Consider the following 224596-nt stretch of genomic DNA (forward strand, 5'->3'; position numbering starts at 1 on the left):
CCCGCGGATGTTGATGTTGGTGTTGCGCGGGTTGAAGCTGAACACCTGGAGCGAGGGCACCAGTTGTTGCACCTGATCGAGGCGATAGTCGCCGCGCATCCCCAATTGCTCCGCGCCGACGACACTCAATGCGATCGGCACGTCCTGCGCGCGCTCCGTGCGTCGGCGGGCGGTGACGACGATGTCGCCGGCGGGTTCGGCGACAGGCACTGCCGCCGATGTCGGATCGGGGACGGCGGCGATCCGCGCGGCACCGTCGCTGTCGATGGGAATGATCTGTGCGGCGGCGCCGGACGGCGCCAGGGCCGTGGCGGCAAGCCACAGTCGGCGGCGGCGGACACAGGCCGTCCTCGCCGGAAATCCCCTTTTCATGGATTGGCTCTCTTATCGTCTTGATATGCGTACAGGCGCGAACGGTCGTCGGCCGCGATACCGGAGGCGTCGACCGCGTAGACAGCTACCGCGCGAACTCGGCCACTCGGCCTCGTTCGCTTTGCGTGTCAGGCAAGGATGTCGGTCACCGCGAGGGCGGGTGGATCGTGAAAGCGGATCGAGATCATGCAGGTCTCCACGCTGAATGCCCTGGCCGGGCTCGAGTCAAAGCCTATCAACTTGGTATGGATTAGGGGAGAAGCATATGTTGCTCCGCGATTAGCCGAGCTTTGGCCATCGGGGGTGCCTGACATGGGTTCGCCGTGGTGAACGGGCGTCGCAAACGAAGCCCTTCGCTATCGGGTGGGGCCCCGGCGTCGATCTTCCGCCGCGACAGGCAGGAGCGCTTGCAGGGATATCGGCATCGCGACCGGTGTTACCCTTTGATGCTTCGTCCCTTTCTCGCTGCCGCCGCCGGTTCGGTCCTGCTTTCAACCACTGCGGCTGCGCAAACCGTGCCGCTCGGTGCCGATCTGGAGCGGTTCGACTATCCTGCCCCCGTGCACTGGTTCGAGGCAACGTCACAGGGCCATCCGGTTCGCATGGCCTTTCTCGACTGGCCGGCGACCGCCACGCCCAACGGCAAAACGGTCGTCCTGCTCCACGGCAAGAATTTCTGCGCCGCGACCTGGGGCGACACCGCGCGCGGGCTAGCGGCTGCGGGCTACCGCGTCATCGCGCCGGACCAGATCGGCTTCTGCAAATCGTCGAAGCCGAGCGGCTATCAGTACAGCTTCCACACCATGGCCGCGCTGACCGCGACACTGCTCGACCGGGCCGGAGCTGGCAAGGTCGTGCTGGTCGGCCATTCGACCGGCGGCATTCTCGCCACGCGCTTCGCGCTTCTCTATCCCGAACGGGTCGCGAAGCTGGTGCTGGCCAATCCGCTCGGCCTCAACGACACGCTGAGTGAGGGCGTGCCCTATGCCGATCTCGGCAAGCTGCGCGCCGACGAGGCGAAGACGGACGCGGCGTCGATCAAGGCCTATCAGCTTCGCAACTATTATCATGGGGTTTGGCGGTCGGATTACGATCGCTGGGTCGCCATGCTGGCCGGGCAATATGCCAGCCCCGACGGCGACACGGTGCGCGACGCGCAGGCTCGTCTGTCCGATATGATCCAGACTCAGCCGGTCGCCGCCGAATTGTCGCGCCTGGCAGTTCCGACCACGCTCATCATCGGCCAGCGCGACCTGACGGCCTTTCGCGCCACCAGCGCCTCAGAGGATCAGCGCGCCCGCGTCCGCACCGTGCCGCAGGCCGCCGAGGACGCGGTGAAGCGCATCCCCGGCGCCCGCCTTATCCGCCTGGACGGTCTCGGCCATTCGCCGCAGGTCGAAGCGCCCGCCGAGTTCTTGCAATCGCTTCGCTCTGCGATGACGCCGTAACCCGCGGTGGACGACGCTATGCCGCCGCTATGCACTTCTCCGGAATCGATCTCGAAACGCTATGCCGAGGTCCGTACCTCGGCGGGGCGGGCGCAGGACGCTCGATCATAGAAGGTTTCGAAGGCGATATGTCGTCTGAACCCGAGTGCCAGCCCGATCCATGCGGCACCGTCATCTACGTAGGTCAGGACAAGGCCGGCCACTGGCTCGTGCAGGATAGCGGCCGGAAAATGGAAGGTCGCTTCGTGTCGCGCAGCGCCGCGTTGCGCTTCGCCGAGGCGGAGCGCCAGATCTACCATGCCAGCCTGGAGATGTGCGTGACGCCGCTGGTGCCGCTTATCCCCTTCGGCCCCGTCAGTGCCGCCGACCATGCGCTCCCCCGCGCCGCCTGAGGATTTTGACATGCCCATCAGAGCACAGGCCGCCGCCCCGGACAGGCGTCCGCCAACCGGCGCGCAGCCCCGCGTCCCGGCGATGCCGGGAAGCCGGGCCGCCCATCACGACCCACGCTGGCCGACAATCTGCATCGCGCTGGACCGGCTGCGCGAGGCGCGCCGCCATGCGGTGCGCATCGTCGATACCGATTGCGCCTGCGGCGCGCTGCTGATCGCCGCGGTCCGACAGGCACGGGCCTGCGGCTTCACCGCCATCGAGGGCCGTGGCATCGACGGCTCGCCGGCGATGATCGGGCGTGCCTGGGCCGCCGCCCACCGTCTCCACGACCCGGCCATCGGCATCATCTTCGAGGTCGCGGACGTGATCGACGCCCTGGCGGACGAGGCCAACGCCCCGGCCGACATCATTCTATGGCACGGCACCCGTGCTGGCGATGATCGCCCGGGCACCCGCGCGAGCCTGGCGGCGGCCGGCGATACGGTCATCGGCGATCGTGGCGCTTCCGATCGACATGGGGCGGCCATATGACCGGCCGCGACCTGCAATGGCGGGCCGGCGGCTTCGCGCTGCTTGCCTCGTCCTGCGCCATGGCCCTGATGTTCGACGGATCGCCGGCGATCATCATCTTCTTTCCGCTGGCGCTGCTCGGCCTGCCCCTGATGATCCATGGGAAGCGCGTCGGTCAGTTGATCCGTGCGGAACGCCGCGGGCATCGCGAGACAGCCCATGCCGTCCATGCCGCACGCGTCCGACGCCGCCGGCACGGCGACCCCCGTTTTTGAAGACCGAGCGTCCAAGGTAGGTCCCATGAGCTTCTTCGACTATCGCGACGGCGTCCTTCATGCCGAGGGCGTCGCCCTGCCGGCGATCGCCGATGCGGTCGGCACGCCGGTCCACATCTATTCGGCTGGCGCGCTTCGGCACGCCGCCCATGCCTTCACTGCGGCGCTGGCCGATCTGCCGGCGGTGCGCTTCGCCTTCGCGGTCAAGGCCAATCCCAATATCGCGGTCCTGCGGCTGCTCGCCGGCTGTGGCTTCGGCGCGGACATCGTGTCGGGCGGCGAGCTGCGTCGCGCCCTGGATGCGGGCATCGCACCGGCGGACATCGTTTTCTCGGGCGTGGGGAAGACCGATCGCGAGCTGAGCGACGCGCTGGACGCCGGCATCGGCCAGTTCAACCTCGAACTGGAGGAGGAGGGGCGCGTGCTGGCGCAATTGGCGCAGGAGCGCGGCATGCGCGCGCCCGCCGTGTTGCGCGTCAATCCGGACGTCGACGGGGGAACGCATGCCAAGATCACGACCGGCCGCCGGGAAAGCAAGTTCGGCGTCGACATGGCCTGCGCGGCGGACATGTACGACCGGCTGGCGCGATGCGATGGGCTCGACCTGCGCGGGGTCGCCCTGCATATCGGCAGCCAGATCAGCGACCTGGCACCATTGGAGGCCGCCTATCGCCGGATCGGGGCACTGGTCCTCGAACTGCGCGCGCGCGGGCATGCGATCACCCGCGTCGACCTGGGCGGCGGCCTCGGGATCGCCTATCACCCCGACGATGCGATGCCGTCGCTGGCCGACTATGCCGCGATGGTCGCGCGCGTCACCCGCGACTGGCATGTCGGCCTCACCTTCGAACCCGGGCGGATCATCACTGGCCTTGCCGGTGTGCTGCTGACGCGCGTGACCTGGGTGAAGCCGGGGGCGACCCATCCCTTCGTCATCGTCGACGCGGCGATGAACGACCTTGCGCGGCCGGCGCTCTACGACGCCTATCACGGCTTCTCGGCCGTCACCCCCGATGGTGCGACCATGGTCGCCAACATCGCTGGTCCCATCTGCGAGACGGGCGACATATTCGGCGTGGACCGAACGATCGACCATGTCGAGCGCGGCGACCTGGCCATATTCCACGCGACCGGCGCCTATGGTGCGGCCATGGCATCGAACTACAATTGCCGTCCGTTCAGTCCGCAGGTGATGGTCGATGGCGAGGCGTTCGCGCTCATCGGGGATAGGCTGTTGCCGGCGGAGATATCGGCCGTGGGGGTCGCGACCCGTGGACCTAAATCCGGATCGGAATGGCGGATGCTGTCGGTGCCCGCCTGATCGCGGCATCGTGAGCGCTATAGCGGGGAGAAGTCTCGATCCGATTCGGTCCGGTCTCAACGTTGTCGCTGGAGCAGGATGACATCGGGTTCACCGCCGTCATTGCGAGCGGAGCGAAGCAATCCAGGGCGTCACACGCGCGGGCTGTGGATTGCGTCGCTGCGCTCGCCATGACGATCCCGAGTCGAAGGTCCTGTCACCGGGCGCTCAATGGCCCGCGCGACCGATCCTCAATCCTCGCCGAACTTGCCCTCGACCAGCGCGACCAGCGCCTCGACCGCCGCTTCGGCTCCATCGCCGTCCGCACTGATCGTGATCGAGTCGCCCTTGGCCGCACCCAGCATCATCAGGCCCATGATCGATGTGCCGGTGACGCTGGACGAGTCCTTCTCGACCTGCACCTCGCAGGGCTGGGTCGAGGCGAGGGTGACGAACTTGGCGGAGGCGCGGGCATGAAGGCCGCGGCGATTGGTGATGGCCACCGTCCGGCGGACCGTCATGCCGCCGCCTCGCCCAGCACCTCGGAGGCGACGGAGATATATTTGCGGCCGGCCTCGCGCGCGGCGGCGACCGCGTCCACGACCTTCATCGACTTGCGCGCCGACCCCAGGCGAATCAGCATGGGCAGGTTCATGCCCGCGATCACCTCGACCCGGCCACGCTCCATCAGGCTGATCGCCAGGTTGGACGGGGTGCCGCCGAACAGGTCGGTCAGCACGATCACGCCGCGACCGATATCCACCGACTGGATCGCCGCGGCGATATCGGCGCGCCGGCCCTCCATATCGTCTTCCGGGCCGATCGCGATCGTCGCGACGCGCTCCTGCGGGCCGACGACATGAATCATCGCGGTCACGAATTCATCGGCCAGATGCCCGTGCGTTACCAGAACCAAGCCGATCATAAAGCGGACATGTACCTCATGCGGGACTCGTCGGCAGTCCTTCCAATGGATCCTGCGGCCGGGTTCCCAAATCCCGATGTGTCACCGTGGGCGAAAAACCGCGGTCGTGCAAGAACCTCCCGATCCGTTCGGCGACATGCACGGATCGGTGTCTCCCTCCGGTACACCCGATCGCCACGGTGACATAGGATTTTCCCTCGGCCCGGTAGCGCGGCAGCAGCAGCGCGAGCAGGTCCTCGATCCGCGACACCGCCGGTTCGTAGCAGGGGTCGTCCGCGACATAGGCGGCGACATCGGCGTCCAGCCCGGTGCCCGGCTTCAGCGCGGGCACCCAGTGCGGATTGCGCAGGAACCGCATGTCGAACACCAGGTCGGCGTTGCGCGGCAGCCCGCGTGCGAAGCCGAAGGAGGTGACGGTCAGTACCGGCTCGGTCGCGGGCCCGGTGAAACCGGTGCGGATCTGCGCGGCCAATTCGCTGCTGTTAAGCGTGCTGGTGTCGATCAGCCGGCCGGCCGCCGCGCGCAGGGGCGCGAGCAGTTCGCGTTCCCGGGCGATGCCGTCGCCCGCCGGTCGGTCGAGCGCCAGCGGGTGGCGGTGGCGCGTCTCGGCATAGCGACGCTCCAGCTCCGCGCCGGTGCAGTCGAGGAACAGCAGTTCGACCTGGGCGCCGTGCTGCCGTTGCAGCCGCTCGACCCCCTCGACGACTCGCGTGGCATCGAAGTCGCGGGTGCGGGCGCCGATCCCGACCGCCAGCGGCTGGACGCGTCCGCCCGATCCGGTCGGCGGCGCGGGGGCTTCGAGCAGCCGGTCGAGCAGCACCAGGGGGAGATTGTCGACCACCTCCCAGCCCAGGTCTTCCAGCGTCTTGAGTACGGTCGACTTGCCGGCGCCGGACAGGCCGGTGACGAAGAGGATGTTGGCAGTCATGGCAGGATGGGCTGTTCCAGGGCGAGTTCGATCTTGATCGGCGTGGCGACGGGGAAGGGCGCGAGCGCCACCTCGCGAATCGCGACATCGAGGATGGCATGGGTTCGTGCGTCGGGCATCCGGGGCACCTCCTGATCGATACGGACGATCAACGCGACCGGAATATCCGTGATATAGGGCCGGGCGATGACACCGATCCCGCGCACCTCCATCCGGCCGGCGATGGTGGCGGGCGGGGTGGCGTGCACGGCGTCGCCGATCCGGGTCAGGACGGTATAGTCGTCGCTGACCAGGGTCGCGCCGCGATCGATCAGCCGCAGCGCCAGGTCCGACTTGCCGGAGCCCGACGGTCCGGTGATAAGCACCGCACGACCCCCGATCGCGACGCAGGTGGCATGGATGGTGGTCGAGTCGGCAGCCGCCATCACGCGTCCTCGGTCATCGGGGCGGCGGCGGGCAGGCGGACGACGAAGCGTGCGCCGGCTCGTCCATCGGCCCGGTTCTCCACCGTGATCTGGCCGCCATGACCGTCCACGATGGTACGGGCGATGGCGAGGCCCAGGCCGGAATGGCGGCCGAACGCCTCGCCCTCCGGCCGGATCGAGTGGAAACGGTGGAAGATCGTCTCGCGCTTGTCGGCGGGGACGCCCGGGCCTTCATCCTCCACGGCGACGATCCGCTCGCCGTCATCGGCATGGAGCAGGATGGTGACGACGCCGCCATCCGGCGAGAAAGAGAGGGCGTTGTCGATCAGATTCTCGAACACCCGCTCCAGCCGCGCGCCTTCGCCCGGCACCAGCATCGCCGCGCCCTCCTCGATCAGGTCGAGCCGGATGTCGCGCTCGATCCCGCGTTCCTCGCGTTGCGCGACCAGCGCGGCGAGCAGGGCGGCGAGATCGACCGGCTCGAACTGCGCGCGGCTGAGTTGCGCGTCGAGGCGGGAGGCGTCGGAGATGTCGGTGATCAGCCGGTCGAGCCGCATTACATCGTCGCGCACGATCGCGATCAGCTGCGCCTGGAGCGCCGGGTCGGAGACGCGCCCCAGCCCGTCGACGGCCGACCGCAGCGAGGCGAGCGGGTTCTTCAACTCATGGGTGACGTCGGCGGCGAAGCTTTCGGTCGCGTCGATCCGGGCACGCAGCGCCAGGCTCATGTCCGACAGCGCGCGCGCCAGCATCCCCAATTCGTCGCGGCGCGAGGGCAGGCGGGGCACCACCACCTCCCGCGCGCGTCCGCGCCGCACCCGCACCGCCGCCCGCGCGAGCCGCCGCAGCGGCCGCACGATGGTGCGCGCCAGGAAGAGCGACAGCAGCACCGAGAAGACCGTCACGCCGAGCAGCACGACGCCCAGCCGATAGCGCTCGATCCGCACCGTGCGGGTGATGCCGCGGGCATTGTTCGCGGTGATCACCACCCCCCCGCCGGGCAGCGGCGCGGCGGCGGTGATCACCGGCGTCCGGTCGGGCGCGCGCCAGACGGTGGCGGCGACGCGGCCGGCGCGCGCGGCGCGAACCTCTGGCCAGTCGGCCGGATCGGTACGATCGCGATAGAGGGGCGGCCGCTGCGCCGAGACGACCGTGTCGATCACCCCGTCCAGGAAGCGCGCCATCCGCTGGTCCCAGCCTTCGCGATCCGGGTCTTGCAAGGTGAAGTTGCGGATGCCGAGCGACCGGCTGTCGACCGTCACCCCCGCCGGTCCCAGCAGCCGCAGGCGCGCGCCGGTATCGCGCGCCAGTCGCTGGACCAGCGCCGTGCGCCCCTCCGCAGGGCTGGCGCCGATCGCCTCCGCCACCAGGCGCGCCTCGCGCGTCGCCTGTTCGATGGCGGCTGTCGACGATTCGGCTGCGATAGGAATCGAGATAGAAGAACCCGCCCGCCAGCAATGCCAGCGCCAGCAGATTGACCAGCAGGATACGCTGGGTCAGCGAGATCTGCCCGGACCAGCTCAGCGCCAGGTCGCGGGCGTCCTCGCCGTCATTCCTCGGAGAAGCGATAGCCGGCACCATAGAGCGTCTCGATGGCATCGAACTGCGGGTCTACCGCGCGGAACTTGCGACGGACGCGCTTGATATGGCTGTCGATGGTACGGTCGTCGACATAGATGTCGTCCTGATAGGCGGCGTCCATCAGCTGGTTGCGCGTCTTCACGATGCCGGGCCGCTGCGCCAGCGTTTCCAGGATCAGGAACTCGGTGACGGTCAGCGTCACCGGCTCACCGGCCCAGAGCGTGCGGTGGCGCGCCGGGTCCATGGTCAGCCGCCCGCGCTCCAGCACCGGGGCGGGCGCGGCCTCGCCCTCGCGCGGGGCATTGCTCGCCTCGGTCCGGCGAAGGATGGCGCGGATGCGGGCGATCAGCAGGCGCTGCGAGAAGGGCTTGGCGATATAATCGTCCGCGCCCATCGCCAGTCCCATCGCCTCGTCCAGCTCGTCGTCCTTGGAGGTGAGGAAGATCACGGGCGTCTGCCGCTGCGCGCGCAACCGGCGCAGCAGTTCCAGCCCGTCCATCTTCGGCATCTTCACGTCGAGCACGGCGAGGTCGGGCGGATTGTCGATCAGCGCCTTCAGCGCCGCCTCGCCATCGGTATAGACGCGGGTCAGGAACCCCTCGGCCTGGAGGGCGATCGACACCGAGGTCAGGATGTTGCGGTCGTCATCGACCAGCGCGATCGTGGCGGTCATGCGATCCGCGCTAGGCGGGGCCGAGGCCCTTGGCAACGAAAACCGCGCGATACCGGCTGGCAGGTCCATCGAAATGGCGTAGAGCCGGGCACATGACCGAACCGACCGCGACCCGTTTCCTGCCGAGCTTCGACAATCACTGCATCGCCTGGCGCGAACTGGGCACCGGTCGGCCGGTGGTGCTGATCCACGGCTATTTCTCCGACGCGCAGACCAACTGGATTCGCTACGGCCATGCCGAGCGGATCGCGGCGGCGGGGTTCCGCGTGATCATGCCGGACTTGCGCGCGCATGGCGAAAGCGACCGCCCGCACGAGGCGGCGGCCTATCCGCCCGACGCGCTGACCCGCGACGGCCATGCGCTGATCGAGCATCTGGGGCTGACCGACTATGACCTGGGCGGCTATTCGCTGGGCGCGCGGACCGTGTCGCGGATGATCGCGACGGGGGCTCGGCCGCGCCGCGCGATCTTCGCGGGCATGGGGCTGGAGGGGCTGACCGACACGCATCGCCGCGTCGATCATTTCCGCAACATCCTGACCCGCTTGGGTCAGCATGAGCGCGGCTCGCCCGAATGGCTGGCCGAGGCGTTCCTGAAGAGCACCAAGGGCGATGCCAAGGCGCTGCTCGGCATCCTCGACACCTTCACGGATACGCCGCTGGCGGCCTTGCGCGATTTCGACCTGCCGGCGCTGGTGGTGGCGGGCGTCGACGATCATGACAACGGCTCCGTACGCGATCTGGCGGCCATGCTGCCGCGGGGGCGCTATGTCGAGGTGCCGGGCAACCATATGAGTTCGGTGGTGAAGCCGGAACTGGGCGCGGCGATCGCGGAGTTCCTGGCGGAGTAGGACAGGTCGATATGCCTCGTCATGGCAAGCGGGGCGGAGCCATCCAGGGCGTCCTGATCCGGCGCTGGATGGCTTCGTTCCGCTCGCCATGACGGATAATTTGATCGCATGGCGCCAAAGGGTTCGAGATCGTTGAATCAGCCTTGGTCTGGCCCTTCCGTCTCGGGGTCCTTCGCCTCGGCATCGTCGCTGCCCGGCTGATCCTTCTCCGGCTCGGTCGTATCCGTCGGCTTGGCGGTGCTGCCACGCAACGACAGGAGCGCGGCGGCGGCGGCCAGTCCGCCCGCGATCGCCGCGGCGCCCCACGGCCCCCGGACCCGGTCGCCGAGACGATCCAGCGAATCGCGCAGCGCCCCGCCCCTGGTGGCGGGCGCGGGGGCGGCGGCGGCCGTACGGCTGCGCTTGGCACCGGCCTTGGCGGTGGTCCGCTTGCTGCTGCGCGGCTTGGGGGCGGGCTTCGCCTTGGGCTGGGTAGCCTCCGCTGCCGCATCCTCGGTCTTCGGCTTGGTCTTGCGCGGCGGCCGCGACTTGGCGCCGGCCTTGGCGGGCGTGGTGGCGCGGCGGCGGCGCGGGGTCTTGGGCGTGTCGCCGCCCGGCTTGTCCTTGTCGGCCATGGTCGCTGTTCCTGAAAGTGATACGGGGGCGAAACGCGGTCCGGCAGGCGCGGTTGCCCGCGCCCCGTTCCCGCAGACGATCAGCGGAAGGGCGGCTCGTTGAACGCGCGCAGCTTGCGCGAATGCAGCCGGTCGCCCTCCAGCCGCAATTGCTCGCAGGCCTGGATGCCGATCCGCATATGCTCGCTGATCGCCCGCTCGTAGAAGCGGTTGGCCTGGCCCGGCAGCTTCAGTTCGCCGTGCAGGGGCTTGTCCGACACGCAGAGCAATGTCCCATAGGGCACGCGGAAGCGATAGCCCTGCGCCGCGATCGTCGCCGATTCCATGTCGATGCCGACCGCGCGGCTGAGCGAGAAGCGCAGTGCCGATTGCGAATAGCGCAGCTCCCAGTTGCGATCGTCGGTGGTGACGATCGTGCCGGTGCGCAGGCGGCGCTTCAGTTCCTCGCCCGACTGGCCGGAGACGATCTCCGCCGCCTTGGCCATCGCCACCTGTACCTCGGCGATGGCGGGAACCGGGATTTCCGGCGGCAGGACGTCGTCCAGCACATGGTCGTCGCGCAGATAGGCATGGGCCAGCACATAGTCGCCGATCCGCTGCGACGGGCGCAGGCCGCCGCAATGGCCGATCATCAGCCAGGCCTCGGGCCGCATCACCGCCAGATGGTCGCAGATCGTCTTCGCATTGGACGGGCCGACGCCGATATTGACCAGGGTGATGCCGGTCTGGTCGTCCGCCATCAGGTGATAGGCGGGCATCTGGTGCCGCCGCCACGCGCTGTCGGTGACGATCGTGTCGACATCGTCGGGGCTGTGGATCATCACATTGCCGGCGCCGGACAGGGCGGTGAAGCGGCTGCCCTCGCCGAGCTGCGACGCGGCCCAGCGGACGAATTCGTCGACATAGCGGTGATAGTTGGTGAACAGCACGAAGCGCTGCACATGCTCGGCCGGCGTGCCCATATAATGCCGCAGCCGCGCCAGGCTGAAATCGGTGCGCAGGCCATCGAACAGCGCGAGCGGCTGCGTGCCGTCGACGGTCATCCACAGCCCGTCGGCGATCTCGTCGCCGATATGCGCCAGCTCGGTCGCCGGGAACCAGCGCGCCAGTTCCGACGCCGATACCTGGTCCAGGCTCATCGCATGGCCGGGGTCGAGCACATAGGGGAAGGGGATTTCCTGCCGACCCTGGACGGCGCTGACCTCGACGTCGAAATCCTCGATCAGCAGGGTCAGCTGTTCGGTCAGGTAATCGGCGAAGACGGCGGGCTTGGTCACGCTGATCCGATAGTCGCCGGGCGACACCAGCCGGCCGAAGGAGCGCGGCGGCGTCGGCCGCGAATCCTGGCCGCGAAACCGCAGGTGGATTTCGGGATAGGCGAAGCTGCCGTCGCGCCGGCTGTCGGGCGAGGGGATGGTGCCGTCGCGCAGATACGCGGTGAGTGCGCCTTGCAGCCGCTCCACCGACGCCGTGTAGAGCCGGTCGAGTTCGGAAACGATCTGGGAAGCCTTGGTCATGCCCCGGAGCTACGCCGGCCGCATGACGCTGACAAGACGGTGACCGGACGGGCTTCAGGACACCAGGGCGCGGCGGACGACGCGGGGGCCGAGCTGCATCAGCCCGTGCACCCTTGCCGGATCGGCGAGCCGATGCGACGGCCGGCCGATCAGATAACCCTGGATCGACGAACATCCCTCACGCGCGACGATGGCGAGCTGTGCCGGGCGCTCGATCCCTTCGGCGAGCACCGGCATCTCCAGGATCGTGCCCAGCGCGACCACCGATCGCAGGATCGCCACCGCCTGGTCGCTGCGTTCGATCTCCGCGACGAAGGACGAATCGAGCTTGATCCGGTCGAAGGGGAAGGACCGCAGCACGTCGAGCGAGGAATAGCCGACGCCGAAATCGTCCAGCGCGATGGCGATGCCCATCGCCTTCAGCGCAGCGAGCTGTTGCAGCGCATAACGGCGGTCGCGGATGATCGCGCTCTCGGTCAGCTCCAGCACCAGCCGTTCGGCGGGCAGGCCGCTATCGTCCAGGGCCGCGCGCACCGTGTCGATCAATTGCGGGTCCGCCAGGTGGAGCGGCGACAGATTGATCGACACCACATGCGGATCAACCCAGAGCGCGGCCTCGAAACAGGCCTGACGCAGCACCCAGACGCTGAGCGGCACGATGTCGCCATACTCCTCCGCCAGCGGGATGAAGGTGGCGGGCGAGATCGGCCCGTGCGACGGATGCGTCCAGCGGAGCAGCGCCTCATAGCCGATCACCTGGCCGGTATCGACCGCCGCCTGCACCTGGAAATGGAGGTGGAACGCCCCCGCCTGGACGGCGGCGCGCAGGTCGCTGGCCAGTTCCCGCCGGTCGCGCACGGCATCGTCCATCGCCGAATCGTAGAAACAGGGCTTTTCCGAATGGGCCGATTTGGCGCGGTACATGGCGAGGTCGGCGCGGGCGAGCAGCGTGTCCGCGTCCTGGCCGTCATGGATCGCCAGCGCGACGCCGATATTGGTGCCGACCGACGCGGTGAACCGCTCGAACTGGAAGGGCGGGACGAACACCGCCTGCAACCGGGTGAGGAATCCGGCGAGCTGGTCCGGCGTCTCATAGGAGATCAGCGCACCGAACTCGTCGCCGCCCAGCCGCGCGACGATCTCACCGGGCAGCAGCGTGCCGGTCAGGCGGGCGGCGAGGGCGGTCAGCAACTGGTCGCCCGCCTGATGGCCATAGGTATCGTTGACCGCCTTGAACCGCGACAGGTCGAGCATCACCACCGCCATGCAGGGGGCGCCGCCCTTCATCGCCAGGCGCCGCGCCAGTTCCTCGTTGAAGTTCATGCGGTTGGGAAGGTCGGTCAGACCGTCGTGCAGTGCCATGTGGCGCAGCCGGCGGAAGGATTCGTCCTGGCTATGCTCGTCGATCAGCGCGCTGACGGCGGCGCAGCCCAGCACCAGGAGGCCGGCGATGGCGGTGGTCATCCCCAATACGGTCAGCGTGGTCGGCGACAGGCCGCCGCCCAGGTCCAGCACCGCGATCGACATCGCCGCCATGCCGGTGAAATGGAGTACGGCGACCGACAAACCGAGAAATCCGCCCGCAATGGTTCGACGCCAGCGATGATGGCCGACCAGGGTGCCGAACGCCGTCGCGCCGAGCAGCATCGCCAACACCACGGATGCGACGACATAGCGCATGTCCCAGGTGACGATCCCGTCGACCCGATAGGCGGCCATGCCGATATAATGCATCCCCGCCACCGACGCGCCGACCATCGCGCCGCCGAGCATGGCCCAGGATCGCTTGCGGCCGATCAGCTTCAGCCCCGGTGCGGCGGTGACGATCGCCACCAGGAGGGAGAACAGGGTAAGCGGCGGATCGAGCACCACCGGTGCGCGTGTCCTGAACGCCATCATCGCGACGAAATGCGTGCACCAGACCATGGTGCCGGTGCCGGTCGCGGCCAGGAAAACCCAGCCGGCGTGACGCCGGCCGACGGCGGAGCGGACCCGCTCGACCAGTTCGATCACCGCCGCCGAGCCGACCAGGCAGACCAGCACCGCCATCGCCACCAGATAGAGATCGTGCTCCTGGAAGAGGCACAGGGCGACCCGCATCATGCCAGGCGGGCCTCGTTCCCGGACGCGCCGGTGCGGGCGGCGTCCTGCACCTCGTTCCACATATCGCCCCGCGTCTCCAGCGCCAGCATCGCCTGGCGGGTGAGCGCCAGCAGATAGGCTTTCTGATCGGCGGAGGCGGGCCGGCGGGGAACGGTGTCGAGCACACACAGCGCCCCGACATCGACGCCGCTCAGCAGCCGCAGCGGCGCGCCGATATAATAGCGGGCGAACGGCGCACCGATCACCGCCGGCAGGTTCGCGAAGCGCGGGTCGGCGCGGGCGTCGCAGACCTCCAGCACGTCCGGCCGGTCGAGCGCGAAACTGCAGAAGCCGGTGTCGCGCGGGATGCAGTCGATCGTCACGCCCCGCGCCGCCTTGAACCATTGCTGGTTGTCATGGATCAGCGACAACAGGGCGATCGGCGCATCGAACGCATCCACCGCGGCCTGGACGAAGCGGTCGAAGGTCAGCTCGGCCGGTGTGTCGAGCACATGCAGCCCGTGGACCGCCACGGTCCGCCGACGTTCACGCATCAAATTCCTGAACATCGACCGATCACCGCGAGCCTTGAAAGACCGGTCATAGCTGGCGGTGAAAGGTTAAGCTTCGGTCAAATCACGATTAATATATGATATGGGTCAACCGATTTTGATTTGTGCCGGCTCAGTGGCCGGCATGCCACATGGCGTCGAGCCTTGCCTGCCCGCCGCCGGCCTGACGCAGACGGAAATCGACCAGCTCGAAACCGCGCCCGCGCAGGGCGCGGCCATGGCTGCGCCACACCAAGTCGTAGATCGCCTGCTTGGCGAGCGGCCTGTCGTCGACCAGATAGGTATAGCGGATCAGCACCGGCACGCGGCCCGTCGCGTCGTCCGGGCCGCCATCGGTCGCCTTGCGCAACGGCTCCACGAACCAGTCGAGCGGGATGCGCCGGTCGACCACGTCATGCGTCCCCGCACCCAAGGCGGCCGGGAAGGTGACGCGGATGTCGGTCAGCGGATGCGCGTCGTCCATCGCGAGCAGGATCGCATCGCCGCCGGAGGTGGGTGCGCCCTGCACATCGTAGCGACGGCGTTCCTGCGCCCCGGCGATCCGCTCCTCCGCCTTGGTGGCGCTGGCGTCGCGGCGGTCCTGCCAGTTGTTCCACAGGCTGAGCCCCGCGATGACGACGCCCGCCACCGCGACGATCTCCGCGATCGTCAGCCAGCGACGGCGCGCCTGCCGGTCCGACTCCTCGCTCACCGCCCGCCGACCTCCAGCAGCCGGGCCGGTGCGGTGACTTCCCAGGCGCGGGCGATCCGGTCCTCGACCAGCGGGCGGTCGAAGGCGTCGGTCAGGTCGATCGCGTCGCCCTCGACCTCGGCGGGCAGGACCAGCCGGTCGCCATCGACCCGGGCGAACTCGCGGCCATCGACCAGTAAGCGCGTGACCGCGCCGTCCCGTTGCGCTTCGGCTTCGGGCAGCTTGGTCGCGAAGGCATGGATATGATCGGCTGGGGACATGACGAACTCCGCTAGGATGCGCGGATATAACGCATGTTCGGCGATCAGGACCCGCGCGGCGAGCGCATTGGCGTCATCGCCGGGCAGGATCGGCACGCGCGTCTGGCCCAGCAGCCGGCCGCCATCGAGTTCCTCGGTGACGATATGGACCGAGCAGCCACCCTCCGCATCGCCCGCTTCGATTGCGCGGCGATGCGTGTCCAACCCCTTGTAGAGCGGCAGCAGCGAGGGGTGGATGTTGACGATCCGGTCGCGCCAGCGCGTGACGAAATCGTCCGAGACCAGCCGCATATAGCCGGCGAGCGCGATCACCGTGACGCCCGCCGCGCGCAGGGCGGCATCCAGTTGCGCCTCATAGGCGGCCTTGCCGATCCCCTTGGGCGACAAGGCCCAGGTCGCTAGGCCCCGGTCGCGCGCCCAGGCCAAGCCGGGCGCGTCGGGCTTGTCGGAGGCGACCAGCGCGACCTCATAGCCGCGTGCCTGCTCGACCAGCGCCATCATGTTCGATCCCCGGCCGGAGATCAGGATGGCGATCTTGTGCTGGTTCACTGCCTGTCCGCTCACTGGTGGTGCGTCGCGGTCCAGTCGGCGCGCGCGCTCCACGTCTCGGTGGAGCCGCGCACGGTGCAGCCGCGCTGCCCGGCCTCGATCGCCCCGATCGTGAACACCGTCTCGCCCGCCTCGGTCAGCGCGTCGGCGACCGCCGCCGCCGCGTCGGCCGCGACGACCACCGCCATGCCGATGCCGCAGTTGAAGGTGCGGGCGAATTCCGCCGGTTCGATCCCGCCTTGCGCCTGCAGGAACGCCATCAGGCGCGGCTGCGGCCAGGCGTCGGCATCGATCACCGCATGGGTGCCCTCCGGGAGTACGCGCGGGATATTCTCCAGCAGGCCGCCGCCGGTGATATGCGCCAGCCCCTTGATCTTTCCGTCGCGCAGCAGCGGCAACAGGCTGGCGACATAGATGCGCGTCGGCGCCATCAGCACGTCGATCATCAGCCGGTCCTGGTCGAACAGCGAGGGCCGGTCGAGCTTCCACCCCTTGTCGGCGGCGAGTCGGCGGACCAGCGAGAAGCCGTTGCTGTGCACGCCCGAGGAGGCGAGGCCCAGCACCACGTCGCCGGCCGCGATCCCCGCGCCGGTCAGCAGCCGGTCGCGCTCGACCGCGCCGACGCAGAACCCGGCCAGGTCATAGTCGCCGGGCGCGTACATGCCCGGCATCTCCGCCGTCTCGCCACCGATCAGCGCGCAACCGGCCTGTTTGCAGCCCTCCGCGATCGAGGCGACGACGCGCTCGGCGACGCCGTTCTCAAGCTTGCCGCTGGCATAATAGTCCAGGAAGAACAGCGGTTCGGCGCCCTGGACGATCAGGTCGTTGGCGCACATCGCGACCAGGTCGACGCCGACCCCCTCATGCCGGTCCCATTCGATCGCCAGCTTGAGCTTGGTGCCGACGCCGTCATTGGCGGCGACCAGCAGCGGATCGGTGAAGCCCGCCGCCTTCAGGTCGAAGATGCCGCCGAACCCACCCAGGTCGGCGTCGGCGCCGGGGCGACGCGTCGACCGGGCGAGCGGCGCGATCGCGCGGACCAGCGCATTGCCGGCGGCGATCGAGACGCCGGCATCGGCATAGGTATAGCCCCCATGGGAGGGGACGGCGGGGGTGGTGGAGTCGGGCTGGTCGCTCATGTTCGCCCGCCTAGCCATATCCTGCTTGGATTTCCACGCCCCCTCCTGCAAAAGGCCGGCAGTCCTATGCGTCGCCTTCTTCCCGTCCTGGCCCTCAGCGCCCTTCTCGCCGGCAGCGCCACGCTCGCGCAGGTCGATGGCGGCAGCCGGGGCGTCGCGCCGGTCGACAGCGGCAGCTCGTTCGAAGTGGCCGGTGTCACCGTCGATGTCACGGGAAAGACGGCGGAAGCCGCGCGCTATGGCGGCTGGCGGCTGGCGCAGCGCAAGGCCTGGATGCAGCTGTCGCGCCGGTTGGGCGGGCCCGGCACCTTGCTGTCGGACGGCGCGCTCGACCAGCTCGTCTCCGGCATCGTCGTCGAGAACGAGCAGATCGGGCCGACCCGCTATATCGCGCGCCTGGGCGTGTTGTTCGATCGCGGTCGCGCCGCCGGGCTGCTCGGCATCTCGGCTTATGCCGACCGGTCGCCGCCGATGCTGGTGATGCCGGTGATCTGGCAGGGCGGCACCGGACAGGCGTTCGAGCGGCGCACCCCCTGGCAGGAGGCCTGGGCCCGGTTCCGCACGGGCGACAGTCGGATCGACTATGTCCGCCCGGCCGGCACCGGCCCCGATTCGCTGCTGCTCAACATCGGGCAGATGGGGCGGCCGGGGCGTGGCTGGTGGCGGGCGATCCTCGACCAATATGGCGCGTCCGACATTCTGATCCCGACCGTGCGGCTGAGCCGGCAATGGCCCGGCGGTCCTGTGATCGGCATGTTCGAGGCGCGGCACGGGCCGGACAATGAGCTGATCGGTCGCGTGACGCTGCGCGTCGGCAGCGCCGCCGGCCTGCCGCAACTGATGGATGCCGGCGTCGCCCGGCTCGATTCGATCTACCAGGATGCGCTGCGCACCGGCCGGTTGAGCCCGGACGCCAGCCTGTCGCCGCCACCCGCTCCCGCGCCGGAGCCTGCGCCGGTGGCGGAGCCGACGATCGACACGCTGCTCGCCGATATCGCCGCGTCCAATGCGGTGGCGGTGACGGTGCAATATGACACGCCCGGCACCAGCAGCGTCGCCAATAGCGAGGCGCTGATCCGCTCGTTGCCCGGCGTGCGCTCGGCGAGCACCACCAGCCTGGCGCTGGGCGGCGTGTCGTTGATGCGGGTCTTCGTCGACGATCCGGCGGCCTTCGCCACGGCCCTTCGCTCGCGCGGGTTCGAGGTGTCGGGCAGCGGCGCGGCGCTGCGCATCCGGCGGCCGGCCACGCCCGCCGCGACCACGACGCCGAGTGCGACGGGGCCGGGATGAGCCAGATCGCGTTGCCGCTCGCATGGCCGGAGGACCCGCGTGACGACGCCTTCTTCGTCACGCCCACCAATGCGCGTGCGGCGCAGTTGCTGGAACATTGGGACACCTGGCCCGTCCACGCCGCGTTGCTGACCGGCCCGCGCCGGTCGGGGCGCAGCCTGCTGGCCCGGATCTTCGCGGCGAAAAGCGGTGGTTCGATCATCGACGATGCGGAACGGGTGTCGGAAACCAGTCTGTTCCACGCCTGGAACCGGGCGCAGGCGGACCGGCGTCCGCTGGTCATCATCGCTGATGTCGCACCGCCCGTCTGGCGGATCACCCTGCCAGACCTGCGCTCACGGCTGGCGGCGACGCCCCATGCGGAGATCGGTCCGCCCGACGACGGGCTGGTGCGCGCGCTGTTCGAGCGGCAACTGGCGCGGCGCGGCGTGGTCGCGCCGCCCGATGTGCTGGAATGGCTGGTCGCCCGGATCGAGCGCAGCCACCTGGCGATCGAACGCAGTATCGACGCGCTCGACGAAGGCGTCATGGAACGGCAACGCCGACTGACTATCCCGCTGGCTCGAAACACCTTGATCGACGCGGGACTGCTGGTCCCGCAACAGGAGCTGCCATGACCCGCCCCGCGCATATCGCCGCGCTGACCAAGACCGACGAGGACGGGTTCACGGCCGCCGAGCCGAACGACCGTTATTTCAACCGCGAACTGTCCTGGCTGGCGTTCAACCGGCGAGTGCTGGAGGAGGCGTGCAACGAGGCGCATCCGCTGCTGGAACGGCTCCGCTTCCTGTCGATATCCGGTTCGAATCTCGATGAATTCTTCATGGTCCGGGTGGCGGGCCTGAAGGGGCAGCAGGCGCAGGACGTGGAGCGCCGCTCCGCCGACGGGCTGACGCCGGGGCAGCAATTGAACGCGATCGTCGAGGAGGCGGACCGATTGCTGCGCAGCCAGCAGGCGGTGTGGAGCGACCTGCGCACCCTGCTGGCGGCGAACGGGATCGAGGTGTTGCGCCGCGACGCGATCGATTCGGACGACCAGGCCTGGCTGGAGAATCACTATCGCGAGCAGATCTTCCCGATCCTGACGCCCCAGGCGCTCGACCCCGCGCATCCCTTTCCCTTCATCCCCAATAAGGGGCTGACGGTGATCTTCGACCTGGAACGGATCGTCGATGGCGAGCCGATCCGCGAGCTGGTGATGCTGCCGCCGACCGCGCCGCGCTTCGTCCGGCTGCCGGGCGATCCCGCCCGCTATGTCTGCACCGAGACGATCGTGAAGCGGTTCGCGCCGCTGCTCTTCCCCGGTTATGTCGTCCACGGCGCGGCGGCGTTCCGGGTGCTGCGCGACAGCGATATCGAGATTGAGGAAGAGGCGGAGGATCTGGTCCGCTACTTCGCCAATGCGATCAAGCGCCGCCGGCGCGGGCGCGTCATCCGGCTGGAGCTGGAGACGGGGATGCCCGACGCGCTGGCCGCCGTCCTGAAGGACGAGCTGGGCGGCGCCGATGCGATCATCACCGAGAGCGGGCACCTGCTCGGCATCGGCGATCTCGACCTGCTGGTCGAGGAGGATCGGCCGGACCTGAAATTCCCGCCCTTCACGCCGCGTTTCCCCGAGCGGATCCGCGAGTTCGACGGCGACTGCTTCGCCGCGATCCGGGCCAAGGACATCGTCGTCCAGCATCCCTATGAGACGTTCGGCGTCGTGCTGGCCTTTCTGAAACAGGCGGCGGCGGACCCGGACGTGGTCGCGATCAAGCAGACCTTGTACCGCGCGGGCAAGCAGCCGGCGGTCATCAACGCGCTGATCGCGGCGGCGGAGGCGGGCAAGTCGGTGACCGCCGTGGTCGAGCTGAAGGCGCGGTTCGACGAGGAGCAGAATCTGTTCTGGGCCTCGGCGCTGGAGCGGGCGGGCGTGCAGGTCGTCTATGGCTTCATCGACTGGAAGACGCACGCCAAGGTGTCGCTGGTGGTGCGGCGCGAGGCGGGGGCGTTCCGCACCTACTGCCATTTCGGCACCGGCAATTATCATCCGGTGACTGCCAGGATCTATACCGATCTCAGCTACTTCACCGCCGATCCGGCGATCGGGCGCGACGCGGCGCAGATGTTCAACTATGTCACCGGCTATGTCGAGCCGCACGACATGAGCTGCATGAGCCTGTCGCCGCTGACGCTGCGCCAGCGGCTGACCGCGCTGATCGACGACGAGATCGCCCATGCCAATGCCGGGCGGCCGGCGGCGATGTGGGCGAAGATGAATAGCTTGGTCGACCCGGCGATCGTCGACAAGCTCTACGAGGCGAGCGGGGCCGGCGTGCAGATCGACCTGATCATCCGCGGCATCTGCTGCTTGCGCCCGCAGGTGCCCGGCCTGTCGGAGAATATCCGGGTCAAGTCGGTGATCGGCCGCTTCCTGGAGCATAGCCGCATCTGGGCGTTCGGCGCCGGTGCGGCGCTGCCCAACGACGATGCCAAGGTCTTCATCTCCTCGGCCGACTGGATGCCGCGCAATTTCGACCGGCGCGTCGAATATATGCTGCCGATCACCAATGCGACCGTGCACGACCAGATCCTGGACCAGGTGATGGTCGCCAATCTGATCGATGACGAGCAGAGCTGGGTGCTGCAGTCCGACGGATCGTACATCCGCACCGAGGCGGGCGACAAGCCGTTCAACCTGCACCGCTATTTCATGACCAACCCGTCGCTGTCCGGGCGCGGCGCGGCGATCGAGGCGGGGCGCGGCGTGCCGACCCTGGCCTGGCCACGCAAGCGTTGATGGGGCTGTTCCGGCGCCTGGCATCGCCGCCGCGCACGGCGATCGTCGATATCGGCTCCAATTCGGTGCGGCTGGTCGTCTATCAGGGCCAGCCGCGTTGCCCGGCGATCCTGTTCAACGAGAAGGTGATGGCCGGGCTGGGCCGCGGACTGGCGGAAACCGGCCGGATCGAGCCGGCGGGGCTGGCGCAGGCGCATGGCGCGCTGAACCGCTTCGCCGCCGTGCTGCGCGAGATGGAGGTGACGGAGATCCGCACCGTCGCCACCGCCGCCGTGCGCGATGCCGCGAACGGCGCGGGGCTGATCGAGGCGGCGGCCACGCTCGGCCTCAAGCCCGAGGTGCTGTCGGGCGAGCAGGAGGCGATGGCGGCGGGCGAGGGCGTGCTGTCCGGCATTCCCGATGCGGACGGCGTGGTCGGCGACCTGGGCGGCGGCAGCCTGGAACTGGTCCGCGTGCAGAACGGCACGTGCGGCGAACGCGTATCCTTTCCGCTCGGCGTGCTGCGTATCGCGGGCTCACGAGGCAAGCCGCTGGAGTCGCGCGTCGTCAAGCTGATCCGCGAGGCGGGCTGGACCCGGCGCGGGCAGGGCCTGCCCTTCTATCTGGTCGGTGGATCGTGGCGGGCGCTGGCACGGCTCGACATGCACCTGACCGGCTATCCGCTGCCGATCATCCATCAGTACAGCATGAGCCCGGCGCGGATCGCGACGCTCGGCCGCACCATCGCTCATCTCGACAAGCCGCGCCTGCGCGAGGTGCCGGGCCTGTCCTCCGGCCGGGCGGGCACGCTGGCCGACGCCACCGCGCTCTTAGGCCTAGTGGTGCGCGAACTGGGCAGCCGCGAGACGATCGCCTCCACCTATGGCCTGCGCGAGGGGCTGCTCCATGCCGGGCTGGATGCGGACACGCGCGCGCAGGACCCGCTGATCGTCGCGACTCGCGAGGAGGGGCGGCTGCTCGGTCGCTTCCCCGAACATGGCGACCTGCTCCACGACTGGATCGCGCCGCTGTTCGCGCACGAGCCGCATGAGCGAATCCGCCAAGCGGCCTGTCTGCTGGCCGATGTGGGCTGGCACGCCAATCCCGATTTCCGCGCCGAGCGTGGGCTGGAGGTGGCGCTGCACGGCCATTGGGTCGCGATCCGCGCGGCCGAGCGTGCGATGCTGGCGCAGGCGCTGTTCACCAGCCTGGGCGGCGGCGTCGCCACGCCCGCGCCGCTCGGCGCGCTGGCGAGTGCGGAGGAATTGAAGCGGGCGATGGTCTGGGGCCTGGCGATCCGGCTGGGCCAGCGGCTGTCGGCGGGGCTGGCGGGGCCGTTGCGGCGCGCGACCCTGCGCGACGACGGGGCGCGGCTGACGCTCGACCTGCCGGGCGGGGACCGGGCGCTCTACGGCGAAGCGGTGGAGAAGCGCCACGCGGCGCTGGCGACGATGATGGGGCGGATGCCGGTGGTGACGGGGTAGGGGCCCCACGCCCTGCTGTCCCCCTGCGAAGGCAGGGGCCCAGTCGGGAAGGCCGTCATCACCAGGCGCTGCGCGTCGTCACGATCGTCCCCCAACTGGACCCCGGCCTTCGCCGGGGAACCAGCAATGGGAAAGACCTGTGGCTTACCCGCAGGTCAGATCGGTGATCTGCCCGAAATCATCGACCATGATGTTCAGCCGCTCGGGTCGGAAGTCCATCGTCGCGGGATCGCCCGGGCGCAGTACGCGGGCGATGCGGGCCTGGGCGTCGTGGCGGAGGGCGTCGCGGTCGCGCAGTTTGAACTTTACCCCAGCCCAGCGCATCTTCACCGGCTCGGTCACCGCGCAGGGACCGGTCGGCTCGGGCGGCGGCGGCATCGTCGCGCAGGCCGACAGGCCGGCGGCGAGCAAAAGGACGGGCAGGGTGCGGTGCATCATGCGACGGGCTCCTCGGTCCGGGTCATCTTGAGCTTGCCGTTGCGGACGGCGAAGCCCAGCCGCCCCTCGACCAGATCGACGGCATCGCGGCCGAACTGATCGTAGCGCCAACCCTGCAACATCGGCAATCCGTCGCGCACGCCCGAGGCCAGCGCCTCCAGCTCCTCCGAGCGGGCGAGCAGGCGCGAGGCGACGTCGATGTCGCGGGCGCGGATCTTGAGGAGAAGCTTCAACAGGTCGGCGACCAGCGCACCGTCCTTGCCCAGCCCCGGCTTCTTGTCGTCCTTGGGCGGCAGTTCGTCACCGGATAGCGGCGTCGCCTCCGCCAGCGACTGCATCAGCCGCGCGCCGATATCGTTCTGCGCCCAGGTCGCCGACAGCCCCCGCACCTTGGCGAGATCGGCCTGCTTGCGCGGCGGGTTGCCGGCCAGGTCGCCCAGCGTCTCGTCCTTGACGATGCGGCCGCGCGGCAGGTCCTTCGACCGCGCCTCCAGCTCGCGCCAGCGGGCCAGCGCCTTGAGCCGGCCCAGCACCTCGGGCTTGCGGCCGGAGATGCGGACGCGCTTCCAGGCGAGATCAGGGTCGTTGGCATAGTTGGCGGGATCGGCCAGCCGCTCCATCTCCTGGTCCAGCCAGGCGCCGCGGCCGGTGCGACGCAGCCGTTCGAGCATCTTGGGGAAGATGGTCGACAGATAGGTGACGTCGCCGATCGCATATTCGATCTGCCGGGCGTCGAGCGGGCGGCGCGACCAGTCGGTGAAGCGCGCGCCCTTGTCGATCGACACGCCCAGCCAGCTGTCGACCAGGTTGGAATAGCCGATCTGCTCGCCCTGGCCCAGCGCCATGGCCGCGACCTGGGTGTCGAACAGCGGGTGCGGCGTCTTGCCGGTCAGATTGTAAATGATCTCGATATCCTGGCCGCCGGCATGGAAGACCTTCAGCACCTCCTGATTGTCGACCAGCAGGTCGAGCAGCGGCGTCAGGTCGAGGCCGGGGGCGAGCGGATCGATCGCGGCCGCCTCCTGCGTGTCGGCGACCTGGATCAGGCAGAGTTCGGGCCAATAGGTACTCTCGCGCATGAACTCGGTATCGACCGTGATGAAGTCGGCCTGAGCGAGGCGGGTGCAGAGATTGGCGAGTGTCGCGCTATCGGTGATCAGCGGGTGGATATGCATCCCACCGCCCATAGACCGACCGGGGCGGGTTGACAAAGAGGGGGTGGGAAGGGGAGTGGCGGGGGATTAGGGATCATCCCGTCGCATCGGCCCGGTGGCCGGTACGACGTTCAGCCAGAGATTGCGATCATGCACGCCTATCGTACGCACACCTGCGCCGCGCTCGACGCTTCGGCCGTCGGCCAGACCGTCCGCCTGTCGGGCTGGGTCCACCGCCGGCGCGACCATGGCGGCGTGCTGTTCATCGACCTGCGCGACCATTACGGCATCACCCAGATCGTCGCCGACAGCGACAGCGCGGCGCTGCCCGTGCTGGAGAGCGTGCGCGTCGAATCGGTCGTGACGATCGACGGCGTGGTCAAGGCGCGCGCCGAGGGCACCACCAACGCGAACCTGGCGACCGGCGAGATCGAGGTGTTCGCGCAGAGCGTCATCGTCCAGTCGGCGGCGCAGGAACTGCCGATGCCTGTGGCGGGCGATGCGGAGTATCCGGAGGATATCCGCCTGCGCTATCGCTTCCTCGACCTGCGGCGCGAGCGGCTGCACGCCAACATCCTGCTGCGCAGCCATGTCATCTCGTCGTTGCGCCGGCGGATGATCGACCAGGGCTTCACCGAGTTCCAGACGCCGATCCTGACCGCATCGTCGCCCGAGGGCGCGCGCGACTATCTGGTGCCCAGCCGCGTCCATCCCGGCAAGTTCTACGCGCTGCCGCAGGCTCCGCAGATGTTCAAGCAGCTGCTGATGGTGGCCGGCTTCGACCGCTATTTCCAGATCGCGCCCTGCTTCCGCGACGAGGATGCGCGTGCCGATCGCAGCCCCGGCGAATTCTACCAGCTCGATTTCGAGATGAGCTACGTCACGCAGGAGGACGTGTTCCAGGCGATCGAGCCGGTGCTGCACGGCGTGTTCGAGGAATTCGCCAACTGGCAGGGCAAGGGGCGGACCGTCTCGCCGCTGCCGTTCAAGCGCATCCCGTATCGCGAGTCGATGCTGAAGTACGGCAACGACAAGCCGGATCTGCGCAACCCGCTGATCATCGCGGACGTCAGCGACCAGTTCGTCGGCTCCGGCTTCGGCCGCTTCGCGTCGATCGTCGAGGCGGGCGACGTGGTCCGCGCCATCCCCGCGCCCAAGACCGCCGACAAAAGCCGCAAGTTCTTCGACGACATGAACGCCTGGGCCCAGTCCGAGGGCTTTGCCGGCCTGGGTTACGCCACGCGCAAGGGCGGCGAATGGGGCGGGCCGATCGCCAAGAACCATGGTGAGGACAAGATGAGCGCGATGGCCGACGCGCTGGGCCTGGGGCCCGACGACGGCCTGTTCTTCGCCGCCGGCAAGGAGGCGCAGGCCGCCAAGCTCGCCGGTCTGGCGCGCACACGCGTCGCCGACCAGCTCGGCCTGATCGACGACAAGCGGTTCGAATTCTGCTGGATCGTCGACTTCCCGATGTTCGAATATGACGAGGACGCGAAGAAGGTCGATTTCAGCCACAACCCCTTCTCGATGCCGCAGGGCGAGCTGGAGGCGCTGGAGACCAAGGACCCGCTCGACATCCTCGCCTATCAATATGACATCGTCTGCAACGGCGTGGAGCTGTCGTCGGGCGCAATCCGGAACCACCGGCCGGAGATCATGTACAAGGCGTTCGAGATCGCCGGCTATAGCCAGGCCGATGTCGATGCGAACTTCGCCGGCATGATCAACGCCTTCAAGTTCGGCGCGCCGCCGCACGGCGGCTCGGCCCCCGGCGTCGACCGTATCGTCATGCTGCTCGCCGACGAGCCGAACATCCGCGAGGTCATCGTCTTCCCGATGACGCAGAAGGCCGAGGATCTGATGATGGGCGCGCCCAGCTTCGTCTCGGCCAAGCAGCTGCGCGAGCTCAACCTGCGCTCGACCGCCGAGGTGAAGGCGGAGCCGAAGAAGGATGCTGATCAGGCCGTCGCCCCCGCTGCGGGGTGATGGCCGGCCACCGCCGCCACCCTGTTCCGGCACCCGCCGGAACAGGCTTCACCGCCGCCGGTAATCCTGCCGCAGGAAATCCAGCACCGGCAGCGCTTCCCAGCGGCGGTGCAGGTCGAACCAGGCGGCATTCTCCCAGCCCGATCCCTGGCCCCAGCGGGTCGAGCAGCGGGTGGAGATCCAGTCCGGCGCCCAATAGACGACGCCCGATCCACCCGCGCGCACGACGGTGCGGGTGAGGTCGATCATATAGGCGCGCTGCCCGGCCGGCGTGGCCGGATAGCCCGTCACCAGCGAGTCCGCGCCCAGCAGATTGCCCGAGGCATCGGCATTGTCGAGCGTATAGGGATAGGCGGTCTCCACCACGACCACCTCCTTGCCATGGGTGGCGCGCAGCCGCTCGATCGTGCTCGCGAGGCCGGTCATCGGCTCCTTCGACCATTTCGCATAATAGCTGAGGCCGATCAGGTCATAGTCGGTCAGGCCCGCCTGCCTTGCCGCCGCGAACCAGGGCTCGGCATGGTCCGGTTGGGCGATATGGAGCATGGTGCGGATCGGTTTGCCGTGCGCGGCCGCCGCCTCGCGCACCGCGCGCAGGCCGGCTCCAAGCAAGGCGGCGTTGCGCGTCCAGTCGATCGCCTTGGTCGGGCCGGCCATCAGCTCGCCATTCGTCTCGTTGCCGACCTGCACCAGTTCCGGCGTCAGCCCCTTGGCGGCGAGGGTTTCGAGCGTGGCACGGGTGAAGTCGTGCACGGCACGGACCTGGGCGGGCGTGTCCATCGCGGCCCAGGCGGCGGGGACGGGTTGCTTGTCGCCATCGGCCCAGTCATCGGCATAATGGAAGTCGAGTAGCACCTGTAGCCCCGCTTGGTGCGCCCGCCGGATCGTTTTCTCGACATCGGCAAGGTTGCTGTACCGGGTCCAGCGCGCGTCGTTCCACAGCCGCACGCGCACCAGATTGCCGCCGGCACGCCGCATCAGCGTGAACGGATCGACCGGCTTGCCGCCTTGGCGATAGACCGCGCCGCAATCCTCCATCTCGTTCGCGAAGGACAGGTCCGCGCCCAGATAGAGCGGGCGGGGCGGCTCGGCGGCATGGGCCGGCATGGCCAGCAGGGCCGACAGGGCGATCAGGCGGTTCTTCATCGGGCGATCCTCTCGCCAGCCTCCTACCGCAATCGGGGCGGGGTCGGGCAAGTCTCTGATTTACCAGCCCTCATGCGCGCGGAGAGCCGCTTCTAGAAAAATTGAAAATATATCATGAGCATTCTTGACGATTGCCCCTTGTGATATATCTTGAGGCTATCACGATATGGAGTCGACAATGTATAACGAAATGAGAGGCCATGGTGGCCGCCACGGCTGGCACCGTCATGGGGCGGGGGGTATGGGCGGACCGCGGGGGTTCGGTGGCTTCGGCCATGGTCGCGGCGGGTTCGACGGCGCCGGCGATGATGGTCGGCCGCACGGGCGGGGCCGCCGGATGTTCGAGGGCGGCGAGCTGCGCCTCGTGCTGCTGAAGATGATCGCCGATGCCCCGCGCCACGGCTATGAGCTTATCAAGGCGATCGAGGAGCTGACCGGCGGCGCCTATGCGCCGAGCCCCGGCCTCGTCTATCCGTCCCTCACGATGCTGGGCGAGATGGGCCTGATCGAGGAGCAGGCGAGCGAGGGCGCGCGCAAGCGCTTCGCCGCGACGCCGGAGGGGATCGCCCATGTCGCCGAGAAGGCGGCGGAGATCGAGGCGGTGATGGCCCGGCTCGCGGCGCTCGACCATGAGGGCAACCGGGTGGCGTGGAACCGCCTGCCGATCCGCCGGGCGATGGGCAATCTGCGCGAGGCGGTGCGCAACCGGTTCGAGCAGGGCGACCTGTCCGACGAACGGCTGCACGACATGGCGGCGCTGATCGACGGCGTCGCCCAGCAGATCGAGCGGCTGAAATGAGCGTCTCCGTCGCCCGCGTGCCGACCCTGTCGGCCAGCCGTTACCTCCAGCAGCTCGCCAAGCATTGGAGCCACAAGATGGAAGTGTCGTTCACCGCGGAGGAGGGCAGCATCGCCTTCCCCAATGGCGCGCATCTCGCCATGCGCGCCGACAGCGAGACGCTCGACCTGGTGCTGACCGTGCCGGAGGACGGCGATTTGCCGCGAATGCGCGAGGTGGTCGCCAGCCATATCGACCGCTTCGCCTTTCGCGAGGGGCCGCTGACCTATGATTGGCGGGAGGGATAAGGCGCTTCGCCCGCCGATCCGCACCGGCGTCCTGCGGGAGGCCGGTGCGTCGTCGCCGCTCAGATCAGGTCGAGCAGATGCTCGGCGCTGCTGACCTTGAACTCGCCGGGCTCCTCGACGTTCAGCCGCGTCACCACGCCATCCTCGATCAGCATCGAATAACGCTGGCTGCGCAGGCCCATGCCGAAGGCCGAGCCGTCCATCGACAGGCCGATCGCCTTGGCGAAATCGCCATTGCCGTCCGCCAGCATCGTCACGCCCTGCACGTCATTGGCCTTGGCCCAGGCACCCAGCACGAAGGCGTCGTTGACGGAGGTGCAGGCGATCTCGTCGACCAGCTTGTCGCGGAACGCCTGCACCTTGGCGGCGAAGCCGGGCAGGTGCTTGGCGGAGCAGGTCGGGGTGAAGGCGCCGGGCACCGCGAACAGCGCGATCTTGCGGCCGGCGAAATAGTCGGTGGTGGAGACCCGGTCCGGCCCGTCCGCCGTCACCTTGACCAGGGTGGCTTCGGGCAGGCGATCTCCAATGGCGATGGTCATGCGGCGTGTTCCTTGTGGTTCCTCAGACCCTTCGATCACCGTGACCGGGATTTCAAGCCGTCCCGTCGCATTCCCCCGTGGCGGGTACGGTAGCGGGCGGCTAGGACGGTCGCGTGAAGGATGCGGAATATCTCGCCGGGCAGTTCCTGCTGGCCATGCCGGGGATGGGCGATCCCCGTTTCGACAAGGCGGTCATCGCCCTGTGCAGCCATGACGAAAACGGTGCGGTCGGCATCGGTCTGGGTGCGGTGGTGGGCGGCATCGGCTTCCACGCGGTGCTCGAACAGCTCGACATCCCCGTGGGGCAGGCGCCCGATGCGCCGGTGCATTTCGGCGGGCCGGTCGAGATCCGGCGCGGCTTCGTCATCCACAGCGCCGACTGGACCGGGCAGGACACGGTCGACGTCGCCGGTCGCTGGCGGTTGTCGAGCACGATCGACATCCTGCGCGCCATCGCCGAGGGGACGGGGCCGGCCCATTGGGTCTGCGCGCTCGGCTATGCCGGCTGGAGCGCGGGGCAGCTGGATGAGGAACTGACCAGTGCCGGCTGGTTCACCGCGCCGGGCGATCCGGAGCTGATCTGGTCCACCCCCGCCGCCGACCGCTGGACCAGGGGCTATGAGGGGGCGGGGATCGATCCTCGCCTTCTGGTGGCGGGGGCGGGCCATGCCTGACGCGGCTTTCCGCCTCGGCGGTCGAGATATAAAGATATCTTTATATTTGATCCGGTGACGGCAAGCCTCTAAGGCCGTGGGCATCATCCGAGTTTCAGGAGCAACACCCGTGGCCACTGCAATCGCCCCGACGGGCACCGGCACGCAGAACGACTATGTCATCAAGGATATCGGCCTGGCCGATTTCGGCCGCGCCGAAATCCGCATCGCCGAGACCGAGATGCCGGGCCTGATGGCGCTGCGCGAGGAATTCGGCGCATCGCAGCCGCTGAAGGGCGCGCGCATCACCGGCTCGCTGCACATGACGATCCAGACCGCCGTCCTGATCGAGACGCTGACCGCGCTGGGTGCGGATGTGCGCTGGGCGACCTGCAACATCTTCTCGACCCAGGACCACGCCGCCGCCGCGATCGCCGCGTCGGGCGTGCCGGTCTTCGCCGTGAAGGGCGAATCGCTGGCCGAATATTGGGACTATGTCGGCGACATCTTCACCTGGGACCGCGACGTCGAGGGCCAGACCGCCAACATCATCCTGGACGATGGCGGCGACGCGACCATGTTCGCGCTGTGGGGCGCGAAGCTGGAAGCCGGCGCGACCTTCGCCGAGCCGGAGAATGAGGAAGAGGTCGAGTTCCAGCGCTCGGTCAAGGCGTTCATCGCCAAGAAGCCCGGCTATCTGACCGAGACGGTCAAGAACCTGAAGGGCGTGTCGGAAGAGACGACCACCGGCGTCCACCGCCTGTACGAGATCGCGAAGAAGGGCGAGCTGCCCTTCCCGGCGATCAACGTCAACGACTCGGTGACCAAGTCGAAGTTCGACAATCTCTACGGCTGCAAGGAATCGCTGGTCGACGCGATCCGTCGCGCCACCGACGTGATGCTGGCGGGCAAGGTCGCCGCCGTCGCCGGCTTCGGCGACGTGGGCAAGGGCTCGGCCCAGTCGCTCCGCAACGGCGGCGCGCGCGTGCTGGTCACCGAAATCGATCCGATCTGCGCGCTGCAGGCGGCGATGGAGGGCTTCGAGGTCGTGACGATGGACGAGGCGGTGAAGCGCGCCGACATCTTCGTCACCGCGACCGGCAACGCCGACGTGATCACCGCCGATCACATGAAGGCGATGAAGCCCATGTCGATCGTCTGCAACATCGGCCATTTCGACTCCGAGATCCAGATCGCGGCGATGTCCAATTACAAGTGGACCGAAGTGAAGCCGGGCACCGACCTGGTCGAGTTTCCGGACGGCAAGCAGATCATCGTGCTGGCCAAGGGCCGCCTGGTGAACCTGGGCTGCGCGACCGGCCATCCGAGCTTCGTGATGTCGGCCTCCTTCACCAACCAGACGCTCGCCCAGATCGAGCTGTGGACCAAGGGCGAGGCCTATAAGAACGAGGTCTATGTCCTGCCGAAGCATCTCGACGAGAAGGTGGCGGCGCTCCACCTGGAGAAGCTGGGTGTGCAGCTGTCCAAGCTGAGCGAGAAGCAGGCGGCCTATATCGGCGTGCCGGTCGAGGGTCCGTTCAAGCCGGATCACTATCGCTACTGATCCACGCGATCGGTGATCGAGAGGGGGCGCTTGCCGGCTGGCGAGCGCCCCTTTTTCATGCGGTCAACTGGCGGTGAAGCGATCGCAGGTCATGCGCTGCACGGCCGGCGCGGGATTGTAGATCTGCGCGAAGTCCCGGCGGTCGCGGACGATATAGGCGGCGGTATAGGTCAGGCGGGTCGATCCGTTCGGCAGCCACCGGGCGCTGACGACCGGCTTATACTCATAGTTGATCTCGACGAACATCACGCCGGAATTTGGCGGGGCGGAGACCTTCGCGCCGGTCGGACCCATGCCGCCGGGCGCGGGGGTGCCGGCATTGGCACTGTTGGTGTCGGTGCCGGCGGTCGTGCTGGTCGTGCCGTAATGCGAGCCATAGTCGGCGCCCGAACGGGTGCCGAGACAGCGTTGCCAGTGGATCTTCTGGTTGCCGGCGCCGTCCGCCTCCAGGCTGGTGACGATGATCCGGCCGCGCGTCGTCAGGTCCCAGGCCGCACCCTGCAAGCGCGCGGCGATCAGCACGTCGTTGATGTCGACCTCGCGCAGCTGCTGGTTGGACAGGTTGTTGTTGAGCCCGACGCGCGAGGCATTGTCCGACAGGTTGGTCGCGACCTGGCTCAGTCGAAGGTTCATCAGCGCCAGATTGGCGGTCTCGACGCCGTACAGGCCGACGCCGAGCACGAGCGGCAGCGCCAGCGCGAACTCCATCAGCGCCAGCCCATGGGTATCGCCGGCCAGGGATCGCAAGGGACGGGTCAGGTGCATATCGTCTTGGGCTCGGTGGTCGCCTGCGAGGCGTAGGGCTGGTTCTTCAGGATGGTGGTGGAGGTCATGCGCAGCATCGATGGCCAGCCGATCATCGCCGCGATCGGGAACAGCCGGGGATAGGTGACCGAGAAGGTATAGAGCGTCACATCGTTCGCGCCGCCCTGGCCCGCGCTGCCCGGATCGGCGTCCCAGGCGAAATTGCCGTTCACATCCTGGAAGCATTCGCCCGGATCGCGGAGGCCGTTGCCGTTGGTGTCGGAAAAGGGCTCCGGCTTGATCGCGGCGAAATTGTCGTAGTTCTTGCGGGTCACGCACCAGGTGGCGGGGACGCGCATGCTCGGCAGCGTCACGGCGCAGGAGGGCTGCGGCGATCCGATCAGCGGTGTCAGCATCGACAGCACGCGGGCGTCGATCGTGCCCGTGCTCTGCGCGCCGCCCTGGAGGGCCGAGTCGCGCGCCGCCTTCTGCACTGCGCCGTCCAGCACCGACTGGGCATAGATCTGGAACCCCAGGTCGAGCAGGCCCATGATCAGCGCGATCATCACCGGCGCGACGATCGCGAACTCGATCACCGTATTGCCGCGCCGGTCGCCGGCCAGCCGCCGAAGGGGAGCGCGGGTCATTTCGAGACGCGCAGCATCGCGACCTGGTTGGCGATCGTCTTGAACGCCGTCTGGAGCGAGGCATTGTCACTGGCATAATAGGCCTTGCCGGGTGACGCGCACTGGGTGAGCTGCTGCGTCAGTGACTGGCCGAAGCCGACCACGAACACGGTGATGTTGCGGGCCTTGGCGGCGGCGCATTCGGCCAGGAACCGGGCATTGTGGTTGTCCAGATCGTTGCCGGGCGAATTGCCGCTCACCCTCTTGTCATAATTCTCGTTGCCATAGGTGCCATAGATCGCGCTATTGGGAGACATGTCGCCATCGGTCATGAAGACGATGTAGCGGTTGGGCTCGTTGTGGCCGGGCCAGGCGACCGTGTCGCCCTTGAAGATGCCGCCGGGCGAGATCATCCGCGTGCCCCAGATCATCCCGACATCATGGTAGGTGCCGCCCTGGGCGCGGAAGTCATTGGCGTTGACATAGCCGGAAATGTCGTCGCGCGTCATCGTCGTCAGCCGCTGCGCCGCCTTGCCGCAGGAGACATAGCCGGACGAGATGTTGCCGGTCATCAGCATGTTGGTCAGGATGCCGGTGACGGTGTTGCTGTTGTAATCGCCATAGGGATTAACGGAGTTGCCGCCATAATCGAAGGACGCGTTGTTGCCGCGATAGTAGAAGACGTCGGGCCAGAGCGGCCGCCACCGGGTGCTATCGTTGGTCGGCGCGAGGTCGGGGTCCAGGTCCGGTGGCAGGTCGTTGATGTCGAAGCTGGTCGCGACTTGGGTGTCGCGCTCTTCGACGCAACCCTGCCAGGTCGAACGCGCGCCGGTGATCTTGCTGGGGTCCAGGACAGAGGCACCCGCCACGAATTGCGACACGTCGAGGGGCCAGTTCTCGTACCGCCACCGCGGCCCCACCTTGTTTTCAGTGACGACGCAGCCATTATCGTAGCTGGTCTGGTAGATGATCGCGCTGCCCTGGGTCGTATAACCGTTGGATGGAGACCGCGTATTGTTGAGCGCGGCGCAGTTACGGGAATTGATGTCGTTGCGCGTATACGTCGAATTGCTGATCGGGCTGTCGCCGACGACATGGCGGGTATTGTAGTTCCACTGCGACACGAATGCATTCGGCGCAACCGCGCGGACCGCCGCGCCCACATTCACCGTCGAGGAATAGGTGACGAAGCCGTAGCGTATCTTGGTGGTGGGATCGATATTGTCGGCGAGCGTGTCGTAGAAGCTGAGCACCGCCGAGCGCAGACCCGACAGCTTCGATCCATTCTTCTCGCGCACGCTGTAGGCGGTGTTGCCGTTGGTCGTGTAGCTGTCGACCGGCTGGCTGCATCCGCCGGTGCCGTCCGACGTGGTGCAGGCCATCGAGCCGGTGGTGTCGAGCACGAACATGATGTCGGCGTCCGCCACGTCATAGCGCGCCTCGCACGTCACGGTCAGCGTCACGTCGTTGGCCGCCACCATCTTCGAGATCGTCATCGGCACGGTGACGCTGGCGGTGCCGGCGACTTGGTTGTCGGCGGTCTTGGTGGGCAGGAACTTGGGTGTGCCCGACTGCATATAGCCGGTGGTGAAATTATTGGCGAAGAACTGTTGCGCCTGTTTCGTCGCGGTCGCGTCCAGCGCGCTGCCGCCGGAATCGAGCATGAACTTGCGCCCCGCCAGCGCCCCCGCGTCGCAGGCCTGCTGGAGCCGTGCCTTGACGACATAGAGGCGGGCGGTGTCGACGCCCGCGCCCGCCATGGCGGTCAGCGGGACCAGCGCGATCGCCATGATCGCCAGCGTATTGCCGGCCACGTCGCGCGCCAGGCGACGCATAATGCCGGAGCCGCGACCGGCCCAACCATCCCGGATCCTTCGCACCAATCGCATTGTGCCTCGACTTCGGCTAGATACCCGGACACACTGCCCGGTGAGAAAGAAGCCTTTTGCAGTCAGATGGTTAAGAACTTATCCCATGCCGAGGAGGCGGCGGTCGCGGAGCGCAACCTCGCGTTCAGCTATGCCCCGCGCGACCGGCGTGCCGGGCTGGAGGCGCTGTTCGCGCTCGATGCCCGGCTCGCGTCGATCCTGCGCGGCACGCGCGAGCCGATGGTCGGGCAGATGCGGCTGACCTGGTGGTACGAGGCGCTGGCGGCGCTCGATACCCGCCCGCCACCGGCCGAGCCGGTGCTCGCGGCGCTGGCTGAGACGGTGCTGCCGCATGGCGTGACCGGCGCGATGCTGGCCGGGCTGGTCGATGGCTGGGACGTGCTGCTCGACGGGGCGGCGTTGGACAATGACGCGCTGGAGCGGGTGGCGGTCGAACGCGGCGAGCGGCTGTTCGCGGCGGCGGCGCACCTGTTGGGTGACGACACGATCCCGGTGGCGGCGGGGCAGGGCTGGGCCCTGGCCGATCTGGCGACGCATCTGTCCGATGCCGCGACGGCCGCGCGGGCGACGGCGCTGGCGAATGTCCGGCTGGACGGGGCGATGCAGCGACGCTGGCCGGCCCCGTCGCGGCCGCTGGGGGCGCTCGTCCTGCTCGCGCGCTTCGATCTCGCCGCGCCACCGATCGCCGCCGGATCACCCCGGCGGACGTGGCGACTGCTCCGTCATCGGCTGACGGGCCGGTAGGAAAACTGATCCAGGTTGTAAGTTGCCAACTGCTCTCCTAGCCTCGTTGCAGGCTTGGGGGAGACGGGCGATGCTGTGGCGATATGCGGCGGGCGGGGGAGCGGGGCTGGCGGCGCTGCTGGGCGGTGCCTTGCTGTGGCGATCGCCCTCGACGCCCGCCAGTGCCGGCCTGCCGCCGCGCCCGGCCGTGGCGGGGCAGGCCGCCGCCACCGACCTCCCCGACCGCCTGCCGGAAGCGAGCGCCAGGACGCGCGAGGAGAAACGCTTCGACCGTTATGACAAGGATCGCGACGGGCAGGTCACGCGCGACGAATATCTGGCGCAGCGGCGCAAGGCCTTCGCCAAGCTGGACCGGGACGGCGATGGTCGCCTGTCGTTCGACGAATGGGCGGTGAAGGCGACGACGAAATTCGCCGCCGCCGACCGCGATCATTCCCATGCGATGGACCGGGCGGAGTTCGCCACCACCGCGGTCAAGCGCAAGCCGGCGCGGACGGCACATTGCCCGCCCGCGTCGGATGCCGGCGTCAAGCCGTCGGCAGCGCCGGAGGAGGAGAGTTGAGCCATTCCGCCAGCGCCGTGCGGCCCCGGTCGGTATACATGCGCTTGCGGTCCGCCTTCTTGGTCCGGCCGGGAATGGGCGGGAACAGGCCGAAATTCACGTTCATCGGCTGATAGGTCTCGGCGGTCGCCGCGCCGGTGATATGACCCAGCAGCGCGCCCAGTGCCGTCTCGGGCGGCGGCGGGGCCAGCGTCTCGCCGCGCAGTTCGGCGGCGGCGAAGCGGCCCGCCAGCAGCCCGACCGCGGCGCTTTCGATATAGCCCTCGCACCCCGTGATCTGCCCGGCGAAGCGCAGGTTCGGCCGGTTCTTCAGCCGCAGCGTCGGGTCGAGCAGTTCGGGCGACTTGATGAAGGTGTTGCGGTGCAGGCCGCCCAGCCGGGCGAATTCGGCATTCTGTAGACCGGGGATGGTGCGGAACAGGCGTACCTGCTCGCTATGCTTCAGCTTGGTCTGGAAGCCGACGATGTTCCACAGCGACCCCTGGGCATTGTCCTGGCGCAGCTGCACCACCGCATAGGGCCAGCGGCCGGTCCGCGGATCGTCCAGCCCGACCGGCTTCATCGGGCCGTAGCGCAACGTGTCGACGCCGCGCTCCGCCATCACCTCGATCGGCATGCAGCCCTCGAAATAGGGCGTGTCCTTTTCCCATTCCTTGAACGGCGTCTTCTCGCCCTCGATCAGACCGGCATGGAAGGCGAGATATTCCTCCTTGGTCAGCGGGCAGTTGATGTAATCCTTAGTCTCGCCCTTGTCCCAGCGCGAGGCGAACCAGGCCACGTCCATGTCGATCGAGTCGCGATAGACGATGGGGGCCAGCGCATCGAAAAAGGCCAGCGCCTCCGCCCCGGTCGCGCCGCCGATCGCCTCGGCCAGCGCGGGCGCGGTGAGCGGGCCGGTCGCCAGGATCGTCGGCCCCTCCGGCAGCGTATCCACCCGCTCGCGCACCAGGGTGACGTTGGGATGGTTGGCGAGCGCATCGGTCACGCCCTGCGAATAGCCGTCGCGGTCGACCGCCAGCGCCGATCCGGCGGGAACGCGATGCCGGTCCGCCTGGGTCAGGATCAGCGAGCCGAGCGTGCGCATCTCCTGGTGGAGCAGGCCGACCGCGTTCGCCTCGGCATCGTCCGAGCGGAAGGAGTTGGAGCAGACGAGTTCGGCCAGGCCCTCGGTCTGGTGCGCCGGGGTCTTCTCGCCCGATCCGCGCATTTCGGACAGGCGTACCTTGAAACCGGCCTCGGCAAGCTGCCACGCGGCTTCCGAACCGGCCAGGCCGCCGCCGACGATATGGATGTCATGGGTCATGGGGACGTCCCTAGCCGCCCCGACTTGGCAAGTCAGGTCCGGATCGCCAGCTTGTGGCCATGATCCTCTATACGATCGGCTATGAAGCCACGACCATGGCGGAGTTCATCGCCGCGCTGACCCGTGCCGGGGTGACGCAGGTGATCGACATCCGCGCGTTGCCGCTGTCGCGGCGGCCCGGCTTCTCCAAGTCGCCGCTTGCCGCCTCGCTGGCGGAGGCGGAGATCGGGTACGTCCATCTGAAAGCGCTCGGCACGCCCAAGCGCGGGCGCGATGCGGCGAAGAAGGGCGATGTCGCGACGCTGACCCAGGTCTATGACGACCAGCTCGAACTGCCCGAGGCACAGGCCGCGGCGGCGCAGATGCTGGCGCTGGCGGCGGAGCGTCCCTCGGCCTTGCTCTGCTACGAACGCGATCCCCGCCATTGCCACCGCCGGCTGCTGGTCGAGGCGGTGGGCGAGGGGGTCGAGGTGGTCGACCTGTTTCCTTGACGGGCATCAACCCGACCGGAACCCCGCTGGTGGCCGGGCCGTTGCGGCGGCTCTCATTCCAGACAGCGGAAGGACGGCATAATGGCGATCTTCAACAAGGACATGGTCGCGTTGGCGACCAAGAACACGCACTTCCAGAAGGAAGTGTATCGCGACGAGAATTGCCAGATCGTCCTGATGTCGATCGAGCCGGGCGACGATATCGGCGAGGAAACGCATGACGCCGACCAGACCACCTTCTTCGTCGCGGGCGAGGGCCAGGCCAAGGTCGACGGCTCGACCACCAAGGTGACGCCGAACCATCTGATCGTCATCCCCAAGGGCGCGCTGCACAACATCATCAACAAGGGTGACGAGCCGCTCAAGCTGTTCAGCGTCTACTCCCCGCCGGCCGAGGAGCCGGGCGTCGACCACAAGACCAAGGCGGATGCCGAGGCGGCGGAGGAAGGCGAGGACTGAGGACAAGTGTTTCCTGTTCCCCGGCAAAGGCCGGGGAACAGCGTCGCGGTTGGATAGGGCAGTCTTCTCATCGCCCGTCCCGCCCCGTAGAGCGGCGGCATGACCGAGAGAGACTCCACCCTTCGCTTCGACCCGGCCTTCGACGCCAATGGCCTGGTGACGGCCGTCGTCACCGACCGGGCGGGCGCGTTGCTGATGGTGGCGCACATGAATGCGGAGGCGATCGCCGCCACCCAGGCGAGCGGGGAGGCGACCTTCTGGTCGCGCAGCCGCCAGCGCCTATGGAAGAAGGGTGAGACCTCCGGCAATGTCCTGCACGTCGTCGAGATGCGGGTCGATTGCGACCAGGATGCGCTGTGGGTGATCGCCGATGCGGCCGGCCCGGCCTGCCATACCGGTGCCCCCTCCTGCTTCTATCGCCGGATCGAGGGCGAGGTGCTGGTGCCGCTGGCATGAACTGGCGTCCGGTCGCCCTGTTGCTGCTCCTGGCCGGATGCGACCGTGCCGCCTCCGTGATCGACCGCACCGATGGCGCCAAATTGGAGGCGGCGGCGACCGAGGCGGGGCTGGTGCCCGATCCGAAGCGCCGCGCGATCGAGGGGGCCTGGGCGCTCGACACCGACCGACTATGCATCGTCGGACAGCGGATCGGCGTGGCGATCGATTATGGCGAGGGACAGAGCTGTTCCGCCAGCGGCACGGTGCAACGCGATGGCGAGACGCTGAAGGTCACGCTCGGCAACGCCTGTCGCTTCGACGCGCAGTTCGATGGCGAGCGTATCCGTTTCCCCACGACCCTGCCGGCCGAATGCGAGCAGCTCTGCCTCGGCCGGGCCTCGCTTGCGGCGCTGACCGTCGAGCAGCAGAGCGGCTCGCAGGCGGAGGCCGCGACGTTGCGCGGTCGGGGTGGGAAATTCCTCTGCAAGGCGTCTTGACGTTTACGTAAAGGGAAGTAATTTTCCCGATATGGCCGATGCAGCAACCTATGCCGTGATCGTCCCGCGCAACGATCGGGACAGCTTCACGATCTCCGACCTGTCGGAGGAGTTCGGGGTCACCGCCCGGGCCCTCCGCTTCTACGAGGACGAGGGGCTGATCGCGCCCGAGCGGCGTGGCACCACCCGCATCTACACGCAGCGGGATCGCGCGCGGCTCGCCTGGATCTTGCGCGGCAAGCGGGTCGGCTTCTCGCTGGGCGAGATCCGCGAGATGATCGACCTGTATGATATCGGCGACGGCCGGCGCATCCAGCGCCAGGTGACGATCGATCGGTGCGAGGCGCGGATCGCCGCGCTGGAGGCGCAGAAGCGCGACATCGATGCCGCGATCGCCGAACTGACCAGCTTCGTCGCCGATGTGCGGGCGACGCACCGACATGATAACGATAAGGATTAGAGAGAGATGCCGAGCTATACGCCCCCGATCCGCGATGTCCGCTTCGTGCTGGAGCAGGTGGTCGGCCTGTCCGCCCATGCGGAGGTCGAAGGGTTCGCCAATGCCACGCCCGACACGGTCGATGCCGTGCTGGAAGAGGGCGGCCGCTTCGTCGCCGAGGTGCTGTTCCCCCTCAACCAGATCGGCGACCAGCATGGCTGCACCCGCGCCGAGGACGGATCGGTGACGACGCCGCCCGGCTTCAAGGAGGCCTATCGCCAGTTCGTCGAATCGGGCTGGGGTACGCTCGCCGCGCCGGAGGCCTTTGGCGGGCAGGGGATGCCGCATGTCGTCTCGACCGCGTTCCAGGAGTTCATGATCTCCGCCAACATGGCCTTCGCCATGTATCCGGGCCTGGCGCATGGCGCGATCGCGGCGCTGGTCGCCAAGGGCAGCCCGGAGCAGCAGGCCCGGTATCTTCCCAAGATGGTGTCGGGCGAATGGGGCGGCACCATGAACCTGACTGAGCCGCAATGCGGCACCGACCTGGGCCTGATCCGCACCAAGGCGGAGCCGCAGGCCGATGGCAGCTATCGGATCACCGGCACCAAGATCTTCATCTCGGCCGGCGAGCATGACCTGACCGACAACATCATCCATCTGGTGCTGGCCAAGACGCCGGGTGCGCCGGACAGCAGCAAGGGCATCTCGCTGTTCGTGGTGCCCAAGGTGCTGGTCAACGAAGACGGGTCGCTGGGCGCGCGCAACGCCGTCACCTGTGGCTCGATCGAGCACAAGATGGGCATCCATGGCAACTCCACCTGCGTCCTCAACTATGATGGCGCGACCGGCTGGCTGGTCGGCGAGGAGATGAAGGGGCTGGCGGCGATGTTCATCATGATGAACGCGGCGCGGCTGGGCGTCGGCCTGCAAGGGCTGGCGGTGGCGGAGACCGCCTATCAGAACGCGGTCCATTATGCCCGCGACCGTCGCCAGGGCCGCGCGCTGACCGGCCCGGCCGAGCCGGGCGAGAAGGCCGACACGCTGATGGTCCACCCCGATGTTCGCCGGATGCTGATGGAGGCCAAGGCCTGGACCGAGGGGCTGCGCGCCCTGTGCCTGTGGGGCGCGCTCCAGGTCGATCTGGAGCACAAGGCCGGCACCGAGGTGGAGCGGCAGATGGCTGGCGACCTGATCGGCCTGCTGACCCCGGTGATCAAGGGCGTCGGCACCGACAAGGGCTATGAGGTCGCGACCAGTGCCCAGCAGGTCTTTGGCGGGCACGGCTACATCCAGGAATGGGGGATGGAGCAATATGTCCGGGATGCCCGGATCGCGATGATCTACGAGGGCACCAACGGTGTCCAGGCGATGGATCTGGTCGGCCGCAAGCTGGCGCAGAATGGCGGCCGGGCGGTGCAGGCCTTCTTCCAGATCGTGACCGAGGAGGTCGCGCTGGCCAAGACGGTGGAGGCGACTGCCGATTTCGCCACCCGGCTGGAGCGGGCCCTGAACGATCTTCAGGCCGCGACCCTGTGGTTCATGGCCAATGGCATGAAGAACCCGGAAAATGTCGGCGCCGGTGCGGTCAGCTACATGCACCTGATGGGCCTGGTGGCGACCGGGCTGATGTGGCTACGCATGGCCGCCGCCGCCGCGCGGATGCGGGATGCGGGGGAGGGCGATGCCGCCTTCCTCGACGCCAAGCTGGTCACGGCGCGCTTCTTCGCCGAACGTATCCTGCCCGACGCCGGGGCGCTGCGTCGCAAGATCGAGGGCGGGGCCGAGGCGGTGATGGCGCTGCCCGAGGCGATGTTCCTGGCGGCGTAAAGGCTGGACCGGCCCCGTCCTCTCGGGCGGGGCCGGGGCGGATCAGAACTCCGTCCAGTCGCCATCGTCCCCGGTGCTGGCCACCAGCGCCGGGACGGCGGCGGCGGGCAGCGGGCGGACGGGCCGGTTGAAGTCGTCCGGCTGAAGGGCGGGACGAGACGCGGCGCGCATGGTCCGCGGTGCCGCTGCCGAACCGGTGTTGAACTGCGCGGCCTTGTCGGCCAGGCCGCCGACTTCGCTGGCCAGGTTGCGGGCGGCGGCGGAGGTTTCCTCCACCATCGCGGCATTCTGCTGGGTCGCGCGGTCCATGCTGCCGATCGCGGTCGTCACTTGGCTGATCGCACTGGCCTGGGCCTGATTGTCCGCCGCCATGGTCGCGAGCAGCTCGTGCACCTGCGCCACGTCGCCCGAGATGTTGGACAGCGCGCCATCCACCTTTTGCACCGCGCCGACGGCGGTGATGATGTCGCTCTGCGTCGCGGTCAGCTGTTCGCGTGCACGCTTCGCTTCTTCCTCGGAGCGCATCGCCAGTGCCGACACCAGGTCGGCGACGACTGCGAAACCACGCCCGGCGTCGCCCGCGCGCCCCGCCTCGACGGCGGCGTTCATCGCCAGGACTCGCGTCTGGAAGGCGATCTTGTCGAGCCCCTCGATCACCGAATCGATGCCCTTGGCGCTTTCGGAGACGCGACCCATCGCCTGCACCGCCTCGTCCGCGACGGCCCGGCCGCCGTTGACGGTGGAGATCGCCTGATCAGCGCGGGCGACGGTCCGCGACGAGGCATCGGCGGTCGCGCGCAGTCGCTCGTCCATGCGCGTGATCGAATTGGAGGTTTCCTCCAGCGAGGCGGCATTGCTCTCGGTACGGCGGGCGAGATCCTCCGATGCCTGGGCGATCTCGTCCGAGCCGGTGCGGATCGCCATCGCGCTCTCCGACACCGAGCCGATCAGGCCGCGCAGACGCTCGACCGCGTCGTTGTAATGCTCCTTCAGGCCGGCATAGGCCGGTGGAAACTGGGCCGTGATCGTGCTGGTCAGGTCGCCCTGCGCCAGATGCGACAGGTTGGCGGACAAGGTGTCGACCACCTGCTTCTGCGCGGCGTCGCTTTCCGCCTTGGCGTGCTCGCCCTGCTGCTTGGCGAGACCGGCATCGCGGAACACGGCCAGCGCCTGTTGCAGCTCACCGATCTCGTCGGACCGTTCCGAAGCCTGGCAGTCCACGTCGAAATCGCCCCGCGCCAGCCGCTTCACACTGCCGGTGAGCGTCTGGATCGGCCGGGCGATGCCAAGCGTCAGCAGCCAGGCCAGGACCAGGGCGGCGATGACGGCGGTGATCGCGCCGCCCCACAAGACGGTCTTCATCCGGACGGTGGCGACGTCAATCAGGGCGCTGAGTTCGTCGAGCCGATCCTTCTGGCCCTTGACCAGCACGACGATCTGCTGACGCACCGGTCCGACGCGGTCGATGCCGCCTTGGCGCTGGGCCTCGGCCCTCGACTGCGGCTGCGCCGCCATGGCCATCAGGGGCTCTGCCACCGTGCTGCGCCAGTTGTGGATCGCCTGACGGGTCGCCTGCAGCCGCTGCTTCGTGATCGGGCGGACGGTGGTCTTGATCGCCTCTTCGATCTGGCCATCCAGGTCGCGGCCGACGCTTTCATAGCGCGCCCGGAATTCCGGATCATTGTCGAGCAGCACGCCGCGCGTGGCGTTCACCTGCGCCAGGAATGCGTTCTCGATCTTCAGCACGGCGGTCATCACCGCGAAACCGCGGGATCGCTTGTTCAGCGTTTCCTGGACCGATCCGAAATTCTGCAGGACGAACAAGCCCTGAAGCGCGAGGATTACGATCAGGACGGTGAAGGAAGCCGTCAGCTTCCGGGCGATAGGCCAGTGTTGGAAGGTCATGCGAACGGAATCCTCGCGCAGATGGCCAGGCTCTTCGCCTGGAACTCATCCCCATTTTATGCGTTCGCGCGCGCCCTTGGACGGTGGGTGGGACCTTTATTGCACGATAAGAATGATGTTAGCGTTATCTTGATTATGGTTCGTTCGCGACGGGGGGCGACTGAACCGTCGGCGTTACTGTGGAGCCGGCGACGCGCCGTCGCACGCCTCCCAAATTATCCGGCCCGCGCCCCGCTAGAGGAAGCGGCGTGGCGGCGGCGGGCGGGGTGACGCCGACCGGTGCCCCCGGATCGCGGCGCATGCATCCGCCCGGCCGCGTGTGCGGGAACAGCGTGCAGTTCCACAGCGTCCGCTCCAATCCCGCCGGCTGGTCGCGCAGATAGCTGAACGCCATGGCCGCGACCTGGGTCGGATTGGGATCGCCGGATCGGGGCACCGACTTCGTATCGGTCCAGCCCAGATATTTGCAGCGCGGGCGGGCGCCGCAGGCCTTCGCCGCCAGCGCCGGATAGCTTTCCGCCGACAGGCCGGCGGGTAGCGCGACCATGATCGCCTGCGTGTCGCCGACATCGGGATCGGTGACCAAAGCCGGCACGGAGCCGTCGACCGACGCCAGGGCGGTGGCGGCTTCGCTGGTCGCGGCGGATACCGCCGCCAATGCGCCGCCCATCCGGTGCGCGTCGGACAGGGCGGCGATCTTGTCGATCACCGGTTCCTCGGCGGAAACCTGACGGTTGAAGGCGGGCGGGGTGCCCCACCAGCCGGCCCAGCGGAAGAAGAGATGGCTGTGCACGGCGGCGATCTTGTCCAGGCTGGACTGCCAATAGGGCACGACCCAGTCGGTATGATAATGGGTGGCATAGCCGACCGGGCGATAGACCGTACCGGTCAGCGCCGCCGTCGCGATCCGGCGTGCCGCGGTCCACAAGGCGGGGGACGGCGACCAGCGGGTCAGCGCGCCGTCGCAACTGAATGTGAACTGGCAGCCGGTGGTGCGGTCCTGCCCCTCGAACACCACGCCGCACACCGTCTTGGGAAAGGCGGGATGGCGGACGCGGTTCAGCACCACCTGCGCGACCGCGCGTTGCCCGGCGGGATCGTCGCCCGCCTCATAGACCAGCGCGGCGGCTAGGCAGTCGGTGGCGCGGGCGAGATTGTCGGGCGTGTCGCGCAGGTGGAACGGGCGCGCGGCCGGGTTCGGCCCCTTGGCGAAGGGCACGCCCGCGTTGAAGGCACGCGCGTCCTGCGGTGTCAGGTCGACCAGCTCGACCGGCTCCACATCGGGCAGCACGGTCGGCGGCACCACCTTGCGCGGCGGCAGGCCCGCACGCCGGGCGATGCGCGCCGGACTGGCGGCGACGGTCGGCACCCACCGCACGAGCAGCACGGGAATGACGACCGCCACCAGGGCGAGAAGGAGGAGCAGGCCCCGGAATACGGGTCCGGGGCGCGAAGACACCATCACGCTTCGGGCAGGAAGTCCGGCACCGACAGATAGCGCTCGCCCGTATCGTAGTTGAAGCCGAGCACACGCACGCCATCGGGCAGGTCGGGTAGCTTCTGGAGGATCGCGGCGAGCGTCGCGCCGGACGAGATGCCGACCAGCATCCCTTCCTCGCTGGCGGAGCGGCGCGCCATGTCCTTGGCGACGGCGGCATCGACCGCGATCACCCCGTCCAGCAGCTGGGTGTGGAGGTTGGCGGGGATGAAGCCCGCGCCGATGCCCTGGATCGGGTGCGGGCCCGGCTGGCCGCCGGCGATGACGGGCGAGGCCTGGGGCTCGACCGCATAGACCTTGAGGTCCGGCCATTCCTTCTTAAGCGCCTCGGCGACGCCGGTGATATGGCCGCCGGTGCCGACGCCGGTGATGATGACGTCGATCGGCGTGTCGCGGAAATCGTTCAGGATCTCCTGCGCGGTGGTGCGGACGTGCACCTCGACATTGGCCGGGTTCTCGAACTGCTGCGGCATCCAGGCGCCGGGTGTCTGCTCGACCAGCTCCAGCGCGCGCTCGATCGCGCCCTTCATGCCCTTTTCGCGCGGCGTCAGGTCGAAGGTCGCGCCATAGGCCAGCATCAGGCGGCGGCGTTCCAGCGACATGCTTTCCGGCATCACCAGCGTCAGCTTATAGCCCTTCACCGCCGCGACCAGCGCCAGGCCGATGCCGGTATTGCCGCTGGTCGGCTCGATGATCGTGCCGCCGGGCTGGAGCGCGCCCGACGCCTCCGCCGCCTCGACCATGGCGAGGGCGATGCGGTCCTTGATCGAGCCGCCGGGATTCGACCGCTCGGACTTGATCCACACCTCGCTATTGGGGAACAGCCGCTGGATGCGGACATGCGGCGTGCCGCCGATCGTCTCCAGGATCGTATTGGCCTTCATGGCTTGGCTTCTCCGTGCTCAGGTTCGGTTTCGAGGATCTCTGGCGGGTCAAAGGTTCGCGCGCGGCGGAGTTCCGGGAATAGGCGCGACCAGAGCAGGGTCACGCCGATCGCGCCGACCCCGCCGAACACCACCGCGCCGACCGGCCCCAGCAGCGAGGCCATCACGCCGCTCTCGAACTCGCCCAGTTCGTTGGATGCCGAGATGGTGAGCTGCGACACCGCGCTCACCCGCCCGCGCATCGCATCGGGGGTGTGGAGCTGGATGAGCGACTGGCGGACATAGACCGACACCATGTCCGCGCCGCCCGCGACGATCAAGGCGGCGAGGCTGAGCAGGAAGGCGGGATGGACGATGACCGCCATCGTGCCGAGCTGCACCGTGCCGGTCCGCAGGCCGAGCGCGTCGGTGACATGGGCGGCGACGCCGAAGGTCAGGATGGCGAGACCGAAGACGATGACGGCGGCCAGCATCTTCACGCCGACATTGCGGCTCATCGGCCGGACCGAGAACCAGATGGCGGTGGTCGCCGCGCCGATCCCCATGCCCGCCGCCAGCACGCCCAGCCCCTGCGACCCGACATGCAGGATGTCGCGGGCATAGACCGGCAGCAGCGAGGTCGCGCCGGCCAGCAGCACCGCGAACAGGTCGAGCGTGATCGCCGCCTGCACCAGCCGGTTGCGCCGGACATAGCGGAACCCCTCGGCGATGCGGGCGAGCGGCCGGTGATCGGTCTGCACGGCCGGCTGCGGCACCGGGCCAATCAGGAACATGAAGGTGAGCGCGACCACGAACAACAGGGTCGCGACGCCATAGGCGACCTCCGGGTGGATGGCATAGAGCAGGCCGCCGACGCTGGGGCCGGCGATGGTGCCGACCTGCCAGGCGATCGAACTGACCGCGATCGCGGTGGGCAGACTCTCGCGCGGGACCAGATTGGGCGCGAGCGCCGAATAGGCCGGCCCGGAAAAGGCGCGCGCCACGCCGAACGCCACCGCCGCCGTGAACAGCGCGCCCAGCGTCAGGTGGCCCGACCAGGTGAGCAGCCACAGCGCACCCGCGGTCAGCACCAGCAGCGCGGTGGTGCTGCGCACGATCCAGCGCCGGTCGACGCTGTCGGCGACCAGGCCGGTGATCGGGGTGAGCAGGAACAGGGGCACGAACTGCGCGAAGCCGATCATGCCGAGCATGAACGCCGCCTGCCGCACATCCATCGTCTCGCGCGCGAGATTATAGACCTGCCAGCCGATGACGATCGACATCGCCGAGACGGCGATGGTGCCGCTGAACCGCGACAGCCAGTAGCTGCGGAAATTGGCGATGCGAAAAGGGTGGATATGGTCGGCCATTCACCCGGAGCTTTACGCATGGCGCGGGCGTCAGGGCAATGGTGCTGGCCTTTGTGCCCTGAAAGCCCGGCTTGATCCGCTCGGATCGGATAATGCTGCGAAAGCTGCTGCATCGCATGATTGCCTCTTTCGTCGGACCCGGCCTATAGGCACCGCCAACTACCCTACGGAAACGAGGTCTTTTGACAGTGGCCAAAGCCCCCCGCGCCTTCGCCGATCCGCCGATCCCCAATCGCGAGCGTCCCGCCGAGCCGAAGCCGTTCGAGGCGAGCAAGGAACAGCTGCTCGACTTCTACAAGCAGATGCTGCTGATCCGCCGGTTCGAGGAAAAGGCCGGCCAGCTCTATGGCCTCGGCCTGATCGGTGGCTTCTGCCACCTGTATATCGGCCAGGAAGCGGTCGCGGTCGGCCTGCAGTCGGCGCTGGACGGCGACAAGGATTCGGTGATCACCGGTTACCGCGACCATGGCCACATGCTGGCCTATGGCATCGATCCCAAGGTCATCATGGCCGAGCTGACGGGGCGTGCCGCCGGCATCTCCAAGGGCAAGGGCGGGTCGATGCACATGTTCTCGACCGAGCATAAATTCTATGGCGGCCACGGCATCGTCGGCGCGCAGGTGTCGTTGGGCACCGGCCTCGCCTTCGGGCACAAGTACAGCAATGACGGCGGCGTCTGCCTCGCCTATTTCGGCGACGGCGCGGCCAATCAGGGCCAGGTGTACGAGAGCTTCAACATGGCCGAGCTGTGGAAGCTCCCGATCATCTTCGTGATCGAGAACAACCAGTACGCCATGGGCACCAGCGTCAACCGCGCCTCGTCCGAGGACCAGCTCTATCGCCGCGGCGAGAGCTTCCGCATCCCCGGCATCCAGGTCGACGGCATGGACGTGCTGGCCTGCCGCGGCGCGGCCGAGGAAGCGCTGGCCTGGGTCCGCGCGGGCAAGGGTCCGGTCATTCTGGAGATGAAGACCTATCGCTATCGCGGTCACTCCATGTCCGACCCGGCCAAGTATCGCAGCCGCGAGGAAGTGCAGGGCGTGCGCGACAAGTCCGACCCGATCGACCACGTCAAGAAGCTGCTGGAGGCGCAGGGCGTGACCGAGGCCGACCTGAAGGTGCTGGAGCAGGACATCCGCAAGACGGTGAACGCGGCCGCCGATTTCGCCGAGCAGACCCCCGAGCCGGATCCGGCCGAACTGTACACTGAAGTGCTGGTGGAGCGTTACTGAGATGGCGATCGAGATCAAGATGCCGGCCCTGTCCCCGACCATGGAGGAGGGCACGCTCGCCAAATGGCTCGTGAAGGAAGGCGACAGCGTCAAGTCCGGCGACATCATGGCCGAGATCGAGACCGACAAGGCGACGATGGAGTTCGAGGCGGTCGACGAGGGCGTCATCGCCAAGATCTTGGTCGCCGAGGGCACGGATAACGTGAAGGTCGGCACCGCCATCGCCGTGCTGGCCGAGGAGGGCGAGGACGCCTCCACCGTGACCGAGACGCGCAGCGGCGAAGACGCCAATGCCGCGCCGAAGAACGAGGCCACCGACGGCGCGTCGCCGCCGATGCCGGAGGGCGCCGCCGCCGCCGAGCAGGAGAGCGGCACCCAGCAGCTGGTCGCCGCCGCCGAAGCGCACGCCCCCGCCACGCCGGAGATTCCGGAGGGCACCGAGATGGTGAAGCTCACCGTCCGCGAGGCGCTGCGCGATGCGATGGCCGAGGAAATGCGCGCCGACGACCGCGTCTTCGTGATGGGCGAGGAAGTCGCGCAATATCAGGGCGCGTACAAGGTGACGCAGGGGTTGCTCGACGAGTTCGGCGACCGCCGCGTCATCGACACGCCGATCACCGAATATGGCTTTGCCGGCGTCGGCACCGGTGCGGCGATGGGCGGCCTGCGCCCGATCATCGAGTTCATGACGTTCAACTTCGCCATGCAGGCGATCGACCACATCATCAACTCGGCCGCCAAGACCAACTACATGTCCGGCGGCCAGATGCGCTGCCCGATCGTGTTCCGTGGCCCCAACGGTGCCGCCAGCCGCGTCGGCGCGCAGCACTCGCAGAACTACGGCCCCTGGTATGCCAGCGTCCCCGGCCTGATCGTGATCGCGCCCTATGACGCGGCCGATGCCAAGGGGCTGCTCAAGGCGGCGATCCGGTCCGAGGACCCGGTCGTGTTCCTCGAGAACGAGCTGATGTACGGCCGCTCGTTCGACGTGCCCAAGATGGACGATTTCGTCCTGCCGATCGGCAAGGCGCGGATCATGCGCGAGGGCAAGGACGTGACGCTGGTCAGCTATTCGATCGGCGTCGGCGTCGCGCTGGAAGCGGCCGAGAAGCTGGCCGAAGAGGGCATCGACGCGGAGGTCATCGACCTGCGCACACTGCGCCCGCTCGACACGGCAACGGTGCTCAAGTCGCTGGCCAAGACCAACCGCATGGTCGTGGTCGAGGAAGGCTGGCCGACCTGCTCGATCGCGTCGGAACTGACCGCGGTGGTGATGGAGCAGGGCTTCGACGACCTCGACGCGCCGGTGCTGCGCGTCGCCAACGAGGACGTGCCGCTGCCCTATGCCGCCAATCTCGAAAAGCTGGCGCTGATCGACTCGGCGAAGGTCGTGAAGACCGTCAAGAAGGTCTGCTACAAGGGCTGATCCTTCGATGCGTGCGGCACGGCCATCGGGTCGTGCCGCACGTTTTTTATTGGGTCACGCGACGCCGCGAAGCGGTCCGTCATGGTGTGAACGCCGCCTTTCCCCAGGCATGTTCCCCGGCGAAGGTCGGGGCCCAGATAGGGGACGCCAGCGACAGGCAGTCCAGCGCTGCCTTTCCGCCAAAGCGACGATGGGCGCACGCCGAGCCGCTCCGGCGACTCCCCCGAACCGGTGTTATGAACTAAGGCGCGCTCCGGGTCCCGCCGCGTGAACCTGATCCGTCACGCCGGATCGGGCGGCCGCTTCAACGCCTGGGCCAGCGACGCCGTGGCGCTGCCGCGCTTCGCCGGCTGGGGTTGCGAGGCGTCGGGCGACCAGCCGGTCAGGAAGATCAGGTCGATCCGCTCGCGCGTGCGGCCATCCGCACCGCCCGCTTCGCCAAAAGCCGCGGCGGCGGCGGCCAACGCTCCGCGCGACAGCGGATGGCGTTCGCTCAGCACGTTGGTGCCGGCCATGCCGCGCAGATCCTCCAGCAATCGCCACATGCCGGGATAGCCGATATCGAGCGCCTCGATATCGGCGACGGGCAGGGCGAAGCCGGCGCGGACCAGCAGGTCGCCCGCCGAGCGCACATCGATCTGGGGATGCAGACGGGCGACCGGCCGCTGCCGCTCGGCAGTGGCGAAGGCCTTGCGCAGGTTGGGGAAGGAGGTGGCTCCGACGAACGCCGCCAGGAACAGCCCGTCCGGCCGCAACGCCCGCCGTGCCAGCGTCAGCGCGCCCGGCAGGTCGCCGATCTGGTCTAGCACGCCCGCGCTCACCACCAGGTCGAAACTGCCATCGGCGAAGGGCAGACGGTCCTCGTCGGCCTGCACCCCGCCGGCCCGTTCGGCGAACAGGAAGCCGGCATCCATCCGCGCGACTCGGGCGCCCGGCGGCGGCTCGAACGCGCCGTCGAAACAGCCGAGATCGAGCACGTCGTGAAAGGCGCGCTTCACCGTCGCCAGGCGCTCGGCGATCCCGTCGAGCATGGCGGCGCGAAGGAAATCATGCGCGGCGAAGCGGTTGGCGGCGCGGTCGCGGCGATGGCGGCGCGCGGTGCGATCGAAGATGTCGGGGGTGTCCACGCCCGTGCTTGTGCCCCGTCGCGTGCCGGCCGACAAGCGCGCCATGCCGCTTCGTTCGATCGCCGGTGCCGTCCGCACGATCATCGCCCTCTTGCTCCCGCCGCGCTGCCCCGGTTGCGGCGAACCGGTCGGCGCGGACCATCGCTTCTGCGCGACCTGCTGGACGGGGCTCCGCTTCCTGGCCCCGCCCTGGTGCGCGGGCTGCCACCTGCCGTTCGACTATGATCGCGGACCGGAGGCGCGGTGCGCGACCTGCCTCGCTCGGCCGCCGCGCCATGCCGGCATCCGGGCGGCGGTGGCCTATGGCCCGGTGGCGGGCGCGCTGGCGGTGCGGCTGAAACATGGCGGGCAGATCGCGCTGGCGGAGACGATGGCGCGGGCGATGGCGCGGCTGATGCCGGAGGAGGCGGAGCTGCTGGTGCCGGTGCCGCTTCACCGCTGGCGCCTGTGGCGGCGGGGGTTCAACCAGTCGGCGCTGATCGCCGCCGCCCTCGCCCGGCGGACGGGGCTGCGGCACGATCCGTTCGTGCTGCGGCGACGGCGGGCGACCCGGTTGTTGCGCGGTCTGGGCCGGCGCGAACGGGCGCGCACCGTGCGCGGCGTCTTCGCGGTGCGGTCGGCCGATCGCGAGCGGGTGCGGGGGCGGGCGGTGGTGCTGGTCGACGACGTCTATACGACGGGCGCGACGGCGGAGGGCTGCGTCCGCGCCCTGCTGGCGGCGGGCGCGCGGTCGGTGACGATCCTGTGCTGGGCCCGCGTGCTGGCAAGCGACGATTGACAAGTGCCGATGCCGCCCACACCTGAGAGGCTATGGCAAAGGTCGAAATCTACACCAAGGCATTCTGCCCCTATTGCACCCGGGCGCTCAAGCTGCTCGCCGCCAAGGGCGTCGATCCGCAGGAGTTCGATATTACCATGGGCGGTCCGAAGCATGCCGAGATGCTGGAGCGCGCCAATGGCCGCACCACCGTGCCGCAGATCTTCATCGACGGGGCGCATATCGGCGGATCGGACGATCTGGCCGCGCTCGACAGGGCCGGCAAGCTGGACCCGCTGCTCGCGGCGTGACCATCGCACTGCTCCAGATGACGAGCGGGATCGATCCCGCCGTCAATGCCAGGACGCTGACCGACGCGGTGGCGAATGCGGCCACCGAGGGCGCGACGATGCTGTTCACGCCGGAAATGTCCGGCCTGATCGATCGCGACCGGGCGCGGGCGGCGCAGGCGATCGTCGCCGAGGCGGATGATCCGGTGCTGGACGCGGTGCGCGGCGCGGCGGCGAAGACCGGGCTGTGGGTCCATCTCGGCTCGCTGGCGGTGCGGCGGCCGGACGGCCGGCTGGCCAATCGCGGCTTCGTGATCGACGGCAGCGGCGCGATCTGGGCGCGCTACGACAAATTGCATCTGTTCGATGTCGACTTGCCCACGGGCGAGCGCTGGCGCGAATCGGCGAGCTATGCGCCGGGCGAGACGGCGGTGGTGGTCGATACGCCGGTCGGCCGGCTGGGGCTGGCGATCTGTTACGACCTGCGCTTTCCGGACCTGTTCCGCGCGCTGACCGATGCGGGCGCGACCGTGCTGGCGGTGCCCGCCGCCTTCACCCGTCCGACCGGGGCGGCGCATTGGTCGCTGATGCTGCGCGCGCGAGCAGTCGAGGCGGGGGCCTGGGTGGTCGCCGCGGCGCAGACCGGCACGCATGAGGACGGCCGCACCACCTATGGCCATGCCATGGTCGTCGATCCCTGGGGCGAGGTGGTGCTGGACATGAGCGAGGCGGCGGGGATGTCGCTTGCGACAATCGACCCGGCGCGCACGGCGGAAGTGCGGGCGCGCCTGCCGGTGCTGGAGCATCGCCGGCCCGTTCCACCGGTGACGATCGTCGGCGCATGATCGTCTTCGACCTGCGCTGCCCCGATGGTCATGTGTTCGAGGCCTGGTTCGGGTCCAGCCGCGCCTATGACGATCAGCGCGATGCCGGACATCTTGTCTGCCCGATGTGCGGCGCGACGCGGATCGAGAAGGCGGTGATGGCCCCGGCGGTCGCGGCCAAGGGCAACCGTGCCGATCCATTGCCGCCCGCCGCGATGAAACAGGCGATGGCCGCACTGGCGGCGGCGCAGGCCAAGGCGCTGGAATCCTCCGAATGGGTCGGCAGCGCTTTCGCCACGCGCGCCCGCGCCATGCATTCGGGCGATGCGCCGACCACCGCCATCCATGGTCAGGCGAGCGTCGCCGAAGCCAAGGCCCTGGTGGCGGAAGGCGTGCCGATCGCGCCGCTGCCGCTGCCCGTGGTGCCGCCAAAACAGCTCAACTGATCCAGATTGGAAACCCTCCGGATCGGATACGGTTGATGACGAACCGCTCCGCATCGGAGGCTTAGGCGCACCCGCATCGCACTATGAGGGAATAGGGAGGGAGGCCTGTTCCTCACGAGCCCCCGCGATGTTCCACCGGTTCGCCGGCCTACGGCTTCTTCCAGCATCGTCCGCTCCGCGACCGATCTCCGGTCCCGGCCCGGAGGCGCGACAGGTGCTGGTCGATCTGCTCGCGATCGTCGATCCCGACCGGGCGGGGCGATGGGCGGATGCGATATTGGAGCGCCATGGGAGCCTGAACGCAGCGCTGGCCGCCGGAGAGGCGTCGTTGCTGCCGGTGGTGGAGTATCAGACCCAGGCAGTGGCGCTGCTGGTGGCGCATCGCCGGGCGGCCTTGTTCGCGCTGCGCGAGCAAGTGGCGGCGGGCCCGATCGTAGCGACCCGGCACGAACTGATCGATTATTGCCGCCAGCTTATGGCGCATGATCGCGACGAACAGTTGCGCGTCTTCTTCCTCAATGGACGACGCGAACTGCTGGCGGAGGAAGTGATCGCGCGGGGCGGGCCGGAGGGGGTGATGGTCCGCCCCCGCCAGATCCTCGCCCGCGCGCTGGAGGTGGGTGCATCCGGCCTGACCCTGGTCCACAACCATCCGAGCGGCGATCCCGCCCCCAGCGACCTCGACCGCCGCTTCACCCGCAAGCTGGCCGTGGCGGCGGAGGCGCTGGGCATCCGGCTGCACGACCATCTGATCGTCGCGCGCGACGGCCAGCACTGTATCGCGATCGACTGATCGAGGTCAGCGTTTCCGCCGGCAGGCGTCCGAGCAATACTGCACCTGCTCCCAGTCGCGCGCCCATTTCTTCCGCCAGGTGAAGGGGCGGCCGCAGGCGGCACAGATCTTGGTCGGCAGGTCGCGCTTGTCGACGCCGTTGGGCATCAGCGCGGCTCACGATCGAGGAAGGCCGCCACATCGGCCAGATCTACCGACCGGTCGAGATAGGTTCGGCCTATGCCGCGGGCGAGCAGGAAGGGCAGGGTGCCCGCCGCCATCTTCTTGTCGTGGCGCATATGATCGACCAGCCGCGCGCCGCTGGCGGCGATGCCGGCCGCCGCCAGCCCGTCGGGCAAGCCCACGGCCCGGAAATGCGCCGCGACCCGCTCGGCATCCTCGGCCGGGCACAGGCCGCGCGCGACCGAGAAGCGGAAGGCGAGCGCGATGCCCGCCGCCACCGCCTCGCCATGGATCAGGCTGCCGTCGAAACCGGCCTCCGCCTCCAGCGCATGGCCGAAAGTATGGCCCAGGTTGAGGAGCGCGCGGGTGCCGTTGGTCTCATGCTCGTCGGCGGCGACGATCCGCGCCTTGGCGGCGACCGAATGGGCGATGGCCCGTTCGCGCGCCGCCGCATCGCCGGCGAGCAATGCCGCGCCATGCGCCTCGCACCAGGCGAAGAAATCGGCATCGTCGATCAGGCCGTATTTGACCACCTCGGCATAGCCAGCGGCCAGTTCGCGCGGCGGCAGCGTCTCCAGCACCGCCGGGTCAATCAGCACCATGGCGGGCTGGTGGAACGCGCCGATCAGGTTCTTGCCCGCCGCCGTGTTGATCGCGGTCTTGCCGCCGACCGAGCTGTCGACCTGCGCGAGCAAGGTCGTCGGGATCTGCACGAAGGGGCAACCGCGCTTCAGGATCGCGCAGGCGAAGCCGATCAGATCGCCCATCACGCCGCCGCCCAGCGCCAGCACATGGTCGCTGCGCTCGATCCCGCGCGCCATCAGCCAGTCGCACACCTGCGCCAGCACCGCCCAGCTCTTGCTCGCCTCGCCCGGCGGCAGGACCAGCGCCTCGCTGGCGATGCCGGCCGCCTCCAGCGAAGCCTGCAACCGCGCGAGATGCGGACGCAGATTCGAATCGGTGACGATCGCCATCGGCCGCCCGCGCGCGAGCGGGGCGAGCGCGTCGGCGGCGCGGTCGATCAGCCCGGCCTCGATCAGGATCGGATAGCGGCGGTCGCCCAGTTCGACGGCGATCGTCCTCATCGGCCGATCGCCTTCAGGATGGCGTTGACGGTCACTTCGTGCGGACCTTTCTGGCTGGAGACATGGATATGCGCCTGGGCATAGATCGGGTCGCGCACGGCGGCGAGATCGGTCAGCACCTGGCGCGCGTCCTTGCCGCGCAGCAGCGGACGCGTGTCGCGGCGCTTGACGCGTTCGACCAGCACGTCCGGATGCGCGCTCAGCCAGATGGCCGTCGCCTGGTCCAGGATCAGCCGGCGCGTCGCCGGATCGATGAAGGCGCCGCCGCCGGTCGCGATGACCTTGGGCAGGCCATCCATCAGCCGACCGATCACGCGGCGTTCGCCGGCGCGGAAATAGGGTTCGCCGAATCGGGCGAAAATCTCAGTGATGGTCATGCCGGCCGCGTCCTCGATGGCGTTATCGGCATCGACGAACGGCAGATTCAACCGCGTCGCCAGACGGCGACCAACGGTGGATTTGCCGACACCCATCAACCCGACGAGCACGATCGGCCGGCCGGTCCAGGGGGAGTGGCTTTGCAACATCGCGAGCGGGGCTATACAGCCGCAATCGCGCGGCGCAAAAGCGCTGTGACCCCGCGTATCCGTTTTCCAAGGTTTGCCTATGTCCCGCCTTCTCGTCTCGCTCCTGGTGATCCTGGTCGTGGTCGGGGGTGGCATGATGCTGCTCGCCGGCCGTGCCAAGGATCGGCCGACCACGCAGATCGAGCAGCAGGTCTCGCTTGCGAATCTCCAGTAAGGTCGCAGCCGCCGGATTCGGCGCGGTCGCGCTCGCCGCCATGGCGGTGGCGCAGGATCGCCCCGAATCGATCCTGCCGCCCGGTTTCGGCGATCCGGCGGCGCGCCCCGCCGCCCGGCCCAGCGCGACGCCGACCGCCACCGCTCCGCGTGCGCCCGCCGCGCGACCGGGGCCTGCACCGACATCGCCGGTCCCGGGCGGCGCGGTGCTGCCGGGCGATCCGGCCGGCGCGGTGGTGCAGCCGCTGCCGACCCCGACGCCGGCCCCGATCCCCAGCGGGACCCCGTCGCCGGTCGATCCGCGCCTGCTCGCCCGCTACGAGATGCCGGCCTATGCCCGGCGCTCGCTGGCGACTGTCGGCCTGTCGCAGGACATGCCCGCCGACGCGTTCGGCGCGGCCGATGGCGGCTTCATCGAGACGTTGATGCGGCACACGCCCGCGCCGTTGCCGTCGCGCTGGCTGTCGATGCTGTTGCGGCGGACGTTGGCGGCGGAACTCGATACGCCCGCCGGACTGAACGGCGCGGACTATGCCGCCGAGCGTGCGTGGCTGCTGCTCCGGATGGGCGAATCGGTGGTGGCGCGCGGGGTGGTCGAGCGGGTCGACAATCGCGACTATACGCCCAAGCTCTACCAGGTCGCGATGAACGCGATGCTGGCGACCGGCGATCCCGGCGGCCTGTGTCCGCTGGCCGACGGGGGGCTCCGCGCGACCGGCGAAGTGGGCTGGGTCTTCGCCCAGCCGATCTGCACGAGCCTGACCGGGCAGGGCGAGGCGGCGCGGGCCCAGTTCCAGGCCGCGCGACGTCGCCGACTGGCCGGCGGGGTCGACGTGCTGCTCGCCGAGAAGGTGATGGGCGCGGGCGGGCAGGGGCGGCGCGCGGTGACGATCGAATGGGACGGCGTCGACCGGCTGACCCCGTGGCGATTCGGTCTGGCGAACGCGACGGGCGTGGCGATCCCGGAGACGATGTTCGCGACGACCGGTGCACAGGTCCGCTATTGGCAGGCGCTGTCGCCGATGCTCGCCCCGGCCGCCCGGCTGACTCTGGCGGAGGCGGCGGGCGCGCAGGGCGTGCTGTCGAGCGCGGCGCTGGTCGATCTCTATGGCATGGTCGCCGGCGACGACGATGCGCCCTCGGCGGCGACGGCGGCGGCGCAGGATCTGGGCACCGCCTATGCCGGGCGTACCGCCGATGCGCGGCTGGCGGCGCTGCGGGACCTGTGGGGGGTCCGATCCTTCCTATGGCCGATTGGTGCTGACCGCCCATGCCGCCGCGCGCCAGCCGGTGCGGGCCGATCTGGCGGAAGCGGACCGGATCGTCGCCTCCCTGCTGTCCGCCGGCCATGACCGGACGGCGGCGCGCTGGGCACAGGCGGTGAAGACCGGCGGCGATGGCTGGGCGATGATCGCGCTGTCCGACCCCGATGCCACCACGCGCTTCGGCGAGGGCGATGTGCAGGGCTATACCGGCAGCGGCGACGCCACGCGCAAGCGGCAATTGTTCCTGGCGGGCCTGGCCGGCCTCGGCCGGATCGCGCCCGACCAGGCGCAACGTGCCGCCGAGTCGCTGGGCGTACCCCTGGGGGCGGAGACCAACTGGACCCGTGCGCTGGACCGGGCGGTGCGCGCGGACGAACCCGGCACGGTCGTGCTGCTGGCGGCGGTCGGGATGAACGCCGCCAATTGGCGCGGCGTGTCGCCGGTCACGCTCTATCGCATCGTCGCGGCGCTGCGCGGCATCGGCTTGGACGGCGAGGCGCGGATGATCGCGGCCGAGGCGCTGGCGCGCGGCTGACCCGGATGCCCGAGCTTTCCGATCGCGGACTGATCGACCGGTTCCTGGAGATGCTCGCCGCCGAATCGGGCGCGGCCGCCAATACGCTGGCCGCCTATCGCAGCGACCTGACGCTCGCCTCGACCGTGCTCGGCGGGCGGCTGGCCATGGCCGATGCGGAGGCGCTGGCGCGGCTGGCGCATGACTGGCGGGCGCTGTCGCGCTCCACCGTCGCGCGCAAGTCGGCGGCGCTTCGGCGCTTCTATGCCTTCCTGCATGAGGAAGGGCACCGGGCGGACGATGCCGGCGCGGCGCTGCCCCGGCCGGGCACCGCGCGCGGCCTGCCCCGGACGCTGAGCCATGACGATATCGACCGGCTGTTCGCCGCGATCGCGGATCGCCTCGCCGACCCGCGCCCGGCCGACCTTCGGCTGGCGGCTTTGTTCGAGCTGCTTTATGGATCGGGCTTGCGCGCGACCGAATTGGTGTCGCTGCCGCTCACGGCGGTGCGGCCCGACCGCCCCTATCTGTTCGTGAAGGGCAAGGGCGGCAAGGAGCGGCTGGTGCCGCTGTCCGACCGCGCGCGTGCGGCGGTGGCGGCGTGGCGCGCGCATGTGCGGCAGGACCAGCCCTTCCTCTTCCCGTCGGGGCGCGGCCATCTGTCGCGCATCCGCCTCTATCAGCTGGTGCGCGAACTGGCGGCGGAGGCGGGGATCGCGCCCGACCGGATCAGCCCGCACGTCCTGCGCCATGCCTTCGCCACGCATCTGCTCGCGGGTGGTGCCGACCTGCGCGCACTCCAGACGATGCTGGGCCATGCGGATATCGCCACCACCGAAATCTACACGCATGTCGAGACCGCAAGGCTGGTCGAACTGGTTCAAACGAACCATCCGCTCGTTGACCTCGACACGACCCGGTCCTAACCGCCAGCCATGTTCACTTTTCTCGACTTCGAAAAGCCGATTGCCGAATTGCAGGGGCGGATCGACGAACTGCGCGACAGCGGGGCGAATGGCGGTGTCGATATCGCCGCCGATGTGGCGCGGTTGCAGGCGAAATCCGACAAGCTGCTGCGCGACACCTTCGCGCGGCTGACCCCCTGGCAGAAGACGCAGGTCGCGCGGCATCCCGAACGCCCTCACTTCAAACATTATGTCGCCGGTCTGTTCGAGGAATGGATCCCGCTGGCCGGCGACCGCGCCTTTGGCGACGATCAGGCGATCATCGGCGGCTTCGCCACCTTCCGGGGGCGCAAGATCCTGGTGATCGGCCATGAGAAGGGCGACGATACCGCCAGCCGGCTCAAGCATAATTTCGGGATGGGCAAGCCCGAGGGCTATCGCAAGGCGATTCGCCTGGTCGAACTCGCCAGCCGATTCGGCCTGCCGGTGGTGACCCTGGTCGACACCTCGGGCGCATTCCCGGGCATCCAGGCGGAGGAGCGCGGCCAAGCCGAGGCGATCGCCCGCTCGACCGAGGCGTGTCTGAACGCCGGCGTGCCGGTGATCTCCGCCATCGTCGGCGAGGGGGGGTCCGGCGGCGCGATCGCGCTGGCGGCTGGCAACCGGGTGCTGATGTTCGAACATGCCGTCTATTCGGTGATCAGCCCCGAGGGCTGCGCCTCGATCCTGTGGCGTACCGCCGACAGGGCGCCCGACGCGGCCGAGGCGATGCGCGTGACCGCGCAGGATCTGAAGCAGCTCGGCGTCATCGACACGATCGTGCCCGAACCGCTGGGCGGCGCGCACCGCGATCACGGCCAGGCGATCGAGAAACTGGGTGATGCGATCGAATCAGCCCTAGGCCAGCTCGCACCGCTCTCGCCCGAGCAGCTCACCCGCGAGCGTCGCGCCAAGTTCCTGGCGATGGGTCGGCTGTAAACGCAAAAGGGCGGCGGACCCGTCGGTCCGCCGCCCTTTCGATCGCCTCGGACAGGAGCCGAGGCGCAGCTGTAAAGATCAGGTCGCCTTGGTCATGTTGCCCGAGACCGAGTTGAAGGTCGCGCCCAGGTTCTTGCCGAGGGTCGACATCGCCGAGATGGCGGCGACCGCGATCAGCGCGGCGATCAGACCATATTCGATGGCCGTGGCGCCCTTGGAATTCTTAAAAATCTTGCGCATGTTCTGCATTGCGATCTCCATGGTCACGAAGCTTCAGTTACCCGGCCGAGCCGGGGTAAGACCGGATCGACAATCCCATTCCTATCGGCGGCAGGTTGAGAAACACTTAAACTTGCGGATTGTAAGATATTGATAACCATCAATGTTTCGTGAGGTGGCAAAGGCTTGGGGGTCAGCGGGCCTTGACGACCTTGGTGCTGACATTGTTCCACATGGTGGTGGTCGTATCCGCCACGCTGCTCAGCGCGCCGACCATCGCCAGCACGATCAGGGCGACGATCAGGCCATATTCCACGGCGGTGGCGCCACGACGATCGACGAACAGGCGCCGGCCAGCGCGCGGCAGGGAGCGGAGCGGGATCATGGACAGGTGGGATAGGGCAGGAGAGCTTAAGGAATGACCAACGATATCATGATCGTGGTCGCGGCGGCCCTGATCGACGCCACCGGCCGCACCTTGGTGCAGCAACGTCCGCTGGCCAAGGCGCATGGCGGCTTGTGGGAATTCCCCGGCGGCAAGGTCGAACCGGCAGAGCGGCCGGAAGCGGCACTTGCCCGTGAACTGTCGGAGGAGCTGGGCATCCAGGTCGAGCCGGGCACGCTGGAGCCGGTCAGCTTCGTTGCCGGTGGCGAGCCCGACCGGCCGTTGCTGTTGCTGCTCTACGCCTGCGACCGATGGGTCGGTGAACCAGCGGCACTGGACGCCGTGGCGCTGCACTGGGACGTCCCCGCCGCCTTGGTAGCCCTGCCGATGCCGCCGGCCGATTACCCATTGGCCGCGGCACTGGCGCGGTGGGTTGTCGTGGAATCGTCACGGAAACCTCGTTGACGACCGTACCGGACCTGTGGCAATCGCCTCCCACATCGAAGCGCCCGGCATGCCGGACGCCGACGATGTCCCACCCTGCGGTCGGAAACGGCGTCAGAGCAGGTGTAGGCGGGTGTAGCTCAATGGTAGAGCAGCAGCTTCCCAAGCTGAATACGAGGGTTCGATTCCCTTCACCCGCTCCAGTTTTGAAATCAGGCATTTAGGCTTCCTTTTTCCGGGTTGGTCGTGGCTGCGGTTGCGGTGTTGATGCGGTGAAGGCGTCGGGAACGCGCGCGCAGATGTCGGTGATGATCGACTCCGTCGCCGCCAGCGCGCGGCCGAGATTGGCGGGGTCGCGCAGGGCGTAGATGTCGCTGGTCGAGGTGCGGACGTGGCCCAGCATCATCTCGCCCTGGCGCCAATGCTCCTCGCCGATGCGGCGGCGGGCCAGCGTCGCCATCGAGCGGCGGATCAGTTTCCAGCCCGCCTCGCCGCGTTCGCCGGGCAGGCCGATCTCCGCGCGCATCCGGTCCCAGGCGCCGCGGATATTGGCGGTGGGCAAGTAATTGCCCTGCATCGCGTCGAGGAAGGGCGCGAACTGCCGGGGGATGGGGATGACGCCGCGATATTTGCGCGTCTGTCGCCGGCCGCGCGGGTTGAGGTCGAGGATGCCGGCGGCGGCAATCCACTGGTCCGCGCGCAGATCGGCGATCTCCTCCGGCCGGGCCCAGGTGGCGACGGCCGCGCGCAGATAGCGGAGCAGGTTGGCGCGATAGGCGATATAGACCTGGCGCTGCTTTTCGCTGCGGATGTGCGGGCCGGTGGGGTTCAGGCAGTAATCGAACATGCGGGCGAGCATCGCCACATCGGCGCGGTAGCGGGGCGAGGCGGACACGTCCTTGGTCTGCTCCGCCTTGAACTGCGCCTTCTGCCCCGGCGTCGCGCTGATCGCGGCGGCGAGCTGGCGGACGCAGCCCTCGATATGGCCGATCGTGCGCTGGCGGACCGCGCCGCTCTTGGGCGCGACGATCGGCCGGTCGGCGAGCCATCGGCGAAAGCCGTCGACCCAGCGTTCGGTGATCGCCGTGACCGTCACAGTCACGTCGGTGGCGGAGACATATTCGACCACCAGCGCCAGCCGGCCGCGCGTCGCCCGGTAGCCCTTCTTGTCCTGGCTGAGCAGCAGGTAATCGGTGATGGCGCGCGTCAGCAGCGGCACGGCATGGCCGTCGAACGGCCGGCCGCACCCCTGGCAGATCGCCACGCCGGTGGAGGCGAGATAGCGGCGATCGACCTCTAACCGGGCAAGCCCGTGATCGCTCGTGCCAGCCGATGCGCTTCGTTCACGTCGCCGGGCAGGATCATACCAGACGATCTCGAGATTGCGGCGGCCGGGCCGGGCGTAGAGCCGGAACTCGCCGCGCTGGTAGATGAGCTCCTGCGTGCGCGTCGTTCGGCGCATAACATCCTCTGCTGTTCGGCCACATAGGCGCGGAAGGTATCAGCGGACTTGGTGGGACGCGAAGGGCGAGCGGACCCGCATGATCCTGAAGTCGCGCCAGATCGGTGCGACCTGGTATTTCGCACGGGAGGCGCTGCTCGACGCGCTGCGCGGGGGCGGCAACCAGATCTTCCTGTCCGCCTCCAAGGCGCAGGCGCATATCTTTCGCGGCTACATCATCCAGTTCGCGGCGCGGATCGGTGGCGGCGCGGCCGAAGGGGATCGAGGCGTTCAGCTTCGGCGATCCGGAGGCGGTGCTCGACCGCCGCCAGATCATGGACATGCTGGAGGTGTGGCATAACGGCCGCTGGTACGAGCCGCCGGTGTCGATGGACGGGCTGGCGCGGGCGTATCGCGTGTCGCCGCATCATAGCTCGGCGATGATCCTGAAGCGGCGGCTGCTGGTGGCGAGCTTCGAGCCGACGCCGTGGCTGTCGCGGGCGGCGTTCGAGAAGACGGTGCAGGACTATCTGGTGTTCGGGAACGCCTATCTCGAATGCCGCTACAATCTGCTCGGCCGGCCGTTGCGGCTGGACCATGCGCTGGCGAAATATGTGCGGCGCGGGCTGGAGGCGGGGCGGTTCCTCTTCGTGCCGGGCGCGACGCCGGAGACGGCGTTCAAGCCGGGAAGCGTGGTGCATATCCTGCAACCGGACGTGAACCAGGAGATCTACGGAGTGCCGGAATATCTGTCGGCGCTGCAATCCGCCTTGCTGAACGAAGCGGCGACGCTGTTCCGGCGGCGCTATTATCTGAACGGCAGCCATGCCGGCTACATCCTCTACGCCACCGGCGATTTCGCCGAGGGTGATACCGACGCGATGCGGGAGGCGCTGAAGAAGTCGAAGGGGCCGGGTAACTTCCGCAATCTGTTCGTCCATGCGCCGGCCGGCAAGCAGGACGGGATCAAGATTCATCCGATCGCGGAGGTGGGGGCGAAGGACGAGTTCGTCGGGATCAAGAACGCGACGCAGGCCGATGTGCTGGCGGCGCACCGGGTGCCGCCGCAGCTGCTCGGCATCGTGCCGGCGCAGGGATCGGCGTTCGGCAATCCGATCGATGCGACGGCGATGTTCTTCGAGCTGGAGATCTCGCCGCTCCAGGGCGTGTTCCTAGATGTGAACGACCGGCTGGGGTTCGAGGCGGTGCGGTTTTGCGAGCGGACGGTCGCCCAGCCGGCCGGGTGATGGCTGCCGCCCGGCGGGGAAGGGGGCAGGGGGGAGTAGGGCGACCGGATTTGCGGCGAAATCCGTTTGGCTGATTGACGAAGGAACGAATCAAGAACATACGAGGTTAGAAAGCCTTGAAAGGGAAGGCCAATGACCACGGTACAGACCATCACCAGCGCGCTCGACGACGCACCGCGCTTCGCCCTGCTGGGCCTGTCGATGCGGGACGAACGTCTGCGCGAACGTGCCAAGGAGGCGTTGGCGGCGTTCCTGGCGGAACGGCTGGCGCATCCGCTGCCGGTCGTCGATGCCGACCAGATGCGCCTTCCCTTGTGACGTGGGCACCAAGCATTTTCGGACGCTGTATGATGAAGCTCAACCCAATCGGGCTAGTCCCCTACACCGGCACGGTTCCTGAACCAGAAAACGATTACTGCCTGAGCCTCTGACGGATCAGTTCAGGTGGAAATTGCTCTAGCGCACAAGCCTTCTTGCCACGGGCACCCTCGCGAGCGCGAGGCTAAATACAGTAGCAGAAAGCGTAGCGGCTATTGCAAGAATAACTGCGCTAACCATGGTATTGTGTCCCATTCGATGCGTAAGCACCCGAAGAAACAGCAGGTGTGACGCGTAAATGCCCAGGCTGAGGGTGCCCAACCGAGCCGGAAAAACAAGCAGCTGTTTTCGATTGAAGCTTTTGGCTAGCAAAAATATTGCAACGCCTAGTGGATATGTCGAAAATATAACATCGTGCGACTGCGGAGTCGTATTCGAGAAACTACTAATAAATAATTCTTCGGCGTACATTAGAAAAAGCAATGTTATAGTTGCAAGAATGGCAGATGGCGCATTGATTTTAATGCTCATGTGTTTGATGATGTAACCCATCAAGACCAAAATAGGTGCCATGGTGAGCCGAATACCACCAATAGCAGGTAAACTTAAAGCATTATGATATGCTCCAAACGCTAAACCAATCAATGATAAGGTGAAAAAAACGAACGCCGTAGTACGAATGCCCAAAATAATTATAGCCGTTGGGGATAAGGCTAGAGCAAGACTGAGAATAGGTAGAAACCACAGATGGTACGCTGAGCCGCCCGTAAAAATAGTCTTGATCGTTATGTTGTAAACGCCTCCGTAAATCGCTGCGTCCGTAGCGGCGTAAATCAGGAGCCAAGCGAGATACACCGGAAGCAAGCGAGTTAGTGGTCGCCATATTAGAGATGCCGTCCATGTTTGCGGAACGCGCATAAAATAGCCGCTGGCAATAAAAAAGAATGGAACGGCTACGCGACATGCGTTCATGACTATGGCTGTCAAAGTTTGTTGGTCAAGACCAGTATGTCTCGTATTCACGTGCAGCAGAGCGACAGGGAAGCACATCATGTAGCGGAAGCTATCTATACCCATATCACGGCGGGTGGAGCTGATTTGATTATCTGGGTTATTGGCATTTGCCATAGTTATGCAAGCCTCAGATAAATGAAGAGATATTCAGTATCATGTATTGTGCAATGCCGCCAAAGCACGTTGGGATTGCGTTTGGCGTAACATTGTAGCTTTAGTAAGCTGCCGTTTTCATGATAGCTTCTTGACTAATTATCCGTCTGACTAAGTAGTTGGCCCCGGTTTTGTTAAGATGATTTTGATCAAAATAGAGCAAATTTCCATTTTTATCGGCTACAGTGCATTTCTTTTGTAAGTTGCACATATATTTCAAAGCGGAAATATACGAGAACCCTGTAGCGGTGCTTAGTTTTTTTAGCTCTGAATCGGTCTGCCAAATTCTTTGAGAAATATTTTCATCGATCAGGTTCGGATCATTTCGCCGAATACTTTCGGCCATAAGGCGAGGCACAGGAATTGTATATTCGGGCGTGGGCCCAATAATCAGCAACCTGACACCCTTTTTTGATAATCTTGAATTTAAATTAGAAATGCCTGTTTTGTCAACTATCAGCCATCTAGAAGTTAGAACTAATACGGCCGGAGGTCGTTCATTAACGTGCTCAACCATGGCTTTATGCATTAAATTGTTGCAAAGTTGGCCATCCGCTTTGAGGGTAAGGTTGATCTCGCATCCGAATACCACTGCCGATTGTATATTAATTTTGGGAAGATTGTCAGCAAGGCCGTTCCACAGCATCGCTGCATGACTGTCTCCTACCAACAACCAGTTTGATTTTCCTGATACGCTACCAAGGCAGCGATGGTCATATTGGGCGAGTGAATCGCTCACTGGCAGGAAGCAATGATAAGGTGGCGCCGCAAATTGGCCGGTTCTTCCTGTGATGCTTGCAAGTCTCAAGGTTTCCGCAGAAAATCGATCTGGAAATCCATGATTTATGATTATCACTGATAGTAGTGATCCAGACAGGGCAAATAGGCCTCCCGTCCGGATTAGCAACTGAGTCGGTGACATCTTGGAACGGAACGGCCGCTCGATGAAATACCAGGACCCAAAGCCAAGAAGTGTCGTAAGTAGGAGAATGGGTAGCGCAGCGCTGGGGCCAATGCGCTCAGTTAAATAGAATTGCTTATAGAGAACGATAATTGGCCAGTGCCACAGATATAGCGAATAGGAGGCTAGCCCGGCATATCGGGCAGGCGTCACAGCCATAAGACGGTGAACCATAGTCAGGCGAACGCTGCCACTAACAAGGAACAAGGCCGTCCCGATGCAGGCCGGAAGAAGAACAGGACCGGGAAACCCGTGCTCCGGTTGAACCAGGATGAGGGATCCTACCATGAGTGCGACGCCGGCCATGGAAACGGCAAGGCAGATCGACGGCTGAGAAAGCCACCGCTTGGGTGTCTGCGTCGCTACTGCACCTATCGCCAACTCCCACCAACGACTAGGTAGAAGATAAAACGCTCCTATAGGATTCGATTGTAATTCAAACGCGCTAAATAAAATCGAGATAAATATAGTAAGCAATAAAAATCGAAAAATCCATTTTTTCATTTTGCCGGCTAAAGCTAATATTATGATTGGTAGGAACAAATAGAATTGTTCTTCTATGCCCAATGACCAAGTGTGCAGCAACGGAAATGTGCTGCTTTGCGCTGCAAAATAATCCGCACTATAGTAGAAAAATATATTTGAAATACCAAAAATCGCACTCAAGCCGCTTTTTGCGAAGCTCGTCAACTCCCAAGGATAAAGTGGTACTGCCGCAAGAACGGACGTGCACATTACCATTACGAGGAATGCCGGCAAAATTCGGCGAATGCGGCGCAGGTAAAAATCTCTAAATGAAAAGCGATTTGCCGCTACACTTGCAATAACAATGCCACCAACCAAGTAACCGGATATGACAAAGAATATGTCTACGCCAATGCCACCCGCTGGTAACCGCGACGGGAACATATGATATAGAATAACGGCGCCGACAGCTATGGCGCGCAATCCATCTATGTCGCCTCTGTATTTGACTGGATGAACGGCTGATGGAGATGGCAGGCCGGTTCCAACCACCTGCTCCGGTGCCTCTGGCAGCGGCGTACTCACAAAAAACCGGAAATATTATATTTTATCATATTTCCCCCAAAATTCCGTTGGTTAGTTCGTACCTAGGGGGAAGTTGAATAGCAATTTACCAATTGAAACAATCAAGTGCTTTGAAGCGGCTTATGACACCGAACGGCAAATATCCGAAATGGACATAAATATGTGGCTGACGAGCTCATAACATTGTTTGGTCATACCGAGGTGGCTTTAGTTATATTCTTAGAGCACCGGCATTCTGCGGGTGCGCCTAACATGTTGGCTATTCCACCGCAGATAAACGCTCAATCCAGTATGTAATAATGTACAGGACTAACCGAGGATGGGGTTACGGGAAAATAGATTGTGGTTTTCTTAGAATAATATAATCTAAAATCGGTCGTTACATGTTCGTGTGGCAGTCGTTTTTAGATTAATAACTTGTACGGGCGACGAAGAATGGTGCGAATGCGCAAAATTTGTCGAGTGATCTGCACGGCAGCGTCGTCACGGTTATCGAAGGCGGGCTATCGTGCCGGCAGGCAGTGCTTCGGTTTGGCGTCAGCACGACGAGCATAATTCTCTCGCAGCAACTAATGCTCGCGCATATAATATCTGCTGGCAACACTATAACCTCATAAGGTGACAGCGACCACCTAGAAGTTTTGCAGAAAATTGAGGCGGTGATCACCGGGGCCATATTTCATTTCGGTCGATTACTTTCTTGGCGTTGCCGCAGGGTGTGACCCTACTATCAAAACGGCAAGCCTACCGTTATTCTTTATTAAACAAGGCGATCAAATTTTAGTCTACATCAAGCATTGCCTCGCTTTCTTCAAACGTGCCCTCGGTTACAGGCTACGTCTCACCGGTCGGTCGGGCGGGGTAGGGGGTCACGGCGCCGCGTCGCGCAGCGCCTGGTTGATACGGGTCTGCCAGCCGGCTCCCGTAGCGCGGAACCGTTCCAGGACGTCATTGTCGATGCGCAGCGACACCAGCGTCTTGTCCGATCCGGCGGGGCGACCCCGTCGCTTGCCAAAGGCTGCCAGCACTTCGGGCGGGAGCAGGTCGGCGGCCGGCCTGGCGCGGGCGAAGTCCACATCCGTCCATTCGGGATTGTCGTCGTCGAAAACGACCGGGGGCTTGTCAGAGGCCATGGCGGCGCATCTCCTTCTCATGGGCGCGGCGGTAGCTGATCGCGCGGATCTCGTCCTACCGGACGGCGACGACCAGGGCATTGGCGAGATCGAACCCGGCCGCGTCCGCCAGCGACAGGCCATGCTTGGCGATGTTCGCGGCGTCCTTGGCAGGGTCGAAGGTTACTTCCATGGGTATATATGTAGCTACGATAATGGGCAGTGGCAATCAATAATGTAGCTACATAAATCGATCTGCCTGAGCAGCCTTGCGCGGGGCGGGATGGATGGTCCTCGGTCCCCCTCCGTGATGCCGCCGGCTGCGAGGGCGATCGGCCCATTCCGACCTGTAACCCCGAATCCCGCGCTTTTCCCCCCGCCTCGCCCGCCGGCTTTATGGGGCGCTTTCGGTGCAGGGCACGCATCGCGGGAAGCCGGCCTAGATCCTGGGCGGGGTTCGCGGGCGTTTGCTCCGATCACGGGTGCGGATCGGTGCAGCTTCAGAGCCCTGGGGGCAAGGATCGTGGGAAAAGCGGCACAGCCTTTACCTGCTCCTCTAGGGAACTCCGATCCCGTGCAAGCGGGGGCGGTCCACAGTGGTTCCGAACCGTTGCGGCGTGTACAGGCCGGGACGTGGGGGCTTGGTGAAGCATAAGGCGACGCACGCCGAAGGCGTTCCTTCGTACTTTTATCCTTGAAGGGCCGGGTTCTCACCGCCCGGTAGAATCGCGTTCATCGTTCACTTGCAGAACATGATCGTCGATCCGCGCTATGCGGCCACCGACTGGCGGACGTTCCAGAACTTCGTTGGCGAAACGACGGTCGATTTCCACGAGGAGGTGCACTTCATCTGCCCACGACCGGAAGACGTACCGTCGCTGATGAGCGGATGGATGGCGCTGACCACATTGATGCTGAACGACGCAGTCGAGCCGGTCGTCGCGGCGGCGGTTGCGGCCTTCGCCTTCGTCTTCGTCTTCGTCTTTATCCACCCGTTCGAGGACGGCAACGGCCGCATCCATCGCTTCATCGTCCATCATGTGCTGAGCCGGACCGGCTTCAGCCCGGATGATCTGATCTTCCCCGTGTCCGCCGCGATCGTGCGTGACCAGCGCAGCTATGACGCGGTGCTGGAGCGCTTCTCGCAACCGCTGTTCGCCGCGATCGACTGTCCAACTCCTCCGGGCACGGGCAGATGCGCAGGCGCGCGCAGCGCTCGCCGATCACCCGCTCGCGGCCAGCCGGGGTGATCCTTACACGGCTCTGCTCGACGACGATGTCGTCGCTGCGATGAGGGATGCGCATCGCGACGAGAGGCATGATGACCCGATCCCGGCCATTCCCGCGCCCCAACTTTCGACGCCCGGTCATCGCCTCAATGTGACAGACGTCCCGCCCCGGGTTCTATTCGTGATTGTCGCAATTTGCTGGACAGCAGACTGAGGGCTTTCGGAAAACGGCAGAACGGCAAGGCATCTTCCAATGGTCCAGTGGCCAAGTGGCTTATATCCGCTATGCTGGATGTATGGATAACGATTCGGCCATAGCGGTCCTGGGCGCGCTCGCGCAGGGCACCCGGCTAGACGTGTTTCGCCTCCTCGTCCGACACGAGCCGACCGGCATGGCGGCGGGCGAGATCGCCCGTCAGCTTGAGGTGCCGCAGAACACCATGTCGGCGCATCTCGGCATCCTCGCGCGCGCCGGCATCGTCCGATCCGAGCGGCACAGCCGGTCCATCATCTACCGCGCCGACCTCGACGGCCTGCGGGCGCTGACGCTGTTCCTGGTCAAGGACTGCTGCGCCGGCTCGCCCGAGCTGTGCGCGCCGCTCCTCGCCGAGCTCTCCCCTTGCTGCTGAAAGGACGCACTATGGCCGTCGACGTCGTGATCTATCACAACCCCGCCTGCGGCACCTCGCGCAATACGCTGGCGATGATCCGAAACGCCGGCATCGAGCCACACGTCGTGGAGTATCTGAAGACCCCGCCGTCCCGCGCCCTGCTGGTCGAACTGATCGACCGCGCCGGCATCACGCCCCGGGATTTGCTGCGCGAGAAGGGCACGCCCTATGCCGAGCTCGGCCTCGGTGACGTCTCGCTGACCGACGACGCGCTGCTCGACGCCATGATGGCGCACCCGGTCCTGATCAACCGGCCGCTGGTCGTCTCGCCGCTCGGTGTGAGGCTTTGCCGCCCGTCCGAGGCCGTCCTCGACCTGCTGCCCGAGCCGCAGCGGGGCGCGTTCACCAAGGAGGATGGCGAACCGGTGGTAGACGCCTCCGGGCACCGCGTCGCCTGATGCTTCTTGCCTTATCCATCTTCGTCGTCACGATCGCACTGGTCATCTGGCAGCCGCGAGGCCTCGGCATCGGATGGAGCGCCTTGGGCGGTGCCGCCGTGGCGCTGCTCGTCGGGGTGGTCTCGCTCTCCGACGTGCCGGTGGTATGGGCCATCGTCTGGAACGCGACCGCGACGTTCGTCGCGATCATCATCGTCAGCCTGCTGCTGGACGAGGCCGGCTTCTTCGAATGGGCGGCGCTGCACGTCGCCCGATGGGGCAGCGGCCACGGCCGACGCCTGTTCGTCCTCATCATCCTCCTCGGCGCAGCCGTGTCGGCGCTGTTCGCGAACGACGGCGCCGCGCTGATCCTGACCCCAATCGTCATCGCGATGCTGCGGGCGCTGGGCTACCGCGACAAGGCGATGCTGGCGTTCGTGATGGCGGCGGGCTTCGTGGCCGACACGGCCAGCCTGCCGCTGATCGTCTCCAACCTGGTCAACATCGTGTCGGCCGACTTCTTCCGTATCGGCTTCGCCGACTATGCCTCGGTGATGGTGCCGGTGGACCTCGCGTCGATCGCCGCGACGCTGGTCGTGCTGCTGCTGTTCTTCCGCCGCGAGGTGCCAACCGGCTACGATGTCGCGCAGCTCCGCACCCCGGCCGACGCGATCCGGGATCCCGCCACGTTCAAGGCGGGCTGGGTCGTCCTCGCCGCCCTCCTGGCCGGCTTCTTCCTGCTCGAACCCATCGGCGTTCCGGTCAGCGCCGTCGCCACTGCCGGTGCGGTCCTGCTGCTCGCCATCGCCGGGCGCGGCCGCGTCATCGAGACCCGGAAGGTCCTGCGCGGCGCGCCGTGGCAGGTCGTGATCTTCTCGCTTGGCATGTACCTGGTCGTCTACGGCCTGCGGAACGCCGCCCTGACCGACCATCTCGCCGGTCTCCTCGAGCGCGCCGCCCAGGGCGGCGTCTGGGGCGCGGCGTTCGGCACCGGTATCATCGCCGCGCTGTTGTCGTCGGTGATGAACAACATGCCGACGGTCCTGGTCGGTGCCCTGTCGATCGACGCGACCCACGCCACGGGCGCCGTCCGCGAAGCGATGGTCTACGCCAACGTGATCGGCTGCGACCTCGGCCCGAAGATCACGCCGATCGGGTCGCTTGCGACGCTGCTGTGGCTGCACGTCCTCGGACAGAAGGGCATCCGGATCGGCTGGGGCTACTATTTCAGGGTCGGAGCTACCCTGACCGCCCCGGTGCTACTGGTCACGCTTGCCGCACTGGCGATCCGGATCAACGCCGGATGAGGTGCAGAAATCCCCTGAACACCACCGGAAACCCCATTTGATGCCCCTCCGCATACTTAGCGACCCAGACCATCTGCCCGCGCTCGATCGCCGTTACGTACTGGATCGTCCCGTACCGGGGCTGGGGGCAGGCGACCCGCCCCCGCGCATCCTGCTGCTCTATGGATCTCTGCGCGAGCGGTCCTACTCCCGGCTCTGCGTCGAGGAGGCGGCGCGCCTGCTGCGGTTCTTCGGTGCCGAGACGCGCATCTTCGACCCGTCGTCGCTGCCGTTGCCGGATCAGGTGGTCGGCGACGACCATCCCGCCGTCCACGAGCTGCGCGAACTGTCGATGTGGTCGGAAGGGCAGGTGTGGTGCAGCCCAGAGCGGCACGGTCAGATTACCGGCATCATGAAGCTGCAGATCGACCACCTGCCGCTGTCGATGGGCGGGATGCGGCCGACTCAGGGCCGCACCCTGGCCGTCATGCAGGTGTCGGCCGGATCGCAGTCGTTCAACAGCGTGAACACCCTACGCGTCCTTGGCCGATGGATGCGCATGGTCACGATCCCGAACCAGTCCAGCGTCGCCAAGGCCTTCGAGGAGTTCGACGACGCGGGGCGCATGAGGCCGTCCAGCTACTATGATCGCATCGTCGACGTGATGGAGGAACTGGTCCGCTTCACGATCCTGCTGCGACCGCACGCCGCCCAACTGGTCGACCGGTATTCGGAGCGGAAGGAGGCGGGTGTGCCGATCGACGCGGCCACCGATCTGTCAAGCATCGCGACGGCTCCGCAGAAACCTGGCTGATCGAATGGCACCTCCTGGCCGCCAAGATCCAGAAAGTGACGCTGGGCAGCGCCCTTGCGGCCCTCAGTATCGGACGATCCTTGATGTATCTGGAAGACAAGGCATCCACCACGTTTCCAAACCGTGGATCTACTGCGGTGGATTACATTGATCGCACCGGCCCGGCGTGATGGCGCTAAGCGATGGGTCACTCGGCCATGGGCCCCGCCTTTCACGAACTTCGGCCTTGGAACGAGGGCCGGTATGTTGGTGCCAAGCGGGCGCTTAAGCAGCAGATTCGGGTCATTCGGTTTTGGCTCGATCCCGACGCATCCCAATACTCCCCCAATAGGCGTGAGCGACATTGTCGAAAACAATGGTCGCGTGGACAAATTCTTGGCTTCCCCAAACCCATTGAAGCCGATCGATCCTGCAAGCTTATCTTGGCGTTGGGTGATCAGAGCCGCGGGCAATCGCCGTTCAGCGGTGCGCTCGAACGCTATCTAAGCGAACAGGGCTATACGCTGGCTGGCCCCCTAGTGGTCGATCAGCCGGGCGATAACGACACGTTGCTGACCCTTCCTCTGCAATTGCCGATGGGAGCCCTTCGGCCGAAAAACAGATGAGGCTGTTGAAGAATGCGATGCTGGTGGCTGGTACGGTTGGGGGGGGGGGGCGGAATGACACTCCAAGGTTTTGCGATTCTATCCCTTATGGGATCCAGGCCGTGTGAAAAGTTGCGGCCATGAGGCCGGTCGGGCCCCTTTTGGTTAGAGGGGCAGAGCCCCCTGATATGTTCGGGTTTGTCGCTGCACCGGCGTCAGAACGGCTTCGTGGGGAGGATATCAGGCGCTGCGCTGGCCCATATAGCAGCGTGGCTCAGGCTTGTACCGCCCGGATCAGCCCTTGTACGCCGACGAGGTTGATCGCCCGCCTGAGATTATAGGCGAGCGCCGTCAGGCTGAACTCGGCGCGGACCTTGTCGAGCCCACGCATCAGGAATGCGCCCTGGTTCATCCACTGTTTGATCGAGCCGAAGGGATGTTCGACCGTTTCGCGCCGGATGTTCAGGATCTCGGGCCGCGCGGCGAGGCGTATCGCCATGCGGTCGAGCACCGCCTCGCCCTCCCACCGCGTGATGCGGCGGAAGTTTCCGCGGGCACACTGCTGCTTGAGTTCGCAACCGTCACAGGCCCGCGGGTTTGAATATTGCACGATGGTGTGGCCACCCTGAAACCAGCGGTAGCGTGTGTCGAGACGCTGGTTGCCGGGGCAGTGGTAGCAGTCCGCGGCTTCATCGTAGCGGAACCGCTCCTTGGGAAAGCGGCCATCGCCGACCGCCGTGCCGCGCTGGGGGCGGGCGACATAGGCCGTGATGCCGGCCCGCTCGCACGCAGCGATGTCCTCGCCCATGTAGTACCCCATGTCGGCGACCACATCGATCTGCTCGACAGCGAGGACGTCCTTCGCCGCGACGGCTGTTTCAGCCAGAAAACCCAGATCGCTGCCGGCGTTGGTGACGTGCTGTTCGGCGATCAGCTTGTGCTTGGCATCCACCGCGACCTGCGCATTGTAGCCGACGCCGACCTTGGGATGTGCCGCCATCGCACGCGCATCGGGATCGGTGAGCGATATCTGGTTCTCGCCGCTGGCCTTCAACTGCTCCAGCATCGCCTCGCTGACCTGGCGCTGTTCGCGTACCCTGGCGATCTTCGCCGCTAGTGCCTCGCTCCGTCTGGTCGTGCAGGCTTCCTCGCCACGGTCGGCATCATCGAGCTGCGCGAGATACTTCTCCAACCGCTCGTCGGCGGATTTGATGTACTTGTCGAGTTTGGCTCTCGTGAAGTTGCGGGTCCGGCTGTTCACCGCCTTCAGCCGCGTGCCGTCCACCGCCAGCAGCTCGCGTCCGAACAGGTCGAGCTTGCGGCACAGCACCACGAGCGCGCGGAACACCGCCTTGAACGCAGAGCGGTTGTCGCGGCGGAAGTCGGCGATGGTCTTGAAGTCCGGCCGCAGCCCGCGCAGCAACCAGATCAGCTCGAGGTTGCGCGTCGCTTCCGCCTCGAGGCGCCGGCTCGACCGTACCCTGTTCAGGTAGCCGTAAAGGTACAGCTTGAGCATGTCGGCCGGATCATAGCCGGGACGTCCCGTCGTCTTGGGCCGCGACCGCTGGAACCCGGCACCGCCCAGATCGAGGTCGTCCACAAAGACGTCGATGAACCGCACCGGATTGTCCGCCGAAACATAATCCTCAACCGATGCCGGTAGCAGCAGCGCCTGGTCGCGCGCGTGACCCTCAATGTACGCCATGCCCGCAGCATACGCAGATCTGCGACCGGGCGGAATCGCAGGACGCGAGTTTTCGCACGGTCTGGATCGTATTTTGGGAAACGCGGCGTCAGCCTGCGGTGTATCGCTCCAACATCGGCGGTCGATGCAAACACTCTGAGAAGCTGAAAGGTCGGGTGGATAGTGGCGCCACGTTCGCCGCTTCAGCGTGCAAGGGGTTCATCACGATTATGTCGGCTTCGGGTAGGACGGCGGACTGGACGGCAATGGCGAGCGACCGCCGCTGCGCTGCCCAGGCGTCGACGAAAGCAACCTTTGCCTCGCTGCTCAATGTGTTGGGAACCCGCTCGACATCACAATCGATGGTCGTCCAACCCAAAACGAAATCGTCGTCGGGGAATGTCGGGGTGGCTTGGACATAGCGCAATGCCACCAAGACCGCCAATCCCGGCTCACTTGCGAAGTTGACCAATGGGACGCCGGGCGATGAATACCGCCCACCTGATTTGGCCGCACCCGCACCATCAAGGGCGACGTATTGTGGTCGCGTGAGCCGCCATAGTTTCATTAGATCGGGTTTATCAGGCACGGCGCGGTTGCCTCAAGCGCCCGTCGGGATCGGTGAGCAAGACCTGTCCTTCGCCGCCTTCCTCCAACTGGCCGAGCAACGCTGCGCTGGCCTGAGGTCACTGTACAGATACAGCTTGAGCAGGTCCGCCGGATCGTAAGCGGGCCGCCCCGTCGCCTTTGGCGGCGTCCTCCGGAAAGCCGCGCTACCCGGATCGAGGTCGTCGACGAAGGCGTCGATGAACCGACCGGATTGTCCGCTGCCACATAGTCCTCGATCAAAGCCGGCAGTAGCAGCGCTTGGTCACGAGCATGTCCCTCGACAGACGCCATGTGAGAAGATTACGCCGCCAGGACGCGCTCCGAAATCCTGATCCGCATTTTCGGACGGTCTCGATCGCGCATCAGGAACGAGCTACCCTTCTCAAACTCATTCATGCACCTTGCCCCGGAAACGCCGTGCCGATCCGGCGTGACGAGACACAAAAAACGCAATCGACCGACGCGAGGTCGAGGGAAATCCCATTTCGCTCCGTCCTCCAGATGAGGGCCCGCGATCACATTGCGAGCCGGACAGTGTCACACGGGTGGGGGCGGCTTCGTCATGCATCGACTGGCCTATGCTGGGATAATGTTACTGGTCTGCGCGGCGGTGCCGTCGCTGATCCTGATGAGCGCGTCGGCCTCTTCGCAGACGATCGCCGGACATGGCGCATCGGAGGTGTGCCTCCGTCTTGGCGGGGTCGGCATCGTCGTTAACGGCGCCGCCTATTGCCGCCTTCGCGATGGGCGTGCCGTCGACGAGCGGCTGCTTATTTTCGGACAACGGCGACGGGCCGTCATGCCCAACCCCGCCAGTGCCTATTGCGAGCAATTGGGCGGCAGGCTGGACGTGGTGGCCGAGCCGGGCGGACAGACGGGCTATTGCCATCTGCCGAACGGCGCCGTCGTCGAGGAATGGGCGCTGTATCGTGGCCGCTGAAGCCTATGGCGCGAAGCCCTGGCCGACATCGATTCCCCGCGCGATGGTCCCGGTGGATCGCATGACATCGTCGGGGAGCGCGCCCTATCGGCACGTGGCGGGCTTACGTTCATTTCTTCACGATCAGCCAGTAAGAGGCACCGAACGATCCCCTCACGTCAATTCGGTGCCCATGTCGTCAAACGGACTAGAAGCAGTTTATCTGGCCAATCGGGACAAGATGGTCCGTTTCCTGGTCGCGCGCGGGGCTGGCGATGCGGCCGAGGATCTGGCGAATGACCTTTGGCTGAAGATCTCGACGCTTTCGACCGGCCCGATCGCCAATCCGCTGTCCTATCTGTTTCGGGCCGCCAACTCACTGATGATCGATCGGTATCGGGCGCGCCGACAATCGGAGCGCAGGGAGCAGGACTGGTTCGATCTGACAGGCGATGGCGAAGCCTCGGACGAGCCGGCGGGCGAACGGGTGATCGGTGCGCAGCAGGAGATCGCGAAGGTGGCGGAAGTGCTGACGTCCCTGGGGGCCCGCCGGGAAACGGTCTTTCGGCGCGCCCGGATCGACGGCGTGTCGCAGCGACAGATCGCCGAGGAATTGGGCATCAGCCTGAGTACGGTGGAAGCGGACCTGCGGATCGCCACCCGCGCATTGATCGAATTGAAGGAAGACCTGCGATGAGCATCACGAACGCCGTCGCGACCGAGGACAAGGCATGATGACCGGCAGGAAGGTCGACGACACCGCACTGGAATGGGCCATCCGCACGGCCGACCCGTCGTTCGAGGAGTGGGATGGCCTGACCGAATGGCTCGAGGCCGATCCGCTGAACCATGATCGCTATGACGAAGCGACGGCGGCCATCGCGCAGGCGAGCGACCGTGTCGCGGCCACGCCGGTTCAGGCCGCGCCGATGGTCGCGAACGACATCGGGCCGATGCGACGCGGGTATTGGCGCTGGGGCGGCGGGGCCGTCGCCGCCATGCTGGCGGTGGTCGTCGGCGTGTCGGCCTGGAACGACCGATCGCAACCCTATGCGGTGGAAACGTCGCCCGGCGAGCAGCGGTCGGTGGCCCTGGCCGATGGCAGCCAGATCATCCTGAGCGGCGGTTCGCGCGTGACGCTGGATCGCACGGACGCGCGCGTGGCGGTCGTGGATCGCGGCGAAATGCTGTTCCGGATCCGGCATGACGCGGCCTATCCGTTTCAGGTGACCGCCGGCGACACGAAGATGGTCGATCTGGGGACCGTCTTCGACGTGACGCACGATCCCCGGCGGACGCGTGTCGCCGTGGCGGAAGGTGCGGTGATGGTCGATCCGCAAGGCGCGCGCCTGCGCCTCGATCCGGGCCAGGCGGTCGTCGCGACCAATGGCGAGTTGCGCCGGGAGCGCGCGGAGGATGTCGGCGGCTGGCGCGAAGGTCGCGTGACCTTCGATCACGCCCCGCTGTCCGACGTCGCGCGCGACCTGAGCCGTCAGCTCGGCCACGATATCCGGGTCGACGCGGCGATCGCGGATCGGCCGTTCAGCGGGACGGTCGATATCCGCTCGTTGAATGACGACCCGGCATTGCTGGGTCGACTGCTGGCGGTCGGTGTCCGGCGGGACGGGGAGATGTGGGTGCTGGGCGACGATCGGTGAAGCCGGGTGCCCGGTCGGCCGCCATCGGGCTGATGCTTGCCGCCATCGCGCCGTCCCCCGCCATCGCAGGGACGCTGGCGATCGATCTGCCTGCGGGGACCGTCAGCGCGCAGGTGCTGGCGCTCGGCCGGCTTGCCCAGATCAGCGTCGTCGTCACCGATCCGGGCTTGTGGTCGAAGCCCGTGCCGGCCTTGCGGGGCCGGATGAGCGCGCTCGCCGCGATCCGTCTGATCGCCGCACGATGCGGGGGCGAGGTCGAGCCGATCGATGCGGCGCTGTTCCGCCTCGTGCCGAAGCGGACGCCACTGCCTCGCGCCCACCCGGCCAGGCCCCGGCCACCCGTGCCCGCCGTCCCGCCGCCCGAGCCTCCGGCACCCGATATCGTCGTGGTGGGCAGCAAACGCGATCTGCCGCTCGGTCGCGTCGCGGGTCAGGTCATGCGGGTTTCCGGACAGGATCTGGAATTCGGCGGTGCCGGGGGGACCGAACGACTGACGTCGCGATTGTCCACCGTCGCGTCCACCTATCTCGGCGCCGGGCGCAACAAGCTGTTCATACGTGGTATCGCGGACTCCAGCTTCACCGGCCCGACCCAGGCGACGGTCGGCCAGTATTTCGGCGACCTGCGCCTCAGCTATAACGCGCCCGACCCCGATCTGCGCTTGGCCGATCTGGCGGCGGTGGAGGTGCTGGCGGGACCGCAGGGCACGTTATACGGTGCCGGCTCGCTTGGCGGCCTGATCCGGCTGGTCCCCAATCCGGTCGAGCTCGGCCGCACCAGCGGATCGGTCGCCATCGGCGCGTCCGCCACCCAACATGGTGCGCCGGGATATGATGCGCAGGGGGTCCTGAACGTGCCCATCGTGACGGATCGGCTCGGCGTCAGGCTGGTCGCCACGTCGGTCGAGGAGGGTGGTTACATCGACAAGCCGCTGCTTGGACGCCACGACGTCAATACCACGCGTATCGATGGCGGCCGCGGCACCGTGCATCTGAAGATCGCCGACGACTGGAGTGCCGAGCTGATCGGGATCGGCCAGCGCATTCGCGGTGACGACAGCCAATATGCGGATCGGGGCGCCCGCCCCCTCACACGCAATGCCCGGGTCGTCGAGGGCTTCGGCGCCGATTTCGGGCAGGGGCAGTTCGTACTGAGCGGCAAGGTCGGCGATGTCCGGCTCCGTTCGTCGACCGGTGTCACCGCGCATGACCTCACCGAACGCTATGACGCGACGTTGGTCGGTGACGATCCGACGCTCTTCACGCAGGCGAACCGCACGCGGATGGTCGCCAACGAAACGCGCGGCTGGGTCACCAACGCCGATGGATCGGGATGGCTGCTGGGGATGAGCTTCACCGACAATCGCACGCGGTTGTCGCGGGCCTTCATGTCGCCCGGCGAACGCCAGCAACTCCCCGGCGTATCGAACGCGGTGCGGGAGATCACGGCTTATGGCGAAGCGAGCATCCGGGCGGCCCGAAACCTTCTGCTGACCGGGGGCCTGCGTGTCAGCCATTCGGTGCTGACGGGGGCGGCGGAGGACGGCGTGTTGCAAAATACGCCGGAGGCGCTCGCGACGCTGGCCTCGCGCCGGGAAGTTTCCGTACTGCCGTCCGCATCCGCCCTTGTCGATGCCGGGCCGAATGCCGCGATGTACCTGCGCTACCAGCAAGGCTTCCGCCCCGGCGGCCTGACGATCTACGACGGTGACGTTCAGCGGTTCAACAACGACCATGTTGGAACGATCGAAGCGGGTTATCGCTTTGGCCGTGCGGCGCGGGACCCGTTCGCCTTTTCCTTTACCGTCGCCCATACCGGCTGGCGCAATATCCAAGCCGATTTCCTGGATGGCGGCGGCTTTCCATCGACCGCCAATGTCGGCAATGGCGACATCTGGACGGTCGAGACGACCGCCTCGGCCCGATTGGCCAGGGGATTGCGGATCGACGCCGCGATCTCCCTCAACGACAGCAGCATCAACGAGCGCGCACCGAAGGATCTGCCGGTCGCCGGATCGTCGGGCGGCCCCGTCGGCGCGGCGGCTCGACTGGGGCCGATCCCCAACATCGCGAATGTCACGGCGCGCGTGGGAATGACCTATGACGCCGCGCTGTCCGATCATGCGCGGCTGAAGGTGGATGGCTGGGCACGCTATGTGGGCGTGTCGCGGCTCGGCCTTGGCCCCGAACTGGGGGAAGAACAGGGCAACCTCGTCGACAGCGGCATCACCGCCCGCGTGGGGTGGGATCGCTTCGGCGTCACTATCGGCGTCACGAACCTGACCGATGCGCGGGGCAACCGCTTCGCGCTGGGAACGCCCTTTCTCACGGGCAGGGCACAGGTCACCCCGCTGCGCCCGCGCACCGTCCGCATCGGGTTCGACACCGCTTTCTGACCGGCATCGTCACGGTATCCATCGCTCCGCTCCGTCCTCCCCATGGCTGGCATCGAGTGACGATCGTCGAAGTCCGGCGATCGGGACATTCAGTTACCGGCAATATAGAGTGAGGAATATTGCGTTCACGGGCCCCAAAACCCGAAGCGGTAAACATTCCAGCTCTGCTCGGAGTAATAGATCATGAAATTTCAAGCATTTGTGATGGCTAGCCTGCTATCGGCAGGCGCTGGGATATTCGCACTCCCCGCCCATGCCCAGTCGAAGGGGAGCGAGATCGCCAATCCCGCGTCGGAATATTGCGTCTCGATCGGCGGCACCTCCTTCTCGCGCCGGACGCCATCGGGTGATGTCGGCTATTGCCGGCTGCCAAACGGCAAGGTCGTGGAGGAGTGGAAACTGTTCCGCGAGAGCCAGAAGCGTCCGCCGGTGCCGAAGCGCCGCGACGACATGTCCATGGCCAACCCGGCTGCGGTCCATTGCAGCAAGGTCGGCGGCACCAATCTGAACCGCCGGACCCCGCAGGGTGACGTCGCGCTCTGCCGGTTGCGCAACGGCAAGACGGTCGATGCCTGGGCGCTCTACCGCCGCGACGATGGCAAGCGGCCTGGCCCGGCAAAGCCCGGTATGATCGGCCTCGCCAATCCGGCGTCCGGTTACTGCCTGAAGCAGAAGGGACGTCTCGAAATGCGCGAGGGGCCCGGCGGGACGACGGGGTTCTGCCATCTGCCGGGTGGACGCGTCGTCGAGGAATGGCGCCTCTATCGTGAGCAGTCGACCGGCCGCCCCCGCTGATCGCGGATGAATGTGGGCCGCGCGCACTGGTGCGCGGCCCATTGGCAAGCAAGTCATTCACGCGCCAACGCCGGGATGGCGGCAATAAAATCCCTAAATCAAAGTACCTTATCAGAATTTCAAAAAAAGTTCCCTCGACCCCAAGGCATATCGAAAATGGTGCCGTCTTGCTGATGTAGGGGGACGCAGACTGGTGCGGCTCGCTCGAACCAAGATCTATTTTCGAAGGACTAGACTCCATGACCCTGGTTAGCTCGTTCGCGCCCGCGCATCGCGGTGCGTGCCGGTACTCGGCTGCGATGATCGCTGGCATGATCGCCGCCATTGCCGGGACGACGCCCGCGTCCGCGCAGAAGGCCGAACCCGGCGCCTATGTCGTTGCCCGTGCCGGCGCGCAGGTCGATTCCGACGTGAAGCCCCACCAGGTGCTGAAGAAGGGTCAGACGGTGTCGAAGACGGCCCCCACGCTGCCCAAGAACATCGACAACAAGTCCGGCTTCACCGGTGAGTTGGGCATGGGCTATGACTTCGGTGGTTTCCGCGTGGAAGGCACCGCCGGCTACGACACCGCCAACATCAATGGCAAGGCATTGAGCGACAAGAACTATATCGGCTCGGGCCGGCTCAAGTCGTTCGATCTGGGCGTGTCGGCTTATGTCGACCTGATCCAGGACGGTCCGTTCAAGCCCTTCGTCGGTGGTGGCATCGGTGCCTCGCACGTCAATTACTCGGCGGATCGCTACGCGCGGACCGCAAACCCGGGTACGCTGAAGCCCGCTGCGTCGCTGGATGGCAAGGACTGGGGCTTCCGCTGGCACCTGGATGCGGGCGCGAGCTACGACGTGGCGCCCAAGACCTCGATCGAGCTGCTCGGCCGGTATTCGCAGACCTCGGGCATGCAGATGAAGGGCGTGACGATCGATCAGGATCGCAACCGCACGACCCCGACCTACAAGCTGAAGAGCTCCTCGACCTCGATCATGGTCGGCCTTCGTCAGAAGTTCTGATCTCGACTTGATCCGATAGAAAAGCGCCGTCCCGGCATCGGCCGGGGCGGCGCTTTTGCATGCCTATATTCCCATGGGATAATCACGGGGCGCTGGATCATGATCGTCAGGTGGGATCAGGACGTGGCATTGCGGCTATTCCAGTGACGTGGCATGACCCATCTCCGACGCCGGCATTTGAAGTCCGTTACGCGATCTATGCGTGTGCGGGTGAGAGGATGGTCAGAATCGTAAGCTGATTCTCGCGACTGTTCCGGCTGGGAGGATTGATCGAGACAGAAGAAACCTTCTCGCAAGCTGTATTTGTTGGGAATGGCGGTCTGCCTTGACCACACCTGCGCGAAATCGGACGCTCAAACCATGCGAGGCGATACGCGATGGTGGGACGGCCCCCTGGCCTTGGCTGGTCTATCTCATAACCTACGGCATTCCCTGGCTTTGACCGCCTCCCGGTCCTCGGCAACTGCTGGCGTCGGCGTTCGCACTTAACATCTTGGTGATCGTCTATTTCCGGTCCAGGCCGCATTGTCCAGGTAACCGTAGACGGCCCTGCCGACGCGGGATGCAAGAGCGTCCCGATCCTGTTCACCGCGTTCTCCGGCAGCATCCACCATACCCTTGATGATCGCCAACACGTCCTGCGCGGCCGCATCGGGATCAGGCTGCTTGGGGAGATCAGCGCGTGCCAGGACGGACAAAAGGATCGATCGCAGCCGGTGTGTGACGCGCCGGGTATCCTCATCGAAGGGCAGTCGTGCCTCTTCCAAATCCAACAGCCTGGCCAGCGCGGGTCGGCGAAGTTGGTGGATCACCGCCGACGCGATCACACCTTTCAATGCCTCTCGACCGTTCACACCGGATACGGCCACCTCGCACTCGGCGATCAGCAGCGATGTCTCGTGCACGATCAAGGCGCCGATCAGCGCCTCCTTGCCCGGGAAATATTGATAGAGCGAGCCGATGCTGACGCCGGCCCGCTCGGCGACCGCGTTGGTGGTGAACCCGCCGAGTCCATCCTGTTCCAGAATGCGAGCCGCCGCCTCGACGATCGCCCGCACCGTTTCGACGGAGCGACCTTGGCGTGGCATCTTCCGAGGGCGCGGGCGCTGCGAGGTCGTCTTCTCTTCCATGGATCGAATGCGAGTAGCCAAATATGAGGTTATGCTCGCATTCTACGTCCTGCACATGATGATGCAAGGATACATAATGACCACTACACACCTGCCCTTCGAACCGACCGTCACCGTCTTCATGCTGGTCAAGACCTCGCCTAAATGGCTCGGTTTCCCCGTCGATCGCCGCTTCGCGCTTCTGGCAGAGCATTTCACTCCGATCCTCAAGAAGCACGCGGCAAGCGTCTCGTTGCGCTTTTTCGACGTGGAGTTCTATTCCACCCGCGTCACCGACATTTGGATGTGGGACGCAGCGGACCACCATTCCTACCAGTTACTGGTGGAAGACCTGCGCGAAACGGCCTTCTGGGATCGCTATTTCGATATCGTGGAGATTCTGACCGGCGTGGAAAATGCCTATGCCAAAAACTACGATCGCCCGGTTATCACCGCCTGACCAAGGGGGAGGGGGCGCCATCTCCGCCTCCTCTTCATCTTTCCCATAAAGGAACTTCCGACGGGGCAAAGGAGCCTGCGACGAACGGTTTCCAACCGGGTGCTGCTGGTCGCTTGGTCGAGAACCTGCGACTGACCGCGTTCGGCTGAAGCAGCCATTCAGATCGTGCTCCCCGACCGAGTTGGATTGGTCGATACTTGCCGTCCCGATTGGCAACGTGCCGTGGATGTTCGACGGAAAGGACAGCATTCGACAGTTCCGGCTCGAAAGCCGCCTGTCCGCAGTCCGCCCGGCAGCGGATATCAGCGATAGCGCAGAAGGGGGCGTCCACTACCGCCCAATGTGAGATATTGATCGACGAATGGAAAACAGTAGCGTCAGGCTATGGCAGCATCGTTAAATCCTTGGGCGTTGTTCGGAGCGACCTTCCTGGCGGGCTTGCTAGCGCAGATGGTTTTTCCTCGGCAGCGATGGAGCGTGACGCTGGTTGCCGCTCTTGGTCCCCTCGCTTTACTCACTGCTACTATCTGGTGGCGAATATGGGAGCATGATGCTCTCTACATAATCGCGTATTTCGTGGCGTTGATGATTTGCGGCGGAGGATCAATTTCTGGTCTGCTGATGGCCGATATCGGAAGGCGAAAGTTCCGAAACTAGCGTCCAAGGGTATGTCCGCCCTCCACCCAAACTCGGACGCCCGCCCCAAACTGGGCTATGCCTTGCCCAGCCAGCGGCATCTGCCGCGGTGCCGCCGCGGCGAGGTAGAGCGCTTCTCCGCCGAAGCTTATAGCCTAGAGGCTGCTATGAACATGCGACGAGTGTGGCAGCCTGCTTCATCTTGAGGCAAGCGAAAGCGACGACGTGAAGTCCAGCGAGTGTTTCTGGATAACGTTCATAGTCTTTGACGAGGCGCCGGAAGCGGGTGGCCCAAGCGAATGAACGCTCCACCACCCAGCGCCGCGGCAGCAGGACGAAGCCGCGCTTGGCTTCCGGCAGTTTGACGACCTCAAGCGAGATGCCGTGTTCGGCCGCGGCGTTGGCGGCCCGTTCGCCGGTATAACCCTGATCGACATAGGCGACTTCGACACGGTTTCGGTTTCCGTCACCCGCCCCAACTCCGCATCGAACCCACTGATTACCGCCATTTCGGCGTCCGGCCGCGCTTCGCGGGGCACCTGGCTGTAGCATCAAGCTGCGAACATGCCGCCGTTGTCCGCCCGCAATCGAAGCCCGTGCTGGCGACCGGACGAGACGTGGGACGTGGCCTTGATCACATATCCGTGCCGGCATGGTGCGTGCCATCACTATCGCCGCCGGTTGTAGCTGCGTAGGTTCGTCACCCCTTATGATGACGTTTTTGGCCACCGCAGGTCCGGTCGAGGTAGGCATCCTCGTTCCTCGGTTTTCGTCCGATGGGAGGTGATGAATAGGCTTCGGCGCGCTCCTTCGGGCGGTGAACGCCGGCCTCACCGTCACCGGCATCGACCGGCACGCCAGCGATGACGGGGGGCGGGCTCATTCTCAATCGTTGATCCAATCCGCCGTGATCTCGCCCCTATGCCCCTCCGGCGCCAGTGCGGCGCGGAGAGCGTCCAGTAGCGGCGGCAGCGCCTGGGTGAAGGCATAGGGCGGATTGACGATGAAAAGCCCCGCACCGTTATAGAGGCCGGGCCGATCGGCATCATAGAGCCAGTGCTCCACCGACAGGAATTTCGGGATGCCGAGCCGTCGCAGGTCGTCCTTCCACCGCTGATGCGTCCCCCGGTCTTTCAGCGGGTACCAGATGACCGTCACGCCATGCGCCCATTTGCGATGCGCCGCGGCGAGGGTGGCGGTGATGCGGTCGCGTTCATCAGTCTGCTCATAGGGCGGATCGACCACCACCACGCCGCGACCGGTGCGGGTCGGCAGCATCGCCAGCCAAAGCTCATAGGCATCGCGCTCATGCACGGCCGCCGGCGTGCCGCGCATCGCGCCGCGCAGGGCGTACACGTCCTCGGGATGCTTCTCATTGAGGATCAGCACGTCCTGCGCGCGCAGGAGCTGCGACAGGAACCGCGGCGAGCCGGGGTAGAGGCGTGGCTCGGCCCCGACATTCACCGCCCAGACCGCGGCACGATAGTCGTCCAGCAAAGGGTTCGGGTCGGCAAAGGCGCGCACCACGCCCTGTGAGGCTTCGCCGGTGCGTTGGGCCTGCTCGCCGCCCAGGTCGTAGAGCCCGCAACCGGCATGGGTGTCGATCAGGGTCAACGCACCCTGTTTCTGCTGCAAGGCCCGGACAAGGGCGATCAGCAGGCTGTGCTTCACGACATCGGCGCTGTTGCCGGCATGGAACGAATGGCGATAATTCATGGAAATCCGAAACCCTGCCTAATGGCCTTTGTGCACGCGAGGGGGCGGGAAAGCCGATTGCGAGACGCGGCAAGCGTCCCGTCCGAAGCGACGCCTCAAATCAGCTTTCGCGGTCGGCGGCAACCGGCGGCGGGGACGGTTATGATGCGCATTCCCGCCAGTCCTTTTCCGTTCATCCGGCGGATAGCGTCGCGAACCGGCCCGGCGCGATCCCGGCGACGGACCAGTCGCCGATCGACCAGCGGACCAGCCTCAGCGTGGGCAGGCCGACCGCCGCGGTCATGCGGCGCACTTGCCGGTTGCGCCCTTCGCGGATCGTGATCTTCAGCCAGCAGTCGGGGATGAGCTTGCGCTGGCGGATCGGCGGATCGCGCGTCCACAGGTCCGGCGCCTCGATACGGGCGATATCGGCCGGCAGGGTCATGCCGTCCTTGAGCCGGACACCCTGGCGCAAGCGTTCCAGGTCCAGTTCCTGTGGATCACCTTCGACCTGCACGAGATAGGTCTTGGGCATCTTGAAGCGGGGATCGGCGATCCGCGTCTGCAACCGCCCGTCATCGCATAACAGCAACAGGCCCTCGCTGTCCCGATCGAGCCTCCCGGCCGGGTAGACTCCCTTCACGTCGATGAAGTCGGACAAGGTCGACCGAACCGTCGGCGATCCGCGATCGGTGAATTGCGACAAGACCCCGAAGGGTTTGTTGAACAGTAGCAGCCGGGCCATGCCGCGCTCATATCGTCCGGTTGCGGCTGTGTCTTCTGGTGCTTGCCGCCGCCAGACGTCCCTAAAGATCACAGCGTTGCGGTACGTCCACCCGATGCGGTGCCCGATCAACCCCGGGTCATCATCCTCGACGAGGATAGTGGGACGACTGGAGCTGGTACGGCGACCGCTGACCTCGCTGTTCCGGCCTTACGGAAGGCGATCCTTAACGGCGCGTGCAGGCGAGGACGATCCATCGTCCCGTCTGCCGAACGATCCTGATCCGCCACGACCGGCCCGTTTGCGCCAGGAAGATGCGGTGCAGGTCGGCGGCATGTTGGACGAAATCGTGGAAATCAACGCGATGATGCGCCAGCACGAGCGTGCCGCCGCATCGCAGCGCGCGGCCGGTGTCGCGCGCCGTCCGGCGCATCGCATCCGGCGACAGATAGTAGAGTAGCTCCGCGATGACGATCGCGTCATACCGGGATCGGGGGAAGCGGCCCGGCACCGTCAGCCGGATCGCGCGCGCGCGAGGGGAGGGGGGCAGGGCCGCCTCCACCAGCCGGATACCGGCGGCGGTGGCCTCGGTCGCGTCGAGGCGGAGGGACCGGGTCGCGAGCATCCGGCTGTTCGATCCATTGCCCGCCGCGATCTCCAGCATGCGGCCGTGCCGCGCGGGGCCAATCGCATGGCGGATGGCACGCCGCTTGCGCGCTTCATCGTCGCTCGTGAACGTCCGCCACGGATCGGGATCGGCGGCGAACACCCGCTCGAAGCCGTCCAGGGCGATCGGCTTCATCGGCCAACCTTGGGAGCGAACACTTCCCGTGGGCGCGAGAAGGCGGCGATCTGCCGGGGGGACATGGCGAAACCGCTCGGATCGTCGGTGATCCGCCCGCATTGCGTCCGATAGCTGCGGATCGCCTGACGTTTGGCGAGGCGTTCCTGCGCGGAAAGCGGCAATGACCGCGCGCCGTGCAGGCGCTGGCCCGCCGGCCAGACCGGATAAGTCCACCATGCGACGCCCGCCTGCCGCCGCGCCGCCGCCGCGACGACGCGATGGTCGGGATGCGCATCGCTGGGGGAGGGGGTGAGCGCCAGTACCGGCGCGGGCAGGGCGCGCGCCGCCCGGCCGATGTGACGCCGGACCGCGTCCGCATGGTCGATCAACCGACTGTCCGGCAGGTCGAGAAAGCGGATCGCCGCCGCATGGACGCCGATCCGTCCCATCGCGCGACGCGTCTCGCGCCGTCGTTCCCGGACGAGCCGATCGCGCGGCCATATAGGGCTGTTGGGATGCGATGCGGCACCGTCGCTGACCACGATCACCCGTGTCAGGACGCCGCGTCGGCGCAGCCTGGACAGGAGTGTGTAGGCCGCGATCGTCTCGTCATCGGCATGCGGCGCCACGACGAGCAGCGATCGCGGCGACCGTGTACGCGGGATCACAGCGCCACCCGCAGGACCCCCGCCGCCACCGCCGCGCCGACCTGCATACGCTGCGCATCGGGTCCGGGTTGCCGCAGGTACATCGACAGATCGGTGATGGTCGCGGCGAGCGGGTGGTCGAGGAACAGCGACTGGACCCCGATGGCCTCCTGTACGAGGATCAGCGCCTCGCCGCCGGCGGCATAGACGGCGGCCCGCGCGGCGGCGACGCGCGGCAACCGGGCGTCGGCGTCGGCGTCGGCGAACCAGTTTTCGGCCGCCGCCCGCACCGCCGCCGTCGCTGCCTCCGCCAGCGCGTGGAGCCGGGCCAGGCGTCCAGCCTGATGCGGATCGTCGGCCCGTCCCATCGCGACCAGATGATCCCGCGTGCCGTCGACCAGCCGCGCGATGCCACCCGCCTGCACGCTGGCGAAGCGCAGCGCGCCGCCGCTGAACCAGGGCTCGCGCACATAATCGCCGGGTTGGCCCACCAGGGCGTCGTCTGCGACCGGAACGTCGCTCCAGCGGACCAGATGGGTCTCGGATCGCTGCATGCCCACGACCCGCCAGATGCTGCGATCGATCACCGGCGGCGCGGCGGCGAGATCGAGCAGCAGCAGCTGTCGACCTCCCGGCCGGTCGATGGTGACGAGCGCATGGCTGATCACCCCGGCACCGGAGGCGAAGCTCTTGCCGCCGCTCAGACGTCCATCCACCAGCCGAATCGGCTCACCCGGCAGGTCGGCATTCCACATGCCGAGCACCGCGCCATGGGCCACCGCATCGATCAGCCAGGCCCGCTGCGCCGCCGTGCCATAGCGACTGACGATCTGGGCGGCATCGACATGCCCCTCGAACAAGCGGCCGAGCGGCAGATCCTCGCGCCCGACCTGGTAGAGCGTGCGCAGCAGGTCCAGCAGCGACGCGGCATCGCGTGGATCGGCGAGGTCGGATCGTTGCTGCGCCAGCGCCGCGATCCGTGCGCGCATCTCGGTCATGCGGCCCGCGCCGGTGCGGCGGTCGCGCACAAGGCGGCAAGCGCTGTTTCCGCGACGGCCAAAGGCACCTCTCGCATCCCGCCCGGTGGTATAGGGACGGCGCGCATCGCAAAGGCCTCGGCATTCGGACAATCCCGCGCAACGCCGAGCAGATGGTCCGGCGTCAATCCGACCGCGTTCGATACTTCCATCATGCTCCCGGTGTCGAAGGCGAGGCGGGCAAGCGCATGCGCCCGATATTGCCAGGCCTGGTCGACCGGGTGCGCGACGCGGATGCCGTCGAGCCCGTCGCGATCGCGTAGGCGCAGATTGGCGGCGAGGCCGTCCTGCGCGCGCCCATGGCGCCGCCCCGAGGTATGGACCACGCTCGCGGCATCGTGGCGGACGCGAAAACCCGCCCGGGCGGCGTCGTCGACCAGCCGCGCATCCTCGCCACTGGCCAAGGGGGGAAAGCCGCCGAGCGCCGCATAAACGTGGGTCCGCATCGCCATGTTCGCGCCGCTGGCGTGATGATGCATGTGCGTGGCTTCCCAGGGAACCGGGTCGGTACGTCGGCGGAAGGCGAACAATCGCGCATAATAGAGCTCGACCCGGTCCTGCCCGTTATCGATAGCGTGACCGCCACGGACCACGTCGCCGACGATCAGGTCGGCATGGTGGAGCGCGGCCATCGTCGCCCCCAGCCAGTCGCTCTGTGGCCAACTATCGGCATCGGTGGTCAGCAATACGCCGCCGCCATCGCCCAGCACCGAGGCGCCGAGCTGCATCGCGCGATGCCGGGCGATACCCGCATTTGCGTCGCACCGCTCGGCGGTGGCGACATGGACGTCATGCCGGCTCCGACGGGCATAGTCGTTGGTGACCGCCGCACTTCCATCGGTGCATCCATCGAGCAACAGGCACAAAGACAGTGCCGTGCCGGGGGGAAGCAGAAGCCCCTCGATCGCATCGAACAGCCTTGGCAACCGATCGCTCTCGTCACGGGCCGGGACGCAAATCGCGATCCCGGTAAGGCCGTCGCCCGAGCCCGCCGATGCGATCAAGCGCGGATCTCGCCTTCGTCGCCGCCGTCCCAATAGCGTATCCGCTCGGCCTCGACCTTGATCATCACCACGCCCGGCGTGTCGATCCCCTCGGGGAAGTAGCGATCGAGATCCTTGGTCCAATGCGCCTCGAACTGCGCCTTGTCGTCGATCAGCACGGCGCGTCCGTCGACCGAAACGAAGAGCGGCGGACCGCCCAGCATGCCCGCCGCACCGGTGTAGCTCAGCACGACCCTGGGCCGTGCCGCGATGTCGTCCGCCTTGCGCGAGTCCCGATAGGTGAAGAAATAGCTGTCGCCGTGATATTCGACATCGCCATTGTTGCTCATCGGGCGCGCCGTCATCGTACCATCGGCGGCTTGCGTCGCCAACATGGCGAAATCCAGCTTGGCCATTTTCCTGGACAATGCGGGCAGGTCCATTTCGGCCATGGGGTGATCCTTGATGAGGAGAAGCGCCGGAACGACCGCCTGGGGGCAAATGTATGCCGTCTTCCAGCCTAACGGTCGGGAACTATACGGTTCAACGTCGCCGATCGTGGCGAGCCCTTGCTAAAAGAGGCCGCCGGTTTCCCGGCAGCCTCCTGTCTTCGACCAGCGAACGCGTTCAGGCGTAGCGGACGTTGGTCGAGCGCTTGCGATAGCGGGCTGCCGCACCGACCATGACAAAGCCGACCATCATCATCGCCCAGGTGGCGGGCTCCGGGATCGTTGGCACGAAGCTGGCCTGGCCGCCATAGGCGCCGTTGCCACGCGAGAAGCCGATGACGGTGATCGTGTTGAGCTGCCCGGCCGTGATCGGGATCAGGTTCTGATAGGCGGACTCAAACACGCCGCCGCCGGCAGTGAACAGTTCCGCTTCCACGCCGTTGATGAGAACGGAGGTGAAGTCGAGATCGTTGGCGCTGCCCAGGAAGTTGGCGCTCGTCGTCACCGTGCCGCTGCCGAAGCCGTCCGTCGGCAGGGTGAAGGTGAAGGTGTCGGTGAACGTACCCGCCGCGATGCCGGTGTTGAAGAAGGCGCCGGCGAAGGTGCCGTTCGGGCCGGGCGATGCGGTGAAATTGGGGCTACCGACCGGGAAGGTCGCCGCCTGGGCAGACGGTGCAAGAGCGAAACCCAGGGCCGCGACCCCAGCGGCGAACAAAGCGTTCTTCATACAGACCTCCCTGTTGGCGGTTGTTGCCGCCATGATGGTGAATGCGGAACGCGATGCCCGGCCAACGGGTCCATGAGATTAACCCTATGTTAACAAGTTTTTTTCCGGAGTGCATTTTCTTGGCCGAGCGGGCGCTCGCTGGTCTTGCGCAGCGATGACGGACGCGACGGAATCCGACGTCCGAGGGGCGGCGAGGGGGCGTGACCCACGACGGTGAACCGCTCGTCCCCAAGCCGCAGCTCGGTGCGATCGAGCCGGGAATAGATGTCGTCCTCTTCCTGCGGGCGGAAGAAGAAGGGGTAGAGCGATCGGACCGAATGCGACGATCCGCCATGCGCCAGATCGTCGATCGATCGCCGGATCGCGCTGATCGGCAGGTGCATCAATTGCGCCGGCGCATCGACGCCCTCGTGATGTCGGATCTCGCCGACCGCTTCGAAGCCGAGCATCGCTTGATAGAAACGTCGGTGTCTGGGATTCACCTCGATGAACAGGTCCGTGCAGCGATAGCGCCGATAGCCGTAGATGAAGACGCTGTGGAACAGGGCGGCGAGCAGCGCCTGGGACGAGTCCGGTACGTCGAAGGCCAGCTTGGTCAATTCGCAGATGCGGGCGTTCGTGCGGGACCGGTAATGGTCGAGCTGGTCGCGGAACAGTGTGTCGGCCGCCAGTCGATTATGCGTGTCGACCGCCAGAGTGATCGTGCCGGCGGCCTGGCAGCAGAACAGCGCGTTGAACGTCACATGGTCGGGCGAGGATGGAATGACATGGTCGCTGCCATAGCCGCGCCAGGCATACATCCGGTTGATGAGGTCGGTCGCGGCCTTGCGCTGGTCGTCGGTCGCGGCGATCCGGATCGAGGCGCCGGCCGGAGCGCCGGAACAAAAGCCGTCGCCGTCCTTTGTGCGGCATGTGAAGGAGTGGCTTGCCCTCCCTGGATCGTAATGCGTGTGGGATTCCGGTAAAAAGCTATTCGGATGCGGTTGATACATAGCTGTCTAGTCCAGAATTCGATGCATGGGACACCGGTTGCCGGGCGATGGGGGTTTATGCCACCGTCCGCCTTATCAGCGGGTTAAGTCATTGAATTGACAAAGCGTGACCAGCTTTGTGCCTCGGCGGACCGCCGAGGTCGGATTCCCTTTCTCGCCCTGACGCGTCTTTTGTTTTGCCGGCCGCTTTTGCGGTTCCTGCCTCCTGATCAAGCTTTTGGAGGCTGTTCCTCAGCGAGTCCATAATCGGGACGGTGCAACGCGGCGAACCGGTGCCGGTGCAAGGCCATGTGTCAGCTCGCCCGTCACGGACCTGCTGGCAAAATCAAGCGCTTACGCGCTCTGCGTACGGCGACTTTGTCATGCTGCATGATCGGCATCACGCTTTATGTCCTGAAATGAGACAGATCAGAAAACATGGTTAAATTGCCTTATTTGTTTCGTTTTAAGCGGTTATGGACACTTCCTCAGGGCGGGGGCCATGACGAGGAATCAATGATGAAGCGTATTATCTTTTCGGCCGTGACGGCCATGGCGGCGATTGCTGCGGCGCCGAACGCGCAGGCCGCGACCTTCCCGGTCGGTGGCTCGAACTTCACCGCCACGGCCGGTCCGAACGGCACCTTCTCGGGTGCGTTCTTCAACACCGGGATCGCAGCCGGCACGTTCACGGACGTCTTTACCTTCACGCTTCCCGCCAATGGCGTGGGCAGCGGCACGGTGACGACCAGCACCAATTTCGTCGGTTCGCCGAACGATCTGGATTTCACCTCGGTGCTGATCAACAGCACGGCCGCTTCGATCACCCGTCTGGGTAACGGCGCGTTCGAGTTCGCCTTCACCAACATGGTTCCGATCGTCGCCGGTCAGCTGAACACGATCACCGTCACCGGCCTGTCGCGCGGCAACGGTGCCTATGGCGGCCAGGCGTCGTTCATCCCGTCGGCGGTGCCGGAGCCGGCGACATGGGCGCTGATGATGGTCGGCTTCGCGATGGTCGGCGCGACCGCGCGCTTCCGTCGTCGCTCGACCAAGGTCGTCTACGCCTAATCGACCGCTCGCCGCCCTTCTCCTCGTGGCGCGAGAAGCGCTCGTGGGCAGGGGCGGCACGGTTCGTCATGATGGGCCGCCGGCGTCTCGCCGGCGGCTTTTTCATGGGCGGTAGTCACGCATCGGTGTCGTGCCGCCGGCGCTCGACGGCGCGGTCATATCGGGCTTGCGCCGCTTCCAGCGCGGCTTGAAGGTTCTTGGCCGCCCGGTCACGGTGGCGTTGCAGATCTCGCCGCCGGCGCTCCGCCTCGGCGACGCGCGCCTTGGCCTCATCCAGTGCGTTTCGCGGCGGACAAGGCTGCGGCTCGGGCGGCTTTGCGCGGGTCACCGCCGGACCACTCACCTCGCGCGCCATCCCCCGGGCGAACAGGTCGCGATCACTGCCCCAGCCCGCAAGGCCGCCGCCCGGCAGGGCGCCGCCACATAGACGTGGTGATGCCCTATTCAGCCCGAGCCCGGTCCGGCGGACCGACCGCGGCACCGGTGTCCTGGTCGGAACTGCGCGATATCGACACCGCCGCCCCGTTCGGCATCGGAGACGCTACCCTTCTGGCGAAGCGCGCCGGCGGCCGGGCGCTGGCTTGCTAGGGGGGTCGGACCAGAGTCTGCCCGACCTGTGACGGGTCACCGACGCGCCAATTGGTCCGGCAGCAAGCTTGTCATACCTCCGGTAATGACTTAGCCCTGCGCGATAGGACCAATTAAGGACCGGGGAGGTCGAGCGATGCGACAGGGCGGCAGATTGAGGGCCTTGGGCCTTTCCATGGCGAGCATCGTGTCGCTGTCCGCCCCGGCCGGCGCGGACATGGTCGCGCGACCGGCCCTGTTCCCGGAACCCGTCGCGCTCGACCTGGGGCACGGCGCGGTCGCGCTGGGTCGGTCCGTGACCCTGATCGTCGCACCGGGCACCGAGCCCGGCACCGTGACGCTGGTTCGTCAGATCCTGACCGCGTCGGGCGTGACCGCCATCGCCGAGGCGAAGCGCCTGCCTGCGATCCCCGACCGCGCCGCGATCGTGCTCGGCCGCGACGACAGTGCCGTGGTGCGCGAGGCTCTGGCCCGCGCCAAGGCTACGCCGGACGATCATGCCGAGGGCTATGCGATCGCCAGCCAGGCGATCGGCGGGTCAGGGGTGATCACGCTGGCCGGGCATGATGCGGACGGGGTGTTCCATGCCGCCCAGACCTTTCGCCAACTGGCCCGGACGGGCACGATCCCGGCGCTGACCATCCGCGACCATCCAGCGATGCCGATCCGGGGGACGATCGAGGGCTTCTATGGCAAGCCCTGGACGCATGACGACCGGATCAGGCATCTCGACTTCCTCGCCACGGTGAAGGCGAACACCTATGTCTACAGCCCGAAGGACGATCCTTTCGCGCGGGCGCGGTGGCGGGAGCCGTACCCCGCGGCCACGCTAGCCGAACTCGGCACGCTCGCTGCGCGCGCGCGGGCCGACCATGTCGACTTCGTCTATGCGATCTCGCCGGGGCCGACCGTCTGCTTCTCCAGCCCGGCCGATGCGCAGGCATTGCAGCGCAAGTTCGACGCGTTGCGCGGGATCGGCGTCCACAGCTTCTATGTCGCGCTCGACGACATCGAATATACCAAGTGGAATTGCGATGCGGACAAGGCGGCCTTTGGCCCCTCGGGCGCCCAGGCGGCGGGCGTGGCGCAGTCGCGCTTCCTCAATGCGGTGCAGGCCAGCCTGGTGGCGCGCGATCCGTCGGCGCGGCCGCTCATCATGGTCCCGACCGAATATTACGACGCCAAGGAAACGCCCTACAAGGCGGCGCTGCGGGCCAATCTCGACCCGCGCATCGTCGTGCAATGGACCGGCACCGATGTCGTGCCGCCCGCCATCTCCATCCCCGATGCCAAGGCGGCGACCAAGGCATTCGGTCGCAAGGCGCTGTTGTGGGACAATTATCCCGTCAACGACTATGCCCAGACCACCGGCCGGCTGCTGCTCGCCCCCTATGCCCGGCGCGAGGCGGGACTGTCGGGCGAGTTGAGCGGCATCCTGTCCAATCCGATGAACCAGGAAGCGCCCAGCCGGGTCGCGGTGACGGGCGTCGCCGCCTTCGCCTGGAATGATCGCGGCTATGACCCGGATCGCGCCTGGCTGGCGGCCGCTCGCGCACTGGCGGGTGATGACGAACGGGCCACGCAGGCCCTGCTCCGCTTCTTCGACACGCAGCATATGGCCCCGACCTTCGGCAGCCAGCCCTGGCAGCCACAGGCTCCCCGGCTGAAGGCGGAACTGGATGCGGTGCGCGACGCCCTGGTGCGCGGCGATGCGGCGGAGCGCCGGGCCGCGCTCGCCACGCTGGCGACCACGGCGGACGAACTGGCGGACGCGCCCGACATCATCCGGTCCGGGGTCACCGATCCCGCCTTCGCGGCGCAATCCGCGCCCTGGCTCGATGCGATGCGGCTCTGGGGGCGGGCGTTGCGGCTGAGTGCGGCCGGACTGTCGGCGGCCGATCAGGGCCGTGATTCCGCACCCCGCTATTTCGCCGAGGCCAAGCGGCTGGCGGCGGAAGCGGCGGCCATCCAGTCGATCCCCGGTGCGACTCGATTCGACGGCCCGATCAAGATCGCCGATGGCGTGCTCGACCGCTTCGTCGCGGACGCGCCGGGGCTGATCGCCGGGACGCACTGACCGTCGGGCGCCATTCCCTCATGCTAGTTGGTATGGAAGAGGTATTTCACGGAACTGCAACGAAAAATATTGCACGGCTAAAGCTTAGGTATTAACCCGGTCAGCTATTAGGACATATTGGTCCTATTGGTTGACCGGCGGAATGACATGCCGGGTTTAGAGGGGAACATGATGCTCGTTCACTCGGTATCGCGAATCGCACTGCTCGGCGCGCTCGGCGTCCTTGCCGTTCCGGCAACCGCGCAGGAGGTTCCCGCGACGCAGGACTCCGCCACCGCCGCCCCGGTCCAGGCCGATCCATCCGTCACCGCCGATCCCGCCGCCCAGGCCGATGTCGCGTCCGAACAGCGCTCCGCCGCGATCGCCGGCCAGCCGACCGCCAGCTCCGGCGGCGACATCGTGGTCACCGGCACGCGCATCAACCGCCCCAATGTCACCTCCGCCGCGCCGATCACTTCGGTGACGCGTCAGGACATCCAGGCGCAGGCGGCGGTCAATGTCGAGGACGTGCTGAACCGCCTGCCGCAGATCGCCCCCGACAACCAGCAGACCTATAATGACTCCGACGGTCGCCAGCGCATCAAGCTGCGCAGCCTGGGGTTCGAACGGACGCTAGTGCTGATCGACGGCAAGCGGCTGGGCACGCAGAACGGCCAGGACGTGGGCATCATCCCAACCTCGTTGCTGGAGCGCGTCGACGTGCTGACCGGCGGCGCGTCGTCGGTCTATGGCTCGGACGCGATCGCGGGGGTCGTCAATTTCGTCCTGCGCAAGGATTTCGAAGGGCTTCAGCTCGACGCCAACTACAATTTCTACAATCACAACAACAAGGACACGATCGTGTCGCCGCTGGCGCGCGCCGCCGGCTTCGGCAGCCAGACCGGCCTGACCAATGACGGCGGCCGCGCCGACATCACGCTGACCGCCGGCAAGAAGCTGTTCGACGGCGCGCTCAGCGTCAACGGCTTCGTCAACTATCGCAAGACCGAGGAGGTCGGCCTGACCGACCGCTCCAATTCGGGCTGCTACCTGACCCAGTTGCAGCGCAACGGGCCGCTGTCCTGCGGCCTGACGCCGAGCAGCTCGACCAGCGGCCTGATCACGCCGCAGAGCGGGGCGAATCAGGGCGCGCAATATGTCAACAATCCGGACGGGTCGCGCAACTTCGTGCCGTTCGGCGCGGGGGCGGGCAATGCGTCCAACTATTTCAGCGGCTATGCCTATCAGCGGCCGTCGGAGCGGGTGAATGCCGGCGGCTTCGTCACGCTGAAGCTGGCGCCGGAAGCCGAGATCTATGGCTCGGGCATCTGGTTCCGCGACAAGTCGTACAATAATTATCCGACGATCGCGGGCGGGTCGGTGCAGGTCAACTGCAACAACCCCTTTCTGTCGGCGAGCCAGGCGACCGCGATCTGCGGCGCGGCGGCGGGCACGGCGGCGCTGGCGCCAATCGACCTGCGCTATCGCCTGGGCGAGAATTCGGACCGGCCGGATCGCTATCTCAACACCGGCGTCCGCCTGACCGGCGGCGTGCGGGGCAAGGTGGGTGACGCCTGGACCTATGATGTCGGCGGCGTCTATGCGCGTAACCGCCAGGATTACACGCCGAGCTTCGGCATCCCCGGCCGGTTGCAGAACGCGATCAATGTCGGCGGTACCCGCGCCGCGCCGACCTGCGCGACCACGAGCGATCCGGCCTGCGTGCCCTTCGACGCGTTCAGCGCCGGCAACACCAACCCGGCCCTCATCAACTATCTGTTCGGCTCCGGCACCTCGGCGACGCGCGGCACGCTCTACGACGTGCTGGCGAACGTCAGCGGCGACCTGGGCAAGTACGGCATCACCTCGCCCTTCGCCGAGCAGGGCGTGGCGATCGCGCTGGGCACCGAATATCGCAAGGACACGCTCCAGTCCTTCGCCGACAGCGCCTATCGCGCGGCGCTGGGCGGCAGCGACATCGATCTGAGCCAGGACGTCTGGGAAGCCAATGTCGAGGTGCAGGTGCCGCTGGTCGAGCACAAGCCGTTCGTCGACCTGCTCCAGGCCAATGGCGGCTATCGCGTATCGAAGTACAGCAGCAATCCGAAGTCGTTCAACACCTGGAAGGCGGAGGGCATCTATGCGCCGATCCCCGACCTGACCTTCCGCGCCTCGTTCAACAAGGCGCAGCGTGCGCCGACCGTGATCGAGATCCGCCAGGCTACCAATATCGAATTCGCGCGCGGCGGCAGCGGCACGTTCAACGATTTCTGCGCCCCCACCGTCACCACCAATCCCAATGGCGGCGTGACCTATGGTGCGCCGATCGCGTCGCGTGACGTGTGCCGCGCCACGGGGCTGGCGGACTCGCTCTATGGCAGCCCGTCGCTGATCTGTCCGGGCGACGGCACCACCGGGGCGACCGGCTGCACGGTCCGTTCGGGCGGCTTCATCGCCGATCCGGAGACGGCCTATACCCAGACCTATGGCCTGGTGGTGAAGCCCCGCTTCGTGCGCGGCCTGATCTTCTCGGTCGACCGCTACCGGATCAAGATCGACAACTCGCTCGGCTATAACGACTTCAGCTATTATACCGATGGCTGCCTGCGTTCGAACGGCGACCAGTTCTTCTGCCAGGGCTTGGTCCGCAATCCGGGCACGGGCACGCTCTATTCCAATGCGAGCGCCAACCCGACCACCGGCTTCATCCGCCAGGGCACGACCAACTACTACACGTCGATCGCGCGCGGCTGGGACTTCCAGGCGCAATATGCACTCGACCTGGCGGCGGCGGGCCGTATCGACCTGGGCTTCAACGGTTCGATCACCGACTTCATCGGCGGCCAGGACTCGCCTGTGCAGCCGCAGCGCAACTGCGCGGGCTATTATGGCAATGGCTGCGGCCAGCTGATCCCGAAGTGGAGCCATGGCCTGCGCACGACGTACACGACCGCCGACAAGGGGTTCAGCGCGTCGTTCAACTGGCGCTATATCGGCTCCCTGACCAATGCCGACAATTCGGGCGACGCGGCGATCGGCGGCACGCCGGAGCGGGTGCGGACCAGCTTCTATCGCATCGCGCCGACCAGCTATTTCGACCTGGCGCTCAACTTCGCCATCGCCAAGCAGTTCTCGCTGCGCCTGATCGCGAACAACCTGTTCGACAAGACCCCGCCGATCGTGCCGGATTCGTACAATATCAGCCTGGCACGCAGCAACACCATCCCCCAGCGCTACGACTCGCTGGGCCGCAACATCGCGATCGGCACGACGATCAACTTCTGATCGTCGGCAAACCGGGCTAGGATCGGGCGGTGCATAACCTCCTGATCCTGGTTGCTGCCGTTTCCGGCGCGGCGCAAGCGCCGCCGCCGGCCGATGGCGTCATCACGCTCCGCAACGCGAACGGCATGACCGTCCGCCTGTTGCGGCAGGGGGCGATCGTCATGGCGATCGAGGCACCCGACCGGCGGGGCCGGATGGCCAATGTCGTCCTCGGCTATCCCCAGGCGGCCGAATACCGGACCAAGGTGAAGAAGAACGGGTTCGGGGCGACCATCGGCCGCTATGCCGGGCGGATCGCGAACGCGCGCTTCGCCATCGACGGGACGACGGTCGACCTGGTCGCCAATGACGGCCGCAACGCCTTGCATGGCGGCGGGGCTCAGGGCTTCGACACGGTCGACTGGCAGGCGTCGCGACGCGGCGACGGACGCGCGGCGACCTTCACCCTGGTCAGCCCCGATGGCTTCCAGAACTTTCCCGGCCGGCTGACCGTCTCGGTCACCTATCGGCTAGCAGCCGACAATGCGCTGCATATCGATTATCGCGCGCGGACCAGCAGGGCGACCGCGATCAATCTCACCAACCACAGCTATTTCAACATGGCGGGGGAGGCGAGCGGCTCCGTCTACGGCCAGTGGCTGCAACTCGCCGCCGCGCGCGCCATCGTCACCGATCCGGGCGGCATCCCCACCGGTGCGCTGGCCCCGGTGGCGGGGACGCCGCTCGACTTCCGCTGTCCGCGTTGGATCGGCGAGGGGCTGGCCGATCCCAGGCCGCCGGTGACGGCGCGCGGCTATAACCACGCATGGCTGTTCGACAAGCCGGCGGGGCGGCTGGCGAAGGTCGCGCGGCTGGTCGATCCCGTATCCGGGCGCACCCTGACGGTCGAGACGACCGAACCGTCGATGCAGGTCTATACCGGCGGCTATATCGATGGGCAGGATGCCGGGCCGGGCGGCCATGTCTATCAGCCGGGAGACGGGATCGCGCTGGAGTCGCAGCATGTCTCCGACTCGCCGAACCAGCCGCGCTTTCCGACCACCATCCTGCGGCCGGGCCAGGTCTATCGCCAGACGACGATCTGGCGGTTCGGGACGGATGGGGCAGCCATGCCGCGATGTTCCCGATTGCGATAGGAGATCCATGCGGCGGACCATGCGTTCCCGACGCCATGGTCCGCTCTCGCATGATTGTCGGTTTTCAAACCAAGCTGCTCGGCCATCTATATGGCAATTAGACTTATTTTCGAAACCAGCAGACGGGCTCTTTTCAACCAAACTGCTCAAATCGCCGTTAATTTCATAACCACCTGGGCAGGGTCGTGTACGCCCGGTCCGGGCGTGCCTGATCCCATGCCGCCGCTTAGCCCGTTCGGTTCCCTAATTCGTCCGGGCACATTCGCAGCGCGGGACGGATGGGCCGCGGCTGGCAAATGATCGCCCGGCCGACCTCCCCAACTACCCGCCTCGCTACGTTTGGGGCAACACGATGCGTGTGGAGATAATTATCCGTCGCCCCGTGGTCCCTGCACTTCAGCACGGACTGCATCAGGTTAGATCGACGTGTTTGTGTCTCTAGCCGCGTCTTTCCTCGAACGCGCGGATGATCTGAGGCAGTAAGTCGCGTGGCCATACTCCAGTAATCTTCACCTCGTTTCCGATGCCGCATCGGACGATTGCCTCATAGACGGATGTGGAATCTTGGCCGAGGATGGCGGCGATCTCCGGTAGGACGACGATCTCGCCGGCCCGCCGCACGACGTCCCCGATGCGATACGTCCTGGGGTTGATGCCGGAGGTAGCGAGCCCGGCGAGGAGTTCTGCGCCGTCTTGGGGCGCGTTGAGCACCTCGAGGGCGTCACGCTGGATCATCGTGGCACCGGAAGCGGCACGGTCGTCCCCACACGGACCCGATGCGAGCGCGTCGATCGCGTCGCGGGAGGTGGCGGAGACTGCGATCCTGTCGATGAGCCGGCCATTGCCGACGAGAACATACGGGATGTCGCCTGACAGAAGCGCCCCGATCACTCTTCCCCACGCCTCGAGCCTGCCGCCGATGCGGCGCATCGACTGCCGGAGGGCGACCGGATCGGCCACCGGACGCTGGCCGTTGGTCAGCGCCTCGAGGAAAGTATCGACACGCCCGGGCGTAAAGAACGGGCCGGTGCTTGGCAAGGAGACCGCGTCCGCGACCAGCGTCCCTAACGCGGCGAGCTGCTCGAGACCGTAAAGCGGCAGTCCGAGTTCGTACGCTAGGGCCGCGGGTTCGCGCCTAGCCCGCCATGCGTCGCCGAGAGCCGTCAGTTCCGCAGGGTCGTAGGCCGGCAGCAGCCGGGCGCCGTGCACTCGCCGATGCCGGGTCACGAGCCCATGCTCCCAGACCGCAGTCAACACCTCAGGCGACAACCGAGCGATCTCCGTGGCCGGGCGGATGCCGACCGGCTTCGTCACGGACGCCCCGTTCGGCGGCACGGCCGCAGCGGCATCGGTGCGTGGTCCCCCTCCAGCGCGGGCGAGCGGCGCGAGGCCGTGCCAGGTGACGCGCAGTCTTTCGGCCGTTACCCTGCTGACATCGGGATCGAGGTCGACGTCGGTCAGGCCGTCGGGCCAGCGGACCAGCGCGTCGCAGGCGGAGTGCAGCGCCTCCAGACGGGCTTCCGCTTCTTCGAACGGGCGTTCGGACGACCCCGGATCGATCGCCCGGGTCAGCGACACGACCATGTCGAGGATCGGGCCGCGGTCGATCGTCCGCAAAGGTTCGGGAAGCACCGCGCCGACGTCGAGCCCGGCCATGAGCCGTTCGGGGAGCAGCGTCGCCAATATACCCAGCGACGGCCGCATCCGCTCGGGCACGGGTACCGGTTCGATCCATGCGAGTGGATCGCCACACCTGTCACACTCCTCAACCCGCGTGGCGGTCCGCGTCCAGCGCTGGACGACGCCCCCGATCTCGCAGCCGCATCGGTCCTGCAGCATGTCCCACGCTTGCAGGCAGAACGGGATGTCGGACAGCTCCCACAGGGCCCGGTGATACTGCGGCATGTCTCCGACGTCGGCCTGAAACGCGGTTGGCGAGAACCGGCGCGTCCGCGTCTCGATGCGACGGGGGTTGATGGACAGACCAAAGAACGAGACGCGGCCGGGCCTGACGGGTTCGTACCGCCGGATCCGGACCTCGTCCTCATTCACGCGGATGGCGCAGGCGAGTTCCGCCGGATCGATCTCGACGTCCTCGGCGACGAGGACGCGATTGCGGTGGTTCAGGCCAAGATGCTGAAGGATCCCATAGCTGTTGGGCACATCGTTTTCCCAGCAGGCACGCGCCACGAGCCCGCGCAGCGACTCCCCGTGCCTGGGGATAATAGGCTGGAGCAAGCGACGCCAGGTTGATCGGTCCACGACTGGCGCGGGTCGGGCCGGACCGGACGCGGCGTCGGCGAGATCGTCGCCGACGCCGCGTAGGAAGGCGCCGAACGGTGTGCGGATGCGGTCAGCGCCGTCCATCGCCTCAGAGGTCCCGGAACGGGTTCGAGTTGGCGAAACCGTGTTCGAGCGACCACTCGTCGACCGCCACAGCTATGTCGCCCATGGTCACCACGTCGCGGCGGTCGCGGACGGTGTTGCGCAGCGCCATCGTCATGACCCGCATCGCCTGACCGATGACTCCGTCGCAGACCTCGCCCAGCGCGAACGCGACCTCCTCCTCGGCGAGCCCCGCAGACGCGGCGACGATGCCGTCCGAGACCATGCGTGCGTCGAGACCTTCGACGAAGCCCGTCCAGAGCTCGAAATCGTCGTCGTCGTCCATGTCGAGCGGATCGAGGCGGCAAGGCGAGAACATCCGTCCGGACAGCTCGCGATCGGCGGAGACGAGCGGGACCGCTGCCTCCGTCCCCAGCAGCACGATCGGCACCCGACCGGTGTCGAGCATGATCTTCAGTTCGGCGGTCACCTCGCGGCTAAAGCCCGACTTCTGCCCGGAATGCTGCGTTTCGTCGAGGATGAGCAGCTCGACTCCCGCATTGGCCATCTCGCGCATGGCGCGACGCCGCAGGGTCGTCTCGTTACCCGCGGAGGCGAAGCCGTCGCCGAGTTCGGACATGATCGAGACGTAGAGGTCCTTCGCGGAGCCGCTGGTCCCCAGACGGGAGTGGAGGACCGACTTGACGCCAGGCCCGTCCTCCTCAGCTCGCATCAGCTTGTACTGGCTGGCGACGGTCGACTTGCCCGTGCCCGTGCGGCTGAAGATGTTCAAAGCGAGCTGCTGCTCGCCCCGCATCTCCAGACCGAGCAGGCGCAGTTCCTCGATCTCGGCCATGGCCTCGATGTGGCGCGGGTACGGCAGCCGGATGCGCATCAGCTGGGACAGCGCTAGGGCGACGCGGGACGAGCGCTGCGCGAGCTGGCTCTGGCGGAAACGCTTGAATGCGTCCTTCATAACCGGGGACAACTGCTCCCTCGGCCTGTCGTCACCCGGGATGACGAGGTCGCCGCCGTTGAAGGTGTCGACAGGACGGTCGTCGCTCGCAGCCACCGTTGCGTTCCCGGGCCGCACCGTGCCGAGGTCACCTTCGTCAGCGGTGGCGATCGGCTTCCTGGCGGCGGCTGGCGGCGGATTCGGTGTCGGCACGGGGGCGATCTCGGCATCCGTGCCGACGCCGTTCACCGGACGGCCGGCATCGCGCCGGTCGCGTGCCGTCACGGTCGACGCGCGGCGGCGCTCGGTGATGCGGTTCTCGGTTCCGCGCGCATCGGCGGGCATTTCGGTGATGGCATCGGCGGCCATTGCGGTCTTGCTGGTCGGTTTCATCAGTACTCGTCTCCATACTGGAACAATGCGAGCAGGAGCAGTGCGCCGAATGCCCAGTTGAACAGGATCACGAAGGGGCGGGGGAACTCAGGGGCGAACACCGAACCCGACGAGACCCGGCTCCACAGGTGGAATTGTGATGCAGCGAGCATCGAAGCCCAGTCGCTATTTTCACCCACAGCGGTAGCGGCAACGGCCACAGCCAGCGGCTCAGGACGATCAGCGTGGGCACGGCAAAGACGAGATTGAAGATCGTACTCACTCCAGCTGTCGAGGGCGACGCGATCTACAAACGAAGGGTGTGCTGCGAATGTCCGATGGAGGCGGAGCCTCGTATTCTGTTCGTCCGATATGCCCCAACGAGGTCAGATCGCGGAGATGAATGAACGTCTGAAGTTGGGGGACGGAAGAGGAGGTGCGAATGACCGGAAGGTGGGTCGTTGCACCAAATTTCAGGGGTATGTCTCCGCAGGCTCTTACCCGTTGTGTCGTCAGAAAGCTTCGGCTCACTATGCGTGCACCGGTGCGTACATGCGTCAGCGCGTGCTCATAAGCTCGTGCTTTCAGGCGGAAAATGTTCTCTTAAACTGGGCGAGGATAACAGGAGAGGGCGGGATGCATACAACGACGCGTCGCGGGCTGGTTGCCGGCATGGCTACGATCGGGATCGGTGCGATGGCGAAAGCGACGCCGGCCGTAGGAGGCCGCGATCCTGACCTGGGGCCCAACGTCCTGATCGTCGATCCCGGCGAGCCGGGCACGCAGGCGGTAATCGCCCGCTGGTTCGCACAGCAGGAGCGCGCGCATTTCACCGACAGGCGCCGAGCGATTCTGCTCAAGCCAGGCAACCACCGACTCGACATCAATGTCGGCTTCTTCACCCAGGTCGCAGGTCTCGGCACCGGGCCGGACGACGTGACCGTGACCGGCCATGTCCATGCCGAGGCGGATTGGGCCAAGGGTATGGCCCTGGTCAATTTCTGGCGGAGCGTGGAAAATCTGGCGATACGGCCGCCCGACGGTATGGATCGCTGGGCTGTGTCACAGGCCGCCCCCTATCGCCGCGTCCATCTGGCCGGCGACCTGGCGTTGGACGATGGCGGCTGGTCAAGCGGCGGTTTCATGGCCGATTGCCGGGTCGACGGCACGATCCGCTCCGGTACGCAGCAGCAATGGTTCACCCGCAACAGCCATATGGCCGGCTGGGAGGGATCGAACTGGAACATGATGTTCGTGGGCGTCGCGGGGGCACCCTCGACGCGTTTCCCGACGCCACCCTATACGACGCTGGGGACCGTGCCCGTGGTCCGCGAGAAACCGTTTCTTTGCGTGGGGCCGGGGGGTGACTGGACCATCTTCGTCCCGGCGCTGCGGCGTGACGTGGCCGGCGTGTCCTGGGATCAGGCACCCGCCGGACGCCACCTGCCGCTGGACGAGGTGCTGATCGCCGATCCGACGACGCCGGTCGCGACGATCAACCGCGCGCTTGCGGCGGGGCGCCATCTTCTGCTTACGCCAGGCGTATATCGGCTGCGCGAGCCGCTGCGGGTGGTGCGGGCCGATACGGTCGTCCTCGGCCTTGGTCTGGCGACCTTGCTGGCCGAGGGTGGGTCAGCGGCGCTCACCGTCGCCGACGTGGCCGGGGTGACGATCGCCGGGCTGCTGGTCGACGCAGGACCGCAGGACACGCCGGTGCTGGTGCAGGTCGGGCCACGCGGCGCGGGCGGCAATCATCGCGACAACCCGACGTTGCTCGCCGATCTTTTCTTCCGCGTCGGCGGGGCCACGGTAGGGAATGCCGGGACCTGCCTGGAGGTCAACAGCCACCACGTCATCGGCGACCATCTCTGGATATGGCGCGCCGATCACGGCGACCGCAATGGCGGTCGGGTCCATGTCGGCTGGGACGAGAGCCGGGCGACCCACGGCCTGGTCGTCAACGGGGATCATGTCACCTGCTACGGACTGTTCGTCGAGCATTTCCAGGGCTGGCAGACGCTGTGGAACGGCGAGGATGGCCGGACCTTCTTCTACCAGAACGAACTGCCATATGATCCGCCGAGCCAGCGCGCCTGGCGGGCGGACTCGCCGCGCGGATGGGCGGCATATAAGGTCGCGAATCACGTCCGCCGGCACCAGGCGGTGGGCATGGGGATCTACGCCAACTTCACCGCCGATCCCTCGATCGTGCTCGCGAGCGCGGTGGAGGTGCCCGACACGCCGGGCGTGCGCGTATCGGATGTCACTACGATCTCGCTGGGCGGCGGCAAGGGAACCATCGCGCATCTGGTCAACGATGCGGGAGAGGCCGCGCGGCCGGGCAGCATCCGCCAGACGCTGACCCGATATGCCGGCAAGGGAGGGTAGACCCCGACAGCGCCATGGGCCGAATGGCAGAAGCTGGATGGGGTGAGGCGGGCAGATGAACGTCCACTTACGGGTCTGGCGCATCGTCACCAATAATAGCTAATATGCAGGACCCGCAGGTGTCGCGCCATGGGCCTCAGGACAGATTGATGCGTTGTCCGTCGATGATGAAGATCGTGTTCGACCAGCGCCAGCTTTTGCATGCTCCGGTTCGTGAAATGCACAATGGCGACTGGACCGCCTTTCAGGAAACGCCCGCGCGCGCCCAGACGATCCTGGCAGCGATCGGATCGGCCGAACCCGCACGTGACTTTGGCATGGACCCGCTGCTGGCCGTGCACGATGCCGCCTATCTCGATTTCCTGAAGAGGGCGCATGCCGATTGGCGGGCCGCCGGGCGCGACGGCGATGCGATCGGCTATGCCTGGCCGATCGTCGGGCGCCGCCTGGTCGACCTGTCCCGGATCGACGCGCGGCTTGGCCGCTACAGCTATGACGTGGTGACGCCGATCACTGCAGGCACTTGGGACTCGGCCTATTGGTCGGCACAGTCCGCACTGACCGCGCTTGATGCGGTTGCCGATGGCGCGTCCGGTGCCTTCGCCTTGTGTCGTCCACCCGGCCATCATGCCGGCCGCGATTATTGCGGCGGCTATTGCTTCCTCAACAGCGCTGCCATCGTCGCAGCCGAGGCGCATCGTCGGGGGCTGGGGCCGGTCGCGATCCTCGACGTCGACTATCATCACGGCAATGGTACGCAGGATATCTTCCTGCGCGATCCTTCCATACTGTTCGTCTCGATCCACGCCGACCCGACTGCCGATTACCCCTTCTACTGGGGCCATGCCGACGAGGATGGGGAGGGGGCGGGGCGGGGCGCGACGCTCAATCTGCCGCTGCCGCGCGGAACGGGCTGGGGGACCTATCGTCCTGCACTCGATCGCGCGCTGGCGGCGATCGCAGACTTCGGCACGCGGCTGCTAGTTCTGTCCTTCGGGGCGGATACCTATAGCGGCGATCCGATTTCGCATTTCGCGCTGGAGCAAGATGATTTCGCGGCGCTAGGCGCTTGTATCGCATCAGCGGGGCTACCGACGGTGACCGTCATGGAAGGCGGTTATGCCGCGGCCGAACTTGGGGACAATGTCGCCGCCTTTCTCGCCGGCCTGTCGTCGCACGGCTGACCCGGTTTCGGGAGGCGGCGACAGTTGCGGGCAGGGCGAAGTGATCTTGCCTCGAAGCGGAATGGATGTTCGAGCAGCCCTGTTGCGTTCAAAGGCATGAGGACATGTCTCCGACGATCAGGTCGCTCTACGCGTCCTCATGAAATCTCCAGAAATGCGGTAATGGTAAGGCGGCCGTGTTCGGGTTCGGGCGATAGACCACCATCCATGCGGATTGCGCCGCTGTGCAGCAGGTGGCTACGGTAGAGGAGGGCGCGATTATATTGCGCCTCAACCATGTCCGTGCACTCGAACAATGAGGAATCTCCAGAAATATAACCGTCCGGGACATCTGCCTGCAATTCGGCGTCAAGTGCGCTGAAGAACGTTGGTGCCCGCTCCTGGTCGATCGTCTCGAATCCGGTCGCGCGATGTCGGAAGAAAGCCGTCCCATCATGATTGTCGGGGGAGAGATAATGGATAAGGGCGATGCGTTCCCGGCCATATGCATCGACATGGGGAATGCGTTGTCGAACATGCAGTGTCTCGGGCGATTGGGTCACCATCGAAAAGCTTGCATCCAGCACCCGGATTTGTCGGAACGGCCCGAAATCGTGCCCCAACGCACGTGCAATGGTGGGAAACTGACGCCGAAGGTACCCGTCCGGCAAGGGGCTCCGGATGCCGGGGTAATGATTACCCGCTGGCTCGAAGGCGCCATTGATCGCAGCGGTCCGGAGCGCGTCGGGATCTGCGGAAAATCCATCTATGATCACGAGCGGCTCACCTTGATGGCCAATATGACGGACCATTATGTCAGTTTCCATGATCAGACCTTAGCGTAGGTAGTCGACGGGACTAAACTCCTATTGCGCAGATTGGCCTACCCAAAGCGCGTGTCAGCGTGGGTGAACGAATGTCCGATTACGGGAGCGTGGCAGCCTCGCTGTAATCTCCGGAAATGGGTCTGCAGACTGGGAGGGTAGCGTTCGCCAAGCAGCGCCTTGCGGGGGTGCTCGCCGGAACCCGCCTTGAATAGCGATACAAGGCATGCTGACGGGCAAGAGCTACCAGTGTGGCCAGCTGGTCACACTGGTACACGTTTTGCCGATGTTGCAGCCCCGCAATGCGAGCGATACACCGGCGGGGCATACCGGTCTGATGCAGACCGCGCTTTCTGGACCGATCGAGACCGTGGACCTCGAAACCCGTCTTCTTATCGTCGACGACGATCCCGGCATCCGCGATTTGACGGCGGCATTTCTCGTCGACCACGGCTATGTCGTCGATGTCGCCGAGGATGCCACGGCAATGCGCACGGCATTGAAGCAGCAGGCCTATGCGCTGATCGTACTCGACGTGATGATGCCAGTGGAGGACGGGCTTTCGGTCCTTCGCAGCCTCGACCGCGCAACCGCGCCGCCGGTGATCATCATGTCCGTGATCGGTGAAGAAGTCGACCGTATCGTCGGGCTGGAGCTGGGTGCCGATGATTACATCGCCAAGCCCGCCAATCCGCGCGAGCTGCTTGCCCGCATCCGCTCGGTCCTGCGTCGTAACCAGCCGCGGCCGGAGACGATCGCTTCGGCCCCTTTGGCATCGTCGGCGCGCCTGTATTTGCGCTTCGCCGGCTGGCGACTGGATCCGCTGGGGCGGCAGCTGTTCGATCCGGACGATGTCGTCATCAACCTGTCCGATGGCGAGTTTCGTCTGTTGATCGTGCTGGTCGAGCATCCCCGCCGCGTCCTGACCCGGGACTTCCTGCTGGACCAGTCGCGCGGGGCCAATGCCGAGCATTTCGACCGCGCGATCGACGTCCAGATCAGCCGGCTGCGTCGGAAGCTGCAACGATCCGACGGGCGTGGCGGAGACGATCTCGTCCGCACCGTGCGCAACGAAGGCTATATGTTCACGGCCGATGTCGAGCGTCGCTGACCGGAAAGGCGACCGACGGGGCGCGTCGATCGCACGGCCGATTTTTCTGCTGGTCATCGTCTCCGTCCTGCTGGCCACGGCAATTTCGTTCGTAGTGACCTTCTCAGGGCCGCCGCCCTTCGACTTTCCCCGCAGCCTGCGGTCGATCGCCATGACGCTGGAAGGGAAGGGGGCGCCGCCTTTCGATCATGGCGTCCCGCCGCATGGCGCGGGGCAGGCGGTCGATGACCATGGTCCCGGACCGGAGCCGTTGCGGCGTCGACTGGAAGCGGCCGCGCCCATGGCCCGCAGCGGAGAGGGCGCGGATTCCACGGCGCGACGTCGCCTTGCGGCGGAGTTGGGCGTCTCGCCTGCCGATATTCTGGCCTTTACCGAAACCGCGGGCAAAACCGAGCGTGATGCCTTTGTCGGCAGCTACACCTTCGCCTGGCACGAGGGAGCCGGCTGGTGGGTCGTGCGCAGCGACGTGCCGCCCTATCTCACCCGCTGGCACGTTCGCACGCTGCTGGCGATGCTCGCCGCGATCTTGCTGCTGTCCCTGCCGGCGTGGAGCATTGCCCGGGCCTTGACCCGTCCCTTGCGGCTTCTCGCCGCCGCCGCCGATCAAGCGGGCACCGGTGCCGCATTGCCCGCGTTGCCGGATGGCAGTCGCGAGGTGCGCGATCTGGCTCGTGCGGTGACCACGATGCATGCCCGTCTCGCGCATCATGCCGAGGCGCGGACGGCGATGTTGGCGGGGATCGCGCATGACCTGGGTACGCCGCTTTCGCGTCTCGCCTTTCGCGTCGAGCAATTGCCCGAAGGCGCGCGCGCGCGTGCCGCCGCCGATATCGACGAGATGCGCGCGATGATCGCCGCCACGCTCGTCTTTACCCGTGACGATGCGGTCCAGACAGAGGCGAGCCGCCTCGATCTTGCCAGCCTGCTCGACAGTCTGGTTCAGGACATGGCCGATGCCGGTCAGCCTGTGACGCTGATGCCCGGCCTGCGTGCGATCGTGCGCGGGGATTCGGCGGCGTTGCGACGGCTCTTTTCCAACCTGATCGAGAATGCGGTCCGCTACGGCGAGTGCGCGAGGGTCGGCTGGGAAATGGAGGACGGAAACGTCAACGTGTGGGTGGTGGACGACGGCCCGGGCATCGATCCGGCGCAGGCGGAACGGCTATTCCAGCCCTTCGTGCGCGGCGATCCTTCGCGCAACCGCGCGACCGGTGGCACCGGGCTGGGTCTTGCCATCGCCCGATCGATCGCGACCCGGCATGGCGGCGCGGCAACGTTGGAAAATGGCACCGGTGGGGCGGTGGCCCGCGTCGTGCTCCCGCTGGCGAGCTGACGCACGCTGCAACATTATTGCGGCGACCTGACATAACCGGGCAATCCGGCACGCCGACATCCTCTCTCTGTCCAATGGAGTATGAGAGCATGTCCGCCCGCCATCATGACCACGCCCACAGTCTCGCTGACGATCTGAAGGTCATGGAGACGATGATGGCGCGTCGTCGCGCCCTGAAATGGTTTGCCGGCGCGGGCACCGCCGCGATGGTTGCGGGGTGTGGTGGCAGCGACGCGGCCTCAGGCAGTGTCGCGGTCGTCAGCAGCGCCACCACCAGCGCCACGCCGACGCCCACACCAACCGCGACCGCGACACCCACGCCGACCGCCAGCAGCACGACCACGGCATGCATCGCCGACCCGGTCGAAACCGCCGGTCCCTATCCTGGCGATGGCACCAACACCGCTTCGGGGGCGACGTCCAATGTCCTCAATGTGAGCGGCGTCGTGCGAAGCGACATCCGGCCGAGCTTCATTTCGGCCACCACGGTCGCGACCGGCGTGCTGCTCAAGATCACGCTGACCCTGGTCGACGTCAACGCCACCTGCGCACCGCTCGCCGGGTATGCGGTCTATCTGTGGCATTGCGATCGGCAGGGTCTCTACTCGCTCTACACGGCGGCGGCGGAGAGCTATCTGCGCGGTGTCCAGGTGACCGACGCCAACGGCCAGGTCACCTTCACCACCATCTTCCCCGGGTGCTACGATGGCCGCTGGCCGCATATGCATTTCGAGGTCTTCTCCAGCCTCTCTAATGCGCTGAGTGGTCGTTATGCGGTCCTGACGTCGCAGCTGGCGATGCCGAGCGCCGTCTGCTCGACGGTCTATGCCGACGCCACCACCTATCCGTCGAGCGCCGGTAAGTTCGCCCGCATCTCCTTGTCGAGCGATGGCATCTTCGGCGACAACACCGCTGCGCAGGTCGCCCAGCAGACGCCGGCGTTCAGCGGGAACGTTGCGGCAGGTTATACCGCGACCGCACTGATCGGTATCGCTCGTTAGGTTTGATGTCCCGGCATATGGTGGATCGGGCAGACCATGGATTTGTAGGCCGTGAGGCCGCTGAACGTCTTGCACCAGCCGGCGAAGTTATAGGCTGCCATGAAGTTGGCGGAATGCGTGGAGACTTCCTGCGGATCTGGCGATGAACCTAAATGATCGGACGCGGTTCGGGTCATCCCAGATCACTGATGCTGTCTCGTGGTAGGCCTGGCGTTGCGATTATTTCTAAACCAATGGCCGTTTCTAGGACTCGTTCAAGTTGCCGAGAAAGTCATCTTTTACCGCCGGTACGGTTACGGTGCGATGTCCACTTCCACACGACGGAGCATTTTCTGAATTTTTTGCGGTCAATACGAAGCCGTCAGCCGGGTAGCCATTGGCAAAGCATGGCGTCGGCATGAACTCGGTTTTGCCCCGTCCGCCGGAACTAAGCCATTTTGTATCAATGTCATAAATTGCGGCGCTTGTCATTGTCGACCTGCGCTGCCGCCTCAGCTCGAACAACAGCGTAACAAACGCTGGGACATTAGTACGCATTGCGTATTAAATGGGTCATGGAGCCAGATGAAGCCAAGATCGCCAGGGCGGTGTTCCGCCTAGCGCGTCGCTTGCGGGGGATCGCCTCGGACGGTGATGTCGCCAGCAGCGGCATGGCGCTTCTCATCATATTGGCGCGCGAAGGCCCGAAGAGCGCGGTCGCGCTGGCTCGCAGCGAAGGATTGCAGCCGCAGTCGCTCAGTCGCCTGCTGAACCAACTGGAAGGTGCTCAATCTGGCGGATGGGCGTATTGCCCTGATGGACGAGACCGGACTCGATGTGCAGGTACTGTCCGTGACGACGCCGGCAATGCACGATCTCGGGGTCGTGAGTATCGATGTGGCGCGTCGGCCCAACGACGTCGCAGCGGCTGCGATCGAGCGGCACCCCAATCGTTTCCAGGCATTGGCGACCTTGCCGGTGGCATTTCCCAACGAAAGTGCTCGCGAACTCGAGCGCTGTGTGAAGACGCTCGGCTTCAAGGGGCTGATGCTGTGCGGGCGCGTGGGCGATCGAAACCTGGACGATGCGAGCTTTGCGCCGATCTTCGAAACGGCCGCCGCGCTCGGCGTACCCGTCCTGCTTCACCCGCGTACGCCGGATCCGACGATGCGCAAGGTTTCCTATTCTGTGTTCAGCCCGGAGGTCGACAACACCCTGGCCCAGTATGGCCTGGGCTGGCACTATGATGCGGGCATGCAGTTCGTCCGTCTGGTGTTGTCGGGCATCTTCGATCGGCTTCCCAACCTCCAGGTAATTCTCGGGCATTGGGGGGGAAGTGGTGCTCTTCTACGTCGACCGGATGAAGAGCCTGGACCGGGTGTCGGGGCTGAACTATCCCATCGCGCACTATCTGCGGCGCAACCTGTATGTCACGGGCAGCGGCATGAACAATCCGACCTATATGGCGCGCGCGACCGAGATTGTCGGTGCGGATCGCCTGCTCTTTTCGACCGATTGTCCGTATCAGTATAGGCCCGGCGGCGAAGCGCGCCGCTTCCTGAACGAATGCGGCCTGGAAGGGGCTGAAAAGTCCGGCTTCGCCAGTGAGAATTGGCTGCGTCTGACCGGTGGTTGAACCGGGGTACGGGTAGAGGCGGCCATGTTGCCATCTATCCAGTCTCAGGCGGCGTTCGCGTCGCAGCCAATGGAAGAAACGTTATGACGGCCCAGTCTTGCCCCCCGCCTACCTCCGCCTCTGCGCCAGACGGCCTGCCCGCGCCGCGCCGTTACTGGGCGGCCACGGCGATCTGGCTGGCGCTGGCGATGGCGGTGCTCGATAGTTCGATCGCCAACATCGCCTTGCCGACGATCGCGCGGGAACTTGGCGCGAGTGCGGGGGCATCGATCTGGGTCGTCAACGCGTATCAGATCGCGATCACCATGATGCTGTTGCCGGTGGCGGCCCTGGCGGAGATCGTCGGCTATCGCCGGGTCTATATGTTCGGGCTGGCGCTGTTCGCCTGTGCCTCCCTCGCCTGCGGATTGTCGGACAGCCTTATGGGGTTGGCAACCGCTCGGTTCGTGCAGGGGCTGGGGGCAGCTTGCGTCATGGCAATCAACGGCGCGCTGGTCCGGTTCACCTATCCCAAGGCGCAGCTCGGCCGGGGCGTCGGCTACAATGCGTTGGTGGTCGCGGTATCCTCCGCAGCGGGGCCTAGCGTCGCGGCTGGGCTTTTGTCCATAGCCTCATGGCGATGGCTGTTCACGGTCAACGTGCCGCTGGCCATCCTGTCCCTGGCGATCGGCGCCCGGGCACTTCCGGTGACGCCGTTGTCGGGCAAACGTTTCGACTTTGGCTCGGCATTCCTGAATGCCGTCGCGTTTGCCGGCATGTTCCTCGCCTGCTCGGATCTGGCACATGGGACGGAATCGATCCGTACGGTGGCGGAATTTGTCGTAGCGGTCGTCGCAGCCGTATTGGTCGTCCGTCGCGCACGCGGAGAGGATGCACCACTGATCCCGGTCGATCTCATCCGCCTGCCCATGCTGCGGCTGTCCTATCTCACCTCGGCTGCCTCATTCGCGGCGCAAATGGTCACGTTGGTTGCCCTGCCTTTCTATCTTCTGGGCCGGTTCGGACTGAGCCATGTGGCCATCGGACTGCTCATCACGCCCATGCCGATCGGCACGGCGCTGGCCGCCCCTGTCGCCGGTCGCCTCGTCGAGCGCGTGTCCGCCGGACTATTGGGCGGCATCGGCCTTATGTTGTTCGCCATTGGGATGCTGCTGATGGCCTTGATCCCACATGGGGTGCCGGTCCTACTGCTAGGCTTGCCGTTGTTCCTGGCAGGCATCGGTTTCGGCCTATTCCAGACGCCCAACAACCGCACGATGCTTGGGCTAGCGCCGCCCCGGCGGAGCGGTGCCGCCGCCGGTATGCTTGCTACGGCGCGGCTATTTGGTCAGACTGTCGGGGGAGTGCTGATCGCCCTGATCTTTCGCATCGTGGGATCGGATACGGTCATCCCCCTGTTCCTGTCCGCTGGATTGGCCGTTCTGGCTGCACTGCTCAGCACTCGCAGGGTGAGCATTGCCACATCCTGAGGATGGATGCCGCGTACATGAATAAACGACTGAAGCTGGAAAACCAGCAAGGCGGCCTGAAGGTTCACTTGTGGGCCTCCTGGGCTAAAGGATAGAGCGGCTGCTCTCGCCCTAGGCTGTGTAAAAACGTCGGAATCTGCTATGGTTTTCCGACGTTTCGGGAGGCTTGGGCATGGGCCGTTTCGTTCAGGGGGAAGGCCGTCGGCAGGACTATCTGCTGCCTGCATCGCTTGATGATTACGTATCGGCAGATAACCCGGTTCGCGCGGTCGAGGCGTTCATCGATGCGCTGGATCTGAAGGCGCTGGAGTTCGCGGGCATGACGCCGGCCGAGACGGGGCGGCCCGCCTATCATCCGGCGACGATGCTCAAGATCTACCTCTACGGCTATCTGAACCGGATCCAGTCGAGCCGGCGGCTCGAGCGTGAAGCACAGCGCAACGTGGAATTGATGTGGCTGACGGAGCGGTTGGCGCCCGACTTCAAGACGATCGCCAACTTCCGCCAGGCCAATGGCGCTGCGATCCGGGCGGTGTGCAGCCAGTTCATCGTTCTGTGCCGGCAATTGGGGCTGTTCACGCGCGCGGTGGTCGCCATCGACGGCAGCAAGATGAAGGCGGTCAACAACCGCGACAAGAACTACACGGCCGCGAAGGTCGCCTCGCGGATGAAGCAGGTGCAGGACAATATTGACCGGTATCTCGACGCGCTTGATCGTGCCGACCGCGAAGAAAGTGACATTGCCGAGCCGAAGGCGAAGCGATTGACGGAGAAGATCGCCCGGTTGCGCGCGCAGTTGCGTGATCTTGCGGTACGCGAGGAGGAAGTCCGGAATGCGCCGGACCAGCAGGTGTCGCTGACCGATCCGGACGCCCGCGCCATGGCGAGTGCGGGGCGCGGCACGAGCATCGTCGGCTACAATCTCCAGGCGGCCGTCGATGCCGAACATCACCTCATCGTCGCGCACGAGCTTTTGAACATTGGATATGACCGCGGGCAACTTGCCCTCATGGCGGCGAAAGCCAAGGACGCCATGGGGGTGGAGGCTTTGGATGCCATTGCCGACAAGGGCTATTTCAAGGGCGAGGACATCCGGACCTGCGAGGGGATGGGCGTTACCGCCTTCGTGCCCAGGCCGCTAACCTCGGGGGCGAAGGCGCAAGGTCGCTTCGGCAAGCAGGACTTCGTCTATCTGGAGCAGGAAAACGTCTATCGCTGTCCCGCCGGTGAAGACCTGATCTATCGGTACACCTCGGTCGAGGCTGGTATGACGCTCCATAGCTACTGGAGCTCGAACTGCCAGACATGCGCGCTCCATGACCAATGCACGACCGGCAAGGAACGCCGGGTCAAACGATGGGAACATGAGGCAGTCGTCGAGGCGATGGAGCGGCGCTTTGATCGTGCGCCAGAGGCCATGCGGATCCGCCGGCAGACTGTCGAACATCCGTTCGGCACGCTGAAAGCATGGATGGGCTCGACGCACTTCCAAACGAAAACGCTGAAGCACGTCAGAACCGAGGCCTGCCTCCATATCCTGGCCTATAACTTCAAACGGCTGATTGCCATCCTCGGCGTCCGGGCAATGATCGCAGCAATTCAGAGCTGAGCGCCAACGCTCAACCTTCAACGCGCCGCGCCGAAAATACTGACCAGCTGCTGTGACGCCGTTTTTACACGGCCTGTCCCAATTGCAGCCGCTGGGAGTATGAAATTGAGATGCCGTCTTCGACGTTGTGCCGATCCTAGCGGATCACTATCGTCGACACCTCGTCGTTCCGAGGTTGTCTGATGCTTACGATTGTTGCCGCAGCGGGAAACGTCATGTTTTATGGATGGCTCGCTTGGTTTTTTGCGGGACGGATCGGAACACCGGCTCAAGCGCGGTTTGCAGGCTGCTTCCTCGCGATCGGCTTTGCAATCGGTAGCTTTGGAGGACATGCCGGCTCAGAAGCAGAAGCTGCTCTCGCACTGCGAGGGGGTGGCTATCTACTTGGCATTTTCGTCCTCACAATGCTGCTCCTCCGCCAGCATGTTCGGAGTTTGCGGCGTCAGCCCTGACGGCAGATATCCTCCCAATAGGGGACTCTGTGACCCTCGGCATCGCTATGAGTAACCCGCTTTTGCGGGATGAACGAACGGCCGGAAGCGGGAAGCGATCTTGCAGCCGCGAATGTCTGAATATGGGTCTCGGCGGCAGGGTAATGTGACTGCTTTCGCCCACCACCAGGCGTTCGCTGTCAGATAGGCCTTGCGTTACGGCGGTCCGCCCGTTGATCGTGCGATCGGACAAACTGGCGGACCGCAATGCGCTTCTTTCTCGTAGCACTCGCCTTTCTACTTCCGGCCGCGCTGGCTGCTCAACAAAGTGCACCAGAGCCGACGGCCGCAATCGCAGACAATCCTGCTATGACGAAGATCTTCGACAGCGATCAGTCTGCGAGGGAGCATCCTGCAACCATCGATTGGCATGCGCTTTGGCCGGCGGACAAGGCTCGGCGGCAACAAACCCAGGCTTTGCTCGATGCTGGGAAACTGAGCAGCGCCGACGACTTTTATCACGCCGCCTATATCTTCCAGCATGGTGAAGACGCGCAAGACTGCCTAAAGGCCCATGCTCTGGCGATCGTTGCGATCGCACGAGGAAAGAAAGAAGCCACTTGGATCGCCGCCGCAACGCTTGATCGTTACCTACAGCGCATCGGTCAGCCACAGGTCTACCGTACCCAGTTTCAGCATCCACCGGGGCAAAAATGGACACAGGAGCCATATCAGCGGGGTTTGCTGTCGGATGCCGTACGTGAAGCGTCCGGTGTTCCTCCGCTTGCTGCTCAGGAAGCGCAAAGACAAGACTGGGAGCGGCAGCTTCCGTGAATCCAGCGACCGCGTTCCACGATAGTGGACGCTCAACTCCGCATTCGTGGTGCCGCGCTCTGCCCCGCTCTTTGCATTGACCGCGTCAACACGTGAACGCGACACGGCTGACGATCGTGGCAGTTTTCGAGGCTGTTTCAGCCTTAATCCGATAGGGTACCAGTGGGGTACTACACAGCGGAAGTTGGTGCCGGTGGTTTCCACGCTAAGGTGCCAGCCATGACGACGGACGTAATCGATGAGATCAGGCTCGCCGCGATCAAGCGCCTCACACCCGCCGAGCGGGAATGCCTGAGACGCTGTTTAGAACATCAGACGGCGAAACAGATGGCGATCGATCTCGGCATCTCCGCACATGCGGTGGAGAAGCGCCTTAAAATGGCACGCGCAAAGCTCGGTCTATCGTCTTCCCTTGAAGCTGCGAAGTTGGTGGTTTCGGTGGAACGGTCCCATCGCTTGGGACCTGGTCCGTCGGACCTTTCGCCAGACAGCACGCAACCTGATCAAGGCGGCACCGATGCCGTCCCACGTCATGAGACGTCGTGGATCGAGCGGATCGGCCTAACTCGCGTTGTCTCAGGAGCGATCCTTATGAGTTTGATATTCGCAGCAGCTTTGATGCTGGCTTACTCGCCTTCTACTTTTCAGGGTCAGACAAGCCCAGCGCAGACGGCATCACAGTCCACGCCAACACCTGGGACTGAGGCTGCCCTACGGCGGCTCGTTGCCGGCCTGGCGAACGGTGCTCCGGATTACGATAAACTTGCCCCCCAGTTTGCTGAGGTCGTCCGCCGCGACCTTCCGATGACGCACCCCATGTTCAAGTCGATGGGCGAACTGAAATCGATCACCTTCCGCAACAAGGGCCCGATGGGGGATGACGCCTACGATCTGACATTTGCTAATGGAAAGGTGCTTATGTCAGCAGCCCTTGACGCTCAAGGCAGGATGGCTGGCGGCATCCTGGCACCGCAGGGGGGCGAGGCGCCCGGCCACTGACCAGACGTACGCCGATGATGATTTGCTTCTTCCATATACGAAGCAGATCATCTCTTCGTCCACCTGCGCCTTCACAAGATAAAACTTGTCCTTGATGTCGTACCCCCACACGTCAAACGACTTTGCTAAATTGCGCTTATACCTTTGCCTGCGCACCCCAGAGAGCAGACGTCTAGAGTCCAAACCCAATCAGCCTCTTGAGGGGTGATGGTTTTCCTGATTCACTGGTTCGTAGATCAGGAGGAGTGACGCATGGCGCTGTTCTGGTTGTCGGATGAAGCATGGGTAGCAATCGAGCCGCATCTACCCAGGAACCAGCCCGGCGCGCGGCGGGTAGACGACCGGCGGGTGATTTCGGGCATCGTGCATGTGCTGAAGGTCGGCTGCCGCTGGTGCGATTGCCCGGCCGATTACGGGCCGTCGACGACGATCTACAACCGGTTCAACCGCTGGTCGCGCCGTGGCTTCTGGCTCAAGCTGCTCGACGCGCTGGTGGATGCCGGCGTGGTCACGAAGAGTACAGCGATCGACAGCACCTACATCAAGGCGCAACGCGCGGCATTCGGCGGAAAAGGGGGCGCCAGATTCAGGCGATCGGTCGCTCGCGCGGCGGATGGACGACCAAGATCCATGCGCTCACCGACGTTATCGGCCGCCCCTATGCGTTGATGCTGACGGCCGGCAACGTCAGCGACGTGAAAGCGGCACCTGTGCTCCTCGAACGAGCCGATCGCATACGCTACCTCCTTGCTGACAAGGGCTATGACGCCGACCGGCTGCGCCGCTCGCTCCGCGACGCTGGAGCCGCTCCCGTCATTCCGGGGCGACGCAACCGGAAGCGAGCCATCCGATACGACAAGGACCGATACCGTGGCAGGCACCTCATCGAGAACGCCTTCTGCCGTCTCAAAGACTTCCGCCGTGTCGCCACCCGCTACGACAAACTCGCCGTCAACTTCCTCTCAGGCGTCGCCATCGCAACCGCAATCGCATTCTGGCTCTGATTGAGTCTCAGCCCTAGACTAAGTCATCTGTGGCACCCCCATGGCTGAGCCAAGCCTTTACAACGAAGATCGACATGAATGAATGTCGGGAATTGGGAAGCGGTCAGGGGACTTTGAATGACCGATTATGGGTCATTCTGCTTGTGCGGCGACAAACGCCAGCGGAGCGCCTCATTCGGCGCAACCATCGCGATGAATCATTGCTAGCGTCGATCAAAATCAGAGGGCGATCTCCGCCGAAGGGGCGGTCTGCAGCCGTTCGATGTCCTGGCGCGGCGGTGCGCCGAACAGGCGGCGATATTCGCGGCTGAACTGCGAGGGGCTTTCATAGCCGACCGCGAAGCCCGCCGTGCCCGCCGTAGCGCCGCCGACCAGCATCAGCCGGCGCGCTTCCTGCAGGCGCAACTGCTTTTGATATTCGAGCGGGGTCATGCGCGTGATCGCCTTGAAATGCGCATGGAGCGAGGAGGGGCTCATGCCGGCCTCGGCGGCGACCTCGTCGATGCGGATCGGCGCGTCGAACCGGCGACGGATCACGGCGATGGCGCGGCTGATCTGGTTGAGGTGACTACCTGCTGTCACGAGGTGGCGAAGCATCGGTCCGTGCGGCCCCGTGAGCAGCCGGTAGAGGATTTCCCGTTCGATCAGGGGCGCCAGGGCGCGGATCGTGTCCGGCCGGTCAAGCAGTCCGACCAGCCGGCATGCGGCGTCGATCAGGTCGGGGTCGCTGGTATAGACGCCTAGAACCGGCAGGTCGGTGTGCGGCACAGCGCCGCCCTCCGCCACTATCAGGTCGGACAGCATTGCGGGATCGAGGTCGATCTTGCAGCAGAGATACGGGCGGTCGGGGCTGGCATCGATCACGTGGCCGACCAGCGGGAGGTCGACGGAGACTAGGAGATAATGCGCGGCGTCGTAGACGAGGCTATGGTCGCCGATCGAGACGCGCTTCGATCCCTGGGCAATCAGGCAAAGCGATGCCTCGTAGACAGCCGGCGTCGGGGTGCTCGGTTGATCGGCCCGGATCAGTGACACATGCGGCATCGCGGTCATGCAAATGCCTGATCCGGCGACATGACGATCGATGACGGCAGCAAGTTCGGTGATCCGGTCCATGCCGATCGTCATCTGTCAGCCCGTCGACATGCGCAAGCGGGCAGAGCGGGTTCTGGAGGATCGTACAAAGCGTTAGGACGATCGCTCTACCGTTGCCGGACGCTGCGGCATCATCTTGCTGGCTGTCACTTCAAGGCAAGGATAGCATCATGACAGCCAGCATCGACAAGGTCGTCCTCATCACCGGGGCTTCGAGTGGGATCGGCGAGGCGACGGCGCGCGAACTGGCAGCGACCGGCGCGCGCCTCTTCATCGGCGCGCGTCGCGCAGAACGGTTGCAGGCAATGGCCGAGGAACTGGGCGAGACCGTCGCGTGGCGCACGCTCGACGTGACGGACGGGGCCGACTTCGACGCCTTCGTGGAGGCCGCCGAAGCGCGGTTTGGGCGGGTCGACGTGCTGGTCAACAATGCCGGCGTGATGCCGCTGTCGCCACTCGCCGCGCTGAAGCGGGATGAGTGGAAGCGGATGGTCGACGTCAACATCCACGGCGTCCTCAACGGCATCGCCGCCGTATTGCCCCGGTTCGTGGCGCAGAAGGGCGGCCATATCGTCAACGTCGCCTCGGTCGCCGCGCACATGGTGATGCCCACCGCGGCGGTCTATTGCGGCACCAAGCATGCGGTGCGCGCCATCACCGAGGGGTTGCGGCAGGAGCATGACGAAATCCGGTCGACGCTGATCTCTCCGGGTGTCGTCGCAACTGAACTGGGCCACGACATCACCGATCCGGCAGTGGCCACGGCGCTGACGGGATGGCGGAAGAAGTCGCTGACCCCGGATGCGATCGCGCGGGCGGTTCGCTACGCGTTGGAACAGCCCGAGGGTGTCGACATCAACGAGGTCATAGTCCGCCCGACCGCGGCGGACATGTAAAGCCATCGGCGTGCTGGCTCTTGCGGCCGGCACGCCAGTGCTATCCCTTAGGCCGTCGCGCCGCCATCGATGTTGAGCGTGGTGCCGGTAATATAGCTCGCATCCGGTCCGGCGAGGAACGCCACTGCCCCCGCGATCTCTTCGACCATGCCGTAGCGGCCGAGCGGGATCGCTTGCAGCACCTGTCCCGCAAATTCGCTGTCGGCGGGATTCATGTCGGTGTCGATCGGCCCCGGCTGTACGGTGTTGACCAGGATATTGCGCGGCGCGAGGTCCTTGGCCCAGCCGCGGGCCAGCGCCGCGACGGCTGCCTTGGTCGCGCTGTAGACCGTGGTCGCGGGGAAGGCCATTTCGCCGGAAATGCTGCCGATCAGGATGATCCGCCCGCCGTCGCGAAGATGCGGCAGGGCCGCGCGGGTGCCGACGTGCAGGCCTTTCACGTTGACGCCGAACTGGCGGTCGTAGGTTTCGTCGGTATCCTCGGCGATGGTCGAGAATTCCGCGACACCGGCATTGTGGACGAGGATGTCGATCCCGCCCAGGGCGGCGGCGGCCTGTTCTACGCCAGCGCGCTGCGACGCCGGGTCGGCGGCATCGGCCTGGAAGGCGAAGGCAGTGCCGCCTGCGCTCTCGATCGCCGCCACGGTCGCGTCGGCTGCCGCCTTGTTGCCGGCATAGGTGATCGCCACCGCCGCGCCATCGGCCGCCAGTCGCTTGGCGATGGCCGATCCGATGCCGCGCGATCCGCCGGTGACGAGCGCTGCTTTGTTTTGAAGGGACATGTGCATTCTCCAAAAAAGGTAGCCCGCGATCACGCCGTCGTGCGCTGTCGGCAGGCAGAAAATGGGGTAGTGCTTCAAAAGTTCAATAATCCCGAACTATTGAATTTATGGCGGTGCCCTATATCGGTCGCATGGCCCGCTTCACCCATCCCCGGCTGGAAGACGTTCCGCTCGATCTGGCGCTGCATGCGCTGGCCGATCCCAATCGGCTGGCCATGGTGGCGCGGCTCGCCGCGACCGAGCGGCTGAGCTGCACCGATGCCGCGCCGTGCGAGTCCATCCCGAAAAGTACGCTGTCCAACCACCTCAAGCTGCTGCGCGCGGCGGGGCTGATCGAGACGACGCAAGCCGGGCGCGAGATGATCAACACGCTGCGCCGCGCCGAATTCGACCGGCGCTTTCCCGGCCTGCTCGACGCGGTGCTGGCCAACCGACCGGCCTGATTATCCGCCGATCGCGTTGAGTTCGGCCACCGCATCCTCGGGCAGCGTCAGCGCTGCCGCGGCGAGGTTCTCGTGGAGGTGCGTCACCGACGACGTACCCGGGATCAGCAGAATGTTGGGCGAGCGCTGGAGCAGCCAAGCCAGCGCCACCTGCATCGGCGTCGCGTCCAGCCTTGTCGCCACGCCGGACAGCGCTGCGGACTGTAGCGGGCTGAACCCGCCGAGCGGGAAGAAGGGGACATAGGCGATACCCTCCGCCGCCAGCGCGTCGATGAACGCATCGTCGTCGCGGTGGGCGAGGTTATACTGGTTCTGGACGCAGACGATCTCGGCGATGTCGCGGGCTTCCTCGAACTGCATGGGCGTCACGTTGCTGAGGCCGATATGGCGCACCAGCCCCTGGCGCTGGAGATTCGCCACCGCCTTCAGCGGCGCGGCGAGCGATCCTTCTGCCGGGCCGTGGACATCGAACATCAGGCGCAGGTTGACGACGTCGAGCGTCTCCAGCCCGAGGTTCGTCAGATTATCCTCGACCGCGCGGGTCAGTTCGTCGGGCTCGAACGCGGGCAGCCAGGATGCATCGTCGCCGCGCCTCGCACCAATCTTGGTCACGATCAGCAGGTCGTCGGGGTAGGGGGACAGCGCTTCGCGGATCAGTCGGTTGGTGACGTGCGGGCCATAGAAGTCGCTGGTGTCGATGTGGTTGACCCCAGCCTCGACAGCGGCGCGAAGCACGGCGAGCGCCGCATCATGGTCGCGCGGCGGGCCGAACACGCCGGGTCCGGCGAGCTGCATCGCGCCATAGCCCAGCCGCTTCACGGCGTGCCCGGCGAAGGAATAGGTGCCTGCCTGGTCGATCGTCATTGTTGTTCTCCTGTGCTGGCCCCCAGATATGGCTTGCGGATCATCGCGATAAGCCGGAGTGATCCGTACGGGCTGTACGGAAAACCGAACGATGAAGGCGGACCTTGCCGATCTCAACGCCTTCCTGGCGGTCGCGCAGGCGCGGGGCTTCCGCGACGCGGCGCGGACCGTCGGGTCGAGCGCCTCGACGCTGAGCGAAGCGGTGCGGCGGCTGGAAGCGCGGCTGGGCGTCCGCCTGCTCCATCGCTCCACGCGGAGCGTCGTGCCGACCGAGGCGGGGACACGGCTGATCGAGCGGCTGGCACCCGCGCTGGGCGAGGTGGAGGCGGCGCTCGACGTCGTCAACCTGTTCCGCGACCGGCCCGCAGGCACGCTCAGGCTCAACGTGCCGGTCAGCGCGGCGCGGCTGGTGCTGCCGGCGATCCTGCCCGGCTTCCTAGCCGCCTATCCCGACATCCAGGTCGAGATCATGGCCGAGGACGGCTTCGTCGATATGGTGTCGTCGGGCTGCGATGCGGGCATCCGCTACGACGAGCGGTTGGAGCAGGACATGATCGCGGTGCCGATCGGCCCGCGCATCCAGCGCTTCGCAACGGCGGCGTCGCCGACCTATCTCGATGTGCGTGGGCGGCTCGACCATCCGCGCGACCTGCTCGATCACGCCTGTCTACGCGGCCGGTTCACCAGCGGAGCGCTGACCAGCCCTTGGGAGTTCGAGCGCGACGGCGACATCGTGCGGATCGAGCCACAGGGGCCGCTGATCGCCAGCGTGTCCGGCGCGGCGGACCTGCTGGTCGATATCGCCGTCGCGGGCGGTGGGATCATCCACCTGTTCGAGGACTGGCTCCGGCCGGTGCTCACAAGCGGCGCGCTGGAACCGGTGCTGCCCGACTGGTGGCAGTCCTTCTCCGGCCCGTTCCTCTATTATTCCGGCCGCCGTCTGGTGCCGCCGCCGCTGCGCGCGTTCGTCGATTACATTCGCGCCTAAAGCATCGCGAGCGGTTCGGGGCCGCGTGGCGGCGGAAACAGGTCGTCGAGGCGTCGTAGCTCGGCTTCGGACAGCGTGAGGTCCAACGCCGCCCGGTTGTCTCGAACATGGGCAATAGACCCGGCCTTGGGGATGGGGAGGATGCCGTCTCGCGCCAGCAACCAAGCGAGAGCGAGTTGCGCGGGCGTGGCGTCGCGTTCGGCAGCCATCTGGGTAAGGCCGCGGTGGGCGACCAGGCGGCCTTGCTCGACGGGGCTGTAGGCCATGACCGGCACCCGGTGACGCGCAAGCCACGGTAACAGGTCGTATTCAGGGCCACGCCGGGTGCGGTTGTAGAGGATCTGGTCGGTCTGACAGCCTTCGCCGCCGCTCGCGACGAGTTCCTCCATGTCGTTGGTGTCGAGATTGCTGACGCCCCAGCGCAGGATCTTGCCCGCCGCGACCAGCCGCTCCATCGCCTCGACCGTCTCGGCGAGCGGAACATTGCCGCGCCAATGCAGCAGGTACAGGTCGAGTCGGTCGGTGCCGAGCCGTTCGAGGCTCGCCTCGCACGCCCGCGAGAGTCGGTCGCGCGAGGCGTTCTGGGGATAGGCCTTGCTGACGAGGAACACCTCATCGCGGACACCCGCGATCGCCTCGCCGACGAGCCGCTCGGACTCGCCATCGGCATACATCTCGGCGGTATCGATTAGGGTCAGCCCGAGCGACAGCCCTTCGCGCAGCGCGGCGATCTCGTCCGGTCGGCGGACAAGGTCTTCCGCCATCATCCAGGTGCCCTGGCCAAGCGCGGGGACGGTCGTACCGTCCGGAAAGCGGATCGTCTTCATGCGGCGGTCAACGTTCGACCCAGTGCATCGGGCCAACTTCCGGTTCGTGACGCCGCGCGCAGCCGTTGCGGCGCAGCCAAGTCAGGCGACCGTGACTCCCTTCCAAAAGGCGATGCGTCCGCGAATGTTTCCCGCTTCGGGCTTGGGATCGGGGTAATACCAGGCGGCGTCGGGATTGTCGGCGCCCGCGACGTACAGGCTGTAATAATGCGCCGTTCCCTTCCAGGGGCAGATTGAAGTTGTGCCGCTCGGCCGCAAGAGCGCGGTGTCTACGCTCTGCTCGGGGAAATAGTGGTTGCCCTCGACGATGACCGTATCATCGCTATCGGCGATCCGTACGCCGTTCCATTTTGCTTCCACCATCATGCGTCTCCTGACGCCGATAGACGTCGGTATTCGATCCATGTCCGTCAAGAACATGCCTGGGGACATTCACAGGGGCGGTGTCAAAGCCGGCTGATCCTGTTACCGGACCGTTATGCTGAAAACCCGCATGAAGCGCATCGCCACCAAGACGGAACTCGACCTTCAGCGCCTCGCGGCCATCGAGGCGGCGGTGGTCGCGTTGCGCGATGAGGATCTGCTCGACTTCGCCGACATCTTCGCCGTGGGCGATCAGACGCCGCTGCGTGTCATGGCGGAGGATCAAATGCGTCGGCGCGGCCTTCGCCTGTGAGGAAAATGCCGTCCCGCTTCCGGCGTCTCGATGGGGCACTGGCGGACCTTCCGGTCGAAGAGCCGATGCTGCTCACCGAGCTTGACGGTTTCCTGACCGGCCTTATCGTCTGTCCCGAGCCGATCCCGATCGACGAGTGGATGACGGTCATATGGGGCGTCGAGGTCGATGGCGTTCCGCCCTTCGACGATCCCCTCGACGTGCAATGGTTCGTCAAAGCGGTTGAGGCGCGCCGCGACGAGATCGCGCGCGACCTGTCCCGCGGCAAGTTGCAGCCGATCCTCGATGTCGACGAGCGGGATGGCGAGGTTCTGTGGGAATATTGGATCGACGGCTTTTCTGACGCGGTCGCATTGCGGCCGGATGCGTGGGACGCGGCGGCGGCCGATGCCGGATGGGCCAATCCATGGCACCACCTGCTGGCGCTGATCGCGATCGCGCGTGATGAAAGCGAGCTCGACAGCGTCGAGGTCAACGCCTTCCAGGACCGTGCGGTGGCCGAGCTGACGGATACGGTCCAGCGCCTCTACGCGGCGCGTGCGCGGGTCGGCGAGGCGAAGCCGATCGCCGTGGATGCGGTCGCGGCGGCAAAGACCGGCCGCAACGATCCATGTCCTTGCAGATCGGGTAAGAAGCATAAGCATTGCTGCGCCTGACCTGACCCATCGACCCGGCAGGCGTTCTCTTCTGATCCTCGCCGCACCAGATCGACCAAGCGCTGCCCGTCCATGATAGGGACGGGCAACACGGGAGCGCCACGATACGAGCCGTTCGATTATTTCGGAAAATGAATCCCGCACAGCTTGTTGCCGTCGGGGTCGCGAAAATAGGCGAATTCGATCGTACCCATGGACGCGGTATGACGCGGGCCGGGCGGGGCTTCGATCGACGTGCCGCCATTGGCCACAGCCGTATCGTGAAGTTGCTTCACCTGCTCGGGCGAGTCGCATGAGAAGGCCACGGTGCTGCCGTTCGCGACGGTCGCCGGTTCGTCGTTGATCGGCTGGCTGACGATGAAGTTGGTCCCCTTGCCATCATTGTAGATGAGCCGGGTGTGGCCGCTGTCGGCTATATTCCGCGCCGGTTCGCCGACGCCGAGCGTGCCCAGCACCTCGTCGTAAAAGCGCTTCGATCGTTCAATGTCGTTCGATCCGACCATCGTGTGAAACAGCGCGTCATTCTCTCCTGTTCAGGGCATTTCTCAAACGGACACAAACCCCGTCCGGGGCACGCGGTTGCTAGCATTACAGTTGCGCTCTTGATGATGTTCTGAATCAATGGGTCACCATGACAAGGAGGTCGTGGTGACGGGAGCATCGATCGAGGCGACGCTGGAGCTTTGGGCATCGTCGCTGCGCGAGGTGAAGGCGCGGATGCGGCCATTGTTCAGCCAGGCGCGTGTTGCGGCATCGGCGAACAGTTTTCTGGATGGCTTGCTGGGCGACGAGCGCCGCAAGACCGGGTGGATGCGCGCCGAGGCGGCGGGCGATGCCGGGCCATGGCGGCAGCAGGCAATCCTGGGGCGCGGGCGGTGGGATGCGGATGCGCTGCGCGACATCGTGCGCGATTATGCCGTCGAACATCTTGGCACCGATGATGCGGTGCTGGTCATCGACGAAACCGGATTCCTGAAGCAGGGCAAGGCGTCGTGCGGCGTGGGGCGCCAGTACACTGGGTCGGCCGGCAAGGTGACCAACTGCCAGATCGGCGTGTTCGCCGCTTATGTCTCGGCCAAGGGCCATGCTTTCGTCGACCGTGCGCTCTATCTGCCGAAGAGCTGGACCGCTGACCCGGTGCGCCTGGCGGCCGCGCATGTGCCGGAGGGCACGGCTTTCGCGACCAAGCCGGCGCTGGCGGTGAAGATGATCGAACGGGCGATTGCGGCCAGCATGCCGTTCGCCTGGGTCGCGGCGGATGCGGTCTACGGCGTCGGCGACATCGAGCAGGTGCTGCGCCGTGCCGGCAAGGGCTATGTGCTGGGCGTGAAGGGCGACCATCGCTTCGGCTCGTGGGGCCACAAGCCGGTCGTCGCGGGCACCGCCGCGCAGATCGCAGATGACCTCGATCCGACTGCATGGCAACGTCTGTCGGCGGGCCAAGGCACCAAGGGCGAGCGCGTCCATGACTGGACCTACTTCGAACTCGCCGACCTCGCAGCCGACGAGTACGTCGATGGTGCAATCGGGACATGGACCAGGGGCCTGTTGATACGGCGCCACATTGCCAGTGATGACCTTGCCTTCTTCACCACTTGGTGCCCGGCCGGCACGACCATCGAAACCCTCGTCGGCGTGGAAGGGCATCGCTGGGCCATCGAGGACAGTTTCGAGACCGCCAAGAACGAACTGGGCCTCGACCATAACGAGACCCGCTCCTGGCATGGCTGGCACCGGCACGTCTCGCTCGTCATGCTCGCCTTCGCGATGCTGGCGGCCATCCGTACCCGCGCCAATGCCGCGCCCCCAAAAAGACCTTGGACGAAACCACGGAACTGATCCGCTGGTCCGTCCAGGAAATCCGCCGTATCGTCATCCGGCTGGCCCAGCGGCGCATCGAGCCTCGTCGCGTTATCGCTTGGTCATGCTGGCGACGCGCCCACCAAGCCGCCGCTCAACGGTCACATGTCCGATCAAGAACGCAACTGTAATGCTAGGCGCGGGTATCCAGTTCTGGCACGCCACTGCTGCGATCGGCATAGGCGGCGAGGAACGTTGGGCGGCGCTGCCACCGCTGCCAGAACGCATCGATATGTTCATAGCGCTCGTCGAGCGGCATCGCGTTCACCTCGAACTTGGAAAAGGCGATAGCAGTCGCCAGCGTGATGTCCCCAAAGGTCGGCTCCGCACCGCCGAGCAGCCAGTCGCGGCCATCGGCCAGATGCCGGTCGACTAGCGCGGTATGCGCCAGCGCTTCCTTGCGGCAATGCTCGCCCCATGCCGGGTTCGAGGTCAGTTCGAGCTTGGGTCCGAGTCCCTGGTGCAGGACGTGGAACGCGGTGGTGATGCGGTAGAGGATGTGCACCCAGATGCGATTGTCCCACATGGCGTCGAGCCCTTGCTCCTCGGCCGTCTCGCCCATGATCCGGCGCCCCGGAAATGCCTGGTCGAGATAACGCACGACGGCGGCAGTTTCCGAGATGAAGCTGCCATCGGCCAATTCAAGCGTCGGGGTTTCACCCCATGGGTTCATCTTCAGGTGCTTCCACTGCCGCTGCTCGCCCATCGGCGACATATTATAGACCTGCTCGTCGAAACGGTCGGCAATGCCTTTCTCGTGCAGGAAGATGCGCAGGCGCTGGGGATTGGGGAACGCCGAGGGAGAGGTGAACAGGCGGAGCTTCGTGGTCGGCGGCGGCGGGGATTGCGACATCATAGTTTTACCTACCAAGTGATCGGTAGGCCGGCAAATGCGCGCTTGCGTGATGGGCGTCAAGGTCTATCTACCACTTGGTCGGGTTGGCGAGACGGGTGGAGCAGTGGCGGTTTCAACATCCAGGGAAGCGGTGCTGGCCGCCGCACGGCGGACTGCGATGGCGCGTGGCTATAACGGCCTCAACTTCCGGGACATCGCGGCTGAAGTCGGGATCAAGGCGCCCAGCATCCATCATCATTTCGCAACCAAGGCCGATCTCGGCGCGGCGGTGGCGCGGCGCTATTGGGAAGACACGGTCGAGCAGCTCGACGCCATTGCGGACGAAGCGCCCGACCCGCTGGCCGCGCTACGCCGCTATCCCGAGATTTTCCGGGCCTCGCTGTCGAACGACAACCGCATCTGCTTGTCCAGCTTCATGGCCGCCGAATATGACGATCTTCCCCATCCGGTGAAGGCCGAGGTGCAATGCTTCGCCGACGTCAACGTCGCGTGGCTCGGCAAGCTGCTCGTTGATGCCAAGGTCGTCGAAGCGGGTGAAAGCGAAGCGAGGGCAAAGGCGATCTATGCGGCGGTTGCCGGCGCACAACTCTTCGCAAGGGGCCGATCGGACATCGCGCTCTTCGATAAGATGATCGCCAGCTACCGCGCGGTGGGGCTGTTGCCGGCATAGGCGCCGGGACGAACCGCTAAACTTAAAACCGCGCTTCGGTCCGCGTGCCTCGCTGTTTCGGCCAGGAAGGACCAGCCATCGACGGACAAGCGTTCCTGCATGCACCACTGCGCCGACACGTCTCTTGCTAGCGTCCAATACCGTCCAAATCGCAATTGAAAACTGTGCCAATGCATAGTAGCAATGGTGTGTGCAGGCGGTACCTGCGCGCTAGTGGAATCAAGTACTTAGCGAGCAGCTTTGCTGGGATGGGAATCCTGCCGCCCCAGCCATTGATTTCATTGGCTTTTTACCCCTTTTGCCGGGGTAGTGGAATTGGCTTTCCGCACTTTTTTCCGCAATTTTGCGTCGTGTGCTTCGAGTTTGGCGACCGCGGAGTCACTCAGTGCGGCCGTCATCGCCTGGTAGACATCGAGCATTCGGGCGACCGTCGAGACGGTCCAGCCGAGCATCGCGGCAATCTCGCTGGGCGTCGCTCCGGCCTGGGCCAGGACGGTGCAGGCTGTCCCCCGCAGATCATGGAAATGCAGGCCATTGCGTCCGGCCGCGACGACGGCCTCGCGCCAGCGGTGATCGAAATTGACGCTCCCCCATGGCTTGCCATTACGCGACAGGATCGTCGCCGCCGGACGCGGTTCGGCATCGAGGAGCGCCTTCAGGGCGCGGGTGATCGGCATGTCGATCTGCCGCTTGCGCTTGCCCTGCCGACGCCGGATGCGCGCGCCGTCATAGTCCGCCCAGGTCAGCGCCAGCAGGTCGCTCTTGCGCTGCCCGGTCGCCAGCGCCAGCTCAAAGGCCAGCCGGATCTCCGGCGAGGCCACCGCGCGCATCGCTTCGATATCGGGCGGCAGCCAGAGCTTGTCCGCGCGATCGGCCTTGTAGACCTTCTTCGGCCGCGTGATGTGATTGTGCGTGAGCAGTCCGCGATCGCGCGCCCACTCCAGCAGCACGCGCAACACGGCGATCACCGCGTCCGCCTGGCGCGGTGAGGCTATCGCCATATCGTCGCGCCATTCCAGGAAGCGGACGCGAATCTTCGGATCGTCGATGACCTCCAGCGGGTAGGACCCGAATTTACCGGCGATCTTGATCAGCGCCTTGTCATAGTCGCTCTTCGTTCGGACAGACAAAGCGACATAGGCTTGGCTCTTCTGGTAGCGATCGATGACGGACAGCAACGTCCCCAGCACGCGAGCCTGGCGCGGTGCGTCGATCACCGCATGATAGGCGCGCATAAATGCCGGCTGACCGGGCGAGAATGGCGCATCTTCATCGCCGGGCAGGGGGTTGATCGCGCCGACGCCGCGAAGAAACCAGTAGGTGCGCTTGCTCCCGTCCCGTGCCTTCTTTTCACTCTTGTAAACGCCCTTAAGCCGCACGCGCATTATCGGCTTCCCACCTTTCCAGCGGCGACAAGCCGCGCCCGGTCGATTTCTCCAAGCCGGCATGGCGGTCGAGCAGCAGATCGTGCGCGCGCACGTCGTAGCGGTTGGTGCCGCGCATCCGCCGCATCTTCGTGACCGAGGGAGCCTTGCTCGGGCTCGTTGGCACGCTGGTCGGTGCGGGGCTCGCGCTACTCCTCGCCAAGGGCGTGATCAACGTCGGCGGCTTTAGCTGGACCCCGCCAGGCCGTTCCACCCCCATCCCCATCAGGGTCGACCTGTTCTCGGCCCCCTGGGTGATCGCTGCGGTAGTGTTCGGCCTAGCGCTGATCGCCGCGCTGTCCGCGGTACTACCTGCCGCGCGCGCGGCCAAACTCGAGATCACGGAGGCCCTTCGTCATGGCTGATTTGCTCACGTCCCGCCCACTGGTCCGCATCGCTGTGACACTCGCGATGGCCGCGGTCGCAGTCGCCGCCGCTCCGCCCGCCGATACCGGTGCGCAGGCGCTGCTCGCCTAGCCGTCACCATGGACTCGATGTCGGCGATCGTACCAAAGGTGCTCGCTTCCGTCGGATCGAACGTTCCGGAAGCGATGCAGCGGCTTCGGCCGGGACATCGGTGGCCATCGATCACCACTCGGAAGGCGGGACGCGACGATCCCGGCTCCGTGACCGACCGCAGGATCAAGGCAGGCGCCGTTTGTCCCTGGCGCCCTGAACCGCTGATCGCCGACGCGATTGTCTGCGACGACATCGAAGGACCGTTCGTGGAGGTGAAGGTGTACGGTGCCTCGCTCGAGGTGAAGCTTCGGGGCGAGGGCTTCGTCTTCTTCACGCACGGCGGGACGGGCTTCGTCATGCTCGAGCGCCCGCTGCCGGAGACCGTCATCAACTCCTGCGTGGGCCGCCTCCTGCTCGACGTCATTGAGCATCCACTCTTCGGCGATCGAGACTTTATTATTTCGCAGTCCGCGCAGGTTAGGGGAGGATCGTCACTTGCATTCGATGTGGGACGCACAAACCTAGAGATGCCTTGGAGATCATAAAGTAAATTTAAGACAATTACACATGTTTTCGTAGGTCTACCTGATTGAGGTAGTACCAATCCACCCAATTTCGATGTCGTCAACTAACTTATTAGTGCAATCGTCGCGTAATATGGCGCGGGGTAGCCGGACGACATCTTCGGATATGCACTTAGGCATGGCCATCCTAACAGCAATCGCGTCATTTACGGGAATGGGTGGGCGCGTACCCTACGCCCAGTGTGTTCGTTGACCGTGATCCAAAGCGCCAAAAAATTACATAATTCTCTTCGACCGTGATCGACCGATGGAGATTAGCAATTTCCTTGATTTGCCGGTTCACATGGGTGTTGGCGGACCTGTTTTGTCGATGCCACGAACTGCTCATTTCGAAAAAATGAGCAGTCCGGCGTGAAAATCGACAATGATCTGGAGGCGCGACCGGGAATCGAACCCGGGTGCAAGGATTTGCAGTCCTCTGCGTCACCACTCCGCCATCGCGCCTCGATGCGGTGGAGGCGGGGCAATGGGCATGTTTTTCGCCCGCGTCAACCGGCGATGCGCGATTTTCATGCATCAACCGCGTCGAGCGCGCCGGGCTCCCCCGAAAAGCCGCGCCCCTCTCAACGCTTGGCGACGAAAGCGGCGCGCGGTAGAAAGCGAGCGCAACAAGTGTATTGCATGGGTACGACACCTGTGCGAAGGGATGATCATGGGTAGCGAAATTGGGGTGGGCACGGGGATGACCGATACGGCGACGATGCGTCATGCGATGGTGGCAAGCCAGCTCCGCACGACGGGCGTGGACGATATCCGGGTGGTGGCGGCGATGGCCAGCGTGGCGCGCGAGGACTTCGTGCCGGCCGAGGCCCGCACGCTCGCCTATCGCGACACGCCGATCCCGCTGGGACGCGGCCGGTATCTCAACAATCCGATGGCAACCGGCCGGCTGCTGACCGAGGCGGCGATCCTGCCCCAGGACCGCGTGCTGCTGATCGGCGCGGCCACCGGCTATACGGCGGCCGTGCTGGTGGAGCTGGGCGCGACGGTGACGGCGGTCGAGAGCGACGCGGAGCTGCTCGCCACCGCGCGCGCCGCCATGCCCGACGCGGCCGGCATCACCTGGATCGAAGGGCCGATGGCCGAGGGTCATGCGGCCGGTGCGCCCTATGACGTGCTGCTGGTCGATGGTTCGGTCGAGGAACTGCCCGCCGCGCTCGTCGCGCAGCTGCGTGTCGAGGGCCGCATCGCCGCCGGCATCGTCGACAAGAACGTCACCCGCCTGACCAGCGGTCGCCGGACCGAGGGCGGCGTGGGCGTCATGCCGTTCGTCGATGCCGAATGCGTGGTGCTGCCCGGCTTCGCCAAGCCCACCGCCTTCCGGTTCTGATCCCATGCGCCCGTCCCGCGTCGCCGGCGCTGCGTTCGCCGGCCTGGCCCTGGCTGCGCCCGTGTCGGCGGAAACGCTGCGCGATGCGCTGCTCAAGGCCTATGAGACCAACCCGACGATCACGGGACAGCGCGCCAACCTGCGCGCGGTGGACGAGAATGTGCCGCTGGCGCGGGCGAACGGCCTGCCCAGCGTCTCGGCGACGGGCGGCTATACCGAGAATGTGCTGGTCCCCAATCCGTCGACCAGCAACACGCTGAGCAATCCGGCGCGGCTGGCGCAGGGCACGACGCAGCTTTCCGTGCCGATCTTCCAGGGCGGCGCGGTGCGCAACGCGGTGCGCGGGGCGGAGACGCGGGTCGAGGCGGGGCAGGCGCAGCTGCGCGGCACCGAGGCGCAATTGTTCACCAGCGTCGTCGGCGCCTATATGGACGTGATCCGCGACGAGGCGATCGTCGGGCTGAACGGCCAGAATGTCCGCGTGCTGGAGGTAAATCTGAACGCCAGCCGCGACCGCTTCCAGGTCGGCGACCTGACCCGAACCGACGTGGCGCAATCCGAGGCGCGGCTGGCGCAGGCGCGCGCGCAGCTCCAGTCGGCGGAGGCGCAGCTCATCTCCAGCCGCGAGAATTATATCCGCTTCGTGGGCGACGCGCCGACCGACCTCCAGCCGCCGCCGCCGCTGCCGAACCTGCCCAAGTCGCCCGCCGATGCGGTGGCCGAGGCGCTTCGGGAAAATCCGACCTTGCTGGCCGCCGGCAAGCAGCGCGACGCGACGCGGTTCGATATCGACGTCGCCCGGGCCAGCAGGCTGCCGCGGCTGAACGTCGTGGTCGGCGGCAACTACTTCAACTATCTGGGCGCGCTGGGTGCCGGCACCAATATCAAGCCGGGCCAGTCGGGCCAGTCCGCCAATGTCGGCCTGGCGCTGACCGTGCCGCTGTTCCAGGGCGGGCGTCCCGCCGCGCAGGTCCGCCAGGCGGAGGCGCTGCGCAGCCAGGCGATCGAGAACGTCACCGCCGCCGAGCGGCAGGTGATCGCGCAGACCCGGTCCGCCTTCGCCATCTATCGCTCCTCGCAGCAGGTGATCGCCTCGGCCGAGACCGCGGTCAGCGCCAACAAGCTGAGCCTGGAGGGCGTCCGCGCCGAAAACAGCGTCGGCACGCGCACGATCCTCGACATCCTCAACGCCGAGCAGGAACTGCTCAACAGCCAGGTGACGCTGGTGACGGCGCGGCGCGACGCCTATGTCGCCGGTTTCGCGCTGCTCGCCGCGATGGGCGATGCGGAGGCGCGCGACCTCAATCTGGAGGGGGCGTCGCTCTATGATCCGACGCTGAACTTCAAGCGGGTCCGCAATCGCTTCAACGATTTCGGCGGCGATGGCGAGCCCGGTCCGGTGGCGACCAGCACGGCGCAGACGCCGGCGCAGGACGCGACGGTCCGGCGGCCGCTGGACCCGGTGCTGGAGTCTGGCGTTGACAGAAGCCCTGCTCTGACCACAGGTGCGTCGGCACCGAGCCGCCAATGACGGTGGCCGAACAGGGAATTGCGGTGATGGGGGACATGAGCGCCGAGCCGTCGATGGAAGAGATCCTCTCCTCGATCAAGCGGATCATCGCCGAAGAGGAAAGCGGACCGACGCGGGGCCGTCGCATGGGCCGCGTCGTCCAGGCACCGGTCGAAGAAGAGGATGAGGATGAAGTGCTCGAACTCTCCGAACCGGTCGAGGCCGTCGCGCCCCAGCCGGAGCCTCAGCCCGAGCCGCAGGCGGCCGTCCAGCCGGAGCGTCGCCCCGAGCCGGTCGCCGTCGCGCCCGAGCCGGTCCGTGCGGAGTCCAAGCCGGTGAGCCAGCCCGTCACGCCGCCGCCGGCCCCCGCCGCCGTGCCCGAAGCGATCGTGTCCAGCCAGACCGTGGCCGCCAGCCGCGGCGCGCTCGACCAGCTCGCCCGCCTGATGGTGAAGCCGGAACCCGGCAGCGACGGCACGCTCGAAGGGCTGGTCCGCGAGATGCTAAAGCCGGTCCTGCGCGAATGGCTGGATGCGAACCTGCCCGGCATGGTCGAGGCGATGGTCCAGAGCGAGATCAAGCGGATCACCGGCGGCCTGCGATAAGGTCCGAAACCGGCCCTTGTGGTCGGTCGGGCAATGGACGGTGACGGGACCGCATTGCGTCCCCATCGTCCGGCATCGTCACCGCGAGCGTAGCGAACCATCCAGAGCCGGCGCGCCGGAGTCTGGGTAGTTCTCCGCGCTCGCGATAACGCATCGATTCGAGCGTCCATCATCGGGCTCGGAGATGCAGCACCATCGGTGAGTCGGGCGGTTGAAGCGCCGCCGCGCATCTGCTCTACCCTGATCTGCATGAAGACTTTCCTGTTCGCGGGCGTCGCGCTCGCTTCCGTCGCCGCGCCGGCCGCCGCGCGGCAGTTCACCATCCAGGACCTGACCACGCTGAGCCGCGTCGGTGCGCCCGCCGCGTCGAAGGACGGGCATTGGCTGGTCTGGGCGCAGCGCGAAACCGATGTCGCGGCCGACAAGGGCCGCTACGATCTGTGGCGGCTCGACCTGACGAAGCGCGGCGCGCAGCCGGAGAAGCTGGCGGCCGAGCCCGACGTCAACGAGAACGACCCGCAGATCGTCGGCGACACCGTCTATTTCACCTCCGACAAGGGTGGCGGCGACGGCGCGGTCTGGGCGATGCCGATCACCGGCGGCCCCGCCCGGCAGGTGACGCGGTTCGCGGGCGGCTTCAACGGCTTCAAGGTATCACCCGATGCCAGCAAGCTGCTGGTCTGGGCGGATCGCAAGCCCGGCGCGGCGAGCCTGGCGCCCGCCATGGAGAAGAAGGCGGAGGATGCCGGCTCCGGCCGCACCTATGACCAGCTCTTCGTGCGCCACTGGGACACATGGGCGGACGGCAATCGCTCGCAGCTCTTCGTCCTGCCGCTGACCCCGGACGGCGCGACCGGCGACGGCGTGCCGATCACTGGCAAGCTGGTCGGCGATACGCCGTCCAAGCCGTTCGGCGGCGGCGAGGAAGTGGCGTGGAGCCCCGACAGCCGCACCGTCTATTTCGCCCTGCGCGAGGCCGGGCGGATCGAGGCGACCTCGACCAATCTCGACATCTTCGCCGCGCCCGCCGACGGATCGTCTGCGCCGGTCGACCTGACCCGGGACAATCAGGCGACGGACAATCTGCCGACCGTCTCCCCCGATGGCCGCACGCTTGCCTATTTCGCGATGACGCGTCCCGGCTTCGAAGCCGACCGGCAGGTGCTGATGGTCCGCGACCTGGCGAGTGGTCGGGTGCGTGCCCTGACCCAGGACTGGGACCGTTCGGTCGGCTCGATCGCCTGGGCGCCGGACGGCAAGTCACTCTACGTCACCGCCGACGACACGCAGGAGACGCCGCTGTTCCGGGTCGATGCGACCAGCGGCAAGGTGACGCGCCTGACCGGGCAGGGCCATGTCTCGGCGGTCGCGGTGGTGCCCAAGGGGGCGGTCGTGGCGATGAACAGCCTGGTCGCGCCCGACGATTATTTCATGGTGTCGGGCAGGGGCGGCACGCCGACGCGCCTGACCAGCGTCAACGCGCAGAAGCTGGCCAGCATCGACATGCCGACCGTGTCGCGCTTCAACTTCACCGGCGCGAACGGCGATACGGTCTGGGGCTATGCCGTGAAGCCGGCCGGGATGACGACGCCCGCGCCGATCGCCTTCATGGTGCATGGCGGGCCGCAGGGGTCGAGCAACAACAGTTGGTCCTATCGCTGGAACCCGGCGGTGTTCGCCGGCGGCGGCTATGCGACGGTGGCGGTCGATTTCCATGGTTCGACCGGATACGGCCAGCGCTTCACCGACTCGATCAGCAACAATTGGGGCGGCTGGCCGCTGGAGGACCTGCAAAAGGGGCTGGCGGCGGCGACCGCCAAGTTCGACTGGCTCGACAGCAACCGCGCCTGCGCGCTGGGCGCCTCCTATGGCGGCTATATGATGAACTGGATCGAGGGGAAGTGGCCCGACCGGTTCAAGTGCATCGTCCAGCATGACGGCGTGTTCGACGCCCGCGCCATGGCCTATGAGACCGAGGAACTGTGGTTCGACGAATGGGAACATGGCGGCAAGACCTATTATGAGGACCCCGCCGCGTTCGAGAAGTGGAACCCGGTCAACTTCGTACAGAACTGGAAGACGCCGATGCTGGTCATCACCGGCGAGAAGGACTTCCGCATCCCCTATACCCAGGGGCTGGCGGCGTTCACCGCGTTGCAGCGGCGCGACATCCCGTCGCGGCTGGTCGTCTTCCCGAACGAGAACCACTGGGTGCTGAAGCCGCGCAACTCGCGCCAATGGTATGGCGAGGTATTGGGCTGGATGGATCGCTGGACCAAGTAAGGCTTTCGGTCAGCGACATATTCAGGGGCTGTCAGCGCGCGATCTTTTCATTAGGCGATCCTGATGGATGCACTCGAACGGATCGCCGCTGCCCTTGAACGCCTGTCGCCGCCACCGCCGCCCGCAGCGGATGCGCGGGCGCATCCCGCCTATGTCTGGCGGGACGGCGTGCTGGCGGCGACCCGGGCCTTCGTGCCGCAGCCGCTGGACCGTCTGCTCGGCATCGACCGGCAGAAGGCGGCGCTGGTCGACAATCTCCACCGGCTCGCCGGCGGCCGCGCCGCGCAGGACGTGCTGCTCTGGGGCGCGCGCGGCACTGGCAAGTCGGCGCTGGTGAAGAGCGCGGTGGGCGCGGTCCAGGCGGCGGGCGGCGACTTGGCGCTGGTCGAGGTGGCGACGCTCCACCAATTGCCCGCCTTGTTCGCGGTGCTCGCCCCGGTGCCGCGCGCCTTCGCCCTGTTCGTCGATGACCTGGGCGTCGACGATCCGGCCGAGGCGCGACTGCTCCGCTCGATGCTGGAGGGCGGGGCGGAGGCGCGGCCAGCGAATGTCCGGCTGCTGGTCACCGCCAATCGCCGCCATATCGCCGCACGGGATATCGCCGAGCAGGAAAGCGCGATCAATCCGCGCGACTCGATCGACGATCACCTGGCGCTTGCCGACCGGTTCGGCCTCAGCCTGGGCTTCCACGCCATCGACCAGGACCAGTATCTCGCGATCGTCGCCGGCTATGCCGCGGCGTACGGCCTGTCCTACGATCCCGACCTGGCGGTGCGCTGGGCGACGCAGCGCGGCAGCCGGTCAGGCCGGGTGGCCTGGCACTATATCGTCGACCTGGCGGGGCGCGAGGGCGTGGCGCTGTGACCGCCGCCGCCCTGTTCGGGCGTGCGCGCCGCTTCCTGACCGAGGAGGACTGGACCTTCGCGCCGCATGAGCGGCCGGCCATGCCGGGTTCGCCGGGTTCGCCCGACCATCCGACCGGGCGGCGGATCGCCTATGGCGCGATCTCGATCCTGGTCGGGCTCACCGCCGGGCTGGGCAATGCGCTGGTCTCCGCCAACACCTATACGCTGCAGGGCGCGTTGGGGCTGGACCCGGCGGAGATCGCCTGGTTGCCGACCGTCTATGTGATGAGCAATGTCAGCATCAACCTGCTGCTCATCAAGTTCCGCCAGCAATTCGGGCTGCGGCCGTTCGCGCTGCTGTTCGTCGGCCTTTATGTCGCGCTGACGCTGGCGCATCTGTTCGTCCACGACTTCTGGTCGGCGATCGTGGTACGCGCATCGAGCGGCATGGCGGCGGCGGCGCTGTCAAGCCTGGGCCTCTATTACATGATGCAGGCATTGCCGGCGAAATGGCGGCTGAAGGCGGTGGTGATCGGCATCGGCGTGCCCCAATGCGCGACGCCGCTCGCCCGGCTCTTCTCGCCCGAACTGCTCGCCATGTCGCAATGGCGGACGCTGTATCTGTTCGAGCTGGGCCTCGCCCTCCTGTCGCTGGCGGCGGTCGCGGCGCTGCGCCTGCCGCCGACCACGCGGCAGCGCGCGTTCGAGCCGCTCGATTTCGTCACCTTCACGCTTTATGCGGGGGCGATGGCGCTGTTCTCGGCGGTGCTGGGCCTGGGCCGGATCGTCTGGTGGACCAATGCCGCGTGGATCGGCTGGTCGCTGATCGGCGCGATCCCGCTGCTGGCGGCGGCGCTGTGGATCGAGCATCACCGCGTCAATCCGCTGCTCAACACGCGCTGGCTGGCGAGCGCCGACATCGTCCGGTTCGCCATCGTCACGCTGATGGCGCGGATCGTACTGGCGGAGCAGAGCTTCGCGGCGGTCGGGCTGCTGACCACGCTGGGGCAGAACAACGATCAGCTGGGGCCGTTCTTCACGATCATCTTCCTCGCCTCGGTCGCCGGGGTGGTGCTGAGCGCGGTGACGCTCGACGTCGAGCGGCTGGCGCATCCGATCATGCTGGCGGTGGGCCTCGTCGCGGTGGCGGCGTGGATGGACGCGCAGTCGACCAGCCTGACCCGCGCGCCCGAACTCTATGTGACGCAGGCGCTGATCGCCTTTTCGGCCACCTTTTTCCTGGGGCCGGCGTTGTTGTTCGGCATGACGCGCGCATTGAAGGAAGGGGCCGGCCACATCATCAGCTTCATCGCCTTGTTCGGCATCATCAACTCGGTCGGCAGCCTGGCCGGCACCGCCTTGCTCGGCACCTATCAGGTGGTGCGCGAGAAGGCGAACAGCGCCGCGATCGTCGATGCGGTCGACCCGACCAACCCGCTGGTGATGCAGCGCCTCCAGGCCGGCGGCGCGGCGGTCGGCCGGGTGGTCGGCGACCCTGGATTGCGCAGTGCGGAGGGCGGCGCGCTGTTGTCGCAAGCGGCGACGCGCGAGGCGAACGTGCTCGCCTATGACGATGTGTTCCGGCTCGTCGCGGTGATGGCGGCGGCGACGTTCCTGTATCTGCTGTTCCTGCTGCTGCGCCGGACGCGGCGGGCCAGGCAGGCGGCGCGTCTGGCGATGGAGCAGGGTGCATGACGGACGTTCGGACCCCCGTCGCCGCCGAGCCGGTGACCGAGGAACGCGCGGCGGAGGCCGCCGCCCCGACGGCCGTCCCCACGGCCGGTTCGGGCTGGAAACCGCAGCGGCCCAGCGGCACGGCGACGATCGTGCTGCTGCTGCTGGCGATCGCGGGCGTACTGGCGGTGCTGGCGGCGTGGCGGCTGCCGCCCTTCGCCACATCCTATGAGTCGACCGACAATGCCTATGTGCGCGGCCGGACCACGGTGATCGCGCCGCAGGTATCGGGCTATGTCACACAGGTGCTGGTCCGCGATTTCGAGGCGGTGCGCGCCGGGCAACCGCTGGTGATGATCGACGACCGTATCTATCGCCAGCGGGTCGAGCAGGCCGATGCGCAGGTCGCGGCGCAATCGGCGACGCTCGCCAACAGCGCCCAGGCGCAGCGCAGCCGTGCCGCCAGCCTCGTCGCGCAGGATGCCGCCGTCGCCAATGCCGAGGCGCAGCTGATGCGTGCGCAGGCGGACATGAACCGGGTCGACGACCTGGTCCGTGACGGCTCGGTATCGTTGCGCGAGCAGGACCAGACGCTGGCGGCACTGCGTCAGGCCCAGGCCGGGGTGAAGCAGGCGCGTGCCGCCCGCGAGATCGCGCGGCAGGACGTGCGGACGGTCGAGGTCGGACGCGGCGGCCAGCAGGCGGGCGTATCCGGCGCGGAGGCGGCACGGCGGCTGGCGCAGATCGACCTCAGCAACACATTGGTCCGCGCGCCGGAGGCGGGGCGGCTGTCCGAGGTCGGGGTGCGTGTCGGCCAATATGTCACGGCGGGCTCGCAGCTCATGTTCCTGGTGCCGCCCGAAACCTGGGTGATTGCCAATTTCAAGGAAGCGCAGACCGCGCGGATGACGGTCGGCCAGCCGGCCAGCTTCACCGTCGACGCGCTGGCCAATGCCCGACTGACCGGGCGGGTCGAGCGCATCTCGCCGGCCGCGGGCAGCGAGTTCGCGGTGCTGAAGGCGGACAATGCCACCGGCAACTTCACCAAGGTGCCGCAGCGGATCGCGGTGCGCATCCGCATCGATCCGGGCCAGGCGCTGGCGCAGCGGCTGCGGCCCGGCATGTCGGTGCAGGCGCGCGTCGACACCAGCACGGGGCCGCGCCTGCGGTGATGCGCCGGACGATCATCGGGGTGGCCGCGACCGTGTCGCTGGCGGGATGCATCGGGTCGCGCCCGGAGGCGCCACCCGCCGCCACGGTCGCGCCGCCGCCCGGCTGGCGCACCGCGCTGGGGCCGGGGGAGCCGGTGCGGGCCGATTGGTGGCAGGGTTTCGGCGACCCGGTGCTGACCGGACTGGTCGAGCGGGCGTTGGCCAATAATGTCGACCTCGCCATCGCGGTGGCGCGGGTGGAGGAGGCACGCGGTCAGTTCCGGCTGGCGCGGGCGCAGCGCACGCCGCAGGTCGGCGGTGCCTCCCCCGGCACGGCGGGGCAGAGCGTCAGCCCGTTCGGCACCGCGAGCGATGCGTTGGGCGCGCAGCCGGCGGTGCAGATCAGCTATGATCTCGACCTGTTCGGACGCCTGCGCCAGGCGAGCCGGGCCGCGCAGGCGCAACTGCTCGCCAGCGACGGCGCGCGCGACGCGGTGCGGCTGTCGGTCGCGAGCAGCGTCGCCACCGGCTATATCACGCTCCGCGCGCTCGACCGGCGGCTGGCGGTGGCGCGAGAGACCCTGGCGTCGCGCGCGGAGGCGCTGCGCATCGCGCGGCGGCGGGCGGAAACGGGCTATACGTCGAACCTGGAGCTCCATCAGGCGGAGGGCGAATATCACGCCACCGAGCAATTGGTGCCCGCCGCCGAACTGGCGGTCGCGCGGCAGGAGAATGCGCTCAGCCTGTTGCTCGGCACATCCCCCGGCACGATCCCGCGCGGCGTGACGCTGGAACGGTTGCGCGCGCCGGCCATTCCCGATGGCCTGCCCGCCGACCTGCTCCGCCGCCGGCCGGACCTGTACCAGGCCGAACAGACGTTGGTCGCCACCGACCGCACGCTCGACAGCGCGCGGGCGGCGATACTGCCCAATTTGGCGCTGACCGGATCGGCGGGCGTGGCGCTGTCGACCGCATTGGCCAATCCGATCGGGGTGTTCTCGATCGGAGCGAGCATCCTGTCCCCGATCTTCGATGGCGGGCGTCTCCGCGCGCAGGCGGACGTCGCCACCGCCCGGCGGGACCAGGCGGCCTATGCCTATCGCCGCGCGGCGTTGGTGGCGTTCCGCGAGGTGGACGACAGCTTGGTCGGCGTCCGCCGCTCGGGCGAGCAGGCGCAGGCCCTGGCGGCGCAGCGGGATGCCCTGGCGGCGGCGCTCCGCAATGCGTCGAACCGCTACCGCGCGGGCTATTCGGGCTATCTCGACCAACTGGATTCGCAGCGCGGGCTGCTCAATGCCGAACTGACGCTGATCCAAGCGCGGGCCGATCGCCTCAACGCCTATGTCACGCTCTATCAGGCGATGGGCGGCGGCTGGTCGCCGCCCGATGTGGCGGCGGTCACGCGCCGCTGACCGCTACGGGCGCAGCGCAGACATCCGCCGCGCCGTCGCCAGATCTCCGTTTACAACCTGGGCTTGGCGGGACGGTCATAGGGCACGAACTTGCCGAACCGGCAGTAGGGCCCGGGGATGCTGGTTCCGGAGGTGAGGACGCGGAACCGGTCGTTCTCGCAGACGGTGTTGCCCGAATAGAGATCGAGGATCAGCGCGTTGAACGGTTGCAACTGCCCGCACTGGCCGATCGGCGTGGCGCGATAGATGCGGCGGCCGGACTCGCGGAACAGGATCAGGTCGCGTTCGGCGATGGTCAGCCCCTCGGTCTGGCGGAGCGTGATGCAGCGTTGCGGCGTCCCGGCGACCCGGCCGGCCAGAGGGCTTTTGTCGGCCGCCGCCGCGGTCAGCGGCAGCGCCAGCAAGGCGGCGATCAGTGCGCGGGTTTTCACTTCGCCTTGCCCTGCCGGGTATAGGGCGTGAAGTCGCCATAGGCGCAACTGCCGGTCGGGAAACGGGAGACCGGGTTGACCAGCTGGATGATGTCGCCCCGGCAGAAGCGGCCATAGCTGGTGCGCGAGATCATGATGTCGCCGCGCGCCAGACCCTCGCATCCCGGCCCGACATTGGTGACGTATTTCTTGTCACTGCTGTAGCGGTAAACCACCGTTTGGCCGAAGCTGTCGCTCGACGGCGTGCGAGTGAAGGGGAGGCAGTCGACCGGCTTGCCGGGGGTCAGTCCGGCCAGCGCCTGGTTCAGCGTCGTCTTGCTGTTGTAGGATCGCTGGTTGCCGTCCGGTTGCTCCGCCGCGAACACGGCGGCACTCGCTCCGGCAATGCCGAGAAACAGGGCCAGAGGGATCGAACGACGCATCGCTTCACTCCTATTCCTGGAAGGACCGGTATCAACGGCCTATCCGCGAAAATTATCCTTCGCCTCGCGCAGACGGGCAAGCGCTTCGGCCGATCCGGCGCGCATGAAAGGGTTGGTGGCGCGTTCCTGGCCGATGCTGGTCGGCACCGTCGCCTCGCCGGCCGCGCGCAACCGATCGACCTCGGCACGGCGCGTGGCGATCGCGTCATTGTCCGGCTCGACGGTCACGGCGAAGGCGGCGTTGCCGGCGGTATATTCATGGCCGCAATAGACGCGCGTGTCGTCGGGCATCGCGGCATAGCGCTCCATGTTCGCCCACATCTCTGCCGCCGTCCCTTCGAACAGGCGGCCGCAGCCCATGGCGAACAAGGTATCGCCGGTGAACAGCGCCTTGTCCTCGGCGAAGTGGAAGGCGAGGTGCCCGGCGGTGTGGCCGGGCACCGCGAGGACATGGCCGGTATGGCTGCCGATCCGCACCACATCGCCCTCCGCCACCAGCGTGTCGAGCGTCGGGATGCGGTCGCGCTCGGCACGTGGCCCGGTGATGGTCGCGCCCGCCGCCTTCATCGACGCATTGCCGCCGGTGTGATCCGGATGCCAGTGCGTCGTCCACACCTGCGAGACGGTCCAGCCCCGCGCGGCGGCCGCCGCCAGCACCGGCTCCGCCTCGCCGGGATCGACCGCCGCCACCTCCTGGGTGAGGGGGTCGAACACCAGCCAGGCGTAATTGTCCGACAGGACCGGGACGCGGACGATCTCCAGCGCGGGTGCGGCCATCACCAGGTCCCGGTGTTCGGCATCGACGACCAGGGCTCGGCCGGGGCCAGCCGGGCACCGCGCTGGAGCAGCTCGATCGAGATATCGTCCGGCGTCTTGATGAAGGCCATGTTGCCGTCGCGCGGCGGGCGGTTGATCGTGACGCCGCCGTCCATCAGCCGCTGGCACGTCTCGTAGATATCGTCGACCTCATAAGCGAGATGGCCGAAATTGCGGCCACCGGAATAGCTTTCCGGGTCCCAGTTATAGGTCAGCTCGACCTCGGCCTGGGCACGCTCGCCGGGGCCGCGCATCTCCTCGGGCGTGGCGAGGAAGATCAGCGTGAAGCGACCGGCCTCATTCTCCATGCGACGGACCTCCTTCAGTCCGAGCAGTTCGAAAAAGGCGATCGTCGCATCGGGGTCGGTGACGCGGATCATGGTGTGCAGGTAACGCATGGAAACTCCTTGGTCTGGTCGTGACAACCCGTCAGGCGGCCACAGGCTCCCCGGCATCGGCGATCGCGCCCAGCATCTGCGCCAGCGTCCCGATCAGCAGCGCGATGTCGCCGTCGCGCGACAGGCGATGGTCGCCGTCCTTGACCAGCGTCAGATGCACGTCGGGCGAGGTGATCAGCTCCGCCAGCCGGACCGATCGCACGAAGGGCACGTCCGGATCGGCCTGGCCATGCAGCAGCCGCACCGGGCCGGAAAAGGCGATGGGGCCGAACATCAGCCGGTTCGCCTCGCCCGACGACCAGAAGGCGCGGGTATAGAGCGTCGGCTGCGGGCCATAGGGGTTGGCGCGCTCCAGCCGGCCGGTCTGGAGGATCGTCATCTTCTCCTCGGTGGTGAAGCCCCAGTCGGTGAAGTCGGGTGCGGCGGCGATGCCCAGCATCCCGACCACCCGATCGGGCCGCGCCCGCGCCGCCAGCAGCATCAGCCAGCCGCCCATCGACGAGCCGACCAGCACCACCGGGCCTTCGACCGCATGGTCGATCATCGCCAGCACGTCGTCGCGCCAGCCGGCCAGCGTCTGGTCCGCGAACGCGCCCTCGCTCTGCCCGCAGCCGGCATAGTCGAAGCGCAGGAAGGCGAGGCCCCGGGCCCGCGCCCAGGCTTCGAGCGCCAGCGCCTTGCTGCCCTGCATGTCGCTGGCATAGCCGGGCAGGAAGAGGATGGTCGGGCCCTGGCCGGGCGAATGGTGGAAGGCGAGGCGGGGTCGGTCGGTCATGGGTGGCGCGCCTCCAGTCGCGCGAGGATATCGGCAGCGAGCAGGCTGAGCGTGTCGTCTCGCGCGCCCATCACGACGATGCGGTCGCCCGGCTTCGCCCTGGACAGCAGGCGCCGGACGCCGGCCGCACGGTCGGCATCGTGATGCGCCCGTCCGTCGGCCTGCAGGATCCAGCCGACCAGATCGGCGCTGCCGACCTCGCGGGCCACCGTGCCGCCCTGATAGACGGGATCGGGAATGGTCAGCACATCGTCCGGCCGCAAGCGTTCGGCGAACACCTGTGCCAGTTCGCGCCCCATCATCCGCAACGGGCCATAGCCATGCGGCTGGAACAGCAGCAGCAGCCGACCGGGATGGGCGTGGAGCGTGTCGAGCGTCGCGGCGATCTTGTCGGGATTATGCCCGAAATCATCGATCACAGTGACGCCGCCGGCCTCGCCCACCCGGTCGAAGCGGCGGCGCAGGCCGGTGAAACCCTCGATCGCGCGCACCGCCTCGGCCAGCGGTACGCCCGCCGCCACCGCCGCGCCGATCGCGGCGAGCGCGTTGGAGACATTGTGGCGTCCGGGTACGTTCAATCGCACGCGATGCCGCTCGCCCAGCGCGATCAGGTCGAAACCGATCGCCCAGGGTTCCGGGACCAGCGCCTCCGCCCGGAAATCGGCCGGTGCCTCGATCGCGAAGGTGCGCGCCTGGGGCAGGGTGGCGATCAGCGCCGCCGTCTCCGCATCGCCGGCATTGGCGATGACATGCTCGGCGGAGCGGGCGAAGTCGCCGAACAGCCGGCGCAGTTCGTCCAGCCCCTTATGGTCGAGCGTGACGTTGTTGAGCACCGCGATGCGCGGGCGATAAAGCGCGATCGAACCGTCGCTTTCATCCACCTCGCTGACAAAGGCGTCGCCCGTGCCGACCAGCGCGCTGGCGAAGGGCGTATGGGCGGTCGCGAAGTTCTTCATCACCGCGCCGTTCATCACCGTGGGCCCATGGCCGCAGGCGTGGAGGATCCAGCCGATCATGCCGGTGACGGTCGACTTGCCGCTGGTTCCCGCGACGCCGATCGGCAGGACGGCGGCATTGAACAATTGGGCGAGCAGTTCGGCACGGGTCGACCGCTCGCAGCCCAGCCGGTCGGCGGCGACGATGTCGGGCACGCTCGGCTCGATCGCGGCGGAGGCGACGATGCGCTGGTCGGGCGAGACGACGCCGCTGCCGTCCTGCGGGTGGAGCGCGATGCCGAGGTGGCGCAGCGCGTCGAACCGGGCCGGTGCGCGGCCCTGGTCCAGCCCGCGATCCGATCCGGCGACGGTGCCGCCGCGCGCCTGCACGATCATCGCCAGCGGCATCATGCCGGACCCGCCGATGCCGACGAAGAATAGGGGTTTGCCGATCTCCATCCCCGCGCGCTATCGGCCTTTGCCCGTCCGGGCAAGCGAGCCTGCGGGCGAACAGGGGGATCAGGTCCATGCGTATCGGTGTCGTCGCTCCCGCCCGGCCGATCGATCCGGTCGTCGCCGCGCGCGCCGGGGCCTTTGCCGCCATCGCCTATCCGGAGGTCGATCTGGTCTTCCACCCGCAATGTTTCGAGAAGGACGGGCATTTCGCCGGATCGGACGCGATGCGTGCCGCCGCCTTCCTCCAGATCGCGAACGATCCGGCATTCGACGCGATCTGGTTCGCGCGCGGCGGCTATGGCTCCAACCGCATCCTGGACGCGGTGATGCCGCAGTTGAACGCGGCCGCCGCGCGCAAATCCTATGCCGGCTATTCGGACATGGGGTTCGTGCTGGCGGCACTCTATGCCCGGCGGATCGGTCGGCCGATCCATGCGCCGATGGCGACCGACATCAATCGGGTGAAGGGGGACGAGACGGTGGCGCGCACGCTGGGCTGGCTGGTGCGCGGCGACCGGCAGGGGCTGGAGCCGGGGCTGGACGGCCGGCCGGCGGCGGCGTTCAACCTGTCGATCCTGACCGCGCTGATCGGCACGCCCTGGCTGCCCGACCTGACCGATCATGTGCTGGTGATCGAGGAGGTGTCGGAGCCGATGTACCGGATCGACCGGATGCTGTGGACGGTCGGCCACGCCACCCAATTGCGCGGGCTGGCGGGGCTGCGGCTGGGCGTGGTCAACGACATCCAGGCAAACGAGCCGGCCTGGACCGAGCCGCTGGAGGTCATGATCGCGCGCACCGCCGCGTCGCTCGGCATTCCCTATCTCGGCCGGGCGGAGGTGGGGCACAGCCAGTCGAACCATGTGGTGCCGTTCGGCATCGCCTGACGAGCGGTTGGGAACAGGGGCATCAAACGAGCCGTTATCCCGCCCCAGCAGTATCAGGAGGTTCGTTCCATGGCAGCCAAGACTCCGCCCAAGAAGGGCCAGGCCGGGCCGCACGGCGATGCGAAGCCGGGCAAGCCGCATCCGCCCAAGGGCAAGGGCAAGGCGGCACACAAGCCCGACCACGACCGGACCCGCGTGATCGCGCTGGCGGCGGCGGGCGTGGCGGCGGTCGGATCGCTGGTCGCGGCGACGTTGCTCGCGCGCCGGCCCAAGCGTAACCCGGCCGAACATGCCGCGCCCGATCTGGCGCCCGACGCGCCCGAGCCCGGCACCAACTGCGCACCCGAGGCGTTCCGCCCCGATCCGACCGCCATCCCGACCCCCGAGGAGCGCGAGTCGCTGCGCCCGGCCACCGGCCCCGCGCCGAGCTTCGCGGCCGATCGCGGTTCGTCGATCGGCTGATCCCTTTTCCGTTCCCCCCCCAAAGTAAGGAAACATCCATGACCGTGCGCAAGGCGTCCGCGAAATATGAAGGCCTGGGCAAGTCGGGCAAAGGCCATGTCAGCCTGGGTTCGGGCGTGCTCAACGACCAGCCTTATGGCTTCAACACGCGGTTCGAGAATGAACCGGGCACCAATCCGGAGGAGCTGATCGCAGCGGCCCATGCCAGCTGCTTCACCATGGCCCTGAGCTTCGCCCTGGCGGGTGCCGGGCATAATGACGGCACGCTCGACACCGATGCCGCCGTCACGCTGGAGAAGGATGGCGACGGCTTCAAGGTGACCAAGTCGGCGCTGACGTTGCGCGCCACGGTGCCCGGTATCGACCAGGCCGAGTTCGACCGGATCGCGCAGGAGGCCAAGGCGAACTGCCCGATCTCCAAGCTGCTCAACGCCGAAATTTCGCTGGACGCGACCTTGATCTAAAGCAACCCGGCGGGGGTCTTGTGCATTGAGCGGCTGTCACGAACAAGGAGAGCCTCAATGCGCATGATCCTCGCCGTTGCCGCCGCTGCCAGCCTGCTGGGTGGTTGTACGGAATATGGCGGTATCGGCATGGACCCGCAGTATCGAAGCTATGCCTCGTATGATTACGACCGTCCCGACCCCGCCTATAACGGCTATTATGCCGATCGCTATTATGTCGACGCGCCCCGCTATCGGGAGCGTCGACTGGCCGCCAACGACCGCGTCTATCGCGGCCAGGACGGCCGTTATTATTGCCGCCGCCCGGACGGCACGACCGGCCTGATCGTCGGTGCTGCGGCGGGGGGCATCCTAGGCAATCTGATCGCATCGGGCGGTTCGCAGACCATCGGCACGCTGCTCGGCGCGGCCGGCGGTGCGCTGGCCGGACGCGCGATCGAGCGCAACCAGTTCCGCTGCCGCTAGGCATGGTGGGGCGGGCCTGAAACGGTCCGCCCCCGACCATCCCTCGTCGATCGGGACAGGGACCTTATCGTCCGGCCTGGATCAGGATCGCGTCGGACGGCAGCAGATGCGCGAGAAAGGGCAGGATCGCGGCCCCCATGGCGGGCGCGTCCTGCGCCATCATGGCCGGCAGTATCGGCGTATGAACCGGTAGCCGTGCCTTGGTTAGTCGCTCCGTCAGCCCTACCGCCAGCCGCGTGATCACCGGCATCGGCAGGCGTCCGCCGATCAGCACCGCATCGGGATCGAACAGGCAGGTGATCGCGATCATCGGCTGAACTAGCGCGTCGATCGAGTCCGCCAGCCACTGGTCGATCACGACCCCAGCCTCCGGCCGTCCGATCGTCGCCAATGTCGGCGACAGACCCGCCGCCTCCAGCCGGGCGAGCAGCGCGGACAGCGACACGATGTCCTGCACCACCGCGCCCGGCCGATCGGCGGAGAGGTCAGGCATCAGGCCGATCTCGCCCGATCGCTTATGGGCCCCGCGATGATAGGTGCGGTCGATCACCAGCCCGCCGCCCAGGCCGGCGCTGATCAGAAGGTAGAAGAAGCTGGGCGCATCGAACGCGCCGCCATGCTGCGCCTCACCCAGCGCGGCGGCGGCGGCGTCATTGTCGACATGGATCGGCCAGGGGAACACAGGGGCAAGGTGCGCGGCGATGTCCAGCCCGGTCCAGCGATCATAGTCGACGGGGCGATGCGGCAGGGCGATGCTGCCCAGATCGTCTGGCATGGCGATGCCGACACCCAGCACCCGGTCGCGGTCGACTCCGCCCTCGGCGATCAGCGGGGCGAGCGTCTCGGCCACGAAAGCGCTGACATCGGACGGCGAGGCGAAGGCGATGTCCCGCGTGGCGCGACTGCGCACGGTGCCGATCAGGTCCAGCGTGACCATGGTCAGATGATCGCGATCGAGATTGAGGCCGATCGCAAAGGCCCCGTCGGCATTCACCTCCAGTTGCAGCGCGGGCTGGCCCCGACCGCCCTGGCGGCGGCCGATGGTGTGGACCAAATCCATCTCCGACAGTCGCCCGGTGATATTGGCGATGGTCGGGGCGGTCAGGCCGGTCTGCGCGGCGATCGCGACGCGGGTCGTGCCGGGGTTGAGGCGGATCGCCTGCAGGACGGTGCGCAGATTATAGTCGCCGGCCCGCGCCAGGTTGGTGCCCGACAGGCTGCGGGACAAGCGTGTCTCATGCGGGGCGATGCTGTCCCCGGTGCGACGGCGCGATCCCAGCTTGCCGAACATCACCACGCTCTCCCGCGCTGCCGACCGCTCGATAAGGGGCGGCGATCCGGCCCGACTATCCCCGTGCTTCACGATCTGGGTCAAGCATTCTCCCTTAATTAATCCAATTTGACTTAATGTCGGATGGCGGGGCAGGGGCCGCGTTCCGATGCGGGCAGAGATGGGAGAGCGAGCGTGATCCAGATCGGGATCGATTTCGGCGGCACCAAGATCGAGGCGGCCGCGCTGGACGCGGACGGTGCGTTCCTGGCCCGGATGCGCGCGCCCAATCCCGGCGGCTATGAGGATGCGATCGCCACCATCGCCTCGCTGATCGGGCGGGTCGAGGCGGAATTGGGGATGCGCGGCACGATCGGCATCGGCGCGCCCGGATCGGTCAGCCCGCGCGACGGATTGATGCGCAACGCCAATGCCGTCTGGCTCAATGGTCGCCGTTTCCGCGAGGATATGACCGAAGCGCTCGGCCGGCCGGTGCGGCTGGCGAACGATGCCAATTGCCTGGCGTTGTCCGAGGTCGTCGACGGTGCGGCGGCGGGTGCGGCGTCCGCCTTCGCGGTGATCGTCGGCACCGGCGTCGGCGGCGGGCTGGTGGTGGATGGCCGTATCGTCGAGGGCGCGAACGGCATGGGCGGCGAGTGGGGCCATGTGCCCTTGCCCTGGATGACCAAGGCGGAAGCGCCGGGCCCGCTTTGCTGGTGCGGGCGGAACGGCTGTCTCGACATGCTGGTGTCCGGCACCGGCTTGCGATGCGACCATCAGCGGCGGACCGGCGAGCGCCTGGATGGCGCGGCGATCGTCGCCGCCGCCCGGGCCGGCGAGACGCAGGCGGTGGCGACGCTCGACGCCTATGTCGACCGGCTGGGCCGCGCCATGGCGATGGTCGCCAACATGATCGACCCCGACATATTTGTGCTGGGCGGCGGCATGTCCAATGTCGACGAACTTTACGAGCGCCTGCCGGCCGTGGTTGCCACCTATGCCTTTGGCGGCGACTGGCGGGCGACGATCGTGCCGGCGCGCTGGGGCGATTCCTCGGGCGTGCGCGGCGCGGCGCGCCTCTGGTCGCGCGAGGAGGCGGCTAGAACGTTTTCCGATCAGGCTGGATCATCGGCACGGCGGTGATTTCGGTTCGGGGCAAGGCGCGCGGAGGGAGCGATGCCGAAGCATCGTGACCAACAAGCAACGCCGCCCCGGATCGAAAGCGCCCCGCTGCGAAGCGGTTGCCCGCAGGGCGATGACGGTGGTTCAACCTGATCGGAAACCGCTCTAGCGTGCGGTGACGCGGGGGGCGGGGGCGGCGAGCGCCTGCGCCAGCGCCGCCTCCGCCACCGGGGCCATCGCCGCATAGCCGGCGGCATTGGGATGCACGCCGTCGATCGTGAAGGCGGCGCGCATCGCCTGGCCATCATGCAGTGCCGTCCAGTAATCGGCATAGGTCGCACCGACCGAGCGCGCATAGTCGCGCAGCCAGGCGTTCATCGCGGCGATCCGCGGCGCGGGCGCGATGCCGGGCCGCCATGGGAAATGATCGGTCGGCGGGATCGAAGCCAGGATCACGCGGATGCCATGCGCCTGGGCCAGTTCGGTCATCGACCGGATATGGGCCTGGCTCTGCGCCGCCGTCATCGGGCCGGTATTGCCGGCGATGTCGTTGGTGCCCCCCATGATCTGCACGACGGCAGGATGCAGGTCGATCACGTCCTGGCGGAAGCGGAGCAGCATTTGCGGCGTCGTCTGCCCGCTGATCCCGCGTCCGATCCGGCCGGGGGTGAAGAAACCGCCCGCCTTCTCCACCCACCCTTGCGTGATGGAATCGCCCAGGAAGACGATGCGCGGCACATCGGTCCGGGCGGCGGGCAGGGCGGCGTTTTCCGCCTGGTAGCGGCCCAGCCAGGCCCAATCCTCATGCAGCCGCCGTTCGCGCTCCTGATCCGTCTGGGCGGAGGCGGCGAAGGGCTGGGCGATCATGGTAGCGGCGATCATCAACAAAGGGGCAGGGCGCATGGCCGTTACGCTGCCCGTCCGCGCCGGAAAAGGCAAAAGCCGAATATGCATTTGCGGATCAGCCACCTATGAAGGCGGCGAAGGCCGGGATGAACGGTCCAAGACGGGAGAGTGTGATGCGTGCAATGGGGCTTGGAACGACGGCGATACTGGCGCTGATAGCGGTATCGGGAGCCGGTTCGGCGCAACAGACGACCGCGCCCGCCGCAACCAGCACCGCCCATCCGGCGAGCTGGCCAGTGCTCGCCCGCCCGCGCCAGCGCGACCCCAAGCTGGAGGCGCGGATCGACGCCCTGCTCCAGCGCATGTCGATCGAGGACAAGGTCGGCCAGCTCCTCCAGGTCGACATCGCCAGCATCACGCCTGCCGATCTGGAGACGTACAAGCTCGGCTCGGTCCTCAACGGCGGCAATTCTGCGCCGGGCGGCGACGAATATGCGCCGGCCGCCAAGTGGCTGGCACTGTTCGATCAGTTCTACGACGCGTCGATGAAGCGGTCCGACGGCCGGCCCGCCATCCCGGTGATCTGGGGCACCGATGCGGTGCATGGCGACAATAATATCGTCGGCGCGACGCTGTTCCCGCACAATATCGGCCTGGGTGCGATGCGCGATCCCGACCTGGTCGAGAAGATCGGGCGCGCGACCGCGCTGGAGACGGCGGCGACCGGCATCGACTGGAGCTTCGCGCCGACCGTGGCGGTGGTGCAGGACGATCGCTGGGGCCGGACCTATGAAAGCTATTCGGAGGACCCGGCCATCGTCGCCTCCTATGCCGGCCGCATGGTGCAGGGCATCCAGGGGCGGATCGGCCAGGATTTCATGGGCAAGGGCCATGTCATTTCCTCGGTGAAGCATTTCTTGGGCGATGGCGGCACCGGCGGCCGCGATCAGGGCGACACGCGCGTGTCCGAAGAGGGACTGCGCGACATCCATGCCGCCGGCTACACCACCGCGCTGCCGGCCGGGGCGCTGACCGTGATGCCCAGCTTCTCCAGCTGGAACGGGCAGAAGATGACCGGCAACAAGAGCCTGCTGACCGGCGTGCTCAAGGAGCGCTGGGGGTTCGACGGCTTCACGATCGGCGACTGGAACGCGCATGGCCAGGTGCCCGGCTGCTCCAATGAGGATTGCCCGGCGGCGATCAATGCCGGGCTCGACATGTTCATGTATTCCGGCCCGAACTGGAAGCAGCTCTACGCCAACACCTTGGCCGAGGCGAAGGACGGTCGCATCCCGGCCGCGCGGCTGGACGATGCGGTCCGGCGCATCCTGCGGGTGAAGATGCTGGCCGGGACGTTCGAGGCGGGCCGCCCCTCGTCGCGACCGATGGCCGGCAGGTTCGCACTGCTCGGCGCGCCCGAGCACCGCGCCATCGCCCGCCAGGCGGTGCGCGAGTCGATGGTGCTGTTGAAGAATGACGGCAACGTCCTGCCGCTCGAGGCCAGCGCCAATATTCTGGTCGCGGGACGCGGTGCGGACAATATCGCGCAGCAGGCGGGCGGCTGGTCGATCACCTGGCAGGGGGCGGACGTGCCCAATTCCGCCTTCCCCAACGGCCAGTCGATCTGGAGCGGCATCGACCAGGCGACGCGCGCGGCGGGCGGCAAGGCGACGCTGTCGGTCGATGGCCGCTACACCGCCAAGCCGGATGCGGCGATCGTCGTGTTCGGTGAGACGCCCTATGCCGAGTTTACCGGCGACCGGCCGACGCTGGAATACAGCCCTGAGGACAAGAGCGACCTCGTCCTGCTCCAGCGGCTGAAGGCGGCGGGCATCCCGGTCGTCGCGGTGTTCCTGTCGGGCCGGCCGATGTGGGTCAATCCAGAGCTGAACGCGGCCGACGCCTTCGTCGCGGCCTTCCTGCCCGGCACCGAGGGCGGCGGCGTCGCCGACATGCTGCTGGCGGGCAAGGATGGCCGGCCGCAACAGGATTTCCGGGGCCGGCTCAGCTTCTCCTGGCCCAAGCGGCTCGACCAATATGTGCTCAACCGGCGCGATGCGCCTTACGACCCGCTCTTCCCGATCGGCTATGGCCTGACCTATGCGCAAAAGGGTGCGCCGCTCGGCCGGCTGGACGAGAGCCGCCCGGCGGCGGCGGCGGGCGACCGCAACGCGCTGTTCGTGCGCGGTCGGGTGGCGGCGGGCGACCGACTGGCGAACGAGGGCCGCGTCGTCCAGACGCGCACCGATCGGGCGGCGCAGGAGGACAGCTTGAGGCTGGCCTTTGCCGGCGCGGGCATGACCCGCATCGAGGCGACCGCGCCGATGGACCTGACGCGGGAGGCCAATGGCCAGCTCAGTCTGGTGGTCGCGTATCGCGTGGTGACCAAGCCCGCAGGCGCGGTGACGCTGGCCATGACCGGCGGCAAGACGGCGAGCGTGCCGGTCAACGGACTGCTCGATGCGGATGCGGGTGAATGGGGCATCTTCTCCGTGCCGCTCAGCTGCTTCGCGCAGGGCGGGGTCGACATGACCCGGGTGACGGTGCCCTTCGCGCTGTCGAGCAGCGCGGCGCTCGGCATCGACCTGTCCTCGATCCGCATCGCCAGCGCCCCGCCGGGCCCGGTCCGCTGCGGGGCCAAGTAAGCGGGCCGGTTTCCTCCCCGCCTTGGGGGAGGAAACCGGCGCCCCGCCATGCATACGATTTCACGAACCTCACGGCCGGCACGGCTATGCGGCTATAGCCCGATCCAAGATGATTCGCGGGACAAGCGACGGGAGAGGGTATGAAAAAGGGATATTGGCTGCTGTCGGCGGTCGCCGTCGCGGCCCCGGCGGCGGCGCAAATGTCGCCGGTTGCGGGCGGGGTCGAGGTGCGGAATGCCGTCGCCACGATGCAGGTGGTGGCGCTGACCCCGGAGACGCTCCGCATCCGCGTCGCCCGGGACGGCCGCTTCGCCGAGGATGCCAGCTGGGCCGTGGACAGCGAGACGCGCAGGCTGCGCGCCGCTGTCAAGCCGGGGGCGGACGGCTTCTCGACCAGCGCCTTGCGGGTGAAGGTCGATCCGCAGACGCTGGCGCTGACCGTCACCGACCGCGCCGGCAAGGTGATCCTCGCCGATGACTCGTTGCCGGTCGCGTTCGACGGCCGGGGCTTCACCCTGAAGAAGGCGATGCCGCAGGCGGAGCATTATTACGGGCTGGGCGACAAGACCGGGCCGCTCGACCGGCGCGGTGGCAGCTTCGTTGACTGGAACACCGATGCCTATGGCTTCGGCGTCGGCACCGACCCGATCTACAAGTCGGTCCCCTTCTTCGTCGCCACCGGCGGGGCGGGGGGCAGCTATGGCCTGTTCCTCGATAATAGCTGGCGGAGCTGGTTCGACTTTGGCCATCGCGAGGACAATGTGCTGGCGATGGGCGCGCCGGACGGGCCGGTCGATTATTACGTCATCGCCGGACCGAGCACCGCCGAAGTGGTGCGCCGCTATGGCGACCTGACCGGCCGGTCGCCGCTGATGCCGCAATGGGCGCTCGGCTATCAGCAGTCGCGCTACAGCTATATGACCGCCCAGGAGACGCGCGCCGTCGCCGACCGGCTGCGCCAGGACCGCGTGCCGACCGACGTGATCTGGCTGGACATCGACTGGCAGGATCGCAACCGCCCCTTCACCGTCGATACCAAGGCGTTTCCGGACATGGCCGGGCTGGTCCGCGACTTGGGGACGCAGGGCATCAAGCTGGTGACAATCACCGACCTGCATGTCGCCCGTGCGCCGGACCAGGGCTATGCCCCCTATGACAGCGGCGTGGCGGGCGACCAGTTCGTCCATGCCGCCGACGGCAAGACCTATGTCGCGCCGGTCTGGCCAGGCCCGTCGGTCTTTCCCGACTTCACCCGCAAGTCGACGCGCGACTGGTATGGCACGCTGTTCCGCCAGCAGGTCGACTGGGGCATCGCCGGCGTGTGGAACGACATGAACGAGCCGGCGATCTTCGAGACGCCGACCAAGACCATGCCGCTGGACACGGTCCATCGCATCGACAGCGACGGCTTCGCCGCCCGCACCGCGACCCATGCCGAGGTCCACAATATCTACGGGATGCAGAACACCCGCGCGACCTATGACGGGTTGCGCACGCTCCGCCCGAACGAGCGCGCCTTCGTGATGACGCGGGCCAGCTATGCCGGGGGGCAGAAATATGCGGTGACCTGGACCGGCGACAATGTGTCGAGCTGGGATCATCTGAAGCTGTCGGTGCAGCAACTGCTCAACCTGGGCCTGTCGGGCTTCGCCTATAGCGCGGCGGATGTCGGCGGCTTCACCGGGGGCCCCAGCGCCGACCTCCTGACCAAGTGGTTCGAGGTCGCCGCCTTCACCCCCGTGTTCCGCGATCATAGCGCCAAGAACACGCCGCGCGCCGAACCCTGGGTCGACGGGCCGGAGCATCTGGCGATCCGCCGTCGCTATGTGGAGGAACGCTATCGGCTGATGCCCTATCTCTATGGGCTGGCGGAACTGAACGCGCGCAGCGGCGACCCGATCATGCGGCCGGTCTTCTACGATTATCCGGCCGCCGCCTCGGCCAGTTGCGACCAGAGCATGGCCTGGACGCTGGGTGGCAAGCTGCTGGTCGCGGGCAATCCCCGGCCGGAAAGCCCGCAAGCCTATAGCATCTGCCTGCCGGCCGGCGGCTGGTATGACTATTGGTCGGGCCGGCCGGTACAGGGCCAGATGCAGGGCGGCGACGGACCCGTCCAGTCGGCAAGCCAGGCGACCGGGGCGGCGCGCACCGCCAGCCTGACGCTGATGGAAACGCCGACGCTCGACCGGATGCCGGTGTTCGTGCGCGCCGGCACCATCCTGCCGCGCCAGCCCCTGGTCCAGAGCACGTCGGAGCGCCCGCAGGGACCGCTGGAACTGCATGTCTATCCGGGGCCGGATTGCGCGGGCGACCTGTATTTCGACGACGGCCATTCGATGGGCTTCGCCAGCGGCGACTATCTGCGCCAGCATGTCAGCTGCCGCCTATCGGGCGATGGCCGGGTCACGATCGACTTCGCCCCGCGCGAGGGTCGCTATGCCCCGTGGTGGACCGCGATGACCGTCATCGTCCATGACCGGGTCCGCGAGGGCAAGGCGACGCTGAGCGGTCGCAGCCAGCCGGCGCGGTTCGATCCCGCGAACGGCACGGTGGCGGTGACGCTGCCCGACCAGCCGGGCGGCAGCCGGTTGATCGTGACGCGGTGATCGTCACGGACCAGGGGGCGCGGTCGTCCAAGCCGCGCCTCGCGCTGTTCGCTTTCGGTGACTTCGCGTTCAATCTCTACTGGCAGAGCGCGCTGCTCTACCTGCTCTTCTATTACACCGAGGCGCTGGGCCTGGGGGTGGAGCGCGCCGCCGCGCTCTATCTGGCGGCGTCGATCTGGGACGGGATCGCCAATTTCGCGGTCGGCGCGCTGGTCGACCGCTATGGCGACGGCCGGCGCTGCCGCATCGCGATCATGGTCGGGGCAGTGCCGCTGGGGCTGAGCTTCGTCCTGGCCTATGCGCCGCCGCCGGTGACGGGCGGTTGGGCCAGCCTGTTCATCCTTACGGGCCATTTGCTGTTCCGCACCGCCTATGCGGCGGTCAACGTGCCCTATCTGGCGCTGTCGGCGCGGGTCAGCCCGGACAGTCGCGACCGCGCCTTCGTCGCCGGCCTGCGGATGCTGGCGGGGACGGCGGCGGCGGTGACGGTGGCGCTGGGGACCGGCTGGCTCGGCACATGGCTGCTGGGCGCGGGGCCGCGCGCCTATTTCGGCGCGGCCTTGCTCTTCGCCGGCCTCGCCACCGCGATCCTGCTGGCGGTGGGCGCCACGACGCGGCTGGCGGTGCCGGAACCCGCTCCGGGGGATCGCCCGTCGATCGCACGATGCCTGGTCAGCCTGGCGCGCAACCGCGCCTTCGTCACCCTGTCGGCGGCGATGATGGCGATGATCGCGGCGACCACCATCCTCAACAAGTCGGTGCTCTATTATTTCAAATACGTCTTCGGCAGCGAAGGCGCGGGGCAGGTCGCGCTGGCGGCGATGCTGGCGGTCAGCGCGGCGGCGGTGCCGGTGTGGATGGCACTGGCCCATGCCACCGGCACCCGGCGCGCCTGGTTCATCGCGATCGGCCTGTGCGTCGCGGCGCTAGGCGGTTTCGCGATCATCGGCATCGACCGGATCGCGCCGATGCAGGGTTTCCTGATCTTCATGCAGGCGGCGACGGTGGGGCTGCACTTCGCCTATTGGGCGCTGCTGCCCGACACGATCGACTATGGCGAGCGGACCACCGGCGTCCGGGTCGAGGGGATCGTGTTCGGGCTGGCGGCGCTGCTGCAACGCGTCGCGATCGGTCTGGCGACGGCGATCTTGGGCCTCAGCTTCGGCAAGGCGGGCTATGTCGCCAATGTCGCGCAATCGGCGGAGACGCTGGCCGACATACGCTGGACCGTGGCGCTGGTGCCGCTCGGCTTCTTCCTGCTGTCGGGCGTGGTGATGGCGTTCAACCCGCTGCGGGCCGGGGAATAGCCGGCTGGAACATGCCTCGATCCCGATCACTTTGGCAGGATCGCTGGTAAGGGTCGGCCTATGGTTCTGCTGCATATCCTTTGGCCGGGCTTCGCGCTGGCGGCGCTGATGCTGGGGCTCTGGTCCGCGCTGCTGGTGCGGCGGACGCGGGGGGCGGGCGGGACCGATGCCGTGGGCGTATTCGTGCTGCCGATGCTGGTGCTGGGACTGATCCCGCTGCTGATGCTCGCGCGGCAGGCGGGGGTGGCGCAGGTGCTGCTGGCCTGGATTTTCGTCGGCTTTCGCGTCGGCCATGCGGCCGCATGGCTGCGCGAGGGCGAGGGGCGGCGCGTGTGGCGGCTGGACCTGGCGTCGCTCGCCATCGTCTCGGCGATGTGGATCGGCTTCTTGGTCGACTTCGTCCGGGCGGCGGTCGTCTATCAGCGGGCGATCGCGGCGCTGCTCACCGCCTGATCGCAACCGTCCCGGAACCAAGGCGTTGGCGGTGACGGACAGAGGAGCAGCATATGGCCGAGATCGATCACGATCAGGTGTGGAAGGACTTCGGCGAGGCGGTCAACATGACCCCGTCCGAACTGGAAAAATGGTTGAAGACCAAGGAGAGCAAGGAGTCCGGCACCGGTGTCGGCCATGACTCGGGCGAGCGGATCGTTGCGATCAAACACAAGAAGAAGGCCGACCTGACCGACGACGACTATGCGCATATGCAGAAGGTCGTCGGCTATGTGCACCGCCATCTGGCGCAGGGTGGTCCGGACAAGAAGAAGGACAAGGACGATTCCACCTGGCGCTATTCGCTGATGAATTGGGGGCATGATCCCCTGAAATAGGCGGGCGGTTCCTCAGCGGATGTCGGACCGTCGACCTTCGCTGTCACCACGCGCCATCCCGGCTTTGGCCGGGATGGCCGATCCGTGACGGGGCGCTGGCGATCACCCCGACCCGCCGCCCTCAGGCGGCGATGTCGTAGGGCTTGATCTCGCCGGCCAGATAGAGATTGCGCGCCTTGGCCCGGCTCAGCTTGCCCGAGGAGGTGCGCGGCAGCGTGCGCGGCGGGATCAGCTCGATCACGCAGTTCATGCCGGTCACCGAGCGCACCCGCTCGCGGATCGCGTCGCGCAACCGGCCCCGCTCGGCCTCGTCGCTGCTGCGGCACTGGACCAGCACCGCCGGCGTCTCCTCGCCACCCGGCGTGGTGATCGCGAAGGCGGCGATGTCGCCGGCCTTGAAGCCCGGCAGCTGCTCCACCGCCCATTCGATGTCCTGCGGCCAATGGTTCTTGCCGTTGACGATGATCATGTCCTTGGCGCGGCCGACGATGTAGATATAGCCGTCCGACATATAGCCCATGTCGCCGGTATCCAGCCAGCCATCGGCCATGCACGCCTCGGTCGCGGCGGGGTCGCGGAAATAACCGACCATCACCGATGGCCCCTTGCACCAGACCTTGCCGATCGCCCGCTCGGGCAACGGCGTGCCGTCCTCCTCGCGGATCTCGACGGTCATGTCGCGCACCGGCTTGCCGCAATTGACGATCGCGCGGAACCGCTGCGGCCGGTTGCCGTCGCGATCGGCACCCGACAATTCGGTCTCCTCGACCAGCTCGACGCGGATCCCCTCGCCCGGCGGCATCAGCGACACGGCCAGCGTCGCCTCGGCAAGACCATAGGAGGGCAGGAAGGCGCTGGCCTGGAAGCCGGCATCGGCAAAGGCGTCGACGAACTTCTGCATCACGTCGGGGCGGATCATGTCCGCGCCATTGCCCGCGACGCGCCAGCGCGACAGGTCGAACCGGTCCGACGCCTTGGTCTGCGACGACATGCGGCGCGCGCAGATGTCATAGCCGAAGGTCGGCGAATAGGAGAGGGTGGTGCCCTGGTTGCGGCTGATCAGGTCGAGCCAGGCGAGCGGGCGACGCGCGAAATCCTCGGTCTTCAGATAGTCGGTCGACACCTGGTTGGCGACCGGCGACAGGAAGCAGCCGACCAGGCCCATGTCGTGATACCAGGGCAGCCAGGAGACGCAGCGATCGGTCGGGCCGATCGCCATGCCATGGCTGTGCGCCGCCAGATTGTTGAGCAATGCCTCGTGCGTGATCGCGACGCCGTGGGGGAAGCGGGTCGAGCCGCTGGAATATTGGAGATAGGCGATCTGGTCCGAGGTCGCCTCGGGCAGCGCGACATCCGGTGCGGGCTGCTCGGCGAAGCTGGCCCAGTCGGTGCCCTCGACGCCGCAGGCCTCCGCCGCCGCCTTGGCCATGTCGGCGAGTTCGGGCGGATAGATCAGCATCTTGGGGTCGCAGCTGCCGAGCTGGACGCGCAGCTGATCGATGTACGAATCCCGGCCGCCGAACGAGGTCGGCAGCGGCAGCGGCACCGGCCAGGCACCGGCATAGACCACGCCGAAGAACAGGGCGGCGAATTCGGCCGAGGTCTCGGCAACCAGCGCGATGCGGTCCTCGGGGGCCACGCCCGCCGCGATCAGCCGTCGCGCCGTGGTCAGCGCGTCGTCGCGCAGCTCGGCAAAGCCATAGGGGCGGACCAGCGTGCCGCGCGCATCGTGGAAATTCAGCCCGCGCACGCCCGTGGCGGCATAGTCCAGCGCCTCGCCCAGCGTCGCGAAATTCGCATAGCGACGCGGCAGCGCGTCCTCGGTCGGCGTCGCAATCGGCGCGGACTGGGGGGTGGGAGCGGTCGTCATCTAGGCCAAGGTCCTTCGGGGGCAATTCGTCACGCTATCTCTTCCTTAGGCTATGTGGCACAAACAAGGCGAATGCCACCCAGAGGCCCCCGAACGCGCACACCGCCCCCCGCGCTCGACGCGGCCGCGCTCGATCGCCTAGCGCTCCGCTATGTTGAGCGATTCGCCACCACGCGCGGAAAACTGGCCGATTACCTGCGGCGCAAGATCCGCGAGCGGGGCTGGGAGGGCGATCCGGTCGACCCGGCGGCGGTCGCCGAGCGGATGGCGGGCCTGGGCTATATCGATGATCGTTTCTATGCCGAGAACAAGGCCATGTCGTTGACCAGGCGGGGTTTCGGCGCGAGTCGCGTCGCCGATGCGCTACGCCAGGCGCGGGTCGACGACGCGGATGCCGTGCCGGCGCGGACCATCGCCGCCGAGGGGGAGGGGGCCAGTGCGCTGGCCTTTGCCAAACGCAAGCGGATCGGGCCGTTCGCCACCGAGCCGGCCGATCCCGCCCGCCGGCAGAAGCAGATCGCGGCGATGGTGCGGGCGGGGCATGGCTTCGCGGTGGCGCGCCGGATCGTCGAGGCCGGGCCGGGCGATGTCCCGGAATTTAACGATGCGGTAACGCTTGAGCATTGCGACGAGGGCGATCCATGGTAGCAAGGCCCCGTCAGGGGTGACTTATGCAATTGGACACGCAAGGTGGGAGCGTGCCCGACAGGGGCAGCGTAACCAACGGGGGATCGGGCGGCGGTTCGGTCGAGGATGGTGAGATCGCGATCAGCGGCGTCATCAAATGGTTCGATGTGACGCGCGGATTCGGTTTCGCCGTGTCCGACGATCCGTCCATCGGCGACGTTCTGGTGCATTTCAGCGTCCTGCAATCGCATGGCCGCCGCAGCCTGCCCGAGGGGGCGCGGGTCGAGGCGCGGGCGGTCCAGCGCGGGCGCGGCTATCAGGCGCGCGAGGTGCTGACCATCGACCTGTCGGAGGCGGTGGAGGAACCCACCGCGCCCCGGTCGCGCGTGGGGGTGGATCGGGTCGATCCGGCCGGCCTGATCGATCGCGCCGGACCCTTCGAGCCGACCGTGGTGAAATGGTTCAACCGGCTGAAGGGCTATGGCTTTCTGATCCGCGACAGCGATGGGGCGGACGTGTTCGTGCATATGGAGACGTTGCGGCGCGGCGGGGTGCTGGTGGTGGAGCCGGACCAGCCGCTGCGCGCCCGCGTCGTGGACGGGCGCAAGGGACCGCTCGCCGTGCTGGTCGAGCCGGTCGGCGCGTGATTCGCCACCGCCTGCTTCGACTGGCGCTCGCCGCGGCGCTGGTCGGCCCCGCCGCCTGTCGGGGAACGTCGGGTGCGCAGGACGAGGCGGCGGTCGCGACCATCCCCGTCACGATCACCGGCGCCGGCGGACGCCATGTCTTCCAGGCCGAACTCGCGCGGACGGCGGCGCAGCAGGAAAAGGGGCTGATGTACCGCACCGGTCTGGGCCCGGATTTCGCGATGCTGTTCGCGCCCTATCCGCCGGATGGCGGCCCGCCGGTCGCGACCAGCTTCTGGATGAGGAACACCCCGTCTTCGCTGGATATCGTGTTCATCCGGCCGGACGGCACCATCGCCCGGATCGCGGAAAACACGGTGCCGCTCGACGAGACGCCGCTCTCTTCGGGCGAGCCGGTGGCGGCGGTGCTGGAGGTGCGCGGTGGCCGCATGGCGGAGCTTGGCCTGGGCGAGGGCGACCGGGTACAGTGGACGTTGCCCGGCGGCCCCCATGCTGGTGGTTGAAGCGCGGCGCGGGTCGCGGTAAGCGCTGGTCCATGGGCATCAACCTCAATCCCTTCACCTGGTGGAACGGCGCCTCCTGGGGCACCATGCTGTACGGCCTGCGCGGCAAGGCGCGCGTCGGCGAGGACGAGCTGGGCAACGTCTATTATGAAGGCGGCACCGACACCGCCGGCAACCCGCGCCGCTGGGTGATCTATCAGGGCTCCAACGATGCCAGCCGGGTGCCGCCCGACTGGTTCAGCTGGCTGCACCACCAGATCGACGACGTGCCGTCCAAGGCGCTGCCCCCGGTCCGGCCGTGGCAGAAGCCGGCGCTGCCGAACCTGACCGGCACGCCGCTGGCCTATCGACCGTCCGGCGCGCTGGAGAAGGGGGGCGTCCGCGCCGCCGCCACCGGCGATTACGAAGCCTGGACGCCGGAGGGATGATTCGCTGGATCGCCGCGGCCCTGGTGGCCGTGGCGCTGGCGATTGGCGGCTGGTTCGGCTGGCGCGCCTATCAGGACCGCCGCACGCCGCTGGCCGGCGGTCACCGGATCGAGCAGATCCTGCCCGAATCGACGCGCAGCGACATCGAGACGGTCGATGCGAACGGCACTGTCGCCGCCGCGTCGGGCGTGACGCCGATGGCGCAACGCGTCGCGGTGATCGGCCTGCTCAACAAGCGCAATGGCGAAAGCCGCGACGTGACGATGCGACCGGGCGATGCCAAGCGCACCGGTGACGTGGTGCTGCGCCTGCGCGCCTGCGAACGCACCGCCCCCTGGGAGCAGGACCAACTGACCGGCGCGTTCATGCAGGTGGACGTGCGTGGTGCCGACAGGATCTGGCGTCGGCATTTCTCCGGCTGGCTGTTCAAGGAGCGGCCGGGGCTCAACGTCGTCCAGCACCCCGTCTATGACGTGTGGGTCAAGAGCTGCACGATGTCCTTCCCCGATACTGGTCCCGCCACCGAGACGCTGGCCGCGCCGGCCAAGCGGTCGAGCGCGGCGAAATCGCCGCCGCCCGCCGCCGAGCCGGACGAGTCGGCCGGCGAGGATGCGGCGCCGTCGCCCAGCGCCGCGCCCAGCAACGCCATATAGTCGGAGCGATCGATCTCCACCGCGCCCATCGTGGCGAGGTGGGCGGTCTGGAACTGGCAGTCGAGCAGGGTGAAGCCGCCCACCCGCAGCCGCGCGACGAGCCAGGCGAGCGCGACCTTGGACGCGTCGGTGGCGCGGCTGACCATGCTCTCGCCGAAAAAGGCGCGGCCCAGCGCCAGGCCGTAGAGGCCGCCGACCAATTGATCGTCCAGCCAGCATTCGACCGAATGCGCCAGCCCGCGCTGGTGCAGGTCGAGGAACACCTGCTCGATGGGATGGCTGATCCAGGTCTCGGGGCGATCCTCGGCGCTTTCGGCGCAGAGCCGGATCGTGCGCTCGAAGGCGGTGTCGGCGGTGACGCGGAACCGGTCCTGCGCGATCACCTTGCGGAGCGAGCGGGAGAGGTGGAAGCCGTCGAGCGGCAGGATGGCGCGCCGCTTGGGCTCGACCCAATAGCATTGGTCCGCCTCGCGATCGTCCGCCATCGGGAAGACGCCCACCGCATAGGCGCTGAGCACGAGAAGCGGGTCGAGGCGGTCCATGGTCGTCCCCATGGTGGGGCTAACCACCGGGTCTTTCAAGCATCCGAACGGCATGGCTCCGGTCGCGGAGGGAAAGACCGGACAGCAAAAGGCCGGCGGTTCGCACCGCCGGCCCTGAAAGGATCAGTGTCAGGTCGACCTCAGACGTGGCAGGACAGGCCCTTCTTGCCCGGTGCGGTCAGCGTGATGGTCTTCTCGTCGCCGCTCAGCGTCCAGCCGCCCTCGGCGGTGTAGGGCTTGCCGGCCTCGGGCGCGGTCAGGCGGACGGCCGTCGCGGTCGACGGCGCGCGCACCAGCACCTGCTTGTCGCCCTGGAAGAAGGTGACGCCGACCAGCGAGCTGTCCGAGCAGCGGAAGGTCTTGTCGGCGCGTATCGCCGGCGGCAGCTCGACGGGCGCGGCGTTGGCGATCTGGTTGGCCATGGGATCGGGATTGGCATCGATCACTTCCGGCTTGGACGGCTGCGAGTTGCAGGCGGCGAGAGCCATCAGCGGGGCGGCGAGCAGGGGAAGGAAGCTTTTCATAGCAACCTGCGCTTCGCGAATGCAGCACGACGCGTCAAGTATTGTTGCGTCGGCAATCGTTATTCCTGGGGCGATCCGAGCCCCGCCCGGTCGGCGTCGAGGCGGCGGCCGGCAGCATTAGCCGGGCTTGTCCGGGGCAAAGCGACCCTCGCTTGGCCCGGCGGCGTGCGGGGCGTATGGCGCGGCATGGCCATCATCCCCGACACGCTGTCCCTTATCGGCAATACCCCGCTCGTCCGGCTCAAGGGGCCGAGCGAGGCGGCCGGCGGCGATATCTTCGGCAAGTGCGAATATGCCAATCCGGGCGCGTCGGTGAAGGATCGCGCCGCGCTGGCGATCATCGAGGATGCCGAGGAACGCGGCGCGCTGCTGCCCGGCGGCACGATCGTCGAGGGCACGGCCGGCAATACCGGCATCGGCCTGGCGCTGGTCGCCAATGCCAAGGGCTATCGCACCGTCATCGTCATGCCGGAGACGCAGAGCCGCGAGAAGATGGATACGTTGCGCGCCCTGGGCGCGGAACTGGTGCTGGTGCCGGCCGCGCCCTATTCCTCGCCCTGCCATTTCGTCCACACCTCGCGCCGGCTGGCGGAGGAGACGCCGGGCGCGATCTGGGCCAACCAGTTCGACAATATCGCCAATCGTCGCGCCCATATCACCGGCACCGCCGAGGAGATCTGGACGCAGATGGAGGGCCGCGTCGACGGCTTCACCTGCGCGGCGGGCACCGGCGGCACGCTGGCCGGCGTCGGCATGGGGCTGAAGGCGCATGACGAGGGCATCCGGATCGCGCTGACCGACCCGCATGGCGCCGCGCTCTACGAATATTATGCGTGCGGGGAGTTGAAGGCCGAGGGCTCGTCGGTGGCGGAGGGGATCGGGCAGGGCCGGATCACCGCCAATCTGGAAGGCGCGCCGATCGATACGCAGTTCCGCGTCTCGGATGCCGATGGCTATCATTGGGTACGGCGACTGCTGGACGAGGAGGGGCTGTGCCTGGGCCTGTCGTCGGGCATCAACGTCGCCGGTGCGATCCTGCTCGCCAGACAGATCGGGCCGGGCGCGCGAGTCGCGACGATCCTGTGCGACACGGGCTTCCGCTACCTGTCGACGCTCCACAACCCGGAATGGCGCGCGGCCAAGGGTCTGGTCTAGGACGGAAACGGGGCATCCGGTCGCGGCGGGTTGAGAATTGTCGCGTGAGACACTAGGTTGCACCCACACGATGAATGGTGCTCCCGAACCCTCGCAGACGGTGCAGCGCGTCAAGGTCGGCATGATCGGCCTCGCTGCCGTCGTCCTGCTCATTGCGCTGGCCAGTGCGATCATCGGCTCGGTGACGCGCGAGCGGCCGGTGCCCGGTGTGGCGCAAGCCAATCTGGTCGCCGAAATGGCCGCCGGCAACAGCGTACCGCCCGCGTCCTCGACCGGTGAGCCGCTTGCCGAAATGGGCGTCGCGCCGCCGACCGCCAACAGTCAGGCGACCGCACAATAGCTTAGACCGGACGATCCTGACCGGGTCGTTTGGGGATTTTACGGGAACGCCCGCTCCGGCCATGCTGGAGCGGGCGTTTTGACATGGATTTCGCTGCGCTGCGGCGACCTACGCATTTTCCCGTAGTTCGTCTTATTTCAACGATATGCGGGTAGCTTCCCCGGATTTCCCCAAAAATCCCGTTGCGGCCCCGCCACCGGCTTGGTACGTCAAGGCTCATTCAGGGGCATGCTCACCGCCGATGCGGAAGCACTGGAAGAGGAAGTCGATCTTCCCCTTTCGGCGCGGCGGGGTCGTGCGCGCCAGAAGTGCGGAGTTGGCGTGTTGGACAGGGGGCGTTATCAGGGCGATGGCATCGGCCTTGTCGATGACAAGGGACGGGTAGCCATACCTGCCGCGCTCCGCGCCACGCTCGCCGCCAACGCGCCCAAGGCGGACGGCAAGACCGGCGGCACCGTCATTATCGGCGCCCATCAGAAGAACCGCTGCCTCGTCGCCTATGATCCGGGCTATGTCGACATCCTCGCCGCACGCCTTGATGCGCGCGAGGCGGCGAATACCGGCCCCGACGGCGAATATGACTATAACATCAAGCGTCGCGCCGCCGCCGGCGAGGCCGTGCCGTTCGACGGTTCGGGCCGCTTCATCATGCCGGCCTTTCCGCGCTTCTATGCCGACATCGGCGAACATGCCTTCTTCTATGGCGTGCTCGACTATATCGAGATCTGGGACCCCAAGACGCTGATCGACACCGAGGACATGCCCCCCGTCGTCAAGGAAATGGCGCGCTTCTACATGATGCAGAAGGGGGTGACGCTGTGACCGACGCCCCGCACATCCCCGTCCTGCTCGACGAGGTGCTCGCGGCGCTCGCCCCCGCGCCGGGCGAGACGATGGTCGACGCGACCTTCGGGGCGGGCGGCTATACGCGCGCGCTGCTAGCGCAGGGGGCAAGCGTCATCGCCTTCGACCGCGATCCCGATGCGATCGCCGCCGGTCGTGCCCCCGCCATTGACGGGCTGACGCTGGTCCATGCCGACTTCTCGACCATGGAACAGGCGATCGAGACGCCGGTCGACGGCGTGACGATGGATATCGGCGTGTCGTCGATGCAGCTCGACCAGGCGGGGCGCGGCTTCTCCTTCCAGTCGGACGGTCCGCTCGACATGCGGATGAGCCAGGACGGGATGAGCGCGGCCGACTTCCTCAACACCGCCGAGGAGGACGAGATCGCCGACGTCATCTATCGCTATGGCGACGAGCCCAAGTCGCGCCGGGTCGCGCGGGCGATCGTCGCGGCGCGGCCCTTGTCGCGCACGGCGGAGCTGGCGACGGTGGTGCGCCGCGCGCTGGGCCACAAGCCGCACGACAAGAAGGACCCCGCCACGCGGACCTTCCAGGCGATCCGCATCCATGTGAACCGCGAGCTGCACGAGCTGGTCGAGGGACTGGCGGCGGCGGAGCGGATCCTGAAGCCCGGCGGCCGGCTGGCGGTCGTGACCTTCCACAGCCTGGAGGACCGGCTGGTCAAGCGCTTCCTGCGCGACCGGTCGGGCGGCGCGCCCGCGGGCTCGCGGCACCTGCCGCAGGCGGCGGCGGGGGCGGCGCCGAGCTTCGAGGCGGTCGGCCGCGCGATCCGTGCGGGCGAAGATGAATTGGCGCGCAACCCGCGCGCCCGATCGGCAACATTGCGGATAGCCAGGCGGACGGCGGCGCCCGCCTGGAAAGAGGAGATGAGCGTATGACGGCGGCCTATCGGTTGAAGGGCTTCGCCTGGTTCGGGGTCTCGGTCGCCGTGGTCCTGGGCTTCTACCTCGTGTCGCTGCAGGTGGCGAACGAGCGCAAGAAGCTGGAACAGGTGAACCGCCGCATCGCCTCGGCCGAGCGGGACATCCGCGCGCTGGAGACCGAGTTCGACACGCGCGCCAATCTGGCGCAGCTCGAACGCTGGAACGGCGACACGCTGGCCCTGTCCGCCCCGACCGCGCAGCAGTTCGTCGGCGACGAGGCCGCGCTCGCCTCGATCGACGTCCATGCCGCCCCGACGCCGGGTCCGGACGGCGCGCCGGTCCGCACCGCCGCGTTGCTCGTCCCCTCGGGCATGCCGCCGCAGCCGGCGATGACCCTGGTCGCCGCCAATGCGCCGGCCCCGGTCGCGCCCGCCGCCGCGCCGGTCCGCGCCACCGTCCGTACCGCGAGCGCCGGCAAGGGGCTGGACGTCGGCCTGGTCCGCACCGCCGCCGTGACCGCAGCGACCAGCGCGGCCGCCAAGGTGAAGCCGGACGCGGTGGCGCTGCTCGACCGCAAGCTGCTGTCCGAGCGGACGCTGGGTGACATCCTGTCGCGCGCACGCACCGAGGCGAGCGGCAAACGGTGACGGCACTGGTCGCCCGGACGTCGGCGCAACGCCGCAGCGCCAAGCAGCGCCACCAGTTGGTGGCGACCGCGCATACGCGGCTGATGATGTTGCTGTTCCTGTTCGGGGCGGCGGTGCTGCTGGTGATCGGCCGGCTGGGGATGCTGGCCGCCTTTTCGGGCAGCGAGGCGCGCGCCGCCGTCGCCTCGCTGGCGGCGCGCGGGGATATCGTCGACCGCAACGGCGCGCCGCTCGCCCGGACGATCGACGCCTGGACGATCGGCGTCCATCCGAAGAAGATCATGGGCGACCGGATGGAGATCGCCGCGCGGCTCGCCGCGTTGATGCCGGATCGCGGCGACCAGGCTTGGTTCTACGCGCAGCTGACCAAGAACGCCTCCTTCGCCTATCTCCAGCGCCGCGCCTCGCCGGCGCTGGTCGAGCAGGTCAATGCGATCGGCGAGCCGGCCCTGGTCTTCGCGCGCGAGACGCAGCGGCTCTATCCGCAATCGACCATGGCGGCCCATGCGCTCGGTTTCCTGTCGACCGACGGCCATGGCATGAGCGGCATGGAGCGCGTGCTCGACGCGCGGCTGACCGACCCGACGCTGGCCAAGACGCCCGTAGCGCTGTCGATCGACGCGCGCGTTCAGGCGGCGATGGAGAGCGAGCTGGGTCGCGCGATGACCACCTTCTCCGCGCGCGGCGGCGGCGGCATCGTGCTGGACGTCGCCACGGGCGAGGTGATCGCGATGGTGTCGCTGCCCACCTTCAACCCCAATCGCGTCGGCATGGCGGGCAGCGAGGAGCTGCGCAACATCACCACGCAGAGCGTGTTCGAGCTGGGATCGACCTTCAAGCCGATCACCATGGCGACCGCGATCGACACGGGTGTCGTCACCTCGATGAACCGCCGGTTCGACGCGACGCACCCGCTGAAGGTCGGCGGCTATACGATCCATGACGAGCGCGGTGATCCCAAGCGCTGGCTGAACATGGCGGAGACGCTGATCTATTCGTCGAACATCGCGACCGCCCGCGTCGCCGACGAGGTCGGGCCGCAGCGGATGCAGGCGATGTTCAAGAAGCTCGGCTTCGACACCAAGCCCGATATCGAGCTACGCGAAAAGGGCCGGCCGCTGCTGCCGACCTATTGGGCGCGGACCACGACGATGACCACCGCCTATGGCCATGGCATCGCGGTGACGCCGCTGCATCTCGCCAGCGCCTATGCCGCGCTGGTCAATGGCGGCATCTGGCGGCCGGCGACCCTGCTCAAGGTCGAGCCCGGCCATGCGGCCGTCGGCCGCCGCGTCATCAGCGAGGCGACCAGCGCGCGGATGCGCCAGATGCTGCGGCTGATCGTGCTGCGCGGCACGGGCCGCAAGGGCGATGCGCCGGGCTATCGCGTCGGCGGCAAGACGGGTACGGCGGAGGCGGCGGTCGCGGGCGGCTATGACCATAGCCGCAACGTCGCCACCTTCGCCGCGGCCTTCCCGATGGATGCGCCGCGCTATGTCGTCCTGGCGATGCTCGATTCGCCGCTCGGTACCAAGGAGACCTACGGTTGGAAGACCGCTGCCTGGAACACTGCCCCGGTCGTCGGCCGCACGATCGCGCGCGTCGGGTCGATGCTGGGCGTGGTGCCCGACGAGCATCGGGATATCGACGTGTCCGACATCTTGCCGACTCTGTGGCAGGACCCGTCCGTGAAGACCGCGAGCGGCGGGCATTGAGGATCGGCCGATGAAGCTGGGCCAGTTGACCGGCGGGACGGAAGAGACGAGCGTCACCGGCTTCGCGATCGATCATCGCAAGGTGGCGCCGGGCACTATATTCGGCGCGTTCCAGGGCGCACGGGTGAATGGCGAGGATTATATCGCCGACGCGATCCGCTCGGGCGCGGTCGCGGTCGTCACCCGGCCGGGCGTCACGGTCGAGGGGGCGGTGCATATCGTCCATGAGGAGCCGCGCGCCTGTTTCGCGCGGCTGGCGGCGCGCTTCTTCGGGCCGTTCCCGGACGTCGCGGTCGCGGTCACCGGCACCAACGGCAAGACCTCGGTGGTGGAGATGACACGGCAATTGTGGCGGATGGCGGGCGAACATGCCGCGTCGATCGGCACGCTGGGCGTCACCACCGCCGACGACCGCACCTATACCGGCCTGACCACGCCCGATGTCGTCACCTTCCTATCGAACGTCGCCGGCCTGGCGCGCGAGGGGGTGACGCATGTCGCGTTCGAGGCGTCGAGCCACGGTCTCACCCAATATCGGACCGAGGGTCTGCGCGTAGCGGCGGCGGCCTTCACCAATTTGTCGCGCGACCATCTCGATTATCATGGCGACATGGCGGCCTATCTGACCGCCAAGCTGCGGCTTTTCTCTGAAGTGCTGTCGCCTGACGGCACGGCGGTGGTCTGGGCCGACGATCCCGAAAGCGCGCGGGTGATCGATCTGGCGCGCGAGCGTGGCAATGCGCTGATCACGGTCGGCGAGCGCGGCGCGACGCTGCGGCTGGTCGGGCGCGATCCGACGCTGCTGGGCCAGGGGCTGACGATCGAGGCGGAGGGGCAGGTCCATCAGGTCCAGCTGCCGCTGATCGGCGGCTATCAGGCCGCGAACGCGCTGGTCGCGGCCGGGCTGGTGATCGCCACCGGTGCGCCGGTCGGGCCGACGCTCCAGGCGCTGGCACGGCTGCAACCGGTGCGCGGGCGGCTGGAGCGGGCGGTGATCGCGCGCAGCGGCGCCCCCGTCTATGTCGATTATGCGCACACGCCCGACGCGCTGGAGGCGGCGATCGCCGCGCTCAAGCCCCATGCCGGCGGCCGCCTGATCGTGGTGTTCGGCGCCGGCGGCGACCGGGATGCCGGCAAGCGCGAGCCGATGGGGCAGGTGGCGCAGCTCTATGCCGATCGCGTCATTGTGACCGACGACAATCCGCGGACCGAGGACCCGGCGGCGATCCGTCGCGCGGTGCTGGCCGGCGCGCCGGGGGCGACCGAGATCGGTGACCGCCGCGCCGCCATCGCCGCCGCCATCGCCGAGGCTGGACCGGAGGACATCGTGCTGATCGCCGGCAAGGGCCATGAACAGGGCCAGATCGTCGGCGAGATGGAACTGCCGTTCGACGACGTGACGGTGGCGCGGGAGTGCGCGGCATGAAGCGCCGCATCGTGATCCCGCCGGAGAAGCGCTCCGTCGCACCGGTCCCCGCCGAAACGGCACCGCGCGAGCGACGGAAGCTCGGCCTGAACTATGGTGGAGCGGAGCCGGCGACACCGCTCGAGGAGCACGCCTCGTGAGCCTGTGGACCGCAAGCGAGATCGCCGCCGCGACCGGCGGGACGGCCAGCGCCGATTTCGCCGTGACGGGTGTCGCCTTCGACAGCCGCGAGGTCGGGTCCGGCGACCTGTTCGTCGCGCTGTCGGGCGAGGCGACGGATGGTCACCGCTTCCTCGACCAGGCCTATGCGCAGGGCGCGGCCGGGGCGCTGGTGTCTCGCGCCGAGGAACGATCCAGCGTCCGTGTCGCCGACACCTTCGCGGCGCTGGAGGATCTCGGCCGTGCGGCGCGGGCACGGACCGACGCACGGATCGTCGGCGTCACCGGCTCGGTCGGCAAGACCAGCGCCAAGGAGGCGCTCTACGCCTGTCTGGAGCGCGGCTGGCGCGATGCGGTGCATCGGTCGGTCAAGAGCTACAACAACCATACCGGCGTGCCGCTCAGCCTGGCGCGGATGCCCCGGGCGGTGCGGGCCGGCGTGTTCGAGATGGGGATGAACCATGCGGGCGAGCTGGCGCATCTGACGACGCTGGTCCGCCCGCATGTCGCGCTGATCACCGCCATCGCGCCTGCGCATACCGAGTTCTTCCCCGATGAATCGGCGATCGCCGACGCCAAGGGCGAGATCTTCCAGGGCCTGGAGCCGGGCGGGGTGGCGATCGTCCCCTATGACAGCCCGCATCGCGACCGGCTGATCGCCGCGGCCAAGCCCTATGCCGATCGGATCGTCACCTTCGGGCTCGACAAGGGCGCGGACGTCCAGGCGCTGGAGATGATGCGCGTCGCCGCCGGCACCTATGTCACCGCGCGGCTCGGCACGCGCGAGTTGAGCTTCACCCTGTCGCAACCGGGCCTCCACTGGGTCTCGAACGCGCTGGGCGTGCTGGCGGCGGTGGAGGCGGTCGGCGGCGATCTGGGGCTGGCGGGGCTGGCGCTCGCCGATCTGGGCGGCCTTGCGGGGCGCGGCGCGCGGTTCGACGTCGCGGCGGGCGAGGGCCAGGCCCGCGTCATCGACGAAAGCTACAATGCCAACCCCGCCTCGATGCGGGCGACGCTGGCGGTGCTGGCGCAGGAGCCGGGCCGGCATCTGGCGGTGCTGGGCGAGATGCGCGAGCTGGGCGAGGGATCGGCCGACTATCATGCCGGGCTGGCCGAACCGGTGCTGGCGGCGAAGGTCGAAACGGCCATATTGGTCGGCGAAGCGATGCGGCCGCTGGCCCAGGCCCTTGCCGCACAGGTTAACATCGTTCATGTGCCGGACGCTTCGACGGCCCTCGACACGCTGCGCGCGACGATCGCGCCGGGCGATGTGGTGCTGGTCAAGGGTTCCAACGGCGTAGGGCTGTCGCGACTGGTCGCGGCGCTCAGGGGCGGCTGAATGCTATACTGGCTTGCGGAGCAGCTTGGATTTCCCGGGCTGCTCAATCTTATCCGTTACCAGTCGTTCCGGTCGGCGACGGGCGCGACGGTGGCGACGGCGCTGTTCATCGGCCTGCTGATCGGCCCGCGCTTCATCGGCTGGCTCCGTGTCCGCCAAGGCAAGGGGCAGCCGATCCGCGCCGACGGGCCGCAGACGCACCTCGCCAAGCGCGGCACCCCGACCATGGGCGGGCTGATGATCCTGACCAGCATGGTGCTGGCGGTCGTCATCTGGATGAACGTGTTCAACCCCTATGTCTGGGCCTGCCTGTTCGTGACCCTGGGCTTCGGCGCGATCGGTTTCCTCGACGATTACGACAAGGTGCGGAAGGCATCGACGGCGGGCGTCTCCGGGCGCACCCGGCTGTTGCTGGAATTCGCCATCGCCGGCATCGCCGCCTGGATCATCATGGGGCAGAACGGGCCGCATCTCTACCTGCCCTTCACGTCGCGCATGTATCTCGACCTGGGCTATTTCTATCCGGTCTTCGCCGCCTTCACGATCGTCGCCTTCGGCAATGCGGTGAACCTGACCGATGGACTGGACGGTCTGGCGACGATGCCGGTCATCATCGCCAGCGTCGCGTTCATGGTGATCGTCTACCTGGTCGGCAATTTCAAATTCGCCGAATATCTGGGCATTGCACACGTGCCGGGCGCCGGCGAGCTGGCGATCTTCTGCGGCGCGGTGGTCGGCGCGGGCCTCGCCTTCCTGTGGTTCAACGCGCCGCCGGCGGCGGTGTTCATGGGCGATACGGGCAGCCTGGCGCTGGGCGGCGCGCTCGGCACCATCGCGGTCGTCGCGCATCACGAGATCGTGCTGGGCATCATCGGCGGCCTGTTCGTGGTCGAGGCGATGTCGGTCATCATCCAGGTGTTCTTCTACAAGCGCACCGGCAAGCGGGTATTTCGCATGGCCCCGATCCATCACCATTTCGAACAGCTCGGCTGGTCGGAGCCGACCGTCGTGATCCGCTTCTGGATCATCGCCTTCGTGCTGGCGCTGGCCGGCCTGTCGACGTTGAAGCTGCGATGATCGTCGCGCGCGCCTGGGGCGGGAAGCGCTATGCGGTGCTGGGGCTGGCCCGGTCCGGCCTGGCGACCGTGCGCGCGCTGGCGGCGGCCGGCGCCCATGTCGTCGCTTGGGACTCGGACGAAGCGGCGCGCGACGCGGCGGCGGCGATCGACGGCGTCATCGTCCACGACCCGATGCTGCTCGACCTGACCGGCGCGGCCGGGCTGGTCGTGTCGCCGGGCGTGCCGCTCAACACCCATCCCCTGGTCGCACGCGCGCGCGACGCGGACGTGCCGGTGATCGGCGATATCGAGCTGTTCGCAGAGGCGCGCGCCGAGCTGCCGCCGCACCGGGTCGTCGGCATCACCGGCACCAATGGCAAGTCGACCACCACCGCGCTGGTCCGCCATCTGTGCGAGACGGCGGGGCGGCCCAATCTGATGGGCGGCAATATCGGCCTGCCGATCCTGGGTCAGGCCCCGCTGCCGGACGGCGGCGTCTATGTGCTGGAACTGTCCAGCTACCAGATCGACCTGACGCAGAGCCTCGACTGCGACGTGGCGGTGCTGCTCAACATCACCCCCGACCATCTCGACCGGTATGACGGGTTCGAGGGCTATGCCGCGTCCAAGGCGCGGCTGTTCGCGATGCAGTCGGCCGGGCACGACGCGGTGATCGGTATCGGCGACGCGCCCTCGGCGGCGATCGCGCGGAGCCTGTCGGCGAAGGGCGAGCATCTGACCAAGATCGCGCCCGGCGTCTGCATGGACCAGTCGCGCTGGCCATCGCTGCAAGGCCCGCACAACGCACAGAATGCGCTCGCCGCGATCGCGGTCGCGCGGTCGCTGGGGATCGGCGAGGCGGAGATCGATCGCGGGCTCGAAAGCTTCACCGGCCTGCCGCATCGCATGGAGCGGGTGGCGGAGCGCCACGGCGTCGCCTTTATCGACGACAGCAAGGCGACCAATCCCGAAAGCGCCGCGCCGGCCCTGGGCGCATTCCCGCGCATCCACTGGATCGTCGGCGGCCGGGCCAAGGGCGACGACCTCGACGCCTGCGCGCCGTGGTTCGGCCATGTCGTCCGCGCCTATACGATCGGCGAGGCGGGACCACGTTTCGCGCAGGTGCTGGACGGCAAGGTGCCGGTCGAGGAGGCCGGGACGCTGGACGTGGCGGTCGCCCGGGCGGCGGCCCATGCCCAGGCCGGCGACGTCGTGCTGCTGTCGCCCGCCTGCGCCAGCTTCGACCAGTTTCGCGACTATGAGGATCGCGGCCGGGCCTTCCGCCGCGCGGTGGAGGCGCTGGCATGACCGATGCCCGGGCGACCGAGGCGGGGGACGCCAAACGCTCCGCCAAGCTGATCGCGCAGATGAAGAAGCGGGGCGGGCGCGGCGACCGGTCGCCGCTCGGCACCTGGTTCTGGGACATCGACCGGATGCTGCTGTTGCTGACGCTGTGCCTGATCGCGATCGGACTGATCGCGGTCGCGGCCGCCAGCCCGGCGACGGCGGTCCGCTATTCGGGCGAGCATCACAAGCTCACCCCGCTCTATTATTTCTGGCGGCAGGTGATGTGGGTCGGCGTGTCGCTGCCCGTGCTGTTCGGCGTGTCGATGCTGCCGGTGCCGGTGGCGCGACGGATGGCGCTGACCGGCGCGGCGGTGCTGGTCGTGCTGCTGGCGCTGACGCCGCTGATCGGCGTCAACGTCAACGGCGCGAAACGCTGGATCGGCTATGGCTTCGCGCAGTTCCAGCCGTCCGAGTTCCTCAAGCCCATGTTCATCGTGACGGTCGCCTGGCTGCTGTCGCTGAAGAGCAAGGACGAAAGCCTGCCGACCGTCTTGATCACCGGCGCGCTGACCGGCGGCATCTCGGTGCTGCTGATGCTGCAACCCGATTTCGGGCAGACGGTGATCTTCTGCACCGTCTGGATGGCGCTGCTGATGATCGCGGGCACGCCGATGCGCGTGCTGCTCGGGATCGTCGGCATGGTGCCGGTGGGGCTGGTTGCGGCCTATTTGTTCTACGGCACGGCGCGGGCGCGGATCGACGCCTTCCTGTTCCCCGATGTCGAGGGCGAGGGCGCGGCCGACCATTTCCAGGTCGACGCCGCGCACCGCACGCTGACCGCCGGCGGCTGGACCGGCACCGGTCCCGGCGGCGGCTCGGCCAAGTTCGGCCTGCCGGAGGCGCATACCGACTATATCTTCTCGGTGATCGGCGAGGAGTTCGGGCTGATTGCCTGCATGATCATCGCGCTCGTCTTCCTGGCGATCGTGGTGCGGGTGTTCGTCAAGCTGCTGGACGAGCAGGACGAGTTCAAGCTGCTCGCCGCCTCCGGCCTGGCGGTGCAGTTTGGCGCGCAGGCGCTGGTGTCGATGGCGGTCAATACCGGCCTCGCCCCGTCCAAGGGGATGACGCTGCCGTTCATCAGCTATGGCGGATCGTCGATGATCGCATTGTCGATCGGCATGGGCTTGCTCCTGGCGTTCACGCGGCGCAATCCGTTCCTGACGCGGAGCCCCTACGTCGTCCGCTGGAGCGGTGAGTGATGAAACATTACGTCCTGGCGGCCGGCGGCACCGGCGGCCATATGGTGCCCGCCGCCGCGCTGGCGGCCGAGCTGATGCGTCGCGGCCATCGGGTCGCGCTGGTCTCGGATGCGCGCGGCGTGCGGTTCCCCGGCCTGTTCGACGGGGTGCAGACGCATGTCCTGCCCGCCGGCCGTTTCCAGGCGAAGAAGCCGCAGGGCTGGGTGCCGGCGATGCGCGAGATGTGGCGCGGCCGGGCGATGGCGCGGCAGCTCTATCGCACGTTCAAGCCCGCGGCGGTGATCGGCTTCGGCGGCTATCCCGCCTTTCCGGCGCTGCTCGCCGCCTTTGCCGACCAGATTCCGACCGCCGTGCACGAGCAGAATGCGGTGCTGGGCCGGGTCAATCGCGTCGTGGCGCGGCGGGTCGATGCGATCGCCACCTCCTATGACGAGACGGCGCGCCTGTCGCCGCGCCATGCCGGGAAGACGCATCTGGTCGGCAATCCGGTGCGCGAGGCGGTGCTGGCGCTGCGCGCGCGGCCCTATCCGCTGCTGGAGGAGGACGGCATCTTCCGCGTGCTGGTCACCGGCGGCAGCCAGGGCGCGAACATCCTGAGCCGCGTGGTGCCCGATGGCCTGGCGATGCTGCCCCCCAATTTCCGCCGCCGCCTGCAGGTGACGCATCAGGCGCGGGTCGAGGATATCGATGCGGCGCGCGCGCAATATGCCGCGCACGACATTCCGGCCGAACTCGCCACCTATCTGCCGGACATGCCCGAGCAACTCGCCTGGGCGCATCTGGTGATCGGCCGGGCCGGGGCCTCGACCATCGCCGAGCTGACCGCCGCCGGCCGTCCGGCGATCCTGGTCCCGCTGCCCAGCGCGACCGACGATCACCAGACGGCGAACGCGCGCGAGATGACCCGGGCGGGCGGCGCGCGGACGATCGCGCAGGCGGATTTCACCGCGGTCGAGCTCGCCAAGCAGATGCAGAAGCTGGGCCTGGACCCGGCGGCGATGGAGAATGCGGCGGGCCGCGCGCGCAGCGTCGGCCGGCCCAACGCGGTCAGCGACCTCGCCGATCTGGTCGAGAGCCTGGATGCGCCGCGCGTCCGCCTGCCCAAGGTGCAGAAGGCGCACAAACCGGCATTCGCATGACGATGAAGAGGGATTACCGCGCATGAAGGGTGTGGCCACCGATATCGGCACGATCCATTTCGTCGGCATCGGCGGGATCGGCATGTCGGGCATCGCCGAGGTGATGAAGAATCTGGGCTACCGGGTACAGGGCTCCGACGTGGCGGAGGGCTATGTCGTGCAGGGCCTGCGCGACAAGGGCATCCCGGTCGCGATCGGCCATGCGGCGGCCAATATCGGCGACGCGGCGGTGGTCGTCGTCTCGACTGCGATCACCCGCACCAATCCGGAGGTCGAGGCGGCGTTGGAACGGCGCGTGCCGGTGGTGCGCCGGGCCGAGATGCTCGCGGAGCTGATGCGGCTGAAATCGACCGTCGCGGTGGCGGGCACGCATGGCAAGACGACGACGACCTCGATGGTCGCGGCGCTGCTGGATGCCGGCGGGGTCGACCCCACCGTCATCAATGGCGGCATCATCAACAGCTATGGCTCCAATGCGCGGCTGGGGGCCAGCGACTGGATGGTCGTGGAGGCCGATGAGAGCGACGGCAGCTTCCTGCGGCTGGACGGGACGATCGCGGTCGTCACCAATATCGATCCCGAACATCTCGACCATTACGGATCGTTCGAGGCGGTGAAGGACGCGTTCGTCGAGTTCGTCGAAAACGTGCCCTTCTACGGCGCGGCGTTGCTCTGTCTCGACCATCCGGAGGTGCAGAACGTCCTGCCGCGCGTGCGCGACCGGCGCGTCGTCACCTATGGCTTCTCGGCGCAGGCCGATGTGCGCGGCGTCAACGTCACGCCGATCCCCGGCGGCAACCGCTTCGAATGCATCGTCCGCCAGCGCGACGGCGCGACCCGGTCTATCGAGGGGATCGAGCTGCCCATGCCCGGCCGCCACAATGTCCAGAACGCGCTGGCCGCGATCGGCGTGGCGCTGGAACTGGGTATTCCGGACGTCACGATCCAGAAGGGGTTCGAGGCGTTCGGCGGCGTCAAGCGTCGCTTCACCAAGGTGGGCGAGGTGCCGGTCGAGGGTGGCGCGGCGACGATCATCGACGATTACGGCCATCATCCGGTCGAGATCCGCGCGGTGCTGGCAGCGGCGCGCGAGGGCGCGCGGGGGCGGGTGATCGCCGTCGTCCAGCCGCATCGCTATTCGCGGCTGGGCAATCTGATGGAGGATTTCCAGACCGCCTTCAACGATGCCGACCGGGTGCTGGTCACGCCGGTCTACGCGGCGGGCGAAGCGCCGGTCGAGGGCGTCGATGCGGATGCGCTGGTCGCCGGGCTCAAGCGGCGGGGCCATCGCCACGCGGCAACGGTCGCCGATGCCGGTGCGTTGGCGCAGGAGCTGGCCGGCGATCTGCGGCCGGACGACATGGTGGTATGTCTTGGCGCGGGCGACATCACCAAATGGGCCGCCGGCCTGGCCAGCGCCATCGGAGAGGCACGATGACCGATTGGTTCAAGAGCTCGATCGATCTCCAGAAGCAGATGCTGGACGCGCAGCGCCAGGCGCTCGGCGTCGGCCAGAAGATGGTCGACTCGGGCGAGGCCTTCGCCAAGGCGCAGGACGCCTCGCTCAAGGCGGCGCAGGCCAATGCGGAGGCGTGGCAGGCCTGGATGCGGATCTGGGGCGTCGGTCCATGGTGACGGCGCCGGTCCTGACCGGGATGCCGGCGGTGCGCGGGCGGCTGACCCCGGCCGCGCCGCTGGCGCCCCTGGTCTGGTTCAAGAGCGGCGGCGCGGCGGAATGGCTGTTCGAACCAGCCGATCGCGACGACCTGTCCGCCTTTCTGGCGGCGCTCGATCCCGCAATGCCGGTCTATCCGCTGGGGCTGGGCTCCAATCTGATCGTGCGCGACGGCGGGATGCCGGGCGTGGTGATCCGGCTGGGCAAGCCCTTCGCCAAGGTCGAGCGGGTGGACGACGTCACCCTGCGCTGCGGCGGCGGGGCGAGCGGCATCCTGGTCTCCTCCACGGCGCGTGACGCGGGGATTGCCAGGACCGAGTTCCTGCGCTCCATTCCCGGCACGGTCGGCGGCTTCGTGCGGATGAACGGCGGGGCCTATGGCCGCGAAGTGCGCGACATCCTGGTCGAGGCGACGGTGGTGCGCCGTGACGGCAGCGTCGAGACCTGGCCGGCGGAGCGGCTGAACTATCGCTATCGCCATTCGGACCTGCCCGAGGGCGTGGTGGTGATCGAGGCGCTGTTCCGTGGCCATCCCGGCGACTCCGCCGCGATCGGCGCGGAGATGGACCGGATCGCCGCCGAGCGCGAGGCATCGCAGCCGCTGCGCAGCCGCACCGGCGGGTCGACCTTCAAGAACCCGGAGGGGCACAAGGCCTGGGCGCTGGTCGATGCGGCGGGCTGTCGCGGCCTGACCCGGGGCGACGCGCAGGTGTCGGAGAAGCATTGCAATTTCCTGCTCAACCTGGGGCAGGCGACCAGCGCCGAGATCGAGGCGCTGGGGGAAGAGGTGAGGACGAGAGTGAAGGCGCAATCGGGCGTGACCCTGGAATGGGAAATCCAGCGCGTGGGAGTGGCCAAGTGACCGACGCGGTAACGCCGCTGCATATCGCGGTGCTGATGGGCGGGTGGTCGGCGGAGCGGCCGGTGTCGCTGATGTCGGGCGCGGGCGTCGCGGACGCGCTCGAGTCGCTCGGCCACCGGGTGACGCGGATCGACATGGACCGCGACGTCGCCGCGCGGCTGGCGGCGGCGCGGCCGGACCTGGTGTTCAACGCGCTCCACGGCTCGCCCGGCGAGGATGGCACGGTGCAGGGCCTGATGGATCTGATGGGCCTGCGCTACACGCATAGCGGCCTCGCTACCTCGGTCATCGCGATCGACAAGGTGCTGACCAAGCAGGCGCTGGTGCCGCACGGCGTGCCGATGCCGGGGGGGCGCATCGTCCGCTCCGCCGACATCCACCAGGCCGATCCGCTGGCCCGCCCCTATGTGTTGAAGCCGGTCAATGAGGGCTCGTCGGTCGGCGTCGCCATCGTCACCGAGGACGGCAATTACGGCAACCCGATCGCGCCGGACGCCGCCGGGCCGTGGCAGCAATTCGCCGAACTGCTCGCCGAACCCTATATTCGCGGGCGCGAGCTGACCACGGCGGTGCTGGGCGACCGGGCGCTGGGCGTCACCGAACTGATCCCGAAGAATGGCTGGTATGATTTCGACGCCAAATATACCGACGGCCTGACCGAGCATGTCTGCCCGGCGCGCATCCCGGACGAGATCGCCGATGCGTGCAAGGCGCTGGCGCTGGAGGCGCATCGCCTGCTCGGGTGCCAGGGCACCAGCCGCTCCGACTTCCGCTGGGACGACGAGCGTGGCGTCGATGGGCTGTTCCTGCTGGAGGTCAACACCCAGCCGGGCATGACCCCGCTCAGCCTGGTGCCCGAACAGGCGCGCCATATCGGCATGAGCTATGCCGAACTGGTCCAGGCGATCGTCGACGAGGCGATGCGGCGTCCGCATGGCGAGCGGCCGGGATGAGCCGCACGATCAAGCGCGGTCCGCCGCCCAAGCGACCGGCCCCGCGCCGCCGCCAGCCGGTCAAGTCGGTATCGTTCGGCGAACGCCTGGTCGCGCGGCTGCCGGTCAGCGAGGCGACGGTCAAGAAGGCGGTGACCTGGTCGATCACCGGGCTGGCGGGCATGGCGATCATCGGCATCGCCACCTGGATCGGCGTGCCCGGCATGATCGGCGCGGCGGTGGCCAGCACGGCGGGCCAGGCCGGCCTGCGCGTCGAGCAGGTCGAGATCACCGGCCTGAAGCGGATGGACCGGATGACGGTCTATGCGATCGCCCTGGAGGACAAGCAGAACCGCACCTCGATGCTGGCGGTCGACCTGCCCGCGATCCGCGACCGGCTGCTCCGCTATGGCTGGATCGCCGATGCGCATGTCTCGCGCCGGCTGCCCGATACGCTGCTGATCGACATCGTCGAGCGTACGCCGGCGGCGGTGTGGCAGGATCGCGGCGAGCTGACGCTGATCGACAAGGACGGCGTGCTGCTGGAGCCGGTCCAGCCCAATGCCATCCCGAACCTGCCGTTGGTTATCGGGCCGGGCGCCGACCGGCAGGAGGCGGGCTATCAGGCGCTGCTCGCCGCCGCGCCCCAGCTTCGCCCGAAGATCAAGGCGGCGACCTGGATCGGCAATCGCCGCTGGGACCTGACCTTCGCCAGTGGCGAGGTACTGGCTCTGCCCGAAGATGGCGCGGGCCGGGCGCTGGCGCGCTTCGCCGAATTGGACGCCAATCGGCCGCTTCTGGGGCGGGGCTGGATGCGCTTCGACATGCGCGACCCCGCGAAGCTGGTTGCGCGCAAGCCCGGCATGAACCAGAACCATGCACTGGCCGATCCCGCGCAGGTCGGGACGGCGACCGCGCCGGACACGGACGGCGCGGCGAATGCGGCGGCGGTCGACGGCGGCACGGGGTCCGAGAGCGGAGCCGATAACGCGCCGGCCGGGGGCGAGGGGTGAGATAATGGCGAAAGTGGCACCGGAAGGTCTGATCACCGCGCTCGACATCGGGTCGTCCAAGGTGTCGGCGATGATCGCGCAAAAGGGTGATGGCGGCGAGCTGATCGTGCTCGGCACCGGTCAGCGCGAGAGCCGAGGCGTGAAGCGCGGCTATATCGCCGATATGGGGGCGACCGAGGCGGCGGTGCGCGAGGCGGTGGAACAGGCCGAGCGGATCGCCGGGCTGAACATCGAGAATGTCTGGGTCGGCTTCTCGGCCGGCGGGCTGGTGTCCGATGTGGCGGAGGTCGAGTTCGAACTGGGCGGCCATCAGGTCGAGCAGCAGGATATCGACGCGCTGCTGGCGGCGGGCCGTCAGTCGATCGACCCGCAGGGGCGGATGGTGCTGCACGCGCAGCCGGCGCTCTACACGCTGGACGGTCTTACTGGGGTTAAGAAGCCGCTCGGCCTCCATGCCGACAAATTGGGCGTGCACATCCATGTCGTCGCGGCCGATGGCTCGCCGGTGCGCAACCTGGACCTGTGCGTCCGATCCGCGCATCTGGAAGTGAAGTCGATCATCGCCGCGCCGGTCGCCACGGGCCTGGCCTGCCTGTCGGAGGAGGAGCGCGAGCTGGGCGTCGCGCTGGTCGAGATCGGGGCGGGCATCACCAATGTCTCGCTATTCGCGGGCGGGATGCTGGTCGGCCTCTGCTCGATTCCCGTGGGGGCGCAAGACATCACCGACGACATCGCCTCCGCCTTCGGGACGCGACGCGCGCTGGCGGAGCGGATGAAATGCTTCCACGGTTCGGCCAATGCATCGCCGCGTGACAATCACGATATGATCCCGGTCACGCCGGTCGGCGCGGAAGACGATGTCCATGGCGGCACCCAGATCACCAAGGCGCAATTGATCGCGGTGATTCGCCAAAGACTGGAACATCAAATGAACGAAGTGCGTAAGGCCTTGACGCATTTGAAGTTTGAAGGTCCGGTCGGGCGACAGGTCGTGCTGACAGGCGGCGGGGCCGAGTTGAAGGGGATTGCGGACTATGCGCAGCAGGCTCTAGGGCGGTCGGTGAGGCTTGGAAGACCACGCGGGCTGACGGGCTTGCCCGAGGCCCATTCCGGTCCGGCGTTCGCAACGCTGGCAGGACTGGCTTTCTATGCCGCGACCGATCCCATCGACCTGCGCGCCGTCGCCCCCAGCGGGCAAACGGTCCACCGGCCGAGCGGTCTGGGGCTGTTTCGCAAGCTTCTCCAGGCGGCGCGGGCAAACTATTGACGTTTTTAAGTGGCGGTCGGCGGATCGTCGCGTACATAACAATAATCGATACCTGAGCGGGCGGACACATGGCTCGGGTGCGGCGGAGTAAGAGTGGCGATGAGCATCGAATTTCTGGCACCCGAGGTGGATGAGCTGACCCCGCGAATCGCGGTGATCGGCGTGGGCGGCGCCGGCGGCAACGCCATCGCCAACATGATGCGGGCCGACGTGCAGGGCGTCGACTTCCTGGTCGCCAATACCGACGCGCAGGCGTTGAAGCAGTCGACCGCGCCCAACCGCATCCAGCTCGGTGCGAAGATCACGCAAGGGCTGGGCGCGGGCGCCCGGCCGGAGATCGGCCGCGCCGCCGCCGAAGAGACGATCGAGAGCCTCGCTAAGCAGCTCGAGGGCTGCCACATGGTGTTCATCGCCGCCGGCATGGGCGGCGGCACCGGCACCGGCGCCGCGCCCGTCATCGCCAAGGCCGCGCGCGACATGGGTATCCTGACCGTCGGCGTCGTCACCAAGCCCTTCGCCTTCGAGGGCAATCGCCGTTCCAAGGCGGCCGATGGCGGTATCGAGGAACTGCAGAAGTTCGTCGACACGCTGATCGTGATCCCGAACCAGAACCTGTTCCTGATCGCCAATGCCAACACCACCTTCAAGGAAGCGTTCGCGATGGCGGACGAGGTGTTGCAGCAGGGCGTGCGCGGCATCACCGACCTGATGGTCATGCCCGGCCTCATCAACCTCGATTTCGCCGACGTCCGTTCGGTGATGCAGGAGATGGGCAAGGCGATGATGGGCACCGGCGAGGCGTCGGGCGACAATCGCGCGCTGGAAGCGGCGCAGAAGGCGATCGCCAACCCGCTGCTCGACGGCGTGTCGATGCAGGGCGCCAAGGGCGTCATCATCTCGATCACCGGCGGCGACGACATGCGACTGCTGGAGGTGGACGAGGCCGCGAACCATATTCGCGACCTGGTCGATCCCGACGCCAACATCATCTGGGGTTCGGCGTTCAATCCGGAGCTGGAAGGCCGCATCCGCGTATCGGTGGTCGCGACCGGCATAGAGGCGGTCGAGCGCGTGGTGCCCAGCCCGTCGCAGGGCGGCGATTCGGCGCGTTCCTTCTCTTTCGGCCTGGGCCGCAAGACCGACGACACCACGTCGTTCCGCCCGAGCGAGGCGCCCGCCGCGCCGGCCGCGGCGCCGCAACAGGCGGTCCCCGCCGCGCCGCCCGTCGCTGCGCCGCAATATGTCGCACCGCAGCCGGCCCCTCAGCCGGTCGCCTCCGCGCCCGTCGCGCCGCAGGCGGCCGTTCCGCCGGCTCCCGCGCCCCATCCCGCCGATGACGAGTTGGTGCTCGGTGCGGACACGATGGTGAGCCCCCCGGCCGCACCGCGCGCGCCGGCACCGGCCCAACCGGCCGCCTATGCCGCGCCGACGCCCGCCCCCGCACCGGCGGCGGACGAAGGCGGTGCGCGTCGTCGCTGGCTGGCGCCGGGCAGCGACACCGGCGCGATCGAGCCGCCGGCTCCGGCCCCGCGCGTCAAGCTGGGCGGCACGCTGTTCGAGCGCATGTCGAACGCCGCGCGTGGCACGCCGCGCGAGGAGGAGGCCAAGCCGGCCGATCCGCTCGACATCCCGCGCTTCCTGCACCGCCAGAACAACCAGTAAGCACGGTCCACGGGGAGGGGGCGATCCTCTCCCCGTGCGACCCTCTGTCCGTCGGGACGGTCCGTTCGCCCGGCCTGACCCATGGTCGGCGCGTAGTGCGTCGTCGGCCCATTGCCGCCCGCCCGTTGCCACCCGTCTTGTCGTCATCTCGGCCCGTTTGGTCGCACCGGCGGGCCTTGTGACATTGCCGGTTCATCCCGGCTGGGCTGTAGCCGGATCGATCCCATGAAGCCGCTTTTTCTCTCGACCGCCGCGCTCGCGCTTGTTGCCGCCTTGGCGCCCCTTCCTCTGGCCGCGCAGGCGGTGGTGCAGCCGCTCCACCGAACGCTCGCGGACGATCTCGGCGATGTGATGCGCCGGCTCGCCAGCGATCCGCGCGACCTGAACGCGCTGGTCGAGGCGGGCGACCTGTCGATTCGCATGGGCGACCTGTCCGCCGCCGCCTCGCTGTTTGCCCGCGCCGACAAGATCGCCCCGCGCGACGGTCGGGTGAAGGCCGGCATGGGATCGGTGCTGGTCCGCTCCGAACGGCCGGGCGAGGCGCTGCGCTTCTTCCAGCAGGCGGAAAGCTTCGGCGTCGCGCCATCGCGATTCGCGGCGGATCGCGGCCTCGCCTATGACCTGATCGGCGAGCAGGCGAGGGCGCAGGCGGATTACCGGCTGGCGCTGGCGCAGGACCGCGACGACGAGACGCTGCGCCGCTATGCGCTGTCGCTCGGCATTTCGGGCCAGCAGGCGCAGGCGCTCGAGCAACTCGATCCGCTGGTCCGCCGTCAGGACCGCGCCGCCTGGCGTGCCCGCGCCTTCGTCATGGCGATGAGCGGCGACACGGCCGGCGCGAACAAGATCGCGACCACGATGATGCCGACGACGATGGCGCAGGGGCTGGGTGCTTTCTTCCAGCGCCTGCCGACGCTGTCCGCCGCCGATCGCGCCTTCGCGGTGCATTTCGGCGAGATCTTCGCCACGCCGGAGCGGGTCGCCGATGCGCGCCTGATCCCGCCGCTGCCGCCGCTGGCGCGCCAGGCCAATGCGCCGGTGCAGGTCGCCGCCACCAGCACGGTCCAGCCGGTCGAGAGCAGCCGCAGGTCGACCCGCCGTCGCGAACCCGTCGCTACCCGGCCAGTGACCAGCCGCCCCGTGCAGGTCGCCGCCGCGCCGGTCGTGACCATGGCCCCGTCGCGCGAGGTGGTGCAGCCCGTACCCGCGCAGCCGGTCGCTACGCCTGCGCCCACGGCGGTGGCATCGGTTCAGCCGGTCCAGGCCCCCGTGCCGAGGTTCGCGCCGCCGTTGCCGGTGGTGCAGCCGGTGCCGGTCCAGCCCTACCGCGTCGAGACGGCCGAGACGCCGCCAGCCCGTGTCGCACCGGTCGAATCGAGCGCATCGACGCGGCGGACCGATGCGGTGCTGGCGCGGATCGTCGCCAGCCTGTCGATCCCGGCGTCCGAACTGGGCGTCGAGGAACCGGTCCGCGCCGTCACCCAGTCGCCACGTCCGGAGGAGCCCGCCGGCCTCGCCACCGCGCCGGCCTCGGATATCGGGCACCGCGTGATGACCGAGGCTACGGCCAAGGAAGCCCGCGATACCGCCGTCCGCCGCGTCGTCGCGGCGCGGCTGACCGGCGATGCCGCCGCGGATGACGCCGCCCCGGCCAAGCCGCGCACGGCGGCCGAACGCCGCGCGGCCGAGCGTCTAGCCAAGGCGGAAGCCGCGCCCAAGACCGCTGCCGAGCGTCGGGCGGCGGCGCGCCTCGCCAAGGCGGAGGCCGCAGCGCAGGCCGCGCCCAAGACGCCGGCCGAACGCCGTGCGGCCGCCCGCAAGGCCGAGGCGGAGAAGAAGGCCGCCGCCGAGAAGAAGGCCCTGGCCGACAAGGAAGCGGCGGAGAAGAAGGCGGCCCGCGCCCATCCGTCGCGGATCTGGGTGCAGGTGGCGGGCGGCGCGAATGCCGACGACCTGCCCAAGGCGTGGAAGGGGGCGCAGGGCAAGGCGTCGGCGCTCAAGAGCCGGTCGGCCTATGCGACCAAGAATCGTGCCTCCAACCGCGTGCTGACCGGCCCGTTCAAGACCGATGCGGAGGCACGCGCCTTCGTCAATCAGCTCGCGAAGGAGGGCGTCTCGGCTTTCTCCTTCACCAGCGATGCCGGTCAGCCGGTGACCAAGCTGCCGGCGAAATAAGCGCCGATATCCAACGGGGGAATGGCAAAGTGACGATCGCACCCTGGGCGTCGGACCCGGCGCGAAGCCGGGGGCGGCGGCATGACGAGCAGCGCGACGGTCAGGTCCGGGGGCCGCGCGACGCGTTCCAGCGCGACCGCGACCGGATCATCCACTCGATCAGCTTCCGTCGCTTGCGCCACAAGACACAGGTCTTCATGGCGCCGGACGGCGACCATTTCCGTGTCCGCCTGACCCATAGCATCGAAGTGGCGCAGATCGGCCGGACGATCGCGCGCGCGCTGGGCCTGAACGAGGACCTGACCGAGGCTTTGTGCCTGGCGCATGACATCGGCCATCCCCCCTTCGGCCATGCCGGCGAGGATGCGCTGAAGGCGGCGATGTCCGAAGCCGGCGGCTTCGACCATAATGGCCATACGCTCAGGGTGTTGACCGAGCTGGAAAGCCCCTATCCGCTGTGGAACGGGCTCAACCTCAGCTGGGAGACGCTGGAGGGGCTGGCCAAGCATAACGGCCCGGTCCGTCATCCCGGCTGGGCGCTGGCACAGGCGGATGCGGAGTTTCCGCTCGAACTGGGGCACCATGCCTCGCTGGAGGCGCAGGTCGCGGCGATCGCCGACGATATCGCCTATGACAATCACGATATCGACGACGGCTTGCGCGCGGGCTTGCTGACGCTCGACCAGTTGCTGGCGGTGCCGGTGGTGGCGCAGACCTGGGACGGGGTGCGGCGGCGCTTCCCGGACGGCCATCCGGTGCGACTGGCGCGCGAGCTGGTGCGGACGCAGATCGGGGCGATGGTCACCGACCTGCTTGCGGAGACACAGGCGCGGATCGCGGATAGCGGCGTTCGGGATGTCGCCGATGTCCGGGCCGCCGGCCGGACCCTGGTCGGCTTCTCCGAGGAGATGCGGACGGCGGAGCGCGACCTCAAGCGTTTCATGTACGCCAATCTCTATCATCACCCGGTCCAGCTTGCGGCGGCGGACGCGGCGCGGGACGTGGTGAGCGGGCTGTTCGCGACCTATTCGGCCGATCCCGCCGCCATGCCGGTCGAATGGCGGGAGCGCCTGCCGCAGGCGGAACCGGCGCGCAGCCGGCACATCGCCGACTTCATCGCGGGGATGACGGATCGCTATGCGATCACCCGGTACCGCGAACTGGTCGGGCCGATCGACTTGCCCGAAGGTTTCTGAACGTTTCTTCGTTCATGTGAAGCAGCGAAGAGAAACGGATTCTGGGCGCAGGGGACGCCGAGGCCGTCCGTCCGCCGGCTCGCCGGTTTCCCCCATCACCAGCTTGGAGCAGGATGGCATCGGGTTGACCCATGCCGTCATTGCGAGCGCAGCGAAGCAATCCATGGCCACGCGTGACGCTTCGGATGGCTTCGCTGCGATCGCAATGACGATCCCGAGTCAAGGTCATGTCATCGCGTTCTAAATGATGACTCCGCGCTATTGCCCGCCGGCTGTCTCTGCGCCTCTCCACGAGCCTAATCCTCATCGCGACCCCTCGCGAACGCAATCATCCAGGCAAAAAAAGAGGCCGCCGGTCACCCGGCAGCCCCCTTTTGCCCATGCCACCTGATACGCTGGCGGCATGCGATACGAGATCGCGAAGATCAGAGCGCCGTATTGGCGTCCTTCGCGGCGCCCGCCGCATCGGCGACGCGGAAGGCGACCGGGGCTTCGCCCGAACGGCCGGTCACGCGACCGTTACGGACGACCAGGCGGAACGACTTGCCGTCCTCGACGCGGTGGCCGGAGATGACCTTGGCGCCATGATCCTCGTCGGCGGTGTAGATATAGGTCTGACCCTCATGCGTGAAGCGGTGCTCCTGCGGCGCGGCGAAGGCGACCGACGCGGTGAAGGTAGCCGCAACCGCGGCGAAGATGCTGATCTTGCGCATGATGTCTGTCCCGTTGGAGAAGGGCGGAAGAGCGTCTTGTCCGCCGCGTGACCGTTGACGACTAAATTATTGCAACGCAGCATATCCGCAACTGCAAAGGCTCCGCGCTTGGTTGCAGGAAATGCAACAGCGTTTGAGCCCGCCGGGCTTTGGCGTTAAGGGCTGGGACTCCACCCAGTATCGGACGACCATGACGCTCTACACCCGCTTCGCCGCCCATATCGATGCCGCGCTCGACACCCTGACCGCTGCTGGCGTGCTGCCCGGCGGGATCGACCGCCGCAACGTGACGGTGGAGCCGCCGCGCGACGCCTCGCACGGCGATCTCGCGACCAATGCGGCGATGGTGCTGGCCAAGGCGGCGGGCGCGAAGCCGCGCGACCTGGCGGAAGCGCTGGCGACCGAGCTGCGCAAGCTGCCCGAGGTGGCGCGCGTCGACATCGCCGGGCCGGGCTTCATCAACATGGTGCTGACCGACGACAGCTGGCGCGACGAACTCGCCGCCGTCCATGCGGGGGGCGCGGACTATGGCCGCTCGACCACGGGCCATGGCGTCACCGTCAATATCGAATATGTCTCCGCCAACCCGACCGGGCCGATGCACATGGGCCATTGCCGCGGCGCGGTGGTGGGCGATGCGCTCGCCAGCCTGCTGGAGTTCGCCGGGCATAAGGTGATCCGCGAATATTATGTCAACGATGCCGGCGGCCAGGTCGATGTGCTCGCCCGCTCGGTGCATTGCCGCTATCTGGAAGCGCTGGGCCAGTCGGTGACCATCCCCGAGGGGCTTTATCCGGGCGATTATCTGGTCCCGGTCGGCGAGGCGCTGGCCGCCGAATTCGGCGATCGCTATGCCGCCGCGCCCGAGGGGGAGTGGCTGGCGCTGTTCCGCACCCGCGCCGTCGCGGCGATGATGGAACTGATCAAGGCCGATCTGGCCTTGCTCGGCATCCATCACGACCTGTTCTCCTCCGAGGCCGAGTTGCAGGCCGCCGGCAAGCCCGAGGCGGCGGAGGCCGAGCTGCGCGCGCGCGATCTCGTCTATGACGGCGTGCTGGAAGCGCCCAAGGGCGAGACGCCCGAGGATTGGGAGCCGGTGGAACTGCCGCTGTTCCGCTCGACCGCGTTCGGCGACGACCAGGACCGGCCGATCAAGAAGTCGAACGGCAGCTGGACCTATTTCGGCGCGGACTTGGCCTATCATTACCAGAAGGCGCAATCCGCCGACCAGTTGATCGACATCTGGGGCGCGGACCATGCCGGCACCGTCAAGCGCATCCAGGCGGCGGTCGCGGCGCTGACCGGCGGCAAGACCCGCTTCGACGTCAAGCTGATCCAGATGGTGCGGCTGCTGCGCGGCGGCGAGCCGGTCAAGATGTCCAAGCGCGCCGGCAATTTCGTCACGCTCGCCGATGTGGTGCGCGAGGTCGGCAAGGACGTGGTGCGCTTCACCATGCTGACCCGGCGCGCCGATGCGCAGATGGATTTCGACTTCGCCAAGGTCGTCGAGGCGTCGAAGGACAATCCGGTCTTCTACGTGCAATATGCCCATGCGCGCATCGCCTCGCTGCATCGTCGTGCCGCCGAGGCGGGGATCACCGGTGGCGAGGCCGATCTTTCGCGGCTCGACGCGGAGGAGCTGGCGCTGGTCAAGCTGGCCGCGCAATTCCCGCGCATCGTCGAGACGGCGGCGGCGACTCGCGAGCCGCATCGCATCGCCTTCTACCTCTACGACCTCGCCGCCGCCTTCCACGCGGCATGGAATGTCGGCAATGATCGGCCGGATCGCCGCTTCCTGGTGGTGGAGGATGCCGAGGCGACGCGCGCGCGGCTTTTCCTGGCGGCCGGAATCGGGCAGATCATCCACAATGGCCTGGCGATCATGGGCGTCGAAGCCGTGTCGGAGATGAACTGATTTATGGTCGACCACCTATCGCTGCGCGACGAGGACCGGCTGCCCTGGTTGGAGACCGTCGATCCCGACGAGGAGGAGGGATCGTCGATCCTACGCTTCGTCGCCTATGTGGTGCTGGTGCTGGTGGTGGTCGCGGGCATCGCCTTTGCCGTGGTCAATATCTGGCACCGCACGGCGGGCGGCAATGGCGAGCTGATCGCGGCCGAGCCCAATCCCTATAAGGTCAAGCCGGTCGAACCCGGCGGCCTGAAGGTGGAGGGCGAGGGCGATGCCGCAGTCGCGACCAGCGACGGCAAGGCGGCCGGCACCGGCGCGATCGACCTGAGCGCGATCCCCGAGGCGCCGGTGACGGCGACGCCCGCCGCGTCGGCAAGCCCGACCCCGGGCGTGGCAGCGGGCCGCAGCGCCAGCGCCGCCATTCCCGCGCCCGCCGGCAAGCTGGTCGCCGCCACGCCGATGAGCGAGCGTCCGGCCCCCGCCGGCCCCGCGCCGGGCGGATCGCTGGTGCAGCTCGGCGCCTATCCCTCGGAAAGCCTGACCAATGCGGCCTGGGACCGCTTCACCAAGCGGTTCAGCTATCTCGCGCCGCTGGGCAAGGTGGTGCAGCCGGTCGCGAAGGACGGCAAGACGCTCTATCGCCTGCGCGTCAATGCGGGCAGCGCCAACCAGGCGGCGCAGCTCTGCGGCCGGTTGAAGGTCGCGGGCGAAAGCTGTTTCGTCGCGAGCTGATCGGGGGCGGAGCGATGACGCCGATCATCGTCGGTCTGACCGGTCCGCAGGTGACGCCGGCGGAGCGCGCGGCGGTCCGCCGGGTCGCGCCGGCCGGGTTCATCCTGTTCGCGCGCAACATCGTCGATCCCGTGCAGCTTCGCGCGCTGACCGACGATCTGCGTGACCTGAGCGGGCGCGACGACCTCGCGATCCTGATCGACCAGGAGGGCGGGCCGGTCGCGCGCCTGCGGCCGCCACACTGGCCGGAGACGCTGGCTGCCGCCCGCTTCGCCGATGCCTATGTCCGGGCGCCAATGACCGCGATCCGGGCGCTGCGTGCGCAGGGCCAGGCGGTCGGGCGGATGCTGGCGGAGGGCGGGATCACGATGAACGCCGCGCCGGTGCTCGATCTCGCCCGGTCCGGCGCAACGGCGGCACTGGCCGAGCGATGCCTAGGCGCGGAGCCGATGCAGGTCGCCGCGCTCGGCCGCGCGATGCTCGACGGACTGGCGGCGGGCGGCGTCACCGGGATCGTCAAGCACTGGCCCGGCCATGGCCGCGCGACCTGCGATCCGCATCATGCACTGCCGGTGGTGGAGGCCGATGACGATTCGCTGGCCGCCGATCTCTCGCCCTTCCGCACGCTGGCAAGGATCGCCAAGGCCGGAATGACGGCCCATGCACTCTACCCGGTCTGGGACGACGCACGACCGGCGACGCTGTCGCCGACGATCGTCCGGACCGTCATTCGCGAGCGGCTGGGCTTTCAGGGCCTGTTGCTGTCGGACGATCTGCACATGGGCGCGCTGAACGGCGACCTGCGCGCGCGGGCCGGGGCCGCGATCGGGGCAGGGTGCGATCTGGCGCTGTGCTGCGCGGCGACACCGGAGCAATGGGCGGAACTGGCGGCCGACCTGCCTCCCGCCGGTCCGGCGACGATGCGGCGCCTGGCCGAGGCGATGCCGGCTCCGGGGCAGGGCGACATGGCCGCGCTGATCGCCGAGCGCGACGTGTTGCTCGCGGCGGCGTGACCGGGCGGTGGCCGAACCGGAGCAACTGACCCTCGACCTCGATGGCTGGGAGGGGCCGCTCGACCTGCTGCTCAATCTCGCGCGAAGCCAGAAGGTCGATCTGCGCCGCATCTCGATCCTCGCGCTGGTCGAGCAATATCTCGCCTTCGTCGCGCGGGCGGCGGCGTTGCGGCTGGAGCTGGCCGCCGATTATCTGGTGATGGCGGCGTGGCTGGCCTATCTCAAGTCCGCGCTGCTGCTGCCCCGCGAGGCCGATCCGGACCCCGATCCGGAACTGCTGGCGCTGCAACTCCAGATGCGGCTCGAACGGCTGGACGCGATGCGCGAGGCGGGGGCGCGGCTGGTCGCGCGCGACCGGCTGGGTCGGGACGTCTTCGCCCGGGGGATGCCGGAGGGGCTGCGCACCGATCGCCGCGCCGACTGGCAGGTCGACCTCTATCAACTGATCGCCGCCTATGGCCGGGTGTCGGCGCGCACCCGGCCGGTCTTCCATGTCGTTGCCGACCGGCAGGTGATGACGCTGGAGGCGGCGCTGGAGCGGGTGTCGGCGCTGCTCGGCGTGACGCTCGACTGGCGCGCGCTGGAAAGCTTCCTGCCGCCTTCGGCCGGGGCGTTGCGGCGATCAGCGATCGCATCGAGCTTCCTCGCGGCGCTGGAACTGGCGCGGCAGGGGCGGGTCGAGTTGCGCCAGGCCGCGCCGTTCGCGCCGCTCTACCTCCGGGCGCCGGCATGACCCCGCCCGACGCTTTGGTCCGCGCCGTGGAGGCGGTGCTGTTCGCCGCCGAGACGCCGCTGACCGTCGAGGCGATCCGCGCCCATGTGGCGGCGGACCCCCGCCCGGCGCTGGCGCAATTGCAGGCCGATTATGCGGGACGCGGCATCCAGCTGGTCCGGCGCGGCGACCGCTGGCTGTTCCAGACGGCGGCCGATCTCGCCCATCTGCTCCGCCGCACCAGCGAGGAGCGGCGGTCGCTGTCGCGGGCGGGGGTCGAGACGCTGGCGATCATCGCCTATCACGAGCCGACCACCCGCGCGGAGATCGAGGCGATCCGCGGCGTGCAGATTTCCAAGGGCACGCTGGACGTGCTTCTGGAGGCGGGCTGGATTCGCCCCGCCGGCCGCCGCGAGGTGCCGGGCCGACCGCTGACCTATGCCACCACGCCGACCTTCCTGACCCATTTTGGCCTGGCCAGCCGGCGCGATCTGCCGGGGATCGACGATCTGCGCGCGGCCGGTCTGCTTGATCCGGTCGATCTTTCCACGGAGCGGCTGGAAAAGCCCGGCGATAGCGCTTAGATGCAGGGTGTCTTCAGGAGTTAAGCCAATGGGCAGCTTCAGCCCGATCCATCTGCTCGTTCTTGCCGTCGTCGCCATCCTGCTCTTGGGCGGCGGGCGATTTTCGAACCTGATGGGCGATGTCGCCAAGGGTGTGAAGAATTTCAAGAAGGGCATGGCCGAGGAGGACGATACCTCCAAGCCCGCCAAGCGCATCGAGGCGCAAAGCAAGGCGGAGCCCGCCTTCGACCCGGACGGCAATCGCACCCGCGATACGCTGCGCGACGACCGCTGATATTGTCCTCTCCGCTGGGGCGCGGCTGAATGTTCGATATCGCGCCGACCGAGCTGATGCTCGTGGCCATCGTGGCGCTGGTGGTGATTGGTCCCAAGGACCTGCCCAAGGCGATGCGGGTGGTCGGCTATTGGGTGGGCCGCGCGCGCGGCGTCGCCCGCCAGTTTCGCTCGGGCTTCGACCAGATGGTCCGCGAGGCCGAGCTGGAGGAGATGGAGAAGCGCTGGGCGGCGGAGAATGAGCGCATCATGCGCGAACATCCCGCACCGCCCCCGGCCGATCCGATGCCCGATGCGCCGGGGGAGGTGAGCCACGCCTCGCCGCCGCAGGACGACCCGTACGGCCATGCCGCGCCGGTGATGGTTGAGAAGCCTCAGGTCGCGCCGGCCGAGACGCCGACGCCCGGCAAGTCCGAAGGGGCCGCGTCGTGAGCGATACCGAACATCTCGACGAGGTCGATGCCAGCCGCGCGCCGCTGCTCGACCATCTGATCGAACTGCGCCGTCGCCTGCTCTATTGCATCGCGGCACTGGCGGTGGCCTTTGCCATCTCCTTCTATTTTGCCGACCGCATCTTCGCCTTCCTGGTCCAGCCGCTGCTGCGCGCGGGGCAGGGGACAGTGATCTATACCGAGATTTTCGAGGCCTTCTTCGTCCAGGTGAAGGTCGCCTTCTTCGCGGCGATGATGATCGCCTTTCCGATCATCGCCAATCAGCTCTGGCAGTTCGTCGCCCCGGGCCTGTACCGCAAGGAACGGCGCGCGCTGTTGCCCTTCCTGTTCGCGACGCCGCTGCTGTTCGCGCTGGGGGCCGCGTTGGCCTATTATGTCGCCATTCCGATGGCGCTGCACTTCCTGCTCGGCTTCGACGGCGTGGTCGGCGGCGTGAAGCGCGAGGCGCTGCCGGCGATCGGCAACTACCTGTCCTTCATCATGCAATTCCTGTTCGGCTTCGGTCTGTCCTTCCTGCTGCCGGTGCTGTTGATGCTGCTGGAGCGGGCCGGGATCGTCTCGCGCCAGGGGCTGATCAAGGCGCGGCGCTATGCGATCGTCGGCGCGACGGCGATCGCGGCGGTGCTGACACCGCCCGACCTGATGAGCCAGGTGCTGCTCGCCGTGCCGCTGATCCTGCTCTACGAGCTGGCGATCATCGGCATCTGGTTCACCGAGCGCCGCCGCGCGCGCGAGGGGGCCGCCCTAAGCGCGGAGGATTGAGGGGCGGGGCGGCGATCATCCGCCCGCCTCGCTATTCACCCGCACCGGCTCGGCGCGGCGGTCCTCGGTCAGGATCTGCCAGCCAGTCATGAACAGCGCGCCGGCCAGCGGCCCGACCACGATGCCGCTCAGGCCGATCAGGTCGATGCCACCCAGCGTCGTCACCAGCACCATCCAGTCCGGCAGGCCCGTGTCGCGGCCGACCAGGATCGGGCGCAGGATATTGTCGGCCAGCCCGATCACGAACACGCCCGACAGGATCACCACCACCGCCTGCCAGATCGCGCCGGTGGCGAGCAGGTAGATGGCGACCGGCGTCCAGATGATCGCCGGACCGACCGCCGGCAGCAGTGCCGTGATCGCCATCAGCACGCCCCAGAGCAGGGCTGCCGGCACGCCGACGATCCAGAAGGTCGCGGCACCCAATGCGCCCTGCACCAGCGCGACGACGCCCGATCCCTTGATCGTGGCGCGCACCACGGCCACGAACTTGTCGCTCAGCCGCTCGGCGACGTCGCGGCGGAGCGGCAGGGCGCGGACCACCGCCGGGCCGATCGAATCGCCGTCCCGCAGCAGGAAGAAGGTGACGTAGAGGCCGACGCCGAACGCCAGCAGGAAGGAGGCGGCATTGGCCCCGATCGACAGCGCCTGACGGGCGATGGTGCTGACGCTGCTGCTCACCGCCTGCGACAGCTTGGCCTGGACCCGTTCGAAACTGTCGAAGCCGGACCGGTCGACCAGATTCTGGATACGGTCGGGCAGGGCGTCATGGACCTGGTGGAAGTAGAGCGCGAAATCGATATTGCCCGAGCGCATCTGCGCATAGACGCCGACCGACTGGTCGATGACGAGGCTGGCAACGATCAGCGCGGGGATGACGACCGCCACGGTGATGATGAGCAGCGATACCGCTGCCGCCATCGTCCGCCGTTCCGGCCAGCGGCGCAGAAGGCGCTGGAATAGCGGCTGGAACAGCAGCGCCGCCAACGCGGCCCAGAGCAGTGCGCCAATGAAGCTGGAGACGATCAGCAACAGCCCGATGGTGGCAAGCACCAGGAACAGGATCAGTCCGCCCTGTTCGATCCGGCGTCCGTCGGTGGTCATTCGGCCTAGCCTTTCAGAAATAATGTCGCGGGGGTGATGGAGCCGAGCCGGAAACGCAAGGAGCCTCCGAACCCTGGCGGGCTCGGAGGCTCCTGTCATGTCGCCTTAGCGTTTACTTGGCGTCGTCGGCCGTCTTGGCGACGGTCTTGCCCGCCGAGCTCACATCCTTGCCGGCGCCCTCGATCGTGTTGCAGGCCGAGACGAGCAACGCGCTAGCGACGATGGCGAGACCAACCAGTTTACGCATAAGAACCTCCAGTATGTAGATGCCGATAACGCAATGATCCGCCGGCTTTTTCGTTCCGCAAACGATATGGCCGATACGCTGACTGGAAGAAGATTGGGGATGCCTGAAAACGTTAAAGGCCTGAAAGCGTCACCGGGGGGGGGGGGGTGACGCCTTCAGGCCTATGTCGTGGACCGCGAGAGCGGGGGGGCATAAGGTCGCGATCCGTGCTGTAAAACCCGCCTCCGTCCGGCCGGTTCCATGGTCGCGCGAAGTTTTTTCAGTCGCGTCCGGTGACGGAAAAGGCGATTTCATAGGCCCCGGTCAGCGGGTCGTGGTGGAGCTTCGAGCGGAGCTGGCGCGAGAGCCCCTCCATCACCCGGCCATAGCGGGTACTCGCCAACTCGCGCAGCAGGTCGCCATCGACCAGCGCCCGCGACACGACGCGGAGCACGGCGCGCTCCGCCTGCTCGTCGGGCTTGATCGAAACACGGATCTGTGCGGCGGGGTCGCAGCTCGTCGCCAGCTCGATCATCTCGGTGATGAGGAACGCCAGGGCGACCGCCACGTCCTGATTGACCAGAAAGGCGTCGACATCCAGCGTGATGCCGATCGCATGGGCCCGTTCCGACGCGGTGGCGCGGATGTTGGAGGCGAGTTCGCCGACCATGGTGCGCAGGTTCAGGCCGCGATTGACCTCCATCTCCGCGAAATGATGGCGATGGACGACCGCCAGCGCATCGACCCGGCGCTGGATCGAGGCATAGGCGCCAGTCGCGTCCGGACTCCGCGCGCCGCGTGCATGGAAGGCGATCAGGCTGGAGATCACCTGAAGATTGTTCTTCACCCGGTGATGGACCTCGCGCGTCAGCTTGGTCTGGCGGCGCAATCCCTCCTCCAAACCCGCTTCGTGATCGGCCACCGTCTGGCTGATCGAGCGGAAGGTCTCGCCGAGCTCGCGGATCTCCGGCGCGGGAAGGCTGGTCGCGCGCGAATCAATCACCTCGCCCGGCACATAGGCAGCGACGCTGGCGCGCAACTGTCGCAAGGGACGCAGCAGCAGCCGGTCGACGACCAGCCAGGCGATCCCCGCCGCCGCCGCCCACATCAGCAGCGGCAACAGCAGCGCGACGATCAGCGAGGAGGTGACCGGCGCACTGGGCATCCGGGTACGCAGTTCCAGGTCGGCGATGCCGAGCGGTGTGCGCAATTCCTCCCGCCGCTGAAACGCCCCATCACCCGGCGCCGGCTCCAGCGCCAGCGTCTGGTCGTCGAGCAGCATCTCACTGGAGAAGATGGTCGCGCGGCTGGTCGGCCGGCCGAGCTTGCGCAGGAAGCTTTGCGGGAAGAAGGCGCGGGCCGTGACGTCCGACCGGCCGCCGGTCAGCGACAGGATCAGCCCCTTGCCGGGCAGGACGGCGGCGTTGACCGGTTCGTCCGCTTCCATGTCGACCGGCTGGGGCATGTGCTCGCCGCAGAGCAGGCGACCCTGGCGATCGGCGATCTCGAATCGCGCGCCGGCTGAGGCCTGTTGGGCGAAGACGCCTTGCGCCCTTGCGCAGCTCGGCGCGTCGGCGGGATCGGCGCCGAGCGCGTTCACCGCGACCCGCAACGCGTTCATGTCGCCAACCAGTTCGACGGCGATGGCGCGCGCGCTTTCATTGGCGGCGATGCGCAGGCGCGAGCGCGCCTCAGCATCGGTCAGTCGCGTGATCTGGAGCGTTGCGACGACCGCGATCAGCGCCAGCGGCAGCAACGCACCGCTGAGGATCAGGAAGAGCTTCGCCCCGGTCGGCAAGCGGCCGAACCGATGCCCCTCACCGGGCAGAGCCGGTTCGGCGTTCGGGGCTTCGGCGGTGTCGGTTTGCGTCGGCGGAAGTGTCGAGACCGCAAGTGTGGGATCGGGCATTGCCCGGCGTTAGGACAGCTTGCCGAGCAGGTCGAGCAGGTCGTCCGGAATCTGTTCCTCGACGGTCCGCTGATAGACCGAGCGCAACGCCGTACCCATCTCGCGATCTTTGGTCTCGTCCGGCTGTGCGGCACGACCGGTCGTCCGGCCGGTCGCGCGGGCATCGGCGGGGGTGCGACGCACGCCCTCTTGCTGAATGGTGTCCCGCATCGCAGCCGGCTTCTCGCTATCCTGACCCAACCCGAAAACTTCCCCCTAAGCCCGCTCAAACCGAGGGGCGTGCAGCGACGTGCCGAAATGTCGGCAATGGTTCAACATCGCCGTGAAACCAAACATGCTCTCGATGGTTCCAACAGCGTTCCGAAAAAGTCGGACGTTCGCCACACCATTGCCACAGCATACCCTTCGTGCACAGAAGGGCCGATCAGTCTCCAGGGAGTTTTTAACGCTCATGTCGCTTGGACAGCAACTCGCACCGCACCTTCCTTTCCTGCGGCGCTACGGCCGGGCGCTGACCGGCAGCCAGACCCATGGCGACCAATATGTCCGCGCCACGCTGGAGGCGATCGTCGCGGCGCCCGACCAGTTTCCGCGGGATGTCGATCCGCGTCTCGGCCTCTACCGGATGTTCCAGGGCATCTGGTCCTCGGCCAATTACGATGACCTCGGCGACGAGCCGGAGGCGATCGGCGCCGAGGCGGTGACCCGCGCGCGCCTCTCCCGAATGACGCCGCTGTCGCGCCAGGCGCTGCTGCTCACCGCGATGGAGGGCTTCACACCCGAGGACGCGGCCTATCTGATCGATGTCGAGACCGACGAGGTCGAGCGTCTCGTGTCCGAGGCGCTGGCCGAGATCGAGCAGCAGACCCGCGCCCGCGTGCTCATCATCGAGGACGAGCCGATCATCGCGATGGATATCGAGACGATCGTCCGCGACCTGGGTCATGACGTGACCGGCGTCGCCGTCACCCGCGACGAGGCGGTCGGTCTGGCGATGGAGGATCGGCCGGGCCTGGTGCTCGCCGACATCCAGCTGGCCGACGACAGCTCGGGTATCGATGCGGTCAAGGACATCCTGGCCGAGTTCGAGGTGCCGGTGATCTTCATCACTGCCTTCCCGGAGCGTCTGCTCACCGGCGAGCGGCCGGAGCCGACCTTCCTCATCACCAAGCCGTTCCAGCGCTCGACCGTCAAGGCGGCGATCAGCCAGGCGTTGTTCTTCGACCAGTCGACCGTGCCGGCCTGACCGTAATCCCATCGGGGCGGGCGGCAGCGTCCGCCCCGATGACGCGGAAAAGGTGGAAGGGTTACGGAGCCAAAACGATCCGAAGGGGTTTTATCATCATGGCCGATCCCGAAGACCGCATCCATGTCAGCACCGAAGAGGCGCGCGCCGGATCCACCCCGCATATGACGCGGTACATCCTGCCGATTTCGCTGGCGCTGGTGATCGTGATCTTCGCAGTGATCGTTTTCCGCTAAATATGGCCCCCGGCTGGTAAAGTCGGATCGTGATGACTATTTTCTGCCGGGGCGGGGAACCGTGCCGAGCTCTAAGATCGGATACGAATGACTCAAGCGATGCTGCGCGACGACGATGCTCCCGAGCCCATGGAGGCTCCGGTCGAGCATGTTTCGCTGTCCGACCCGGAATTCAAGACGCAGCTGGCGCAGGTCATTCCGCACCTGCGCGCCTTTGGACGGTCGCTGTCCGGCAGCCGCGATCTCGCCGACGATCTGGTGCAGGAGACGCTGCTCAAGGCGTGGGCGGCACGCAAGCGCTTCCAGGCCGGCACCAACATGCGCGCCTGGACCTTCATCATCCTGCGCAATCTGTACCTGTCGCAGATGCGGCGTGCGCGCTTCAAGGGCGAGTGGGACGATCTGGTCGCCGATCGCATCCTCGCCGCGCCTGCCAGCCAGGATCGCCATGTCGAACTAGGCGACATGCAGCGCGCCCTGATGCATCTGCCGCAGCCGCAGCGCGAGGCGCTGATCCTGGTCGGTGCGGGCGGCTTTGCCTATGAGGAAGCAGCCGAGATCTGTCAGGTCGCGGTCGGCACGATCAAGAGCCGCGTCGCGCGTGGCCGCGTCGCGCTGGAGGCCTTGCTGAGCGAGGGCGCGCTCCCGTCGCGGCGGGATCATGAGACCGACCCGAACAAGACGGCGCTCGACTCCATCATGGGCGATGTGGACCACCTCAGCCGCGGACGTTGAGGGTATACGGCCGGTTTGGTTTCGCCGGCTGATACTATCTAATATAGCGGTCGCTTCCATTGCTCCTGCGAGAACAGGAGCTTGGTGGCGATGCGCGTTCACGCATTTTCAACGTCAAAAGTGGCGACGGGTAGGGGCAATTACCGTCCGTTCAAGCTGCTAACCTACACTGCGCTAGGCAAGTCACGTCAGCTATTCAGCCGCGTGCTGCCATTCAGCCGTCGCAACAGGCGCAGCATGTCCTCCGGCGTTGCGACCGTCCCGCCATAGGCGTCGCGCAACGCGGCACCGATCGCGTCGGCCGGGCGGGGCCGCCGAACGATCTGTTCGCCGCCGCTGGTTTCCGCGAGCAAGGAACTGGTGGACATCATGCCATCACAACGTGCGGAGTGGGTCTTCGTTGCGATCTGTGTCAGGTCGGGGGCGATGTTCGAATCGCTGCCGCTGATCGCCAACGATCCCCGCCTGCCGCTCGCCCTGGAGCGGGCGCGCCGTCACTCTCCCTTCCTCGCCCTGTTGGCGGATCGCGAGCCGGCGATCGCGGAGGCGGCGGCGTCCGGTCGGCTCGACCCGGCTCTGCTCGCCTACGACCCGGACCGGCCCGTCGCGCAGGCATTGCGGCGGCAACGGCGGGCGCTGGCCTTGCAGGTGGCGCTCGGCGATCTGGCCGGCGCGCTCGACCTGACTTCGGTCACGGCCGCGCTGACCGATTTCGCGGATGCCGCGCTCGACCGGGCGATTCGTGCGGCCATCGCCGAACGCTATCCGGATGCCGAGCCGATCGGCTTCGCCGCCATCGCCCTGGGCAAGCAGGGCAGCCGCGAGCTCAATTATTCCTCCGACATCGACCCGATCCTGATCTTCGACCCGGCGACGCTGCCCCGCCGCACCCGCGAGGAGCCGGAAGAGGCGGCGGTGCGGATCGCGCGGCGCGCGGTGGAGCTGCTCCAGGCCCGCGACGGTGACGGCTATGTGCTGCGCGTCGACCTCCGGCTGCGGCCCTCGCCGGAAGTGACGCCGATCGCCATCCCGGTCGGCGGCGCGATCGCCTATTATGAGAGCCAGGCGCTGACCTGGGAGCGGGCCGCCTTCATCCGCGCCCGGGCGGCGGCGGGGGATGTGGCGCTGGGCCGGCGTTTCCTCGATTCGATCCGGCCGTTCGTCTGGCGGCGGACGCTCGACTTCGGCGCGGTCGGGGAGATTCGGGCGCTGTCGCACCGTATCCGCGATCATCATGCGCAGGGACAGGCCTTCGGTCCCAGCTATGATCTGAAACGCGGGCGCGGCGGCATTCGCGAGATCGAGTTCTTCGCGCAGATCCACCAGCTGATCCATGGCGGCCGCGACCCCGTGCTCCGCGCGCCGGCGACGCGCGACGCGCTGACCGAACTGGCGATCGCCGGCTGGATCGAGGTGAGTGACGCCCAGGCGCTGGCCGAGGCCTATACGCTGCTCCGCACGATCGAGCACCGCGTCCAGATGATCGACGATCGGCAGACGCATCGCCTGCCCTCGGGCGAGGGCCTGGACGCGGTCGCGCAGTTGCACGGGCTGGCGGATGGAGCCGCGCTGCTCGACCAGCTTCGCCCCTCGGTGCAGCGGGTCGGCCGGGTCTATGACGCGCTCGACGATGCCAAGCGTGCCGGCCTGTCGCGCGATCCGCAGGGATTGAGCGCGGCGTTGGCCGCATATGGGTTCAGCGACGGCGCGGCCGCGGCGCAGCGCATCACGGCATGGCGGTCCGGCCTCTACCCGTCGCTGCGCAGCGCCGCGGCGCGCGACGCGCTGGAGGCGGTGCTGCCGACCCTGGTCGAGGCGATCGGCCATGCCCCCGATCCCAATGCGGCGCTCCGCAAGCTGGACGGCATGTTCGAACATATGTCGAGCGCCATCAACATCTTCCGACTGCTGGAGGCGCGGCCGGGGCTGGCCGACCTGCTCGCCCGCATCCTGGCCCATGCCGTGCCGCTGGCCGACGAACTGGCGCGCCGGCCCGCGCTGATCGACGGACTGATCGACGCCTCCGCGCTCGACGAGGTCGGCGATGTCGCGGCCCTGGCCCAGGCGATGCGCGGCGGCGATGTCGGCGATTACCAGCAGCGGCTCGACCATGTCCGCCGCGTGGTCGGGGAGACCCGCTTCGCGCTCGGCGCACAGATCGTCGCGGGCGCGGCCGATCCGCTGGCGGTGGGCGCAGGCTATGCGCGCGTCGCCGAGGCGGCGGTCCAGGTCCTGGCGGAAGCGACCATCGCGGAGTTCGCCCGTGCGCATGGGGCGGTTCCGGACAGCGAGTTCGTGGTGCTGGCGCTCGGTCGTCTCGGCGGCGGCGTGCTGACCCATGCCTCGGACCTCGACCTGGTCTATCTGTTCACCGGCGATTTCTGGGCCGAGTCCGATGGGCCCAAGCCGCTCGGCGCGACCCTCTATTACAATCGCCTGGCCAGCCGGATGACGGCGGCGCTCTCTGTGCCGACGGCGGCGGGGCCGCTCTATCCGGTCGATACACGTCTGCGGCCCTCGGGCGGGCAGGGGCCGCTGGCGGTGTCGCTCGACAGCTTCGCCCGGTATCAGCGCGAGGAGGCCTGGACCTGGGAGCATATGGCGCTGACCCGCGCCCGGCCGGCGTTCGGTTCCCCCGCCGCCCGCGCCGCGACCCAGGCGATCATCGACGCGGTGCTCGCCGGGGATCGACCGACCCGCGACGTGGTCGACGAGGCCCGGTCGATGCGCGCGGAGATGGCACGGCACAAGCCGGCGGCGGGGCCGCTCGACGTCAAGCTGCTGCCGGGCGGGCTGGTCGACTTGGAGTTCGCGCTCCATGCCCGCCAGTTGCTGCGTCATGACGGGTTCGACCCCAATCTGGGCCGCGCGGTGGAGCGGATGGTCGCGGCCGGCCTCGCGCCGGAGGACCTGCCCGCCGCCTATCGCCTGCTCGCCCGGCTGTTGATCACGATGCGACTGGTGGCGCCCGACGCGGCCGAGCCGGCGGAGGCGACCCGCGCGCTGATCGCCCGTGCAGTCGGCTGCGACGACTGGGCGCACATGGTTGCGGAGATGGCGGTCGCACGGCAGGAGGTCGCGACCTGGTGGGAGACGATCGCATGACCAAGATTCCGGCGGTGACGGTGGAGGGGCAGGACGGGCCGATCGCGCTCGACCGAGTCGGCGTGCCGCTCGTCGTCTATTTCTATCCCAAGGACGATACGTCCGGCTGCACGCGCGAGGCGCAGGATTTCACCGCGCTGGCGGCGGACTTCGCCCAGGCGGGTGTCCGTGTGATCGGCGTGTCGAAGGACAGTCTGGCCGCCCATGCCAAATTCACCGCCAAACATGGCCTGGCGGTGGAACTGGCCAGCGATCCCGACGGCGTCGCCTGCGAGGCATTCCGTGTATGGGGCGAGAAGAAGCTCTACGGCAAGACGTACATGGGCATCGAGCGCGCGACCTTCCTGTACGACGCGGACGGCATGCTGGTGCGCGAATGGCGCAAGGTGAAGGTGCCCGGCCATGCCGAGGCGGTACTGGCGGCGGCGCGCGACCTGGCCGCCTCCGCATGACGACGATCGCCGCCGCCTGTCGCCAGGTGCTGGATGCGGCCGAACCGCGCGACAAGGTGCGGCTGGCGCGCGCGGCGGCGCGGGCGTGGAAGCGCGGGGATCTGGCGGCGCGGTTCGACGTGGCGATGCCCGACCAGCCGGCGCGGCCCGCCCGGCCCGAACTGCTGCCGCCGAACCGGATGCCCAAGCGCGGGCGCGGTGGATCGGAGCGGGGGCGGATCGCGCTGCTCCACGCATTGGCCCATATCGAATTCTCCGCCATCGACCTGGCCTTCGACGCGGCGGGGCGGTTCGGCGCGCAGTTCCCGCGCACCTATGTCGACGACTGGCTGTCGGTCGGCGCGGACGAGGCGATGCATTTCGCCGTTCTCGATCGCCGGCTGAAGGCGCTCGGCAGCCAGTACGGCGCGCTGCCGGCTCATGCCGGCTTGTGGGAATCGGCGGCGGAGACGGCGCATGACCCGGCGGCGCGGCTGGCGGTGGTGCCGATGGTGCTGGAGGCGCGCGGCCTGGACGTGACGCCGGAAACGGTCGCGCGATTCGAGGCGGCGGGAGACATGGCCTCGGCGCGAATCCTCCATCGCATCTACACCGACGAGATTCGCCATGTCGGATTCGGGGCGAAATGGTTCGGCTATCTCTGTGCGAATGCCGGCATTCCGCCCGCGCCGGAGTGGCAAAGGCTGGTAGGCAGATTTTTCCGCGGTGTGATTAAGCCTCCGTTCAACGACTCGGCGCGCCAGTCTGCCGGTCTGACGCGGGACTTCTACGGGCCTATTGCCGCGCGCTGATACATCGGGTCACAAGGCGGGTGTTCGGCGAGCGGTGGGGCTGCAAGTCGTTCAGGTGTTCCGAGCCGGTTCGCGGGATAACGCGGACGCGGCGCTTCGCATTGGGGTTCGATGACCAATTCGCTTCTGTCGGCCGCCGTCCTTCGCGCCGGTGCCCGCCGTTCGATGATGATCGCCGCGCTGCTCGGCATCGCCGCCACCGGCACCGGCCATGCCGCCGAAGCGCCCGCCGCGCCGTCGGCTCCGCCCTCGGGGGGCACCTTCATCCCCGCCGCCAGTGCCGAGGCGCTGGCCGACCTCAAGGCGGATGCGCAGTTCAAGTCGCTGTTCCAGACCTGGAAGAAGCTGGACCAGGGCGGCAACGGCGTCATCGCCATCCCCTCGGTCCAGCCGGTCACCAGCCTGAAGTTCACCAGCAATTTCGGCATCCGCAGCGACCCGTTCCGGGGCACCGCCGCGATGCATGCCGGCGTCGACATTCCGGGGCCGACCGGCACGCCGATCTACGCCACCGCCGATGGCATCGTCGATCATGCCGACCGCTTGGGCGGCTATGGCAACATGGTCGAGATCAACCATGGCAAGGGCATCGCGACCCGCTACGGCCATCTGTCCAAGATCATCGTCCAGAATGGCGCCCGCGTTCATCGTGGCCAGCTGATCGCGCTGATGGGCTCGACCGGCCGTTCGACCGGCCCGCACCTCCATTATGAGGTCCGGATCGACGGTCATGCGGTCAACCCGATCCCGTTCCTGACCACCGCCGACTATCTGCTCGCCTCGCAATCCGCGACCGTGCACCAGATTCCGGTGTCGACCGAGGGTCCGGCCGCGCAGGACTGAGCGACGCTCGATCGTCCTGCCCCGCCCGGGGTAATGTCGCGAAACTCGACTGATCGATCCCGCTAACGTCGGTGTGGAACGTAGGGATCGGGAGCGTCTCTCCGCCGAGCGGGGCGAGGACGTGACTCGGTCACTTAACCGGTGGTGATCCCGCCCGGATTCGAACCGGGGGCCTTCCGCTTAGGAGGCGGACGCTCTATCCTGCTGAGCTACGGGATCCGTGCCGGACATGGCTGGGATTAGGCGCGCGCGGGGGTGAAATCAACCGGCTTGGAACGGCCGGCGTCTCGGTCGTTACCCTTGCGGAACAGAAGCGATGCCCGCGCCGTTTTCCAAGACGGATCGGGGGAGGCGAGAGGATATTGGTGGACGGGCAGGTCACAGCGAAATTCCTTCTCGGTCGACGCCGCGACCAGATGGACCCCGACGATATCGCGGTGCTCGAACGCTCGGTCAGCGCCATTCGCGACCTGCCGACCCGGCGTACGCTCGTCCGGGCCGGGGAACCGGTGGCGGAAAGCACATTGCTGCTGGAGGGCATATTGTGCCGCTACATGGACGACCGCGCCGGGCACCGGCAGCTGGTCGCCATCCACATTCCCGGCGACTTTGTCGACCTGCACGGCTTCCCAATGGGGCGGCTGGATCATGACATCGCAACGATCGGCCCTGCCAAGGTCGCGGCCTGGAAACACGGCGTGCTGGAGGACATCCTCGCCCCCCGGCCAAAGCTGCAACGGATGCTGTGGTTCTCGACGCTGCTCGACGCGGCGATGCACCGCGAATGGATATTCCGCCTGGGCCGATTGGGCGCGGACGGCCGCATCGCCCATCTGATCTGCGAGCTGGAGGAGCGGCTGGCCATGGTCGGGCTGAGCAGCGGCGGCACCTATAGCCTGCCGCTCATCCAGGCCGACCTGGCGGAGGCGAGCGGGCTGACCAACGTCCATGTCAATCGCGTGCTGCGATCCTTGCGCGAACAGGAACTGATGCTGTTCCGTGACGGCATGGTGACCATCCTCGATCGTCCCCGGCTGCGCGCGCTGGGTGAGTTCGAGCCCGGCTATCTCTATGGCAATCATCCGGAAAAGGTGGCCGAGGCGCTGGCGAGAACGGCATAAGAGGCTTTCGCCCCGCCGTTCCTCGCCTATGCTGGTGCTTCCGTGATCCGGGAGTATCAGACCGATAATGCGTAGCTTTCTGACGGTGGCCGGTGCCGCCACCCTGCTGGCCTCTTCCGCCCTGGCCCAGGGGCCGGCGGCGCCGACCGCCAATGCCGCCGCCAATCCGCTGCTGGCCGACTGGACCGGTCCCTATGGCGGGGTGCCGCCCTGGGACAAGGTGAAGCCCGAGCTGTTCCCCGCCGCCTTCACTGCCGCGCTGGCCGAGCGCCGCGCCGATTATCGCCGCATCGCCGACGATCCGGCGGCACCGACCTTCGCCAACACTTTCGTGCCGATGCAGCTCGCCGGGCAGCGATTGGGCCGGGTGATGACGCTGTTCGGCGTGATGACCGGCAATATGAACACGCCCGCCTATCAGGCGCTGGACCGCGAATGGTCGCCCAAGCTGGCCGCGGCGTCCGACGAGATCACCTTCGATCCCAAGCTGTTCGCCCGGATCGAGACGATCTGGAAGGCGCGCGCGACCAGCGGCCTGACCGCCCAGCAGCAGCGGCTGGTGACCCGCACCTATGACAGCTTCGTCCGCCAGGGCGCGAAGCTGAACGCGGCGCAGAAGGCGGAATTGTCCGCCTTCAACCAGAACCTCGCGATCAACTTCTCCGAATTCTCGCAGCGTCTGCTCGCCGACGAGGGGACGGCGACGATCGTCACCGACGAGGCACGGCTCGCCGGCCTGCCCGACAGCGTCAAGGCGGTGGCCCGGGCGGCGGCGCAGGAGCGTGGGCAGGCGGGATGGGCGATCGTCAACACCCGCTCGGCGGTCGATCCGGTGCTGACCTTCGCACAGGACCGCGCCTTGCGCGAGCAGGTGTGGCGCGCCTTCGTCAAGCGCGGCGACAATGGCGACGTCAACGACACAAAGGCGACGATCGCGCGCATCGTCCGGCTGCGCGCCAACCGCGCGCATCTGCTCGGCTTCAAGACCCATGCCGACTGGCGGATGCAGGACACGATGGCCAAGACGCCGGCCGCCGCCATGGCGCTGATGATGCGCGTCTGGCCCTATGCCAAGGCGCGCGTCGCCGAGGAGGTCCGCGACATGCAGGCGATCGCGGACAAGGAAGGCGCGAAGATCCGCATCGAGCCTTGGGACTATCGCTTCTACCAGGAGAAGGTGCGCAAGGCGCGCTACGACCTCGATCAGGCGCAGTTGAAGCCCTATTTCGAGCTCAACAACATCATCCAGGGCTCACTCTACGCCGCCAACCGGCTGTATGGGCTGGAGTTCAAGGAGATCACCGGCACGGTGCCGGTGTTCGAGCCGAACATGCGCGTCTGGCACGTCACCCGGAACGGGCAGGAGGTCGGCCTGTTCTACCGCGACGATTTCGCCCGCACCGGCAAGCGGTCGGGCGCCTGGGCCAATACCTATCGCGGGCAGCGCGGCCTGCCGCCGGCGCAGATGGTCCTGTCGTCCAACAACAACAATTTCGCCAAGGGCGCGCCCGGCGAGCCGATCCTGATCAGCCTGGACGATGCGCAGACGCTGTTCCACGAGTTCGGCCATGCCATCCATGCGATGCTGCAGAATGTCTATTATCCCGGCTTGGCCGGCACGCCCCGCGACTTCGTGGAATATCCCAGCCAGGTGAACGAGCATTGGCTGCTGACCCGCGACGTGCTCGACAAATATGCCCGCCATTACCAGACCAAGCAGCCGATGCCGCAGGCGCTGCTCGACAAGATCGAGGCGTCGAAGACCTTCAACCAGGGCTTCGCCACGACCGAATATCTGTCCTCGGCGATCGTCGACATGAAGCTGCACACGGTACCGGACGGGATCGTCGATCCCGCCGCCTTCGAGGCGACGACGCTGAAGGAGATCGGGATGCCGGCGCAATTGGTGATGCGGCACCGCCTGCCGCAGTTCAATCACCTCTTCTCGTCCGACGCCTATTCGGCGGGCTATTACAGCTATCTCTGGTCGGAGACGATGGACGCGGACACCTTCGCCGCGTTCGAGGAGGCGGGCAGTCCGTGGGACAAGGCGACGGCGGACCGCTTCGCGCGCGTTCTGCTGTCGACCGGCAACGAGACCGACCGGGCGGAGGCCTATCGCGCGTTCCGGGGCCGCGATCCGGACATCCAGGCGCTGCTGAAGAAGCGCGGCTTCTCCGCCAAGTGATGCGTCGGCTCCTCTTCCATGCGGGAGAGGAGCCGCTCGGTCCTCAGCGGGAAGGGGAGGCCGAACACACCGCATAGCCGAAGGCGGGCAGTGTCATGGTCAGGCTGCCCGGCGCGGCGGCCGTCGCTGGACAGGGGCCGGCAAGCGTCGTGAAACGCTCTGATTTCACCTCCACCTGCACCGCCTGGGTGATGGGCGTGGCGGCGGTGTTGAAGGCGATCACCACCTCATGCCCGTCCGTGGAATCGAAGCGCGAGACGGCGAACAGGCCGGGACCATCGCCGCGCTGGCGCGTCACCTGGCGGCCGCGGGTCAATGCCGGCGTGGCGGTGCGCAGCCGCGCGAGGCTGGCGATCGTCCGGTAGAGGGGATGATCCGGCTGGAAATTGTCCTGGGCCGTGGTGCGGGTCGTGCCGACCAGGCGGTTGTCGTTATAGCTGGCGACGCGGCTGGCGAAGAGATCCTCGCGCGCGTCCTGGTCGTTGCCGTCGCCGGCGAAGCCCTGCTCGTCGCCCGAATAGAGCGTCGGCACGCCGCGCAGCGTCAGCAGCATGGCATGGGCCAGTTCGACGCGCTTCAGTACCTCCGCGTCCGGGGCATTGGGATTGCCCAGCCGCACCCAGCGGGCGAAGCGGCCCTGGTCGTGATTGCCGAGGAAGGTCGGCAGGATATCGGCGGTCGCCTCGCCCTTGGCATAGAGCACGTCGCCTTCAAACAGGTCGGCCATGACGCTGGTCGGCTTGTTCTCCGCCACCACCTGCATCACCGCATTCTGAAAGGCGAAGTCGAGCACCGCCGGATAGCCGGCGATCTTCGTCCAGCGCGCCAGATAGCCCGGCTCCATCCCCGCCGTCACTTCGCCGAAGATGTGGAAATTCGGAATGCCGCGCGCGGCGGCGCGGGCCTGCATCGCCGGCACGAAGCTGCGCCAGAATTCCGGGTTCACATGCTTGGCGGTGTCGATGCGGAAGCCGTCGATGCCGAACCGGTCGATCCAGCCGCCATAGATGTCGATCATCCCGGCGATGACGCGCGGGTTCTCGGTCATCAGATCGTCCAGCCCGGAAAAGTCGCCGGTCTGCGAGCTTTCGTTGCGGAACAGCGTATCGCCGCGATTGTGATAGTAGATCGGGTCGTTGAGCCAGGCCGGCACCTTCATTTGTCGCTCGGCGGCGGGGACATAGGGGGTATAGGCATAGGTCGGGTCGGTCAGCCGCGCAAAGTTCTCCGCCGTCTGCACATCGTCGCCCAGGAAACCGGGGTTGATCGCCTTGCCTGCCATGCCGCCCTTGCGTCGATAGGGGTAGGTGGCGCGGTCGCGATACGGGCAGGGCTTGCCCTCGCCGCATTCCCGGTACTGGATCACATCGGCGGTGTGGTTGGCGATGATGTCCATATAGACCTTCATCCCGCGCGCATGGGCCGCATCGACCAGCGCGCGGAAATCCGCATCGGTGCCGAAATGCGGATCGACCCGGGTGAAGTCGGTGATCCAATAGCCGTGATAGCCGGCGGACTCCTGGCCCTTGCCGCCCTGAACCGGCTTGTTCTTGAAGATCGGCCCGACCCAGAGCGCGGTCGCGCCCAGGCCCTGGATGTAATCGAGCCGGCGGATCAGCCCCTTCAGGTCGCCGCCATGATAGAAGCCCTTGGCGCTCGGATCGAAGCCGGTGGCCAGCCGATCGCCGGTCAGGCCGCCGCGATCATTGGCGGTGTCGCCATTGTCGAACCGGTCGGGCAGGACGAAATAGATGACCTCATCCTGCGGCAGGCGCTGGCGATAGTCCTGCGCGGCGGCGGGGACGGCCCAGCTTGCAAGGGTGGCGACGGCGGCGAGCAGGGCGGTCTTCATGCGGTTCGGCTTTCGGTGGGGGGCGGGGCGGCGCAATGGCGCGCGACGAATTCGGCATGGTCGGGCAGGCGGGCGGCGACCGCTTCGGCATGGCGGGCGGCGATCGCTACCAGCGCCTCGCGTTCGGCCGGGGGCAGGGCGGCGACCAGCGGTGCGTGCTCCTGCGGCACGATGCCCTGGCCGATGAAGATCTGGAGCCAGCCGACCTCGGTGAACAGTTCGTCGCCCTGACGGAGGATGTGGCCGGACTCGCGGAACAGCTCGATCCGTTCGACCAGGCTGTCGGGGATCGGTGCCGCGCGCCGCGCGCGCCAGAAAGGCTCGTCGCGTCCATTGGCATAGTAATGGAGGATCAGCGTATCGCGGATCGCCACCCACTCCGCCTCGCTGCGCCGGTTGAAGGCGGCGATGCCGGCGGGGGCGAAACGGCGGTCGGGCCAGAATTCCAGCAACCGCGCGATGCCCGACTGGACCAGATGGATGCTGGTCGATTCGAGCGGCTCCATGAAACCGGCGGCCAGCCCCAGGCTGACGCAATTGCCGATCCAGGGCCGGCGGCGGCGACCGGTGGTGAAGCGCAAGGGCCGGGGGTCGGCCAGCGGCGGACCGTCCAGATGCCCGAGCAGCAGCTCCGCCGCCGCATCGTCGGACAGGTGGCTGGAAGCATAGACCAGCCCGTTGCCGGTGCGATGCTGGAGCGGGATGCGCCATTGCCAACCCGCCGCACGCGCGGTGGCGCAGGTGAAGGGATGGAGCGGCGTGGTCCGCCCAGTCGGCACCGCCAGCGCGCGGTCGCAGGGCAGGTGCGCGGACCAGTCGTCAAAGCCGCTCGCCAGCGTCTCCTCGATCAACAGGCCGCGAAAGCCGGAGCAGTCGACGAACAGGTCGCCCTCGACCCGGCGCTCGCCCTCCAGCCGGACGGCGGCGATCCGGCCGGTGTCGCCGTCGCGGTCGACGCCGATAACGCGCCCCTCGATGCGCGCCACGCCACGCGCCTCGGCATAGCGGCGCAGATAGGCGGCATAGAGGCCCGCGTCGAAATGATAGGCCCAGGCAAGGCCGCTCGGCAGGTCCGGTCGGCCGGGGTCGGGCGCGAACCGGTCCGCCCGTGCCGCCCGCGCGCTGGCCGAACAGTCCCACAGCTCGGTGGTGCCGCCGGCTTGGCGATGCGCCAGCCAATAATGGTGGAAGGGCAACAGCCCCGCGCCGCGACCGATCGTGCCGAAGGCGTGGATATAGCGGCTGTCCGGCCCGGTCCAGCCGTCGAAGCGGATGCCCAGCTTGAAACTGCCGCCGGTCGCGCGGACGAAATCGGCTTCGTCGATTCCCAGCGACTGGTTGAACAGGCGAAGCTGCGGGATCGTCGCCTCGCCGACGCCGACCGTGCCGATCGCATCGGACTCGACCAGGCGAATGGCGGTGCCCGGCGGCAGGAAGCGCGCGAGCGCCGCCGCCGCCATCCAGCCGGCGCTGCCGCCACCGACGATGACGACGCTGCGGATGGCGGCGGCGGTCATGGCCTGTCCCGTCCAGTGACCGCCCGAGGGGGCTTTCGGGCGGTCGCCATGGATCAGAACTTCATCGTGAAGCCAGCGAGATAGCGGCGGCCATAGCGCTGATAGTCGATGATCTGCAGGTCCTGGCCCGGATTCTGGGTCACGAACGGCGTGTTGGTCAGGTTCTGCCCCTGGAGATAGACGGACAGGCCCTGGAGGAAGCCGTTGCTGAAATCGTAGCCGATCTGGCCATCGACGATCAGCTCGCCGCGCGCATTGCGGTTGACCCGGTTGGCGGCCAGGCCCGACACCTCGCCGATGAAGCTCGACCGGTAGCGGACCGAGCCGCGCGCCGAGAAGCCCCATTTCTCGAAATAGGCGGTGCCGTTCGCCACCCAGCGCGAATAGCCGGGCAGGTCGGCGGCGGTCGCGCCTGGATAGGCCACGATCTCCGACTTGGTATAGGAGCCGCCGCCGGTCACGCCGAACCCGTCCAGGAAGCCCACCACCTCGCCCAGCGGCAGCGTGCCCGCCAGCTCGACGCCGTAGAGCTGCCCACCCTTGACGTTATAGGGCTGGGTGATGACGCCGATCGGCGAGACATAGTTGGGGGCGTTGGGATTGGTGGTCTGGAACCCGCCGCTCGCGCTCAGCGGCAGGCCGGTATAGTCATAGACCTGGTCCTGGAGATTGCGGTCGACGACATAGTTGATCAGCTTCTTGTAGAAGAACTGCGCCGCCAAATAGCCCTTGTTGCCGAAATACTTCTCGAACGTCAGGTCGGCGGCATTGGCGCGGAACGGGCGGAGGAAGGGGTTGCCGCTGCTGCCCGCGATGATCCCGCGGGTCTGGTCGACGCCGTAGGACAGGCCGAGGCGCATCGAGTCCATGCGCGGGCGCATCACCTGCCGCGCCAGCGCGGCGCGGATGACGAAGTCGTTGGCGGTGCGCAGCGACAGGTTGAGCGACGGCATCACGTCCCAATAGTCCGCGCCCTGCCGGATCGGCACGATGCCGGTATTGGTCGGATCGATATAATAGCCGCTGGTATGCTGCGAGGTATTCACCGCCTGCACGCCGATATTGCCGGTCAGCTGAGCGCTGCCGATATCCTGCCGGATATTGGTCTGCAGGTACATCGTCATCAGGTCTTCGCTGATCGAATAGGCCTTGGCGCGGACGTCGTTGTTCGCGTTGTTCGACACCAGCCGATAGACGCCGCCGTTCAGCAGGTCATAGGGATTGTAGCTGATCACCGGCCCCAGCCCCAGATAGGTCTGGTCACTGGGCGTCTTCAGATACTGGCTGGGCACCGGCTCGATCACATTGCCGCTGGCGAGCTGGACCAAGGCCTCGTTCGGGGTCAGCGACTTGTCGTGGTTGGTGTAGTTCACGCCCGCCTGGACGCTGGAGAAGAAGCTGTCCTCGATCTCCTTCTCCACCTCGGCGCGGTACTGCCAGATGCGGTCGGACACGGCGCGGTCGTTGAAGTAGCCGGCCTGCACGTTCGATCCGCCCCAGCCGAGTGGGTCGGTGAGCTGGATCAGGTTGGGGTCGGAATAGTTGAGCGTCGGGCTGAACACCGTGCCCTTGGTCGAGGAGACGAAGCCGATCGTGTCGGTCGCGCCCAGTGCGCGGCCATAGCCGGTCCCGGAATAGGTCTCGAAGATCGTCTCGTTGCGCTTGGTCTTGGAATAGCTGAGGTCGAAGGTCGCGTTCCAGCCGTCATCGCCCTTATACTGGTTGTTCCAGCCAAAGGCGTAGAGCTTGGCGTCGCGATCCTCGCGATTGTTGCGGATCACGCCCTGCACATTGGTGAAGGTGCCCGACACATAGGTGCCGTTGGCGATCTGGCCGGTCGCGGGGTTGAAGCGCGCGCCGGTGTTCGCCGGATCGGTGACACCCAGACCGTTCTGCCCGTCGAAGCCGAGCGGCAGTTCGATGCCGCGCTTGATCGCGTGATCCTGGAAGTCGGAATAGAAGCCGTCGATGGTCGTGGTGAAATTCTCGACCGGGCGGAATTCCACCGTGCCGGTCAGGCCCAGGCGGCGCAGCGTGTTGGACGTGATGTACGACTTCGATCCGCCGATCAGCGCGGCGTTGCTGGGGCCGGCGGTGCCATAGCCCCAGGCGTTGAACTCCTGCGTCTGGTACGGCTCGTCGGTATAGCTGGCGGCCAGCGCGACACCCAGGCGCTTGTCGAGGAACTGGTCCACATAGGTGCCGTTGACGCGGTAGCCATATTGCTTGGAGTCGGCGTTGAGCTTGCCGATGTCCGCATCGACGCCGCGCGCACCGATCGAGATGACGCGCCGGCCGAATTCCAGCGGGCGGATGGTGCGCAGATCGACCGTGCCCGACAGGCCCTGGCCGATCACCGAGGCGGTGCCGGTCTTGTAGACGACGACCTGGTTCACGACCTCGGCCGGATACTGGTCATATTCCACCGCGCGATTGTCGCCGGTCGAGGTCTGCTCGCGGCCGTTGAGCAGGGTGGTCGAGAAATCGGGCGCGAAGCCGCGGATCGAGATCGAGTTGGAGCGGCCCTGGATGCGCTGCGAGGTCAGGCCGGGCAGGCGCGCGATCGATTCCGCGATCGACGCGTCGGGCAGCTTGCCGATATCCTCGGCCGAGACGGACTCGACGATCTGGTCGCGGTTCTTCTTCTCGGCGACGGCATTTTCCAGGCTGCGGCGGAAACCGGTGACGACGATGTCGGCCTGTTCGGGCGAGGCGCCCGCGTCCGTCGCGGCGGCGCCGGCGGCCTGGGCGACCGTCTCGTTGGTCGCGGGGGTGATGTCGCCGGTCTGGGCGGCGTTGGCGGCCTTGCGATCCTCGGCGCTGCCGGCCTCATTGGGATTGGCGGCGGTGGAGGAGCTGGCGGCGGGATCGGGCACCTTGCTGCCGGCGGACACCTGCGCCGCGTCGGGCAGGCTGGTCTGCGCCATCGCGCCGGTGGTGCCGATCAGCAACAGGCCTGCGCCCAGCGCCGCGCCGCTCACCGAAAGCTTCAGGATGGTGCGCGCCGACACGGTCGACGCACGGTTCGAACCGTACATGAATCTCTCCCCAAAAAGCCCCGTTTGCGTCTGACGCGCCGTGGGCCGGATTTCTGTTTCCGTAATGAAATCAATTGCTCGCTTCGCCAATCGATCGACATACGTATTCAAATCGTGAACAAATCGATTGTGACTTTTCGGTGACAATGATCCTGGCCGCACCACCGCCGTTGACGCTGGCGCGTGATTGGAGTTTGTCGTTTCCGGGCATCCGCCATGGTGGCGTGGCCGATGCGGGAGAGTGAAGGCACGTGGCGGGGCAGCGCAAGGCGACTTCGTTCGATATCGCCCATCTCGCCGGCGTGTCGCAGCCGACCGTGTCGCGCGCGCTGCGTGGCAGCCCGACCGTCAGCCCGGCGACGCGCCAGCGGATCGAGGCGATCGCCAAGCAGCTCAACTATACGGTCGACCGCGCCGCCTCCGGCCTGCGCTCGGGCCAGTCGCGGACGCTGGCGCTGCTGCTGTTCCGCGATCCCAGTCCCGACGACACGCTGATCAACCCTTTCTTCCTGGCGATGCTGGGATCGATGATGAGCAGTTGCGCCGAGGCCGGCTACGACCTGCTCGTCTCCTTCCAGCAGCCCTCGTCCGACTGGCAGGCCGATTACGAGCAGAGCCACCGCGCGGACGGGCTGATCCTGCTCGGCTATGGCGATTATGCCGACTATCGTCAGCGGCTGGTCGACATGGTCGAGCGCGGCACGCATTTCGTCCGCTGGGGCCATGTCCAGGCGGGGCAGCCGGGGCTGACGATCGGGTGCGACAATGTCGCGGGCGGGCGGTCGGCGGCCGAGCATCTGGTCGCGCAGGGCCGCCGCCGTATCGCCTTCCTGGGCGACGCCACCGATCACTACCCCGAGTTCCACGACCGCTATCTGGGCTATGTCGCGGCGCTGGAGGCGGCGGGCCTGCCGATCGATCCGCGACTGCAGGTGCCGGCGATCTCGACCGAGGAGGCGGGGACGCGCGCGGCGGAGGATCTGCTCGACCGGGGCGATCCGTTCGACGCGATCGTCGCGGCCAGCGACCTGATCGCGCTGGCGGCGATGCGGGTCTTCGTCAATGTCGGGCTGCGCGTGCCGGAGGATGTCGCCATCGTCGGCTTCGACGATATCCCCGCCGCCAGCCTCGCCAATCCGCCGCTGACGACGGTGGTGCAGGATGCCGGCGCGGCGGGGCGTCGCCTGATCGACACGCTGCTGGCGCGCATTCGCGGCGAGCCGACGCAAAGCGTGGTCCTGCCCACCCGTTTGGTGGTACGTCGCTCCTCGGTCTGACCCGCGACAGGCCCGGAAACAACGACATGCGGGCGAGAGAGGATTGCGGATGAAGGACAAGCCCCGCCAGGGTTTCGCCGGTTTGTGGAACATCTCCTTCGGCTTTTTCGGCATCCAGATCGGCTTCGCGCTCCAGAACGCCAATATGAGCCGCATCTTCCAGTCGCTGGGCGAGCGGCTGGACGACCTCGCCATCCTGTGGATCGCCGCGCCGCTGACCGGGCTGCTGGTGCAGCCGGTGATCGGCTATTTCTCCGACCGGACCTGGGGACGGTTCGGGCGGCGGCGGCCCTATTTCTTCGCGGGCGCGGTGCTGGCGACGCTGGCGCTGGTCGGGATGCCCAATGCGCCGGGCCTGCTGGCGGCGGCGATGCTGCTGTGGATGCTCGACGCCTCGCTCAACATCGCGATGGAGCCGTTCCGCGCCTTCGTCGGCGACATGCTGCGCAAGGACCAGCATACCGCCGGCTATGCGCTCCAGACCGCGTTCATCGGCGCGGGCGCGGTGATCGGATCGGCCACGCCGTTCCTGCTCGACCGGATCGGCATCGCCAATGTGGCGAGCGGCGGCGGCGTGCCGGATACGGTGCGCTATTCCTTCTATCTCGGCGGCGCGGTGCTGTTCGCGGCCGTGACCTGGACCGTGGTGACGACGCGCGAATACAGTCCGGCCGAACTGGCGGCGTTCGACGGGCTGGCCGTCGAACCGCATGATCCACCGCCGGTGCCGCCCGCCTCGACCCTGGGCGGCCTGGCCTGGATCGGCGCGGGCGCAGGGATCGCCCTGTTCGTGCTGCTGCTCCGGCTGGAAAAGGAACTGGCGCTGCTCGGCGTGCTGGTCGCGCTCTACGGTATCGCGCGGCTGGCGGCGGGGTGGCTCCATGCGCGCGGGCGGAGCGACAATGTCCTGACCCATATCGTCGGCGATTTCGCGGGAATGCCGCCGATCATGAAGCGGCTGGCGCTGACCCAGTTCTTCACCTGGTCGGCGCTGTTCATCATGTGGATCTACACGACGCCGGTGGTCGCCCAATATGCCTTCGGCTCGGCGGACCCGGCGAGCGCGGCCTATAATGCCGGCGGCAACTGGGTCGGCATCCTGTTCGCCATGTACAATCTTGTCGCCGCGCTGACCGCCGCCTTCCTGCTTCAGCCGATGGCGCGCCGCTTTGGCAAGGTGCGGACCCATGCCGGCGCGCTGGTGATCGGGGCGATCGGCTTCCTGTCCTTCTTCGTGCTTCGCGATCCCTATACGCTGCTGCTGGCGGAGGTGGCGATCGGCATCGCCTGGGCGTCGATCCTGGCCATGCCCTATGCCATCCTGGCGTCCAGCCTGCCGCAGCGGAAGCTGGGCATCTATATGGGCCTGTTCAACATCTTCATCGTCGTGCCGCAATTGCTGGTGGCGACGGTGATGGGCACGATCGTCCGCCATTTTTTCCCGACCGAGCCGATCTGGACCATGGCCTTCGCCGCCGCGGTGATGCTGCTGGCGGCGCTGTCGATGCTGCGCGTGCGCGAAGGGGAGGGCGTCAGCGCGGCAGGGTGATGGTCGCGACCAGCCCGCCGCGCGGCCGGTTGGCGAGCGTCACCTCGCCGCCCGCCTCGTTGACGATGGCGCGGGCCAGCGCCAGTCCCAGGCCGATGCCGCCCGTGTCGCGGTTGCGCGAATGCTCCAGCCGGGTGAAGGCATCGAACACATCGTCCAGCCGGTCCTCCGGGATGCCCGGCCCGTGATCCTCAACCAGGATGGCGACCTGCGGGCCGAGATGGGCGATCCGCACCGTCGCCGACACGCCGTATTTCACCGCATTCTCGATCAGGTTGCGCACGGCCCGGCGCATCAGCGACGGCCGCAGCTTCAGCGTGATCCGCTCTCCCTCGATATAGTCGACCGGCGCGCCCAGATCGCGGAAATCCTCCACCACCGCATCGACCAGCGCCCCCAGATCGACCTCGACGCGCGGTTCGGACGGGCGGCCGAGCCGGGCGAGCGACAATATGTCGTCCAGCGTCCGGTTCATCTCGGCGATGGTGTCCGCCATGCGCTGGCGGTCGACCTCGTCCTCGACCGACTCGATCCGCACGCGCAGCGCCGCCAGCGGGGTGCGCAGGTCATGGCCGATCGCGCCCAGCATCCGGTCCTTCTCATCCAGCATCGCCGACACGCGCAGGCTGAGCCGCTGGAAGGCGGTGATCAGCCCCGCGACATCCTCCGGCCCCTCCGCCGACAGCGGCACCGGCTCGGCACCCGGCCGGAACTGCTCGGCCGCGCGGGTCAGGTCGCGCAAGGGGCGCAGCATCCGCCGCACCGCCCACAGCACCGGCAACAGCACGACGATGTAGAGGATCAGCGTCTGGCTGACGAGCGCCCAGAAGATGCGCTTCCCCGGCCGGGGCCAGGGCGCGACGATGGTCAGCCAGCCGCGGCCCGGCTGCTCGACCGCGATCAGCAGCGTCTCGAAGCTGGGCGGATCGCGGAACCGCTCGGCCCGGCCGCCGCGCGGCATTTCGGGATCGCCGACCCGCAAGCCGGTATCGATCCGCCCGACCCGGATGCCCAGTTCGGCGAGCTGCCGGCGCAACTCGCTCGCGACCTCGGGATGGTGTTCCGCTGGGCTGGCGGCGATCGGATCGGCGGCCACGCGGCGCACCCGGCCGCGATCGGGGGCGAGCGCGCGCTTGCCCTGCACCTCGCGATCGAGCGCATCAGCGATCCGCACCGCCACCGGCCGGGTCGCCTGCTCCAGCCGGAACTGCGCCCGGTCGCGCAGCACCAGGCCGAAATTGATCGCCTGCGCGACGAACAGCGCCAGCGCGATCAGCAGCGCCATCTGCCCGGCGAAGCGACGCGGCCACATCCGCGTCAAAGCCGCGTGACCTCCGCCGCCAGTGTATAGCCGCCGCCCCAGACCGTCTTGATGATCTCGGGCGCCTTGGGATCGGCCTCGATCTTCTTGCGCAACCGGCTGATCTGATTGTCGATAGCCCGGTCGAAGGCGGCGGCCTCGCGCCCCTGGGTCAGGTCGAGCAACTGGTCGCGGGTCAGCACCTGGCGCGGCCGCGCGACCAGGGCCTGGAGCAGGTTGAACTCGCCGCTCGACAGCGCGACCGAGACGCCGTCGCGGTCGACCAGCGCCCGTTCGCCCGCGCGCAGCACCCAGCCGGCAAAGGCGTAGGAGCCGCCGTCCGGCGCATGATGGCGCGCCCCGCCGCCGCGCAATCGCCGCAGCACCACCTTGACCCGCGTCGCCAGTTCGCGCGGCGAGAAGGGCTTCACGACATAATCGTCCGCGCCCATCTCCAGCCCGACGATCCGGTCCGTTTCCTCCGCCTTGGCGGTCAGCAGGATGACCGGCACGTCGCTGGTCGCGGCGATATGGCGACAGAGCGACAGCCCGTCCTCGCCCGGCATCATGATGTCGACGATTGCCAGGTCGATCGCATAGGCGGCCAGCCGCGTGCGCGCCGAGGCCGCATCGCCGACCTGGGTGACGCGAAAGCCCTGGCGAACCAGATATTGGGCCAGCGGTTCGCGGATCGAGCGCTCGTCATCGACCAGTAGCAGGTGCGGCACATCTCCCATCGGCTCGGCTTCTAGCATGGCGGGCGGCGCGGGGAAGGGGGCCGGCGTCAGCGATCGACCGATGCGGGCGGCATAGCCGCCTCGGTCGGCGGCAGGTCGCGCTTCCACGCGCGCCGCGCCTCGCGCAGGTTGGCGATCTCGGTCTTGTCGAGCCGGCCGTCATGATCGCCGTCCATCCGGTCGAACCGCGCGGCGGCGCGGGCGCGGAACTGGTCGAGCGTCATCGCCTGGTCCTCGCCATGACGGCGGGGCGGACCGCGCCGGCCGAGCCCGCGCGGATCGCGCATCTGCGTGACATAGGCGCGACGCTCGTCGGCGGTGACCCTGCCGTCATGATCGGCGTCCATCCTCGCGAATTCCAGGTCGGCGGCGGTCAGCGCCTCCTGACGGGTGACGATGCCGTCGCCATCCGCATCGGCGCGCATCATATGCTGGAGTGGCGGCGGCGGGGGCGGAGGCGGGGCATCGGCGCTGGTCTGCGCCAGTACGGCCGAGAGGATCAGGGCAAAGGGTTCCATCGGCGCATCTCCGGTCGGTGGGGACGATCCCCGTCTGAAGCCTGATCCTTATGCCGCGCCCCTGTCGCCCGCCTGTGTCGGCCGGCGGCGAAACTGTCGCAAAGCGTAACAATCCGCCGCCGGCCGACAGGACTCAGCGCGCGGTCTGCCCGAACAGCGTCTTGCGCGCTTCCTCGTCGGTGGCGAGGTTGCGCGTCTTCAGCCCCTCGGCCTTGGCATAGGCCGCCACCGTCGCCGGGCGCGCCGCGATCCGGTCGAACCAGCGGTGCAGATGGGGGAAGTCCTCCAACTTCTGGCCCTGCGCCGCGTGCGGCACGATCCAGGGGTAGCAGGCCATGTCGGCGATCGAATAGTCGCCCGCGACATAATCGCGGGTCGCCAGCTGGCCGTTCAGCACGCCGTACAGCCGCGTCGTCTCGCGCAGGTAGCGATCCTGCGCATAGGGGATTTTCTCGGGCGCATAGATGTTGAAGTGATGGTTCTGGCCGAGCATCGGGCCCAGGCCACCCATCTGCCACATCAGCCACTGCACCACCTCGGCCCGGCCGCGCATGTCGACGGGCAGGAAGCGGCCGGTCTTCTCGGCAAGATACAGCAGGATCGCGCCGGACTCGAACAGGCTGACCGGCGCGCCGCCATCGGCCGGCGCATGGTCGACGATCGCCGGCATCCGGTTGTTGGGAGCGATCTTCAGGAAATCGGGCGCGAACTGGTCGCCCTTGCCGATATCGACCGGCACGATGCGGTAGTCGAGCCCGGCTTCCTCCAGGAACAGCGTGATCTTATGGCCATTGGGCGTGGGCCAGTAATAAAGGTCGATCATCGAACTTGGTCCTTGTCAGCGTCCGCCCGCATGTAGGCGCGGGGCCGGCCGCCGCAATGCCGGCCGGCCCGCGTCCCACCCGCGCCATGCCTCGCCTCACCCCGGCGGGGAGGACGCCATCCGGTCGTCGAACATGCCGTAGAGCAAGGTGGAGGCATACATGGCGATCGCGGTGGCGCGGGGCATGGTGGTGGCCCATTTGCGCATGTCGAACGCCGCATTCTGGAGCGAGGTGAGCGCCTGCGCCGCGACCAGCGCGTCGACCGGGCGGCACGACCCCTCCGCCACGCCGTCCATCATCATGCCGGCATAGCGGCGCGCGATCCGGTTGGAGCGATCGACCATCGCCTCGCGCTCGCCCAGCGGCAGCCCGCTGAGCGCCGTGGTGCGGAGCAGCGGCGCGGCCTCGGCGAACTGCACGTCGAGCAGCGTGGCGACGCCGCT

222 protein-coding genes, 3 tRNA genes and 9 pseudogenes (2 of these 234 only partly in view) are annotated in these 224596 nt (G+C 67.2%); 143 read left to right on the plus strand and 91 right to left on the minus strand.

Going from position 1 to position 224596, the window contains the following annotated elements; translation table 11 throughout:
• Positions 1 to 372 (minus strand): annotated as a pseudogene (locus QE452_RS03250) (TonB-dependent receptor plug domain-containing protein) (its annotated part extends 120 nt beyond the left edge of the window); the annotation flags it as partial.
• A gap of 515 nt (positions 373 to 887) precedes the next feature.
• Between QE452_RS03250 and QE452_RS03255 the strand changes: the two are divergent.
• The 5 genes from QE452_RS03255 to lysA all read left to right on the plus strand — a co-directional run bounded on the left by QE452_RS03255 (position 888) and on the right by lysA (position 4319).
• Complete coding sequence (locus tag QE452_RS03255) at positions 888 to 1820, plus strand: alpha/beta hydrolase (RefSeq protein ID WP_309729603.1); 933 nt, start codon at positions 888 to 890, stop codon at positions 1818 to 1820.
• Positions 1821 to 1948: 128 nt separating this feature from the next.
• Complete coding sequence (locus tag QE452_RS03260; protein ID WP_309660388.1) at positions 1949 to 2212, plus strand: hypothetical protein; 264 nt, start codon at positions 1949 to 1951, stop codon at positions 2210 to 2212.
• 10 nt (positions 2213 to 2222) lie between these two features.
• The gene (locus tag QE452_RS03265) at positions 2223 to 2744 is read left to right on the plus strand and encodes an SAM-dependent methyltransferase (RefSeq protein WP_309660389.1); all 522 of its coding nucleotides are present in this window, start codon (positions 2223 to 2225) and stop codon (positions 2742 to 2744) included.
• A complete protein-coding gene (locus QE452_RS03270; protein WP_125996306.1) occupies positions 2741 to 2998 on the plus strand; it encodes a hypothetical protein in 258 nt (85 codons plus the stop codon). Before QE452_RS03265 ends, QE452_RS03270 begins: the two co-directional genes overlap by 4 nt.
• 25 nt (positions 2999 to 3023) lie before the next feature.
• A complete protein-coding gene (lysA, locus tag QE452_RS03275; protein ID WP_309660390.1) occupies positions 3024 to 4319 on the plus strand; it encodes a diaminopimelate decarboxylase in 1296 nt (431 codons plus the stop codon).
• A gap of 230 nt (positions 4320 to 4549) precedes the next feature.
• On the opposite strand, the gene QE452_RS03280 is transcribed toward lysA, so the two are convergent.
• The 6 genes and pseudogenes from QE452_RS03280 to QE452_RS03305 all read right to left on the minus strand — a co-directional run bounded on the left by QE452_RS03280 (position 4550) and on the right by QE452_RS03305 (position 8830).
• Positions 4550 to 4819: an HPr family phosphocarrier protein gene (locus tag QE452_RS03280; RefSeq protein WP_125996308.1), complete on the minus strand. Its 270-nt coding sequence runs from the start codon at positions 4817 to 4819 to the stop codon at positions 4550 to 4552.
• Positions 4816 to 5223 carry a PTS sugar transporter subunit IIA gene (locus tag QE452_RS03285; protein WP_125996309.1) on the minus strand — a complete coding sequence of 136 codons (408 nt, stop codon included), beginning with the start codon at positions 5221 to 5223 and terminating at the stop codon, positions 4816 to 4818. Before QE452_RS03285 ends, QE452_RS03280 begins: the two co-directional genes overlap by 4 nt.
• 16 nt (positions 5224 to 5239) lie before the next feature.
• Positions 5240 to 6151 carry an RNase adapter RapZ gene (rapZ, locus tag QE452_RS03290; RefSeq protein WP_309660391.1) on the minus strand — a complete coding sequence of 304 codons (912 nt, stop codon included), beginning with the start codon at positions 6149 to 6151 and terminating at the stop codon, positions 5240 to 5242.
• The gene (locus QE452_RS03295) at positions 6148 to 6576 is read right to left on the minus strand and encodes an HPr kinase/phosphatase C-terminal domain-containing protein (RefSeq protein ID WP_309660392.1); all 429 of its coding nucleotides are present in this window, start codon (positions 6574 to 6576) and stop codon (positions 6148 to 6150) included. The genes rapZ and QE452_RS03295 overlap by 4 nt, the downstream gene beginning before the upstream one ends.
• Positions 6576 to 8157 (minus strand): annotated as a pseudogene (locus QE452_RS03300) (HAMP domain-containing sensor histidine kinase). The gene QE452_RS03295 and the pseudogene QE452_RS03300 overlap by 1 nt, the downstream one beginning before the upstream one ends.
• The gene (locus QE452_RS03305; RefSeq protein ID WP_125996313.1) at positions 8126 to 8830 is read right to left on the minus strand and encodes a response regulator transcription factor; all 705 of its coding nucleotides are present in this window, start codon (positions 8828 to 8830) and stop codon (positions 8126 to 8128) included. The pseudogene QE452_RS03300 and the gene QE452_RS03305 overlap by 32 nt, the downstream one beginning before the upstream one ends.
• Positions 8831 to 8922: 92 nt before the next feature.
• Between QE452_RS03305 and QE452_RS03310 the strand changes: the two genes are divergently transcribed.
• Positions 8923 to 9681 (plus strand): alpha/beta fold hydrolase, encoded by a 759-nt coding sequence (locus QE452_RS03310; protein WP_309660394.1) that lies wholly within the window; start codon positions 8923 to 8925, stop codon positions 9679 to 9681.
• A 137-nt stretch (positions 9682 to 9818) separates the two neighbouring features.
• Here QE452_RS03310 and QE452_RS03315 read toward each other — a convergent pair whose 3' ends face one another.
• From QE452_RS03315 to purM, 7 genes and pseudogenes are all read right to left on the minus strand, one after another.
• On the minus strand, positions 9819 to 10295 hold the full coding sequence (locus tag QE452_RS03315) for a hypothetical protein (RefSeq protein ID WP_309660395.1): 477 nt from the start codon (positions 10293 to 10295) through the stop codon (positions 9819 to 9821).
• Between the two features lie 80 nt (positions 10296 to 10375).
• On the minus strand, positions 10376 to 11812 hold the full coding sequence (locus QE452_RS03320) for an AMP nucleosidase (RefSeq protein ID WP_125996316.1): 1437 nt from the start codon (positions 11810 to 11812) through the stop codon (positions 10376 to 10378).
• Positions 11813 to 11866: 54 nt separating this feature from the next.
• Complete coding sequence (locus tag QE452_RS03325; protein ID WP_309660396.1) at positions 11867 to 13915, minus strand: EAL domain-containing protein; 2049 nt, start codon at positions 13913 to 13915, stop codon at positions 11867 to 11869.
• Positions 13912 to 14448: a GAF domain-containing protein gene (locus tag QE452_RS03330; RefSeq protein WP_309660397.1), complete on the minus strand. Its 537-nt coding sequence runs from the start codon at positions 14446 to 14448 to the stop codon at positions 13912 to 13914. The genes QE452_RS03325 and QE452_RS03330 overlap by 4 nt, the downstream gene beginning before the upstream one ends.
• A 130-nt stretch (positions 14449 to 14578) precedes the next feature.
• Positions 14579 to 15157 carry a hypothetical protein gene (locus QE452_RS03335; protein WP_309660398.1) on the minus strand — a complete coding sequence of 193 codons (579 nt, stop codon included), beginning with the start codon at positions 15155 to 15157 and terminating at the stop codon, positions 14579 to 14581.
• 260 nt (positions 15158 to 15417) lie between these two features.
• A pseudogene (gene purN / locus QE452_RS03340) lies at positions 15418 to 15966 on the minus strand (phosphoribosylglycinamide formyltransferase); the annotation flags it as partial.
• An 11-nt stretch (positions 15967 to 15977) separates the two neighbouring features.
• A complete protein-coding gene (purM, locus tag QE452_RS03345; RefSeq protein ID WP_309660400.1) occupies positions 15978 to 17105 on the minus strand; it encodes a phosphoribosylformylglycinamidine cyclo-ligase in 1128 nt (375 codons plus the stop codon).
• A 66-nt stretch (positions 17106 to 17171) separates the two neighbouring features.
• On the opposite strand from purM, the gene QE452_RS03350 reads away from it, so the two are divergent.
• Genes QE452_RS03350 through QE452_RS03365 form a run of 4 tightly spaced genes read left to right on the plus strand, consistent with a single transcriptional unit; the run spans position 17172 to position 22640 of the window.
• The gene (locus tag QE452_RS03350; RefSeq protein ID WP_309660401.1) at positions 17172 to 18395 is read left to right on the plus strand and encodes a heavy-metal-associated domain-containing protein; all 1224 of its coding nucleotides are present in this window, start codon (positions 17172 to 17174) and stop codon (positions 18393 to 18395) included.
• Positions 18392 to 19012, plus strand: coding sequence for an HdaA/DnaA family protein (locus tag QE452_RS03355; protein ID WP_125996323.1), 621 nt, complete (start codon positions 18392 to 18394; stop codon positions 19010 to 19012). The genes QE452_RS03350 and QE452_RS03355 overlap by 4 nt, the downstream gene beginning before the upstream one ends.
• On the plus strand, positions 19009 to 21177 hold the full coding sequence (locus tag QE452_RS03360) for an RNA degradosome polyphosphate kinase (RefSeq protein WP_309660402.1): 2169 nt from the start codon (positions 19009 to 19011) through the stop codon (positions 21175 to 21177). The genes QE452_RS03355 and QE452_RS03360 overlap by 4 nt, the downstream gene beginning before the upstream one ends.
• A complete protein-coding gene (locus QE452_RS03365; RefSeq protein WP_309660403.1) occupies positions 21177 to 22640 on the plus strand; it encodes a Ppx/GppA family phosphatase in 1464 nt (487 codons plus the stop codon). The genes QE452_RS03360 and QE452_RS03365 overlap by 1 nt, the downstream gene beginning before the upstream one ends.
• A 144-nt stretch (positions 22641 to 22784) precedes the next feature.
• Here QE452_RS03365 and QE452_RS03370 read toward each other — a convergent pair whose 3' ends face one another.
• Together QE452_RS03370 and rnd are read right to left on the minus strand one after the other, a co-directional pair.
• Positions 22785 to 23078: an I78 family peptidase inhibitor gene (locus QE452_RS03370; protein ID WP_309660404.1), complete on the minus strand. Its 294-nt coding sequence runs from the start codon at positions 23076 to 23078 to the stop codon at positions 22785 to 22787.
• On the minus strand, positions 23075 to 24253 hold the full coding sequence (gene rnd / locus QE452_RS03375; protein WP_125996327.1) for a ribonuclease D: 1179 nt from the start codon (positions 24251 to 24253) through the stop codon (positions 23075 to 23077). The genes QE452_RS03370 and rnd overlap by 4 nt, the downstream gene beginning before the upstream one ends.
• Before the next feature lie 129 nt (positions 24254 to 24382).
• Between rnd and aspS the strand changes: the two genes are divergently transcribed.
• Complete coding sequence (gene aspS, locus QE452_RS03380; protein WP_309660405.1) at positions 24383 to 26218, plus strand: aspartate--tRNA ligase; 1836 nt, start codon at positions 24383 to 24385, stop codon at positions 26216 to 26218.
• A gap of 48 nt (positions 26219 to 26266) precedes the next feature.
• On the opposite strand, the gene QE452_RS03385 is transcribed toward aspS, so the two are convergent.
• On the minus strand, positions 26267 to 27364 hold the full coding sequence (locus QE452_RS03385; RefSeq protein WP_309660406.1) for a glycosyl hydrolase 53 family protein: 1098 nt from the start codon (positions 27362 to 27364) through the stop codon (positions 26267 to 26269).
• Between the two features lie 241 nt (positions 27365 to 27605).
• On the opposite strand from QE452_RS03385, the gene QE452_RS03390 reads away from it, so the two are divergent.
• Together QE452_RS03390 and QE452_RS03395 are read left to right on the plus strand one after the other, a co-directional pair.
• Complete coding sequence (locus QE452_RS03390) at positions 27606 to 28163, plus strand: PadR family transcriptional regulator (protein WP_309660407.1); 558 nt, start codon at positions 27606 to 27608, stop codon at positions 28161 to 28163.
• On the plus strand, positions 28160 to 28450 hold the full coding sequence (locus QE452_RS03395; RefSeq protein ID WP_309660408.1) for a DUF2218 domain-containing protein: 291 nt from the start codon (positions 28160 to 28162) through the stop codon (positions 28448 to 28450). Before QE452_RS03390 ends, QE452_RS03395 begins: the two co-directional genes overlap by 4 nt.
• Before the next feature lie 59 nt (positions 28451 to 28509).
• On the opposite strand, the gene QE452_RS03400 is transcribed toward QE452_RS03395, so the two are convergent.
• Entirely contained in the window at positions 28510 to 28989 is a 480-nt protein-coding gene (locus tag QE452_RS03400) for a peroxiredoxin (RefSeq protein ID WP_125996244.1), read from the minus strand.
• Positions 28990 to 29102: 113 nt separating this feature from the next.
• Between QE452_RS03400 and QE452_RS03405 the strand changes: the two genes are divergently transcribed.
• Together QE452_RS03405 and ahcY are read left to right on the plus strand one after the other, a co-directional pair.
• Positions 29103 to 29663: a YqgE/AlgH family protein gene (locus tag QE452_RS03405; protein ID WP_309660409.1), complete on the plus strand. Its 561-nt coding sequence runs from the start codon at positions 29103 to 29105 to the stop codon at positions 29661 to 29663.
• Between the two features lie 109 nt (positions 29664 to 29772).
• Positions 29773 to 31206, plus strand: a complete 1434-nt coding sequence (gene ahcY, locus QE452_RS03410; protein WP_309660410.1) for an adenosylhomocysteinase — start codon at positions 29773 to 29775, stop codon at positions 31204 to 31206.
• A gap of 63 nt (positions 31207 to 31269) precedes the next feature.
• Here ahcY and QE452_RS03415 read toward each other — a convergent pair whose 3' ends face one another.
• The 3 genes from QE452_RS03415 to QE452_RS03425 are packed head-to-tail and all read right to left on the minus strand — an operon-like array spanning position 31270 to position 34411.
• Complete coding sequence (locus QE452_RS03415; protein ID WP_309660411.1) at positions 31270 to 31971, minus strand: histidine kinase; 702 nt, start codon at positions 31969 to 31971, stop codon at positions 31270 to 31272.
• Positions 31962 to 32597 (minus strand): pilus assembly protein, encoded by a 636-nt coding sequence (locus QE452_RS03420; RefSeq protein ID WP_309660412.1) that lies wholly within the window; start codon positions 32595 to 32597, stop codon positions 31962 to 31964. Before QE452_RS03420 ends, QE452_RS03415 begins: the two co-directional genes overlap by 10 nt.
• A complete protein-coding gene (locus QE452_RS03425) occupies positions 32594 to 34411 on the minus strand; it encodes a pilus assembly protein (RefSeq protein ID WP_309660413.1) in 1818 nt (605 codons plus the stop codon). The genes QE452_RS03420 and QE452_RS03425 overlap by 4 nt, the downstream gene beginning before the upstream one ends.
• Before the next feature lie 120 nt (positions 34412 to 34531).
• Between QE452_RS03425 and QE452_RS03430 the strand changes: the two genes are divergently transcribed.
• Positions 34532 to 35209 carry a squalene/phytoene synthase family protein gene (locus QE452_RS03430; RefSeq protein ID WP_309660414.1) on the plus strand — a complete coding sequence of 226 codons (678 nt, stop codon included), beginning with the start codon at positions 34532 to 34534 and terminating at the stop codon, positions 35207 to 35209.
• A gap of 73 nt (positions 35210 to 35282) precedes the next feature.
• Positions 35283 to 35771 carry an EF-hand domain-containing protein gene (locus QE452_RS03435; RefSeq protein WP_309660451.1) on the plus strand — a complete coding sequence of 163 codons (489 nt, stop codon included), beginning with the start codon at positions 35283 to 35285 and terminating at the stop codon, positions 35769 to 35771.
• Here the strand turns inward: QE452_RS03435 and trmFO are convergent.
• Positions 35737 to 37074, minus strand: coding sequence for a methylenetetrahydrofolate--tRNA-(uracil(54)-C(5))-methyltransferase (FADH(2)-oxidizing) TrmFO (gene trmFO, locus QE452_RS03440; RefSeq protein WP_309660415.1), 1338 nt, complete (start codon positions 37072 to 37074; stop codon positions 35737 to 35739). The two genes, QE452_RS03435 and trmFO, sit on opposite strands and share 35 nt — an antisense overlap.
• A 59-nt stretch (positions 37075 to 37133) precedes the next feature.
• On the opposite strand from trmFO, the gene QE452_RS03445 reads away from it, so the two are divergent.
• From QE452_RS03445 to QE452_RS03470, 6 genes are all read left to right on the plus strand, one after another.
• Positions 37134 to 37565: a DUF488 domain-containing protein gene (locus tag QE452_RS03445; protein ID WP_309660416.1), complete on the plus strand. Its 432-nt coding sequence runs from the start codon at positions 37134 to 37136 to the stop codon at positions 37563 to 37565.
• Between the two features lie 81 nt (positions 37566 to 37646).
• Positions 37647 to 38024 carry a cupin domain-containing protein gene (locus tag QE452_RS03450; protein ID WP_125996235.1) on the plus strand — a complete coding sequence of 126 codons (378 nt, stop codon included), beginning with the start codon at positions 37647 to 37649 and terminating at the stop codon, positions 38022 to 38024.
• A gap of 99 nt (positions 38025 to 38123) precedes the next feature.
• The gene (gene hisI, locus QE452_RS03455) at positions 38124 to 38480 is read left to right on the plus strand and encodes a phosphoribosyl-AMP cyclohydrolase (protein ID WP_309660417.1); all 357 of its coding nucleotides are present in this window, start codon (positions 38124 to 38126) and stop codon (positions 38478 to 38480) included.
• On the plus strand, positions 38477 to 38959 hold the full coding sequence (locus QE452_RS03460; RefSeq protein WP_309660418.1) for a hypothetical protein: 483 nt from the start codon (positions 38477 to 38479) through the stop codon (positions 38957 to 38959). Before hisI ends, QE452_RS03460 begins: the two co-directional genes overlap by 4 nt.
• Positions 38960 to 38990: 31 nt before the next feature.
• Positions 38991 to 39419 (plus strand): MerR family DNA-binding transcriptional regulator, encoded by a 429-nt coding sequence (locus tag QE452_RS03465; protein ID WP_125996233.1) that lies wholly within the window; start codon positions 38991 to 38993, stop codon positions 39417 to 39419.
• A 6-nt stretch (positions 39420 to 39425) separates the two neighbouring features.
• Positions 39426 to 41228, plus strand: a complete 1803-nt coding sequence (locus tag QE452_RS03470; protein ID WP_309660419.1) for an acyl-CoA dehydrogenase C-terminal domain-containing protein — start codon at positions 39426 to 39428, stop codon at positions 41226 to 41228.
• Positions 41229 to 41270: 42 nt separating this feature from the next.
• Here QE452_RS03470 and QE452_RS03475 read toward each other — a convergent pair whose 3' ends face one another.
• From QE452_RS03475 to QE452_RS03490, 4 genes are all read right to left on the minus strand, one after another.
• A complete protein-coding gene (locus QE452_RS03475) occupies positions 41271 to 43133 on the minus strand; it encodes a methyl-accepting chemotaxis protein (RefSeq protein ID WP_309660420.1) in 1863 nt (620 codons plus the stop codon).
• 133 nt (positions 43134 to 43266) lie between these two features.
• Positions 43267 to 44595, minus strand: coding sequence for a cell wall hydrolase (locus QE452_RS03480; RefSeq protein ID WP_309660421.1), 1329 nt, complete (start codon positions 44593 to 44595; stop codon positions 43267 to 43269).
• Positions 44595 to 45515 (minus strand): cysteine synthase A, encoded by a 921-nt coding sequence (gene cysK / locus QE452_RS03485; protein WP_309660422.1) that lies wholly within the window; start codon positions 45513 to 45515, stop codon positions 44595 to 44597. Before cysK ends, QE452_RS03480 begins: the two co-directional genes overlap by 1 nt.
• Positions 45512 to 46864 (minus strand): MFS transporter, encoded by a 1353-nt coding sequence (locus QE452_RS03490; RefSeq protein ID WP_309660423.1) that lies wholly within the window; start codon positions 46862 to 46864, stop codon positions 45512 to 45514. The genes cysK and QE452_RS03490 overlap by 4 nt, the downstream gene beginning before the upstream one ends.
• Before the next feature lie 188 nt (positions 46865 to 47052).
• Between QE452_RS03490 and pdhA the strand changes: the two genes are divergently transcribed.
• Both pdhA and QE452_RS03500 read left to right on the plus strand, forming a co-directional pair.
• Positions 47053 to 48096: a pyruvate dehydrogenase (acetyl-transferring) E1 component subunit alpha gene (pdhA, locus tag QE452_RS03495; protein WP_125996228.1), complete on the plus strand. Its 1044-nt coding sequence runs from the start codon at positions 47053 to 47055 to the stop codon at positions 48094 to 48096.
• Position 48097: 1 nt separating this feature from the next.
• On the plus strand, positions 48098 to 49522 hold the full coding sequence (locus QE452_RS03500) for a pyruvate dehydrogenase complex E1 component subunit beta (protein ID WP_125996227.1): 1425 nt from the start codon (positions 48098 to 48100) through the stop codon (positions 49520 to 49522).
• A 281-nt stretch (positions 49523 to 49803) separates the two neighbouring features.
• Here the strand turns inward: QE452_RS03500 and QE452_RS03505 are convergent, their stop codons facing one another.
• Entirely contained in the window at positions 49804 to 50694 is an 891-nt protein-coding gene (locus tag QE452_RS03505) for a class I SAM-dependent methyltransferase (RefSeq protein WP_309660424.1), read from the minus strand.
• Here QE452_RS03505 and QE452_RS03510 point away from each other — a divergent pair.
• From QE452_RS03510 to QE452_RS03530, 5 genes are all read left to right on the plus strand, one after another.
• Complete coding sequence (locus tag QE452_RS03510; protein ID WP_309660425.1) at positions 50693 to 51427, plus strand: ComF family protein; 735 nt, start codon at positions 50693 to 50695, stop codon at positions 51425 to 51427. The genes QE452_RS03505 and QE452_RS03510 overlap by 2 nt on opposite strands.
• A gap of 32 nt (positions 51428 to 51459) precedes the next feature.
• Positions 51460 to 51717 carry a glutaredoxin 3 gene (grxC, locus tag QE452_RS03515; RefSeq protein ID WP_309660426.1) on the plus strand — a complete coding sequence of 86 codons (258 nt, stop codon included), beginning with the start codon at positions 51460 to 51462 and terminating at the stop codon, positions 51715 to 51717.
• A complete protein-coding gene (locus QE452_RS03520) occupies positions 51714 to 52541 on the plus strand; it encodes a carbon-nitrogen hydrolase family protein (protein WP_309660427.1) in 828 nt (275 codons plus the stop codon). The genes grxC and QE452_RS03520 overlap by 4 nt, the downstream gene beginning before the upstream one ends.
• Positions 52538 to 52966 (plus strand): DUF1178 family protein, encoded by a 429-nt coding sequence (locus QE452_RS03525; protein WP_309660428.1) that lies wholly within the window; start codon positions 52538 to 52540, stop codon positions 52964 to 52966. The genes QE452_RS03520 and QE452_RS03525 overlap by 4 nt, the downstream gene beginning before the upstream one ends.
• Positions 52967 to 53180: 214 nt before the next feature.
• Positions 53181 to 53759 (plus strand): JAB domain-containing protein, encoded by a 579-nt coding sequence (locus QE452_RS03530; RefSeq protein ID WP_309660429.1) that lies wholly within the window; start codon positions 53181 to 53183, stop codon positions 53757 to 53759.
• A 6-nt stretch (positions 53760 to 53765) separates the two neighbouring features.
• Here the strand turns inward: QE452_RS03530 and QE452_RS03535 are convergent, their stop codons facing one another.
• From QE452_RS03535 to QE452_RS03545, 3 genes are read right to left on the minus strand one after another with little or no spacing between them, the layout of a single operon-like run.
• On the minus strand, positions 53766 to 53906 hold the full coding sequence (locus QE452_RS03535; RefSeq protein WP_309660430.1) for a DUF2256 domain-containing protein: 141 nt from the start codon (positions 53904 to 53906) through the stop codon (positions 53766 to 53768).
• Positions 53906 to 55006, minus strand: coding sequence for a 3-dehydroquinate synthase (gene aroB, locus QE452_RS03540; protein WP_309660431.1), 1101 nt, complete (start codon positions 55004 to 55006; stop codon positions 53906 to 53908). The genes QE452_RS03535 and aroB overlap by 1 nt, the downstream gene beginning before the upstream one ends.
• Positions 55003 to 55533 carry a shikimate kinase gene (locus tag QE452_RS03545; protein ID WP_309660432.1) on the minus strand — a complete coding sequence of 177 codons (531 nt, stop codon included), beginning with the start codon at positions 55531 to 55533 and terminating at the stop codon, positions 55003 to 55005. Before QE452_RS03545 ends, aroB begins: the two co-directional genes overlap by 4 nt.
• A gap of 79 nt (positions 55534 to 55612) precedes the next feature.
• Here QE452_RS03545 and QE452_RS03550 point away from each other — a divergent pair, with 79 nt between their 5' ends.
• From QE452_RS03550 to QE452_RS03570, 5 genes are read left to right on the plus strand one after another with little or no spacing between them, the layout of a single operon-like run.
• Complete coding sequence (locus QE452_RS03550) at positions 55613 to 55747, plus strand: hypothetical protein (RefSeq protein ID WP_277600170.1); 135 nt, start codon at positions 55613 to 55615, stop codon at positions 55745 to 55747.
• Positions 55731 to 57098 carry a hypothetical protein gene (locus QE452_RS03555; protein WP_309729608.1) on the plus strand — a complete coding sequence of 456 codons (1368 nt, stop codon included), beginning with the start codon at positions 55731 to 55733 and terminating at the stop codon, positions 57096 to 57098. The genes QE452_RS03550 and QE452_RS03555 overlap by 17 nt, the downstream gene beginning before the upstream one ends.
• Positions 57004 to 57546, plus strand: a complete 543-nt coding sequence (locus QE452_RS03560) for a hypothetical protein (RefSeq protein ID WP_309729611.1) — start codon at positions 57004 to 57006, stop codon at positions 57544 to 57546. The genes QE452_RS03555 and QE452_RS03560 overlap by 95 nt, the downstream gene beginning before the upstream one ends.
• A gap of 5 nt (positions 57547 to 57551) precedes the next feature.
• Positions 57552 to 58451 carry a tyrosine recombinase gene (locus QE452_RS03565; protein ID WP_309660434.1) on the plus strand — a complete coding sequence of 300 codons (900 nt, stop codon included), beginning with the start codon at positions 57552 to 57554 and terminating at the stop codon, positions 58449 to 58451.
• 9 nt (positions 58452 to 58460) lie between these two features.
• A complete protein-coding gene (locus QE452_RS03570; protein WP_309660435.1) occupies positions 58461 to 59408 on the plus strand; it encodes an acetyl-CoA carboxylase carboxyltransferase subunit alpha in 948 nt (315 codons plus the stop codon).
• Positions 59409 to 59486: 78 nt separating this feature from the next.
• Here the strand turns inward: QE452_RS03570 and QE452_RS03575 are convergent, their stop codons facing one another.
• On the minus strand, positions 59487 to 59657 hold the full coding sequence (locus QE452_RS03575; protein WP_309660452.1) for a Flp family type IVb pilin: 171 nt from the start codon (positions 59655 to 59657) through the stop codon (positions 59487 to 59489).
• 163 nt (positions 59658 to 59820) lie between these two features.
• Complete coding sequence (locus tag QE452_RS03580) at positions 59821 to 60012, minus strand: Flp family type IVb pilin (RefSeq protein ID WP_309660436.1); 192 nt, start codon at positions 60010 to 60012, stop codon at positions 59821 to 59823.
• A 33-nt stretch (positions 60013 to 60045) separates the two neighbouring features.
• Between QE452_RS03580 and QE452_RS03585 the strand changes: the two genes are divergently transcribed.
• Entirely contained in the window at positions 60046 to 60477 is a 432-nt protein-coding gene (locus tag QE452_RS03585; protein ID WP_309660437.1) for a (deoxy)nucleoside triphosphate pyrophosphohydrolase, read from the plus strand.
• Positions 60478 to 60585: 108 nt separating this feature from the next.
• Positions 60586 to 60659, plus strand: a tRNA-Gly gene (locus tag QE452_RS03590).
• A gap of 17 nt (positions 60660 to 60676) precedes the next feature.
• Here QE452_RS03590 and QE452_RS03595 read toward each other — a convergent pair.
• Positions 60677 to 61918, minus strand: coding sequence for a hypothetical protein (locus tag QE452_RS03595; RefSeq protein ID WP_309660438.1), 1242 nt, complete (start codon positions 61916 to 61918; stop codon positions 60677 to 60679).
• Positions 61919 to 61955: 37 nt separating this feature from the next.
• On the opposite strand from QE452_RS03595, the pseudogene QE452_RS03600 reads away from it, so the two are divergent.
• The 3 genes and pseudogenes from QE452_RS03600 to QE452_RS03610 all read left to right on the plus strand — a co-directional run.
• A pseudogene (locus QE452_RS03600) lies at positions 61956 to 62156 on the plus strand (terminase large subunit domain-containing protein); the annotation flags it as partial.
• A gap of 1 nt (position 62157) precedes the next feature.
• The gene (locus QE452_RS03605; protein ID WP_309660439.1) at positions 62158 to 63144 is read left to right on the plus strand and encodes a phage portal protein; all 987 of its coding nucleotides are present in this window, start codon (positions 62158 to 62160) and stop codon (positions 63142 to 63144) included.
• A gap of 132 nt (positions 63145 to 63276) precedes the next feature.
• Entirely contained in the window at positions 63277 to 63462 is a 186-nt protein-coding gene (locus QE452_RS03610; protein WP_309660440.1) for a DUF6771 family protein, read from the plus strand.
• 138 nt (positions 63463 to 63600) lie between these two features.
• Here QE452_RS03610 and QE452_RS03615 read toward each other — a convergent pair whose 3' ends face one another.
• The 4 genes from QE452_RS03615 to QE452_RS03630 all read right to left on the minus strand — a co-directional run bounded on the left by QE452_RS03615 (position 63601) and on the right by QE452_RS03630 (position 67945).
• The gene (locus tag QE452_RS03615; RefSeq protein ID WP_309660441.1) at positions 63601 to 64590 is read right to left on the minus strand and encodes an acyltransferase; all 990 of its coding nucleotides are present in this window, start codon (positions 64588 to 64590) and stop codon (positions 63601 to 63603) included.
• A 100-nt stretch (positions 64591 to 64690) separates the two neighbouring features.
• Positions 64691 to 66640, minus strand: coding sequence for an acyltransferase family protein (locus tag QE452_RS03620; RefSeq protein WP_309729614.1), 1950 nt, complete (start codon positions 66638 to 66640; stop codon positions 64691 to 64693).
• 869 nt (positions 66641 to 67509) lie between these two features.
• A complete protein-coding gene (locus tag QE452_RS03625) occupies positions 67510 to 67773 on the minus strand; it encodes a BrnA antitoxin family protein (RefSeq protein WP_309660443.1) in 264 nt (87 codons plus the stop codon).
• 55 nt (positions 67774 to 67828) lie between these two features.
• The gene (locus tag QE452_RS03630) at positions 67829 to 67945 is read right to left on the minus strand and encodes a BrnT family toxin (protein ID WP_309660444.1); all 117 of its coding nucleotides are present in this window, start codon (positions 67943 to 67945) and stop codon (positions 67829 to 67831) included.
• Positions 67946 to 68495: 550 nt separating this feature from the next.
• Here QE452_RS03630 and QE452_RS03635 point away from each other — a divergent pair.
• The 6 genes from QE452_RS03635 to QE452_RS03660 all read left to right on the plus strand — a co-directional run bounded on the left by QE452_RS03635 (position 68496) and on the right by QE452_RS03660 (position 72734).
• Positions 68496 to 69002: a Fic family protein gene (locus QE452_RS03635; protein ID WP_309660445.1), complete on the plus strand. Its 507-nt coding sequence runs from the start codon at positions 68496 to 68498 to the stop codon at positions 69000 to 69002.
• A 275-nt stretch (positions 69003 to 69277) separates the two neighbouring features.
• On the plus strand, positions 69278 to 69610 hold the full coding sequence (locus QE452_RS03640) for a metalloregulator ArsR/SmtB family transcription factor (protein ID WP_309660446.1): 333 nt from the start codon (positions 69278 to 69280) through the stop codon (positions 69608 to 69610).
• A gap of 11 nt (positions 69611 to 69621) precedes the next feature.
• Complete coding sequence (gene arsC / locus QE452_RS03645; protein WP_309660447.1) at positions 69622 to 70050, plus strand: arsenate reductase (glutaredoxin); 429 nt, start codon at positions 69622 to 69624, stop codon at positions 70048 to 70050.
• Positions 70050 to 71336, plus strand: a complete 1287-nt coding sequence (locus QE452_RS03650; RefSeq protein WP_309660448.1) for an arsenic transporter — start codon at positions 70050 to 70052, stop codon at positions 71334 to 71336. Before arsC ends, QE452_RS03650 begins: the two co-directional genes overlap by 1 nt.
• A gap of 40 nt (positions 71337 to 71376) precedes the next feature.
• A complete protein-coding gene (arsH, locus tag QE452_RS03655) occupies positions 71377 to 72129 on the plus strand; it encodes an arsenical resistance protein ArsH (RefSeq protein WP_309660449.1) in 753 nt (250 codons plus the stop codon).
• A gap of 182 nt (positions 72130 to 72311) precedes the next feature.
• The gene (locus QE452_RS03660) at positions 72312 to 72734 is read left to right on the plus strand and encodes a hypothetical protein (protein ID WP_309729617.1); all 423 of its coding nucleotides are present in this window, start codon (positions 72312 to 72314) and stop codon (positions 72732 to 72734) included.
• Positions 72735 to 72987: 253 nt separating this feature from the next.
• On the opposite strand, the gene QE452_RS03665 is transcribed toward QE452_RS03660, so the two are convergent.
• Both QE452_RS03665 and QE452_RS03670 read right to left on the minus strand, forming a co-directional pair.
• Positions 72988 to 74418, minus strand: coding sequence for an IS1182 family transposase (locus QE452_RS03665; protein ID WP_309660548.1), 1431 nt, complete (start codon positions 74416 to 74418; stop codon positions 72988 to 72990).
• 88 nt (positions 74419 to 74506) lie between these two features.
• Positions 74507 to 74986 carry an RES family NAD+ phosphorylase gene (locus QE452_RS03670; protein ID WP_309729620.1) on the minus strand — a complete coding sequence of 160 codons (480 nt, stop codon included), beginning with the start codon at positions 74984 to 74986 and terminating at the stop codon, positions 74507 to 74509.
• 582 nt (positions 74987 to 75568) lie between these two features.
• Between QE452_RS03670 and QE452_RS03680 the strand changes: the two genes are divergently transcribed.
• The 6 genes from QE452_RS03680 (at position 75569) to QE452_RS03705 (ending at position 81781) form a co-directional block, all read left to right on the plus strand.
• The gene (locus QE452_RS03680; protein ID WP_309660487.1) at positions 75569 to 75946 is read left to right on the plus strand and encodes a DUF333 domain-containing protein; all 378 of its coding nucleotides are present in this window, start codon (positions 75569 to 75571) and stop codon (positions 75944 to 75946) included.
• A 220-nt stretch (positions 75947 to 76166) separates the two neighbouring features.
• Positions 76167 to 76622, plus strand: coding sequence for a sigma-70 family RNA polymerase sigma factor (locus QE452_RS03685; protein ID WP_309660486.1), 456 nt, complete (start codon positions 76167 to 76169; stop codon positions 76620 to 76622).
• 34 nt (positions 76623 to 76656) lie between these two features.
• Positions 76657 to 77583, plus strand: coding sequence for a FecR domain-containing protein (locus QE452_RS03690; protein ID WP_309729623.1), 927 nt, complete (start codon positions 76657 to 76659; stop codon positions 77581 to 77583).
• Positions 77580 to 79979, plus strand: coding sequence for a TonB-dependent receptor domain-containing protein (locus tag QE452_RS03695; RefSeq protein WP_309660484.1), 2400 nt, complete (start codon positions 77580 to 77582; stop codon positions 79977 to 79979). The genes QE452_RS03690 and QE452_RS03695 overlap by 4 nt, the downstream gene beginning before the upstream one ends.
• A 204-nt stretch (positions 79980 to 80183) precedes the next feature.
• Positions 80184 to 80774, plus strand: a complete 591-nt coding sequence (locus QE452_RS03700; protein ID WP_309660483.1) for a DUF333 domain-containing protein — start codon at positions 80184 to 80186, stop codon at positions 80772 to 80774.
• 239 nt (positions 80775 to 81013) lie between these two features.
• On the plus strand, positions 81014 to 81781 hold the full coding sequence (locus QE452_RS03705; protein WP_309660482.1) for a hypothetical protein: 768 nt from the start codon (positions 81014 to 81016) through the stop codon (positions 81779 to 81781).
• A gap of 485 nt (positions 81782 to 82266) precedes the next feature.
• On the opposite strand, the gene QE452_RS03710 is transcribed toward QE452_RS03705, so the two are convergent.
• Positions 82267 to 82911 (minus strand): TetR/AcrR family transcriptional regulator, encoded by a 645-nt coding sequence (locus tag QE452_RS03710; protein ID WP_309660481.1) that lies wholly within the window; start codon positions 82909 to 82911, stop codon positions 82267 to 82269.
• A gap of 76 nt (positions 82912 to 82987) precedes the next feature.
• On the opposite strand from QE452_RS03710, the gene QE452_RS03715 reads away from it, so the two are divergent.
• On the plus strand, positions 82988 to 83350 hold the full coding sequence (locus tag QE452_RS03715; RefSeq protein WP_309660480.1) for a darcynin family protein: 363 nt from the start codon (positions 82988 to 82990) through the stop codon (positions 83348 to 83350).
• A gap of 801 nt (positions 83351 to 84151) precedes the next feature.
• On the opposite strand, the pseudogene QE452_RS03720 reads toward QE452_RS03715, so the two are convergent.
• From QE452_RS03720 to QE452_RS03765, 10 genes and pseudogenes are all read right to left on the minus strand, one after another.
• A pseudogene (locus QE452_RS03720) lies at positions 84152 to 84436 on the minus strand (transposase); the annotation flags it as partial.
• A 435-nt stretch (positions 84437 to 84871) separates the two neighbouring features.
• Positions 84872 to 85702, minus strand: coding sequence for a 23S rRNA (adenine(2030)-N(6))-methyltransferase RlmJ (locus tag QE452_RS03725; protein ID WP_309660479.1), 831 nt, complete (start codon positions 85700 to 85702; stop codon positions 84872 to 84874).
• A 172-nt stretch (positions 85703 to 85874) separates the two neighbouring features.
• The gene (locus QE452_RS03730; protein ID WP_309660491.1) at positions 85875 to 86426 is read right to left on the minus strand and encodes a pseudouridine synthase; all 552 of its coding nucleotides are present in this window, start codon (positions 86424 to 86426) and stop codon (positions 85875 to 85877) included.
• 205 nt (positions 86427 to 86631) lie between these two features.
• Positions 86632 to 87207: a class I SAM-dependent methyltransferase gene (locus QE452_RS03735; protein WP_309660478.1), complete on the minus strand. Its 576-nt coding sequence runs from the start codon at positions 87205 to 87207 to the stop codon at positions 86632 to 86634.
• Positions 87204 to 87857, minus strand: coding sequence for a PIG-L family deacetylase (locus QE452_RS03740; protein WP_309660477.1), 654 nt, complete (start codon positions 87855 to 87857; stop codon positions 87204 to 87206). The genes QE452_RS03735 and QE452_RS03740 overlap by 4 nt, the downstream gene beginning before the upstream one ends.
• Positions 87854 to 88834: an acyl-CoA dehydrogenase gene (locus tag QE452_RS03745; RefSeq protein WP_309660476.1), complete on the minus strand. Its 981-nt coding sequence runs from the start codon at positions 88832 to 88834 to the stop codon at positions 87854 to 87856. The genes QE452_RS03740 and QE452_RS03745 overlap by 4 nt, the downstream gene beginning before the upstream one ends.
• Positions 88831 to 89877, minus strand: coding sequence for a glycosyltransferase (locus QE452_RS03750; RefSeq protein WP_309660475.1), 1047 nt, complete (start codon positions 89875 to 89877; stop codon positions 88831 to 88833). Before QE452_RS03750 ends, QE452_RS03745 begins: the two co-directional genes overlap by 4 nt.
• Positions 89874 to 90308: a pyridoxamine 5'-phosphate oxidase family protein gene (locus QE452_RS03755; RefSeq protein WP_309660474.1), complete on the minus strand. Its 435-nt coding sequence runs from the start codon at positions 90306 to 90308 to the stop codon at positions 89874 to 89876. Before QE452_RS03755 ends, QE452_RS03750 begins: the two co-directional genes overlap by 4 nt.
• Positions 90309 to 90483: 175 nt before the next feature.
• Positions 90484 to 91032 (minus strand): FxDxF family PEP-CTERM protein, encoded by a 549-nt coding sequence (locus QE452_RS03760; protein ID WP_309660473.1) that lies wholly within the window; start codon positions 91030 to 91032, stop codon positions 90484 to 90486.
• 89 nt (positions 91033 to 91121) lie between these two features.
• On the minus strand, positions 91122 to 92024 hold the full coding sequence (locus QE452_RS03765) for an N-acyl amino acid synthase FeeM domain-containing protein (protein WP_405052723.1): 903 nt from the start codon (positions 92022 to 92024) through the stop codon (positions 91122 to 91124).
• A gap of 498 nt (positions 92025 to 92522) precedes the next feature.
• Between QE452_RS03765 and QE452_RS03770 the strand changes: the two genes are divergently transcribed.
• A complete protein-coding gene (locus tag QE452_RS03770) occupies positions 92523 to 93074 on the plus strand; it encodes an FxDxF family PEP-CTERM protein (RefSeq protein ID WP_309660471.1) in 552 nt (183 codons plus the stop codon).
• Positions 93075 to 93189: 115 nt separating this feature from the next.
• Here QE452_RS03770 and QE452_RS03775 read toward each other — a convergent pair whose 3' ends face one another.
• Positions 93190 to 93429 (minus strand): hypothetical protein, encoded by a 240-nt coding sequence (locus tag QE452_RS03775; protein WP_309660470.1) that lies wholly within the window; start codon positions 93427 to 93429, stop codon positions 93190 to 93192.
• Positions 93430 to 93509: 80 nt separating this feature from the next.
• Between QE452_RS03775 and QE452_RS19030 the strand changes: the two genes are divergently transcribed.
• From QE452_RS19030 to QE452_RS03790, 4 genes are all read left to right on the plus strand, one after another.
• On the plus strand, positions 93510 to 93662 hold the full coding sequence (locus tag QE452_RS19030; RefSeq protein ID WP_405052724.1) for a hypothetical protein: 153 nt from the start codon (positions 93510 to 93512) through the stop codon (positions 93660 to 93662).
• 175 nt (positions 93663 to 93837) lie between these two features.
• Entirely contained in the window at positions 93838 to 95739 is a 1902-nt protein-coding gene (locus tag QE452_RS03780) for a beta-N-acetylglucosaminidase domain-containing protein (RefSeq protein WP_309660469.1), read from the plus strand.
• 168 nt (positions 95740 to 95907) lie between these two features.
• A complete protein-coding gene (locus QE452_RS03785) occupies positions 95908 to 99003 on the plus strand; it encodes a TonB-dependent receptor domain-containing protein (RefSeq protein WP_309660468.1) in 3096 nt (1031 codons plus the stop codon).
• A 29-nt stretch (positions 99004 to 99032) separates the two neighbouring features.
• Positions 99033 to 100139 (plus strand): aldose epimerase family protein, encoded by a 1107-nt coding sequence (locus tag QE452_RS03790; RefSeq protein ID WP_309660467.1) that lies wholly within the window; start codon positions 99033 to 99035, stop codon positions 100137 to 100139.
• Between the two features lie 438 nt (positions 100140 to 100577).
• Here QE452_RS03790 and QE452_RS03795 read toward each other — a convergent pair whose 3' ends face one another.
• Both QE452_RS03795 and QE452_RS03800 read right to left on the minus strand, forming a co-directional pair.
• Positions 100578 to 102506 carry a hypothetical protein gene (locus QE452_RS03795; protein WP_309660466.1) on the minus strand — a complete coding sequence of 643 codons (1929 nt, stop codon included), beginning with the start codon at positions 102504 to 102506 and terminating at the stop codon, positions 100578 to 100580.
• Positions 102507 to 102510: 4 nt separating this feature from the next.
• Positions 102511 to 103812, minus strand: coding sequence for a TniB family NTP-binding protein (locus QE452_RS03800; RefSeq protein ID WP_309660465.1), 1302 nt, complete (start codon positions 103810 to 103812; stop codon positions 102511 to 102513).
• Positions 103813 to 104487: 675 nt separating this feature from the next.
• Here QE452_RS03800 and QE452_RS03805 point away from each other — a divergent pair.
• The gene (locus QE452_RS03805; RefSeq protein WP_309729626.1) at positions 104488 to 106179 is read left to right on the plus strand and encodes an adenylyl cyclase; all 1692 of its coding nucleotides are present in this window, start codon (positions 104488 to 104490) and stop codon (positions 106177 to 106179) included.
• Positions 106180 to 106346: 167 nt separating this feature from the next.
• Positions 106347 to 107363, plus strand: a complete 1017-nt coding sequence (locus QE452_RS03810) for a histone deacetylase family protein (RefSeq protein ID WP_309660490.1) — start codon at positions 106347 to 106349, stop codon at positions 107361 to 107363.
• A gap of 137 nt (positions 107364 to 107500) precedes the next feature.
• Here the strand turns inward: QE452_RS03810 and QE452_RS03815 are convergent, their stop codons facing one another.
• Positions 107501 to 108154 (minus strand): DUF6445 family protein, encoded by a 654-nt coding sequence (locus tag QE452_RS03815; RefSeq protein WP_309729629.1) that lies wholly within the window; start codon positions 108152 to 108154, stop codon positions 107501 to 107503.
• Between the two features lie 349 nt (positions 108155 to 108503).
• Between QE452_RS03815 and QE452_RS03820 the strand changes: the two genes are divergently transcribed.
• The 3 genes from QE452_RS03820 (at position 108504) to QE452_RS03830 (ending at position 111611) form a co-directional block, all read left to right on the plus strand.
• Positions 108504 to 109277, plus strand: a complete 774-nt coding sequence (locus tag QE452_RS03820) for a response regulator (RefSeq protein ID WP_309660489.1) — start codon at positions 108504 to 108506, stop codon at positions 109275 to 109277.
• On the plus strand, positions 109204 to 110610 hold the full coding sequence (locus tag QE452_RS03825; RefSeq protein ID WP_309729632.1) for an ATP-binding protein: 1407 nt from the start codon (positions 109204 to 109206) through the stop codon (positions 110608 to 110610). Before QE452_RS03820 ends, QE452_RS03825 begins: the two co-directional genes overlap by 74 nt.
• A gap of 89 nt (positions 110611 to 110699) precedes the next feature.
• Entirely contained in the window at positions 110700 to 111611 is a 912-nt protein-coding gene (locus QE452_RS03830) for an intradiol ring-cleavage dioxygenase (RefSeq protein WP_309729634.1), read from the plus strand.
• Here the strand turns inward: QE452_RS03830 and QE452_RS03835 are convergent.
• Positions 111608 to 111787, minus strand: a complete 180-nt coding sequence (locus QE452_RS03835) for a hypothetical protein (protein WP_309660460.1) — start codon at positions 111785 to 111787, stop codon at positions 111608 to 111610. The two genes, QE452_RS03830 and QE452_RS03835, sit on opposite strands and share 4 nt — an antisense overlap.
• Positions 111788 to 112457: 670 nt before the next feature.
• On the opposite strand from QE452_RS03835, the pseudogene QE452_RS19035 reads away from it, so the two are divergent.
• The 7 genes and pseudogenes from QE452_RS19035 to QE452_RS03870 all read left to right on the plus strand — a co-directional run.
• A pseudogene (locus QE452_RS19035) lies at positions 112458 to 112868 on the plus strand (amidohydrolase family protein); the annotation flags it as partial.
• 61 nt (positions 112869 to 112929) lie between these two features.
• Complete coding sequence (locus QE452_RS03845; protein WP_309729637.1) at positions 112930 to 113226, plus strand: hypothetical protein; 297 nt, start codon at positions 112930 to 112932, stop codon at positions 113224 to 113226.
• A gap of 83 nt (positions 113227 to 113309) precedes the next feature.
• A complete protein-coding gene (locus tag QE452_RS03850; protein WP_309660457.1) occupies positions 113310 to 114695 on the plus strand; it encodes an MFS transporter in 1386 nt (461 codons plus the stop codon).
• 172 nt (positions 114696 to 114867) lie between these two features.
• Entirely contained in the window at positions 114868 to 116304 is a 1437-nt protein-coding gene (locus QE452_RS03855; protein ID WP_309660456.1) for an IS1182 family transposase, read from the plus strand.
• Positions 116305 to 117002: 698 nt separating this feature from the next.
• The gene (locus QE452_RS03860) at positions 117003 to 117569 is read left to right on the plus strand and encodes a hypothetical protein (RefSeq protein ID WP_309660455.1); all 567 of its coding nucleotides are present in this window, start codon (positions 117003 to 117005) and stop codon (positions 117567 to 117569) included.
• Between the two features lie 219 nt (positions 117570 to 117788).
• The gene (locus tag QE452_RS03865; RefSeq protein ID WP_309660454.1) at positions 117789 to 118568 is read left to right on the plus strand and encodes a helix-turn-helix transcriptional regulator; all 780 of its coding nucleotides are present in this window, start codon (positions 117789 to 117791) and stop codon (positions 118566 to 118568) included.
• Between the two features lie 252 nt (positions 118569 to 118820).
• A pseudogene (locus QE452_RS03870) lies at positions 118821 to 119572 on the plus strand (IS5 family transposase).
• 219 nt (positions 119573 to 119791) lie between these two features.
• Here the strand turns inward: QE452_RS03870 and QE452_RS03875 are convergent.
• Positions 119792 to 120688 (minus strand): AraC family transcriptional regulator, encoded by an 897-nt coding sequence (locus QE452_RS03875; RefSeq protein WP_309660533.1) that lies wholly within the window; start codon positions 120686 to 120688, stop codon positions 119792 to 119794.
• Positions 120689 to 120837: 149 nt separating this feature from the next.
• Between QE452_RS03875 and QE452_RS03880 the strand changes: the two genes are divergently transcribed.
• The gene (locus tag QE452_RS03880) at positions 120838 to 121563 is read left to right on the plus strand and encodes an SDR family oxidoreductase (RefSeq protein ID WP_309660524.1); all 726 of its coding nucleotides are present in this window, start codon (positions 120838 to 120840) and stop codon (positions 121561 to 121563) included.
• A 47-nt stretch (positions 121564 to 121610) separates the two neighbouring features.
• Here QE452_RS03880 and QE452_RS03885 read toward each other — a convergent pair whose 3' ends face one another.
• Positions 121611 to 122345, minus strand: coding sequence for an SDR family oxidoreductase (locus tag QE452_RS03885; RefSeq protein ID WP_309660525.1), 735 nt, complete (start codon positions 122343 to 122345; stop codon positions 121611 to 121613).
• A gap of 131 nt (positions 122346 to 122476) precedes the next feature.
• Between QE452_RS03885 and QE452_RS03890 the strand changes: the two genes are divergently transcribed.
• Positions 122477 to 122788, plus strand: coding sequence for a helix-turn-helix transcriptional regulator (locus QE452_RS03890; protein WP_042487985.1), 312 nt, complete (start codon positions 122477 to 122479; stop codon positions 122786 to 122788).
• Here the strand turns inward: QE452_RS03890 and QE452_RS03895 are convergent, their stop codons facing one another.
• Positions 122789 to 123652 carry an aldo/keto reductase family oxidoreductase gene (locus QE452_RS03895; protein ID WP_309660526.1) on the minus strand — a complete coding sequence of 288 codons (864 nt, stop codon included), beginning with the start codon at positions 123650 to 123652 and terminating at the stop codon, positions 122789 to 122791.
• 91 nt (positions 123653 to 123743) lie between these two features.
• Here QE452_RS03895 and QE452_RS03900 point away from each other — a divergent pair, with 91 nt between their 5' ends.
• Positions 123744 to 124640, plus strand: a complete 897-nt coding sequence (locus QE452_RS03900; RefSeq protein ID WP_309660527.1) for a LysR family transcriptional regulator — start codon at positions 123744 to 123746, stop codon at positions 124638 to 124640.
• Here QE452_RS03900 and QE452_RS03905 read toward each other — a convergent pair.
• Entirely contained in the window at positions 124637 to 125467 is an 831-nt protein-coding gene (locus QE452_RS03905; protein WP_309660528.1) for an aldo/keto reductase, read from the minus strand. The two genes, QE452_RS03900 and QE452_RS03905, sit on opposite strands and share 4 nt — an antisense overlap.
• Before the next feature lie 81 nt (positions 125468 to 125548).
• Complete coding sequence (locus QE452_RS03910) at positions 125549 to 125830, minus strand: DUF427 domain-containing protein (protein ID WP_309730497.1); 282 nt, start codon at positions 125828 to 125830, stop codon at positions 125549 to 125551.
• 130 nt (positions 125831 to 125960) lie between these two features.
• Between QE452_RS03910 and QE452_RS03915 the strand changes: the two genes are divergently transcribed.
• Both QE452_RS03915 and QE452_RS03920 read left to right on the plus strand, forming a co-directional pair.
• Positions 125961 to 126143 (plus strand): hypothetical protein, encoded by a 183-nt coding sequence (locus QE452_RS03915; protein ID WP_309660530.1) that lies wholly within the window; start codon positions 125961 to 125963, stop codon positions 126141 to 126143.
• Positions 126144 to 126148: 5 nt separating this feature from the next.
• A complete protein-coding gene (locus QE452_RS03920) occupies positions 126149 to 126799 on the plus strand; it encodes a UPF0149 family protein (RefSeq protein ID WP_309660531.1) in 651 nt (216 codons plus the stop codon).
• Between the two features lie 119 nt (positions 126800 to 126918).
• Here QE452_RS03920 and QE452_RS03925 read toward each other — a convergent pair whose 3' ends face one another.
• Positions 126919 to 127302: a VOC family protein gene (locus QE452_RS03925; RefSeq protein ID WP_309660532.1), complete on the minus strand. Its 384-nt coding sequence runs from the start codon at positions 127300 to 127302 to the stop codon at positions 126919 to 126921.
• A 128-nt stretch (positions 127303 to 127430) separates the two neighbouring features.
• Here QE452_RS03925 and QE452_RS03930 point away from each other — a divergent pair.
• Positions 127431 to 128638: pseudogene (locus QE452_RS03930) on the plus strand (IS701 family transposase).
• Between the two features lie 154 nt (positions 128639 to 128792).
• On the opposite strand, the gene QE452_RS03935 reads toward QE452_RS03930, so the two are convergent.
• A complete protein-coding gene (locus QE452_RS03935; RefSeq protein ID WP_309660546.1) occupies positions 128793 to 129575 on the minus strand; it encodes a glutathione S-transferase N-terminal domain-containing protein in 783 nt (260 codons plus the stop codon).
• Between QE452_RS03935 and QE452_RS03940 the strand changes: the two genes are divergently transcribed.
• Positions 129565 to 130185: a TetR/AcrR family transcriptional regulator gene (locus QE452_RS03940; RefSeq protein ID WP_309660547.1), complete on the plus strand. Its 621-nt coding sequence runs from the start codon at positions 129565 to 129567 to the stop codon at positions 130183 to 130185. The two genes, QE452_RS03935 and QE452_RS03940, sit on opposite strands and share 11 nt — an antisense overlap.
• 278 nt (positions 130186 to 130463) lie before the next feature.
• Here QE452_RS03940 and QE452_RS03945 read toward each other — a convergent pair whose 3' ends face one another.
• Entirely contained in the window at positions 130464 to 131570 is a 1107-nt protein-coding gene (locus QE452_RS03945) for a tyrosine-type recombinase/integrase (RefSeq protein WP_309660550.1), read from the minus strand.
• Positions 131554 to 131688 carry a hypothetical protein gene (locus QE452_RS03950; RefSeq protein WP_309729640.1) on the minus strand — a complete coding sequence of 45 codons (135 nt, stop codon included), beginning with the start codon at positions 131686 to 131688 and terminating at the stop codon, positions 131554 to 131556. Before QE452_RS03950 ends, QE452_RS03945 begins: the two co-directional genes overlap by 17 nt.
• Between QE452_RS03950 and QE452_RS03955 the strand changes: the two genes are divergently transcribed.
• Both QE452_RS03955 and QE452_RS03960 read left to right on the plus strand, forming a co-directional pair.
• On the plus strand, positions 131678 to 131974 hold the full coding sequence (locus QE452_RS03955) for an FtsX-like permease family protein (RefSeq protein WP_309659932.1): 297 nt from the start codon (positions 131678 to 131680) through the stop codon (positions 131972 to 131974). The two genes, QE452_RS03950 and QE452_RS03955, sit on opposite strands and share 11 nt — an antisense overlap.
• A gap of 129 nt (positions 131975 to 132103) precedes the next feature.
• Entirely contained in the window at positions 132104 to 132613 is a 510-nt protein-coding gene (locus tag QE452_RS03960; RefSeq protein ID WP_309659931.1) for a hypothetical protein, read from the plus strand.
• A gap of 409 nt (positions 132614 to 133022) precedes the next feature.
• On the opposite strand, the gene QE452_RS03965 is transcribed toward QE452_RS03960, so the two are convergent.
• Positions 133023 to 133096, minus strand: a tRNA-Cys gene (locus QE452_RS03965).
• 208 nt (positions 133097 to 133304) lie between these two features.
• Here QE452_RS03965 and QE452_RS03970 point away from each other — a divergent pair.
• The 8 genes from QE452_RS03970 to QE452_RS04005 all read left to right on the plus strand — a co-directional run bounded on the left by QE452_RS03970 (position 133305) and on the right by QE452_RS04005 (position 143462).
• Positions 133305 to 133982 carry a protein-L-isoaspartate O-methyltransferase gene (locus QE452_RS03970; RefSeq protein WP_309659930.1) on the plus strand — a complete coding sequence of 226 codons (678 nt, stop codon included), beginning with the start codon at positions 133305 to 133307 and terminating at the stop codon, positions 133980 to 133982.
• 4 nt (positions 133983 to 133986) lie between these two features.
• Positions 133987 to 135513: a TolC family outer membrane protein gene (locus QE452_RS03975; RefSeq protein ID WP_309659929.1), complete on the plus strand. Its 1527-nt coding sequence runs from the start codon at positions 133987 to 133989 to the stop codon at positions 135511 to 135513.
• A gap of 26 nt (positions 135514 to 135539) precedes the next feature.
• A complete protein-coding gene (locus QE452_RS03980) occupies positions 135540 to 136097 on the plus strand; it encodes a DUF2497 domain-containing protein (RefSeq protein ID WP_309659928.1) in 558 nt (185 codons plus the stop codon).
• Between the two features lie 249 nt (positions 136098 to 136346).
• A complete protein-coding gene (locus QE452_RS03985) occupies positions 136347 to 138380 on the plus strand; it encodes a S9 family peptidase (protein ID WP_309659927.1) in 2034 nt (677 codons plus the stop codon).
• 63 nt (positions 138381 to 138443) lie between these two features.
• On the plus strand, positions 138444 to 139244 hold the full coding sequence (locus tag QE452_RS03990; RefSeq protein ID WP_405052725.1) for a DUF815 domain-containing protein: 801 nt from the start codon (positions 138444 to 138446) through the stop codon (positions 139242 to 139244).
• On the plus strand, positions 139241 to 140920 hold the full coding sequence (locus QE452_RS03995) for an MFS transporter (protein WP_309659926.1): 1680 nt from the start codon (positions 139241 to 139243) through the stop codon (positions 140918 to 140920). The genes QE452_RS03990 and QE452_RS03995 overlap by 4 nt, the downstream gene beginning before the upstream one ends.
• Positions 140917 to 142071: an HlyD family secretion protein gene (locus QE452_RS04000; RefSeq protein ID WP_309659925.1), complete on the plus strand. Its 1155-nt coding sequence runs from the start codon at positions 140917 to 140919 to the stop codon at positions 142069 to 142071. Before QE452_RS03995 ends, QE452_RS04000 begins: the two co-directional genes overlap by 4 nt.
• On the plus strand, positions 142071 to 143462 hold the full coding sequence (locus QE452_RS04005; protein WP_309659924.1) for an efflux transporter outer membrane subunit: 1392 nt from the start codon (positions 142071 to 142073) through the stop codon (positions 143460 to 143462). The genes QE452_RS04000 and QE452_RS04005 overlap by 1 nt, the downstream gene beginning before the upstream one ends.
• Positions 143463 to 143512: 50 nt before the next feature.
• On the opposite strand, the gene QE452_RS04010 is transcribed toward QE452_RS04005, so the two are convergent.
• Genes QE452_RS04010 through QE452_RS04035 form a run of 6 tightly spaced genes read right to left on the minus strand, consistent with a single transcriptional unit; the run spans position 143513 to position 147698 of the window.
• Positions 143513 to 143893 (minus strand): hypothetical protein, encoded by a 381-nt coding sequence (locus QE452_RS04010; protein WP_309659923.1) that lies wholly within the window; start codon positions 143891 to 143893, stop codon positions 143513 to 143515.
• Entirely contained in the window at positions 143890 to 144315 is a 426-nt protein-coding gene (locus QE452_RS04015) for a hypothetical protein (RefSeq protein WP_125993944.1), read from the minus strand. Before QE452_RS04015 ends, QE452_RS04010 begins: the two co-directional genes overlap by 4 nt.
• Positions 144316 to 144354: 39 nt before the next feature.
• Positions 144355 to 145092, minus strand: a complete 738-nt coding sequence (gene gloB, locus QE452_RS04020; RefSeq protein ID WP_309659945.1) for a hydroxyacylglutathione hydrolase — start codon at positions 145090 to 145092, stop codon at positions 144355 to 144357.
• Complete coding sequence (locus QE452_RS04025) at positions 145092 to 145529, minus strand: VOC family protein (protein ID WP_309659922.1); 438 nt, start codon at positions 145527 to 145529, stop codon at positions 145092 to 145094. The genes gloB and QE452_RS04025 overlap by 1 nt, the downstream gene beginning before the upstream one ends.
• A 31-nt stretch (positions 145530 to 145560) precedes the next feature.
• A complete protein-coding gene (locus QE452_RS04030) occupies positions 145561 to 146304 on the minus strand; it encodes an alpha/beta hydrolase (protein ID WP_309659921.1) in 744 nt (247 codons plus the stop codon).
• Positions 146301 to 147698: a glutamate ligase domain-containing protein gene (locus QE452_RS04035; protein ID WP_309659920.1), complete on the minus strand. Its 1398-nt coding sequence runs from the start codon at positions 147696 to 147698 to the stop codon at positions 146301 to 146303. Before QE452_RS04035 ends, QE452_RS04030 begins: the two co-directional genes overlap by 4 nt.
• Positions 147699 to 147766: 68 nt before the next feature.
• Between QE452_RS04035 and QE452_RS04040 the strand changes: the two genes are divergently transcribed.
• The 4 genes from QE452_RS04040 (at position 147767) to QE452_RS04055 (ending at position 149973) form a co-directional block, all read left to right on the plus strand.
• Positions 147767 to 148582 (plus strand): LD-carboxypeptidase, encoded by an 816-nt coding sequence (locus tag QE452_RS04040; RefSeq protein WP_309659919.1) that lies wholly within the window; start codon positions 147767 to 147769, stop codon positions 148580 to 148582.
• A 69-nt stretch (positions 148583 to 148651) separates the two neighbouring features.
• Complete coding sequence (locus tag QE452_RS04045; protein ID WP_309659918.1) at positions 148652 to 149044, plus strand: hypothetical protein; 393 nt, start codon at positions 148652 to 148654, stop codon at positions 149042 to 149044.
• A 38-nt stretch (positions 149045 to 149082) separates the two neighbouring features.
• Positions 149083 to 149508, plus strand: a complete 426-nt coding sequence (locus QE452_RS04050) for an OsmC family protein (protein ID WP_309659917.1) — start codon at positions 149083 to 149085, stop codon at positions 149506 to 149508.
• A gap of 57 nt (positions 149509 to 149565) precedes the next feature.
• Positions 149566 to 149973: a glycine zipper 2TM domain-containing protein gene (locus QE452_RS04055; protein ID WP_309659916.1), complete on the plus strand. Its 408-nt coding sequence runs from the start codon at positions 149566 to 149568 to the stop codon at positions 149971 to 149973.
• Between the two features lie 64 nt (positions 149974 to 150037).
• Here QE452_RS04055 and QE452_RS04060 read toward each other — a convergent pair whose 3' ends face one another.
• Positions 150038 to 151264, minus strand: a complete 1227-nt coding sequence (locus QE452_RS04060) for an ROK family protein (RefSeq protein ID WP_405052787.1) — start codon at positions 151262 to 151264, stop codon at positions 150038 to 150040.
• A 174-nt stretch (positions 151265 to 151438) separates the two neighbouring features.
• On the opposite strand from QE452_RS04060, the gene QE452_RS04065 reads away from it, so the two are divergent.
• Positions 151439 to 152386 (plus strand): ROK family protein, encoded by a 948-nt coding sequence (locus QE452_RS04065; protein WP_309659914.1) that lies wholly within the window; start codon positions 151439 to 151441, stop codon positions 152384 to 152386.
• Between the two features lie 144 nt (positions 152387 to 152530).
• Here QE452_RS04065 and QE452_RS04070 read toward each other — a convergent pair whose 3' ends face one another.
• Positions 152531 to 153232 (minus strand): GDSL-type esterase/lipase family protein, encoded by a 702-nt coding sequence (locus QE452_RS04070; RefSeq protein ID WP_309659913.1) that lies wholly within the window; start codon positions 153230 to 153232, stop codon positions 152531 to 152533.
• 152 nt (positions 153233 to 153384) lie between these two features.
• Here QE452_RS04070 and QE452_RS04075 point away from each other — a divergent pair, with 152 nt between their 5' ends.
• The 5 genes from QE452_RS04075 to QE452_RS04095 all read left to right on the plus strand — a co-directional run bounded on the left by QE452_RS04075 (position 153385) and on the right by QE452_RS04095 (position 160599).
• Positions 153385 to 155856, plus strand: coding sequence for a glycoside hydrolase family 3 N-terminal domain-containing protein (locus QE452_RS04075; protein ID WP_309659912.1), 2472 nt, complete (start codon positions 153385 to 153387; stop codon positions 155854 to 155856).
• Positions 155857 to 155996: 140 nt separating this feature from the next.
• Positions 155997 to 158462, plus strand: coding sequence for a TIM-barrel domain-containing protein (locus tag QE452_RS04080; RefSeq protein WP_309659911.1), 2466 nt, complete (start codon positions 155997 to 155999; stop codon positions 158460 to 158462).
• Positions 158459 to 159769, plus strand: coding sequence for an MFS transporter (locus tag QE452_RS04085; protein WP_309659910.1), 1311 nt, complete (start codon positions 158459 to 158461; stop codon positions 159767 to 159769). The genes QE452_RS04080 and QE452_RS04085 overlap by 4 nt, the downstream gene beginning before the upstream one ends.
• A 60-nt stretch (positions 159770 to 159829) precedes the next feature.
• Positions 159830 to 160222 carry a hypothetical protein gene (locus QE452_RS04090; RefSeq protein ID WP_309659909.1) on the plus strand — a complete coding sequence of 131 codons (393 nt, stop codon included), beginning with the start codon at positions 159830 to 159832 and terminating at the stop codon, positions 160220 to 160222.
• 53 nt (positions 160223 to 160275) lie between these two features.
• Positions 160276 to 160599 (plus strand): DUF3140 domain-containing protein, encoded by a 324-nt coding sequence (locus QE452_RS04095; protein ID WP_309659908.1) that lies wholly within the window; start codon positions 160276 to 160278, stop codon positions 160597 to 160599.
• A 121-nt stretch (positions 160600 to 160720) separates the two neighbouring features.
• Here the strand turns inward: QE452_RS04095 and QE452_RS04100 are convergent, their stop codons facing one another.
• On the minus strand, positions 160721 to 162469 hold the full coding sequence (locus QE452_RS04100; protein WP_309659907.1) for a fatty acyl-AMP ligase: 1749 nt from the start codon (positions 162467 to 162469) through the stop codon (positions 160721 to 160723).
• A gap of 72 nt (positions 162470 to 162541) precedes the next feature.
• Here QE452_RS04100 and QE452_RS04105 point away from each other — a divergent pair, with 72 nt between their 5' ends.
• The 5 genes and pseudogenes from QE452_RS04105 to QE452_RS04125 form a co-directional block, all read left to right on the plus strand.
• Positions 162542 to 163117, plus strand: a complete 576-nt coding sequence (locus QE452_RS04105; protein WP_309659906.1) for a RecX family transcriptional regulator — start codon at positions 162542 to 162544, stop codon at positions 163115 to 163117.
• 50 nt (positions 163118 to 163167) lie between these two features.
• Positions 163168 to 163743 (plus strand): cold shock domain-containing protein, encoded by a 576-nt coding sequence (locus tag QE452_RS04110; RefSeq protein WP_309659905.1) that lies wholly within the window; start codon positions 163168 to 163170, stop codon positions 163741 to 163743.
• Positions 163740 to 164246 carry a DUF192 domain-containing protein gene (locus QE452_RS04115; RefSeq protein WP_309659904.1) on the plus strand — a complete coding sequence of 169 codons (507 nt, stop codon included), beginning with the start codon at positions 163740 to 163742 and terminating at the stop codon, positions 164244 to 164246. Before QE452_RS04110 ends, QE452_RS04115 begins: the two co-directional genes overlap by 4 nt.
• Before the next feature lie 32 nt (positions 164247 to 164278).
• Positions 164279 to 164674 carry an NADH:ubiquinone oxidoreductase subunit NDUFA12 gene (locus tag QE452_RS04120; protein ID WP_125993924.1) on the plus strand — a complete coding sequence of 132 codons (396 nt, stop codon included), beginning with the start codon at positions 164279 to 164281 and terminating at the stop codon, positions 164672 to 164674.
• Between the two features lie 263 nt (positions 164675 to 164937).
• Positions 164938 to 165105, plus strand: a pseudogene (locus QE452_RS04125) (DUF2155 domain-containing protein); the annotation flags it as partial.
• Positions 165106 to 165140: 35 nt separating this feature from the next.
• Here the strand turns inward: QE452_RS04125 and aat are convergent.
• Positions 165141 to 165869: a leucyl/phenylalanyl-tRNA--protein transferase gene (gene aat, locus QE452_RS04130; RefSeq protein ID WP_125993923.1), complete on the minus strand. Its 729-nt coding sequence runs from the start codon at positions 165867 to 165869 to the stop codon at positions 165141 to 165143.
• A gap of 140 nt (positions 165870 to 166009) precedes the next feature.
• Positions 166010 to 166393, minus strand: a complete 384-nt coding sequence (locus QE452_RS04135; protein ID WP_309659903.1) for a hypothetical protein — start codon at positions 166391 to 166393, stop codon at positions 166010 to 166012.
• Between the two features lie 186 nt (positions 166394 to 166579).
• On the opposite strand from QE452_RS04135, the gene QE452_RS04140 reads away from it, so the two are divergent.
• The 22 genes from QE452_RS04140 (at position 166580) to QE452_RS04245 (ending at position 190432) form a co-directional block, all read left to right on the plus strand.
• A complete protein-coding gene (locus QE452_RS04140; RefSeq protein ID WP_309659902.1) occupies positions 166580 to 167548 on the plus strand; it encodes a cysteine synthase A in 969 nt (322 codons plus the stop codon).
• Between the two features lie 70 nt (positions 167549 to 167618).
• Entirely contained in the window at positions 167619 to 167888 is a 270-nt protein-coding gene (locus QE452_RS04145; protein WP_309659901.1) for a hypothetical protein, read from the plus strand.
• A 321-nt stretch (positions 167889 to 168209) separates the two neighbouring features.
• Entirely contained in the window at positions 168210 to 168710 is a 501-nt protein-coding gene (locus tag QE452_RS04150) for a division/cell wall cluster transcriptional repressor MraZ (protein WP_309659900.1), read from the plus strand.
• Positions 168707 to 169633, plus strand: a complete 927-nt coding sequence (rsmH, locus tag QE452_RS04155; RefSeq protein ID WP_309659899.1) for a 16S rRNA (cytosine(1402)-N(4))-methyltransferase RsmH — start codon at positions 168707 to 168709, stop codon at positions 169631 to 169633. Before QE452_RS04150 ends, rsmH begins: the two co-directional genes overlap by 4 nt.
• On the plus strand, positions 169630 to 170265 hold the full coding sequence (locus QE452_RS04160; RefSeq protein WP_309659898.1) for a hypothetical protein: 636 nt from the start codon (positions 169630 to 169632) through the stop codon (positions 170263 to 170265). Before rsmH ends, QE452_RS04160 begins: the two co-directional genes overlap by 4 nt.
• The gene (locus QE452_RS04165) at positions 170262 to 171980 is read left to right on the plus strand and encodes a penicillin-binding protein 2 (protein WP_309659897.1); all 1719 of its coding nucleotides are present in this window, start codon (positions 170262 to 170264) and stop codon (positions 171978 to 171980) included. The genes QE452_RS04160 and QE452_RS04165 overlap by 4 nt, the downstream gene beginning before the upstream one ends.
• Positions 171981 to 171990: 10 nt before the next feature.
• The gene (locus QE452_RS04170; RefSeq protein WP_309659896.1) at positions 171991 to 173406 is read left to right on the plus strand and encodes a UDP-N-acetylmuramoyl-L-alanyl-D-glutamate--2,6-diaminopimelate ligase; all 1416 of its coding nucleotides are present in this window, start codon (positions 171991 to 171993) and stop codon (positions 173404 to 173406) included.
• Complete coding sequence (locus QE452_RS04175; protein ID WP_309659895.1) at positions 173403 to 173546, plus strand: hypothetical protein; 144 nt, start codon at positions 173403 to 173405, stop codon at positions 173544 to 173546. The genes QE452_RS04170 and QE452_RS04175 overlap by 4 nt, the downstream gene beginning before the upstream one ends.
• A complete protein-coding gene (murF, locus tag QE452_RS04180) occupies positions 173543 to 174904 on the plus strand; it encodes a UDP-N-acetylmuramoyl-tripeptide--D-alanyl-D-alanine ligase (protein WP_309659894.1) in 1362 nt (453 codons plus the stop codon). Before QE452_RS04175 ends, murF begins: the two co-directional genes overlap by 4 nt.
• Positions 174905 to 175981, plus strand: coding sequence for a phospho-N-acetylmuramoyl-pentapeptide-transferase (gene mraY, locus QE452_RS04185; protein ID WP_309729644.1), 1077 nt, complete (start codon positions 174905 to 174907; stop codon positions 175979 to 175981).
• Complete coding sequence (gene murD / locus QE452_RS04190; RefSeq protein WP_309729647.1) at positions 175978 to 177270, plus strand: UDP-N-acetylmuramoyl-L-alanine--D-glutamate ligase; 1293 nt, start codon at positions 175978 to 175980, stop codon at positions 177268 to 177270. Before mraY ends, murD begins: the two co-directional genes overlap by 4 nt.
• Positions 177267 to 178511, plus strand: coding sequence for an FtsW/RodA/SpoVE family cell cycle protein (locus tag QE452_RS04195; RefSeq protein WP_405052727.1), 1245 nt, complete (start codon positions 177267 to 177269; stop codon positions 178509 to 178511). Before murD ends, QE452_RS04195 begins: the two co-directional genes overlap by 4 nt.
• A complete protein-coding gene (murG, locus tag QE452_RS04200; protein WP_309659891.1) occupies positions 178511 to 179650 on the plus strand; it encodes an undecaprenyldiphospho-muramoylpentapeptide beta-N-acetylglucosaminyltransferase in 1140 nt (379 codons plus the stop codon). Before QE452_RS04195 ends, murG begins: the two co-directional genes overlap by 1 nt.
• Positions 179651 to 179672: 22 nt before the next feature.
• Positions 179673 to 181088 carry a UDP-N-acetylmuramate--L-alanine ligase gene (gene murC, locus QE452_RS04205; protein WP_309659890.1) on the plus strand — a complete coding sequence of 472 codons (1416 nt, stop codon included), beginning with the start codon at positions 179673 to 179675 and terminating at the stop codon, positions 181086 to 181088.
• Entirely contained in the window at positions 181085 to 181285 is a 201-nt protein-coding gene (locus QE452_RS04210; protein ID WP_164523541.1) for a hypothetical protein, read from the plus strand. Before murC ends, QE452_RS04210 begins: the two co-directional genes overlap by 4 nt.
• The gene (gene murB, locus QE452_RS04215; RefSeq protein WP_309659889.1) at positions 181279 to 182187 is read left to right on the plus strand and encodes a UDP-N-acetylmuramate dehydrogenase; all 909 of its coding nucleotides are present in this window, start codon (positions 181279 to 181281) and stop codon (positions 182185 to 182187) included. Before QE452_RS04210 ends, murB begins: the two co-directional genes overlap by 7 nt.
• Positions 182154 to 183140, plus strand: a complete 987-nt coding sequence (locus tag QE452_RS04220) for a D-alanine--D-alanine ligase (RefSeq protein ID WP_309659888.1) — start codon at positions 182154 to 182156, stop codon at positions 183138 to 183140. The genes murB and QE452_RS04220 overlap by 34 nt, the downstream gene beginning before the upstream one ends.
• Entirely contained in the window at positions 183137 to 184132 is a 996-nt protein-coding gene (locus tag QE452_RS04225; protein WP_309659887.1) for a cell division protein FtsQ/DivIB, read from the plus strand. Before QE452_RS04220 ends, QE452_RS04225 begins: the two co-directional genes overlap by 4 nt.
• Positions 184133 to 184136: 4 nt before the next feature.
• Positions 184137 to 185399, plus strand: a complete 1263-nt coding sequence (ftsA, locus tag QE452_RS04230) for a cell division protein FtsA (protein WP_125993909.1) — start codon at positions 184137 to 184139, stop codon at positions 185397 to 185399.
• Between the two features lie 99 nt (positions 185400 to 185498).
• Positions 185499 to 187061 carry a cell division protein FtsZ gene (gene ftsZ / locus QE452_RS04235; RefSeq protein WP_309659886.1) on the plus strand — a complete coding sequence of 521 codons (1563 nt, stop codon included), beginning with the start codon at positions 185499 to 185501 and terminating at the stop codon, positions 187059 to 187061.
• A 225-nt stretch (positions 187062 to 187286) separates the two neighbouring features.
• Positions 187287 to 189236: an SPOR domain-containing protein gene (locus tag QE452_RS04240; protein WP_309659885.1), complete on the plus strand. Its 1950-nt coding sequence runs from the start codon at positions 187287 to 187289 to the stop codon at positions 189234 to 189236.
• Positions 189237 to 189265: 29 nt separating this feature from the next.
• A complete protein-coding gene (locus QE452_RS04245) occupies positions 189266 to 190432 on the plus strand; it encodes a deoxyguanosinetriphosphate triphosphohydrolase (protein ID WP_309659884.1) in 1167 nt (388 codons plus the stop codon).
• Positions 190433 to 190857: 425 nt separating this feature from the next.
• Here the strand turns inward: QE452_RS04245 and QE452_RS04250 are convergent, their stop codons facing one another.
• Complete coding sequence (locus QE452_RS04250; protein ID WP_309659883.1) at positions 190858 to 191145, minus strand: hypothetical protein; 288 nt, start codon at positions 191143 to 191145, stop codon at positions 190858 to 190860.
• Positions 191146 to 191335: 190 nt separating this feature from the next.
• Between QE452_RS04250 and argS the strand changes: the two genes are divergently transcribed.
• Genes argS through tatC form a run of 8 tightly spaced genes read left to right on the plus strand, consistent with a single transcriptional unit; the run spans position 191336 to position 197585 of the window.
• A complete protein-coding gene (argS, locus tag QE452_RS04255) occupies positions 191336 to 193060 on the plus strand; it encodes an arginine--tRNA ligase (protein WP_309659882.1) in 1725 nt (574 codons plus the stop codon).
• A 3-nt stretch (positions 193061 to 193063) separates the two neighbouring features.
• On the plus strand, positions 193064 to 193789 hold the full coding sequence (locus QE452_RS04260) for an SPOR domain-containing protein (protein WP_309659881.1): 726 nt from the start codon (positions 193064 to 193066) through the stop codon (positions 193787 to 193789).
• Between the two features lie 14 nt (positions 193790 to 193803).
• The gene (gene nagZ, locus QE452_RS04265) at positions 193804 to 194802 is read left to right on the plus strand and encodes a beta-N-acetylhexosaminidase (protein WP_309659880.1); all 999 of its coding nucleotides are present in this window, start codon (positions 193804 to 193806) and stop codon (positions 194800 to 194802) included.
• A 7-nt stretch (positions 194803 to 194809) separates the two neighbouring features.
• A complete protein-coding gene (locus QE452_RS04270) occupies positions 194810 to 195535 on the plus strand; it encodes a ScpA family protein (RefSeq protein ID WP_309659879.1) in 726 nt (241 codons plus the stop codon).
• Complete coding sequence (gene scpB, locus QE452_RS04275; RefSeq protein WP_309659878.1) at positions 195532 to 196098, plus strand: SMC-Scp complex subunit ScpB; 567 nt, start codon at positions 195532 to 195534, stop codon at positions 196096 to 196098. The genes QE452_RS04270 and scpB overlap by 4 nt, the downstream gene beginning before the upstream one ends.
• Positions 196099 to 196126: 28 nt before the next feature.
• Entirely contained in the window at positions 196127 to 196372 is a 246-nt protein-coding gene (locus QE452_RS04280) for a twin-arginine translocase TatA/TatE family subunit (RefSeq protein ID WP_125993900.1), read from the plus strand.
• Between the two features lie 29 nt (positions 196373 to 196401).
• On the plus strand, positions 196402 to 196803 hold the full coding sequence (tatB, locus tag QE452_RS04285) for a Sec-independent protein translocase protein TatB (RefSeq protein WP_309659877.1): 402 nt from the start codon (positions 196402 to 196404) through the stop codon (positions 196801 to 196803).
• Complete coding sequence (gene tatC, locus QE452_RS04290) at positions 196800 to 197585, plus strand: twin-arginine translocase subunit TatC (protein WP_309659876.1); 786 nt, start codon at positions 196800 to 196802, stop codon at positions 197583 to 197585. The genes tatB and tatC overlap by 4 nt, the downstream gene beginning before the upstream one ends.
• Before the next feature lie 15 nt (positions 197586 to 197600).
• Here tatC and QE452_RS04295 read toward each other — a convergent pair whose 3' ends face one another.
• The 4 genes from QE452_RS04295 to QE452_RS04310 all read right to left on the minus strand — a co-directional run bounded on the left by QE452_RS04295 (position 197601) and on the right by QE452_RS04310 (position 201034).
• Positions 197601 to 198689, minus strand: a complete 1089-nt coding sequence (locus QE452_RS04295; RefSeq protein WP_309659875.1) for an AI-2E family transporter — start codon at positions 198687 to 198689, stop codon at positions 197601 to 197603.
• Between the two features lie 112 nt (positions 198690 to 198801).
• The gene (locus QE452_RS04300; RefSeq protein WP_125993896.1) at positions 198802 to 198936 is read right to left on the minus strand and encodes an entericidin A/B family lipoprotein; all 135 of its coding nucleotides are present in this window, start codon (positions 198934 to 198936) and stop codon (positions 198802 to 198804) included.
• A 259-nt stretch (positions 198937 to 199195) separates the two neighbouring features.
• Positions 199196 to 200824, minus strand: coding sequence for a sensor histidine kinase (locus QE452_RS04305; RefSeq protein WP_309729650.1), 1629 nt, complete (start codon positions 200822 to 200824; stop codon positions 199196 to 199198).
• 9 nt (positions 200825 to 200833) lie between these two features.
• On the minus strand, positions 200834 to 201034 hold the full coding sequence (locus QE452_RS04310; RefSeq protein ID WP_309659873.1) for a NepR family anti-sigma factor: 201 nt from the start codon (positions 201032 to 201034) through the stop codon (positions 200834 to 200836).
• A gap of 241 nt (positions 201035 to 201275) precedes the next feature.
• On the opposite strand from QE452_RS04310, the gene QE452_RS04315 reads away from it, so the two are divergent.
• From QE452_RS04315 to QE452_RS04325, 3 genes are all read left to right on the plus strand, one after another.
• Positions 201276 to 202070 (plus strand): response regulator, encoded by a 795-nt coding sequence (locus tag QE452_RS04315; protein WP_309659872.1) that lies wholly within the window; start codon positions 201276 to 201278, stop codon positions 202068 to 202070.
• Between the two features lie 98 nt (positions 202071 to 202168).
• The gene (locus tag QE452_RS04320) at positions 202169 to 202306 is read left to right on the plus strand and encodes a hypothetical protein (RefSeq protein ID WP_309659871.1); all 138 of its coding nucleotides are present in this window, start codon (positions 202169 to 202171) and stop codon (positions 202304 to 202306) included.
• Between the two features lie 87 nt (positions 202307 to 202393).
• Complete coding sequence (locus QE452_RS04325; RefSeq protein WP_125993894.1) at positions 202394 to 203041, plus strand: sigma-70 family RNA polymerase sigma factor; 648 nt, start codon at positions 202394 to 202396, stop codon at positions 203039 to 203041.
• Between the two features lie 188 nt (positions 203042 to 203229).
• On the opposite strand, the gene QE452_RS04330 is transcribed toward QE452_RS04325, so the two are convergent.
• Positions 203230 to 203496, minus strand: coding sequence for a hypothetical protein (locus QE452_RS04330; RefSeq protein ID WP_309659870.1), 267 nt, complete (start codon positions 203494 to 203496; stop codon positions 203230 to 203232).
• On the opposite strand from QE452_RS04330, the gene QE452_RS04335 reads away from it, so the two are divergent.
• From QE452_RS04335 to QE452_RS04350, 4 genes are all read left to right on the plus strand, one after another.
• Positions 203468 to 206146: a bifunctional [glutamine synthetase] adenylyltransferase/[glutamine synthetase]-adenylyl-L-tyrosine phosphorylase gene (locus QE452_RS04335; RefSeq protein WP_309659869.1), complete on the plus strand. Its 2679-nt coding sequence runs from the start codon at positions 203468 to 203470 to the stop codon at positions 206144 to 206146. The genes QE452_RS04330 and QE452_RS04335 overlap by 29 nt on opposite strands.
• Positions 206143 to 206598, plus strand: a complete 456-nt coding sequence (locus QE452_RS04340) for a peroxiredoxin (RefSeq protein WP_309659868.1) — start codon at positions 206143 to 206145, stop codon at positions 206596 to 206598. Before QE452_RS04335 ends, QE452_RS04340 begins: the two co-directional genes overlap by 4 nt.
• A complete protein-coding gene (locus QE452_RS04345) occupies positions 206595 to 207389 on the plus strand; it encodes a ferritin-like domain-containing protein (RefSeq protein ID WP_309659867.1) in 795 nt (264 codons plus the stop codon). Before QE452_RS04340 ends, QE452_RS04345 begins: the two co-directional genes overlap by 4 nt.
• Before the next feature lie 111 nt (positions 207390 to 207500).
• Positions 207501 to 208232, plus strand: a complete 732-nt coding sequence (locus QE452_RS04350) for a M23 family metallopeptidase (RefSeq protein WP_405052730.1) — start codon at positions 207501 to 207503, stop codon at positions 208230 to 208232.
• A 142-nt stretch (positions 208233 to 208374) separates the two neighbouring features.
• Here QE452_RS04350 and QE452_RS04355 read toward each other — a convergent pair.
• Positions 208375 to 208451, minus strand: a tRNA-Arg gene (locus QE452_RS04355).
• A 197-nt stretch (positions 208452 to 208648) separates the two neighbouring features.
• On the opposite strand from QE452_RS04355, the gene QE452_RS04360 reads away from it, so the two are divergent.
• Complete coding sequence (locus QE452_RS04360) at positions 208649 to 209353, plus strand: Crp/Fnr family transcriptional regulator (RefSeq protein WP_309659943.1); 705 nt, start codon at positions 208649 to 208651, stop codon at positions 209351 to 209353.
• A 67-nt stretch (positions 209354 to 209420) separates the two neighbouring features.
• Entirely contained in the window at positions 209421 to 211541 is a 2121-nt protein-coding gene (locus QE452_RS04365; protein WP_309659866.1) for a M3 family metallopeptidase, read from the plus strand.
• Positions 211542 to 211584: 43 nt separating this feature from the next.
• On the opposite strand, the gene QE452_RS04370 is transcribed toward QE452_RS04365, so the two are convergent.
• Genes QE452_RS04370 through QE452_RS04380 form a run of 3 tightly spaced genes read right to left on the minus strand, consistent with a single transcriptional unit; the run spans position 211585 to position 217948 of the window.
• Positions 211585 to 213393, minus strand: coding sequence for an alpha-amylase family glycosyl hydrolase (locus tag QE452_RS04370; RefSeq protein WP_309659865.1), 1809 nt, complete (start codon positions 213391 to 213393; stop codon positions 211585 to 211587).
• A complete protein-coding gene (locus tag QE452_RS04375) occupies positions 213390 to 214910 on the minus strand; it encodes a tryptophan 7-halogenase (RefSeq protein WP_309659864.1) in 1521 nt (506 codons plus the stop codon). The genes QE452_RS04370 and QE452_RS04375 overlap by 4 nt, the downstream gene beginning before the upstream one ends.
• A gap of 53 nt (positions 214911 to 214963) precedes the next feature.
• Entirely contained in the window at positions 214964 to 217948 is a 2985-nt protein-coding gene (locus QE452_RS04380) for a TonB-dependent receptor (RefSeq protein WP_309659863.1), read from the minus strand.
• Positions 217949 to 218199: 251 nt separating this feature from the next.
• Between QE452_RS04380 and QE452_RS04385 the strand changes: the two genes are divergently transcribed.
• Both QE452_RS04385 and QE452_RS04390 read left to right on the plus strand, forming a co-directional pair.
• On the plus strand, positions 218200 to 219225 hold the full coding sequence (locus tag QE452_RS04385; protein ID WP_309659862.1) for a LacI family DNA-binding transcriptional regulator: 1026 nt from the start codon (positions 218200 to 218202) through the stop codon (positions 219223 to 219225).
• A gap of 49 nt (positions 219226 to 219274) precedes the next feature.
• Entirely contained in the window at positions 219275 to 220774 is a 1500-nt protein-coding gene (locus QE452_RS04390; protein ID WP_309659861.1) for an MFS transporter, read from the plus strand.
• Here the strand turns inward: QE452_RS04390 and QE452_RS04395 are convergent.
• The 5 genes from QE452_RS04395 to QE452_RS04415 form a co-directional block, all read right to left on the minus strand.
• A complete protein-coding gene (locus tag QE452_RS04395) occupies positions 220758 to 222086 on the minus strand; it encodes a HAMP domain-containing sensor histidine kinase (RefSeq protein WP_309659942.1) in 1329 nt (442 codons plus the stop codon). The genes QE452_RS04390 and QE452_RS04395 overlap by 17 nt on opposite strands.
• 5 nt (positions 222087 to 222091) lie before the next feature.
• Positions 222092 to 222811 carry a response regulator gene (locus tag QE452_RS04400; protein WP_125994000.1) on the minus strand — a complete coding sequence of 240 codons (720 nt, stop codon included), beginning with the start codon at positions 222809 to 222811 and terminating at the stop codon, positions 222092 to 222094.
• Positions 222812 to 222858: 47 nt separating this feature from the next.
• Complete coding sequence (locus tag QE452_RS04405) at positions 222859 to 223329, minus strand: hypothetical protein (protein ID WP_309659860.1); 471 nt, start codon at positions 223327 to 223329, stop codon at positions 222859 to 222861.
• A gap of 133 nt (positions 223330 to 223462) precedes the next feature.
• Positions 223463 to 224152: a glutathione binding-like protein gene (locus QE452_RS04410; RefSeq protein WP_309659859.1), complete on the minus strand. Its 690-nt coding sequence runs from the start codon at positions 224150 to 224152 to the stop codon at positions 223463 to 223465.
• Positions 224153 to 224248: 96 nt separating this feature from the next.
• Positions 224249 to 224596, minus strand: the end of a protein-coding gene (locus QE452_RS04415; protein ID WP_309659858.1) for a TetR/AcrR family transcriptional regulator. Its footprint extends 909 nt past the window's final position; only the last 348 of its 1257 coding nucleotides appear in the window; its start codon lies off the right edge, out of view — the gene reads right to left on this strand; the stop codon is at positions 224249 to 224251.

The sequence above is a fragment of the Sphingomonas sp. SORGH_AS_0438 genome, assembly GCF_031453475.1.
GTDB lineage: Bacteria > Pseudomonadota > Alphaproteobacteria > Sphingomonadales > Sphingomonadaceae > Sphingomonas.

Bases quoted from the DNA above. Each gene is read 5' to 3' on its own strand.
- QE452_RS03260 (WP_309660388.1), top strand. From the start codon at position 1,949: ATGTCGTCTGAACCCGAGTGCCAGCCCGATCCATGCGGCACCGTCATC.
- QE452_RS03265 (WP_309660389.1), top strand. From the start codon at position 2,223: ATGCCCATCAGAGCACAGGCCGCCGCCCCGGACAGGCGTCCGCCAACC.
- QE452_RS03270 (WP_125996306.1), top strand. From the start codon at position 2,741: ATGACCGGCCGCGACCTGCAATGGCGGGCCGGCGGCTTCGCGCTGCTT.
- lysA (WP_309660390.1), top strand. From the start codon at position 3,024: ATGAGCTTCTTCGACTATCGCGACGGCGTCCTTCATGCCGAGGGCGTC.
- QE452_RS03280 (WP_125996308.1), bottom strand. From the start codon at position 4,819: ATGACGGTCCGCCGGACGGTGGCCATCACCAATCGCCGCGGCCTTCAT.
- QE452_RS03285 (WP_125996309.1), bottom strand. From the start codon at position 5,223: ATGATCGGCTTGGTTCTGGTAACGCACGGGCATCTGGCCGATGAATTC.
- rapZ (WP_309660391.1), bottom strand. From the start codon at position 6,151: ATGACTGCCAACATCCTCTTCGTCACCGGCCTGTCCGGCGCCGGCAAG.
- QE452_RS03295 (WP_309660392.1), bottom strand. From the start codon at position 6,576: ATGGCGGCTGCCGACTCGACCACCATCCATGCCACCTGCGTCGCGATC.
- QE452_RS03305 (WP_125996313.1), bottom strand. From the start codon at position 8,830: ATGACCGCCACGATCGCGCTGGTCGATGACGACCGCAACATCCTGACC.
- QE452_RS03310 (WP_309660394.1), top strand. From the start codon at position 8,923: ATGACCGAACCGACCGCGACCCGTTTCCTGCCGAGCTTCGACAATCAC.
- QE452_RS03315 (WP_309660395.1), bottom strand. From the start codon at position 10,295: ATGGCCGACAAGGACAAGCCGGGCGGCGACACGCCCAAGACCCCGCGC.
- QE452_RS03320 (WP_125996316.1), bottom strand. From the start codon at position 11,812: ATGACCAAGGCTTCCCAGATCGTTTCCGAACTCGACCGGCTCTACACG.
- QE452_RS03325 (WP_309660396.1), bottom strand. From the start codon at position 13,915: ATGATGCGGGTCGCCCTGTGCCTCTTCCAGGAGCACGATCTCTATCTG.
- QE452_RS03330 (WP_309660397.1), bottom strand. From the start codon at position 14,448: ATGCGTGAACGTCGGCGGACCGTGGCGGTCCACGGGCTGCATGTGCTC.
- purM (WP_309660400.1), bottom strand. From the start codon at position 17,105: ATGAGCGACCAGCCCGACTCCACCACCCCCGCCGTCCCCTCCCATGGG.
- QE452_RS03350 (WP_309660401.1), top strand. From the start codon at position 17,172: ATGCGTCGCCTTCTTCCCGTCCTGGCCCTCAGCGCCCTTCTCGCCGGC.
- QE452_RS03355 (WP_125996323.1), top strand. From the start codon at position 18,392: ATGAGCCAGATCGCGTTGCCGCTCGCATGGCCGGAGGACCCGCGTGAC.
- QE452_RS03360 (WP_309660402.1), top strand. From the start codon at position 19,009: ATGACCCGCCCCGCGCATATCGCCGCGCTGACCAAGACCGACGAGGAC.
- QE452_RS03365 (WP_309660403.1), top strand. From the start codon at position 21,177: ATGGGGCTGTTCCGGCGCCTGGCATCGCCGCCGCGCACGGCGATCGTC.
- QE452_RS03370 (WP_309660404.1), bottom strand. From the start codon at position 23,078: ATGATGCACCGCACCCTGCCCGTCCTTTTGCTCGCCGCCGGCCTGTCG.
- rnd (WP_125996327.1), bottom strand. From the start codon at position 24,253: ATGCATATCCACCCGCTGATCACCGATAGCGCGACACTCGCCAATCTC.
- aspS (WP_309660405.1), top strand. From the start codon at position 24,383: ATGCACGCCTATCGTACGCACACCTGCGCCGCGCTCGACGCTTCGGCC.
- QE452_RS03385 (WP_309660406.1), bottom strand. From the start codon at position 27,364: ATGAAGAACCGCCTGATCGCCCTGTCGGCCCTGCTGGCCATGCCGGCC.
- QE452_RS03390 (WP_309660407.1), top strand. From the start codon at position 27,606: ATGGGCGGACCGCGGGGGTTCGGTGGCTTCGGCCATGGTCGCGGCGGG.
- QE452_RS03395 (WP_309660408.1), top strand. From the start codon at position 28,160: ATGAGCGTCTCCGTCGCCCGCGTGCCGACCCTGTCGGCCAGCCGTTAC.
- QE452_RS03400 (WP_125996244.1), bottom strand. From the start codon at position 28,989: ATGACCATCGCCATTGGAGATCGCCTGCCCGAAGCCACCCTGGTCAAG.
- QE452_RS03415 (WP_309660411.1), bottom strand. From the start codon at position 31,971: ATGCACCTGACCCGTCCCTTGCGATCCCTGGCCGGCGATACCCATGGG.
- QE452_RS03420 (WP_309660412.1), bottom strand. From the start codon at position 32,597: ATGACCCGCGCTCCCCTTCGGCGGCTGGCCGGCGACCGGCGCGGCAAT.
- QE452_RS03425 (WP_309660413.1), bottom strand. From the start codon at position 34,411: ATGCGTCGCCTGGCGCGCGACGTGGCCGGCAATACGCTGGCGATCATG.
- QE452_RS03430 (WP_309660414.1), top strand. From the start codon at position 34,532: ATGGTTAAGAACTTATCCCATGCCGAGGAGGCGGCGGTCGCGGAGCGC.
- trmFO (WP_309660415.1), bottom strand. From the start codon at position 37,074: ATGACCCATGACATCCATATCGTCGGCGGCGGCCTGGCCGGTTCGGAA.
- QE452_RS03445 (WP_309660416.1), top strand. From the start codon at position 37,134: ATGATCCTCTATACGATCGGCTATGAAGCCACGACCATGGCGGAGTTC.
- QE452_RS03450 (WP_125996235.1), top strand. From the start codon at position 37,647: ATGGCGATCTTCAACAAGGACATGGTCGCGTTGGCGACCAAGAACACG.
- hisI (WP_309660417.1), top strand. From the start codon at position 38,124: ATGACCGAGAGAGACTCCACCCTTCGCTTCGACCCGGCCTTCGACGCC.
- QE452_RS03460 (WP_309660418.1), top strand. From the start codon at position 38,477: ATGAACTGGCGTCCGGTCGCCCTGTTGCTGCTCCTGGCCGGATGCGAC.
- QE452_RS03465 (WP_125996233.1), top strand. From the start codon at position 38,991: ATGGCCGATGCAGCAACCTATGCCGTGATCGTCCCGCGCAACGATCGG.
- QE452_RS03470 (WP_309660419.1), top strand. From the start codon at position 39,426: ATGCCGAGCTATACGCCCCCGATCCGCGATGTCCGCTTCGTGCTGGAG.
- QE452_RS03475 (WP_309660420.1), bottom strand. From the start codon at position 43,133: ATGACCTTCCAACACTGGCCTATCGCCCGGAAGCTGACGGCTTCCTTC.
- QE452_RS03480 (WP_309660421.1), bottom strand. From the start codon at position 44,595: ATGGTGTCTTCGCGCCCCGGACCCGTATTCCGGGGCCTGCTCCTCCTT.
- cysK (WP_309660422.1), bottom strand. From the start codon at position 45,515: ATGAAGGCCAATACGATCCTGGAGACGATCGGCGGCACGCCGCATGTC.
- QE452_RS03490 (WP_309660423.1), bottom strand. From the start codon at position 46,864: ATGGCCGACCATATCCACCCTTTTCGCATCGCCAATTTCCGCAGCTAC.
- QE452_RS03500 (WP_125996227.1), top strand. From the start codon at position 48,098: ATGGCGATCGAGATCAAGATGCCGGCCCTGTCCCCGACCATGGAGGAG.
- QE452_RS03510 (WP_309660425.1), top strand. From the start codon at position 50,693: ATGCCGCTTCGTTCGATCGCCGGTGCCGTCCGCACGATCATCGCCCTC.
- QE452_RS03505 (WP_309660424.1), bottom strand. From the start codon at position 50,694: ATGGCGCGCTTGTCGGCCGGCACGCGACGGGGCACAAGCACGGGCGTG.
- grxC (WP_309660426.1), top strand. From the start codon at position 51,460: ATGGCAAAGGTCGAAATCTACACCAAGGCATTCTGCCCCTATTGCACC.
- QE452_RS03525 (WP_309660428.1), top strand. From the start codon at position 52,538: ATGATCGTCTTCGACCTGCGCTGCCCCGATGGTCATGTGTTCGAGGCC.
- QE452_RS03535 (WP_309660430.1), bottom strand. From the start codon at position 53,906: ATGCCCAACGGCGTCGACAAGCGCGACCTGCCGACCAAGATCTGTGCC.
- aroB (WP_309660431.1), bottom strand. From the start codon at position 55,006: ATGAGGACGATCGCCGTCGAACTGGGCGACCGCCGCTATCCGATCCTG.
- QE452_RS03545 (WP_309660432.1), bottom strand. From the start codon at position 55,533: ATGTTGCAAAGCCACTCCCCCTGGACCGGCCGGCCGATCGTGCTCGTC.
- QE452_RS03550 (WP_277600170.1), top strand. From the start codon at position 55,613: ATGTCCCGCCTTCTCGTCTCGCTCCTGGTGATCCTGGTCGTGGTCGGG.
- QE452_RS03565 (WP_309660434.1), top strand. From the start codon at position 57,552: ATGCCCGAGCTTTCCGATCGCGGACTGATCGACCGGTTCCTGGAGATG.
- QE452_RS03570 (WP_309660435.1), top strand. From the start codon at position 58,461: ATGTTCACTTTTCTCGACTTCGAAAAGCCGATTGCCGAATTGCAGGGG.
- QE452_RS03575 (WP_309660452.1), bottom strand. From the start codon at position 59,657: ATGCAGAACATGCGCAAGATTTTTAAGAATTCCAAGGGCGCCACGGCC.
- QE452_RS03580 (WP_309660436.1), bottom strand. From the start codon at position 60,012: ATGATCCCGCTCCGCTCCCTGCCGCGCGCTGGCCGGCGCCTGTTCGTC.
- QE452_RS03585 (WP_309660437.1), top strand. From the start codon at position 60,046: ATGACCAACGATATCATGATCGTGGTCGCGGCGGCCCTGATCGACGCC.
- QE452_RS03595 (WP_309660438.1), bottom strand. From the start codon at position 61,918: ATGCGCCGAACGACGCGCACGCAGGAGCTCATCTACCAGCGCGGCGAG.
- QE452_RS03610 (WP_309660440.1), top strand. From the start codon at position 63,277: ATGACCACGGTACAGACCATCACCAGCGCGCTCGACGACGCACCGCGC.
- QE452_RS03615 (WP_309660441.1), bottom strand. From the start codon at position 64,590: ATGGCAAATGCCAATAACCCAGATAATCAAATCAGCTCCACCCGCCGT.
- QE452_RS03625 (WP_309660443.1), bottom strand. From the start codon at position 67,773: ATGGCCTCTGACAAGCCCCCGGTCGTTTTCGACGACGACAATCCCGAA.
- QE452_RS03630 (WP_309660444.1), bottom strand. From the start codon at position 67,945: ATGGAAGTAACCTTCGACCCTGCCAAGGACGCCGCGAACATCGCCAAG.
- QE452_RS03640 (WP_309660446.1), top strand. From the start codon at position 69,278: ATGGATAACGATTCGGCCATAGCGGTCCTGGGCGCGCTCGCGCAGGGC.
- arsC (WP_309660447.1), top strand. From the start codon at position 69,622: ATGGCCGTCGACGTCGTGATCTATCACAACCCCGCCTGCGGCACCTCG.
- QE452_RS03650 (WP_309660448.1), top strand. From the start codon at position 70,050: ATGCTTCTTGCCTTATCCATCTTCGTCGTCACGATCGCACTGGTCATC.
- arsH (WP_309660449.1), top strand. From the start codon at position 71,377: ATGCCCCTCCGCATACTTAGCGACCCAGACCATCTGCCCGCGCTCGAT.
- QE452_RS03660 (WP_309729617.1), top strand. From the start codon at position 72,312: ATGGGTCACTCGGCCATGGGCCCCGCCTTTCACGAACTTCGGCCTTGG.
- QE452_RS03665 (WP_309660548.1), bottom strand. From the start codon at position 74,418: ATGGCGTACATTGAGGGTCACGCGCGCGACCAGGCGCTGCTGCTACCG.
- QE452_RS03680 (WP_309660487.1), top strand. From the start codon at position 75,569: ATGCATCGACTGGCCTATGCTGGGATAATGTTACTGGTCTGCGCGGCG.
- QE452_RS03685 (WP_309660486.1), top strand. From the start codon at position 76,167: ATGGTCCGTTTCCTGGTCGCGCGCGGGGCTGGCGATGCGGCCGAGGAT.
- QE452_RS03690 (WP_309729623.1), top strand. From the start codon at position 76,657: ATGATGACCGGCAGGAAGGTCGACGACACCGCACTGGAATGGGCCATC.
- QE452_RS03700 (WP_309660483.1), top strand. From the start codon at position 80,184: ATGGCTAGCCTGCTATCGGCAGGCGCTGGGATATTCGCACTCCCCGCC.
- QE452_RS03705 (WP_309660482.1), top strand. From the start codon at position 81,014: ATGACCCTGGTTAGCTCGTTCGCGCCCGCGCATCGCGGTGCGTGCCGG.
- QE452_RS03710 (WP_309660481.1), bottom strand. From the start codon at position 82,911: ATGGAAGAGAAGACGACCTCGCAGCGCCCGCGCCCTCGGAAGATGCCA.
- QE452_RS03715 (WP_309660480.1), top strand. From the start codon at position 82,988: ATGACCACTACACACCTGCCCTTCGAACCGACCGTCACCGTCTTCATG.
- QE452_RS03725 (WP_309660479.1), bottom strand. From the start codon at position 85,702: ATGAATTATCGCCATTCGTTCCATGCCGGCAACAGCGCCGATGTCGTG.
- QE452_RS03730 (WP_309660491.1), bottom strand. From the start codon at position 86,426: ATGGCCCGGCTGCTACTGTTCAACAAACCCTTCGGGGTCTTGTCGCAA.
- QE452_RS03735 (WP_309660478.1), bottom strand. From the start codon at position 87,207: ATGAAGCCGATCGCCCTGGACGGCTTCGAGCGGGTGTTCGCCGCCGAT.
- QE452_RS03745 (WP_309660476.1), bottom strand. From the start codon at position 88,834: ATGACCGAGATGCGCGCACGGATCGCGGCGCTGGCGCAGCAACGATCC.
- QE452_RS03755 (WP_309660474.1), bottom strand. From the start codon at position 90,308: ATGGCCGAAATGGACCTGCCCGCATTGTCCAGGAAAATGGCCAAGCTG.
- QE452_RS03760 (WP_309660473.1), bottom strand. From the start codon at position 91,032: ATGAAGAACGCTTTGTTCGCCGCTGGGGTCGCGGCCCTGGGTTTCGCT.
- QE452_RS03765 (WP_405052723.1), bottom strand. From the start codon at position 92,024: ATGTATCAACCGCATCCGAATAGCTTTTTACCGGAATCCCACACGCAT.
- QE452_RS03770 (WP_309660471.1), top strand. From the start codon at position 92,523: ATGAAGCGTATTATCTTTTCGGCCGTGACGGCCATGGCGGCGATTGCT.
- QE452_RS03775 (WP_309660470.1), bottom strand. From the start codon at position 93,429: ATGGCGCGCGAGGTGAGTGGTCCGGCGGTGACCCGCGCAAAGCCGCCC.
- QE452_RS19030 (WP_405052724.1), top strand. From the start codon at position 93,510: ATGCCCTATTCAGCCCGAGCCCGGTCCGGCGGACCGACCGCGGCACCG.
- QE452_RS03780 (WP_309660469.1), top strand. From the start codon at position 93,838: ATGGCGAGCATCGTGTCGCTGTCCGCCCCGGCCGGCGCGGACATGGTC.
- QE452_RS03785 (WP_309660468.1), top strand. From the start codon at position 95,908: ATGATGCTCGTTCACTCGGTATCGCGAATCGCACTGCTCGGCGCGCTC.
- QE452_RS03795 (WP_309660466.1), bottom strand. From the start codon at position 102,506: ATGGACGGCGCTGACCGCATCCGCACACCGTTCGGCGCCTTCCTACGC.
- QE452_RS03800 (WP_309660465.1), bottom strand. From the start codon at position 103,812: ATGAAACCGACCAGCAAGACCGCAATGGCCGCCGATGCCATCACCGAA.
- QE452_RS03805 (WP_309729626.1), top strand. From the start codon at position 104,488: ATGGCGAAAGCGACGCCGGCCGTAGGAGGCCGCGATCCTGACCTGGGG.
- QE452_RS03810 (WP_309660490.1), top strand. From the start codon at position 106,347: ATGAAGATCGTGTTCGACCAGCGCCAGCTTTTGCATGCTCCGGTTCGT.
- QE452_RS03815 (WP_309729629.1), bottom strand. From the start codon at position 108,154: ATGGTCCGTCATATTGGCCATCAAGGTGAGCCGCTCGTGATCATAGAT.
- QE452_RS03820 (WP_309660489.1), top strand. From the start codon at position 108,504: ATGCAGACCGCGCTTTCTGGACCGATCGAGACCGTGGACCTCGAAACC.
- QE452_RS03830 (WP_309729634.1), top strand. From the start codon at position 110,700: ATGTCCGCCCGCCATCATGACCACGCCCACAGTCTCGCTGACGATCTG.
- QE452_RS03835 (WP_309660460.1), bottom strand. From the start codon at position 111,787: ATGACCCGAACCGCGTCCGATCATTTAGGTTCATCGCCAGATCCGCAG.
- QE452_RS03850 (WP_309660457.1), top strand. From the start codon at position 113,310: ATGACGGCCCAGTCTTGCCCCCCGCCTACCTCCGCCTCTGCGCCAGAC.
- QE452_RS03855 (WP_309660456.1), top strand. From the start codon at position 114,868: ATGGGCCGTTTCGTTCAGGGGGAAGGCCGTCGGCAGGACTATCTGCTG.
- QE452_RS03860 (WP_309660455.1), top strand. From the start codon at position 117,003: ATGCGCTTCTTTCTCGTAGCACTCGCCTTTCTACTTCCGGCCGCGCTG.
- QE452_RS03865 (WP_309660454.1), top strand. From the start codon at position 117,789: ATGACGACGGACGTAATCGATGAGATCAGGCTCGCCGCGATCAAGCGC.
- QE452_RS03875 (WP_309660533.1), bottom strand. From the start codon at position 120,688: ATGGACCGGATCACCGAACTTGCTGCCGTCATCGATCGTCATGTCGCC.
- QE452_RS03880 (WP_309660524.1), top strand. From the start codon at position 120,838: ATGACAGCCAGCATCGACAAGGTCGTCCTCATCACCGGGGCTTCGAGT.
- QE452_RS03885 (WP_309660525.1), bottom strand. From the start codon at position 122,345: ATGTCCCTTCAAAACAAAGCAGCGCTCGTCACCGGCGGATCGCGCGGC.
- QE452_RS03890 (WP_042487985.1), top strand. From the start codon at position 122,477: ATGGCCCGCTTCACCCATCCCCGGCTGGAAGACGTTCCGCTCGATCTG.
- QE452_RS03895 (WP_309660526.1), bottom strand. From the start codon at position 123,652: ATGACGATCGACCAGGCAGGCACCTATTCCTTCGCCGGGCACGCCGTG.
- QE452_RS03900 (WP_309660527.1), top strand. From the start codon at position 123,744: ATGAAGGCGGACCTTGCCGATCTCAACGCCTTCCTGGCGGTCGCGCAG.
- QE452_RS03905 (WP_309660528.1), bottom strand. From the start codon at position 125,467: ATGAAGACGATCCGCTTTCCGGACGGTACGACCGTCCCCGCGCTTGGC.
- QE452_RS03910 (WP_309730497.1), bottom strand. From the start codon at position 125,830: ATGGTGGAAGCAAAATGGAACGGCGTACGGATCGCCGATAGCGATGAT.
- QE452_RS03915 (WP_309660530.1), top strand. From the start codon at position 125,961: ATGAAGCGCATCGCCACCAAGACGGAACTCGACCTTCAGCGCCTCGCG.
- QE452_RS03920 (WP_309660531.1), top strand. From the start codon at position 126,149: ATGCCGTCCCGCTTCCGGCGTCTCGATGGGGCACTGGCGGACCTTCCG.
- QE452_RS03925 (WP_309660532.1), bottom strand. From the start codon at position 127,302: ATGGTCGGATCGAACGACATTGAACGATCGAAGCGCTTTTACGACGAG.
- QE452_RS03940 (WP_309660547.1), top strand. From the start codon at position 129,565: ATGGGCGTCAAGGTCTATCTACCACTTGGTCGGGTTGGCGAGACGGGT.
- QE452_RS03945 (WP_309660550.1), bottom strand. From the start codon at position 131,570: ATGCGCGTGCGGCTTAAGGGCGTTTACAAGAGTGAAAAGAAGGCACGG.
- QE452_RS03950 (WP_309729640.1), bottom strand. From the start codon at position 131,688: ATGCGCGGCACCAACCGCTACGACGTGCGCGCGCACGATCTGCTGCTC.
- QE452_RS03960 (WP_309659931.1), top strand. From the start codon at position 132,104: ATGTCGGCGATCGTACCAAAGGTGCTCGCTTCCGTCGGATCGAACGTT.
- QE452_RS03970 (WP_309659930.1), top strand. From the start codon at position 133,305: ATGGGTAGCGAAATTGGGGTGGGCACGGGGATGACCGATACGGCGACG.
- QE452_RS03975 (WP_309659929.1), top strand. From the start codon at position 133,987: ATGCGCCCGTCCCGCGTCGCCGGCGCTGCGTTCGCCGGCCTGGCCCTG.
- QE452_RS03980 (WP_309659928.1), top strand. From the start codon at position 135,540: ATGGGGGACATGAGCGCCGAGCCGTCGATGGAAGAGATCCTCTCCTCG.
- QE452_RS03985 (WP_309659927.1), top strand. From the start codon at position 136,347: ATGAAGACTTTCCTGTTCGCGGGCGTCGCGCTCGCTTCCGTCGCCGCG.
- QE452_RS03990 (WP_405052725.1), top strand. From the start codon at position 138,444: ATGGATGCACTCGAACGGATCGCCGCTGCCCTTGAACGCCTGTCGCCG.
- QE452_RS04000 (WP_309659925.1), top strand. From the start codon at position 140,917: ATGACGGACGTTCGGACCCCCGTCGCCGCCGAGCCGGTGACCGAGGAA.
- QE452_RS04005 (WP_309659924.1), top strand. From the start codon at position 142,071: ATGCGCCGGACGATCATCGGGGTGGCCGCGACCGTGTCGCTGGCGGGA.
- QE452_RS04015 (WP_125993944.1), bottom strand. From the start codon at position 144,315: ATGCGTCGTTCGATCCCTCTGGCCCTGTTTCTCGGCATTGCCGGAGCG.
- gloB (WP_309659945.1), bottom strand. From the start codon at position 145,092: ATGGCCGCACCCGCGCTGGAGATCGTCCGCGTCCCGGTCCTGTCGGAC.
- QE452_RS04025 (WP_309659922.1), bottom strand. From the start codon at position 145,529: ATGCGTTACCTGCACACCATGATCCGCGTCACCGACCCCGATGCGACG.
- QE452_RS04030 (WP_309659921.1), bottom strand. From the start codon at position 146,304: ATGACCGACCGACCCCGCCTCGCCTTCCACCATTCGCCCGGCCAGGGC.
- QE452_RS04035 (WP_309659920.1), bottom strand. From the start codon at position 147,698: ATGGAGATCGGCAAACCCCTATTCTTCGTCGGCATCGGCGGGTCCGGC.
- QE452_RS04040 (WP_309659919.1), top strand. From the start codon at position 147,767: ATGCGTATCGGTGTCGTCGCTCCCGCCCGGCCGATCGATCCGGTCGTC.
- QE452_RS04045 (WP_309659918.1), top strand. From the start codon at position 148,652: ATGGCAGCCAAGACTCCGCCCAAGAAGGGCCAGGCCGGGCCGCACGGC.
- QE452_RS04050 (WP_309659917.1), top strand. From the start codon at position 149,083: ATGACCGTGCGCAAGGCGTCCGCGAAATATGAAGGCCTGGGCAAGTCG.
- QE452_RS04055 (WP_309659916.1), top strand. From the start codon at position 149,566: ATGCGCATGATCCTCGCCGTTGCCGCCGCTGCCAGCCTGCTGGGTGGT.
- QE452_RS04060 (WP_405052787.1), bottom strand. From the start codon at position 151,264: ATGTTCGGCAAGCTGGGATCGCGCCGTCGCACCGGGGACAGCATCGCC.
- QE452_RS04070 (WP_309659913.1), bottom strand. From the start codon at position 153,232: ATGATCGCCCAGCCCTTCGCCGCCTCCGCCCAGACGGATCAGGAGCGC.
- QE452_RS04075 (WP_309659912.1), top strand. From the start codon at position 153,385: ATGCGTGCAATGGGGCTTGGAACGACGGCGATACTGGCGCTGATAGCG.
- QE452_RS04080 (WP_309659911.1), top strand. From the start codon at position 155,997: ATGAAAAAGGGATATTGGCTGCTGTCGGCGGTCGCCGTCGCGGCCCCG.
- QE452_RS04090 (WP_309659909.1), top strand. From the start codon at position 159,830: ATGGTTCTGCTGCATATCCTTTGGCCGGGCTTCGCGCTGGCGGCGCTG.
- QE452_RS04095 (WP_309659908.1), top strand. From the start codon at position 160,276: ATGGCCGAGATCGATCACGATCAGGTGTGGAAGGACTTCGGCGAGGCG.
- QE452_RS04100 (WP_309659907.1), bottom strand. From the start codon at position 162,469: ATGACGACCGCTCCCACCCCCCAGTCCGCGCCGATTGCGACGCCGACC.
- QE452_RS04105 (WP_309659906.1), top strand. From the start codon at position 162,542: ATGCCACCCAGAGGCCCCCGAACGCGCACACCGCCCCCCGCGCTCGAC.
- QE452_RS04120 (WP_125993924.1), top strand. From the start codon at position 164,279: ATGGGCATCAACCTCAATCCCTTCACCTGGTGGAACGGCGCCTCCTGG.
- aat (WP_125993923.1), bottom strand. From the start codon at position 165,869: ATGGACCGCCTCGACCCGCTTCTCGTGCTCAGCGCCTATGCGGTGGGC.
- QE452_RS04135 (WP_309659903.1), bottom strand. From the start codon at position 166,393: ATGAAAAGCTTCCTTCCCCTGCTCGCCGCCCCGCTGATGGCTCTCGCC.
- QE452_RS04140 (WP_309659902.1), top strand. From the start codon at position 166,580: ATGGCCATCATCCCCGACACGCTGTCCCTTATCGGCAATACCCCGCTC.
- QE452_RS04145 (WP_309659901.1), top strand. From the start codon at position 167,619: ATGAATGGTGCTCCCGAACCCTCGCAGACGGTGCAGCGCGTCAAGGTC.
- QE452_RS04160 (WP_309659898.1), top strand. From the start codon at position 169,630: ATGACGGCGGCCTATCGGTTGAAGGGCTTCGCCTGGTTCGGGGTCTCG.
- QE452_RS04170 (WP_309659896.1), top strand. From the start codon at position 171,991: ATGAAGCTGGGCCAGTTGACCGGCGGGACGGAAGAGACGAGCGTCACC.
- QE452_RS04175 (WP_309659895.1), top strand. From the start codon at position 173,403: ATGAAGCGCCGCATCGTGATCCCGCCGGAGAAGCGCTCCGTCGCACCG.
- mraY (WP_309729644.1), top strand. From the start codon at position 174,905: ATGCTATACTGGCTTGCGGAGCAGCTTGGATTTCCCGGGCTGCTCAAT.
- murD (WP_309729647.1), top strand. From the start codon at position 175,978: ATGATCGTCGCGCGCGCCTGGGGCGGGAAGCGCTATGCGGTGCTGGGG.
- QE452_RS04195 (WP_405052727.1), top strand. From the start codon at position 177,267: ATGACCGATGCCCGGGCGACCGAGGCGGGGGACGCCAAACGCTCCGCC.
- murG (WP_309659891.1), top strand. From the start codon at position 178,511: ATGAAACATTACGTCCTGGCGGCCGGCGGCACCGGCGGCCATATGGTG.
- murC (WP_309659890.1), top strand. From the start codon at position 179,673: ATGAAGGGTGTGGCCACCGATATCGGCACGATCCATTTCGTCGGCATC.
- QE452_RS04210 (WP_164523541.1), top strand. From the start codon at position 181,085: ATGACCGATTGGTTCAAGAGCTCGATCGATCTCCAGAAGCAGATGCTG.
- murB (WP_309659889.1), top strand. From the start codon at position 181,279: ATGGTGACGGCGCCGGTCCTGACCGGGATGCCGGCGGTGCGCGGGCGG.
- QE452_RS04220 (WP_309659888.1), top strand. From the start codon at position 182,154: ATGGGAAATCCAGCGCGTGGGAGTGGCCAAGTGACCGACGCGGTAACG.
- QE452_RS04225 (WP_309659887.1), top strand. From the start codon at position 183,137: ATGAGCCGCACGATCAAGCGCGGTCCGCCGCCCAAGCGACCGGCCCCG.
- ftsA (WP_125993909.1), top strand. From the start codon at position 184,137: ATGGCGAAAGTGGCACCGGAAGGTCTGATCACCGCGCTCGACATCGGG.
- ftsZ (WP_309659886.1), top strand. From the start codon at position 185,499: ATGAGCATCGAATTTCTGGCACCCGAGGTGGATGAGCTGACCCCGCGA.
- QE452_RS04240 (WP_309659885.1), top strand. From the start codon at position 187,287: ATGAAGCCGCTTTTTCTCTCGACCGCCGCGCTCGCGCTTGTTGCCGCC.
- QE452_RS04250 (WP_309659883.1), bottom strand. From the start codon at position 191,145: ATGCGCAAGATCAGCATCTTCGCCGCGGTTGCGGCTACCTTCACCGCG.
- argS (WP_309659882.1), top strand. From the start codon at position 191,336: ATGACGCTCTACACCCGCTTCGCCGCCCATATCGATGCCGCGCTCGAC.
- QE452_RS04260 (WP_309659881.1), top strand. From the start codon at position 193,064: ATGGTCGACCACCTATCGCTGCGCGACGAGGACCGGCTGCCCTGGTTG.
- nagZ (WP_309659880.1), top strand. From the start codon at position 193,804: ATGACGCCGATCATCGTCGGTCTGACCGGTCCGCAGGTGACGCCGGCG.
- scpB (WP_309659878.1), top strand. From the start codon at position 195,532: ATGACCCCGCCCGACGCTTTGGTCCGCGCCGTGGAGGCGGTGCTGTTC.
- QE452_RS04280 (WP_125993900.1), top strand. From the start codon at position 196,127: ATGGGCAGCTTCAGCCCGATCCATCTGCTCGTTCTTGCCGTCGTCGCC.
- tatB (WP_309659877.1), top strand. From the start codon at position 196,402: ATGTTCGATATCGCGCCGACCGAGCTGATGCTCGTGGCCATCGTGGCG.
- QE452_RS04295 (WP_309659875.1), bottom strand. From the start codon at position 198,689: ATGACCACCGACGGACGCCGGATCGAACAGGGCGGACTGATCCTGTTC.
- QE452_RS04300 (WP_125993896.1), bottom strand. From the start codon at position 198,936: ATGCGTAAACTGGTTGGTCTCGCCATCGTCGCTAGCGCGTTGCTCGTC.
- QE452_RS04305 (WP_309729650.1), bottom strand. From the start codon at position 200,824: ATGCCCGATCCCACACTTGCGGTCTCGACACTTCCGCCGACGCAAACC.
- QE452_RS04310 (WP_309659873.1), bottom strand. From the start codon at position 201,034: ATGCGGGACACCATTCAGCAAGAGGGCGTGCGTCGCACCCCCGCCGAT.
- QE452_RS04315 (WP_309659872.1), top strand. From the start codon at position 201,276: ATGTCGCTTGGACAGCAACTCGCACCGCACCTTCCTTTCCTGCGGCGC.
- QE452_RS04320 (WP_309659871.1), top strand. From the start codon at position 202,169: ATGGCCGATCCCGAAGACCGCATCCATGTCAGCACCGAAGAGGCGCGC.
- QE452_RS04325 (WP_125993894.1), top strand. From the start codon at position 202,394: ATGACTCAAGCGATGCTGCGCGACGACGATGCTCCCGAGCCCATGGAG.
- QE452_RS04335 (WP_309659869.1), top strand. From the start codon at position 203,468: ATGTTCGAATCGCTGCCGCTGATCGCCAACGATCCCCGCCTGCCGCTC.
- QE452_RS04340 (WP_309659868.1), top strand. From the start codon at position 206,143: ATGACCAAGATTCCGGCGGTGACGGTGGAGGGGCAGGACGGGCCGATC.
- QE452_RS04345 (WP_309659867.1), top strand. From the start codon at position 206,595: ATGACGACGATCGCCGCCGCCTGTCGCCAGGTGCTGGATGCGGCCGAA.
- QE452_RS04350 (WP_405052730.1), top strand. From the start codon at position 207,501: ATGACCAATTCGCTTCTGTCGGCCGCCGTCCTTCGCGCCGGTGCCCGC.
- QE452_RS04360 (WP_309659943.1), top strand. From the start codon at position 208,649: ATGGACCCCGACGATATCGCGGTGCTCGAACGCTCGGTCAGCGCCATT.
- QE452_RS04365 (WP_309659866.1), top strand. From the start codon at position 209,421: ATGCGTAGCTTTCTGACGGTGGCCGGTGCCGCCACCCTGCTGGCCTCT.
- QE452_RS04370 (WP_309659865.1), bottom strand. From the start codon at position 213,393: ATGAAGACCGCCCTGCTCGCCGCCGTCGCCACCCTTGCAAGCTGGGCC.
- QE452_RS04375 (WP_309659864.1), bottom strand. From the start codon at position 214,910: ATGACCGCCGCCGCCATCCGCAGCGTCGTCATCGTCGGTGGCGGCAGC.
- QE452_RS04380 (WP_309659863.1), bottom strand. From the start codon at position 217,948: ATGTACGGTTCGAACCGTGCGTCGACCGTGTCGGCGCGCACCATCCTG.
- QE452_RS04390 (WP_309659861.1), top strand. From the start codon at position 219,275: ATGAAGGACAAGCCCCGCCAGGGTTTCGCCGGTTTGTGGAACATCTCC.
- QE452_RS04395 (WP_309659942.1), bottom strand. From the start codon at position 222,086: ATGTGGCCGCGTCGCTTCGCCGGGCAGATGGCGCTGCTGATCGCGCTG.
- QE452_RS04400 (WP_125994000.1), bottom strand. From the start codon at position 222,811: ATGGGAGATGTGCCGCACCTGCTACTGGTCGATGACGAGCGCTCGATC.
- QE452_RS04405 (WP_309659860.1), bottom strand. From the start codon at position 223,329: ATGGAACCCTTTGCCCTGATCCTCTCGGCCGTACTGGCGCAGACCAGC.
- QE452_RS04410 (WP_309659859.1), bottom strand. From the start codon at position 224,152: ATGATCGACCTTTATTACTGGCCCACGCCCAATGGCCATAAGATCACG.